This window comes from Micrococcaceae bacterium Sec5.8, from assembly GCA_039636775.1.
Classification (GTDB): domain Bacteria; phylum Actinomycetota; class Actinomycetes; order Actinomycetales; family Micrococcaceae; genus Arthrobacter.
The window spans coordinates 3,333,829-3,558,465 of record CP143429.1; the positions used below are offsets into that span (position 1 = coordinate 3,333,829).

221 protein-coding genes, 1 tRNA gene, 3 pseudogenes and 1 riboswitch (2 of these 226 cut by a window edge) are annotated in these 224,637 nt (G+C 66.5%); of the genes and pseudogenes, 108 read left to right on the forward strand and 117 right to left on the reverse strand.

Going from position 1 to position 224,637, the window contains the following annotated elements:
• From acs to VUN84_15330, 5 genes are all read left to right on the forward strand, one after another.
• On the forward strand, window positions 1-282 hold the end of the coding sequence (acs, locus tag VUN84_15310) for an acetate--CoA ligase (protein ID XAS65877.1). The gene continues 1,749 nt to the left of window position 1, outside the view; only the last 282 of its 2,031 coding nucleotides appear in the window; its start codon lies off the left edge, out of view; its stop codon occupies window positions 280-282.
• Between the two features lie 49 nt (window positions 283-331).
• Window positions 332-1,573: an NAD(P)/FAD-dependent oxidoreductase gene (locus VUN84_15315; GenBank protein ID XAS63645.1), complete on the forward strand. Its 1,242-nt coding sequence runs from the start codon at window positions 332-334 to the stop codon at window positions 1,571-1,573.
• A complete protein-coding gene (locus VUN84_15320) occupies window positions 1,573-1,956 on the forward strand; it encodes an SRPBCC family protein (GenBank protein XAS63646.1) in 384 nt (127 codons plus the stop codon). Before VUN84_15315 ends, VUN84_15320 begins: the two co-directional genes overlap by 1 nt.
• Before the next feature lie 105 nt (window positions 1,957-2,061).
• On the forward strand, window positions 2,062-2,535 hold the full coding sequence (gene aroQ, locus VUN84_15325) for a type II 3-dehydroquinate dehydratase (GenBank protein ID XAS63647.1): 474 nt from the start codon (window positions 2,062-2,064) through the stop codon (window positions 2,533-2,535).
• Window positions 2,536-2,537: 2 nt separating this feature from the next.
• Complete coding sequence (locus tag VUN84_15330; GenBank protein ID XAS63648.1) at window positions 2,538-3,590, forward strand: DUF2332 domain-containing protein; 1,053 nt, start codon at window positions 2,538-2,540, stop codon at window positions 3,588-3,590.
• Between the two features lie 4 nt (window positions 3,591-3,594).
• Here VUN84_15330 and VUN84_15335 read toward each other — a convergent pair whose 3' ends face one another.
• Window positions 3,595-4,779 (reverse strand): MarP family serine protease, encoded by a 1,185-nt coding sequence (locus VUN84_15335; GenBank protein XAS63649.1) that lies wholly within the window; start codon window positions 4,777-4,779, stop codon window positions 3,595-3,597.
• Window positions 4,780-4,984: 205 nt separating this feature from the next.
• Here VUN84_15335 and VUN84_15340 point away from each other — a divergent pair, with 205 nt between their 5' ends.
• A complete protein-coding gene (locus tag VUN84_15340; protein XAS63650.1) occupies window positions 4,985-5,662 on the forward strand; it encodes a Crp/Fnr family transcriptional regulator in 678 nt (225 codons plus the stop codon).
• Window positions 5,663-6,475: 813 nt separating this feature from the next.
• Here the strand turns inward: VUN84_15340 and VUN84_15345 are convergent.
• Genes VUN84_15345 through VUN84_15355 form a run of 3 tightly spaced genes read right to left on the reverse strand, consistent with a single transcriptional unit; the run spans window position 6,476 to window position 8,077 of the window.
• The gene (locus tag VUN84_15345) at window positions 6,476-7,387 is read right to left on the reverse strand and encodes an NUDIX hydrolase (GenBank protein XAS63651.1); all 912 of its coding nucleotides are present in this window, start codon (window positions 7,385-7,387) and stop codon (window positions 6,476-6,478) included.
• Between the two features lie 10 nt (window positions 7,388-7,397).
• A complete protein-coding gene (locus tag VUN84_15350; protein ID XAS63652.1) occupies window positions 7,398-7,919 on the reverse strand; it encodes a RidA family protein in 522 nt (173 codons plus the stop codon).
• 2 nt (window positions 7,920-7,921) lie between these two features.
• Window positions 7,922-8,077, reverse strand: coding sequence for a DUF4177 domain-containing protein (locus tag VUN84_15355; GenBank protein XAS63653.1), 156 nt, complete (start codon window positions 8,075-8,077; stop codon window positions 7,922-7,924).
• Between the two features lie 37 nt (window positions 8,078-8,114).
• On the opposite strand from VUN84_15355, the gene VUN84_15360 reads away from it, so the two are divergent.
• The 5 genes from VUN84_15360 to VUN84_15380 all read left to right on the forward strand — a co-directional run bounded on the left by VUN84_15360 (window position 8,115) and on the right by VUN84_15380 (window position 15,412).
• Window positions 8,115-10,460, forward strand: a complete 2,346-nt coding sequence (locus VUN84_15360; GenBank protein XAS63654.1) for a transglycosylase domain-containing protein — start codon at window positions 8,115-8,117, stop codon at window positions 10,458-10,460.
• Window positions 10,461-10,463: 3 nt separating this feature from the next.
• Window positions 10,464-11,411: a metallophosphoesterase gene (locus VUN84_15365; GenBank protein XAS63655.1), complete on the forward strand. Its 948-nt coding sequence runs from the start codon at window positions 10,464-10,466 to the stop codon at window positions 11,409-11,411.
• A gap of 192 nt (window positions 11,412-11,603) precedes the next feature.
• On the forward strand, window positions 11,604-13,436 hold the full coding sequence (locus VUN84_15370) for an ABC transporter ATP-binding protein (GenBank protein XAS63656.1): 1,833 nt from the start codon (window positions 11,604-11,606) through the stop codon (window positions 13,434-13,436).
• The gene (locus tag VUN84_15375) at window positions 13,433-15,259 is read left to right on the forward strand and encodes an ABC transporter ATP-binding protein (protein ID XAS63657.1); all 1,827 of its coding nucleotides are present in this window, start codon (window positions 13,433-13,435) and stop codon (window positions 15,257-15,259) included. The genes VUN84_15370 and VUN84_15375 overlap by 4 nt, the downstream gene beginning before the upstream one ends.
• 76 nt (window positions 15,260-15,335) lie before the next feature.
• A tRNA-Pro gene (locus tag VUN84_15380) sits at window positions 15,336-15,412 on the forward strand.
• A 173-nt stretch (window positions 15,413-15,585) separates the two neighbouring features.
• Here the strand turns inward: VUN84_15380 and VUN84_15385 are convergent.
• Window positions 15,586-15,828: a hypothetical protein gene (locus VUN84_15385; GenBank protein XAS63658.1), complete on the reverse strand. Its 243-nt coding sequence runs from the start codon at window positions 15,826-15,828 to the stop codon at window positions 15,586-15,588.
• Between the two features lie 144 nt (window positions 15,829-15,972).
• On the opposite strand from VUN84_15385, the gene VUN84_15390 reads away from it, so the two are divergent.
• Window positions 15,973-17,241 (forward strand): helix-turn-helix transcriptional regulator, encoded by a 1,269-nt coding sequence (locus VUN84_15390; GenBank protein XAS63659.1) that lies wholly within the window; start codon window positions 15,973-15,975, stop codon window positions 17,239-17,241.
• 29 nt (window positions 17,242-17,270) lie between these two features.
• On the opposite strand, the gene VUN84_15395 is transcribed toward VUN84_15390, so the two are convergent.
• Both VUN84_15395 and purD read right to left on the reverse strand, forming a co-directional pair.
• Window positions 17,271-18,245 carry a phosphoribosylaminoimidazolesuccinocarboxamide synthase gene (locus VUN84_15395; protein ID XAS63660.1) on the reverse strand — a complete coding sequence of 325 codons (975 nt, stop codon included), beginning with the start codon at window positions 18,243-18,245 and terminating at the stop codon, window positions 17,271-17,273.
• Window positions 18,246-18,247: 2 nt separating this feature from the next.
• Window positions 18,248-19,555, reverse strand: coding sequence for a phosphoribosylamine--glycine ligase (gene purD / locus VUN84_15400; GenBank protein ID XAS65878.1), 1,308 nt, complete (start codon window positions 19,553-19,555; stop codon window positions 18,248-18,250).
• A 240-nt stretch (window positions 19,556-19,795) separates the two neighbouring features.
• Between purD and VUN84_15405 the strand changes: the two genes are divergently transcribed.
• The 3 genes from VUN84_15405 to VUN84_15415 are packed head-to-tail and all read left to right on the forward strand — an operon-like array spanning window position 19,796 to window position 22,901.
• Window positions 19,796-21,439, forward strand: a complete 1,644-nt coding sequence (locus VUN84_15405) for a molybdopterin-dependent oxidoreductase (GenBank protein ID XAS63661.1) — start codon at window positions 19,796-19,798, stop codon at window positions 21,437-21,439.
• Between the two features lie 35 nt (window positions 21,440-21,474).
• Window positions 21,475-22,491, forward strand: a complete 1,017-nt coding sequence (locus VUN84_15410; GenBank protein ID XAS63662.1) for an asparaginase — start codon at window positions 21,475-21,477, stop codon at window positions 22,489-22,491.
• A gap of 2 nt (window positions 22,492-22,493) precedes the next feature.
• Window positions 22,494-22,901: a sterol carrier family protein gene (locus VUN84_15415; GenBank protein ID XAS63663.1), complete on the forward strand. Its 408-nt coding sequence runs from the start codon at window positions 22,494-22,496 to the stop codon at window positions 22,899-22,901.
• Window positions 22,902-22,919: 18 nt separating this feature from the next.
• Here the strand turns inward: VUN84_15415 and VUN84_15420 are convergent, their stop codons facing one another.
• The 5 genes from VUN84_15420 to VUN84_15440 all read right to left on the reverse strand — a co-directional run bounded on the left by VUN84_15420 (window position 22,920) and on the right by VUN84_15440 (window position 27,092).
• Entirely contained in the window at window positions 22,920-23,681 is a 762-nt protein-coding gene (locus VUN84_15420; GenBank protein XAS63664.1) for an SDR family oxidoreductase, read from the reverse strand.
• A gap of 79 nt (window positions 23,682-23,760) precedes the next feature.
• Entirely contained in the window at window positions 23,761-24,096 is a 336-nt protein-coding gene (locus tag VUN84_15425; protein XAS63665.1) for a hypothetical protein, read from the reverse strand.
• Window positions 24,097-24,121: 25 nt separating this feature from the next.
• Window positions 24,122-24,868: an HAD family hydrolase gene (locus tag VUN84_15430; GenBank protein ID XAS63666.1), complete on the reverse strand. Its 747-nt coding sequence runs from the start codon at window positions 24,866-24,868 to the stop codon at window positions 24,122-24,124.
• A gap of 1 nt (window position 24,869) precedes the next feature.
• Complete coding sequence (locus VUN84_15435; protein XAS63667.1) at window positions 24,870-25,181, reverse strand: hypothetical protein; 312 nt, start codon at window positions 25,179-25,181, stop codon at window positions 24,870-24,872.
• A 117-nt stretch (window positions 25,182-25,298) separates the two neighbouring features.
• Entirely contained in the window at window positions 25,299-27,092 is a 1,794-nt protein-coding gene (locus VUN84_15440; protein XAS63668.1) for a glycoside hydrolase family 15 protein, read from the reverse strand.
• Between the two features lie 110 nt (window positions 27,093-27,202).
• On the opposite strand from VUN84_15440, the gene VUN84_15445 reads away from it, so the two are divergent.
• Both VUN84_15445 and VUN84_15450 read left to right on the forward strand, forming a co-directional pair.
• Window positions 27,203-27,958: a DUF72 domain-containing protein gene (locus tag VUN84_15445; GenBank protein XAS63669.1), complete on the forward strand. Its 756-nt coding sequence runs from the start codon at window positions 27,203-27,205 to the stop codon at window positions 27,956-27,958.
• 58 nt (window positions 27,959-28,016) lie between these two features.
• The gene (locus VUN84_15450) at window positions 28,017-29,087 is read left to right on the forward strand and encodes a phosphatase domain-containing protein (protein XAS63670.1); all 1,071 of its coding nucleotides are present in this window, start codon (window positions 28,017-28,019) and stop codon (window positions 29,085-29,087) included.
• Here the strand turns inward: VUN84_15450 and VUN84_15455 are convergent.
• From VUN84_15455 to VUN84_15470, 4 genes and pseudogenes are all read right to left on the reverse strand, one after another.
• Window positions 29,084-30,574 carry a GH1 family beta-glucosidase gene (locus VUN84_15455; GenBank protein XAS63671.1) on the reverse strand — a complete coding sequence of 497 codons (1,491 nt, stop codon included), beginning with the start codon at window positions 30,572-30,574 and terminating at the stop codon, window positions 29,084-29,086. The genes VUN84_15450 and VUN84_15455 overlap by 4 nt on opposite strands.
• A gap of 132 nt (window positions 30,575-30,706) precedes the next feature.
• Window positions 30,707-31,094 (reverse strand): annotated as a pseudogene (locus VUN84_15460) (hypothetical protein).
• A gap of 125 nt (window positions 31,095-31,219) precedes the next feature.
• On the reverse strand, window positions 31,220-31,540 hold the full coding sequence (locus VUN84_15465; protein XAS63672.1) for an MmcQ/YjbR family DNA-binding protein: 321 nt from the start codon (window positions 31,538-31,540) through the stop codon (window positions 31,220-31,222).
• A gap of 53 nt (window positions 31,541-31,593) precedes the next feature.
• Window positions 31,594-32,376: a phosphatase PAP2 family protein gene (locus tag VUN84_15470; protein ID XAS63673.1), complete on the reverse strand. Its 783-nt coding sequence runs from the start codon at window positions 32,374-32,376 to the stop codon at window positions 31,594-31,596.
• 224 nt (window positions 32,377-32,600) lie between these two features.
• Between VUN84_15470 and VUN84_15475 the strand changes: the two genes are divergently transcribed.
• The 3 genes from VUN84_15475 to VUN84_15485 all read left to right on the forward strand — a co-directional run bounded on the left by VUN84_15475 (window position 32,601) and on the right by VUN84_15485 (window position 35,677).
• On the forward strand, window positions 32,601-34,232 hold the full coding sequence (locus VUN84_15475; protein ID XAS63674.1) for a cytosine permease: 1,632 nt from the start codon (window positions 32,601-32,603) through the stop codon (window positions 34,230-34,232).
• On the forward strand, window positions 34,229-35,392 hold the full coding sequence (locus VUN84_15480; GenBank protein ID XAS63675.1) for a cyclase family protein: 1,164 nt from the start codon (window positions 34,229-34,231) through the stop codon (window positions 35,390-35,392). The genes VUN84_15475 and VUN84_15480 overlap by 4 nt, the downstream gene beginning before the upstream one ends.
• A gap of 75 nt (window positions 35,393-35,467) precedes the next feature.
• The gene (locus VUN84_15485) at window positions 35,468-35,677 is read left to right on the forward strand and encodes a hypothetical protein (GenBank protein XAS63676.1); all 210 of its coding nucleotides are present in this window, start codon (window positions 35,468-35,470) and stop codon (window positions 35,675-35,677) included.
• Window positions 35,678-35,855: 178 nt separating this feature from the next.
• Here the strand turns inward: VUN84_15485 and manD are convergent, their stop codons facing one another.
• From manD to VUN84_15520, 7 genes are all read right to left on the reverse strand, one after another.
• Window positions 35,856-37,085, reverse strand: coding sequence for a D-mannonate dehydratase ManD (gene manD / locus VUN84_15490; GenBank protein ID XAS63677.1), 1,230 nt, complete (start codon window positions 37,083-37,085; stop codon window positions 35,856-35,858).
• Window positions 37,086-37,137: 52 nt separating this feature from the next.
• The gene (locus VUN84_15495) at window positions 37,138-38,106 is read right to left on the reverse strand and encodes a sugar kinase (protein ID XAS63678.1); all 969 of its coding nucleotides are present in this window, start codon (window positions 38,104-38,106) and stop codon (window positions 37,138-37,140) included.
• Window positions 38,103-38,789 carry a bifunctional 4-hydroxy-2-oxoglutarate aldolase/2-dehydro-3-deoxy-phosphogluconate aldolase gene (locus VUN84_15500; protein XAS63679.1) on the reverse strand — a complete coding sequence of 229 codons (687 nt, stop codon included), beginning with the start codon at window positions 38,787-38,789 and terminating at the stop codon, window positions 38,103-38,105. Before VUN84_15500 ends, VUN84_15495 begins: the two co-directional genes overlap by 4 nt.
• A gap of 5 nt (window positions 38,790-38,794) precedes the next feature.
• The gene (gene dgoD, locus VUN84_15505; GenBank protein XAS63680.1) at window positions 38,795-39,943 is read right to left on the reverse strand and encodes a galactonate dehydratase; all 1,149 of its coding nucleotides are present in this window, start codon (window positions 39,941-39,943) and stop codon (window positions 38,795-38,797) included.
• 7 nt (window positions 39,944-39,950) lie between these two features.
• Window positions 39,951-40,832 (reverse strand): carbohydrate ABC transporter permease, encoded by an 882-nt coding sequence (locus tag VUN84_15510; GenBank protein ID XAS63681.1) that lies wholly within the window; start codon window positions 40,830-40,832, stop codon window positions 39,951-39,953.
• Window positions 40,829-41,797, reverse strand: coding sequence for a sugar ABC transporter permease (locus VUN84_15515; GenBank protein ID XAS63682.1), 969 nt, complete (start codon window positions 41,795-41,797; stop codon window positions 40,829-40,831). Before VUN84_15515 ends, VUN84_15510 begins: the two co-directional genes overlap by 4 nt.
• A 111-nt stretch (window positions 41,798-41,908) precedes the next feature.
• Entirely contained in the window at window positions 41,909-43,204 is a 1,296-nt protein-coding gene (locus VUN84_15520; protein XAS63683.1) for a sugar ABC transporter substrate-binding protein, read from the reverse strand.
• Window positions 43,205-43,345: 141 nt separating this feature from the next.
• Here VUN84_15520 and VUN84_15525 point away from each other — a divergent pair, with 141 nt between their 5' ends.
• A complete protein-coding gene (locus VUN84_15525; protein ID XAS63684.1) occupies window positions 43,346-44,092 on the forward strand; it encodes an FCD domain-containing protein in 747 nt (248 codons plus the stop codon).
• Window positions 44,093-44,164: 72 nt separating this feature from the next.
• Here the strand turns inward: VUN84_15525 and VUN84_15530 are convergent, their stop codons facing one another.
• Window positions 44,165-45,196 carry an aldo/keto reductase gene (locus tag VUN84_15530; GenBank protein XAS63685.1) on the reverse strand — a complete coding sequence of 344 codons (1,032 nt, stop codon included), beginning with the start codon at window positions 45,194-45,196 and terminating at the stop codon, window positions 44,165-44,167.
• A gap of 11 nt (window positions 45,197-45,207) precedes the next feature.
• The gene (locus tag VUN84_15535; protein XAS63686.1) at window positions 45,208-46,080 is read right to left on the reverse strand and encodes an NAD(P)-dependent oxidoreductase; all 873 of its coding nucleotides are present in this window, start codon (window positions 46,078-46,080) and stop codon (window positions 45,208-45,210) included.
• Window positions 46,081-46,205: 125 nt separating this feature from the next.
• Between VUN84_15535 and VUN84_15540 the strand changes: the two genes are divergently transcribed.
• Together VUN84_15540 and VUN84_15545 are read left to right on the forward strand one after the other, a co-directional pair.
• Window positions 46,206-46,673, forward strand: coding sequence for a universal stress protein (locus VUN84_15540; protein ID XAS63687.1), 468 nt, complete (start codon window positions 46,206-46,208; stop codon window positions 46,671-46,673).
• 279 nt (window positions 46,674-46,952) lie between these two features.
• Window positions 46,953-47,690, forward strand: coding sequence for a hypothetical protein (locus VUN84_15545; GenBank protein ID XAS63688.1), 738 nt, complete (start codon window positions 46,953-46,955; stop codon window positions 47,688-47,690).
• 4 nt (window positions 47,691-47,694) lie between these two features.
• Here VUN84_15545 and VUN84_15550 read toward each other — a convergent pair whose 3' ends face one another.
• From VUN84_15550 to mgtA, 3 genes are all read right to left on the reverse strand, one after another.
• Window positions 47,695-48,108: a DUF302 domain-containing protein gene (locus tag VUN84_15550; GenBank protein XAS63689.1), complete on the reverse strand. Its 414-nt coding sequence runs from the start codon at window positions 48,106-48,108 to the stop codon at window positions 47,695-47,697.
• 4 nt (window positions 48,109-48,112) lie between these two features.
• A complete protein-coding gene (locus VUN84_15555) occupies window positions 48,113-49,465 on the reverse strand; it encodes a phosphoribosyltransferase (GenBank protein XAS63690.1) in 1,353 nt (450 codons plus the stop codon).
• 99 nt (window positions 49,466-49,564) lie between these two features.
• The gene (gene mgtA / locus VUN84_15560; protein XAS63691.1) at window positions 49,565-52,288 is read right to left on the reverse strand and encodes a magnesium-translocating P-type ATPase; all 2,724 of its coding nucleotides are present in this window, start codon (window positions 52,286-52,288) and stop codon (window positions 49,565-49,567) included.
• Window positions 52,289-52,548: 260 nt separating this feature from the next.
• On the opposite strand from mgtA, the gene VUN84_15565 reads away from it, so the two are divergent.
• Window positions 52,549-53,298 (forward strand): GAF and ANTAR domain-containing protein, encoded by a 750-nt coding sequence (locus VUN84_15565; GenBank protein ID XAS63692.1) that lies wholly within the window; start codon window positions 52,549-52,551, stop codon window positions 53,296-53,298.
• Window positions 53,299-53,315: 17 nt separating this feature from the next.
• Here the strand turns inward: VUN84_15565 and VUN84_15570 are convergent, their stop codons facing one another.
• The 6 genes from VUN84_15570 to VUN84_15595 all read right to left on the reverse strand — a co-directional run bounded on the left by VUN84_15570 (window position 53,316) and on the right by VUN84_15595 (window position 56,762).
• Window positions 53,316-53,990: an alpha/beta hydrolase gene (locus VUN84_15570; protein ID XAS63693.1), complete on the reverse strand. Its 675-nt coding sequence runs from the start codon at window positions 53,988-53,990 to the stop codon at window positions 53,316-53,318.
• Complete coding sequence (locus VUN84_15575; protein ID XAS63694.1) at window positions 53,987-54,787, reverse strand: alpha/beta hydrolase; 801 nt, start codon at window positions 54,785-54,787, stop codon at window positions 53,987-53,989. The genes VUN84_15570 and VUN84_15575 overlap by 4 nt, the downstream gene beginning before the upstream one ends.
• 75 nt (window positions 54,788-54,862) lie before the next feature.
• Window positions 54,863-55,072: a hypothetical protein gene (locus tag VUN84_15580; GenBank protein XAS63695.1), complete on the reverse strand. Its 210-nt coding sequence runs from the start codon at window positions 55,070-55,072 to the stop codon at window positions 54,863-54,865.
• 130 nt (window positions 55,073-55,202) lie between these two features.
• Window positions 55,203-55,559 carry a cytoplasmic protein gene (locus VUN84_15585; protein XAS63696.1) on the reverse strand — a complete coding sequence of 119 codons (357 nt, stop codon included), beginning with the start codon at window positions 55,557-55,559 and terminating at the stop codon, window positions 55,203-55,205.
• A gap of 70 nt (window positions 55,560-55,629) precedes the next feature.
• A complete protein-coding gene (locus VUN84_15590; protein XAS63697.1) occupies window positions 55,630-56,061 on the reverse strand; it encodes a VOC family protein in 432 nt (143 codons plus the stop codon).
• A gap of 134 nt (window positions 56,062-56,195) precedes the next feature.
• Window positions 56,196-56,762, reverse strand: coding sequence for a type 1 glutamine amidotransferase domain-containing protein (locus tag VUN84_15595; protein XAS63698.1), 567 nt, complete (start codon window positions 56,760-56,762; stop codon window positions 56,196-56,198).
• Between the two features lie 227 nt (window positions 56,763-56,989).
• Between VUN84_15595 and VUN84_15600 the strand changes: the two genes are divergently transcribed.
• Together VUN84_15600 and VUN84_15605 are read left to right on the forward strand one after the other, a co-directional pair.
• Window positions 56,990-57,241 carry a DUF2630 family protein gene (locus VUN84_15600; protein ID XAS63699.1) on the forward strand — a complete coding sequence of 84 codons (252 nt, stop codon included), beginning with the start codon at window positions 56,990-56,992 and terminating at the stop codon, window positions 57,239-57,241.
• 99 nt (window positions 57,242-57,340) lie between these two features.
• The gene (locus VUN84_15605) at window positions 57,341-58,093 is read left to right on the forward strand and encodes a GAF and ANTAR domain-containing protein (protein ID XAS63700.1); all 753 of its coding nucleotides are present in this window, start codon (window positions 57,341-57,343) and stop codon (window positions 58,091-58,093) included.
• A gap of 18 nt (window positions 58,094-58,111) precedes the next feature.
• Here the strand turns inward: VUN84_15605 and VUN84_15610 are convergent, their stop codons facing one another.
• Window positions 58,112-58,885: a GAF and ANTAR domain-containing protein gene (locus VUN84_15610; GenBank protein ID XAS63701.1), complete on the reverse strand. Its 774-nt coding sequence runs from the start codon at window positions 58,883-58,885 to the stop codon at window positions 58,112-58,114.
• Window positions 58,886-59,095: 210 nt separating this feature from the next.
• On the opposite strand from VUN84_15610, the gene VUN84_15615 reads away from it, so the two are divergent.
• From VUN84_15615 to VUN84_15635, 5 genes are all read left to right on the forward strand, one after another.
• A complete protein-coding gene (locus VUN84_15615) occupies window positions 59,096-59,413 on the forward strand; it encodes a DUF6221 family protein (GenBank protein ID XAS63702.1) in 318 nt (105 codons plus the stop codon).
• A 207-nt stretch (window positions 59,414-59,620) separates the two neighbouring features.
• A complete protein-coding gene (locus tag VUN84_15620) occupies window positions 59,621-60,955 on the forward strand; it encodes a S8 family serine peptidase (GenBank protein ID XAS63703.1) in 1,335 nt (444 codons plus the stop codon).
• Between the two features lie 50 nt (window positions 60,956-61,005).
• Entirely contained in the window at window positions 61,006-62,877 is a 1,872-nt protein-coding gene (locus tag VUN84_15625; protein XAS63704.1) for a Na+/H+ antiporter, read from the forward strand.
• 82 nt (window positions 62,878-62,959) lie between these two features.
• Complete coding sequence (locus VUN84_15630) at window positions 62,960-64,126, forward strand: glycosyltransferase family 4 protein (GenBank protein XAS63705.1); 1,167 nt, start codon at window positions 62,960-62,962, stop codon at window positions 64,124-64,126.
• Window positions 64,123-65,574, forward strand: coding sequence for a lipopolysaccharide biosynthesis protein (locus VUN84_15635; protein ID XAS63706.1), 1,452 nt, complete (start codon window positions 64,123-64,125; stop codon window positions 65,572-65,574). Before VUN84_15630 ends, VUN84_15635 begins: the two co-directional genes overlap by 4 nt.
• Before the next feature lie 58 nt (window positions 65,575-65,632).
• Here VUN84_15635 and VUN84_15640 read toward each other — a convergent pair whose 3' ends face one another.
• From VUN84_15640 to VUN84_15680, 9 genes are all read right to left on the reverse strand, one after another.
• Entirely contained in the window at window positions 65,633-67,483 is a 1,851-nt protein-coding gene (locus VUN84_15640; GenBank protein XAS63707.1) for a hypothetical protein, read from the reverse strand.
• A 234-nt stretch (window positions 67,484-67,717) separates the two neighbouring features.
• A complete protein-coding gene (locus VUN84_15645) occupies window positions 67,718-69,406 on the reverse strand; it encodes a long-chain-fatty-acid--CoA ligase (protein XAS63708.1) in 1,689 nt (562 codons plus the stop codon).
• A 71-nt stretch (window positions 69,407-69,477) separates the two neighbouring features.
• Complete coding sequence (locus tag VUN84_15650; GenBank protein ID XAS63709.1) at window positions 69,478-70,491, reverse strand: aminoglycoside phosphotransferase family protein; 1,014 nt, start codon at window positions 70,489-70,491, stop codon at window positions 69,478-69,480.
• Complete coding sequence (locus VUN84_15655) at window positions 70,488-71,804, reverse strand: hypothetical protein (protein ID XAS63710.1); 1,317 nt, start codon at window positions 71,802-71,804, stop codon at window positions 70,488-70,490. The genes VUN84_15650 and VUN84_15655 overlap by 4 nt, the downstream gene beginning before the upstream one ends.
• A gap of 37 nt (window positions 71,805-71,841) precedes the next feature.
• On the reverse strand, window positions 71,842-72,660 hold the full coding sequence (locus VUN84_15660; GenBank protein ID XAS63711.1) for a glycoside hydrolase family 16 protein: 819 nt from the start codon (window positions 72,658-72,660) through the stop codon (window positions 71,842-71,844).
• 1 nt (window position 72,661) lies between these two features.
• Window positions 72,662-74,860, reverse strand: a complete 2,199-nt coding sequence (locus VUN84_15665; protein ID XAS63712.1) for a hypothetical protein — start codon at window positions 74,858-74,860, stop codon at window positions 72,662-72,664.
• Between the two features lie 180 nt (window positions 74,861-75,040).
• Entirely contained in the window at window positions 75,041-76,336 is a 1,296-nt protein-coding gene (locus tag VUN84_15670) for a glycosyltransferase (protein XAS63713.1), read from the reverse strand.
• The gene (locus tag VUN84_15675) at window positions 76,333-77,340 is read right to left on the reverse strand and encodes a glycosyltransferase (protein ID XAS63714.1); all 1,008 of its coding nucleotides are present in this window, start codon (window positions 77,338-77,340) and stop codon (window positions 76,333-76,335) included. Before VUN84_15675 ends, VUN84_15670 begins: the two co-directional genes overlap by 4 nt.
• Window position 77,341: 1 nt before the next feature.
• Entirely contained in the window at window positions 77,342-78,127 is a 786-nt protein-coding gene (locus tag VUN84_15680) for a glycosyltransferase family 2 protein (protein ID XAS63715.1), read from the reverse strand.
• Window positions 78,128-78,830: 703 nt separating this feature from the next.
• Between VUN84_15680 and VUN84_15685 the strand changes: the two genes are divergently transcribed.
• A complete protein-coding gene (locus VUN84_15685) occupies window positions 78,831-80,792 on the forward strand; it encodes a hypothetical protein (protein ID XAS63716.1) in 1,962 nt (653 codons plus the stop codon).
• A gap of 142 nt (window positions 80,793-80,934) precedes the next feature.
• Here VUN84_15685 and VUN84_15690 read toward each other — a convergent pair whose 3' ends face one another.
• Window positions 80,935-81,714 (reverse strand): SDR family NAD(P)-dependent oxidoreductase, encoded by a 780-nt coding sequence (locus tag VUN84_15690; GenBank protein XAS65879.1) that lies wholly within the window; start codon window positions 81,712-81,714, stop codon window positions 80,935-80,937.
• 82 nt (window positions 81,715-81,796) lie between these two features.
• Between VUN84_15690 and VUN84_15695 the strand changes: the two genes are divergently transcribed.
• The 4 genes from VUN84_15695 to VUN84_15710 all read left to right on the forward strand — a co-directional run bounded on the left by VUN84_15695 (window position 81,797) and on the right by VUN84_15710 (window position 83,868).
• On the forward strand, window positions 81,797-82,399 hold the full coding sequence (locus tag VUN84_15695) for a helix-turn-helix domain-containing protein (GenBank protein ID XAS63717.1): 603 nt from the start codon (window positions 81,797-81,799) through the stop codon (window positions 82,397-82,399).
• 79 nt (window positions 82,400-82,478) lie between these two features.
• The gene (locus tag VUN84_15700) at window positions 82,479-83,021 is read left to right on the forward strand and encodes a TspO/MBR family protein (GenBank protein ID XAS63718.1); all 543 of its coding nucleotides are present in this window, start codon (window positions 82,479-82,481) and stop codon (window positions 83,019-83,021) included.
• 62 nt (window positions 83,022-83,083) lie between these two features.
• Window positions 83,084-83,518: a DUF202 domain-containing protein gene (locus VUN84_15705; GenBank protein XAS63719.1), complete on the forward strand. Its 435-nt coding sequence runs from the start codon at window positions 83,084-83,086 to the stop codon at window positions 83,516-83,518.
• Window positions 83,519-83,520: 2 nt separating this feature from the next.
• The gene (locus tag VUN84_15710) at window positions 83,521-83,868 is read left to right on the forward strand and encodes a DUF202 domain-containing protein (GenBank protein ID XAS63720.1); all 348 of its coding nucleotides are present in this window, start codon (window positions 83,521-83,523) and stop codon (window positions 83,866-83,868) included.
• A 14-nt stretch (window positions 83,869-83,882) separates the two neighbouring features.
• Here VUN84_15710 and galK read toward each other — a convergent pair whose 3' ends face one another.
• Window positions 83,883-85,049, reverse strand: a complete 1,167-nt coding sequence (gene galK / locus VUN84_15715) for a galactokinase (GenBank protein XAS63721.1) — start codon at window positions 85,047-85,049, stop codon at window positions 83,883-83,885.
• Window positions 85,046-86,221 (reverse strand): galactose-1-phosphate uridylyltransferase, encoded by a 1,176-nt coding sequence (gene galT / locus VUN84_15720; GenBank protein ID XAS63722.1) that lies wholly within the window; start codon window positions 86,219-86,221, stop codon window positions 85,046-85,048. Before galT ends, galK begins: the two co-directional genes overlap by 4 nt.
• Window positions 86,222-86,371: 150 nt before the next feature.
• Here galT and VUN84_15725 point away from each other — a divergent pair, with 150 nt between their 5' ends.
• From VUN84_15725 to VUN84_15740, 4 genes and pseudogenes are all read left to right on the forward strand, one after another.
• A complete protein-coding gene (locus VUN84_15725) occupies window positions 86,372-87,151 on the forward strand; it encodes a DeoR/GlpR family DNA-binding transcription regulator (protein XAS63723.1) in 780 nt (259 codons plus the stop codon).
• 52 nt (window positions 87,152-87,203) lie between these two features.
• Window positions 87,204-87,776 carry an MOSC domain-containing protein gene (locus VUN84_15730; GenBank protein ID XAS63724.1) on the forward strand — a complete coding sequence of 191 codons (573 nt, stop codon included), beginning with the start codon at window positions 87,204-87,206 and terminating at the stop codon, window positions 87,774-87,776.
• A gap of 107 nt (window positions 87,777-87,883) precedes the next feature.
• Window positions 87,884-88,045: pseudogene (locus VUN84_15735) on the forward strand (FBP domain-containing protein).
• A 140-nt stretch (window positions 88,046-88,185) separates the two neighbouring features.
• Complete coding sequence (locus tag VUN84_15740; GenBank protein XAS63725.1) at window positions 88,186-89,433, forward strand: aromatic acid/H+ symport family MFS transporter; 1,248 nt, start codon at window positions 88,186-88,188, stop codon at window positions 89,431-89,433.
• 87 nt (window positions 89,434-89,520) lie between these two features.
• On the opposite strand, the gene VUN84_15745 is transcribed toward VUN84_15740, so the two are convergent.
• Complete coding sequence (locus VUN84_15745; protein XAS63726.1) at window positions 89,521-90,417, reverse strand: LysR family transcriptional regulator; 897 nt, start codon at window positions 90,415-90,417, stop codon at window positions 89,521-89,523.
• 113 nt (window positions 90,418-90,530) lie between these two features.
• On the opposite strand from VUN84_15745, the gene mdlC reads away from it, so the two are divergent.
• The 3 genes from mdlC to VUN84_15760 all read left to right on the forward strand — a co-directional run bounded on the left by mdlC (window position 90,531) and on the right by VUN84_15760 (window position 94,041).
• Window positions 90,531-92,135 (forward strand): benzoylformate decarboxylase, encoded by a 1,605-nt coding sequence (gene mdlC, locus VUN84_15750; GenBank protein XAS63727.1) that lies wholly within the window; start codon window positions 90,531-90,533, stop codon window positions 92,133-92,135.
• Window positions 92,136-92,158: 23 nt separating this feature from the next.
• Entirely contained in the window at window positions 92,159-93,640 is a 1,482-nt protein-coding gene (locus VUN84_15755) for a benzaldehyde dehydrogenase (GenBank protein ID XAS63728.1), read from the forward strand.
• Between the two features lie 194 nt (window positions 93,641-93,834).
• The gene (locus VUN84_15760; GenBank protein ID XAS63729.1) at window positions 93,835-94,041 is read left to right on the forward strand and encodes a hypothetical protein; all 207 of its coding nucleotides are present in this window, start codon (window positions 93,835-93,837) and stop codon (window positions 94,039-94,041) included.
• Between the two features lie 95 nt (window positions 94,042-94,136).
• Here the strand turns inward: VUN84_15760 and VUN84_15765 are convergent, their stop codons facing one another.
• From VUN84_15765 to VUN84_15790, 6 genes are all read right to left on the reverse strand, one after another.
• A complete protein-coding gene (locus tag VUN84_15765) occupies window positions 94,137-95,114 on the reverse strand; it encodes a sensor domain-containing diguanylate cyclase (GenBank protein ID XAS63730.1) in 978 nt (325 codons plus the stop codon).
• Window positions 95,111-95,926 (reverse strand): alpha/beta hydrolase, encoded by an 816-nt coding sequence (locus tag VUN84_15770; GenBank protein ID XAS63731.1) that lies wholly within the window; start codon window positions 95,924-95,926, stop codon window positions 95,111-95,113. The genes VUN84_15765 and VUN84_15770 overlap by 4 nt, the downstream gene beginning before the upstream one ends.
• A 431-nt stretch (window positions 95,927-96,357) precedes the next feature.
• Entirely contained in the window at window positions 96,358-97,533 is a 1,176-nt protein-coding gene (locus VUN84_15775; protein XAS63732.1) for a YihY/virulence factor BrkB family protein, read from the reverse strand.
• Window positions 97,534-97,741: 208 nt separating this feature from the next.
• The gene (locus tag VUN84_15780; GenBank protein XAS63733.1) at window positions 97,742-98,329 is read right to left on the reverse strand and encodes a DUF3618 domain-containing protein; all 588 of its coding nucleotides are present in this window, start codon (window positions 98,327-98,329) and stop codon (window positions 97,742-97,744) included.
• A 20-nt stretch (window positions 98,330-98,349) separates the two neighbouring features.
• Window positions 98,350-98,772 carry a phage holin family protein gene (locus VUN84_15785; GenBank protein XAS63734.1) on the reverse strand — a complete coding sequence of 141 codons (423 nt, stop codon included), beginning with the start codon at window positions 98,770-98,772 and terminating at the stop codon, window positions 98,350-98,352.
• The gene (locus VUN84_15790; GenBank protein ID XAS63735.1) at window positions 98,769-99,524 is read right to left on the reverse strand and encodes a hypothetical protein; all 756 of its coding nucleotides are present in this window, start codon (window positions 99,522-99,524) and stop codon (window positions 98,769-98,771) included. Before VUN84_15790 ends, VUN84_15785 begins: the two co-directional genes overlap by 4 nt.
• A 313-nt stretch (window positions 99,525-99,837) precedes the next feature.
• On the opposite strand from VUN84_15790, the gene VUN84_15795 reads away from it, so the two are divergent.
• The 3 genes from VUN84_15795 to VUN84_15805 all read left to right on the forward strand — a co-directional run bounded on the left by VUN84_15795 (window position 99,838) and on the right by VUN84_15805 (window position 101,461).
• The gene (locus VUN84_15795) at window positions 99,838-100,671 is read left to right on the forward strand and encodes a PRC and DUF2382 domain-containing protein (GenBank protein ID XAS65880.1); all 834 of its coding nucleotides are present in this window, start codon (window positions 99,838-99,840) and stop codon (window positions 100,669-100,671) included.
• 90 nt (window positions 100,672-100,761) lie between these two features.
• Window positions 100,762-101,211 carry a MarR family transcriptional regulator gene (locus VUN84_15800; GenBank protein ID XAS63736.1) on the forward strand — a complete coding sequence of 150 codons (450 nt, stop codon included), beginning with the start codon at window positions 100,762-100,764 and terminating at the stop codon, window positions 101,209-101,211.
• A gap of 64 nt (window positions 101,212-101,275) precedes the next feature.
• Complete coding sequence (locus VUN84_15805; GenBank protein ID XAS63737.1) at window positions 101,276-101,461, forward strand: hypothetical protein; 186 nt, start codon at window positions 101,276-101,278, stop codon at window positions 101,459-101,461.
• Between the two features lie 60 nt (window positions 101,462-101,521).
• On the opposite strand, the gene VUN84_15810 is transcribed toward VUN84_15805, so the two are convergent.
• Genes VUN84_15810 through VUN84_15825 form a run of 4 tightly spaced genes read right to left on the reverse strand, consistent with a single transcriptional unit; the run spans window position 101,522 to window position 104,710 of the window.
• The gene (locus tag VUN84_15810; GenBank protein ID XAS63738.1) at window positions 101,522-102,517 is read right to left on the reverse strand and encodes a HAMP domain-containing sensor histidine kinase; all 996 of its coding nucleotides are present in this window, start codon (window positions 102,515-102,517) and stop codon (window positions 101,522-101,524) included.
• Window positions 102,510-103,184 carry a response regulator transcription factor gene (locus tag VUN84_15815; GenBank protein ID XAS63739.1) on the reverse strand — a complete coding sequence of 225 codons (675 nt, stop codon included), beginning with the start codon at window positions 103,182-103,184 and terminating at the stop codon, window positions 102,510-102,512. The genes VUN84_15810 and VUN84_15815 overlap by 8 nt, the downstream gene beginning before the upstream one ends.
• A gap of 1 nt (window position 103,185) precedes the next feature.
• Window positions 103,186-103,926, reverse strand: a complete 741-nt coding sequence (locus VUN84_15820) for a VTT domain-containing protein (GenBank protein ID XAS63740.1) — start codon at window positions 103,924-103,926, stop codon at window positions 103,186-103,188.
• 10 nt (window positions 103,927-103,936) lie between these two features.
• The gene (locus tag VUN84_15825; GenBank protein XAS63741.1) at window positions 103,937-104,710 is read right to left on the reverse strand and encodes a phosphatase PAP2 family protein; all 774 of its coding nucleotides are present in this window, start codon (window positions 104,708-104,710) and stop codon (window positions 103,937-103,939) included.
• A 134-nt stretch (window positions 104,711-104,844) separates the two neighbouring features.
• On the opposite strand from VUN84_15825, the gene VUN84_15830 reads away from it, so the two are divergent.
• On the forward strand, window positions 104,845-105,246 hold the full coding sequence (locus VUN84_15830) for a VOC family protein (GenBank protein XAS63742.1): 402 nt from the start codon (window positions 104,845-104,847) through the stop codon (window positions 105,244-105,246).
• A gap of 28 nt (window positions 105,247-105,274) precedes the next feature.
• On the opposite strand, the gene VUN84_15835 is transcribed toward VUN84_15830, so the two are convergent.
• From VUN84_15835 to VUN84_15845, 3 genes are all read right to left on the reverse strand, one after another.
• Window positions 105,275-106,897, reverse strand: coding sequence for an alkaline phosphatase family protein (locus VUN84_15835; protein ID XAS63743.1), 1,623 nt, complete (start codon window positions 106,895-106,897; stop codon window positions 105,275-105,277).
• Window positions 106,894-107,904, reverse strand: a complete 1,011-nt coding sequence (locus VUN84_15840) for an alkaline phosphatase family protein (GenBank protein ID XAS63744.1) — start codon at window positions 107,902-107,904, stop codon at window positions 106,894-106,896. Before VUN84_15840 ends, VUN84_15835 begins: the two co-directional genes overlap by 4 nt.
• A 155-nt stretch (window positions 107,905-108,059) precedes the next feature.
• Window positions 108,060-108,890: a C2 family cysteine protease gene (locus tag VUN84_15845; protein ID XAS63745.1), complete on the reverse strand. Its 831-nt coding sequence runs from the start codon at window positions 108,888-108,890 to the stop codon at window positions 108,060-108,062.
• A 302-nt stretch (window positions 108,891-109,192) separates the two neighbouring features.
• On the opposite strand from VUN84_15845, the gene VUN84_15850 reads away from it, so the two are divergent.
• A complete protein-coding gene (locus VUN84_15850; protein ID XAS63746.1) occupies window positions 109,193-109,777 on the forward strand; it encodes a histidine phosphatase family protein in 585 nt (194 codons plus the stop codon).
• A gap of 83 nt (window positions 109,778-109,860) precedes the next feature.
• Here the strand turns inward: VUN84_15850 and VUN84_15855 are convergent, their stop codons facing one another.
• Window positions 109,861-110,097, reverse strand: a complete 237-nt coding sequence (locus VUN84_15855; protein ID XAS63747.1) for a hypothetical protein — start codon at window positions 110,095-110,097, stop codon at window positions 109,861-109,863.
• Between the two features lie 233 nt (window positions 110,098-110,330).
• Here VUN84_15855 and VUN84_15860 point away from each other — a divergent pair, with 233 nt between their 5' ends.
• The gene (locus tag VUN84_15860) at window positions 110,331-110,660 is read left to right on the forward strand and encodes a hypothetical protein (protein ID XAS63748.1); all 330 of its coding nucleotides are present in this window, start codon (window positions 110,331-110,333) and stop codon (window positions 110,658-110,660) included.
• A gap of 165 nt (window positions 110,661-110,825) precedes the next feature.
• Here VUN84_15860 and VUN84_15865 read toward each other — a convergent pair whose 3' ends face one another.
• The 4 genes from VUN84_15865 to VUN84_15880 all read right to left on the reverse strand — a co-directional run bounded on the left by VUN84_15865 (window position 110,826) and on the right by VUN84_15880 (window position 115,968).
• Window positions 110,826-111,755, reverse strand: a complete 930-nt coding sequence (locus tag VUN84_15865) for an NADP-dependent oxidoreductase (protein XAS63749.1) — start codon at window positions 111,753-111,755, stop codon at window positions 110,826-110,828.
• Between the two features lie 184 nt (window positions 111,756-111,939).
• Window positions 111,940-112,680: an SDR family oxidoreductase gene (locus tag VUN84_15870; protein ID XAS63750.1), complete on the reverse strand. Its 741-nt coding sequence runs from the start codon at window positions 112,678-112,680 to the stop codon at window positions 111,940-111,942.
• 228 nt (window positions 112,681-112,908) lie between these two features.
• Window positions 112,909-115,236 (reverse strand): EAL domain-containing protein, encoded by a 2,328-nt coding sequence (locus VUN84_15875; GenBank protein XAS63751.1) that lies wholly within the window; start codon window positions 115,234-115,236, stop codon window positions 112,909-112,911.
• Window positions 115,237-115,479: 243 nt separating this feature from the next.
• Entirely contained in the window at window positions 115,480-115,968 is a 489-nt protein-coding gene (locus VUN84_15880; protein XAS63752.1) for a GNAT family N-acetyltransferase, read from the reverse strand.
• 45 nt (window positions 115,969-116,013) lie between these two features.
• On the opposite strand from VUN84_15880, the gene VUN84_15885 reads away from it, so the two are divergent.
• Window positions 116,014-116,268, forward strand: coding sequence for a hypothetical protein (locus VUN84_15885; GenBank protein XAS63753.1), 255 nt, complete (start codon window positions 116,014-116,016; stop codon window positions 116,266-116,268).
• Window positions 116,269-116,293: 25 nt separating this feature from the next.
• On the opposite strand, the gene VUN84_15890 is transcribed toward VUN84_15885, so the two are convergent.
• From VUN84_15890 to VUN84_15900, 3 genes are all read right to left on the reverse strand, one after another.
• Window positions 116,294-117,616 carry an MFS transporter gene (locus VUN84_15890; GenBank protein ID XAS63754.1) on the reverse strand — a complete coding sequence of 441 codons (1,323 nt, stop codon included), beginning with the start codon at window positions 117,614-117,616 and terminating at the stop codon, window positions 116,294-116,296.
• The gene (argE, locus tag VUN84_15895; protein XAS63755.1) at window positions 117,613-118,848 is read right to left on the reverse strand and encodes an acetylornithine deacetylase; all 1,236 of its coding nucleotides are present in this window, start codon (window positions 118,846-118,848) and stop codon (window positions 117,613-117,615) included. The genes VUN84_15890 and argE overlap by 4 nt, the downstream gene beginning before the upstream one ends.
• A 195-nt stretch (window positions 118,849-119,043) precedes the next feature.
• Window positions 119,044-119,676 carry an XRE family transcriptional regulator gene (locus VUN84_15900; GenBank protein XAS63756.1) on the reverse strand — a complete coding sequence of 211 codons (633 nt, stop codon included), beginning with the start codon at window positions 119,674-119,676 and terminating at the stop codon, window positions 119,044-119,046.
• Between the two features lie 121 nt (window positions 119,677-119,797).
• Here VUN84_15900 and VUN84_15905 point away from each other — a divergent pair, with 121 nt between their 5' ends.
• Together VUN84_15905 and VUN84_15910 are read left to right on the forward strand one after the other, a co-directional pair.
• The gene (locus VUN84_15905; GenBank protein XAS63757.1) at window positions 119,798-120,529 is read left to right on the forward strand and encodes an SDR family NAD(P)-dependent oxidoreductase; all 732 of its coding nucleotides are present in this window, start codon (window positions 119,798-119,800) and stop codon (window positions 120,527-120,529) included.
• A gap of 77 nt (window positions 120,530-120,606) precedes the next feature.
• Window positions 120,607-121,500 (forward strand): alpha/beta hydrolase, encoded by an 894-nt coding sequence (locus VUN84_15910; GenBank protein XAS63758.1) that lies wholly within the window; start codon window positions 120,607-120,609, stop codon window positions 121,498-121,500.
• A 1-nt stretch (window position 121,501) separates the two neighbouring features.
• Here VUN84_15910 and VUN84_15915 read toward each other — a convergent pair whose 3' ends face one another.
• Window positions 121,502-121,783, reverse strand: coding sequence for a nitrilase-related carbon-nitrogen hydrolase (locus VUN84_15915; protein ID XAS63759.1), 282 nt, complete (start codon window positions 121,781-121,783; stop codon window positions 121,502-121,504).
• A gap of 103 nt (window positions 121,784-121,886) precedes the next feature.
• Window positions 121,887-122,189 (reverse strand): helix-turn-helix transcriptional regulator, encoded by a 303-nt coding sequence (locus tag VUN84_15920; protein XAS63760.1) that lies wholly within the window; start codon window positions 122,187-122,189, stop codon window positions 121,887-121,889.
• Window positions 122,190-122,257: 68 nt separating this feature from the next.
• Between VUN84_15920 and map the strand changes: the two genes are divergently transcribed.
• Window positions 122,258-123,040: a type I methionyl aminopeptidase gene (gene map / locus VUN84_15925; protein ID XAS63761.1), complete on the forward strand. Its 783-nt coding sequence runs from the start codon at window positions 122,258-122,260 to the stop codon at window positions 123,038-123,040.
• A 52-nt stretch (window positions 123,041-123,092) separates the two neighbouring features.
• Here map and VUN84_15930 read toward each other — a convergent pair whose 3' ends face one another.
• From VUN84_15930 to VUN84_15940, 3 genes are all read right to left on the reverse strand, one after another.
• Window positions 123,093-123,872, reverse strand: coding sequence for a GPP34 family phosphoprotein (locus VUN84_15930; protein XAS63762.1), 780 nt, complete (start codon window positions 123,870-123,872; stop codon window positions 123,093-123,095).
• 108 nt (window positions 123,873-123,980) lie between these two features.
• Window positions 123,981-125,984 carry a VWA domain-containing protein gene (locus VUN84_15935; GenBank protein XAS63763.1) on the reverse strand — a complete coding sequence of 668 codons (2,004 nt, stop codon included), beginning with the start codon at window positions 125,982-125,984 and terminating at the stop codon, window positions 123,981-123,983.
• Window positions 125,985-126,010: 26 nt separating this feature from the next.
• Window positions 126,011-127,399, reverse strand: a complete 1,389-nt coding sequence (locus VUN84_15940) for a sigma 54-interacting transcriptional regulator (GenBank protein XAS63764.1) — start codon at window positions 127,397-127,399, stop codon at window positions 126,011-126,013.
• A gap of 376 nt (window positions 127,400-127,775) precedes the next feature.
• Here VUN84_15940 and VUN84_15945 point away from each other — a divergent pair, with 376 nt between their 5' ends.
• Both VUN84_15945 and VUN84_15950 read left to right on the forward strand, forming a co-directional pair.
• Complete coding sequence (locus VUN84_15945; GenBank protein ID XAS63765.1) at window positions 127,776-129,032, forward strand: phosphatidylserine/phosphatidylglycerophosphate/cardiolipin synthase family protein; 1,257 nt, start codon at window positions 127,776-127,778, stop codon at window positions 129,030-129,032.
• Between the two features lie 113 nt (window positions 129,033-129,145).
• The gene (locus VUN84_15950; protein ID XAS63766.1) at window positions 129,146-130,018 is read left to right on the forward strand and encodes a phosphatase PAP2 family protein; all 873 of its coding nucleotides are present in this window, start codon (window positions 129,146-129,148) and stop codon (window positions 130,016-130,018) included.
• Between the two features lie 19 nt (window positions 130,019-130,037).
• Here VUN84_15950 and VUN84_15955 read toward each other — a convergent pair whose 3' ends face one another.
• Entirely contained in the window at window positions 130,038-130,214 is a 177-nt protein-coding gene (locus tag VUN84_15955) for a CsbD family protein (protein ID XAS63767.1), read from the reverse strand.
• Between the two features lie 477 nt (window positions 130,215-130,691).
• On the opposite strand from VUN84_15955, the gene VUN84_15960 reads away from it, so the two are divergent.
• The 14 genes from VUN84_15960 to VUN84_16025 all read left to right on the forward strand — a co-directional run bounded on the left by VUN84_15960 (window position 130,692) and on the right by VUN84_16025 (window position 143,298).
• Window positions 130,692-131,717, forward strand: a complete 1,026-nt coding sequence (locus VUN84_15960) for a LacI family DNA-binding transcriptional regulator (protein XAS63768.1) — start codon at window positions 130,692-130,694, stop codon at window positions 131,715-131,717.
• Window positions 131,718-131,738: 21 nt separating this feature from the next.
• The gene (locus VUN84_15965; GenBank protein ID XAS63769.1) at window positions 131,739-132,713 is read left to right on the forward strand and encodes a ribokinase; all 975 of its coding nucleotides are present in this window, start codon (window positions 131,739-131,741) and stop codon (window positions 132,711-132,713) included.
• Window positions 132,714-132,769: 56 nt separating this feature from the next.
• Window positions 132,770-133,174 (forward strand): D-ribose pyranase, encoded by a 405-nt coding sequence (gene rbsD, locus VUN84_15970; GenBank protein ID XAS63770.1) that lies wholly within the window; start codon window positions 132,770-132,772, stop codon window positions 133,172-133,174.
• 1 nt (window position 133,175) lies between these two features.
• Window positions 133,176-134,666, forward strand: a complete 1,491-nt coding sequence (locus VUN84_15975) for a sugar ABC transporter ATP-binding protein (GenBank protein XAS63771.1) — start codon at window positions 133,176-133,178, stop codon at window positions 134,664-134,666.
• Complete coding sequence (locus tag VUN84_15980) at window positions 134,663-136,654, forward strand: substrate-binding domain-containing protein (GenBank protein ID XAS63772.1); 1,992 nt, start codon at window positions 134,663-134,665, stop codon at window positions 136,652-136,654. Before VUN84_15975 ends, VUN84_15980 begins: the two co-directional genes overlap by 4 nt.
• Before the next feature lie 35 nt (window positions 136,655-136,689).
• Entirely contained in the window at window positions 136,690-137,358 is a 669-nt protein-coding gene (gene deoC, locus VUN84_15985) for a deoxyribose-phosphate aldolase (protein ID XAS63773.1), read from the forward strand.
• 262 nt (window positions 137,359-137,620) lie between these two features.
• Window positions 137,621-138,001: an STAS/SEC14 domain-containing protein gene (locus VUN84_15990; protein ID XAS63774.1), complete on the forward strand. Its 381-nt coding sequence runs from the start codon at window positions 137,621-137,623 to the stop codon at window positions 137,999-138,001.
• A 75-nt stretch (window positions 138,002-138,076) separates the two neighbouring features.
• A complete protein-coding gene (locus tag VUN84_15995) occupies window positions 138,077-139,615 on the forward strand; it encodes an EAL domain-containing protein (protein ID XAS63775.1) in 1,539 nt (512 codons plus the stop codon).
• Window positions 139,616-139,756: 141 nt separating this feature from the next.
• Complete coding sequence (locus tag VUN84_16000) at window positions 139,757-140,434, forward strand: class I SAM-dependent methyltransferase (GenBank protein ID XAS63776.1); 678 nt, start codon at window positions 139,757-139,759, stop codon at window positions 140,432-140,434.
• Window positions 140,435-140,741: 307 nt separating this feature from the next.
• Complete coding sequence (locus VUN84_16005) at window positions 140,742-141,161, forward strand: cupredoxin domain-containing protein (protein ID XAS63777.1); 420 nt, start codon at window positions 140,742-140,744, stop codon at window positions 141,159-141,161.
• A gap of 86 nt (window positions 141,162-141,247) precedes the next feature.
• Complete coding sequence (locus VUN84_16010) at window positions 141,248-141,634, forward strand: hypothetical protein (protein XAS63778.1); 387 nt, start codon at window positions 141,248-141,250, stop codon at window positions 141,632-141,634.
• 180 nt (window positions 141,635-141,814) lie between these two features.
• The gene (locus VUN84_16015; protein XAS63779.1) at window positions 141,815-142,594 is read left to right on the forward strand and encodes a hypothetical protein; all 780 of its coding nucleotides are present in this window, start codon (window positions 141,815-141,817) and stop codon (window positions 142,592-142,594) included.
• A gap of 24 nt (window positions 142,595-142,618) precedes the next feature.
• Window positions 142,619-142,855: a class F sortase gene (locus VUN84_16020; GenBank protein XAS63780.1), complete on the forward strand. Its 237-nt coding sequence runs from the start codon at window positions 142,619-142,621 to the stop codon at window positions 142,853-142,855.
• 152 nt (window positions 142,856-143,007) lie between these two features.
• Window positions 143,008-143,298, forward strand: coding sequence for a cupredoxin domain-containing protein (locus VUN84_16025; protein XAS63781.1), 291 nt, complete (start codon window positions 143,008-143,010; stop codon window positions 143,296-143,298).
• Window positions 143,299-143,580: 282 nt separating this feature from the next.
• Here the strand turns inward: VUN84_16025 and VUN84_16030 are convergent, their stop codons facing one another.
• Entirely contained in the window at window positions 143,581-144,204 is a 624-nt protein-coding gene (locus VUN84_16030) for a sigma-70 family RNA polymerase sigma factor (GenBank protein XAS63782.1), read from the reverse strand.
• A 214-nt stretch (window positions 144,205-144,418) separates the two neighbouring features.
• On the opposite strand from VUN84_16030, the gene VUN84_16035 reads away from it, so the two are divergent.
• Window positions 144,419-145,063: a TetR/AcrR family transcriptional regulator gene (locus tag VUN84_16035; GenBank protein XAS63783.1), complete on the forward strand. Its 645-nt coding sequence runs from the start codon at window positions 144,419-144,421 to the stop codon at window positions 145,061-145,063.
• Window positions 145,064-145,488: 425 nt separating this feature from the next.
• On the opposite strand, the gene VUN84_16040 is transcribed toward VUN84_16035, so the two are convergent.
• The gene (locus VUN84_16040) at window positions 145,489-145,698 is read right to left on the reverse strand and encodes a hypothetical protein (protein ID XAS63784.1); all 210 of its coding nucleotides are present in this window, start codon (window positions 145,696-145,698) and stop codon (window positions 145,489-145,491) included.
• A 113-nt stretch (window positions 145,699-145,811) separates the two neighbouring features.
• Complete coding sequence (locus tag VUN84_16045) at window positions 145,812-146,111, reverse strand: hypothetical protein (GenBank protein XAS63785.1); 300 nt, start codon at window positions 146,109-146,111, stop codon at window positions 145,812-145,814.
• A gap of 441 nt (window positions 146,112-146,552) precedes the next feature.
• Between VUN84_16045 and VUN84_16050 the strand changes: the two genes are divergently transcribed.
• The 7 genes from VUN84_16050 to VUN84_16080 all read left to right on the forward strand — a co-directional run bounded on the left by VUN84_16050 (window position 146,553) and on the right by VUN84_16080 (window position 152,946).
• Window positions 146,553-147,239 (forward strand): hypothetical protein, encoded by a 687-nt coding sequence (locus VUN84_16050; GenBank protein XAS63786.1) that lies wholly within the window; start codon window positions 146,553-146,555, stop codon window positions 147,237-147,239.
• A gap of 151 nt (window positions 147,240-147,390) precedes the next feature.
• On the forward strand, window positions 147,391-148,098 hold the full coding sequence (locus tag VUN84_16055) for a glycosyltransferase family 2 protein (GenBank protein ID XAS63787.1): 708 nt from the start codon (window positions 147,391-147,393) through the stop codon (window positions 148,096-148,098).
• Window positions 148,099-148,103: 5 nt separating this feature from the next.
• Window positions 148,104-148,784 carry a DUF2064 domain-containing protein gene (locus VUN84_16060; protein ID XAS63788.1) on the forward strand — a complete coding sequence of 227 codons (681 nt, stop codon included), beginning with the start codon at window positions 148,104-148,106 and terminating at the stop codon, window positions 148,782-148,784.
• Window positions 148,785-148,795: 11 nt separating this feature from the next.
• Window positions 148,796-149,485: a class I SAM-dependent methyltransferase gene (locus tag VUN84_16065; protein ID XAS63789.1), complete on the forward strand. Its 690-nt coding sequence runs from the start codon at window positions 148,796-148,798 to the stop codon at window positions 149,483-149,485.
• A complete protein-coding gene (locus tag VUN84_16070) occupies window positions 149,482-150,960 on the forward strand; it encodes a glycosyltransferase 87 family protein (protein XAS63790.1) in 1,479 nt (492 codons plus the stop codon). Before VUN84_16065 ends, VUN84_16070 begins: the two co-directional genes overlap by 4 nt.
• A gap of 49 nt (window positions 150,961-151,009) precedes the next feature.
• Entirely contained in the window at window positions 151,010-151,891 is an 882-nt protein-coding gene (locus tag VUN84_16075; protein XAS63791.1) for an MTAP family purine nucleoside phosphorylase, read from the forward strand.
• Window positions 151,888-152,946 carry an NAD-dependent epimerase/dehydratase family protein gene (locus VUN84_16080; protein XAS63792.1) on the forward strand — a complete coding sequence of 353 codons (1,059 nt, stop codon included), beginning with the start codon at window positions 151,888-151,890 and terminating at the stop codon, window positions 152,944-152,946. Before VUN84_16075 ends, VUN84_16080 begins: the two co-directional genes overlap by 4 nt.
• Window positions 152,947-152,967: 21 nt before the next feature.
• Here the strand turns inward: VUN84_16080 and VUN84_16085 are convergent, their stop codons facing one another.
• From VUN84_16085 to VUN84_16115, 7 genes are all read right to left on the reverse strand, one after another.
• Window positions 152,968-153,420 (reverse strand): hypothetical protein, encoded by a 453-nt coding sequence (locus VUN84_16085; protein ID XAS63793.1) that lies wholly within the window; start codon window positions 153,418-153,420, stop codon window positions 152,968-152,970.
• Window positions 153,417-154,508, reverse strand: a complete 1,092-nt coding sequence (locus tag VUN84_16090; GenBank protein XAS63794.1) for a molybdopterin-dependent oxidoreductase — start codon at window positions 154,506-154,508, stop codon at window positions 153,417-153,419. Before VUN84_16090 ends, VUN84_16085 begins: the two co-directional genes overlap by 4 nt.
• Window positions 154,509-154,742: 234 nt before the next feature.
• Window positions 154,743-155,429 carry a hypothetical protein gene (locus tag VUN84_16095; protein XAS63795.1) on the reverse strand — a complete coding sequence of 229 codons (687 nt, stop codon included), beginning with the start codon at window positions 155,427-155,429 and terminating at the stop codon, window positions 154,743-154,745.
• A 540-nt stretch (window positions 155,430-155,969) separates the two neighbouring features.
• The gene (locus VUN84_16100; GenBank protein XAS63796.1) at window positions 155,970-156,122 is read right to left on the reverse strand and encodes a hypothetical protein; all 153 of its coding nucleotides are present in this window, start codon (window positions 156,120-156,122) and stop codon (window positions 155,970-155,972) included.
• Between the two features lie 361 nt (window positions 156,123-156,483).
• A complete protein-coding gene (locus tag VUN84_16105; protein XAS63797.1) occupies window positions 156,484-156,693 on the reverse strand; it encodes a hypothetical protein in 210 nt (69 codons plus the stop codon).
• A 123-nt stretch (window positions 156,694-156,816) separates the two neighbouring features.
• Window positions 156,817-157,863: a CAP domain-containing protein gene (locus VUN84_16110; GenBank protein ID XAS63798.1), complete on the reverse strand. Its 1,047-nt coding sequence runs from the start codon at window positions 157,861-157,863 to the stop codon at window positions 156,817-156,819.
• A 608-nt stretch (window positions 157,864-158,471) separates the two neighbouring features.
• Complete coding sequence (locus VUN84_16115) at window positions 158,472-158,621, reverse strand: hypothetical protein (GenBank protein XAS63799.1); 150 nt, start codon at window positions 158,619-158,621, stop codon at window positions 158,472-158,474.
• 393 nt (window positions 158,622-159,014) lie between these two features.
• Here VUN84_16115 and VUN84_16120 point away from each other — a divergent pair, with 393 nt between their 5' ends.
• Window positions 159,015-159,941 (forward strand): NmrA family NAD(P)-binding protein, encoded by a 927-nt coding sequence (locus VUN84_16120; GenBank protein ID XAS63800.1) that lies wholly within the window; start codon window positions 159,015-159,017, stop codon window positions 159,939-159,941.
• 601 nt (window positions 159,942-160,542) lie between these two features.
• On the opposite strand, the gene VUN84_16125 is transcribed toward VUN84_16120, so the two are convergent.
• From VUN84_16125 to VUN84_16145, 5 genes are all read right to left on the reverse strand, one after another.
• A complete protein-coding gene (locus tag VUN84_16125) occupies window positions 160,543-162,039 on the reverse strand; it encodes a DUF222 domain-containing protein (GenBank protein XAS63801.1) in 1,497 nt (498 codons plus the stop codon).
• A gap of 515 nt (window positions 162,040-162,554) precedes the next feature.
• Entirely contained in the window at window positions 162,555-164,591 is a 2,037-nt protein-coding gene (locus VUN84_16130; GenBank protein ID XAS63802.1) for an ABC transporter ATP-binding protein, read from the reverse strand.
• A complete protein-coding gene (locus VUN84_16135; GenBank protein XAS63803.1) occupies window positions 164,588-166,327 on the reverse strand; it encodes an ABC transporter ATP-binding protein in 1,740 nt (579 codons plus the stop codon). The genes VUN84_16130 and VUN84_16135 overlap by 4 nt, the downstream gene beginning before the upstream one ends.
• 103 nt (window positions 166,328-166,430) lie before the next feature.
• Complete coding sequence (locus VUN84_16140; protein XAS63804.1) at window positions 166,431-167,417, reverse strand: DUF808 domain-containing protein; 987 nt, start codon at window positions 167,415-167,417, stop codon at window positions 166,431-166,433.
• Window positions 167,418-167,648: 231 nt separating this feature from the next.
• Window positions 167,649-168,569 (reverse strand): 2-hydroxyacid dehydrogenase, encoded by a 921-nt coding sequence (locus VUN84_16145; protein XAS63805.1) that lies wholly within the window; start codon window positions 168,567-168,569, stop codon window positions 167,649-167,651.
• A gap of 170 nt (window positions 168,570-168,739) precedes the next feature.
• On the opposite strand from VUN84_16145, the gene VUN84_16150 reads away from it, so the two are divergent.
• Window positions 168,740-169,636 (forward strand): serine hydrolase, encoded by an 897-nt coding sequence (locus VUN84_16150; GenBank protein XAS63806.1) that lies wholly within the window; start codon window positions 168,740-168,742, stop codon window positions 169,634-169,636.
• Between the two features lie 80 nt (window positions 169,637-169,716).
• Here the strand turns inward: VUN84_16150 and VUN84_16155 are convergent, their stop codons facing one another.
• Window positions 169,717-169,884 (reverse strand): hypothetical protein, encoded by a 168-nt coding sequence (locus VUN84_16155; GenBank protein XAS63807.1) that lies wholly within the window; start codon window positions 169,882-169,884, stop codon window positions 169,717-169,719.
• 182 nt (window positions 169,885-170,066) lie between these two features.
• Between VUN84_16155 and VUN84_16160 the strand changes: the two genes are divergently transcribed.
• The gene (locus VUN84_16160) at window positions 170,067-170,903 is read left to right on the forward strand and encodes an alpha/beta hydrolase (GenBank protein ID XAS63808.1); all 837 of its coding nucleotides are present in this window, start codon (window positions 170,067-170,069) and stop codon (window positions 170,901-170,903) included.
• A 52-nt stretch (window positions 170,904-170,955) separates the two neighbouring features.
• Here the strand turns inward: VUN84_16160 and VUN84_16165 are convergent, their stop codons facing one another.
• From VUN84_16165 to VUN84_16175, 3 genes are all read right to left on the reverse strand, one after another.
• On the reverse strand, window positions 170,956-171,912 hold the full coding sequence (locus VUN84_16165) for a serine hydrolase (GenBank protein ID XAS63809.1): 957 nt from the start codon (window positions 171,910-171,912) through the stop codon (window positions 170,956-170,958).
• 68 nt (window positions 171,913-171,980) lie between these two features.
• Window positions 171,981-172,220 (reverse strand): hypothetical protein, encoded by a 240-nt coding sequence (locus VUN84_16170; GenBank protein ID XAS63810.1) that lies wholly within the window; start codon window positions 172,218-172,220, stop codon window positions 171,981-171,983.
• A 97-nt stretch (window positions 172,221-172,317) separates the two neighbouring features.
• Window positions 172,318-172,968 (reverse strand): uracil-DNA glycosylase, encoded by a 651-nt coding sequence (locus tag VUN84_16175; GenBank protein XAS63811.1) that lies wholly within the window; start codon window positions 172,966-172,968, stop codon window positions 172,318-172,320.
• A 102-nt stretch (window positions 172,969-173,070) separates the two neighbouring features.
• On the opposite strand from VUN84_16175, the pseudogene VUN84_16180 reads away from it, so the two are divergent.
• Window positions 173,071-173,460, forward strand: a pseudogene (locus tag VUN84_16180) (DUF488 domain-containing protein).
• 156 nt (window positions 173,461-173,616) lie between these two features.
• On the opposite strand, the gene VUN84_16185 reads toward VUN84_16180, so the two are convergent.
• The 6 genes from VUN84_16185 to VUN84_16210 all read right to left on the reverse strand — a co-directional run bounded on the left by VUN84_16185 (window position 173,617) and on the right by VUN84_16210 (window position 182,012).
• Entirely contained in the window at window positions 173,617-174,600 is a 984-nt protein-coding gene (locus VUN84_16185; protein ID XAS63812.1) for an aldo/keto reductase, read from the reverse strand.
• A 292-nt stretch (window positions 174,601-174,892) separates the two neighbouring features.
• Window positions 174,893-176,347 (reverse strand): amidase, encoded by a 1,455-nt coding sequence (locus VUN84_16190; protein XAS63813.1) that lies wholly within the window; start codon window positions 176,345-176,347, stop codon window positions 174,893-174,895.
• Window positions 176,344-177,609 (reverse strand): M20 family metallo-hydrolase, encoded by a 1,266-nt coding sequence (locus VUN84_16195; protein ID XAS63814.1) that lies wholly within the window; start codon window positions 177,607-177,609, stop codon window positions 176,344-176,346. The genes VUN84_16190 and VUN84_16195 overlap by 4 nt, the downstream gene beginning before the upstream one ends.
• 44 nt (window positions 177,610-177,653) lie before the next feature.
• Entirely contained in the window at window positions 177,654-179,018 is a 1,365-nt protein-coding gene (locus VUN84_16200; protein ID XAS63815.1) for an MFS transporter, read from the reverse strand.
• 364 nt (window positions 179,019-179,382) lie between these two features.
• A complete protein-coding gene (locus VUN84_16205; protein XAS63816.1) occupies window positions 179,383-180,300 on the reverse strand; it encodes a LysR family transcriptional regulator in 918 nt (305 codons plus the stop codon).
• 35 nt (window positions 180,301-180,335) lie between these two features.
• The gene (locus VUN84_16210; protein ID XAS63817.1) at window positions 180,336-182,012 is read right to left on the reverse strand and encodes a PucR family transcriptional regulator ligand-binding domain-containing protein; all 1,677 of its coding nucleotides are present in this window, start codon (window positions 182,010-182,012) and stop codon (window positions 180,336-180,338) included.
• 113 nt (window positions 182,013-182,125) lie between these two features.
• Between VUN84_16210 and VUN84_16215 the strand changes: the two genes are divergently transcribed.
• The 6 genes from VUN84_16215 (at window position 182,126) to VUN84_16240 (ending at window position 187,170) form a co-directional block, all read left to right on the forward strand.
• Window positions 182,126-183,613, forward strand: coding sequence for a CoA-acylating methylmalonate-semialdehyde dehydrogenase (locus VUN84_16215; protein XAS63818.1), 1,488 nt, complete (start codon window positions 182,126-182,128; stop codon window positions 183,611-183,613).
• A 28-nt stretch (window positions 183,614-183,641) separates the two neighbouring features.
• Entirely contained in the window at window positions 183,642-185,015 is a 1,374-nt protein-coding gene (locus VUN84_16220; GenBank protein ID XAS63819.1) for an aspartate aminotransferase family protein, read from the forward strand.
• A 93-nt stretch (window positions 185,016-185,108) separates the two neighbouring features.
• A complete protein-coding gene (locus VUN84_16225; GenBank protein XAS63820.1) occupies window positions 185,109-185,270 on the forward strand; it encodes a hypothetical protein in 162 nt (53 codons plus the stop codon).
• Between the two features lie 14 nt (window positions 185,271-185,284).
• A complete protein-coding gene (locus VUN84_16230) occupies window positions 185,285-186,082 on the forward strand; it encodes a TIM barrel protein (protein ID XAS65881.1) in 798 nt (265 codons plus the stop codon).
• Window positions 186,083-186,173: 91 nt separating this feature from the next.
• Window positions 186,174-186,653, forward strand: a complete 480-nt coding sequence (gene bcp / locus VUN84_16235) for a thioredoxin-dependent thiol peroxidase (protein XAS63821.1) — start codon at window positions 186,174-186,176, stop codon at window positions 186,651-186,653.
• Between the two features lie 82 nt (window positions 186,654-186,735).
• Complete coding sequence (locus VUN84_16240; protein ID XAS63822.1) at window positions 186,736-187,170, forward strand: hypothetical protein; 435 nt, start codon at window positions 186,736-186,738, stop codon at window positions 187,168-187,170.
• Between the two features lie 24 nt (window positions 187,171-187,194).
• On the opposite strand, the gene VUN84_16245 is transcribed toward VUN84_16240, so the two are convergent.
• Window positions 187,195-188,043, reverse strand: a complete 849-nt coding sequence (locus tag VUN84_16245; protein XAS63823.1) for a methyltransferase domain-containing protein — start codon at window positions 188,041-188,043, stop codon at window positions 187,195-187,197.
• Window positions 188,044-188,137: 94 nt separating this feature from the next.
• Between VUN84_16245 and VUN84_16250 the strand changes: the two genes are divergently transcribed.
• The 3 genes from VUN84_16250 (at window position 188,138) to purM (ending at window position 191,363) form a co-directional block, all read left to right on the forward strand.
• Window positions 188,138-188,482: a hypothetical protein gene (locus tag VUN84_16250; GenBank protein XAS63824.1), complete on the forward strand. Its 345-nt coding sequence runs from the start codon at window positions 188,138-188,140 to the stop codon at window positions 188,480-188,482.
• Window positions 188,483-188,547: 65 nt separating this feature from the next.
• Window positions 188,548-190,194, forward strand: coding sequence for an amidophosphoribosyltransferase (purF, locus tag VUN84_16255; GenBank protein ID XAS63825.1), 1,647 nt, complete (start codon window positions 188,548-188,550; stop codon window positions 190,192-190,194).
• A complete protein-coding gene (purM, locus tag VUN84_16260; protein XAS63826.1) occupies window positions 190,191-191,363 on the forward strand; it encodes a phosphoribosylformylglycinamidine cyclo-ligase in 1,173 nt (390 codons plus the stop codon). Before purF ends, purM begins: the two co-directional genes overlap by 4 nt.
• A 148-nt stretch (window positions 191,364-191,511) precedes the next feature.
• Here purM and VUN84_16265 read toward each other — a convergent pair whose 3' ends face one another.
• Together VUN84_16265 and VUN84_16270 are read right to left on the reverse strand one after the other, a co-directional pair.
• Window positions 191,512-192,294 (reverse strand): VOC family protein, encoded by a 783-nt coding sequence (locus VUN84_16265; protein XAS63827.1) that lies wholly within the window; start codon window positions 192,292-192,294, stop codon window positions 191,512-191,514.
• A 219-nt stretch (window positions 192,295-192,513) separates the two neighbouring features.
• A complete protein-coding gene (locus VUN84_16270) occupies window positions 192,514-192,747 on the reverse strand; it encodes a DUF3073 domain-containing protein (GenBank protein XAS63828.1) in 234 nt (77 codons plus the stop codon).
• Window positions 192,748-193,037: 290 nt separating this feature from the next.
• Here VUN84_16270 and VUN84_16275 point away from each other — a divergent pair, with 290 nt between their 5' ends.
• Window positions 193,038-193,784, forward strand: a complete 747-nt coding sequence (locus VUN84_16275; GenBank protein ID XAS63829.1) for a septum formation family protein — start codon at window positions 193,038-193,040, stop codon at window positions 193,782-193,784.
• A 78-nt stretch (window positions 193,785-193,862) separates the two neighbouring features.
• Here VUN84_16275 and clpB read toward each other — a convergent pair whose 3' ends face one another.
• Window positions 193,863-196,532, reverse strand: a complete 2,670-nt coding sequence (clpB, locus tag VUN84_16280; protein ID XAS63830.1) for an ATP-dependent chaperone ClpB — start codon at window positions 196,530-196,532, stop codon at window positions 193,863-193,865.
• A 404-nt stretch (window positions 196,533-196,936) separates the two neighbouring features.
• Here clpB and VUN84_16285 point away from each other — a divergent pair, with 404 nt between their 5' ends.
• The 6 genes from VUN84_16285 (at window position 196,937) to VUN84_16310 (ending at window position 202,986) form a co-directional block, all read left to right on the forward strand.
• Window positions 196,937-197,995 (forward strand): LacI family DNA-binding transcriptional regulator, encoded by a 1,059-nt coding sequence (locus VUN84_16285; protein XAS63831.1) that lies wholly within the window; start codon window positions 196,937-196,939, stop codon window positions 197,993-197,995.
• A gap of 105 nt (window positions 197,996-198,100) precedes the next feature.
• Window positions 198,101-199,420 (forward strand): MFS transporter, encoded by a 1,320-nt coding sequence (locus tag VUN84_16290; protein ID XAS63832.1) that lies wholly within the window; start codon window positions 198,101-198,103, stop codon window positions 199,418-199,420.
• A gap of 61 nt (window positions 199,421-199,481) precedes the next feature.
• Window positions 199,482-200,246, forward strand: coding sequence for an SDR family oxidoreductase (locus tag VUN84_16295; GenBank protein XAS63833.1), 765 nt, complete (start codon window positions 199,482-199,484; stop codon window positions 200,244-200,246).
• 49 nt (window positions 200,247-200,295) lie between these two features.
• On the forward strand, window positions 200,296-201,228 hold the full coding sequence (locus VUN84_16300) for a 3-keto-5-aminohexanoate cleavage protein (GenBank protein XAS63834.1): 933 nt from the start codon (window positions 200,296-200,298) through the stop codon (window positions 201,226-201,228).
• 4 nt (window positions 201,229-201,232) lie between these two features.
• Entirely contained in the window at window positions 201,233-202,222 is a 990-nt protein-coding gene (locus VUN84_16305) for a glycerate kinase (GenBank protein ID XAS63835.1), read from the forward strand.
• Between the two features lie 275 nt (window positions 202,223-202,497).
• Complete coding sequence (locus VUN84_16310; GenBank protein ID XAS63836.1) at window positions 202,498-202,986, forward strand: carboxymuconolactone decarboxylase family protein; 489 nt, start codon at window positions 202,498-202,500, stop codon at window positions 202,984-202,986.
• Window positions 202,987-203,130: 144 nt separating this feature from the next.
• Here the strand turns inward: VUN84_16310 and VUN84_16315 are convergent, their stop codons facing one another.
• The 5 genes from VUN84_16315 to VUN84_16335 all read right to left on the reverse strand — a co-directional run bounded on the left by VUN84_16315 (window position 203,131) and on the right by VUN84_16335 (window position 207,478).
• A complete protein-coding gene (locus VUN84_16315) occupies window positions 203,131-204,180 on the reverse strand; it encodes an ABC transporter ATP-binding protein (GenBank protein XAS63837.1) in 1,050 nt (349 codons plus the stop codon).
• Entirely contained in the window at window positions 204,177-205,028 is an 852-nt protein-coding gene (locus VUN84_16320; protein ID XAS63838.1) for an ABC transporter permease, read from the reverse strand. The genes VUN84_16315 and VUN84_16320 overlap by 4 nt, the downstream gene beginning before the upstream one ends.
• Before the next feature lie 6 nt (window positions 205,029-205,034).
• Window positions 205,035-205,802, reverse strand: a complete 768-nt coding sequence (gene modA / locus VUN84_16325; GenBank protein XAS63839.1) for a molybdate ABC transporter substrate-binding protein — start codon at window positions 205,800-205,802, stop codon at window positions 205,035-205,037.
• Window positions 205,799-206,209, reverse strand: coding sequence for a TOBE domain-containing protein (locus tag VUN84_16330; protein XAS63840.1), 411 nt, complete (start codon window positions 206,207-206,209; stop codon window positions 205,799-205,801). Before VUN84_16330 ends, modA begins: the two co-directional genes overlap by 4 nt.
• 81 nt (window positions 206,210-206,290) lie before the next feature.
• Window positions 206,291-207,478, reverse strand: coding sequence for an FAD-dependent monooxygenase (locus tag VUN84_16335; GenBank protein ID XAS63841.1), 1,188 nt, complete (start codon window positions 207,476-207,478; stop codon window positions 206,291-206,293).
• 213 nt (window positions 207,479-207,691) lie between these two features.
• Between VUN84_16335 and VUN84_16340 the strand changes: the two genes are divergently transcribed.
• Together VUN84_16340 and VUN84_16345 are read left to right on the forward strand one after the other, a co-directional pair.
• A complete protein-coding gene (locus VUN84_16340) occupies window positions 207,692-208,885 on the forward strand; it encodes an AI-2E family transporter (protein ID XAS63842.1) in 1,194 nt (397 codons plus the stop codon).
• Between the two features lie 25 nt (window positions 208,886-208,910).
• Window positions 208,911-209,780: a DUF4031 domain-containing protein gene (locus VUN84_16345; protein ID XAS63843.1), complete on the forward strand. Its 870-nt coding sequence runs from the start codon at window positions 208,911-208,913 to the stop codon at window positions 209,778-209,780.
• Between the two features lie 22 nt (window positions 209,781-209,802).
• Here the strand turns inward: VUN84_16345 and VUN84_16350 are convergent, their stop codons facing one another.
• Window positions 209,803-210,315 (reverse strand): SRPBCC domain-containing protein, encoded by a 513-nt coding sequence (locus VUN84_16350; GenBank protein XAS63844.1) that lies wholly within the window; start codon window positions 210,313-210,315, stop codon window positions 209,803-209,805.
• Between the two features lie 25 nt (window positions 210,316-210,340).
• Window positions 210,341-210,754 (reverse strand): YccF domain-containing protein, encoded by a 414-nt coding sequence (locus VUN84_16355; GenBank protein XAS63845.1) that lies wholly within the window; start codon window positions 210,752-210,754, stop codon window positions 210,341-210,343.
• A gap of 249 nt (window positions 210,755-211,003) precedes the next feature.
• On the opposite strand from VUN84_16355, the gene VUN84_16360 reads away from it, so the two are divergent.
• Window positions 211,004-211,399, forward strand: a complete 396-nt coding sequence (locus tag VUN84_16360) for a hypothetical protein (protein XAS63846.1) — start codon at window positions 211,004-211,006, stop codon at window positions 211,397-211,399.
• Window positions 211,400-211,419: 20 nt separating this feature from the next.
• Here the strand turns inward: VUN84_16360 and VUN84_16365 are convergent, their stop codons facing one another.
• Window positions 211,420-211,812 (reverse strand): flavin-dependent oxidoreductase, encoded by a 393-nt coding sequence (locus VUN84_16365; GenBank protein ID XAS63847.1) that lies wholly within the window; start codon window positions 211,810-211,812, stop codon window positions 211,420-211,422.
• A 52-nt stretch (window positions 211,813-211,864) separates the two neighbouring features.
• Window positions 211,865-213,166, reverse strand: a complete 1,302-nt coding sequence (locus tag VUN84_16370) for a hemolysin family protein (GenBank protein XAS63848.1) — start codon at window positions 213,164-213,166, stop codon at window positions 211,865-211,867.
• A 347-nt stretch (window positions 213,167-213,513) separates the two neighbouring features.
• Between VUN84_16370 and VUN84_16375 the strand changes: the two genes are divergently transcribed.
• A complete protein-coding gene (locus tag VUN84_16375; protein ID XAS63849.1) occupies window positions 213,514-214,617 on the forward strand; it encodes a TerC family protein in 1,104 nt (367 codons plus the stop codon).
• Window positions 214,618-214,748: 131 nt separating this feature from the next.
• On the opposite strand, the gene VUN84_16380 is transcribed toward VUN84_16375, so the two are convergent.
• The gene (locus tag VUN84_16380) at window positions 214,749-215,360 is read right to left on the reverse strand and encodes a phosphoribosylanthranilate isomerase (protein ID XAS63850.1); all 612 of its coding nucleotides are present in this window, start codon (window positions 215,358-215,360) and stop codon (window positions 214,749-214,751) included.
• A gap of 137 nt (window positions 215,361-215,497) precedes the next feature.
• Here VUN84_16380 and VUN84_16385 point away from each other — a divergent pair, with 137 nt between their 5' ends.
• The 5 genes from VUN84_16385 to VUN84_16405 all read left to right on the forward strand — a co-directional run bounded on the left by VUN84_16385 (window position 215,498) and on the right by VUN84_16405 (window position 218,788).
• On the forward strand, window positions 215,498-216,109 hold the full coding sequence (locus VUN84_16385) for a HutD family protein (GenBank protein ID XAS63851.1): 612 nt from the start codon (window positions 215,498-215,500) through the stop codon (window positions 216,107-216,109).
• Between the two features lie 45 nt (window positions 216,110-216,154).
• Window positions 216,155-216,222: riboswitch (guanidine-III (ykkC-III) riboswitch) on the forward strand.
• A gap of 9 nt (window positions 216,223-216,231) precedes the next feature.
• Window positions 216,232-216,555 (forward strand): SMR family transporter, encoded by a 324-nt coding sequence (locus VUN84_16390; protein XAS63852.1) that lies wholly within the window; start codon window positions 216,232-216,234, stop codon window positions 216,553-216,555.
• Window positions 216,552-216,950: a multidrug efflux SMR transporter gene (locus VUN84_16395; GenBank protein XAS63853.1), complete on the forward strand. Its 399-nt coding sequence runs from the start codon at window positions 216,552-216,554 to the stop codon at window positions 216,948-216,950. The genes VUN84_16390 and VUN84_16395 overlap by 4 nt, the downstream gene beginning before the upstream one ends.
• A 154-nt stretch (window positions 216,951-217,104) precedes the next feature.
• Window positions 217,105-218,115: an aldo/keto reductase gene (locus VUN84_16400; GenBank protein XAS63854.1), complete on the forward strand. Its 1,011-nt coding sequence runs from the start codon at window positions 217,105-217,107 to the stop codon at window positions 218,113-218,115.
• Window positions 218,116-218,137: 22 nt separating this feature from the next.
• Entirely contained in the window at window positions 218,138-218,788 is a 651-nt protein-coding gene (locus VUN84_16405) for an MBL fold metallo-hydrolase (GenBank protein XAS63855.1), read from the forward strand.
• Between the two features lie 161 nt (window positions 218,789-218,949).
• Here the strand turns inward: VUN84_16405 and VUN84_16410 are convergent, their stop codons facing one another.
• Together VUN84_16410 and VUN84_16415 are read right to left on the reverse strand one after the other, a co-directional pair.
• Window positions 218,950-220,863 (reverse strand): DEAD/DEAH box helicase, encoded by a 1,914-nt coding sequence (locus VUN84_16410; GenBank protein ID XAS63856.1) that lies wholly within the window; start codon window positions 220,861-220,863, stop codon window positions 218,950-218,952.
• 320 nt (window positions 220,864-221,183) lie between these two features.
• Complete coding sequence (locus VUN84_16415; GenBank protein XAS63857.1) at window positions 221,184-221,525, reverse strand: hypothetical protein; 342 nt, start codon at window positions 221,523-221,525, stop codon at window positions 221,184-221,186.
• 200 nt (window positions 221,526-221,725) lie between these two features.
• On the opposite strand from VUN84_16415, the gene VUN84_16420 reads away from it, so the two are divergent.
• On the forward strand, window positions 221,726-222,391 hold the full coding sequence (locus tag VUN84_16420) for a methyltransferase domain-containing protein (GenBank protein ID XAS63858.1): 666 nt from the start codon (window positions 221,726-221,728) through the stop codon (window positions 222,389-222,391).
• A 429-nt stretch (window positions 222,392-222,820) separates the two neighbouring features.
• Window positions 222,821-224,302, forward strand: coding sequence for an amino acid permease (locus VUN84_16425; GenBank protein XAS63859.1), 1,482 nt, complete (start codon window positions 222,821-222,823; stop codon window positions 224,300-224,302).
• Window positions 224,303-224,450: 148 nt separating this feature from the next.
• Here the strand turns inward: VUN84_16425 and VUN84_16430 are convergent, their stop codons facing one another.
• Window positions 224,451-224,637, reverse strand: partial view of an MFS transporter gene (locus VUN84_16430; GenBank protein XAS63860.1) — the final stretch only. Its footprint extends 1,214 nt past the window's final position; 187 of the gene's 1,401 nt are visible here — the last part of the coding sequence; its start codon lies beyond the right edge, outside the window; its stop codon occupies window positions 224,451-224,453.

Sequence of the window (224,637 nt, forward strand, 5' to 3'; positions counted from 1 at the left end):
ACGACCGGGCAGTCGGTGGTGGCCTTCGTCATCCTGCGCGGGGACGCTGTGGACACCGGGGACGCGATCGTGCAGGAACTGCGGAACCACGTCAGCAAGGAGATCGGGCCGATCGCGAAGCCCAAGACCATCTTGGTGGTGCCCGAACTGCCCAAGACCCGCTCCGGCAAAATCATGCGCCGCCTGCTTAAGGACGTTGCGGAAGGACGCGAGGTGGGCGACGCCACCACCCTGGCCGACAACACGGTGATGGCCCAGATCGCGCACTCGCTGCGAAAGTGAGCGGCCCGGTCCACGCGGTGCGGACTGTCCGGCCCGGGCCGGGGCGGACATGACGGAGTCGTGTGACGTGCTGGTGCTCGGCGCCGGCCTCGCCGGCCTGCAGTGTGCCCGCGAGCTGCAGGCCGCCGGCCGCGATGTGCTGGTCTGGGAAGCCTCCGATGACGTCGGAGGCAGAATGCGCACGGACCGGGTCGACGGCTTCCTCGTGGACCGCGGCTTCCAGGTGCTGAATCCTGCCTACCCGGCGGTCCGCCAGTGGGTGGACGTCGAGGCATTGGCGCTGCAGGCTTTCGGTGCCGGCATCCGGGTCCGAGGCCAGGATTCGCTGGCCGTGCTGGCCCATCCGCTGCGCGAACCGCGCATGATCCTGCCGACCCTGCGCAGCGGAATGCTGACCCCCCGAGCCGTGGCGGGGTTGCTGCGGTGGGCGGGCCCGGCCTTAGCCAGCTCACGCCGGAAGCCCGGCCACGATGTGTCATTGCGAAAGGCCCTGGACCGGGCCGGCTGCTCGGGCGGACTCCGCCGGGCAGTGGACCAGTTCCTTGCCGGTGTCCTGCTGGAAGATGAGGGCAGCACCTCAAACGATTTTGCGCTGCAGTTGGTGCGGGTCTTCGCGACCGGGGTGCCGGGATTGCCGCGCGACGGCATGCAGGCCCTCCCCCGGCAGTTGGCGGGCAGCCTGCACACCCCGGTCCAAACCTCTACCCGCGCGGTCTCGATGACCGCGGACGGGGCGGGGGTCCGGGTCACCGCAACGGACACCGTGGTCCGGGCCCGCCACGTGGTGCTCGCCGCGGACCCGCGCGGGGCCGCCGAATTGCAGGGGGAGGACGTTCCGGCCATGAAAGGGGTGCTGACGCACTGGTTCGCGGCGGATGCCGCACCGAGCGATGCCGACATGATCTGTGTGGACGGGCGCAGCGTTCCTGGCGGCCCGCTCGTCAACGCCGCTGTCATTTCCAACGCCGCACCGAGCTACGCTCCCGCCGGACGGCACCTGATCCAGACGTCAGCGCTGTTCGGCCGGGGCCGGGCGGTTCCGTCCGAAGATGACGTCCGCCGCCACGCCGGGGAAATTTTCGGGTCTTCCCCGGCAGGCTGGGAGCTGGTGGCGCGGCACGAGATTCCGCACGCCCTGCCCCTGCAGCCGCCACCATTGCGGTCCCGCGGGCCGGTGGACGGCCGCTCCGGACTGGTGATCTGCGGCGACTACCGGGACACGGCCTCCATCCAGGGCGCCCTGGCCAGCGGCCACCGCGCCGCGTTGTCTGTTCTCGGCCGGCCGCGGTGATGTGGTCCGTGTCGCGCCGGGTCCCCGCGTCCGCAGAGGACGTGTGGGCGCTGCTCACCGACACCGGGCGGTGGGCCGCCTGGGGGCCGTCCGTCACCGGTGTGGAGTCCGCCCCGGCCGGCACGGCGCCGGCTCCCCTCGGGCTCGGCAGCCGCGGAAAGGTCCGCACTATCCTGGGGGTGGCGCTGCCCTACACCGTTACGGCGTTTGCGCCCGGACGCTCCTGGTCATGGCGGGTGGCGGGAATTCCGGCGACCGGGCACCGCGTCGTCCCGCAGGACCGCGGCTGCCTCGTCACGTTCACTGTGCCCTGGTGGGCGGCGGTGTACCTGCCGGTCTGCGCCGCGGCGTTGCGCCGGATTGAGCGGCTCGCAGCGCCCTAACGGCTTTCCTGCTTGCCGGACGTTCTGCGCTGGACGCTGCCCAAGGGGACACTTTCCCGTCAACACACCCCGCCTGTGCCGGCCCAACGCGATACATTGGCAGGCATGAGCGAAGCCCCCTCCGACGGCGCCGGCCGCGGCATGATCCTGGTCCTTAACGGGCCCAACCTGAACCTGCTCGGAACCCGCGAACCCGAGAAGTACGGCACGGCGACCCTTGCCGACGTCGAACAACTCGCCCGGGACGCCGCCGCGGCCCATGGCCTCGACGTCGAGTGCTTTCAGTCGAACCACGAGGGTGGACTCGTGGACGCCATCCACGCAGCCCGCGGCAAGGCCATCGGCATCGTCATCAACGCCGGCGCCTACACCCACACCTCGGTGGCCATCCGCGACGCCATTTCCGCGGTGCAACTGCCCGCCGTCGAGGTCCACCTCACGAACGTCCACGCCCGCGAGGAGTTCCGGCACCATTCCTACCTCTCGGCCGTCAGCAAGGCAGTGATCGCGGGGGCCGGCATCCTGGGCTACCGGTTCGCCGTCGAGTACCTCGCCGGGCTGCGGGCCGGCCGGGACTGAGCATGCCCACCGGTGCTCCCGGGGACGGGGAAGCTGGCAGTGCCGGCTCCGCAACGGCGGAGTGGTACCGGCATTTCGGCACCGTGGACGCGCCCGGCAACTCCGCCTGCTACGCCGAATGGTCGGTGCGCATGGCGGATGACCCGGAGCTGATCGCGCGGATCAACGAATGGCCGTACAACAAGCGCCAGCCCCTGCTGATGCTCGCCGCGGCCCGGTTCCTGGGCGCGAGCATCAGCCCGTACCCGGACTTCAGGGCGTTCCTCGACGGCCGCTGGGAGGATATTTCACGGATTGTCCTCAGCCGCGCCACCCAGACCAATGAGGCCGGACGGTGCGCCACGCTGCTGCCTTCCCTGGCGCGGATCGCCAACGACGGCGGTCGCCCGCTGGCGCTCATCGAGGTCGGAGCCTCAGCCGGCCTCGCCCTGTTCCCGGACCGCTACGGCTATGAGTACATCTTGGGCGGCCAGGTTGCCCGGCTGGCCCCGGCCGGAGCCGTTCCCGGCAGTTATCCGGTCCTGGGCTGCACCGTCTCCGGCCCCGTCCCGCTGCCGGCGGAACTCCCGGAGGTTCTCTGGCGCGCCGGCATCGATCTGAACCCCCTGGACGTCCGGGACCCCGACGACGTCGCGTGGCTCGAAGCGCTGATCTGGCCGGAACAGGAGTTCCGGCGCGAGCGGCTGCGCCGGGCGGTCGCGATCGCGCAGCACGCCCCTCCCCTGCTGGTGGCCGGGGACCTCAACGACCAGCTCCTCGCCCTGGCCGCCCGGGCGCCGTCGGACGCCACCTTGGTGGTCTTCCACAGCGCCGTGCTCGCCTACCTGGATCCGGACGCCCGCGACCGGTTCCGCAGCACCATGGCGCGGCTCGCCGTCGAACGCGGCTGCCACTGGCTCTCCAACGAAGGGCACACGGTGATCATCCAGGCGGACGGCTCCAGCGTGGTCCCCGAGATGGACGAGTCCCGGCTCCGCGGCCGGTTCCTGCTGCTGCACAACGGCAGTCCGGTGGCTATCACCGGCCCGCACGGGCAGAGCCTGGAATGGCTTTAGCGGCCTACTTCTGGATGCACTGACCGGGGGACACCGCGTTGCCGAGTTCCGGTGCCCGGGCCGCCACCGGCCCCAGATCGGCCATGGTTATGGCGTAGCCGACCGAGGTTTCGCCTGTGGCTTTGGCGAAGACGACGCCGGCCACCCGGCCCTCGGAGGTCAGCAGCGGCCCGCCCGAGTTGCCCGGCTGGACATCGCCGGCAAGCCGGTAGACGTCCTCGGCCGCGGGGTTGTTGCCGTAGATATCCGGGACCAGGACGCTCGTGATGTCCTGCACGGTAGCGGGCTTGGACTGGAACGGGCCGCCATGGGGGTAGCCGGCAAAGGCGGCCGGACTCCCGGCCGGCAGGTCCGGGCTGAGCGGCAGCGGCGCGGACCGTAAGCCGTCCACGGCCATGACGGCGAGGTCGTGTTGCGCGTCGAAATAGACCACGCGCCCGGGCAGGGCGCCGCCGCCGGGGATCTGCACCACAGGTTCCGGCACGCCGGCCACCACGTGGGCGTTCGTCACCACCCGTCCCGGAGCTACGACGAACCCGGTTCCGGTCTGGTTCTGGCCGCACTGGTAGGCGGTGCCCGCGATCTTCAGGACCGAGGCCGCGGCGTTGTTCAGCGCCGGGGTGTCGGTGCTGGTGTCCGGGACTACGGCGGGCTGACCTTGTCCGATGCCCTCGAAGATCGTGGGAATCCCCTCACCGATTACGGCCGAGCGCAGTTGTGCCATGGACGTCTTCACCGGGACCGGGGTCACGCCGTCGATGAAGCGGATCACCTTGGACTCGGCGAGCGGCTGGGAAACGAAGGGGACGCCGAGCGCGCCGACGCTGAAGGCCAGCATGGACATGACCAGGGCAGCGACCACCACGTTGACGCCGCCGCCGGCCAGCCGGTCCACGGACCGCAGCGGGCTGATCCGGACGACGTTGCGGATGCTGCGGCCGATGGCGGTGCCCAGGGCGTGGCCCAAGGCCATCAGCAACACAGCCGTGGCGATAATGGCCGTGAGGCGCCAGCCGCTGTCCTCCACGAGCCCGCTGACGACGGGGACGGAGACAAACGCTGCCACGGCACCAGCGGCGAACCCGGCGATGCCGCCAACCGTGACGAGGAAGCCATTGCGCAGGCCGTGGAACAGGTAGGACAGCAGCGTCAGAATCAACACGAGGTCCAGGATGGTCAAGCCGAACACCGAGGCTCCTTACAGGCAGGTAAGCCACAATTCTACCGGCGCGGGCTGGGAATTCCCCCGGGACGGGGAGGGTGCCGGGACAGCGGACGATGCCCCTCCGGACACGACGTTTCGCGCGTCTCAGTGCCAAGTACGTCACAGATGCGCCAAACTTCTGAAACAATGGCTGAAGCGCCCCAGCCGACACAGTTAGTCAGGAGATTTTATGGATATCGAGGTATTGCGCCGCGCACCCCTGTTCGCCACGCTCGACGACGAGGCGTTCCGTTTGCTGACGGACGAACTCACCGAGGTGGACCTCTCACGCGGAGCCTCGGTATTCCGGGAAGGCGACCAGGGCGATCAGCTGTATTTCATCGTTTCCGGCAAGGTCAAGCTCGGCCGCACCTCCCCGGACGGCCGCGAGTCCTTGCTCGCCATCCTCGGCCCGGGCGAGCTGTTCGGCGAAATGGCACTGTTCGATCCGAGCCCGCGCACCGCGACGGCCACCGCCGTCTCGGAAACACGGCTGGCCGGGCTGAAGAATGAGAGCCTGAACGCCCTGCTGCGCACCCGACCGGAAGTCTCGGCACAACTGCTGCAGGCCCTGGCACGGCGCCTGCGCCGCACCAATGACTCTTTGTCCGACCTTGTTTTCTCTGACGTTCCGGGCCGCGTCGCCAAGGCCCTGCTGGACCTGGCGGACCGCTTCGGCCGTCCCGCCACCGACGGCGTCCTGGTGGCCCACGAGCTCACCCAGGAGGAACTGGCGCAACTGGTGGGCGCATCCCGCGAGACCGTCAACAAGGCGCTCGCGGAATTCGTGCAGCGCGGCTGGCTGCGGCTGGAGGCACGCGCCGTCGTCATTCTCGACATGCAGCGCCTCCGCCAGCGCTCCCGCTAAGCCTGTCTGGCAGCACCCCGAAGGCCGGCCCGTGAAAACGGAGCCGGCCTTCGGCGATTAATCCGGCGGGGACATGCCCGTTCCCTCCAGCCGGGAGTGGACATGCCCAACCGTGGAACTGCGCTCTGAAGCACATGCCCGTTCCTGGCGGCAACAGATGGACATAATGCCGCTATGTCCACCGGTGCGGGCCGGCGGAGGGCATGTCCAGTGGGTAGGTGGTCTGCGCGGAGGACATGTGCCACGCCGCAGCACACGAGTGGACATCCCCGTTCTTCGGAGGCACGAAAGGACATCCCCGTTCTCGGAGTCAACGATCGGACATGCCCCTCCCTGACGGCAACAGATGAACATAATGCCGCTATGTCCACTGGTGCGGGCCAGCGGAGGGCATGTCCAGTGGGTAGGTGGTCTGCGCGGAGGACATGTGCCACGCCGCAGCGCACGAAAGGACATGCCCGTTCTCGGAGTCAACGATCGGACATGCCCGTTATTGAGGGGTAGCAGAGGATATGCCCATCCCTGGAACGTGGCGCTGAAGGACATGCCCGGTCCTGGCAGCAACAGATGGACATGATGCCGTTATGTCCAGTGGTGCGGGCCAGCGGAGGGCATGTCCGAAGCGCACACGGCCCACGCGCCCTGCGGACACGCCGACGCGTCAGCCGGACACACCGGCCGCACGCCAGCGCGTCGGCCGCACGCCAGCGCGTCGGCCGGACAGCCCTGCGGACACGCCGGCGCGTCAGCCGGACACACCGGCCGCGCGCCAGCGCACCGGCGCACCGGCGCGTCAGTCAGGGCAGCGTCGCGTCAGCGTTCGCGCTGGGGATCTCCGGCGACGGTCTTGGCCGCCTCGACCTCGAGCAGAAGCCGGCCGTCTTCTTCGACCAGCTTCGGCTGGTACACATGGGCCTTGCGCTTGTAACTCAGGTAGGCAATGCAGCCGTTCGCGGACGCCATCTTTTCGAGCATAATCTCCGAACCGGGCACCAGAAGCTGGCCGAGCGTCCGGCCAACGGTGTTCTCCTGGCCCACCTCATCGCCCAGCGCAGGGGTGTCCCTGCCGTCGACGACCTTGCGGACGCAAACCCACCGGCCCCAGACGCCTTTACTGGCGAGCAGCGAGGGCTGCTGGTTCACCGGCACTGTCGCCGCGAAATAGCGGGTATTGAACCGCCGGTGCGCGAAGTCGGGGCTGAGCCAGTTAACAAGGGGCTTGAGCAGATCGGTCCGGACCGAGAGCCCCCGCTTCGCGAGCACCTCGGTGAAAGTCTTTTCCTGGTCCGCCACCGCCACCCGGGCCCGCATCCACTCGGCCTTGGAGGTCGCCTCCACCGTGCTGGACAAGTCCGTTCCGGCCAGCAGGATGCCGGTTTCCTCGAACAATTCACGGATGGCGCCCACTACGTGGCGGCGCGCCAGCCCGACATCGGCGGTGCCCATGTGCTCAGCCCAATACTGCGGCGACGGGCCCAGCCAGCCGACGGCGTCGTCGTCGGACGCCTCCAGCGACCCGCCGGGGAACGCGAGAACGCCCAGGGGTGACGAACCGGGCCGGTATCCCAGCCAGGTCTCCAGCCCGGTAGGCGAATCCCGCAACAACACCACAGACGACGCAAAGCGGGGCGCTCGGGGGGTCCGCTCGCCGTGATCAAGCCAGCTGCGGGCGGCCCCCTCAAGATCCGGGGGAAGGGCGAACAGGCGTCGGGCTAACTGGGGCAAGGGATCAGACCTAGGCGAATTCAGCGATCAGTTCGACTTCAACCGGGGAGTCGAGAGGGAGGACGGACACACCGACGGCGGACCGTGCGTGCTGGCCGGCGTCGCCAAAGACTTTGCCGAGCAGTTCGGAGGCCCCGTTGATCACAGCGGGCTGGCCGGTGAAGGACGGATCGGAGGACACGAAACCAACAACCTTGACGATCCTTGTGATCCGGTCGAGGTCCCCGATCACGCTCTTGACGGCGGCCAGGGCGTTGACAGCACACACGGCTGCGTACTGCCGGGCAGCTTCGGGCGAGACAGTGGCCTCGTCCGTAGCACCCTCCGTGCCGGCGGAGACCTTGCCGGTCGCCTCCAGCTTGCCGTTCACGAACGGCAATTGGCCGGACGTATAAACATGGTTGCCGGAGATCACGGCGGGGACGTAGGCGGCCACCGGCGCAGCAACGTCGGGCAGCGCCAGGCCCAGTTCGGCAAGGCGCTGCTCGACGGCGGACGCCGCGCCGGACGCAGCGGGGGCGGGTGTGCTCATGGCTACTGCTTCTCCCGCTTCAGGTAAGCAACCAGGCCGTTTCCGTCGGGGCCCGTCACCACCTGGACAAGCTCCCAGCCGTCGTCACCCCACTGGTCTAAAATCTGCTTCGTGGCGTGAATAATGAGCGGAATCGTTGCGTACTCCCATTTGGTCATGAGCTAAAGCCTAGTCCTTGCCGCTAAAGTGGAAAACATGGCGACTGGTAAAAACCCTCTCTTTGACACGGCCACCACCCTCGGAAAGATCATTCTTTTCCTGGGCGTGAGCGCCATCTGCGGCGTCCTGGTGGCGGGGCTGCTGGTCCCTGCGGCCGCCGTGACCGGCAGCACCGCCAGCGGCTCGATCAAGTTCTTCGAGACCCTGCCGGCAGAACTCAACGTGGACCCGCCAAGCCAGTCGACCACCATCCTCGCCTCCGACGGCAGCGTGATCGCCAACCTCTACGCGGAAAACCGCACCAAAGTCTCCCTCGACCAGATGTCCCCGTATATCAAGGACGCGGTCATTGCCATCGAGGACAGCCGCTTCTATGAGCACGGCGGCGTGGACACCACCGGCATCATGCGGGCGCTGGTCAGCACGGCTCGCGGCAACAAACAGGGCGCCTCCACCATCACCCAGCAGTACGTGAACAACGTCATCAACTCCTCCCTCGAGGCCGAGGGCAAGAGCGACCAGGTGCTGCTCAACGGCGTGAACAAGGGCGTCGGCGACAAGCTCCGCGAAATGAAGCTGGCCATCGCGCTGGAGAAGAAGTTCACCAAGGAACAGATCCTCGAGGGCTACCTCAACATCGTGTTCTTCAACCGTGACGCGTACGGCATTGAGGCCGCGTCTAAGTTCTTCTTCAGCACCACGGCCAAGGACTTGACGCTGCCGCAGGCCGCACTGCTGGCAGGGCTTGTCAACAGCCCGTCCTTCTTCGACCCGATCACCAACCCGGAGAACGCCAAGGGCCGCCGGGACCTGGTCCTGCAGTCCATGCTGAGCCAGGGCAAAATCCAGCAGGCCGACTACGACGCCGCCGTGGCCACGCCGATCGAAACCAAGGTCACCCAGCCCCGCCAGGGCTGTGCCTACTCCGCGACGGCGCCGTACTTCTGCGACTACGTTTTGCACCTGATGCTGAACAACCCCGCCTACGGCGCCGATGCCACCGAACGCGAACGGAAAATCTTCCGCGGCGGCCTGACCATCAAGACCACCCTGGACCCGAGCGCCCAGTCCATCGCGCAGACCCAGGTGGACGGTTCTGCCGGGGAGAACCCGGACAAATGGGGAGCCTCACTGGTGTCCATTCAGCCCGGTTCCGGCAAGATCGTCTCCATGGCCCAGAACACCCAGTTCCTGGAAGCCGAAGGAAAGTTCAACAACGTCATCAACTTCAACGTTGATATGAAGGACGCCCAGGGCAACGACCTCGGCGGCCTCGGCGGTTTCCAGCCGGGCTCCACCATGAAACCCTTCACCTTCGCAGAATGGCTCGACGAGGGCAGGTCCATGAACACCGTCCTCAACGGCTCCGTCCGCAGGTACCCCTTGAATTACCGGTGGAAGAACACCTGCCCCACCCCCGTGGACGGCGCATACAACACAGCGGAAAAGTCACTCGGCGCGGCCGACGACCTGCAGAACGCCGAAGAGGGCTACTACAAGAACATGACGGTCGTCGATGGCCTGGCCAACTCCATCAACACCATGACTTTCGCCACCGCGGCTCAAGTGGACCTCTGCGGCATTCAGAAGATCGTGGACGCCGTCGGAATCCACGCCGGTCAAACCAACGAGCCCGTTCCCATGACGCGCCTGTCCAACCTGATCGGTGCAACGCAGACTTCGCCACTGACCATGGCGAGTGCTTTCGCCACCTTCGCCAACGACGGCAAGTACTGCGAACCCACCGCCATCGAGTCGGTCACGGACGCTACCGGCGCCCCCCTGCCGGCCCAGGAAACCAAATGCCGGGACGCGATCAAACCGGAAGTCGCGCACGGCGTGACAGCCGCACTGCAGGAAGTCCTGAACCGCGGTTCCGGTTCCCTGATCAAGCCGAGAATCTCAACGCGGACTACCTTCCCGATCGCGGCCAAGACCGGAACCAACGACCCCAACAACTCCACGTGGGTGGTTGGCTACACCAAGGGCCTGGCAACAGCGTCCTGGTTCGGCGACGCCTTGGGCGGCCAGGACCGGCCGGGACGCAAACTGACGCTGAACGGGAAGTTCTACGAGGCCATCGACGGTTACATGATCGCCGGTCCGCAGTTCTCGAACTTCATGGCCGAGGTGGCGCCGGCCTACGGCACCGATCCGTTCCCGGCCCCGCCGTCGAGCATGGTCAACGGCACCGCACCCGTTCCGGCCCCCCGGAACAACCCGCAGCCCACCAGGGCTCCGGCCAACCCGGCACCGGCACCGTCCGACTCGGCACCGGCACCGGCACCGTCCGACCCGCCGGCACCGGCACCGTCCACCGCGCCGCCCGCTCCGGCGCCCTCGGACGCACGGCCCGGCAACGGCGCAACCGGGAAGCCCTGACCCATGGAGACGATCAACGCACTGGCCAGCCGCGCCCGAAACATCGGGCGCGGCTTTGCCGTGACCGCCGCCGCCGGAGCACTTACCGGCGCTGCCGCCGCGGGATACGGGCTGTGGGAAAAGAACCAGTTCGTGCTGCGCGAAGAAACCCTGCCAATTCTTCCGGCGGGATTCGGCCCGATCCGGGTCCTGCACCTCAGCGACATCCACTTCGTCCCCGGCCAGGAACGGAAAGCCGCATGGCTGTCCTCCCTGGCGGACCTGGAACCGGACCTGGTGGTGAACACCGGCGACAACCTCAGCCATGCCAAAGCGGTGGACCCCGTGCTGGAGGCACTGCGTCCGCTGATGGCGTTTCCCGGCGTTTTTGTTCCCGGCTCCAACGACTACTTTGCCCCGCGGCTGAAGAACCCGGCGTCGTATTTCGCCGGCCCCTCCTCGAAGCCCAAGGAGCCAGCCACACTGGACTGGCCACGGCTGCGTTCCGGCTTTGGCATGGGCGGCTGGGTGGACCTGACCAACCGCTGCCAGTCCCTGGTCATCGGAGGGCTCCGCGTTGACTTCTCCGGCGTCGACGATCCGCACCTGGGTCTCGAACAGTACGCCGGCTGGCCCCGCGGAACCAAGGGCCAGGACGCCAAACCGCACCTGCGGATCGCCGTCGCCCATGCCCCGTACCAGCGGGTCCTGGACCACTTCACCGCGGACGGTGCCGACCTCCTGCTGGCCGGGCACACCCACGGCGGCCAGATCTGCGTTCCGGGTTTCGGGGCGCTCGTCGCCAATTGCGACCTCCCCACCTGGCGCGCGAAGGGTTTGCACGGCTGGGAGAGCAACGGACGCACGACGCCGGTGAACGTCTCAGGCGGGATCGGCACCTCCCGCTTCGCCCCGGTCCGGATCGCCTGCAAGCCCGAAGCGGTACTGCTGACGCTCACTGCGCGTTCCTGAGCCCGGACCGGCCCGGAGGCCCTGCGGCCTGGGCGGGCACGCCTTCTCATTGCGGAACGTAATTACTGGGCCAGATCCTGATGCCATGCGTTTTCCTGTGAACCGGCTCACGCGATGGCCTAGGGTAGTTGCTACAGGAAACTACATCCACTTGCGTTAGATATTTCGCAGTCGCGTCGTGAAGAAGCAGGCATGGCCAAGCAGACCTCATTTTTCTCCTCCATCCGCCGTCTCTATCCCCACGTCAAGCCGATCATTCCGCGGCTCATCATGGGCTTGCTGTGCGCCCTGCTGGCCAGTGTGGTGGCTCTGACCATCCCGCAGGTGCTGCGGGTCCTGGTCAACGAATCTCTTCGGCCCGGCGGCAGCACGGACGCGGTCTGGATTGCCTCACTCGTCATTCTGGTCCTCGGCGTTGCCGAAGCCGGCCTGGTGGCACTGCGCCGGCAGTTCGTGATCAATCCCGCCACGACGGTCGAAACCCGGATGCGGGTGTCCCTCTATGCGCATCTGCAGGATCTGACGGTCTCCTTCCACGACCGGTGGGGTTCCGGGCAGCTGCTCTCCCGCGCCATGACGGACTTGAACTTCCTGCGCCGCTGGATGGCGTTCGGCGCCATCATGCTGGTGGTCACCACCCTGACCGTGGTGATCGGCGTCGTGGTGATGTTCACGATGAGCTGGCAGCTGGCGTTGATCTTCCTCGCCGCGGCGGTGCCGATCATGATCTACGGCTTCCGGTTCCGCACCCGGTTCAGCAAGGTGGCCCGCCGCAGCCAGGACCAGGCCGGCGACCTCGCCACCACGGTAGAGGAGTCGGTGCACGGCATCCGGGTACTCAAGGCTTTCGGCCGCAGCACTGAGGCGCTGGAAAACTTCAACGAACAAGCCGAGGAGCTCCGCCAGACGGAAATCGTCAAGGCCAAGCACCTCGCCACCTTCAGCCTCGTGGTCACCCTCCTGCCGGAGCTGGCCCTCGGTGCCGGGCTCGTCGCCGGCGTGCTGCTGGCCTCCACCGGAGAGCTGAGCATCGGCGCCCTCGTGGCGTTCTTCGCCACCGCCGCCGTGATCGCCACCCCGGTGGAATTCTGCGGCATGCTGCTGGCCATGGCCCTCACCGCCAAAACCGCCGTGGACCGGCACTTTGAGGTGATGGACTCGGTGAACACCATCACGAGCCCCGAAAAGCCGCAGCATCCGACGGAGTTGAAGGGCGCCCTGACCTTCAACAACGCCACCTTCGCCTATGAGGACGCCCCGGACAAACCGATCCTCAAAGACATCGACCTGGAGATTAAACCCGGGGAAACCATGGCCCTGGTCGGCATCACGGGCAGCGGCAAAAGCGCCCTGCTGCAGCTGGTCCCCCGGCTGTATGACGTCACCAACGGTTCCATCACCATCGACGGAGTGGACCTGCGCGAGTTCGGCGTGGAGGAGCTCCGCACGGTGGTGGCCGTCGCCTTCGAAGACACCATCCTGTTCTCCAGCTCGGTGCGGAGCAATGTGATGCTCGGCGCCCCGGCGGACCTGCCGGCCGAACGCATGGAGGAGGCACTCGAGGAGGCGCTCGACGTCGCCCAGGCCCACTTCGCGTACTCGCTTCCGTCCGGCCTGGACACCCTGATCGGTGAGGAAGGCCTCAGCCTCTCCGGCGGCCAGCGGCAGCGCATCGCCCTGGCCCGCGCCATCGCCGCCCGGCCCAGGGTCCTGGTACTGGACGATCCGTTGTCGGCCCTGGATGTCAACACCGAGGAACTCGTGGAAACCAGGCTGCGGCAGGTGCTCTCCGACACCACGACGCTGATCGTGGCCCACCGGCCGTCCACCGTGGCGCTGGCGGACCGGGTGGCGCTGCTGGAAGAGGGCCGGATCACCGCCGTCGGCACCCACACCGAACTGCTCGCGGAGAACCAGCACTACCGCTACGTGATCGCCAGCCTCGACCCGGAACCCCGGGACCTGGACTCCGAGCTGCTGGACACGGAACTGTCAGGCCTGAACGCCGAGGAGGTTTCCCGATGAGCGCCACCTTCGGCACCGCCAATGAGGACAACGCGCATCTGTCCAAGAGCGAGAGCAAGACCGTCCGGCGCCGCTCCCTGGCTCTGCTCGGTTCGCTGATCCGCCCCGTCCGCCGGCGGTTCTGGCTGACCATTGCCGCCGTCGTGCTCTCCCAGGCGGCGCGGGTCGCCGGTCCCGCGCTGATCGCCTTCGGCATCGACCGGGCCCTGCCGGCCCTGCAGTCCGGCGACAACCTCCCCCTGCTGCTCACCGGCGCCGCCTACCTCGCGGCTGCCGTCGCGACGGCGGGCCTTACCGCCCTCTACGTCACTTCCACCGCGCGGCTGAGCCAGGCCATGCTGCTGGACCTGCGCGTCAGGGTCTTCAGGCACACGCAGCGGCTGAGCCTGGAATTCCATGAGAAGTACACGTCGGGCCGGATCATCGCCCGCCAGACCTCGGACCTGGAGGCGCTGCGCGAACTCCTGGATTCCGGGGTCAGCTCGCTGGCCTCGGGAATGCTGTTTATGATCTTCACCGCCATCACGGTCGTCGCCCTCGACTGGCGCAGCGGGCTCCTGGTCCTGGCCGCCGGCGTACCGATGTACTTCCTGGCCAGCTGGTACCAGAAGCACTCCCAGATCGCGTTCCGCGAATCCCGCGTCGTCTCAGCCCGGCTGATCGTGCACTTCGTGGAAACCATGACCGGCATACGTGCCGTCAAGGCCTTCCGCAAGGAACGCGAAAACACAGCCCGGTACACGGAGCTTTCCGAGGACTACCGCAAAGTCACGGTCCGCTCGATCAACCTCAGCGGCATCTTCCAACCCGGGTTGGTGCTGATCGGCAACGTCTGCGTCGCCGTCGTGCTGCTCTTTGGCGGCTTCCGCGTGCTGGAGGGCGAACTCGCCGTCGGTGTGCTGCTGGCGCTGATCCTGTCCACCAAGCGCTTCTTCCAGCCGGTGGACCAGATGGCCATGTTCTACAACTCCTTCCAAAGCGCGCAGGCGGCGCTGGAGAAGGTGTCCGGCCTGCTCGAGGAGGTCCCCACCGTCCGGCCGCCGAAAAACCCGGTGGCCCTGCACAATGCGAAGGGAACCGTCGACTTCAAGGGCGTCGAATTCCGGTACGGCGACGGACCGGTCATCATCCCCGCCATGGACCTGCACATTCCTGCCGGCCAGACCGTGGCACTGGTGGGCCAGACCGGCGCCGGCAAGTCCACGCTCGCCAAACTCATCGCCCGGTTCTATGACGTCTCGGCGGGCTCGCTCACCCTCGACGGCGTGGACCTGCGGGAGCTTGCGACGGCGGACCTGCGGCGGAACGTCGTCATGGTCACCCAGGAAGCCTTCCTGTTCAGCGGCTCTGTGGCGGACAACATCGCTCTGGGCCGGCCCGCCGCCTCCCGGCAGGAAATCGAGGACGCGGCGATGGCCGTGGGCGCCCATGAGTTTATCCGGGAGCTGCCGGAAGGCTACGACACCGACGTCAACAAGCGCGGCGGGCGGGTCTCCGCCGGGCAACGCCAGCTGATCAGCTTTGCCCGGGCCTTCCTGGCCCGGCCTGCCGTGCTGATCCTGGACGAGGCCACCTCCTCACTGGACATTCCCTCCGAACGACTCGTACAGGCCGGTTTGGCGGGACTGCTGCAGGGCACCGGCGCCAGTGCCGGCCGTACCGCACTCATCATCGCGCACCGTCTGTCCACGGTGGAGACTGCAGACCGGGTCCTCGTGGTGCACGGCGGGCGTGTCGTCGAGGACGGCACCCCGGCGGAGCTGATTGGCGGCGGCGGCCGCTTCGCGCAACTGCACGGGGCCTGGAAGGACTCGCTGGTCTGATCCGGCCCGGCGGCCCGATTTCGCATCCGGGGCCCGGATCGGATACTCTTGTGAAGTTGCTTTTGAAGCAACGGATCGGGATGTGGCGCAGCTTGGTAGCGCGCGTCGTTCGGGACGACGAGGTCGCAGGTTCAAATCCTGTCATCCCGACCAATTCATCAGAGGGTCTTCCAGCCGGGAGGCCCTCTTTTGCGTCTGCCTCCGACAGGTGGCACCTGACGCCTGCTCAACAACCGCTGTGGCGGGTCGGGGCAGAAGAATGGCCCCGGGAGAGGTTTTCACCTTTCCCGGGGCCACCACCGAGCTGTTGCGCTACCTGCTCTTGCCTACATCGGATCGGGCCAGTTGCCGATGTTGGTGGCGGAGCGCATCGGGTCCGGCCAGTTGCCGATGGCGGTGAGCTTTCCCTGGGTCGAGCTCATGGGATCGGGCCAGTTGCCGATCGCCAGGGTGGTTCCCATGGGATCCGGCCAGTTGCCGATGGCACTGACGGACAGGACTGCCGGAGCCGCTGCTGAGAGAGCCAGCGCCCCCGCCAAAGCGACGGAAGCTGCAATCTTTTTGATCATGTGGGTTCCTCAATACGGGTCGGAAAGGCGGGACGGACACATTACAACGCCCGTAACAACTGTTGTTGACACACATTGTAAAATGGCTTGCACAGAGACTGTCAAGGATTTAGTACAAAGACTGTCCGGAATTAGGAGGAACCCGTGGGGAACGGATTCGGGGAGAAGCTCCGAGCTGAACGGCTAGATCGAGGTCTGACGCAGGCCGAACTAGGCCGCGACCTGTACTCGCCCAGCTACATTTCCCTGCTGGAGACCGGGCGGCGCGAACCGACCGCGGACGTGATTGAGGAGCTGGCGAGGCGGCTTGAGCTCGCCCCCAAGGCCTTGGAGGCATGGAGCCAGCCGGTATCCGTCAGCGACGCCGAGTACGTCCTCGCAGGCTTGTACGCCCGCCAGGCCTGGGACCTGCGCGACTATGCGCTGGCGGCGACCCACGCCGCGGCGGCAGCCCAGATCGCCCTCGAGGCCCGGAACACCAGCGCATGGTGGAACATGAGCTACATGCAGGCCGAGTGCCTTATGAAGCAGGGTCACCTCAGGGAGTGCCAGGATCTTGTGCAGCGCCTCCTCGACCACCCAATGGCTGCCGAGTCGGCCGGCCTTGGCGTCCGGGCACGGCAGATGCTCGCGGCCGTGTGCCACGGGCAGGGGCAACTGGCGCTCGCCGTCGAGCACGCCCAGGAGGCGGTGCGGCTCTGCGCCGAACTGCCGAAGGGCTCCACGTTGATTATCGGCGCCCTGCGCGCCCTCATCGGCGCACTGGCCGAAAGCGGCCGCCTGGATGAGGCCTGGCAGTACTGCCAGGCCATGAACGAACAGATGGATGATCATTCCATGACCCAGCTCGCCGGCGAAGTGGCCTGGGTGATAGGCAACGTGGCCTTCATGCGCCATGACTACACCGAAGGCATCAAGTACCACGAGCGGGCTGCTCTGATGCTCTCCCCCGCCAACGACATTGACCTCTGGGCCCGCTTCAACAAGGCCTCGGCTGCCGTCCGTTTGTCCTCCGGGATTGTGGAGCCGGAAACCCTGTCCTCAATCGAGCGCGCGGAGCTGGCTCTCTCAATCGTGGGCGGCAACAAAACGGACCAGCTCGAGGTCGCGTTCATCCGGGCCCGCTGGCTCTACCTGACGGGGGATGTCGTCGCCGCCGTCCAGAAACTGCGCGAAATCCATGCCGACAGGGACGTACTGGCCAAGCACGTCGCCGGCGAAGTAGCACTGCTGCTCGGCAAGGCGTTGAAAGCCGCGGGTGAATCCGATGAGGCCCTGATCTACCTCGAGGAAGCCCAGAAGGAATTCAGCTCAGCCGGCGCCTCGGACCGGGTGCAGCAGGCCATGGACGCTGTGCTGGAAATCCGGCTGGCCCAGCGCCGGGCGCAGGCGGCTGCGGCGGCCGAGTCCTAGCCGACTGGCCCCTGTTCCGCCGGCGCGGCCTAGACGAACGTCCGGCCGGTAAGTAACTCGAAAGCCTCGACGTAACGGCTTCGCGTGCGGGCCACGACGTCCGCCGGCAGCGCCGGCGGCGGCGCATCGGAGGACCGGTCCCAGCCGGACTCCGCCGAGGTCAGCCAGTCCCGGACGTACTGCTTGTCGTAGGACGGTTGCGCCTTGCCCGGCTGGTACGTTCCGGCGTCCCAGAACCGCGAGGAATCCGGCGTCAGGACCTCATCACCGAGTGTGATGGCGCCTGTCGCAGCATCAAGGCCAAACTCCACTTTGGTGTCGGCAAGGATGATGCCGCGCCCGCGGGCGATCCCTTCGGCCTTGGTGTAGATCTCCAGCGTGAGCTCGCGGAGCCGGGATGCGGTGTCCTGGCCCACCGTCTCCACGACGGCAGCATAGGTGATGTTCTCATCGTGCTCGCCTACCTCGGCTTTCGCGGAGGGGGTGAAGATGGCCTTCTCGAGCCGGGACCCGTCCACCAGGCCGTCGGGCAGGGGGATGCTGCACACGGTGCGGGACTGCCGGTATTCCTCCAGTCCCGAGCCGGTGAGGTAGCCGCGGGCGATGCATTCGACCGGGAACATCTCCAGCTTCTTGCAGATCATCGCCCGGCCTTCCACGGCGGCGGGCACTCCGGCCCCGACCGTGGACGCCAGTACATGGTGCTCCACACCGAGTTGTTCGAACCACCACAGGCTCAACTGGGTCAGGACCCTGCCCTTGTCCGGTATCTCGCTGGCGAGGACATGGTCATAGGCGCTGATGCGGTCGCTGGCGACCACCAGGACGCAGTCCTGGCCGATGCGTTCCGGAATGGACGCATCCGCCGGAACGTAGAGGTCGCGGACCTTGCCGGAATAGATGTGCCGCCAGCCGGGAAGGTCCGGTGCAGCGGTGTCCAGGCCCGTCGGTGCCGACGGCGAGGGTTCACCCGTGTCGGGTCCGGAAGCTTCGGGGATTCTCATGCTCAGGCCTTCGCTTTCGTGGCGGGGACGGCGGGGGCGTGCACCTTGATCTCGCCGCGGGCCGCTTTTCCGCCAATGTCCGTGCGGAACTGGCTGCCCTCCAGCTGGACGAGTTCGACGCCGTCGTACGCCCGTTCCCGGGCTTCCACCAGGTCCGTGCCGAGGGCCACGACGGCGAGAACCCGTCCGCCGGCAGACACGACTTTGCCTTCGTCGTCGAGCGTGGTGCCGGCGTGGATGATGTGGACGCCCTCGATCGACTCGACTTTCTTGAGTCCCCGGATCCGGTCGCCGGTCCGGGGCGTGCCGGGGTAGTTCTCGGCGGCTACCACGACGGCGACGGCGGTTTCCTTGGACCAGCGCAGCGGCTGGGCCTTGTCCAGCTCGCCCTTGGCGGCGGCCAGTAGCAGTCCGCCGAGCGGGGTTTTGAGGCGGGCGAGGACGGCCTGGGTCTCCGGGTCGCCGAAGCGGACGTTGAATTCAATCACGCGGGTGCCGCGGGAGGTCAGGGCCAGTCCGACGAAGAGCACGCCAACAAACGGGGTGCCGCGGTGGGCCATCTGGTTGACGGTGGGCTGGGCGATCCGGTCAAGGACTTCCTGGACCAGGCCTTCGGGCGCCCATTCCAACGGGGTGTAAGCGCCCATGCCGCCGGTGTTGGGGCCCTGGTCCTTGTCGAAGATCCGTTTGAAGTCCTGGGCCGGGGACAGCGCCACGGTATTGCGGCCGTCGCAGAGGACAAAGACGGAGACTTCGGGGCCGTCAAGGAATTCCTCGATCACCACGGTGCCGCCGGCATCGAAGCAACTCTGCGCGTGGGCGAGGGCCTCGTCCCGGTTGTTGGTGACCACAACGCCCTTGCCCGCCGCGAGCCCGTCGTCCTTAACGACAAACGGAGCGCCAAAAGCGTCGAGCGCGTCGGCTGCCTCCTCGGCGTTGCCGGCCACCCGGGCCATGGCGGTGGGGACGCCGGCCTCGGCCATGACTTCCTTGGCGAATGCCTTGGACGCTTCGAGTTGCGCCGCGGCCTTGCTGGGTCCGAACACCGGGATGCCCGCGGCCCGGACAGCGTCGGAGACTCCGGCGGCGAGCGGCGCCTCGGGGCCCACCACGACGAGGTCGACGGTGAGCTTGGTGGCCAGGGCAGCGACGGCGTCGGGGTTGTTCGCGTCGATGGCGTACGTGGGCACCAGTTTGCTGATGCCGGCGTTGCCCGGGGCCGCGTGGACCTCGGACACGTTCGGGTCGGCAAGCAAGGAGCGGACAATGGCGTGTTCGCGGCCGCCGGGGCCGATGACAAGTACCTTCACAGTTCCCAAGGGTACTTTGTGGACCGGGCAGGGGCCTAAGCTGTGACCACCGCCGGACATGCCCACCACCGGCCGCGGCTGCTGGACATGCCCACCACCGGCCGCCACCACCGGACATGCCCACCACCGGCCGCGGCTGCTGGACATAATGCCAGCATGTCCATTCCTGGATCCGGGGGAAGGGCATGCCCGCCACGGGGGCGGGGCAATCCGCGGCCCGCACGGCTCCGAAGACCCTGTATGGACAAGCCCAGCACGCAGCCGCCCCGCGCCGACGAACTCAGCACCGGGAAGTCCGGGCTGACCCGGCGCAGCAGCCGGCCAGCCCCGAAGGGACTCACCCTGCTCGCCGCCCTTGCCGGAGTGGCTGCGGCCGCGGTCGTCTTGTCCGTGGCGGAACTGATCGGGGCGTTCTTCACGGCACGGGCGACGCCGGTGATTGCCCTCGGCTCAACCTTTATCGACTTCACGCCGTCCTGGATGAAGGATTTCGCCATCGCGACCTTCGGCACCAACGACAAGCTCGCCTTGTTCGTCGGAATGGCCGTCTCCATCGCACTCCTCGCCTGCGTCCTGGGCATTGTGGCCTACCGGAAATGGGCCCTCGGCGTCGCCGGTGTGCTGTTGATGGGCGCGGTGATCATCGCCAGTGTGGTGACCCGGGCGGGAGTGAAGCCGCTGGACGCGATTCCCGCACTGATCGGCACCGCGGCCGGGCTGATCGTGCTCCGGCTCCTCATCTCACGGCTCTGGCGGATGCAACAGTGGCCGGACATGGCCTCCGGTCTCGCAGCCAAGGAACCCGAACGCCCCGCCACCAGCCGGCGCGCCTTCTTCGCCGCAACCGGAGTCACCGCCGCGGCCTCCGCTATCGCCGCGACCGGCGGCCGCCTGCTCAGCGCAGCCCGCAGCAACGTCGCGCAGGCCCGCGAATCCCTGCAACTTCCCGCCCCGGTGAAACCGGCCCCGGCCGTTCCCGCCGGCGTTCAGTCCCAGGTGCCCGGTGTCACGCCGTGGCTGACGCCCAACAATGACTTCTACCGCATCGATACGGCCCTGAGTGTGCCTGAAATCAACGTCCAGGACTGGGAACTGCGCGTCCACGGTCTCGTAGACCGGGAAGTCCGGCTCAGTTTCCAGGACCTGCTCGACGCAGACCTGATCGAATCCCACGTCTCCCTGACCTGCGTGTCCAACCCGGTGGGCGGCAACCTGGCAGGCAACGCCAAATGGCTGGGCATGCCCATTCGCGACGTCCTCAAAATGGCAGGGCCCAAGGACGGCGCGGACATGGTCCTCTCCACCTCGATTGACGGTTTCAGCGCTTCCACTCCGTTGGAAGTCCTGCAGGATGACCGGGACGCCATGCTGGCGTTCGGCATGAACGGTGAAGCCCTTCCGCTGGAGCACGGATACCCCGTACGGATGGTGGTCCCGGGCCTGTACGGCTTCGTCTCCGCCACCAAATGGGTGGTGGACCTGGAAGTCACCCGGTTCGCGGACAGCAAGGCCTACTGGACCCAGCGCGGCTGGTCCGAGCGCGGCCCCATCAAAACCATGGCCCGGGTGGAGGTCCCCAAGTCCTTCGCCAAGGTCCCCGCCGGACGGGTCGCGATTGGCGGCACCGCCTGGGCCCAGACCCGGGGCATCACCAAGGTTGAGGTGCAGATCGACAACGGGCCATGGACTGAGGCGACCCTGTCCACCGAGGCCTCCGTCATCACCTGGCGGCAGTGGTCCTTCGACTGGGAAGCCACCCCGGGACCGCACTACATCAAGGCCCGCGCCACCGACGGTACCGGCGAAGTCCAGACGGACAAGCGGGCCGACCCGGTGCCCGACGGCGCGTCCGGCTGGCAGTCGCTGATGGTGACCGTGGAATAACGGGCTGTGACCGCCGGGCACCATAGACTGGCAGCATGCCCTTGAACTCGCATGCCACCTTCACCGTGGAGTCCGCCGTCGAACTGGCCGTCCTGGAACGCAGCGGCTTCGTGGAGTCCCGGCACATCGGCTCCGCCGTCGTCATCGCCGGGGACGGCACCGTCGTCACCGAACTGGGCGACATCACCACCCCGATCTATGCGCGGTCCACGCTCAAGCCGCTGCAGGCCCTGGCCTCCATGCAGTCCGGCGTTCCGCTGCGCGGGGCGCAAGTGGCGATCGCCTGCGGCAGCCACGTCGGGTCGTTGGACCACATGGATGTTGTCAAAGGCATGCTGAAAGCTGCCGGCGTCAAGGAGGACCAGCTTCAGTGCCCGGCCGCGTGGCCCGAGGATGAGACTGCCCGGAACTGGCTGGTCCGTTCGGACCGCGGTCAGTCCAGGCTCGCGTTCAACTGCTCCGGAAAGCACGCCGCGTTCCTCTGGGCCTGCACGGAGAACGGATGGGACACGCACAGCTACCTCGAGCCCAACCACCCGCTGCAGCAGCGCATCCGCGCCGTGATTGAGGAATACTGCGGCGAAAGCATCGCCCACCTCGGCATCGACGGCTGCGGCGCCCCCGTCGCCGCCGTCTCCCTGACCGGCCTGGCCCGTGCGTTCTCCAAGCTGGCCAAGGCGCCCGGTGACAAACACTCCAACGCCCGCGCCGCCACGATCGCCACTTCCATGCTGGACTACCCGTGGGCGGTGCAGGGCACGGACGAGCCCAACACGATTGTCATGGACGAGCTCGGCATCCTCGCCAAGATCGGCGCCGAGGGTGTGCTGGTGATGGCCACGCCCACGGGCGCCTCTGTTGCCGTCAAAATCCTCGACGGCAACATCCGTGCCACCACACTCGTGGGCCTGACCCTGCTCGCCGCCGCCGGCGCCGTGGACGTCCCCGAAGTGGCAGGTGTCTTGGACAAGGTGGTCTCCCCCGTGCTCGGCGGCGGCCGGCCGGTAGGCAAAATCCGTCTCGGCCATGCCGTCTCGGCGCTGCTGGACTAGCCATGGCCATCGCACGACGCCGGATTGCCCCGGAGGAAGGCCGCGCGGCCCTCGCCGCCTGGCAGGCGGTAAACGTTACGCAGCGTGATTCCGCCGGAACCTCCGGCCCGGAAACCGGCACCGTGGTTCCGCGCAGCACGCTGGCGACGGCGGTGCGCTATTCCCTGGAGGAGGTCACCGCCCGGGCACCTGGCAACTCCGTGGAGGTCCGGGTCCCGCCGTTTGGTGTCACCCAGTGCGTGGAGGGCCCCCGGCACACCCGCGGCACACCCCCGAACGTCATCGAATGCGACGCCGCCACCTGGCTGGAGATGGTCAGCGGTACCTTGGGCTGGGCAGACGCCGTCAGCGCCGGGCGGGTGGCCGCCTCCGGGCTGCGCGCCGATCTGTCCGGACTCCTCCCGCTCTGACCGGCAGCCCTTCCCGGCTTACCCGCGGCCGACGAACGGCATTCCGGCAGCGGTGATGATGAGGGAACCGACACTGGCCGACGCCGGCATCCCCGCCATCAGCAGCACCGCCCGGGCGGCGTCGTCCACCGGGAAGGTCGGCTCGACGCGGCTGCTGCCGTCCGCCTGCACCGCCCCGGAGCCGGCGCCGATGGTCTCCATCAGATCGGTGGCCGCGTTGCCGATGTCGATCTGCCCGCATGTGATGCCGAAGCCGCGGCCGTCCAGCTCAATACTCTTGGTCAGTCCGGTGATGGCGTGCTTGGTGACCGTGTAGGCCACGGTCCGGGGCCGGGGTGAATGCGCGGCGATGGAGCCGTTGTTGATGATCCGGCCACCCTGGGGCGACTGCGCTTTCATGGCCCGGACGGCGGCAGCGGCGCACAGCATGGAGCCGGTCAGGTTCACGGCCACGGTGGCGTCCCAGTCCGCAGGGCTGATCTCGTCCACGGAAGCGGCCGGACCGAACGCACCGGCGTTGTTGAACAGCACGTCCACCCGCCCCCAGCGCAGGAGGGTGGCGGCGAAGAGCCGCTCGACGTCGTCGGGAACGGTGACGTCGCAGGCAATCGCGAGGGCCTGGGCGTGTCCCGCGCCGGTCTCTGCCAGCTGCGCCGCGCGCCGACCGGCCAGAACCACTCGGTAGCCTTCAGCGAGCATGAGCCGGGCGGCCGCCCGGCCGATGCCCGAGCCGGCGCCGGTGATTACTGCCACTTTGCCGGGCAGGTGATGGTGTGTCATCGGGTCAGCGTATGCCGAGTTGGCATTTTGCGGCAGTGGTGCGCGGGAACATTGCGGCGGAATTCCCTCCCGCGGCCAGCTAAGCGCCCCCGCGCCGGCGGGTCCGCCGGCCTGTCCGGAAGCCGGCCCAGAACGCGAGCGTCAGCAGGCCAACAACGATCAGCCAGATGCCCGTCCAGCTGCCCTGATCCATCACCAGAAGGCTGCCGGGAAAGAACGTCTGTTGGGACAGCGGGGCGTACGCAAACCAGCCGACGCTGTCCTGCTGCACCGGACGCGCCAGCAGGACCGCCCCCACCACCAGGAGGGCCGCAGCACCCAGCGGAACAGCGAGCCGGGCCAACCAGGACAGGTGCGCCCGGCGGGATCCGGCAGGACCCGGTTCTGCCGATGGCTGGTCCCCCGAAGAACTCATGGGAACACTGTAACCGGGCCGGCGGCTAGCTCGGGCGGTCGCGGGCCGCGAGCCGCCCAATTGCGCTGTTGCCGAGGTTTTCCAGAAGCTCCCGGGGGCTGGCGTAAATTTCGACGGCACCGGCGTCCCGAAGTTCCGCTTCGCTGGTGCCACCACAGGTCAGCCCGATCGCCGGGATGTCCAGTTTCCCGGCAGCGAGAATGTCCCACACGGCGTCGCCTACGTAGACGGCCGCCGACGCCGGCACCGCCAGGGCCTTAAGGGCGGCCTCGAGAATGTCCGGGGCCGGTTTGCTCTCCTTCGCGTCCGCCGAGCTGGTGGCCGCGTCGATGAAGGCGTCGGCATCGATCGCGCCCCGCAGCACCTCAAGGTCGCGGTCCCGGGCCGAAGATGCCAGCGCCACGGCGAGCCCGCGCCCGTGGCACTCCGCCAGCAGCTCGCGGGCGCCGTCCAGCGGCCGAAGGGCGGACCAGAACGTGGAGAACACGGCAGCGTGCGAGGTCAAAATGGTGTTGTCATCCCCCGTGTCCCGGTCAGCGGGCAACAGCCTGTCGAGGATCTTGTCCCCGCCCATCCCGATCGAGCGGTGGATGCTCGCCATCGGAACGTCGTGCCCGGCCTGCTGGAAAGCGCGCCAAAAGGCCAACGTGTGAAGGTAGGAGGAATCGACCAGGGTGCCGTCCACGTCGAAGAGGACAGCGGCCCGAGGCCGGTTCCGGCCGGTGGTGAAGTCTGTGGCACCCGGGCTGCGGGAGCCGCCGTCAGGAGTCATGTCAGTGATGAGCCCGCGCTCGCTTTCCGGCTGCCAGTGATCCGCCGGACAGGGTGGTTCCCCGGCTGGCGCCGCCCGTGGTCCGGCGGGGAACCCTGGGCAGTGGTGTGGCCGCCTGCGACGCCTGGCGGCCGGCGCTGCGGTCCCGGATGAGGCCTGTGCCGGCGATTTCGCGGGCCTGGGCGATGCCGGCCACGGCGGCCCTCTTCGTGGGAAAGGTGATCGTTACCGCCATCAGGCTTCCTGCGCCATCCAGCATCCGGATCCGGTAGCCGCCGTCGGGCGCGTCTACGACCTCGAAGTATCCCGCCATCGCACTCTCCTCTTCGATCACCCCTCGTTGGGTTATTAGTAAGTATACTTATCTAAGCGTTGGGCGGAAACCTCCGAGGAGGCAGAGCGTGGTCACCGGATGCGCCGTCGGCGCGAATCAGTGATCGGGGTGCGTGGCGTCGCTGCGGCGCAGCCCGTCTTCCTGCAGCTCCAGGGCGCTCATGACCAGCGCAAAATGACTGAATGCCTGCGGGGTATTGCCCAGCTGCCGTGCGTCCTCAATGCTCCACTCCTCACTCAGAAGTCCGACGTCGTTGCGCAGCGCCAGCAGCCGTTCAAACAGTTCCCGGGCCTCACGGTGCCGGCCCGCCCCCAGCAGTGCCTGGACCAGCCAAAACGAGCAGGCAAGAAACACCCCTTCCCCACCGGACAGCCCGTCACCGGACTCCGCCGTCCGGTAGCGCCGGAGGAAGCCGTCATGCATCAATTCCTGTTCGATGGCCTCAATTGTCCCCACCACGCGGGGGTCATCCGGCGGCAGGAATCCGACGCGGGGAATGAGCAGGAGGCTCGCATCAAGCCCGGGCTGCCCGTAGGACTGCACAAAGGTGTTTCTTTCCTCATCGAAACCGTTGGCCATGACGTCCGCATGGATGGTGTCCCGGAGTTCCTCCCAGCGGTCGGCGGGGCCGGGCAGTCCGAAGTCCCGGACGCCTTTGACCATCCGGTCCGCGGCCACCCAGGCCATCACCTTGGAATGGGTGAAGTGCCGCCGCGGCCCGCGCATCTCCCACAGCCCGTTGTCAGGTTCCTTCCACGCCGTCTCGAGATGGTCCATCAGTGCCAGCTGCACGTCCCAAGACTCGTCGGTGCTGGTCAGTAGCGAGTTCCGGGTCAGGGACAGACAGTCCAGCACCTCGCCCCAGACATCGAGTTGCAGCTGCCCGGCCGCGCCGTTTCCGATCCGGACCGGGACGGAGTTCTCATACCCGCGCAGCCAGGGCAGCTCCATTTCGGGCAGGCGCCGTTCGCCGTGGATGCCATACATGATCTGCAGGTCCTTGGGGTCACCCGCCACTGCCCGCAGGAGCCAGTCGCGCCAGGAGGCGGCTTCCTCCGTGTACCCCGCAGACAGCAGCGCCTGGAGCGTCAGCGTGGCATCACGGAGCCAGCAGAAGCGGTAGTCCCAGTTCCGTTCGCCGCCCAGCTCCTCCGGCAGCGACGTCGTCACGGCAGCCACGATGCCTCCGGTAGGGGCAAACGTCAGCGCTTTCAAGGTGATCAGCGAGCGCTGCACCACCGCCCGGTAGGGTCCGGTGACGGTGCATTTCGCGGACCAGCGCTGCCAGAAATCCTCCGTCGATGCCAGGACTTCCTCCGCATCCAGCGTCCGGGGACGGCCCAGGTGGCTCGGCGCCCAGGTCAGGACGAACGGAACGCGGTCCCCTGCCTTGACGGTGAAGTCGCTGATGGTTTGCATTCGCTCACCCCGCAGCGGCGCCTCGGTCACGAGGTACGCGGCATCGGGTCCGGCGATTGCGTGGATGCCCAGATCGTCGTGGCGGACCCACGGGACGATGTGGCCGTAGTCGAAGCGCAGCACCAACTCACCGCGCATCGGCACCGAGCCGCGGACACCCACCACAATCCGCACGATGTCCGCCACCGAGTCCCGGGGCGGCATGAAGTCGATGACTTTGACTCTTCCCGTGGGGGTTTCCCACTCCGTCTCCAAAATGAGGGTGCCCTTGCGGTAATGCCGTCGGGTGCATTCACCGCCGCCCTCTGGAGCCAGCAGCCAGCGCCCCGCCTGCGGCGTGTCCAACAGGGCGTTGAAACAGGCCGGCGAGTCAAAACGCGGCAGGCAGAGCCAGTCGATCGAACCTTCGGTGCTGATCAGGGCTGCCGTATGCAGATCGCCGACCATTGCGTAATCCTCGATGCGCGCCATGGGTCTTACAGTGCCACAGCCACAGAGCTGGGACTAGGATCCGTAGAGGCCGACACGGCGGCAGTGCCGGTGGAACTGCGGGCACAATGAGCCGGGAGGGGGCAGACGGGATGGACCAGGGCACACATCTTGCCGGGAGCGTCCACGTCGGCACCAGCGGCTGGAGCTATGACCACTGGGAGAATGTGCTCTACCCGCCCGGTTTGCCGGCGCGGGACCGGTTGGCCCATTACGCGGCCCATTTCAGCACGGTGGAACTCAATGCCAGCTTCTACCGCTGGCCCCGCGAGACATCCTTTGCCAGCTGGCGCCGGCGCCTTCCGCCCGGGTTCCTGCTGTCCGTCAAGGCCCCGCGCGGATTGACGCACGGGAAGAAGCTCTCTGCTCCGGAAGTCTGGATCGAGCGGATCGTCCGGTGCTGGCACGAACTCGGCGACAAACGGGCCGTGCTGCTGGTCCAGCTGCCGCCGCAGTTCGGCCGGGATGACGCACGGCTGGGGTACTTCCTGGCGGCGTTGCCGGACTGGATCCGGGTGAGCGTGGAATTTCGCCACCCGAGCTGGGACCACCCCATGGTTTATGCGTTGCTGGAACGCCATGGCGCCGCGTACTGCATCATGAGCGGCGCGGGTCTGCCTTGCGTCCTTCGCGCCACTGCAGGCTTCGTTTACGTCCGGCTTCATGGCCCGGACCGGGACCATCTGTATGGCGGCTCCTACCCGGATGACGACCTGAACTGGTGGGCGGACCGGATCCGGGAATGGCAGTCGGCCGGCAGGGAGGTTTTCGTGTATTTCAACAACGACGGCGACGGTCATGCGGTGCGCAATGCCTGGACGCTGCGCCACTTCCTGGGCGGCACCTGAGCCGCTGCGGTTTCCTCCCGGTCCGGGCGACGCCGGGACCCTGTGGGAGAGTGGAGGCATGGAATCGGCTTACCAGCACACACTCGGGCCACAAGAAGTCACCGGCAACCGGGTCTTCCGACTGGCGCACGTCGTCTCGGACGCCGTCAACAGTGTCCGGTTGAAGGCCGCCCGACGCTGGGACTTCACCCCCCAGACCGTCGCCTATCAGGGCTACGGGTCCACCACCTGGGTCCGGGTGCTCGCCCGGGTGGTATTGACCAGCAAGCCCTCACCCGGAAGCCGGGCGGAGCAGGCGGCTCAAAACAGCGCACAAAATGTCCGCGGCTGGCGGGCCTTCACCTCGGTGCCGGTGCAGTACTCCGAGGTCGACATCGAGATCGGCGGGGTGACGGCCAAGGTCCGGGCGGACCGCGGCGGCCTGGTGGATACGGTGGTGCAGGTGGAACTTCCGCCGGGCTGGCACACGGCCGTGCTGCGCGCCCCGGGAACCGAGCCCGTCACCGCGAAGATCTTCGTCATATCCCCGGACACCACCCTCGGGATCGTGTCCGATATCGATGACACGATTATGGTCACCGCGCTTCCCCGTCCGTTCCTGGCGCTCTGGAACACCTTCGTGCTCAACGAGCGCGCCCGCATGGCCACCCCGGGAATGGCCGTGCTGATGGACCGGCTGCTGGTCGAACATCCGGAAGCGCCGGTGATTTACCTGTCCACCGGCCCGTGGAACGCGGCCCCCACCCTGGCACGCTTCATCACCCGGAACATGTACCCTTCCGGGGCCTTACTGCTCACCGACTGGGGACTCACCCATGACCGCTGGTTCCGCAGCGGCCAGGAGCACAAGCGCCGCAACCTCGAACTCCTGGCCGAAGGATTTCCGAACATGCGCTGGCTGCTCTTCGGCGACAACGGACAGCACGACGAGTCCATCTACTCCCACTTTGCCCGGCAGCACGGCGACCGGGTGGCCGCCATCGGCATCCGCCAGCTTTCCGCCAGCGAAGCCGTCCTGGCCGGCGGGCACTCTGACACCGGGGACCATACCGGGTCCCAGGTTCCGTGGATCTACTCCCCGGATGGCGCCGGCATGGCGAAGGGGCTGCAGGACCTCGGCGTTCTTTAAGCGCTCGCCGGGGCCGCGGTGGCGGCGGAAGCCTCAGGAACGGAGTTCCGATGCCGGGCCGCAAGGACTTCCTGGAGCCAATGGAACGAGGCCTTCTTGGTGCGCTCCTGGGTGGCCCGGTCCACGTGCAGCAGGCCGAACTGCTGTTTGAAGCCGCCGGACCATTCGAAGTTGTCCATAAGGGACCATACGTAGTACCCGCGCAGGTCAATGGACTCCGCCGCACCTCCGGGTGAGGTCGCTTCAACGGCTGTGGCAATGTGGTCCGCCAAGTAGCGCACCCGGCGTTCGTCGGGAATGACGAGCCGGCCTTCGGGGTCCCGGATCTCAAGGTCTTCAAAGCTGGCCCCGCCCTCGGTGATGTAGACCGGGGGAAGGTCCGGGTAGCGTTCGGCCATTTCCGCCAGCGCTACGGCCATGTACTCCGGTTTGATGGGCCAGCCGTAGGCGGTGGTCTCGGTGTCCGGGAACGAGGCAATGTGGAACGGGCCGCCGGGCCCGGTGCTGCTCAGATCATCGCCCATTGCCTCGGCCATCCCCTCGGGCACAGCGCCGTCGCCCGGTCCGGAAGCCACCCGGGTCGGCATGTAGTAGTTGAGCCCGTAGAAGTCCAGCGGCTGCGAAATCAGCTTCATGTCCTCGCTCGAGGGGCTGAAGGAGGAAAAAAGGCTCGCTGCCCGGACCGTGTCGGGATACTTTCCCAGCAGGACCGGGTCCGCGTACAGCCGGTTCTGCGCCATGTCCATCAGGTTGGCGCTGATCTTGTCCAGCGGATTGACTGAGGCGGGAACCATGGGCGAATAGACGTTCGTGATGCCGATATCGCCCGGCACGTTTGCTGCCCGGAGCGCCTGCAGCGACAGGCCGTGGCCGAGCAGCTGGTGGTGGACACTCGGCAGGGCTTTGAGCATGAGGGCTTCGCCCGGCGCGTGCATCCCCAGCATGTAGCCGTTGGTGGTGACAGTGGCCGGTTCGTTGACCGTTACCCAGCGGGCCACCCTGTCTCCGTAGGCAGCCGCGGCGATCCCGGCAAATTCGCCCAGCCGGTAGGCCGTGTCCCGGTTCATCCAGCCGCCGGCTTCGTCCAGCTCCAGCGGCGTGTCCCAGTGGTACAGCGTGGCCATGGGCGTGATTCCGTTGGCCAGCAGCAGGTCAATCAGCCGGTCGTAAAAGTCCAGGCCCGCAGGGTTCACAGGTCCGCTGCCGCCGGGCTGGATGCGTGACCAGGACAGCGAGAAGCGGTAGGAGTCGACGCCAAGTTCCTTCATCAGGGCCACGTCTTCGGGCATCCGGTGATAGTGGTCGCAGGCGATTGCGGGGCTGTGGTCATCCACGATCGAACCGGGCCTGGCGGCAAACATGTCCCAGCCCGACGGACCGCGGCCGTCCTCGTCCAAGGCACCTTCGATCTGGAAGGCTGCGGTCGCCACGCCGAGGGTGAAGTGTGAGGGCAGGAGGGCGGCCAATTCCTTGGCGGAGGCTTTCATCAGCGGATTGCTCCTTGGTAGTTTCAGTCGTTGACTGATTTTAGGCCGGGGCACACCCCCGCGCCATGACCGGCGGCCGCGTGCCGGGTCTCCCCGGCCCGGCGGAAACCCGGCGAGGGGCGCCGGAAAAGCTCAATACGCCGAACTCTCCGGCCCGAACAGGAAATCCTTGGCGTGGTCCACGGCTTTCCTGAACGCATCGTTCCGCAGGGCCTGGAGTTGCTCTAACTCGCCCGCCGCCGGCTCCGGGTAACTCGTGTATCCCGGCCTGAGAACCCAGATGTCGCCCCCGCTGGCGGTAGGTAGATGCCGAAGGAGCGGTGCTGGTTGTCTTCTTCGGCCCAGGTAGGCACGACGGCGACCGCGGACCCGGTGTCGGCATTGGTCCACTGGGCCCTCGGCAGCGGCGCTTCGTGGGCCTCCGGGTCAAAAAAGGCGCCGTCCCCTCGCCCCGCCGGGCCACAAAACGCTCGTGGAAGGCGGGCAACAGCAGCGTATCGAAGCGGCGCAATGCGGTCATGGCACCCTCCTTCAGTTGTGTTCCTGATCTGGCGCACCGGGATCGGCGCCGGGAGCCGTCCTTGAGCTGGAGGCGGTATACGCCCGGCTGCGGATGGAACTGGACCGCTTCCGCTCCCGCCGGCCCTAGAGCGGCCCGCCAGGCCGCCGTCCGCCAGCGAGGCGGTGGGATTCCGTCAGGAGTTCCCTCAGTTCCTCGGCATCGACCCGGGCCAGCCGCACCAGCACAAGCTGTGGCGATCTTTCGTGGTGCGGGGTCCAGAAGTAGGTTTCCGGCTCCGTTCCGGCAAGGGCCTCGCGCTCCCCCGTTTTGACCGTCAGCACACCCTCGTCCCAGATCCGCGCCATGAGCGTGGCCGCGAACCAGGCCGGGTGACCCCAGCTGGGCCGTTCCACCACGCCCGGCAGCGCGAGGGCGGCCCGGCGGACATCCTCCCCAGTAACCATGGCCCCACTGTGGCACCGGCTCCCGGGCCCGAACAAGAGGCGGCTCAGTACACCTAGGGCTGGCCGGCGTCTGTCTTGGAGAGCGTTCCGGTGATCTGTTCACCGCGGATACGGGCCGTACGCCAGGTGTCCAGGGCAATCACCGCACCGAGGATCACCAACGAGATGGACAGGGAGGCCAGCGCGTCGGTTAGCCAGTGGTAGCCCAGGTAGAGCCGGCTGACCGCAGCGAAGAAGATCCCAACGCCGGCCAGGACGAAGCCCGCCACGGCCGACGCGCGGTTCCGCCGCCGGGATGCGATCAGGAAAGCGCTGACCAGCAGGAAGTCGCAGGCGCCCAGGACATGCCCGGACGGAAATGAGAACGTGAAGTCGGCGCCGAAGAGCATGAGGTCCACGGGAGGACGCTGGCGCTCGATGGTGCGCCCGATGAGCTGGGCAAGGATGACGCCGGTGAGCATGGCCCCGGCGAGGAGCATGGGCCGCCAGGCATGTTTGGCCAGCAGGCCCCAAGCCACTGTCACCACCAGGACGATGACGGGCAGGGCCACCGGACCGAAGATGATCGCCAGGATGATCATGATGGTGGTGAGTGGTTCGGAGCGGAGAGTCAGGAGCCAGGTGCGGACCGGCTGGTCGCCTTCCGCGAGGCCGCCGTGCTGGAGGACGCCGGTGAGGATTAAGGCGAACAGCGCGGCGCCCACGATCGTAAGGCCGGCGGCGGTCCGGTAAAGATTCCTCCGGTCCTGCGCACTCATATAGCGTTCCTCCACCACAAACTTATCGTGAAAGACCCGCCACCGGCCGGGCGTTTTTCCGGTCTTGTCCTCTGCCATTGCTGCGTCCGCCTCTGCACTGCGTGTGAATATTTCTTGGTGAAGAATATCCCGCTTCCGTCCGCTGCGGATGCCGGGGTGCCCGGATCTTCCCACGGCGGACATTCCGGCCGCGCTGTGAGCCGCTTCACAAAGCCTGCTCCGACCTGTAGCCTTTCAGTCAACTTGTGATGCTTGCTAAGCAACTCGCACTGACTATATGAACAGCTGGATGGAGAATCACCATGCCCGAGGCACAGCACGCCGCTGCCCCCGCGGACCGCAAGCGGGGCAAGGTCACCGAAGTGGAGACCTACGGCATCGAGCGGATTCCGGAGAAAGACCGGAATGCGAGCCCGTTTGACCTGTTCAGGGTCTCGTTCGGAGGCGCCAACACCTTCGCTACCGCGTTCCTGGGCGCATTTCCCATCCTTTTCGGGCTGTCCTTCTGGCAGGGCCTCGCCGCGACGGTGACAGGACTGGTGGTGGGCGCCCTCCTGCTCGCACCCATGGCCGTGTTCGGCCCCACCAACGGGACCAACAACGCCGTGTCCTCGTCCGCCCATCTGGGCGTGCACGGCCGGGTGGTCGGGTCGTTCCTGTCGCTCCTGACTGCCACTGCCTTCTTCTCCATCTCGGTCTGGAGTTCCGGTGACGCCCTGGTGGGCGGCCTGAACCGTCTGGTGGGCCTGCCGCAGGACATGGGCTCGTTCGCGGTCGCTTACGGAGTCTTCGGCGTCCTGGTGCTTGCCGTCTGCGTTTACGGCTTCAAGTTCATGCTGCTCGTGAACAAGATCGCCGTCACCGCCGCCACGCTGCTCTTCGTGGTGGGCTACATCGCCTTCGCCGGCGACTTCAACCTGAACTTCGAGGGCGCCTTCGGCACGGGCTTCGACGGCATCGGCATCGCTGGCTTCATCCCTGCCTTCTTCGGCGCGGCGTTGATCGTCATGTCCAACCCGATCTCCTTCGGAGCTTTCCTGGGCGACTGGGCGCGCTACATCCCTACCGCCACACCCAAGCGCCGAGTGATGGGGGCTGCCCTTCTGGCGCAGCTGGCCACACTGGTGCCGTTTGTCTTCGGACTCGCGACCGCATCGATCATCGCCACCAAGGCTCCGGAGTTCATGGATCCCGCCGCACCCAACTACGTCGGCGGACTGCTGGCGGTGTCGCCGGCCTGGTACTTCGTGCCGCTCTGCGCCATCGCCCTGATCGGCGGGATGTCCACCGGAGCCACCTCCCTCTACGGCACGGGCCTGGACTTCAGCAGCGTTTTCCCGCGGTTCAACCGCGTGCAGGCCACCCTCTTCATCGGCATCCTGGCCATCATCTTTATTTTCGTGGGCCGTTTCGCCTTCAACCTGGTACAAAGCATTTCCACCTTCGCCACCCTGATCGTCACGTGCACCGCCCCATGGATGGTGGTCATGATCATCGGTTTCATCACCCGTCGGGGCTGGTATGACGCCGACGCCCTCCAGGTCTTCAACCGCCGCCAGACGGGTGGCCGGTACTGGTTCAACCACGGCTGGAATCCCCGCGGAATGCTCGCGTGGCTGGTCAGCGCCGCAGCAGGCCTGAGCATGGTCAACATGCCCGGACAGTTCGAAGGCCCGCTTGGCAACCTGGCCGGCGGCGTCGACATCAGCCTGCCGGCGTCCCTGGTGTTGGCCGCCGTCCTCTACCTCGGCATGCTCTGGATCTTCCCGGAACCCCGCGCGGTGTTTCCCGCTGCCGGGCCCCGCTGGGTCCCCTCGAAAGACACGGCGGTGACGCCGGTCCTCGACGCCGCCGGGAACATTGTCCCGGCCGACCGCGCCGCCGCCCCCAATTCCCGCGAGGACCGCGCCGCTGAACTGGTGGCCGGGCCGTGACGTGGCTGGACCTTAGCGTCCCGCTCCGGACCGGAATGCCAATCTACCCCGGTGACCCGGAGGTCAGGATTGAGCCCGCCCTGACCGTCGCGGCAGACGGCGCCAACGTACTCTCGCTCGCCATCGGGACGCATTCAGGAACCCACGCCGACGCACCGCTGCACGTCAGCGACAGCTGGGCATCGCTGACCGACCTGCCCCTGGCGCTGTACAGCGGCACCGCCGAACTGGTGGACGTACGCGACGTCGGACGTGGCCACCCCATCACCGCGGCGCACCTCGCGGGAATCGCTCCGGCCGGAAACGGGGAACATGGCAACGGAAACCCGGAGCGGCTCCTCCTGCTCCGGACCGGGTTCGCAGACGCCTGGGGAACGGACGAATACTTGCGGCATCCGTGGCTCGACGCCGCCGCCGCACAACTGATCGTCGACCGCGGTTACCGCACCGTAGGCCTCGACGCCTTGAGCGTCGATCCCAGCCCGCACGGTGGCCCGGACGCTTCCGCGACAGGCCACGGTTTCCCGGCCCACGACATCCTGGCCGGCAACGGCTGCGTCATCGTGGAGAACCTCACCGGGCTCGGCCTGGTCCAGGGCACCCTGGATTCCGGTTCCGACGTCGAAGTCTTCCTTTTTCCCCTCAACATCCCGGGTGCCGACGGCGCACCCATCCGCGCCGTGGCGCGCCCACTGCCGGAGCAGCCGGCGCCGGGGAGTCCCGGAGCCCGCAACGAGGAGACTGTTTGCGGCCGTGAGCTTGGCCGTGCGGAGATTCAGGAAGCCGCCGACCATCTGGTCGCAGCGTTCGGGGCCTGCGACACGGAGGCCTACTTCGAATCCTTCAGTCCTGATGCGACGTTCATCTTCCATCCGGAGAAGGAGAACCCGGCCTCCAGGGCCGAGTACCGGAGCCTCTGGGAGGACTGGCTGGAGTCGGGCTGGAGGGTGCTCGAATGCCGCAGCAGCGAGCAGAACATCCAGCTCCTGGGCACTACCGCCATCTTTTCCCATCGGGTCGCCACGACCGTGCAGACGGACCGGGCGGGCGGACGCCAGAAGAGCGATGAACGGGAGACCATTGTCTTCCACCGCGGGCAGGACGGCCGCGTGCGCTGCGTCCACGAACACCTGTCGCTCTTCCCCGGTAAGGCCATTTGACGGACACATACGTATGACGTTATGGTCACTTCGATCATTGGGGCCGAGACGTGAAACCCAAAAAGGAACAGAGCCATGACCACAGCAACTGAGCGCATCGAGATCCAGGTCGACAACCGAAAGGTCCTCGACGAGCGGCTCGAGGACGCCGTGCGCGGACTCCAGCAGATTGCCATGGCCACCGGCACGCACGGCATCCTGATCACCCGGAACAAGCCGGGCCACTACACGGCAGCGCTGTCCGACCAGGTACCCTTCGGCATGACCCGGGAAGCTCTTATCTGACTCCGGCTACCCACCACAGTCGCCAGTAACCCCTTCGTGACGCATGCGCAGCAGGTCCCGGGCGGAGAAATCCGCCCGGGACCTTTCTGCTGACCGGCGGGGTGGCCGGCCGGCCAGGCCGGAACGGTCACCAATCGTGCAATGTCATCAGTCATGCACTGTCACCAATCGTGCACTGTCACCAATCGTGCACTGTCCCGTCGACCAGGCGGTTGTAGGGCAGGTAGGCCTGCTGGTAGGGGTAGGCCGCGGCGGCGGCCTCGTTGAATTCGACACCGATGCCGGGGGTTTCGCCCGGATGAAGGTAGCCGTCCACGAACGTCATGGACTGCTCAAAGACCTCATTGGTCGCGTCCGAGTGCTGCATGTATTCCTGGATGCCGTAATTGTGGATGGCCATGCCCACGTGCAGCTGCGCGGCGAAGCCCACCGGGGAGATGTCTGTGGGGCCGTGGAAGCCGGATTTGATCTGGTACTGCGCCGCGAAGTCCATGATCTTTTTCAGCGGCGAGATTCCGCCAAAGTGTGTGGACGCTGCCCGGACGTAGTCGATCAGTTGTTCCTTGATGAGGCTCTGGAAGTCATAGACGGTGTTGAAGATTTCACCGATCGCCAGCGGGGTGGTGGTGTGCTGGCGGACCAGGCGCAGGGCTTCCTGGTTCTCCGCCGGAGTGCAGTCCTCAAGCCAGAACAGGTCATATGGTTCCAGCGCCTTGCCCAGCTTCGCGGCCTGGATCGGAGTCATCCTGTGGTGTCCGTCGTGCAGCAGCGGCAGCTCCGGGCCGAACTCGTTCCGCACTGCTTCGAACACCATAGGCAGGTGCCGCAGGTAGGCCCGGGTGTCCCAATCCTCCTCCAGCGGGAACGTTCCCCGGCCGGCCGGTTCATAGTCGTAGCGTTCCCCCGAGGCCTGCGCCTGGGCGGCCACGCCGTACACGGCCTTGATGCCGGGAACCGCGGTCTGGATCCGGATCGACTTGTAACCAAGCTCCAGGTGCTCGCGGACTGAATCGAACAGCGACTCCAGCTCCGCGCCGGATGCGTGGCCATAGGCGCGCAGCCCGTTCCGGGAGGCACCGCCGAGGAGCTGGTAGACGGGCATCCCGGCCACCTTGCCTTTGATGTCCCACAACGCCATGTCCACGGCCGCGATCGCGGCCATGGTGACCGGCCCCCGGCGCCAGTAAGAGGACCGGTAGAGGAACTGCCAGGTGTCCTCTATCCGGTGCGGATCCTTGCCGATCAGCAGCTGCGCGACGTGTTCCTTGAGGTACGCGGCGACCGCGAGTTCGCGGCCGTTGAGGGTGGCGTCCCCGATGCCGGTCACCCCGTCGTCCGTGGTAATCCGCAATGTCACGAAGTTACGGGACGGGCTGGTCACAAACACTTCTGCGGCAATGATTTTCACTGGTGGTCCGTGCTTTCTGGGTGGGTCCGAGGGGAGGTGGAGGCGGCGTGTTTCAGCGTTGCGTGGTTCCGCTGGGGGTGGCCCCGAGCAGGGCGAGCTCCCGACGGCGGGGCAGGCCCTCCCAGTCGCCGGCCGTGCTGACCGCGAAAGCTCCGGCGAGGGCGCCGCGGTGCAGCCGGCCGGCCACGCCCTCCCCGTCGAGGAGGGCGGAGAGGTAGCCGGCGGTGAAGGCGTCGCCGGCGCCCACGGTGTCGATGCTGGTGACGGGCACGGCGGGCGTTTCCCACCGGCCGCCGGCGGTGTGCACCCCGGCGCCGGCGGCGCCGCGCTTGACCACGACCTCGCGTACTCCGCGGCCCAGCAGTTCGGCGGCCATGGCCGTTTCGGCGTCGCCGGCCGTTCCCGCGCAGGTGCCGCCGGGGGCGACCAGCCCGAGTTCGTCGTCGGAGGCGACCAGGATGCTGGCATGCCGGGCCAGCGGACCGAGGACGGCGCGTGCTTCGTCCCGGGACCAAAGCTTGCTGCGGTAGTTCACGTCGAGGGAAACCTCCAGGCCTTCGCCGGCGGCGCGGGCGGCCGCGTACTCGACGGCCCGCCGCGCCTCCTGGCCGAGGGCTGCGGTGATCCCGGTGAGGTGGAGGACCTTGGCGCCGTTCCGGAAGGCCGCGTCGACGTCGTCCCGGCTGAGCGTGGACCCAGCAGACCCTGCACGGTAGTAGAAAGCCCGGCTGACATCGGCGGTGCGCTGTTCGAGGAACATCACGCCGGTGCTGCGGTCTGCGTCCTCGCGGTGGTGTATCCGGATGCCTTCGCTGCGCAGCTGCCGCAGGATGAATTCGCCGTGCGGGTCGGCGCCCAGTACGCCTGCCCACGCCACGCTGTGCCCGAGCCGGGCGACGCCGACGGCGACGTTGGACTCCGCCCCGGCCACGTGCATGCCCAGGCTGCCTCCGGCGGACAGCGGCCCGGCGGAGCGCAGCGAAACCATGGATTCGCCCAGGGTAAGCAGGTCGACGCTCACCTCGGGTGCCCTGCCGCCGGCCGCCGGCCGAAGTCCGCGGCCAGTCCCACGAACGCGCGGGCCCGCTCACGGACAGGGGCGAGATCACCACCGGAGCCGGCGTCGCCGAACAGCGGCCCGCCGAGGCCGACAGCGATGGCACCGGCTTCCCAGTACCCTGTCGCCTCGTCCACCCCGACGCCACCGACGGCAATGAACGGGATGCCGGGGAAAGGATCGCGAAGCGCCCTGAGGTAACCCGGACCGCCGATGGAGGCGGGGAAGAGCTTAACCGCGGTGGCGCCCCGGTTCATCGCCTCGTAGGCCTCGCTGGGAGTCAGGGCACCGGCGAGGGCGGGAATGCCGATGCGGGCAGCTTCCTGGATGGAGCTGGCCAACGACGGCGTCACGATGAACTGTCCGCCGGCTGCGGTGACGTGGTCCACGTCCTGCTCGGTCAGCACCGTTCCTGCGCCGACAAAGGAACCGGCCGGAGCGGCGGCGCGGACCGCGCGGATGGCCTCCAGCGCGCCGGGGGTGGTCAGGGCGATTTCGACGTAGCGGAAGCCTTCCTCCATCGCCGTGAGGGCCGCCTTCGCTGCTGCTCCGCCGTCGGCACCGCGCACAATGGCGACCAGCCGGGCGTCCCGGATACCGGCCAGCAGGGTTTCGGGCGTCAGGTCATTGCTGGGATTCTCGGTCATGTGATTCACCATTCTGCGAAGGCTCCGTCGGGGTGGCGCCAGACGGGACCCCGCCAGGCGTGGCCGCGTTTGTCCGCGGCGCGGACCACGGCCTCGTCAATCTCGAGGCCGAGGCCCGGGCCGGTCAGGCGTTCGATGTGCCCATCCACGAACGCCAGCGGGGACTTGTCCACGACGTAGTCCAGGACCTCGGCGCCCTGGTTGTAGTGGATGCCGATGCTTTGTTCCTGGATCAGGAAGTTGGGCGTGGCAAACCCCACTTGCAGGCACGCGGCCAAGGCCAGCGGGCCGAGCGGGCAATGTGGCGCCAGTTGGACCTCGTAGATCTCCGCGAGCGAGGCGATCTTGCGGACCTCGGTGATCCCGCCGGCATGCGAGAGGTCCGGCTGGGCGACGGCGATGCCCGCCTGCAGCGCGGGAAGGAATTCCTGCCGGCTGTAAAGCCGCTCGCCGGTGGAGACCGGCGTTGTGGTGGAGGACGTGAACTCGCGCAGCAGATGGGTGTTTTCCGGGACCACGGGTTCTTCCAGGAAGAACGGCCGGTACGGTTCCAGCAGCGGCGCCACCCGGCGGGCGTTGGCCAGGCTGAAGCGGCCGTGGAAGTCCACCGCGACGTCGCGGTGGTCCCCGAGCACCTCGCGGGCGGCGGCGACGCGGCGGACGACGCCGTCGAGCTCCGCCACCGAGGCGATGGGACTCATCCGGCCGCTGGCGTTCATCTTGACGGCCGTGAGCCCCACCTCCAGCTGCGCACTGATCTGGTCGGCCACCTCGTTGGGCTCATCGCCGCCTACCCAGCCGTACATCCGGATCCGGTCCCGGACGTGGCCGCCCAGGAGCTGGTGCACCGGCGTATTGAAGTGCTTGCCCGCGATGTCCCACAGTGCCTGGTCCAGACCGGACACGGCGCTGGCCAGGATGGGGCCGCCGCGGTAGAACGATCCCTTGGTCATCACCTGCCAGTGGTCCTCGATCCGGAGCGCATCGTTGCCGATGAGGAGCTCGGAGAGCTGGTCGACGGCGGTGCGGACCGTTTCGCTGCGGCCCTCACAGGTGGCCTCGCCCCAGCCGACGATCCCGCTGTCGGTTTCGATCCGGACGAACAGCCAACGCGGTGCGACGAGGAACGTTTCAATCCTGCTGATGCGTGTCATCGCTAGCCTAGCCCTTGGTCGCGCCGGCGGTCATGCCGGAGACGATGTACTTCTGCGTGAAGAGCGCAATGATCATGATCGGGATGGTAACCACCGTGGCGGCCGCCATCAGTCCGCCCCAGTCGATGCTGGCGTAGGAGACGAAGTCAAAGATCGCGACCGGCAGGGTCTTGGTCTTGGAGCCGGAGAGCACCAGGGCGAACATGAAGTTGTTCCACGAGAAAATGAAGGACAAGATGGCGGCGGTGGCGATGCCGCCGATGGAGAGCGGCAGGGTGATGCGGCGGAACGCACCGATCGGGGTGAGCCCGTCCACCTGGGCGGACTCCTCGAGTTCCAGAGGCATCGAATCGAAGTAGCTCATCATGATGTAGACGATCAGCGGAAGCGCAACGAACATGTGGCTGAGGATCAGCACCTCGAAGCCGCCGACCATCCGCAGGTTGGAGAACACGTAGTACCAGGGCACCAGCAGGGAGACGCCGGGGATGACGCGCGCCATCAGGACCACCAGGGCCGAGCGGTGCATCGTGAAGCGGCTCATCGCGTAGGCCGCAGGGACGCCCAGGACCAGGGACAGCACCGTGGAGACAAAGGCTACCCAGAAGCTGTTGAAGATGAAGATGAAGTAGTTGTTGCGCTGCAACACGTTCGCGTAGTTCTCGGCAGTGGGGGTGAAGAGCAGCGCCTTGCCCGTGTCATAGATGTCCACGTTCGTCTTGAAGGAGGCCAGCAGCATCCAGATCAGCGGGGCGATCAGGAACAGCACCACGGCGATCAGGGCTACGACGCGGAAGACCTTGTACGCCCGGTTGGCCAGCGGCTTCCGGCGGCCGGCCGGTGCGGGCCGGGCGGCCGTGACGGTCTGGGGGTCGGTCTGGACGGTCATTTGCTTACCGCTTTCTTGCGCATGGTCAGCAGCCACATGGAGCCGACGATGATCATAAAGAACAGGATCAACACCGCGGAGGACAGCCCGTACTGGTTGTAATCAAAGCTCAGGCCGTAGGCGTACACGTTGAGGGTCTCCACCTCGTGGAAGGAACCGCCGCCCTTGCCCTTGGTGGCGTAGAGGATGTCGAAGGTCTTCAGGGCGTCGATGCCCCGAAGCAGGATGGCCACAATGACGGTCGGCATCATTAGCGGCAGCGTGATGTAGAAGAAGCGCTGGAAGGAGTTGGCGCCATCCATCCTGGCGGCCTCATCGGGCTCCTCGGACAAGGAGGTCAGGCCGGCCAGCAAGATAAGCACCACCATGGGTGTCCACTGCCACACGTCCATGAAGATGGTGGTGCCCAGGGCGGTATCCTGGCCGGAGAGCCACGGCTGCGGCGGAATGCCGATCATGCCGAGGAGCTGGTTGGCAAAACCGATGTTCGGGTCGAAGATCAGCCGCCACATCATGCCAACCGCCACGGGGGTGGCGACAAGCGGCAGGAGGATGGCCACACGGACCCATTTTTCACCGCGGAACGGGCGCCACAGCAGCAGTGCGATGCACATGCCCAGCACCACCTCGCACACCAGGGCGACACCGGTGAAAGTCAGCGTACGTCCGACGGCGGGCCAGAACCGCTCAGCATCGGCGAGGACCGTGAGGTAGTTCTGCAGGCCGACGAAATCGGACGCGGCCCTCACGGAGCCCTGCGAATCGGTCAGGCTCAGATAGAGGGTCCAAGCGAGCGGGAAGATGATGAGGACACCGACAAAAATCATCGCGGGGGCGGCGAACAGCCACTTGCGGTGCCGGTTCGCCCAGGCGGAGAAGTTCTCACGGGCTCCGGACCCGGCGCCGGCGTTCCGGCCGGACGGGGCCCCGGGCTGCGCGCTGCGGGGAGGGGTCAATACAGACATGGTTCACCTAAGGAGTCGGGGGTGAAGTGACGAGCTGGCCCGGCGGGGCGGCGGTAGGGCCGCCGCCCTGCCGGGCGGTGGTGCGGGCGGCGCGGACTGCGCCGGGGCGGGCTACTTCTTTTCGCTGTCCAGGAACTGCTGGAAGGCTTTGTTGGCCGTGTCGGCCGCGGCGGAGGAGTCGGCGCCGGTGATGGTGTCGACGATCGGACCGCCCACGATCTCACGGGCCTTGCCCACCGTGACAACCTCGGGACGGTCGTGGCCCACGCCGTTCTCGGCGCTGGCAGCGATGGCCTCGGCCAGGTCCTTCGGGTACGTGGAAGTTCCGGCGGGGTCGGCCCAGACCGAAGCGCGGGGTCCGGGAACGCCGGCCTTCTGCGCCGCCAGGGTGCGTTCCTTGCCGGTGGCCCACTGGATGAACTTCCAGGCGTTGTCCTGGTTGCTAGAAGCCTGGTTGACAGCAAGTCCCCAGGAGGGGATGTTGTACGGCTTGGAACCGGCCGGGCCGGCGGGCAATGCGGCGAACCCGACCGTGTCGGCGACCTTGGACTTGGCCGGGTCGGTGGCGTTCTTGTAGAGCGAATCGGCCTCGGTGTAGAAGGCGGCCTTGCCCTGGGTGAAGATTGCCATCGCCTCGGGCCAGCTCATGTCGGTGCTGACGTTGGCCGGGCCGTAGTTCCTGATCAGGCCGCCGTAGTAGGCGTAGGCTTCCTTGGCGGCGTCGGAATTGACGGCGGATTTGCCGCTGTCATCGGTCCAGTCACCACCGAAGCTGTACAGGAAGCTGGAGAACTGGGTGACCGCAGCGGACTTTCCCGTGCGCGCCACGAAGCCGGCGGTGTCCGGTGAGGACTCCTTGATGGCCTTGGCGGCGGCTTCGAGCTCGTCCATGGTCTTGGGAACCTCAAGGCCCGCAGCCTTCAGCAGGTCCTTGCGGTAGTAGAGCACCTCGCGTTCGGTGATGATCGGAACGCCAACGACCTTGCCGTCCACCGTGCTGGCCTTGACCGGGCCCTCCTGGTAGTCCTTCCAATCCCAGCCGGAGTCGGCGGAGACCTTGGACGTCAGATCTGCGAGGTACCCGTTCTTTGCGAACGCCTTGCCTTCCTGCAGCGGGCGGTACATCATGACGTCGATCTCGTCGCTGCCGGCGTTGAGCTTGACGTTGTACTGGTCCGAGAGCTGGTCTTCGCCAAGCTGCGTCAGTTCGACCTTGAGGCCGCTGGACTTCTCGAATTCCGGAATGGCGGCCTTGATGCCTTCGGTCCAGACGTGGTTCGCGAGGGTGACCCGGACGGTGCCGGCGGCTTTAGCGTCGCTGCTGCCACCGCCTCCGCCACAGGCGGTCAGGCCCAACGACAGGGCCGCGGCGACAGCCGCGTACTGCAGGATCGAACGTCGCTTCATTACGACTCCCTTGGTTCAGTCAGGGCTGGGCGTCACTGTCCAGCCGGCTGCAAATGCATCTTTACATCTGCTCTGGAAGCGATCTTAGAGAAATAAAGCATACTTAAACAACCCCTTGCTGCCCACCCGTATGATTTATTTATGAAAACCCCACAGGCGGAGTCCACCGGTGACCTGCATGCAGCGCTGGTCCAGAGGTTGGGTCTCGCCATCGCCGAAGGGACTCTGGCGCCGCATTCGATCCTGCGCCTCGACGAGTTGGAGGCGCAGTACAGCGTGTCCCGCTCGGTGGTCCGGGAGGCCACCAGGGTCCTGTCCTCCAAGGGGATGCTGGAGTCCCGGCGCAGGCTGGGCACGGTGGTACAGCCGGAGGACTCCTGGAATGCCTACGACCCGCAAGTCATCCGCTGGCGCCTTGCCTCCTCCAGACGGCTAGAGCAATTGCAGGCACTCAATGAACTCCGCGGCGCGATCGAGCCTCAGGCCGCCCGCCTGGCCGCGGGCCGCGCGTCCTGGGATGCCGGCAGCGATCTGGTCTCCCAGGCCGCCCGGCTTTGGGCGGCGGGCCAGCGCGGGGACCAGGAGGAATTTCTCCGGCTCGACATCGATTTCCACGCCGCCGTACTGAAAGCCTCCGGGAATGCGATGTTCTCACAGCTGCACAACCTGGTCACCGAGGTCCTGACCGGCCGCACCGAGCACGGCCTGATGCCGCACCTGCCCCACCATGAGGCTCTGCAGCTGCACGTCGAGGTGGCCAGCGCCATCCAACGCGGTGAAGCGAACGCGGCGCACGCGGCGATGACCAGGATCGTGGAGCAGTCCAGCGAGGAGATGGGACACATCTGGTCCAGCCACCAGCAACCCGCTGCCGGAGCCAGCACCTGAAAACACTGCACGGGGTCACCCCGAGCCCGTCAGAGGCGGCCGGATAGGCGCGAAGCGACCCCGCGGTACGGCTTAGCGGCCGCCGGTGATCTTACGGCTCCGCTGCTCCCGGGCCATCGGACCGTAGGGGTAGACGCCGACGCGCGGGAGGCTCACCTCAGTGAGCCGCCTCTGCTCCCCCTCCGTCAGGGCGAGCTCCCCGGCCGCGAGGTTGTCGGCGAGTTGCTCCGTGCTGCGGACACCGAGGATCACCGAGGTCACGGCCGGCTGCTCCGCCAGCCAGGCCAGGGCCACCTGGGCGGCGCTGGCCTGGTGCCGTGTGGCGATTTCGTGCACCGCTTCCACGATCTCCCACGTGCGCGGATCCGCGTTCCTGGCCTTCCACGCCTCCATGCCGCGCTCGGGATTCTCCCCCAGGCGGGTGGCTCCGGTCGGCGGCTGGTCCCGCTTGTATTTCCCCGAGAGCCAACCCCCGCCCAGGGGCGACCACGGCAGCAGACCGATCCCGGCATCGAGCGAGGCCGGGACGATCTCGGACTCGATCTCACGGACCAGCAAACTGTACTGCGGCTGCAGCGTCGCCGGGGCGCTCCAGCCGTGGGAGCGGGCCACGTGGACGGCCTTCGTCAGCTGCCAGCCCAGGAAGTTGGAGAAGCCGTAGTACGCGATTTTCCCGCTGCTCACGGCGTCGTGGAGAAACCGCAGGGACTCCTCCAGGGGTGTGACGGGATCCCAGGCGTGCAGCTGGTAGAGGTCGATCTGCTCCACGCCGAGACGGCGCAGCGAGTCATCAAGCGCGCGGTTCAGGTGCCGTCGGGACGTGCCCACGTCGTTTGGTCCCGGGCCCATCGGGAAGCGGCCCTTGGTGGCGAGCACCACGCGGTCCCGTGCCTCCGGGCGCGCGGCGAGCCAGCGGCCGATGATCTCCTCCGAGACCCCCGCGGAGTAGACGTCTGCGGTATCAATGAAGTTGCCTCCCGCCGTCACGTACGCGTCCAGGATCGCGTGGGACTGTTCCTCGGTGGCCTCGGCGCCGAACGTCATGGTGCCCAGTGCGTAGTTGGCAACGACGGCGCCGCTGGCGCCCAGGGTGCGGTATCTCATGGAACTCCTGTTCAGTCTTCGGTGGAGGTGGTGCGCAACGGGTGGTAATTCCGCCAGCTGTGCTCCGGCGCGTAGCCCAGCAGGCGTTTGGCCTTGTCGATCGAGAGCAGCGTTTCATGCTCGCCGAGCTCCTTGACCACCTTGACGTTGGGGAACACCTCAGCGGCGAGGCCAGCGCTGGAGCGGCTCATCACCGTATCCGCGTTGGCGATGATGAACGCCTCGAACCCCGGCGCGCCGTGTTCGAGGGCACGGGCTACAGCCTGGGCACCGTCGCGGCCGTCAATGTAGCCCCAGAGGTTCCACTTGCGCAGCTTCGCGTCGGCGTCGAAGCCGGGGAACTCCTCGTAGTCCTCCGGATCCATCACGTTGGAGAAGCGCAGCCCCGTGATGCTGAGCTCCGGATCCCACCGGGTCAGCTGGACGGCCATTTGTTCTTCCAGGTGCTTGACCAGGGAATAGGTGCTTTCCGGCCGGGCAGGGTATTCCTCATCCACCGGGATGTAGGGAGGGTCGACGTCGAACGGCAGTCCCAGCACCGTCTCGCTGGAGGCATAGACAATCTTCTGAATTCCCGCCCGGCGGGCGGCCTGGAACACGTTGTATGTGGCCAGCATGTTGTTCTCGAAGGTCGCAGCGTCCGGTGCATGGCCGGGGGCCGGAATCGCAGCCAGGTGGACCACAGCGTCGAACCCGGCATGCCGGTCTTCCAGTCCCAGGAAGACATCCAGCACCTGGCCGTAGTTGCGCAGGTCTACTTCCGTGAAACCGTGGCCGCGGATTCCGGTCCGGTCCAGATTGGTGACCTCGTGGCCGTCTTCGTCCAGCCGTCGGACGACGCTTCGGCCGAGCTTTCCACTTCCTCCGGTTACAGCAACTCTCATTGGTACTCCTCGCGTAGTGGTGCGGTGTGGCACTTGTTCCACCCTAAAGGGGCCCGGCGGCCGTGCACACCCCCGGGTGACTTTTGGCCCTAGCCGCGCCAGCATCCAGCGGGCAGGCTGGGCCCATGAAAGCTGATCAGCGGATAGTCGTGGGCTTGGACGGTTCGGATTTCTCGACGACGGCACTCCGGCTCGCCGGGCGCCTGGCCCGGGGCCTCGACGCACCCCTGGAGCTGGTCACCTGCCTGGGCACCTCGGATCTTTTCCTCGCTTCCCATCTGCCCGAGGACAGCTCCCCCACCACAACCCAGCTCGAAGAAACGGCGAAACGGCTGGTGAGCGAGTCCTTGGAACGTGCCTTCGGCGACTCCGTTCCGGAGGGTCTGACCCGGACCGTGAAGTTCGGGGCCCCGGCCAAAGTCCTCGTGGAGGAGAGCCGGAACGCCCAGCTGCTGGTGGTGGGCCGCCGCGGCCGCGGCGGTTTCCTCGCCCAGGTGATGGGATCTGTCAGTGGAGCCTGCGTGGCTCATGCGCATTGCCCGGTGCTGGTGGTCGGCGAGAAGGCAGCAGACACACCGCCGGCAGGGAAATGATCCGCCGCCGGATGCCGTAAACCGGTCCCCCTGCCTTCCCTCGGCTCCGCGGACCGCTCGGAATCCACAGCCAGGACCGGGCCCTCCCTACCAGCACCTCGACGTCGGTGACGTCGTCCCGCTGGGTCCCGATGCGGGAATTCCGGTCCGAGGGCCGCGGCCGCCGGCCGGACCCGCGACTGGGCCCATGACCTTGTGCCCTACCCCCGGAAGCCCCGCCGCCCTAATCTCAAAGTCCAGGGGCGGCCCCCGTCGCCCGCAAGATTCCGGGAGGCGCCGGTGAAATCGGCAAGAACGACCATCTCCGCTGGTATCGCATTGATGGCGGCCGGTGTCCTGCTGTTACTGGACCTGCTCGGTGTCCTCGACAGTGCCGCCCTCGTTTGGCCGCTGATATTCGCTGCAGCCGGGACTGCCTTCCTCATTGTCTTCTTCCGCGGCCGGGACAACTGGTGGGCTGCGATCCCCGGCTCCGTCTTCCTGGGTCTGGCGGCGGTCACCCTGATTACCCTGCTCTGGGATGGCGCGGCGGCCGACTGGGCCGGCGCTTTTCTGTTTCTCTTCATGGGTGCGGGCTTCGGCGCGGTCTACGTCCGCGAGCGCTCCAACTGGTGGGCACTGATCCCCTGCGGCGTGATGTTGACTCTTTCGGTGGTGGTGGCCCTCCCGCGGAACTGGGAAGGCATGCCGGTCGCCGCAGTCCTCTTCCTGGGCCTGGCCGCCACGTTCGCGGCGCTCTCCCTCGTTCCCGTCCGGCAGGGTCCCCGTCCCGGCCTGGAACAGCAGAACCTCCTGTCCTACCAGTCCGCGGCGACGGAATCAGCCAGAATGAAGTGGCCGCTGATCCCGGCATCGGTCCTGGCCATGATGGGGCTGCTTTTTGCTTTGCAGGCTTCGGCCTTGATCACTGCGAGCGAATTCTTCGTCCCGGCGCTCCTGGTGCTCGCCGGGGCAGCATTGCTGATTTACGCGTACCGCCACCGCACCGGCGGACACCGGAGAGTGCCCGGGGTCTGACTGGTCAGCGGACCCCCGAAAGGTCGGCAATGACCGCGCGCAACCGGGTGCCGGCGTCCTCCGCCACCTCCCGGACCACCGCGGTGTCGCTGAGCTGCACCATGGTTTGCGGATCGATGGCGTGGACCGTCGTTTCGCTGGCCCCGGTGCCGCGCCGGACCACCACGTTGCAGGGCAGGAGTGCCCCCATTTCCGGTTCGGCCGCCAATGCCCGGCTGGCCAGCATCGGGTTGCAGGCCCCGAGAATGACGTAGTCGCCCAAGGCTTCCGCAGCGTCTTCGCCGAGTTTGGCGGCGAAGGTGGCGCGCACGTCGATTTCCGAGAGGATCCCGAATCCCTGGGCGGCAAGTGCGGCCCGGGCTCTGTCCAGAGTGTCTTTCCAACTCAGCGGCACGGCCGCCGTATAGGTGTAGCCCATGGAGTTACTCCTTGTTGCTGGTTTTGGCGTGCAGAAGGTAGTCGACGAACCAGTCCCGGGCGAGAATGGCAGCTGCGGCCAGCGTCCCGGGTTCTTCGAACAGGTGCGTGGCGCCCTGGACGACGGCCAGCTGATTGGGGCAGCGCAGCACCGACTTCGCCTTGCGGTTGAGTTCCAGCACGTCGTGGTCGTAACTTCCCACAATGAGAAGTGTGGGAGCCCTGACGGAGGAGAGCCGGGGACCGGCCAGATCGGGGCGGCCGCCGCGGGAGACGACGGCGTCAACCCTGGCGGTTGGTTCGGAGGCGGCCCAAAGCGCGGCACCGGCTCCCGTGCTGGCTCCGAAGTAGCCCACTGCGCAGCGTGCCGTGTCCGGCCGGGCAGCGAGCCAGCCAGTGGCCGAGGACAGCCTGCGGGCCAGCAGCTCGATGTCAAAGACATTCGCGCGGTTGCGCTCCTCCACCGGCGTCAGCAGATCCAGCAGCAGCGTACCGAGCCCGGCCTGCTGCAGCACGCCTGCCACGTACCGGTTTCTCGGGCTGTGCCGGCTGCTGCCGCTGCCATGCGCAAACAGCACCACAGCCCGGGCCGGGGCCACAAGGTGCAACTGGCCCCGAAGACGAACCCCGCGCGTCGGAATCTCCACCTCCTCGTCGAACTCCGCGGCGTCCCGGGTACCGGCCGCGGCGGACCTCCGGGATGCCACCGGCGAACTCTGCAGCCGCTTGGCCGCAGTGTCGAGAAGCCGGACTACCTCGTCATCTTCCGTCGGAGCGAAGTCTCGGTAGTGATACCCGACGGCGGTGAACGGGTCCGGGGTGGCGAGGCAGACAATCTCATCCGGACCGCTCAGGCGCTTGAGGGTGTCGGCGGGGGCGACCGGGACAGCGAGGATCACCCGCGCCGCGCCGAGTTTCCTGGCGACCCGGCAGGCCACCCTGGCCGTGGATCCGGTGGCGATCCCGTCATCGATGATGACGGCGATACGCCCGGTCAGGTCCTGCCGCGAGCGGCCCTTCCGGAACCGGGCCACTCTGGACTCCAGTACCGCCCGTTCGCGGTCTTCGACGGCCTGCAGCTCCGCCTCGCTGATTACCGCGTGGGCCAGCACCTGTTCTTCAAGCACCCGGGCACCGCCCTCACCGACCGCTCCCATGGCGAGCTCGGGCTGGTAGGGAAGGCCCAGCTTCCGAACTACGATCACGTCCAGCGGCGCATCGAGGGCCGCAGCGACTTCGAAGGCGACCGGGACACCGCCGCGGGGCAGTCCCAGGACCACGATGTCCTGGCCCCGCAGGGCCGCGAGCCGCCGGCCGAGTTGCCGGCCGGCGTCGACCCTGTCTTCGAAGATGCTCATGACAATGGCTTTCCATTCGGGGCGTCGGCCGCGCCACATCCAGCCATGCGCTCCGCAGGCTGGGAAATAGACCAGGTGGCCGCTCCCTCCCACTATCTGTCAGGAGCCCCGGGGATGTGAGGGCCTTTGTGCCCGGATTCGGCCGCGCCGCCCCGGGCCCCGGTTGAGGAGGAGAGGGCTGGGCCTCGCCGTGCTGAAACGTGCAGCCCGGCGCGCGATGCTGTGCGACCTGCCGCGGCGCCGTACCCCTGCGATCCGGGGCGAAACGGGCTGCTGCGCGGCGCGGGCGTAAAACCAGAGTTTCGCCAGTTCAACGAGCACCAGGTACACCGCAGCCATCCCCAGCAGGGCGAGGAAGAACGGGACAGGCAGGGGATCAAAGCCCAGCACACCGGCCAGCGGCGAAAGCGGAAGGTAGACGCCCAAGGCCACAACACCGAGGGAGGCGCCCACCAGGCCGGGCGAGGGCTTGCTGCGGAAGAAGGGCACCCGCCGGGTCCGGATCACGAAGATGATGAGCGTCTGCGTCACGATGGACTCGATGAACCAGCCGGCCCGGAATTCACCCGGCACGGCGTCGAAAACGAACAACATCAGGGCGAACGTGGCGAAGTCGAACAGCGAGCTGATCGGACCGAACAGGAACATGAAACGCCGGATGAAGCTGATATCCCAGTGCGAGGGTGCCAGGAGCTGTTCCTTGTCCACCCGGTCCCCCGGGATGGCGAGCTGGCCGGCGTCGTACAACAAGTTGTTGAGCAGGATCTGCCCGGGCAGCATCGGCAGGAAGCTCAACACCACGGAGGCAGTGGCAGCGCTGAACATGTTGCCGAAGTTGCTGGAGGTTCCCATCAGCACGTATTTGATGGTGTTCGCGAAGATCCGCCGGCCCTCCATCACCCCTTCCGCCAGGACGCCAAGGTCCTTGTCCAGCAGCACGACGTCGGCAGCATCCTTGGCGACGTCGGTGGCGCTGTCGACGGAGATGCCGATGTCCGCCGCATGCAGCGCCAGCGCGTCGTTGACGCCGTCGCCCATAAATCCGACCGACCCTCCGCTCAGCCGCAGCAGCCGAATGATCCTTGCTTTCTGTTCCGGCGAAACGCGGGCGAAGATGCTGGCCTCGCGGGCCGCGGCAGCCAGTTCCGGATCCGACATGGCCTCGACCGCGGCGCCGGTGAGTGTTCCGCCGGAAAGCACCCCGAGTTCGTCGCAGACTTTTTCCGCCACCTTGGCGTTATCACCGGTCGCGATCTTGACCCTGATGCCCAGCTCCCCCAGCCGGTCCAGGGACGCCCGGGCATTGGCCTTGGGCCGGTCCAGGAAGATGAGAAAACCGGCCAGGACCAGATCCTTTTCGTCGGCGGGACTGATCGCGGCCAGGCCATCGGCTGCCCGGGCGGCGACGGCAACCACCCGGGATCCGGCGTCGAACTGTTCATCCAGCATGGCCTGCACGCCGGGCGGTGTGCCAAGGCAAAGGGCCAGGACATCCTCAGGCGCCCCTTTCGTGATGATCCGGGCCGCCGCTCCCGCTTCGCAGACCAGCACGCTGGTCCGCCGCCGCAGGTGGTCGAAGTCGATGACGTCGAGGCGCTCATACCGGGCGGGCACGAAAGCGGCCGCGCCGGTGGACGCCCACAACGCTGCGTCGAGCGGGTTCAGGCCCACCGGCGACCCCTGCGATTGGGCGTAGTCAGCTTCTGTGGCGAGGAGCCCCAGGGTCAGCAGCTCCCCGGCGGAGGCGCCGGGGCCGGCAGGCAGGGCCGCAGTGAAACTGATCCGGCCCTCCGTCAACGTTCCGGTCTTGTCGGTCACCAGGATGTCCATGTCACCGAGGTCCTCAATGCAGACCAGGCGTTTGACCAGGACCTTGCGCTTGGCCAGCTGCCGGGTTCCCGTGGCCAGGCTCGTGCTGACGATGGCGGGCAGCAGCTGCGGCGTGATCCCGACGGCGATCGCGAGGGAGAACAGCAGGGACTCGATGATGGGCCGCTGCAGCAGCAGATTGGCGATGAAGATCAGGGACGTGAGGCCCACCGCCACCTGCAGCAGCAGGTACGAGAAGCGTTGCAGGCCAAGCTGGAATTCGGTCTGGGGCTGGCGCTCACCCAGGCCCAGCGCGATCCGGCCAAATTCGGCCCGTCCGCCGGTGGAAACCACCACGCCGGTGCAGCTTCCGGTCTGGATGACGGTGCCCATGAACAGACAGGACGCCAGATCCCCCAGCGCCGCCGCGCCCGGCACCCGGGCGGGATCCTTGCTGACCGGCATGGATTCCCCGGTCAGAATGCTCTCATCACAGAGCAGGTCCTTCGCGTTCAGCAGCCGCATGTCAGCCGGGATGATCGCGCCGATCGCCAGGTGCACGACGTCGCCGGGAACCAGGGAGGTGACGTCCACTTCCTCGGGTGTTCCGTCGCGCACCACGACGGCGCGGTGGGTGACGCGGGAGTGCAGCGCTTCCGCGGCGCGTTCGGCACGGAATTCGTTGCTGAACCCGAGACCGACGCTGACCAGCAGGATCACGCCGATCACGATCGAATTCGTCGCGTCGCCGAGAAACAGCGAAAGTCCGGCCGTGATGAGGAGCAGAATCAGGATGGGGCTGCGCAGTTGCCGGCCAAGAACGGACCATCCGCTGGCCTGGTGGGTGCGAACCGCGTTGGGCCCCAGCTCGGCGAGGCGCCGGGCAGCCTCAGCGCTGTTGAGGCCATCCGTGCCCACTCCGAGCCGTTCGAGCACTTCCTCCGCCGGCCGGTGCGCGGCGTCGGTGATCGCGAGGGGCTGGGAAGCCGGTTCCCTGGTCTCGAGCTGTGGCATGGAGTGTCCGTTCAAGCATCGGGTTATGTCCAAGGGTACGTCCACAGCCGGATCGCCGGACGGTTTCCCGCCCGCGCCGTCCAGGGTGGGGTGGGTGAGGGACGCGGGAGCCTGCTGTATATAATTTTCCGGTACGGTTTTGCAGCAAGCCGTTGGATTGTTCTTCGACCCGGCTGCAAGCCGTCCGCCACTGCCGTTCCGGTCTGTGGAAGGCCGCCCATCCGGATCGTCTTAACCTGAGCGAAACGGCACGTGAGACAGTGGTTAGTGAATCAACCGCACCTTCCATAGACACAGCTTCCACAAACCAGCACCTGCACGAACTGGTGCTCAACAGCTCCGACGTCGAGGATTTCCTCCGCGAATTGGCACGGGTTTCCGCCCGCAGCCTCTCCGAGCCCGGCGATGAAATCCTCTGCGGCATCACGCTCTTCCGGCACCGGAAGGGCGCGACGGTGGCCAGCAGCAGCGCAGCTGCCCAGGCCATGGACGAAATCCAGTACACCTATGGCGACGGCCCGTGCGTAACAGCGTCCCGGGAACAGGAGACCGTCCACATCCGCGATCTGAGGGATTGCGGCCGCTGGCCGCTGTATGCCGACACGGTCCGCGGCCACGGCGTCCGTTCGATACTGGCGCTGCCGTTCCTGCTGGACGATGACACGCGGGCGGCCCTCAACCTGTACTCACACCGGGCCGGCCGGTTCGATGGCAGGGCGATGGACCTGGCCCGGGATTTCGTGAGCCAGGCCTCCCTGGCCTTACGTCTGGCGGTGCGTTTTGCGCACCTAAGTGACACGGCGGCGAACCTCAAAGCGACGCTGGAGACACGAACCGTTATTGACGTGGCGGTCGGCATCATTATGGCCCAAAACCGCTGCAGCCAGGCCGAGGCCTTCCAACTCCTCAAGGCCGCTTCCAGCGCGCGGAACATCAAGGTGCATTTGGTAGCGGCAGGGGTGGTCGAATCGCTCGGCAAGGGGCCGGCGAGGACACACTTCGACGCCTAGGTCCGGGACCATCGCCGCTACGGCGCGGCAGCGATGTCCAAAATGGTCCGGATCGTGTCCTCATGGGCCAGGATCCGGAAATGCCCGGCAGTGTCCAGCTGGATATTCCGGGCGCCGGGGAGCACGCTGCCCTCGGGGATGTGCGGGTCAAAAACTCCATAGACCGAGGTGATGCGCTCATTGACGCGTTCCTCCCGCGAGAGTTGCATGGTCACGGCATTCCGGGGGGAGAATGCCCGGAGGCTTGGCAGCAGCATGAAAGAGGCGTAGCGGGAGCCGGAGAACGGCGAGCACACCGCCACCATGCGGGTGATCCGGTGCTCCGGGTCCATCTGCATCATCACGAACTTGCCGATCAGGCCGCCCTTACTGTGCGCCACGATCACCGCGTTGGAAAGTTCGCGGTCCCGGATGTAGGCGGCAATCAGGTCCGCGGCCTTCGGAACGGCAAGCCGGTTCCGATGCAACAGGCCCAGCACATGCACGGGGTGCCCTGCCTGGTGGAGCCGCTTGACCAACGGCAGCATGAAGCGCCAGTCCTCGTAGACTCCCGGAATCACCACCACCGGCCGCCCGGTTCCGCTGAGGAAATCATCGGGCCTGGTCCGGGACACGGCGCTCAGAAGCTGGCGCCCAGCAGCGTAGATGTAGTCCTGAAGCCACCAGCGCCCGGTTTGCAGCACGCTTGTCACGCGCGGCCCACCCGGGGGGCATCCTCCGCTGCCTGGCTGATGCCGGCGAAGTCCAGGATGGCTTCTGCCACTTCCTGCGAACGGTTGTGCTGCACCACGTGACCGGTGCCCTTGACTTCGATGAGCTGGCCCGTGGCCGCGCGTCCGGCTAGCCGCCTGCACCAGTCCACGGAGGCCACGGGATCGTTGGCTCCCCGGATTACGAGGACCGGTGCTGTGACACCCGTGATCCGCTCTTCGGTGGGGTAGCCCATCATGACCCGCAGGGTTTTTATATACCAGGTGGGGCCGCAGCGGAAGTAGTCGGTCAGAACCAGGCGGTTCGAGGACGGGCTTTCGAAGAACAGGCTGTCCCGCCCGAGGGCCAGGGCCTGCTGCGCAACGGTCCGGCGCTTGGCATCGACGACGGGCCCCATGAGGACCAATTGGGTAATACGCTCGGGTTGCTGCAGGGCGGCGTCGATTGCGAACTGGCTCCCCATGGAGTGTCCGACGAGCGCGAATCTCAAGACGCCGAGCTGTTCCAGGGCCCCGAGGATGTAGGTGGCTTGGTCCGGCACGGAGAGGGTGTGGTCCGGCCGCGGGGTGGAGCCGAAGCCGGGCAAGTCGATGGAGTAGGTATCCGCCGAGTCCGCCAGCACCCTGTGGAGCCTGCTGAGGTAACGATGCGAGACGCCAATCCCGTGGACCAGCACGATGGCCGGGCGTGGTGCATCTCCCGCGGCAGGTCCTTTGGAGACGAACACATGGCCCAGATGCCCTGCGACCTCGATCTCAAGTCGCTCGGGCCTGCTCATGGTGGCTCATTTCTGTTCGGCTTATAGGGGCTGCGCGACTGTCAGCGCCTAATAAGCATACTGACAGTTGATCTGTCAGTCGTGCCGTTCATCCCGCTCGCTGAATTCCTCATCGAGTTCGTAGTGTCGGAACTCGGTCTCGGGGTTCGGTTCGCCGTCTGCCACATATTCGTAATCCAGCTGCCGCTGGACCTGGCTGTCCAGGACCTGCAATTCCTTGTCGTCCACCTCGTTGAGATCTTCAGGGAACTCGTCCTCCGGCGTGAGGTGAAGCTTTTCAGTCATGACGTGCCTCTCTGGGGCGGACTCGAGTGCCCGAGCGGGTGCTGCATCCGGGCCGCTCCAAGGATATCCGGGCCGGCGAAGGAGGGGAATACGGCGGGCCGCCGGTGGGGGCTGGCAGCCGGAACTCCGCTCAGCTGGTTGACGGACCCAGCACCGCCCGGTCGCCAGCTCCAGCTCCGGCTCCAGCTCCAGGCTCCTTGAGTTCGACGAACATGGTGTGCGTTTCCGAGTCACCAATATTCTCACCGGAATGCTCCTGGGCGTTAAGCCAGCGGGCCGCCCCGGCCGGGATGTCGACGTCGACAGCGTCCCCATGGCCGGACAGGCGGCGGCGGAAAGACGTCAGAGTGATCATGACGCTGTCCGGGTGGGCGTGCTCGACGGTCTTGTCCCCGGGCCGGTCACGGTATTCAAGCACGCGCACGCGCTCGTTCTCGAAAACCACCCGGTACAAGCCGGGATTCGACACCACCGGATCCTGGTCCATGGTGGGAGCATACTCCCGTCCCCGGCCGCCGGCCAGAGGCGTGGGCCGGGGACCGGGAACGGGCGGCAGCTCAGCCCGCGCCGCCCTCCTGACCCGGTTCGGAGCCGACGTTGACAAGCCAGTCGGTGCCGAACTTGTCGGAGCACATCCCGAAGACATCTCCCCAGGGAGACTTCTCCATGGGTACCGTCACCTTTCCGCCGTCGGCCAGCTTGTCGAAATAGCCGCGGAGCTCGGCTTCGTCGGTGCCGCTGAGGGAGACCGAGATGCTGCTGCCGGGTGTGTAGGCCATGCCGTTCGGCGTATCCGCGCCCATCAGCACCATCCCATGACTGGTGGTCAGCATGGCGTGCATAATCTTGTCCTGCTCGGTGGCGTCTTCACTGGCGTGGTAGTCGCCGAAAGTGCTCATGTTCAGCTCGCCGCCGAACACCGACTGGTAGAAGCTCATGGCTTCTTTGGCGGTGTCGCGGAAACTCAGGTAGGGGTTGAGTGTGGTCATCGCCTGGACTCCTTGCAGGTGGGTGCCAGCCGGAATGCCGTGGTACGGCGGGGCTATGCACGTTACGGGGGTATCCTGCCCCAAATCCTCCGAGCGGGGTAGGTGCCGCGGGACGCACTGCCGGGCTGCGGCAGTCAGGCCGTTTGTCCGGCGTGTTCGCCCTCTTCGATTTCTTCAAGCAGTTTGTCATTGAAGGCCGTGAGGTCAGCAGGGGTTCTGCTGGTCACGAGGCCCTGGTCCACGACGACTTCCTCGTCGCTCCAAGTGGCACCGGCGTTTTTCAGATCGGTCTGGAGCGTGTGGTAGGAGGTGACGTTCCGGCCATTAATCACACCGGCGTCGATCAGCAGCCAGGGGCCGTGGCAAATGGAAGCGACCGGCTTGTGCTGTTCGAAGAAGGCGCGGGCGAATGCCTGGGCATCCTTGTCGGCCCTGAGGTGGTCGGCGTTGACAACACCGCCGGGGATCACCAGAGCGTGGAAGTCAGCAGCGTTGGCTTCGGCGGCGGTCAGGTCGACGTCGAACTCCTGGCCTTTCTCCGTGCCGTCATAGCCTTGCAGCTTCCCGCTTTTGGGGGCCACCAGGGTGGGCTCTCCGCCGGCTTTTTTCACTGCGTCCCAGGGGCTGGTGAGCTCTACCTGTTCCACGCCGTCCGTGAGCAGGAAGGCGACTTTTTTACCGGCAATATTGTGCTCTGACATGGTTCCTCCTTGAGTATCCGGACGGATCAGGCGGCGGTCGCGCCGGCCGGATCCTTCACCGGAGAGATTGAAGTCCTACCGGAGTCCACTCTAGAAAGCAACAAACTAATAAGCAAGCTGATTATACCGCCGGCGTCTGGTCCTGCCGCCAACGACAGGTCCTCTGGCCAGCGGATCGTTGCGTCGCTACTCTGGCGGGAAGACTGCAACCCAAGAAGAAGGCCGACATGGACGAACAACACCTATTGGAACGGATTTCGGCGCTGGTAGAGGAAGAGCAAGTTCTCCGCGAAAAGGCACCCTCTGCCTCCCCGGACTATGAACACGGCCCGGAGCACGCCAGGTTGAAGCGCATTGAGGAGGATCTGGACCAGTGCTGGGACCTCCTGCGGCAGCGCAGAGCCAAGCGGCAGTACGGGGAAAACCCGGACGACGCGCAGCCGCGCCCTGTCGAGCAAGTGGAAGACTACGAGTCATAGCATCAGGGCCTATGCTGGTGGCGGACCGCCGGTTGAGGCGTCCCGGCTCAGCAGGGGGCATCCGCAGGGCGATTGCCCCCGCACGGCATGAGGCTAAAAGTGCTCAACCAGCCATTCAATCCCCTTCCGATCGATGAACTGACGGCTGTTCTTGCGCGGATCAAAGGGCTCCTGCTCACCGAGGACAAGGTGGGCCGCGCCCTCGAACTTCTCGTCAGGGCGGTCAAGGACGTCATCCCCGGATCCACCGGGGCAGGCGTATCCGTGTTCGACGCGCTGGGGCAGGGACGCACTACGGCGGCCACGGGACGTTTCGGGGAGCAGGCGGACGCCGCCCAACACCGTCTGGGCCAGGGGCCAAGCCTGGATGCGTGGACAACGCATAAAACCGTCATGGTGCACGACGCCGCCGCTGACGCCCGGTGGCCGCTCTGGAGCCAGACGGCGGTCTCCCTTCCGGTCCGCTCTGCTGTGAGCACACCGCTGTCCGCTGCAGGCGGCACCATCGGTACCCTGACCCTCTATGCCGCCCTGCCGGCTGCTTATACGGCCAACACCGGGCATCTGCTGGAGAGTTTTGCCGTTCCCGCCGCCACGTTGCTGGCCCACATCCAGGGACCGGAAACGCCCCGGCGCCTGAGCGACCCGCTCAAAGCGGCACTGGAGGGCCGGGACAACACCAACCGCGCGTGCGGGATCCTCATGGAACGCTGCGGTCTGTCAGCCGAGGAAGCCTTCCGGGAGTTACTGCACCGCGCCCGGACCAGCGGTGAACCGATATCGCGGGTGTGCTCGACGCTGATCACGGACCAGCACCCGGGCGCCAGCATCGCGGAAAATCACCCGGCCTGACGCTTTGGCGTCGGGGAGTCAGTGCCTCTTGGTCATTTCCCCGCTGACAGTCAGTCGTTCCGCGACGTCGCGGAGCTTGATGTTCAGCTCCGAACTGGCCCTTGAGAGGAGCAGGAAGGCCTGCTGTGCCGTGATCTTGTAGCGCTCCATCAGGATTCCTTTCCCCTGTCCGATCAGGTCCCGGCTATCCAGGGCAAGGGTCAGTTGGCCTATCTGTTGGCTGTCAGCCACGGCGACGGCGGCGTGCGCGGCCAGCGAGGCCCCGATCCGCTCCGAATCGGCGTCGAAGACGTCCACGTCGTTCCCGAAAAGGTTCAGGGCTCCGAGGTGGTCACTGTCCACGAAGAGCGGGAAGGACAGCATGCTCCGCGCTCCGAGCATGAACGCTTGCCGCGAGAACTCCGGCCAGCGCGCATCCGTGCTGAGGTCGGGAGCGCTGACAATCCGCTTATCATAGGCTGCATCCAGGCACGGCCCCTGACTGGTTTCGCTTTGCAGGGCGTCCACCCGGCGCGGCAAATCGCTGGAAGCGGCACGCGAGTCAATCATCCGGCGTCCCGCGATCAGGCTGACCGAGGCCTCGGCAGCATGCGGCACAAGCTCCAGCGCGGCGTGCACGATTCCGGCCAACGTGGAGTCGAGGTCGTCCTCCTGCTGGAGCTCGCGCGCGATATCACCAAGCCGGGTGGCGAGTGCCTCGGCGCCGATCGGGTCAATGTCCTGCAGCCCCGGCGCCCGCTCACCGGTTTCCTCCGAATGTGGCACCGTCATGGCGCGCCCCTCGTGACTCATCGATTCAGGATCCTTCTCCTTCGAAATATACCCCCGAGGCCGGCACCGGGCACCGGGCCCGAGGCAAAAATTTAGCGGCAAGGACACCGCATAGGCACCAAGGGCCGTACCGCCATGCCGGTCCCGAAGACGCGGCACATCTGGCGGCGCACTGACCGCCAGTGATGCCCTCTCCGGTTGGCTGGTGCGGGCGGCGCGTAGGCTCACGGTGTGGACATTGTCGAATTCCTGTCCGAGCGGATCAGCGAGGACGAGGCCGCGGCCCGGGCCCTCCTCGGCGACCGGACTGTCTCGAAATCCGGAGCCTGGTACGAACAGCGGCTGCTGCTGGAGTGCGAGGCAAAGCGGCGCCTGATCAGCATCGTGGAATCCGCCCGCCAGGCGGCCCTCGCCACCCTGGTCAGCGATGCCGGCCAGGACGCCGGCTGGATCCCGCAATCCCTTGAATGGATGGAGCACTCGCTCCACACCTTGGCCCTGCCCTATTTCGACCACCCGGACTTCGAACAGGACTGGCTGAGGGCCTAGGGGCATAAGTCCGTGTGCAATGCGCACTCACGGGCCTAAGCTATGACCGGGGGCACTCGTTAGCGTAGACGCTTGAGGGAGGCCACTATGTCCAGCCACGTCCGACATCCAGGATCGTACCGACGACGGGCGATCGCAGTAGCGTGCCCGCCGCAGAATCCCGGCAACTCGGCTTCACCGTCCGCGGCGCCGTTGCGGAGGTTGCGGATGCGGTCCTTGGCAGGCGGCCTTGCAGCGCTGGCCCTCGCTGTGGCCGGGGTCCTCTCCGCAGCAGTTCCCTCCTCCGCGTCCGAGCAGGAACAAAGCTACATTGTGGTGCTGAAGGACAGTGTGGCGGACGCCGGAGCCGCGGCTGCGGCCCAGCAGGACAGTTACGGTCTGAGCGTTTCCACGGTCTACCGCAGTGCAGTGAACGGTTACGCAGCCACCATGGCCCCCTCCGCGGCGGCCCGCCTCGCGGCCGACCCGGGCGTTGACTTCGTCACCGCAGCCCGGGAATTCCAGCAGCCCACGGACCCGTTACCCAGCACCCAGGCGGCACCGGACTGGTGGCAGAGAATGGGCGGCACCCCTGGTGACCGGACACACCATGGAGCGGACAACGCTGTGGACGTCAACGTGGCAGTGATCGACAGCGGCATTGACGCAACCCACCCGGACCTTAACGTGCGCGGCGGCATCGACTGCTCCACCGGATCGCCGGCTAAAGTGACCCCGACGGACAAAGTCGGACACGGAACCTTCGTGGCCGGCGTAATCGGTGCGAAAGACAACCACCAGGGCGTGATCGGCGCAGCACCGGGAACGCCGCTGTGGTCCGTGCGCGTCGTAAACGACAACGAGATGATCACGGAAGAGATGCTCATTTGCGCCATCGACTGGGTAACGTCGACCCGCAAAGACGCGGACCCGGACAATGACATTGAGGTAGCCAACATCAGCATCGGCGGACGCGGCGCAGACACCCCTGACTGCGGTAAAGGCACGGATCCGATGCATTACGCCATCTGCCGTTCGGTCAAGGCCGGCGTCGCCTACGTCGTAGCCGCCGGAAATTCCGGGGAGGACATCGCCAACATCGTTCCCGCCACCTACGACGAGGTGCTTACGGCCACGGCGATGGCAGACTTCGATGGCAAGCGGGGCGGCCTCGCGTCCCCGGTCTGCGGGGCGGAGGACTGGTCCACTGTCGGCCAACTGGACGACCAGCCGGCCTTCTTCTCCAACTTCGCCAGCCGGTCCAAGGACGAGGCCCACACGATCGCGGGCCCCGGGTTCTGCGTGGCCTCCACGTCCCCGGAGCCGGCGGGTTATGCAGTGGGTCACGGAACCAGTTTTGCGAGCCCCGCCGTCGCCGGCTCACTGGCGTTGTGCATCAGTGACGGTGAGTGCGAGGGCTCGGGCAAAGCACTGATGTCCCAATTTCTCGACCTCACCGCCGCCTACAACGGCCAGCACCGGAGCTTCGGTTTCGACGGCGATCCGTTCCGCCCGATCGACGGGAAGTACTACGGGTATCTGGCGCAGATCGCGGCGTACTGACCCGGCAGGCCGCCGGTCGGACTTTTCGCCACGCCTGACACAATAGCCCCATGGAAGTCGCTCTGGGATTGCTTGCACTCACCTCAGTAATCTGCGCGGGCAGCGCGTTGGGCCGGAAGATCAACGTCTCCGTGCCCCTGGTGCTGGTCCTGGCAGGCGTCATCGGGTCGTACCTGCCGTTCGTCCCTGACATTGAGTTGAACCCCGAACTCGTCCTGGTGGGATTGCTGCCGCCCCTGCTCTATGCCGCGGCGCTGCGGACGTCGCTGTTCGATTTCGGCTCGAACCGGCGCGACATCGGGCTGCTATCGGTCGGCTACGTGATCTTTGGCACGATCGCCGTTGGTCTGGTCGTCTGGTGGCTGTTCCCCGAGATACCGCTCGCCGCAGCGATCGCTCTGGGCGCCGTGGTGGCGCCGCCGGACGCCGTCGCGGCGACCGCCATCGCACGGAAAGTGGGCATGCCCCGCCGGGTCGTCACCATCCTCGAAGGCGAATCCCTGGTCAACGATGCAACCGCCCTGGTCTGCCTCCGGGCGGCCATCGCCGCCATCGCCGGAACCGTTTCGGTTGCCGGGCTGGCCGGCGGGTTTCTCCTCGCCGCCGGGGGCGGGCTCGCGGTGGGCCTGGCCGCGGCCGCCGCGCTGACACAACTGCGCAAACGGATCCGGAACGTCGCGATCAACACGTCCATCTCGTTGATGGCACCCTTTATCGCGTATCTCCCGGCGGAGGCGATCCATGCCTCCGGGGTACTCGCCGTCGTCGTCACCGGTCTGGTGATGGGCACCAAGGCTCCTTCCATGCCGAACGGGGCTGCGCGGTTGAGCCAGCGCAGCAACTGGCACACGGTGCAGTTCCTGCTGGAGAACGCTGTCTTTCTGCTGATCGGGCTCCAGGTCAGCACCATCATCCAGGGCGTTCAGGGCGATTCACTGGGTGCGCCCCGGATCTGGGCCGGCTGCGCCGTTATCCTGCTGGCCGTGCTCCTGCTCCGGCCGGTCTGGGTTTTTCCTGCAACGTACCTGCCCCGGCTCATTCCGGCCGTCCGCAAGAAGGAGCCCGCCCCGCCGTGGCAATATGCCGCGATTGTGTCCTGGGCGGGCATGCGCGGCGTCGTTACCCTCGCGGCGGTGCTGGTGCTGCCGGCGGATCTGGAGCACCGTTCCGTGTTGGTGCTGGCGGCGATGGTGGTGGTGGGCGGAACTCTGGCGCTGCAGGGCTTTACCTTGCCCTCACTGGTCCGGCTGCTGCGCGTCCAGGGCCCCGACCAGCGGGAGGACGCCCTCAATCAGGCGTCCCTGATGCAGCTGGCCACGGCGGCCGGGGTGGAACGGCTGCATGAACTCCGGACCGAGGCCGATCCGCCCGAGGTCATGGCGATGCTTAAACGCCGGGCCCAGGAGCGCGGGTTGGCGGCGTGGGAGCGCCTGGGCAGGCCCTCGGCCGAGGCGGCAACACCGAGTCAACGCTACGCCCAGCTGCGTCTTGCGATGCTGGACGCTGAACGGACCAAGGTGCTGGAATTGCGCCGCGGAGGCGGGTACCCGCATGAGGTTCTCAGCTCGGTCCTGGAACGGCTGGACGTGGAGGAATCGATGCTGGACGCGGCGGTGGAGGACCTGGACCTGTCCAGCGGCGGCGGCGAGGGGCTCGCGCAGCCGGGTGGGGTGTGCCCGCACCTGGAAACCGCGCCGGATCCCGTGGTGGCTGCAGATGCGTTGTGCGCGGACTGTGTCCGGGAAGGCACGACGCCGGTCCACCTCCGGATGTGTTTGGCCTGCGGCACCGTGGGGTGCTGTGATTCGTCGGCCGGCACCCATGCCTCCAAGCATTTCGCCGCCACGGGCCATCCCGTTATGCGGAGCATCGAACCGGGCGAGAACTGGCGCTGGTGCTACGTGGACGACCTGCTGGGCTGACTCCAGGGGGCTCAGGCCCGCGGACCGAAACAGGCCGCCGAAAGCCCGGCCCCGCGCCCGCGCGGTCCAGTACACTCGTGCAATGAAGCTTCTGTACATTACAGAAAGTGTGCCCAACCGGGACCCCGTCTTCGGTGACGGCAGCTCGATGATCCCCTATGAGATCCTGCGGAATTTGCCGGCTGAGGTGGACGTGACTCTGCTGACGTTTGCGGGTCCGGTCGAACTTCCGGACGAGGTGCGACGCCGCTGCGCGGAGGTGCACGTCCTGACCCCCCGGAGCCGCCGGTCGGCCCTGGCGCTGTCGGTCGGGGGCCTGAACGGCGTGGGAAAGTATGAGCGTTCCACGGCGGAGGCCCTCGCGGCGGCGGCGGCGCTGTCCGCGCAGTGCGACGCCACCTTGATCCACGGTCCGCACGCGCTCGTCCTCGCCCGCCAGGTGCAGGGACCGCTGGTCCTGCAGACGGTGGATCCCTGGTCGATCCGGGCAGGGATGGACACCGCCATCGCCGGGCGGCTCCGGCTTGCGTACAAAGCGCGGGAGCGCCAGGCGCTGCAGGCCGAGCGCCGTCTCCCCGGCCGGGCGCGCCTCCTCACGGTGGGAGCCCAGGACGCCGTCGCATGGTCCCGCCGTCTGGCGCGGCCCGTGCGGAGCATCCCGAACGGAGCCGAGCAGGCCCTCCGTCCTGCCGTCAAGGGATCCGGGCCCGTGGTCTGCTTTGTCGGCAGCTTGAACTACGGACCCAACATCGACAGCGCCAAAGTCCTCGTCGGCACCATCGCTCCCCTGGTGTGGGAGAAGGTCCCGGACGCGAGGTTCGTCCTCGCCGGCCGCCGGCCGGAACCTGAGGTTCTCTCCCTGGCGGGCCCCCGGGTGGAGGTCCTGGCGAACGTGCCGTCGGTGCTGGAGGTCTTCCAGTCCGCTGATGTGGCAGCGTTTCCTGACGAACACGGGGTGGGCATCCGGAACTCCGTCCGTGAAGCTCTGGCTTCCGGGCTCCCCGTTGTCGCCACCCCCGTCGCCGCCCGCGAGCAGGACCCCCACCCCTTGCTGACCATCGAAGAGGACTCCGCGCGCTTTGCCGACCACGTCATCAACCGGCTGACGGGGCCGCGGCCGGAAGACACAGAGCGGACCGCCGGCGAGGTCCGGACCTGGCAGGTGTGCACCCAGGAATACCTGGACGAGCTGCGCAACGCAATTCGCTCCGGCAACGCCGGCCTTCCCCTCGGAAGTTCACCGGCATGACGTACGCGCCCGGGGAACTGGCCCGGACCGGCGTCCGCGGCGCCGTGTGGCAGGGGCTGGCCTTCGCCGGCGGTCGAATAATCGTCCTGGTCACCACCATCGTGCTGGCGCGGCTGTTGTCGCCCGAGGAGTACGGCCTGGTGGCCTTGGCCCTCGTGCTCATGGGCTACGCGGAGACGATCGCCGACGCCGGTGTGGCCCAGGCGCTGGTGTACCTGCCCCGTACCGGTGTCATTGCGAGGTCCGCGTTGCTCATTTCCGCGGTGCTGGGCTTCCTTTTGGGGCTGGGCGCGTTCCTCCTCGCGCCGCTGGTGGCGGAGATCTTCAGCCTTCCCGGAGTGCAGCCCCTGGTGCAGGTTCTTGGCATTTCGGTGCTGGCGACATCGCTCGGCGCCGTTCCCGAAGCCCTGCTGCGGCGCGATTTGCAATTCCGGAAGCTCACGGCGGCCCCCGTCATTCGTGCCGCGACGATGGGGACGGTCACCCTCAGCCTGGCCTTCACGGGCCACGGGGCCTGGTCGCTGGCCGTGGGAACGGCTGCAGGGTCGGTGGCGTACGCGGCGACGTGCTGGTTCCTGGTGGGCAGAGCGGCGCCCTGGCAAATCTGGCGTGTTCGCAAAGATGCCCTCCAAGCCAATCTGAAATACGGGGCACCGGTCGCCGGCAGCAGCATGCTTGCCCGGTTGATCTTCGACATCGACTATCTGATCATTGGCTTGCTTCTGGGGGCGCACGCCCTGGGCTACTACACCCTGGCATTCCGCCTCCCCGAGGCACTGATCCTCAATGTCTTCTTTGTGCTCTCAACTGTCCTGTTTCCCTTGTACGCCAAGGTCCGCAGCGAGCCGGAACGGCTCCGCTCCGGCTATCTGACCAGCGTTCGGATCCAGTCCCTGTACGGGGTCACCACGGGTGTGGGGCTGGCGGTGGTGGCTCCAGTGCTGGTGCCGCTGGTCTTCGGGGAGAAGTGGCTGGACGCTGTGCTGCCACTCGTTTTCCTTGCCCTTTATGCCGCGGCCCGCTCCCTGGGCGCGGGCGCCAACGACGTCTACAAGGCAATCGGCAGGCCGAGCCTCTCCATCTGGGTCTCGCTCGTCCGTCTCGTCATTCTCCTCCCGGTCCTGCTGTGGGCCACCCAGTGGGGCATCGTGGGCGTGGCCTGCGCCCAGTTCGTGGTGGCGGTGCTGTTTGCCTGCGGCATGCAGCTCGTGGCCGCCCGGGTGATCGAGCTGCGCACCGGCGAGTTGCTCCGAGCGATGGCTCCCGGCCTGGTTTGCGGGGTGGCCGTGGCAGTGGTTGGGCTGGGTGTCCTGGCGGCGCCGGTCCCGGGCGAAGTGCTGACCCTGGCCCTGGTGGTGCCCAGCGCCGTCGCGGTCGTCTACGCGATTCTCCGCTTCGGTTTCCGGCCCCTCCATGACGAGCTGGTGCAGCTGATCCGACGCCGGTGAGCAGGCGTGCCGCCGGACCGGCCCCCGCCGCCGGCACCGCCTAAACCTGTGGACCTGCTCAGGTCCCGGGCCGGCGGCCCGTCACGGTTCCCTCCGGGACGGCTGCGTCGAACAGCCGCACCATCAAGGCGAGCCGTGCCATAACAGCCTTTGCCAGCCCGAAGCGGACTCCCTTGTGCAGCGACAGCGTGTCCAGGACCGCGGTGCCCGATGCGGTCGGCACCAGCCGGCCCGGGCTGTCCAGGGTGGTCGCGTGCCAGTGAACACTGACGTCATCGAAGCCGCGCCGCTTAAACGTCCGCTTCCATCCAGCCAGGGTGCGCGGACCGGAACGCCGCAGGAACGAGCGTTTAACCTGGGCGCACATCCACCCCCCGGGTTCTACCGCCGCCGCTGCATCGGCAAAGAGCTGCAGGTCAGGCTCCCGGAGAAGTACCACGTCGAACGCATCAGCCGCTATGCCCACCCCGCCCAGCGGAATGCGCACAGCGTCGGGGTCCAGCAGATGAAGCGCTGCCAGTAGATCCGGGCCCACCGCGCCGCCGTAGCCCACATTGCGGGGTTGCAGCACCGGCACCAGGAACCGCCAATCGAGCAGCCGCCACAAGTGCAGCGAAAGGGAGGCAGCATCCTCCGGGAGTTCCCCGGCGGTTCCCGGGCACATACTGCCCCATACCGTCCGGGTTGCCTGGGCCTGGACCACATGCGGGGGCTGGGCGGCGTCAAGGATGCAAGATCCGGGCAGCCGGTCCGCGAGCTGGAGGTAGGACTGCCGCCAGCCCTCCAGAATCTCCGCCGTGTGCTCTCCTTTGCGGGAGAACATCACCTCGCCCGGGACGTCCAGGACCAGAAGGAGGTCAGGGGCAGCTGCCAGCCGCACAGCAAGCGAATCGGACACACTGGACTTTGTTTTGCCGGGCGCGACGCTGGGCAGCAGCGCGTCGTAGGCCACCCGGTCCATCAGGACCACCCGGCCCCGGGCGCGGTGGTACCGTGCGGCCGTCCCGCCCTTGAGGACCCGGTACATCTTTTTCGCGGTCCGTCCGCCGGGCACCCGGTGGAGCCAGCCGTCCCAGGGGCCCGCGCCCCACAGTCCCATGTACACGTAGGCCGTGGGAATGGGAAACTCCCGCCGCAGGCCGTTCAGCAAGGTGGTCTTGCCGGCGCCGTCGGGGGCCATCACGCCCACCATCAGCCCCGGGCCGCGGAGCCTCGGGCTGAGCTGGCGCAGCGCCCGGTTCCGCAGGGCAAGCCCGTGGGTGCGCAGCGGCCCCCCGGCAGTCCAGCCGGACCGCAGCCCGGCGGCCAAGCCTGGCGCCCCGCCGAACCTGCCGGAGCGGACCAGGTCCACTATTTGGGCAGAGGTGCCTGCTCCGCTGCGACCATCGACGTAGCGGGCGATAACGTCCCCGGGGGTCACGACGGCGGCGGCGGACCGGGCGGTTTCCTGGCGTTGCGGCTGAATGCTGCCCTTGTCCAGCAAGAGATGCAGCAGTTGCAGCCACGCCTGGTCGGCCGGGGCGGGCAGCCACAAGCCACCCTTCCGGATGCGGCGCTCCAGGCAACCAGGCGCCAACGGGGTTTGCCACTGCTGGAACGGCCCGAAGGAAATCTCCGTAACGAAGTCCAGTTTCAGCCACAGTTCACCGGACTCCGAATAACCGAAGTAGAAGCGGTGGCTTCCGTGCCCGGTGGCGTGCACCCGGCACAACCCGATTCCGTTCATCACCCGGTCCAGATCCGGCAGCAGATCCGGGGCGACAAGGATGTCCACGTCACCGGAGGGCCGGAGGAGATCGTCTTCACCGCGCAGCAGCACCCAGGGCACGCCCGTTGCCTCCAGTGCCTGGAAGGCTTTGGCGACCGTCGGGTGGACCGCCGAAAGGGTGGCGAGCGGGTCCGCGGTCATGCCCGCCGCCGTCGGGCGTGCCGTGGCAGTGCCGGAGCGGCGCTCCGGAGTGGATGAACCATGGGGTGAGACCTCCTGGGCCAGGGTTTCCAGTCACGGAACAGCCGTCCCAACTGTGTACTGAAGCCTACGATCCGCACCAACGGGTGTCACTAGTAGCGGCTTCTGGACCGGTGCCCGGGTGCTACTTGGGCCGTCTGTTCCATCCCACCCGCGCCTACTCGCTCTGCCTTCTCAAAGTGTGGGCAGCACCTGCTCCCGGACCTGCTTGCGAAGGATTTTGCCCAACATTGAACGGGGAAGGTCCGGGATGGCAACGATACGCTTGGGCACCTTATAGCCGGCCAGGTGCTCCCGGCAGTGCCCGCGGAGGCCGTCCTCGTCCAGTGTGCTGCCCGGCTCAAGTTCGACGGCGGCGACCACCATCTCGCCTCCCCGCTCCAGTGGCCGGCCGACAACGGCAGCGTCCTTGACGTCCGGGTGCAGGCGCAGCACCGCCTCCACTTCGGTGGGTGCGACGTTGAAGCCGCCGGTAATGATGAGCTCCTTGGCCCGGTCGACGATCGTGGTGAAGCCGTCCGCGTCCACGGTCACGACGTCCCCGGTCCGCAGCCAGCCGTCCGCGGTAAGGGTCTTCGCTGATTCTTCCGGGTTGTTCCAGTAGCCCTGGAACACCTGCGGTCCTTTCAGCAGCAGCTCCCCCGGCTGCCCCGGCGTTACCTCGACCGTGGGATCGTCCAGGCTGACGACCTTCATGAGGGTCGACGGGAATGGTACGCCGATAGTGCCGTTGCGGCGGGTGGGATGGAAGGGGTTGCCCAGCGCCACGGGAGAGGACTCGGTCATTCCGTAGCCTTCCACCAGCAGCCCGCCGGAGACTGACTCCCACAGTTCCACCACGTGGTCCGGCAGGTTCATGGCCCCGGAGATGCAGAATTTGCAGGACCGGAGTGAGATGCCTGCCTCCTTCGCAGCCATGGCGGTGCGCTCGTAAATCGGCGGGACCGCGCAGTAAACCGTGGCAGGGGACTTCCTCATGGCCGCCAGGATCAGATCCGGTTCGAACTTGGGGAACAAAACCAGCAGACCCTGCTTGCGGATGCCGTAGGTCAAATAAAGCGTCATGCCGAAGGCGTGGAACATCGGCAGGATCGCGTAGAAAACCTCCTTGCGGTACTCCGCTCCGTGCATCCAGGCTTCGCCCTGAAGGGCGTTGGAGTGCAGGTTGAAGTGGGTGAGCATCGCGCCTTTTGGCCGGCCGGTGGTTCCCGAGGTGTACTGGATCGCAGCAAGGTCGTTGACCGAGGGGCGGGGGTGGTCCGGGCTTATCCGGCCGTGGCGGAGGAGTTCCTTCCACGGTGTGGTCCCCGGTGCCGGGCCGGTCAGCGCTGCGCGGGACTCCCGCAGTTTCTTGATGGGCAGGTTCAGGGCGAGGCGCTTGACGGCGGGGAACGCCTCAAGCAGGTTAACCGAGACCACGTGGTCAATTTCGATGTCGGACGGGAAATCCCGGACGGCGGCAGCAGCTTTGTCCCAAACGATGACGACGCGGGCCTGGTGGTCTTCGAACTGGTGCCGGAGTTCGCGCGAGGTGTACAGCGGGTTGTGTTCGACGACCACCGCGCCCAGACGCAGCACGGCGTAGAACGCGATGACATGCTGCGGGCAGTTCGGCAGGATCAGGGCCACCCGGTCGCCGGCGCGGACCCCGAGCCGGCGCAGTCCCTCGGCCGCCCGGTCCACCTGTTCCCCGAGTTCGGTATAGCTGGTTCGGCGGCCAAAAAACTCCAGCGCGGGCGCGGTGCCGGCCTCCGCAACGGACCGCTCCAGCATCACGGCAAGGGACTCCGTGGGCAGTTCGATATCGGCCGGGACACCCGGCTGGTAGTTCTTCACCCAGGGCTGCTGGTCTGTGTGCTCCATGGTCAACATCTTGCCGTGAACCGCCGCTGCCAGCGAATCCGGGCCGGTCCAGCGGGACCAGTCCGCCAGGCCTAGTTCACACCCGAGGTCACCACATGCCGCCACAACCAAAAGTCCCGGTCATCCAGTACCGCGGCCCGCAGCCGGGCTGATCCCGGCGCCGGGGTGCCCTCGCTTGCCAGGCGGTAGGCCAGGGTGGATGCTGAGCGGGCCCAGGCAGCAATCACAAGCAGCGGGAGCAACCCGGGGTCGACGTCCCGGAGCACCAGGTGGTCGCGGAGCGGCGCCAGCGCCCACCCGCCGGGTCCGAAGGCTTTGTCGAACGCCGCCACCTGGGCGACCCGGTTGAACGCCATATCGGACGATTCGCTGAGGTACTGGAGGTAGAAGATGAGGTCGTGCCCGGGCATTCCGTGAAGCGACGAACGCTCCCAGTCCATAACCTGGAGGTGGCCGCCGGCCTGGACCAGAAGATTAGGGTGGCTCAAGTCGGCATGTTCAAAAACGGCCGGCAGCGCGCGGAGCCGGAGGGGTGCGAGCAGCTCGTGGGTACGGTGAACCAGGGCGGACACCTCGGCATCCCCGGGGAGCAGTGAGGCGAGGGCCTGCATCGGACGGTCGACGGCCCGTTCGTACCAGTCCCCGTTAACCGCGCCCGGCCGGGTACAGGGCAGGGCCGCCACGAAGTCCATCCCGAGGGTGACCGCCGCGGGAAGATTTCCTGCCACCCGGTCCGGGTCCAGCGGAGACCCGGTCAGGGCTGTCTCCACGAGTACAGTGTGGTCTCCCCGGTCCAGGGTGGCCACGACGCGCGGAATTCCTTCCACCCGCCCGCGGCTGATCGCGCTCAGTTGCCGGAGCATGTCAGCCTCCCGCTGGACACCTTCATTGTCTCCGGGGCACCTCGGCACTTTGACCACCAAACTGGGGTGGCGGTCCCCGGCCGCGAAAACGAGGCCCACAACATGCCGGGACGTGGTGAACTGCGGCGTAACCAGGACGGTGGACCACTCTGCCCCCAGCCCGCAGGCCGCCAGGTCCCATTCGCGGTGGTGCTCACGGAGTATCGAATCGATAAAGTTCATGCCTGCTCTCCCACGCTCCCCTCCAGCGTCGCTGACCCCCCGGACGCGGCCTGCGCGGGGGCGGACCCCGTCACCTGCGCCCAGACTATCCCGGCGGCAAGCCGCTGGAGTGTCGGCTGAGGCTGGGCAGAATCGAGAACCCACCTGTTGCGAAGACGCCTCGCCCCGGAGAAAGTCCGGCCGGCCGCGTCCAGCTCAAGCAGCACGTCGGGTCGGGGCGCCCAGGACCCCCGCCGCCGGCCTCCGGCAGCGGGGCCGGCAATACGGCGCAACGATGACTCGTAGGCCGGACCGTCCATGAGGACCAGCCGGCCCCGTCGACAGTGGTACCGGGCGGCCACCGCACCACGGAGCCGCCTGATCATCTCCGGGCCGAGCCCGCCGCCGGGGACCCTTCTGAGCCAGCCGTCCCACCGTCCGGTTTCATCCCCGCCCACGTGCACGTGGCGGCCGGGCACGGGAAACGCGTCCCTCAGTCCGCGCAGCAGCGCAGCCTTTGCCTCACCCTCCGGGCCCACCACGCCGACCACAATCCCCCGGCCGAAGCGCCCCCGAAAAGTCGGGCTGATCAGCCGGGACGCCCTGTTTCGACCAGCGAGCAGCCGGGAGCGCAACGGCGCGTTCCCGGTCAGGGCCGCCGCCATGCGCACGGCCGGCCCGGGCAGCTCCTCAACGCTGCCGGTTCTGGCGAGTTCGAGTAACTGCGCAGCCGTTCCCGGCCCTACTTGCCGGTCGACGTAAGCTGCGACCGCATCGTTGGTCGAGGCCAGGGTGCCGGCGATCCGGACGGTGTCCACGCGGTCGGGCCTGACCCTGCCGCCCTTGTCCAGCATGGTGTGGAGGAGCTGGAGCCAGGCCTGCTCTGTTGTGGCGGGGAGCCACAGCAGTCCGTTGCGGATGCGGCGTTTGAGGCACCCTCGAGCCAAGGGGGCAGGCCACTGCTGGTACGGGCCGAAGGAGATCTCCGAGACGATGTCCAGTTTGAGCCACAGGTCCGCTGCGGAGTCGTAGCAGAAATAGAACCGGTGACTTCCGTGCCCTGGTGCCAGCAGCCGACGGAATCCGATGCCTTCCAACACCTCGTCCAGGTGCTGGATGTGGCCGTCTCCCACCAAAACGTCGACGTCGCCGGTGGGGCGGACCAGCTCATCTTCGCCCCGCAACAGGACCCAGGGGCCCAGTCCGTCAAGCGCCCGGAACGCCGACGCAATCATGGGGTGGATGTCCGGCTGCTCACCGTTCCACTCCCCCGGGTCGGCCGGGCCATTGCTGGAGACTTCCATCTGTTCCTCCGCCGTAACACTGGAAATCATGCCTGCAAATCCTGCCGGACTGTTCGCACGGACCGTTCTAGGGAGCGTAGGCATACTGCACGACCCAATCGACCTCCAGATGGCCGGCGGTTTCGGGCCGGGGCGACGAACTGTCGGCTCCGTCCTTCGTCTCCGCCTGCAGCGTCAGCCGCATGTTGGTGGTGGGAACACCTTCCGGGATGGTCGTCTTTCCGACGAACTCGCCGTCCCAGAACCACTTCACTTTTCCGGGCGTCCATTCCGTCGTCGCCACGTGCCAGTCCGTCGCATCGGTCTTCGAGTAATACCGTGTGGCCGGGTCAAATCTCTCCGGTCCTTTCAAAGGAGAATCCTTGATAGCTGAGACCCCGTACATCTTCCCGTTCAGCTCGCCCTCCGGCCAGTCAATCTCGCCGTCCAGCCAGTCATCGCTGGAGGGCCACAGCATGAAGGCGATCTTGTAGCCAGGCAGGCTGTCCGACCGGAACCGGATGGAATAGCGGCCGTAGGTCTGGCCCTCGTAGCCAAAGGGGACGATGCTGGCTACCCGCGGGGTGCTGCCCTTCGTGTGGAGATAGTAGTCAAGCTTTCCGTCCTTGACGGAGAGCACGGAGTCCGGCGTGTAGCGGCCTTCACCGGAGGTGTCCTCAAGATCGTGGTAACCGCGCATGTCAGGTCCGTAGACCTCGCCCACCCGGCCCAGCCGGGCCGGTGTGGTGAAATCCTGGGCTCCGGTTTGCTTCCAGCCGGGGAGGTCGCCCACCGGCATGCCGGTGGGATCCGGCCGCCTCGGGAAAAACAAGGCCACCGCGACCAGAATCGCTACTGCGACGACGACCGTAATGGCTTTGGCGGTTTTACCGCCGCCCGTCCCCAAGTTAGCCGGTTTTTTTGATCTGGTAGATACGGACGGCTCCATTGTCATAGACATGATCGGATTTATCCCCTACGGCTATCTCCCGTTCAAGAGCGGGGAGCATGTTGGCATCGAACAATTTGTCTTTGATCGCCTGGTCCCGTTGTGAATCCGAGAAGACAACAAAGACGCGCTCAGGCTTCCAGTTGTTGTTCGCGTACTGCTCCACGCCCTCCGGTGTCAGGCTGCGCTGGGAGCCCTGGAGGAACTTGGTCAGGGACGTTACCCGGCCCCATTCGAGGTAGCTGGGGTAGTTTGGCCCGATCAGAAGCGGGAAGAAGGCGTTGGTTTCGAAAATCACGTCCCGCGGCCCCACCCGGGCGTCCAGCCATTGCGCAGCCTCCACGTCCGCTTTGGGAACCCGGAATTTCGCTTCGGCCTGGAAATAAACAATCGTGAAGAGGACGGCCATAATGGTCAGCGAAGCGATGGCGCCCGTGACCGCTTTACGGGTGCGGACCGGCCCGGACCAGAACAGCCAGGCCGTCCCGATCGCCAGCCACGGCAGGGCAAAAAGCAGGACCCGGAATTTGGCCTCTCCGCCGTAGGACTGGCCCAGGAGCCAAAACAGCGGGGCCACCGCCAACCAAGCCACAATTACGGTCTGCCTGACGTTGCCACGGAGGAAGTTGCGGAACAGCCCGGCCACACCCAGCAGGCCGACAACGAGCGAGAGGACTTCCGGTGCGCGGCCAAGCCAGCCCGAAGCGTCTTCAATATTGATGACCTGGGGCGGGGTGTAACTGGCGTTCTTGAAGATGTCGAATCCGCTGAAGAGGCCATACTTGTTGTCCACGTAGTCCAAGTTGGGCAGCAGGTAGAGGATCGCCATGGCCGCCATCGCCGGGCCCAGCCACTTCGGCCGGAAGTACCCGACGACGAAAAGCGGGAAGAGCGCCAGGATCGCCATGTAGGGCGTCAGCTGATGGCTCACCACCGTCACGGCCTGCAGAAGGAGGATCGCCACCGTGGCGGGCAACACCATGGCGCGGCTGGAGTGGATCTCGTCAAGATTGGCGGTCGCCGGAACTTTCCGGTTGAACCGGCCCTGCAGTTTGTGCAGCCGGCCCTCCATGGAGGCGGCGATGCTCACCGGGGTGCCGCGGAGGAATGTCAGCGCGATCAGGCACATCGTGAGGTAGAGGGTGTAGGAGAACGCCTGCGGTGAGTAGTAATTCTGGTTCACCCAGTTGGTAAGGGCAAAGACCAGGGTTGCGGTCCAGAAAATTCGCGGGTTGGAGGTGAGGGTCCTCGCGATGGCGAGAACAATCACAACGTTTAGCAGGGCGAAGCCGAACTCCGCCAGGGCCGCGTAGTCCACCGCGTCGCGGTACCCGACGACCTCGCCCATGAACGCGCTGACTGAAAAGAAACCGGGCCACCGGTTGTAGATGTCGATCGACGGATCCACCTGGCCCGTAGCACCGATGTAGTCCGTCACCGCGATGTGCTTGTAGGACCAAGGCAGGCGCGGAACACTGACCAGCATGGGGGCCGAGGCGTACAGCATGGCGACGAGGCCCGTCGTGGAGGCGGCCAGGAAAGTATTGGAGGCCATCTTCCTGGCGGCCACGGCCCAGATGCACAGCGCTACGACGACGGCCAGGGCGACGTACCAGAGCAGGGGGAACGTGGTCAGGAGCCCCCGGTTCCCGACGAGTGCTTCCCCTGTCATCGCCAGCGCCATTCCCCAGAGGATCAGCGCGACCGTAAGCACGGCCCACGGCACGTAGGTTGAGAGGCCGTGGCTTCGGAATACACCCAGGGTCCACAGCGAACGCCAATCCGGCGAGCGCCGGCTGACCGGGTGCCCGTAGATTGCGTGCCGGCCCGTCCTGGTCGGCGGGGGGAAAAGTGCGATGATGGCCGACGCAGCAATCAGAATGGCGGCTGCCACGGGCCGGGGCTGCCAGAAATGGACCCACGCCATGATCGCGGCCGGGACGGTGTAGATGGCTGCGCTCATCACCACAGTCCACACCACGCGGGCCGCCGGATCAGCATCCGGGAGGCGCCGCACCAGGGCCCAGCCCGGCAGCGCAAGGCAGCCGAGGAAGGTCACAGGCGCTAGGACCGGGCCGCCGAGGTCAAAGAGGATGAGGACGGCAAGAACGAGGCCTGCCAGGGCCAGCGCGAAATCCGATGGCCTGTCTGCCCTCAACGCCGCCACCGTTGGTTTTGGGCGTTTGGAGGAGGGTGTTTCATCGTGGAGTAAGAGACCCATATCGGTGATACTTTCTTGATCGATCTTCGGGGACTGTGCGGATAGGAAGTCAGCGTCCCCTTATGACGCGTTCCCCCAAGGAACTCTGGATACCGTGCCGGAGGCCGGGAAGCCTGCCTATGTGTGTCCCGACCGCCGCTCAAGAAGGTAGTTAAGTGGTCCCCGTCCGACGGAGACCAGCTCAGCGCGCAGGACCTTTGCGATGCGAGGGTCCTGGTGCGCCGGGACTGCCGTTGCCGCACTTTGTCCCAAGGAATGGTTCCGGGCGTTCTTCAGGAAATGCAGGGCACCCTGCGGGCTTCGGGCGATCGCGAACCGTGCCGTGCGCGGGTTCAAGAGGATCTTCGTCAACCATGATCCGAGGCCCTTGCCGTACCCGCGGGCCTGCACGATCAGGTCATCGAGCTCTGCACGGTGGCGGTGCCAGACAATTGCCGAGGGTTGGACCACCAGAGAGTGACCTTCGAGTATTACCCGGGTGAACATGTCGATGTCCTCGCCCCCGCCTGTGCGGGTACCTACGCCTAGCGCCGGGTCAAAGGCTCCCAGCGCCAGGGCGGAACGCCGATCCAGCGCGAAGTTCGCTCCCGTGCCGAAAGCTCCCGGGCAAAACGGAAATGTCGGCAGGTCGGCCGGCGGATCCGCCATGGAGAAGACTTTTGGTGCGACGATTTTGGACCAGTTGACGCGGTCGTCGAAGTAGCCCTGCGCGGGCGACCGCAATTCGCCGGCCGGCACCAGCCCGGTCACACACGCAACATCGGGAGCCTGTTCAAACCCGGCGGCAATGCCCCGCAGCCAGTACCTGTCCACCACGACGTCGTCATCGGTGAACGCGACGATGTCGCCGCCCGCGCGGTACATGCCGGCATTGCGGGCCCTGGAGAGCCCGGGCCGCGGTTCCGATATCAGTGTCAGCCGGGGGTCCGGAAACTCATTGCGCACAAGCTCGCGGGTTTCGTCGGCGCTTGCCGCGTTGTCCACGATGATCACGTCGAAGTTTGGATAGTCCAGACCCAAGATCGCACCGATGGCACCGCGCAACTGGGACACACGGTCCCGGGTGCACACAATCACCGTGATGGAGGGCGTCGACGACTCCTGCTGTGCCACCGCGGCCGGCAGAGCCGACGCGGCAGTCTCAAGATCCTCCCGGTCCACCACACCGCCCGGAGCGTCGACGTCGACGAAGCCCCGGACGGATGGCCCGCTGCGCACCAGCAGGCGTGCACGGTGGTAACCCTTGGAATCCTGCAGCCTTAGATGGGTGTAGCCCGCGAGGGACTCCAGATCCACCGCACCGACCCACAACGCTCCCGACCAGTCGGGGACGGCTTCGTTTGCCATTGAAGGAGCGATATCCAACCCTGCGTCCTCGATATCCACCACAAACTCGTTTCCGACTGCAATCACGTGGCTTCCCTCCAGGGCGGGCCGCTGAGGGGGACGGGAGTGGAGCCGGCCAGGAGAGATCCGGCGCCGTGGGCAGAGCGGCGGCCCCGGAAGTATCCCGCCGCCGTAACCGCCAGAACGGCCACGTAGGTTCCTGCCCTGCGCACACCCTGAGGGTCGGAACCACGGCCCCATGAGGACAGGGACGAAAAGACCGCCCGCGGCAGGACGCTGCGCACGTAGCGCCGCTCGGGGCCCAGCGCCCGCTTGTGGCCCACAATGTGGCTGACCTGGGCTTTGGAAATTCCCTCCGACCAGGAACGTTCCAGCATGTAACGGAATGTGCCGCGCTGCAGTGGGACGTAGTGATGGACCAGGGCTGCGGGTTCATACACGATCCGCGACCCCGGGGAACCGACCGCGGCCCGGATGCAGATCTCGGTCTCCTCGCACCCCAGCGGTTTGGTGCCCTGGCGGCCAAGGGAAAGGTTGAAGCCGCCCACCTGCTGCAGAACCTGCAGCCGGAAGGACATGTTGGCGCCGATGACGTTCCTGACTTCGGAGGCCACCTTGGGCATGCCCCGGTGGCTGCACCCCACAATCCAGTCCAGTTCAGGGCCGAAGTGTCCGGGGCGTCCGCTTTCCCAGGAAGGTTCAACCTTGCCCCCAACAGCCAGGACATCGGAGTCGTCATAGAGCGCCGTCAGCTTTTCAAGCCAGTCCGGAGCCGCTACAGCATCGTCGTCCAGGAAGGCAACGATCTCCGAGGTGGCCAGGCCCACGCCGGTGTTCCGCGCCCCGGAAAGTCCCTGCAGCCCGGTGCTTTCCACCAGGGTGACGTCCTGAACAGCGGCAACCAGCCGCTTATACAGGTCCTCGTTGTGGTCAACCACAACGATCACCTGTTTGGGCTGAAGTGTCTGGGCGTGGACCGAGTCAAGGACGTCCATGAGCAGGTCCCAGCGCTGCTCGGTGTAGGAGCAGATGACCACGGAGGCGTTGGGTCGGAAATTGAAGTCGAGCACCTTAGGCTCCTTTCACCGCGGTAAGCACGCTCCGCGGGTCCGTAGGTGTGCGGGCAAAGCGGACGTTTGGATAGGTGTACTTGACCCGACGGAGGGCCTCCGGCCTTGCCCCCGCGGTTGGCGCTTCCCACGCAGTGCACTCTTTCGCCAGGGTCCGGAGAACCCGCCATCCGTCGCGAAAGGTCTGCAAGTTTGAAACACCGGAGATGCGGTCAAGTTCGAAGCTCGGGACTTCCGCGATCCGCAGACCCGCACGGGCGGCCCTGACGATCAGTTCTGTCTCAATTTCAAAGCCGTCGGACTCCAGCTCGAGAACCTCAAGGCACTCCCGGCGGAGTGCTATGTAGCCGTAGCACAGGTCCGAATAGTTGCTCCTGAGCACCGTGTTCGCGAGCCCTGTCAGCACCCGGTTTCCGGCGTTCCGCAACCAGGTCAGGTCCTCCGACCCGCCCCCCGTGACGTACCGGGAACCCTTGACGAAGTCATAGTCGTGCTGAAGCGGGGAGACGAACCAGCCGATTTCCTGCGGGTCCATGCTTCCGTCGGCGTCCAGCATGACGATGATGTCTCCGGACGCCGCTGCGAAGCCGGCGCGGACAGCGATGCCTTTGCCTTTGCGCGGTTCCGCCACGACAACAACGTCCACCCTCAGTGCCTTAGCGACGTCGATCGTGTGGTCGTGGGACCGACCGTCGACGATGACCACTTCGTCCACATAGGACGGCATGCGCCGCAGCACCCAGGGTAAATTCATTTCTTCATTAAGAGTTGGAATTACCACACTCACCGAAGCTCTCGGCGAGCCGTCGATTCGCTCACTCGGCGAATCTGGGACTAAGTTTGGAATAGACAAAAGCCTCACCACTTCATGAAATTTCGGACGCTAACAGCATTGCCATCAGCGAATGAGAACCTAAAGGACGAATTCAGAGATATTCGTCAAACTATGCGCGACCCCGAACCCCCAGCAGCCACCGGCGGGTGACCTGGTCTGAGCCTAAAGTTCACCCAATGTTGTGTCACGAGTGGCTAATACTTGGTTGTCCGTTCAGCGGACTACGTTATCCCTGCACCTCTACTTGGGTGTCCGGGGCTGCCTACTCGGGAACCGGGACTGGCTCTTCGGCGGTGTACTCACTCGATGGATTTGGCGCCGGTATTCGTTGAGTTTGAGAGCTTTTGTCCTGATACTGGAACCGTACGCCGCCCCCAGCACAAGGTCTAGGGCCGGCGCACCGCAGTCGAGGCAGCGCTTGCCCGCGGCTGCGACTTTTGGGGAAACGGGATGCCGGGTGCAGGTTGCCTGACACCCGGGGGGACATATCGCGTATTCCATGTCAGCTCTTTCTCCGCCACGAAAGACAGAAAACTCCACTAGCGAAGGAACCCTTTTCACTTCCGGGAAGAGTAGCTGGCATCACCGTAGTCGGGAGATATTGGCAACTCATCATGCAAACCGCGATTATGCGTATTAAGGAACGGCGATCACGATGAAACAAACTGTCCGCTGGATTAGTCAAAGCCTGGTCATGGCCTTAATTGTGGCAGGAGGTCTGCTGGGAATCACCAGCAGTGCCTCGGCGGCTACCAACTACGGTTATCCGAGCATCAGTTACACCGGAGTGAGCAACCCGCCAACCTCGGATAAGCCGCAGAGCAAGCTGTGGTTCACGGGCGGGTCGTGGTGGGCCGATATGTGGACCTCCGGCAAGGGCTGGCAAATCTACCGACTGAACGTTTCAACGAAGACCTGGGTCAGCACCGGCCTCACCAACGACACCCGCGCCTCCACGCTGTCCGACACCCTGTGGGACGGCAGCCACCTGTACATCGCTTCCCATGTGGTCACCGTGTCCGGTGACTCTGCACCCAAGGCTTCTGTTTCGGGTCAGCCGGCCAAGCTGTACCGCTACAGCTTCGCTGCGGGGAAGTTCACCCTGGACAGCGGCTTTCCAACCACCATCACCAATAACAGCAGCGAGTCGATGACGATTGACAAGGACAGCACCGGAGCCATCTGGGCCACCTGGACGCAGGTTGCCGGCAACTCCACCAGCGGCTTCACCAACACCGTCTACGTCAACCGATCCGCAGTGGGCGGAACCAGCTGGAGCTCTCCGTTCGTCCTTCCTGTCGCCAACCCCCGCCCTGCCCCGGATGACATCTCGGCCATTGTGGCCTTCGGCCGCAACAAGATCGGCATCATGTGGAGCGACCAGCGAGCGGGTGCCGTCCACTGGGCGACCCACACGGACGGGACGAGTCCGACCGCGGCGTCCGCATGGAAGGTCCAGGACGCCGTCAAGGGGAACAAGCTCGCCGACGACCACTTGAGCATCAAAACACTCCAGTCCGACAGCACCGGCCGTGTGTTCGCGGCGATCAAGACCGGCCTCAACGACACTTCGACCGATAAGACCCTGCCCCAGCTGCTGCTGGTGGTCTTCAAGCCGGCCACGGGCGCGTTCACGCGATCCACCGTCGCCACGCTCGGTGACTGCGTTTCCCGCCCGCAGATCGTCCTCGATACGCAGAACAACATGGTGCACGCGTTCTACACGGCGCCCGGCACCAGTGTCAGCGGCTGCGCCTACTCCGGCATCCCCGGCGCCATCTACGAGAAGACGGCCTCCATGGACAACCCCGTCTTCAAATCCGGACGCGGCACCCCGATCATCCAGGACGGGGCCAGCGCGAACATGAATGATGTGACCACCAGCAAGCAAAGCGTCAACAGCACCACCGGCCTGGTGGTGCTGGCCAGCAACAACGCCACCAAACGATACTGGTTCTCCTACCGGACGCTGGGCGGAGTCACACCCCCGCCGCCGACGTCGAGTATCACCGTCGGCGCGTCCACCACCACGACCGCCAACACGGTCACCACGGCCGTGACGCTGAACAAACCGTCAGGTACCGCTGCCGGCGACGTCCTGGTCGCGTCCTTCACCGCGGACAAGAACCCGGCAGCCAGCGCCCCCTCGGGCTGGACCCCGATCGTGAACACCCTCAACATCAGCAGCGGCGCGCGGGTGTTTGCGTACTACCACGTGGTGGGTTCGGCTGACCCTGCCAGCTATCGCTGGACGCTGAGCGCCGCGGTTAAATGGGGCGGGGGCATGACGGCCTACCGGGGCGTCAACAAAACCACGCCACTGGACAGCAAGGTGGTGACAGCCACGAACACCACCTACACAGCCACCAGCATCACGGCTCCCAGCATCACCACAGCCAGCAACAAGGCGATGCTGATCGGCGGTGTCGGCTTCGACAGCTCCTCGCCCGCGGCAACCGCCCCGAGCGGCTGGACTGAGCGCTGGGAAGCCGCCAATGCGCAGATTGCTGAACTGGCGGACAAGGTGCAAGCCACCGCGGGGGCCAGCGGCACGGCCACCTGGACGTTCAGTGCCAAGGCCGTCTCGGTGTGGCGGACAGCCTTGAAGCCCGCCTAGTCCGGCCCGGCGGCTGACAAACAGCCGGACAAGCAGGAAGCGGACGACGGCGGGAAGCTCCCGCCGTCGTCCTCTTCTGTTGTCCGACTGCGCCGTCCGGAGCGGTCCGTTCTTCCGGAACCGCCCGTTCGGCGGCCCGAGATTAAACCGCCGACCAGCCACCGTCGGAGGCGAGAATTGCACCGTTGACATTGGTTCCGTCGTCACTGAGCAGGAAGGTGATCGAAGCCGCCAGCTGGGCCGCCGTGGCCGGAGCCGGGATGTTGGCGCCCATCAGCGGGCCGAGCCGCTCGGCCGCCAGCTGCGAGCCCCAGGTGGCCTCGATGTTGGTCAGGGTGGCACCGGGAGCCACGGCGTTGAAGCGCAGGCCGCGCGGCCCGTACATCACCGAGGAGTTCTTGGTGAGGCCGACGACGGCGTGCTTGGACGCCGTGTAGGCGGCGCCGGCGGCCGAACCGCGCAGCCCTGCCTCGGAAGCGACATTGACCACGGAGCCGGAACCAGCCTCAAGCATCAATGGCACCACCGCGCGGGTGAGGCGCATCAGGGCTGTGACGTTGACGAGGAAGACCCGCTCCCAGGTGGCGTCGTCAACCTCATGGATCGGGGCGAAGTGGTCCATGATGCCTGCGACGTTCGCGAGGGCGTCGACCCGGCCGCCCGCAGCAGCGACGACGGCGGCGACGACGCCTTCATCCGCAATGTCACCGGCGACAGGAACCAGATCCAAAGCGCTGTTCCCGGCGACCAGTTCGTCCAGCCGTTCCGTGCTGATGTCGGCGGCGATTACTTTTCCGCCTTCCTTTGCGACGCGCAGGGCCGTAGCCAGACCAATGCCGGAACCGGCGCCCGTCACGATCACTGTCCTGCCGGCGAAGCGGCCCGCTGTGATGGTTTCCTGCCAAGTAGCTTCGCTGCCCATAATGACCTTCCCGATGATTCCGCTGCCGATCACACCACCTTATGACACGCTGTGTCACAATGAAAGGGTGAATACTGGTGGGATGTCCCCGCACCGCCCCCAGGCCGCCGGCACGCGTGCCGCAGGGCGCCCGGCGACCATTGACCCGGACGCCATCGCCAGCCTGGCACTGCGCCTGTTCGCCGAGAATGGCTACGAACGGACCTCCATGGAGGACATCGCCCGGAAGGCCGGGATCGGGCGCAAGAGCCTCTACCGGTACTTCTCCAGTAAGGCTGATCTGATCTGGGGCGGTATGGAGCCGGTGATCCAGGCGTCGGGGCACGCCCTCGAGATGACCGGCAGCGGCCTTGACGGCGGCGGAGTCATGGCGGGCTTGCGAGCGGCCGCTGCCGCCGGCGTGGCGGTGATTCCCGATCTGTCGGTGTCGCGCGGACGGCTGCGGCTGATCGCCGAACATCCGGAACTGGCCAGCCGGAGCTACGAATCCCTCGCCTCCCAGCGCGAACGGGCACGGCTCCACCTCGTGGGTCTCGGCGTTCCCGAGGCCACGGCAGGCTACCTGTGCGCGGCCTATCTTGCCGCGACGTTTGAAGCGTGGATGCAGTGGGCGGCAGGCACGGACCCCGACCCCGTGCCGTACCTGCTGGCCGCCGTGGAGGTGCTGCGGGTGCCGGAGGCCTGAGGCCTGGTTCGAACCGCGTAGCAGGGGGAGGTCAGCGTTGTCATTTGACCCACGGGCCCAGATTGGCCACAGTGGGTCAGTGCCCGCCAACCCCAACAACAGCCTCCTGCGCCCCGCCCTGGCCGTAAGCGGCCCGCGGGGGCGGCAAAGCGTGGCCCTACTGGGCTTCCTGGCGGCGTCCGGGTGCGTGTCTGCGCTGGGCTCCCTGCCAATCCGAATAGCCGGAGACGGGTGGTACGCGGCCGCGGAGAAGGCGCCATGGACGCCGCCGGGATGGATTTTCGGCTCCGTGTGGATGGTGCTCTATGCCGCCATGGCCGTCGCTGCGTGGCTCGTGTGGCGGCAGCAGGACGTTGCCCGCCGGCCGGCACTCAGGATCTATGCTGCGTTGCTGCTCTTGTGCCTGGTGTGGCCGCTGATGTTCTTCGGCCTGTACCCGGTGCTGGGGACCGCCGCCCTGTGGCTGGCACTTCTCGTCATTGGTGCCCACGCCGCGGCGGCGGCCGCCGCGGTCCTCCACTTCGGGCCCATCAGCAGGGGTGCCGGACTACTGATGCTGCCCTACCTCTCATGGCTTGTGTTCTCGGCGAGCCTGAATATGTATGCCGCCATTCACAACTGAGGATCAGGGTCCGCAGCGGCAGAGTGTGGATTTAACCGGTTGAGTGACATCCTAAAAGCACTATGAGCGCATCTGAAGACGCACACAACACACCCGGCCCTGTGGGTAGCGGTCCGGACCCCGGGCAGAGCCCGCGCGGACTGCTGGCGCGCGCCCTGGGCGGCGGCTCCGACCCCGACCCCCGTTTCACACTGGCCAATGAGCGCACCTTCCTGGCCTGGATCCGGACCTCGCTGGCCATGGTGGCCGGCGGCATCGCCGTCGAGGCCTTCACCCTGGAACTGTTCACCCCGGAACTCCGCAAGACGGTCTCTGTCCTGTTACTCCTGCTGGGCCTGGTCACCGGTGGTGGCTCGTTCTTCCGCTGGCTCAATGTGGAGCGTGCCATGCGCCGACAAATTCCCCTCCCCGCGCCGTTGCTCGCGCCGGTCCTGGCGGTAGGAGGCGCCATCGTGGCTGCCGTACTGATCGTTTTTGTCCTCGGACGGGCTTCCTAGCCGTGGCCAGTGCCCGGCCCGCCAGGCTGCACCAAGATCCCGGCCTCCAGCCCGAGCGCACGGATCTCGCCTGGCGCCGGACCGCACTGACGCTGGTCACCGCGGCCTGCGTTTTCCTGCGCTGGGTTCCGCTCCATGGCTGGTTTGCCGGCACCCTGGTAGCGGCCGCCCTCCTGGCCGCCGTAGGCATTGCCCTGACGCAGCGGCACCGCTACCACCACCACGCCGGCGGCATCGGCGGCGCCGCGATGGCCGCGAATATCAGGGGCACGGCAGCCATTGCCGGCTGCGTTGTGGTTCTCGCCGGGCTGGGGATCTTCACGGTGCTGTACCTGCCCCTCCAGCCCTAGCAGAACCGTCGTCGTCAGGACAGTCGCTCTGCGCCGGCAGCCGGCGTAACGGTGAAGATGTCCGGCGGGGTGAACCCGGCTTCCCCGAAGGCCCGCACGACGGCGTCCCGGACCTCCTGCTCGGCTTCGACCGGAGTCAGCGCGATGGCCGATCCGCCGAAACCGCCTCCGGTCATCCGGGCGCCGATGGCGCCGTGACCGCGTGCGGTATCGACGGCGAGGTCCAGCTCGGGGCAGGAAATCTCGAAATCATCACGCATGGAGGCGTGGCTGGCATCGAGCAGGCTGCCGATCTGGTCCGGACCCTGGGACCGGAGGATCTCCACCGTCTGCAGCACACGGTCGTTTTCGGTGACCACGTGGCGGACCCGCCGGAAGGTGACGGGATCGAGGAGCCCGCGGGCCTCCGCAAGGTCGGCCACGGTGACATCCCGCAGGGCCGCGACTCCCAGGACATCGGCGCCGAGCTCGCAGGACGCGCGGCGGGAGGCGTATCCGCCGTCGGCGTGGGAATGCGCCACCTTGGTGTCGATGACCAACAGCACCAGACCGGCGTCCTGCGCTTGAAACGGGACAAGTTCCACGGACTGGTCCCGGCAGTCGAGGAAGACTGCGTGGCCGCGGGCGCCGCGCAGTGACGCGGACTGGTCCATGATCCCTGTGGGCGCGCCGACGAACGCGTTCTCGGCGTGCTGGGTCAGGGTGACCATGTCCTGGGCTGTCAGCCCCGCGCCGGTCAAGTCATTCAGGGCCGTGACGACGGCGCATTCGATCGCGTGCGAGGAGGACAACCCCGCGCCCGGCGGCACATCCGAATCGAGCAACAGCTCAAAACCAGGGACTGCAATACCGCGCTGCTGCAGTGCCCAGATGACGCCGAGGGGGTACTTGGCCCAGCCTTTGGTGCCCCCCGGGGCCAGGGCCGAGGCATCGGCTTCGACGATTCCCTGGTCGCCAAAGACGGAGAGCAGCCGGATGGCGCTGTCGCTGCGCAGTCGGACGGCCGTGCGGGCCCGCCTGTCGATGGCGAACGGCAGGACAAATCCGTCGTTGTAATCGGTGTGCTCGCCAATCAGGTTTACCCGGCCGGGGGCGGCCCAAACACCGTCCGGGGCCGCCCCGAAGACGGCCTCGAATCGGTGCGCCAGGGCCCCGGCTTCGGTGCGTGGGGTGGTGTTCATGCGGGGGCGCCTTCCGGGGTTGAAGAGGTGCGGGGCCCGGCGCCGGCCGGTTCACTAGCGACGAAGGGGGCCGTGGCGCCCGCTACTTCGCGTAACCGGGCGGCAACGGATTCGGGGGTGGTGTCATTGATGAAGGCCCCCATTGCGGCCTCGGAGCTGGCCAGGTATTTGAGCTTGTCCGCCGCGCGCCGGGGCGAGGTCAGTTGCAGGTGCAGGTGACCGGCTTGACGCAGGGCCGGCTCCAGCGGGGCCTGGTGCCAGGCCGCGATGTAGGGCGTCGGCGTGGGATACAGGGCGTCGAAGCGCTTCAGCAGTTCCGGGTACAGCTCTGCCAGTTCGTCGCGCTCGGCTCCGGTCAGGGCGGCCAGGTCCGGAATTTGACGGTGCGGGACCAGGTGGACCTCCAACGGCCAGCGCGCCGCGAACGGAACGTAGGCGCTGAAGTGCTCGCCCTCGAGCACCATGCGGCTGCCGTCGCTGCGTTCGGCCCGCAGCAAAGACGACGTGAGCGTTTCCCTGCCGGCCGACGCGTCCCGGTATGCGCCGGCCGCGGCGGCCAGGGCTGCCCCGCGGGGCGTCACGTAGGGGTAGGCGTAGATCTGACCGTGCGGGTGGTGCAGGGTGACGCCGATTTCTGCGCCCCGGTTCTCGAACGGAAAGACCTGTTTGATTCCGGGCAGCGCACCGAGGGCCTCCGTCCGGTGCGCCCAGGCGTCGATCACCGTGCGGGCACGGCGCCAGCCCAGTCCGGCGAAGGATGCGGTGTGCTGCGGGGTGAAGGCCACCACCTCGCAGCGGCCGATGGCGGGCGCAGTGGTTCCCCAGGCCGGCGCCGCGGGGATCCCGCCGGCGTCCGGGCCGAGGGAGGGGAACCGGTTTTCGAAAACGGCCACATCGTAGTCGGGGGCCGGAATTTCGGTTTGATTAGCCGGCGTCGTCGGGCAGATGGGGCATTGGTCCGCGGGCGGCAAATGCGTGCGGGACTGGCGGTGCGCGGCCACGGCGACCCACTCGCGGCTTAGCGCATCGAAGCGCAGCTGAGCGGGCAGCGGCCGTTCGGGCAGTCCGCGGTGGTCCACAAGGGAGGCGGCGGTCCGCTCGACAGAGCCGGCGTCGTCGAAGTAGAAAAGTTCACGGCCGTCGCCCAGCCGGGTCTTCGTGATGCGCGTCATGGATTCATTTCTACACGAGAAAACATTATCAAACAATAGAGAACAAAATGAAGCACTGGGCTGCGGAGTTAGGATGTGCAGGAGGAAGCTGGCGCTCATCCCGCACCCCGCTCCCCGCCCCCCACGTCAACACCCCACGAAGGATGCCCCATGCTAGCCGCAGCCCGCCGCTCCGCCATCATCGCGGAAGTCCAGCGCGAGCGCATCGTTCGCGTCGCGGACCTTGCGAAACTGCTGGGCGTCTCCCTGATGACTGTCCGGCGGGACATCGACGCGCTCGACGCCGCTGGCGCTGTGGAAAAAATCCATGGCGGCGCCAAACTGCCCGGCGGGGTGAGCACCCATGAACCCGGCTTTGACCTGAAGGTAACGCAGCTGCAGGACGAGAAGATGGCCATCGCCCACGAGGCCGCCGCGCAGGTCCGTGAGGGCATGGCCGTGGGGCTCAGCGCGGGCACCACCACCTGGGCGCTGGCGCAGCTGCTGTCCGCCGGACCCCGGATCACGGTGGTCACCAACTCGGTGCGCGTCGCAGATGTGTTCCACCAGAGTTCCTCCCCGTCCACGGTGATCCTCACCGGCGGCGAACGAACGCCCTCCGACGCCCTGGTGGGGCCGCTGGCCACATCCGCCCTGAAACAGCTCCACCTCGACGTGCTGTTCCTCGGCGTCCACGGCGTTGACGCCGACGCCGGCTTCACCACCCCCAACGTGCTGGAGGCGGAAACGGACCGCGCGTTCGTGGCCGCGGCCCGCCGCGTGGTGGTGCTGGCGGACCACACCAAATGGGGCACCCTGGGCATCAGCACCATTGCCGGCCTTGAGGACGCCGACGAACTCATTTCCGACGAAGGCCTGCCCGGCGAGGCCCGGCGGATCCTGGGCGAGCGGGTGGGCCGGCTGCGGCTTGCCGGCGGCCGGCAGCGGTAGGCCGGCGGAGAGGACCCCGCCGGTGGCCCCGCCAGCGGATAGTTTTAAGCGTATGACCCCCAGCTACAGGTATGACGTTGAGATCCTGCACCTTCTCGTCTCGCCGGCCCACGCGTACTTCGGCCGGGCCCGCGACGGCGCAGCCGATGTCCCAACGGCTGATGCGGAGAGCGTGGAGCTGGTCGCGGGCAAGGGCATCGTTGGGGACCGGTTCTTTGGCAAGGCCGCGCATCTGGATGCGGCCGTCACGCTGATTTCCGCCGAGGCTCTTGAGGCCATGGCCGCGGATCTGGGGACCGGAGAGTTTGATCCGCTGCTGACCCGGCGCAATGTGGTCATCAGAGGCGCCCAGCTGGCCCCGCTGCTGGGCGGGGAGTTCGCCTTGGAATCGCGGGGCGGCCCGGTACGGCTCCATGCCGGGCGGCCTGCCCATCCGTGTGCCTGGATGGACCGGATGCTCGCCCCCGGCGCCCACGCCGCGATGCGGGGCCGGGGCGGCATCCGCTGCCGGCCGCTTTCGAACGGCATCCTGCACCGCGGACCAGCGGTGCTCATCAGCCCCGTGCCCCTGGATCCCGGGCAGGCTGGTACCCCAACGTTGCTGCGGCCGTCCCGGCTGCCGTAGCAAGCCGGCCGTCGCTCGGACGGCCAAACTCACCCTCCCCCGCCACTTGGGCACGCTGACGCGGGAGGACGCGGACGTCCTCGGTTGCCGGGAGGACAAGATGCCCTTGCGCGGACTTCCTGTGCTCCGGCAACGTGCGCGTGCCACCGCCAGTCAAGGAGATCAACCCGGACCCTGACGCGGTTGTTGAACGCCGGATCCACGGCCTGCGGCTTCGCGCAGGGCAGTTCCTGGACCGGGTCCAGGGCGGGTACCCCGGGATGTTATGACGGCCCCGCGCATAGAGCCCATCTATGCGCGGGGCCGTTATTATCTATTGGACATGTGTCGGGGGTCTCACCAGACTGGAGGAACAAAATTTTCGCCGGACGCTTCCGTGTCCGCTGTGTAGACCAAGGACGTTCACACTATGCAAACGCAACGAAAATGGATCGTCATTCTTTGCTGGCTTACGGTTGTCTTCGAGGGGTTCGACCTCGTGGCCCTGGGCGCCTCCATTCCCACGCTGCTGGACACCAAGCATGCGGGCATTGACCCGGCGGGCGCCACCTTCGTGGCCACGATTTCCCTCGTCGGCGTTGGAATCGGCGCGGCCCTGATCGGTCCCATCTCGGACCGCTTCGGCCGGCGCCTGCCCCTGATTATCTGCGTGGCGCTCTTCTCCGTCTTCACTCTGCTGTTCCCCCTGATGCCCAACGTGGCCCTGATGGGCATTCTCCGGCTGGTGGCCGGACTCGGCCTTGGCGGATGCATGCCGGTCGCCGTGACGGCCATGCAGGAAGCTGCGGCCAGTAACGGCAAAGCGCACTCCAGCACCATCACCATGACCGGCTACCACGTGGGTGCCGTCGCCGCTTCGCTGCTCGCGCTGCTGGTCGGCCGCCACTGGGAATGGCTTTTCTACGCCGGCGGTATTCTCGGGCTGCTCGCAGTACCCCTCATGTGGGCCAAGCTGCCGGAGACGTCCCCCATCGTTGCGGCCTCGAAGACCGCGGGCGCGCCGGCCCCGAAGGTCCGCATCGGCAGTCTGCTCCGCGGGCGTTACCTGCGCATCACGCTGGGCCTTTGGGTCGCTGCATTTATGGGCCTCATGCTGGTGTATGGCCTGAACACCTGGCTGCCGCAGCTGATGCGCGGTGCCGGCTACAACGTGGCTGACTCCCTCGTCCTGCTCCTCGTCCTGAATGTGGGTGCCATCGCCGGACTGCTGGTCGGCGGCCGGGTCGCCGACCGCCGCGGCGTCAAGGGCACCACGATGTTCTGGTTCGCGGCTGCCGCCGTGCTGCTGGCCATCCTGAGCATCAAGATGGAGAACCAGCTGGTGCTGAACGGCATCGTCTTCGTCACCGGCTTCTTCGTCTTTTGCGCCCAGGTGCTCGTCTACGGCTTCGTGGGCTACCTTTACCCCCGTCACATCGTCGCCTCCGGTATGGGGTTTGTGTCCGCCGTCGGCCGCCTCGGCGCGATTTCGGGCCCTTGGATCACCGGCCTGCTGGTGGTCGCCGGCATCGCCTACCCCTTCAGCTTCTACGTCTTCGCGGCAGCCGCACTGCTGGGTGTCGCCGCGGTGGCTGTCATCCCGAAGGTCAAGCTCGGCGCCCCGGAGGTGACCGAGGAGTCCCCCGCCGGGTCGGCCAAGCCTGCCGGCATCTCCTAGGCTGCGGCCGCGATGCCGGAGAACCCCGTGCGCCGCGGTCCGGTGCCCGGCCCCGCCACCCGGGACCGGGCACCGTCGCCAGAGGCCCTACTCCTCGGGTTCGGCCAGCGCATCAGCCACCAGTTCCAGGAACCAGGCCGCAGCGCCGGTGGCCGATACGGCCGCATCCCAGTAGAGGGTTACTTCGAACCGGGGCATATCGAATGGCAGCTCACGGATGGCGACGGGCCAGCGCTGCGCCATCCGGGTGGCCATCTGCCGGGGCAGGATGGCCACCATGCGACAGCCCACCACCACCTCCGCGAGCGCGGAGAAGTGCGGAACCCGCAGGGCAATGACGCGCTCCACGTGCTGCGACCGGATCGCCTGTTCCACTTGGTCGTGGCCCGCAGCCGGGTCCATGGCCACATGCTTGAGGGCCAGGAAGTCCTCCCAGCCGATGCGCGGCCCCGGAGCCGCCGCGTCGGTCGGCAACACACAGACGTAGCGGTCATCGGCCACGACGGTGCGGCGGCCGGACACCTCCAGCGGAATGCTCGCGATGGCGCCATCGATCTTACCGTGGGCAAGCCAGGTTCGGACGTGGGAGATCTGCATGGGGACCACTTCCAAGCTGGCGCCGGGTGCCTGGACCACCAGCTGTTTCATGATCCGCGGCAGGAACGCATTCTCGCCAATGTCCGTCAGGCACAGCCGGAATGTCCGGGTAGTGCGGGTGGGATCGAACACCCGGTTCGCGTCCACGGCGTCGTCAACGGCGAGCACCGCCTGACGGAACACCGCCGCCAGTTCCGAGGCTCGGGCTGTGGGCGCGTATCCGGCCGGGCCGCGGACGAACAGCGGGTCATGAAGGGCGCGCCGCAGCCGGCCGAGGGCATGGCTGACGGTGGGCTGTGTCAACGACAGTTCCTGCGCAGCGCGGGTCACCGAGCGGTGGTCATAGATGCTTAGGAATGTCCGGATCAGGTTCAGGTCGAGGCTCACCAGCCCATCATAGAGAGTGTCTATGCGGGAGCATCGAATTATTTGTTTGTCGGCATAGGGGCTCGGATCCTAGTTTTGTAGGACCAGCAGCCCCGGGATAGGAACGCACCACCATGACCACTGTCAACGACGCCACGTACCAGCTCCTGCGCCACCATGGACTCACCACAATCTTCGGGAACCCGGGCTCCAACGAGCTGCCGTTCCTTGCCGCCATGCCGGCTGATTTCCGGTATGTCCTGGGCCTCCACGAAGGAGTCGTGGCAGGAATGGCGGACGGCTACGCCCAGGCCACCCGCCGTCCGGCCCTGGTCAATCTGCATGCCGCCTCGGGATCGGGCAACGCCATGGGCGCGCTCACCAATGCCTGGTACTCGCACACGCCGCTGGTGATCACCGCGGGCCAGCAGGTCCGCGCCACCATCGGGCAGGAGGTGATGCTGTCCAACGTGGACGCCGCTTCGCTCCCCCGCCCGCTCGTCAAATGGAGCGCCGAGCCGGCCTCGCCGCACGACGTCGTCCGGACTATCGGCCAGGCTATCCACACCGCGACACTTGAGCCGTCCGGACCCGTCTACGTCTCCATTCCCTACGACGACTGGGCGGCGGAGACCGGACCGGCAGACGAGCACCTGGCCGCGCGCGCCGTCGAACACGCCGGTGAGCTCTCCGACGGCCAGCTCGCGGACCTGGTGGCAGCCCTCGACGGCGCCGCGAATCCAGCGCTGGTCCTGGGACCTGACGTGGACTCCGCCCGGGGGAACTCCGACGCCGTCACGCTCGCCGAGCGGCTCGGCGCCCCGGTCTGGGTGGCACCCTCCGCCGCGCGCTGCCCCTTCCCCACCACCCACCCCGCGTTCCGCGGCGTGCTGCCCGCCGCCGTCGCGGGCATCACCGGCGTATTGGCCGGGCATGACCTGATCCTGGTGATTGGCGCCCCGGTGTTCCGGTACCACCAATACGAACCCGGGAACTACCTCCCCGCGGGCGCCTCCCTGCTTCAGATAACCTGCGATCCTTCAGAGGCGGCCCGCGCCCCGATGGGACGCGCGCTGGTGGCGTCGATCGGCCCGGCGCTGCGCCGCCTGGCTGCGGCAGTGGCCCCGCGCGGTGCGCAGCAGCAGCCGCGTCAGAGGCGCGACCTGACCGCCCCGACCGCGCAGGAACCGGGCGACGGAAGCGGGCTGGCTCCGGAGGCCGTCTTCGATCTCATCAACGGGCTCGCCCCGGAGGACGCAGTGTACGTCAACGAGACGACGTCGACGGTCGGCGCCTTCTGGGACCGGATGGACATGCGCCACCCCGGCAGCTATTACTTCCCGGCTTCCGGCGGGCTCGGGTTCGGCATGCCGGCCGCCGTCGGAATCCAACTGGCGGAACCTGAACGCCGGGTAGTGGCCTTCATCGGCGACGGCTCCGCGAACTACGGCATCACTGCACTCTGGACGGCGGCGCAGTACGGGATCCCCGTGGTGTTCGTGATTCTGAACAACGGCACCTACGGGGCCCTCCGCGGTTTCGCGGCCAAGCTTAACGCCCTCGACGCGCCAGGCCTGGACGTGCCCGGGATCGACTTCGTCTCGCTCGCCGCGGGCTACGGAGTGGACGCGGACCGCGCCGATTCGTTGGAGAAGCTGCGGGACTGCTTCACCAAGGCGCTGGCCTCCGGCAGCCCCACCCTGATCGAAGTCCCCATCACCACCGTCTCCCCGTTCTGATCCACCCCACCGAAAGGCACGCCATGACTGTCTCCCCCACCATTCCCGACACGTTCCTCGACACCGCCCGCTGGGACGGGAAAATCAACATCGCCGGCTGGATTGAAGGTTCCGGCGGAAACCAGGACGTCATCGAGCCGGCCACCGGTGCCGTCCTGGGCAGCGTCGGCGTCGCCACGGCCGCGGACGTGGGGCTCGCCGCCACTACGGCCGCCGACGCCCAGCAGGCGTGGGCTGCCGCGCGTCCCGAGGAAAGGGCCGCCGTCCTGCGCCGCGCCGGCCAACTCTGGGAGGAGCACGCCGAAGAAATCCAGGGCTGGATCATCCGCGAAAGCGGCGGCATTCCGGCAAAGGCGGCCTTGGAGACGCACATCGCTGCCAACGAATGCTACGAGGCCGCCGCGCTGCCCTCGCACCCGGCCGGGGAGGTCCTGACCTCCAATGACGCGCGGTGGTCGTTCGCGCGGCGCCGCCCGGCCGGCGTCGTGTCCGTGATTGCACCGTTCAACTTTCCCCTCATCCTGTCCATCCGCTCCGTGGCCCCGGCGTTGGCCCTGGGCAACGCCGTGCTGCTGAAGCCGGACCCGCGGACGGCAGTGTCCGGCGGCGTCGCGCTGATGCGGGTTTTCGAGGAAGCCGGCCTGCCCGCCGGGCTTCTCTCGCTCCTGCCCGGCGGCGCGGAAACGGGCGCCGCCGTCGTCGAAGCCCCCGAGGTCCGGGTGGTCTCGTTTACCGGGTCGACGGCGGCCGGCCGAAAGGTGGGCGAGGCGGCAGCCCGGCACCTTAAGCGGGCGCACCTTGAACTCGGCGGCAACAACGCGCTGATCGTGCTTCCGGGCGCCGACCTCGCCAAGGCCGCATCCGCGGGTGCGTTCGGCTCGTTTATGCACCAGGGCCAGATCTGCATGACCACCGGCCGGCACCTCGTCCACGAGTCGATCTACGACGCCTACGTGGCTGCGCTCAGCGACAAGGCCGCTCACCTTCCGGTCGGCGACCCGGCAAGCGGCACGGTGGCGCTGGGACCGATCATCGACGAGACACAGCTTAAACGCATCCACGCAATCGTGGAGGCCGCTGTCCAGGCCGGCGCACGGCTATCCGCCGGCGGCACCCACGACGGACTCTTCTACCGGCCCACGGTCCTGGCTGACCTCAGCCAGGACAACCCGGCCTTCGCCGAGGAAATCTTCGGCCCCGTCGCCCCGGTCATCAAGTTCTCCACCGTGGACGAAGCGTTGGCGCTCGTCAACGCCAATGAATACGGCCTCTCCGTAGGAATCCTGGGCGACGTCGGGACGGCGATGAAACTCGCAGACCGGGTCCACTCGGGCAAGGTGCACATCAACGAGCAAACGGTGCTGGACGAGGCCAATGCACCATTTGGCGGTGTGGGTTCCTCCGGAACAGGGTCACGGTTCGGCGGTGCCACGGCGAATATCGAGGCCTTCACCGAGGTCCAGTGGCTCACCATGCGCCCGGAGATTGCGCCGTATCCGTTCTAACGCCGGCGGACATCCAGGTGGGGGCCCGGACCGGACTGTGAGGAGTCTCACCTGCAATAATCGCCACTTGGCTTGAGACCCGCTCCCGGCGCTGTGCATCATGAAATGACAAGGCCGGGACGGGAACGTCCCGGCCGGCAAGCCGCAACGGTGCGGCGCCCGGACCTCCGGATCACGAATGGAAGCACTGAACAATGACGTTTGAAACTGCTAACTCATCAGTAACCCACAAGCTCTGGGACCGCGCAAGCATGCACAGCGAACTGGACGCCCTGGTTCACGACCTGTCGGTCCGCCACAACACCGCCAAGAGCAACATCGCCGTCCATGCCAGTGGACCCAACACCTTCACGCTGAGCCTGCATCACGGCGACGCGAACCTCGAAACGGTCAACCTTTAGGACCTGCAGCACAGCTAACGGCACGACGACGGCGGGAATCTCCTGCCGTCGTCGTTCTGTTTCTGTTCGTCAGTTCCGATGCCGGGCCGCGCGGCTCAGCCAGCTCCCGGAGCCGCCACTCGCCGCATTGCGCTCTTCACCCGATACATGTCCTGGTCGGCGGCGATCAGCAGCGCTTTGGCCAGTTCCTGGTGCCCGGCCTCGCCCGCGTCCGCCGGCACGGCGGTGTCCGCCCGCCCGACGGACATGCCCAGCCGGAGCTCGGCGCCCGCGACGGTGAAAGCTTCAGCGAGGCAGTCCCGGACCCGTCCAGCCACTGCCTCCAACTCACCGGGGCGCTCCAGCCAGGGAATGAGGACCACGAACTCGTCCCCGCTGTAACGCGTGACGGTGTCCGCGCTGCGCACCGCTCCGGAAAGCATCTGCGCCACGTGTTCCAGTACCCCGTCCCCGGCTGCGTGGCCCAGAGTGTCGTTCACCTGCTTGAAATTGTTGACGTCGCAGAACAGCACACCCACCCGGTGCCGCTTGTCACCCGCACTGGCCAAGGCCGTCAGCAGGCTTTCCTGCAGCTGGCGCCGGTTGGGCAGACCGGTGAGCGGGTCGTGGAGGGCCCGGTGGTGCGCTTCCTGCAGGAGTTTGGCGCGCGCCGCCTCAGCATCCTCAAGCAGCCGGTGCGCACTGGCCAGCTCACGCTCATAACGCCGCCGCTCGGGGGCGCCGAAGAAGATCATCAAGTCCCGCGGCTCCGGCCCGTCAGTGGTCCGGGTGACGGAGAGCAGCACCGGTCGGCGTTGCCCGTCGGCGCCCAGCAGCTCGATTGAGAGTTCGGCAACGTGGCCGTCGCGGTCCAGCTTCGGTCCGGCATGCGTGCGGTACATGAGCCGGTCCCCCGCCCGCATCAGGTCCAGCAGGCGCGTCCCGTCGAGGGCGCCGGCGTCGACGCCAACCCAGGCGCAGAGAGTAGCGTTCGCGGTGAGGATCGTTCCGTCGACGCCAGCCACGACGTACCCCGCGGGTGCCTGCTGGAAGAGCTGCCAGTAGTTGACCGCTTCCGCGGTCGCCTCGCTCATCCTTGCTTCAGGTACTCGAGGATGGCCGCAGATGTTTCCTCCGGCGCGCTGCTTTGGGGGAAGTGGCCGGTGGCCGCGAGCCGCACGAGGGTGCTGTTGGGGAGTTCCTGGTGCAGATACGTTCCGACGTGCTCCGGAGTGACGACGTCGTCGGTGCTCTGCAGGACCAATACGGGGATGGTGACGTCGCGGAGGAGGTGCCGGACATCGGACAGGAACGCCACCCGGGCGAAGTCGCGTGCCACCCGGGGGCTGATCCGGCCGAAGCTGCCTTGGATCTCGTGGTCCAATTCGGGAGCGCCCGGCGTGTTCATGTAGACGGGCGCCATCGACTCGGCCCACACGACGTAGTTGGCGTCGAGGGATTCAAAGACGTCGTCAAGGTCCTGTTGGGTGAACCCTCCGACGTAACCGTCCTTGGGGTGGTCCAGGTAGCCGGGCGATGCCGTGAGCAGGACGAGGCGGCTGAACCCGAGCCCGTCGTCCCGGGCTGCTGCACTGACGGCCATCATGGACCCGACGCTGTGGCCTACAAGGGTCACGTCATGAAGGTTAAGTTCGGCACAGACCTCCAGGAGGTCATCGACGTAGGCGTCCAAGTTCGAATACTTCGTGGAACTGTAGGCTGACGGGTCGGATCCGCCGGAGCCCACATGGTCCAGCAGGACCACCCGGTAGCGGTCGGTGAACCATGGCAGGATCTTGCCCCACATGGACTGATCGGTACCGAAACCGTGGGCGAACACCAGAACCTGTCCGTCCGCCGGTCCGAACACCCGCACGTTGTTGCGGGCTGCCGCACCAGAGTCCATTGTTAACCTCATCCTTTTCAACCCGGCCGCTTGAACCCGCCAGTCGAGCCCGACGGCGGAAGCGTGTGTTTGCGCTTCTTCTGTTGCCGGATCCGGTGCGTTCCGAGGCCAATCCTGCTGGTGCTGTCCGGCGGCTGCCGGCGTGGCACGAGTGCACGCCGACTGGTTGGCTCAATAGTAGCCCGGCAGTCACGTATGGCTCTGGCTTCTCCATCCATCCCGCGGGGGTAGCACTCACCGGAACCGTCGAAAACCGCCAGATACCCGCGAAAGCAGAATCCTATGGATCGAATCTCCCGGCGGAACGGCGGTGAGCGCCCGGTGAGCGCGGTCAGGCATCCGCTGCCCGGCGCCGGCACCTGCCGGTGGGCGCGTGAACTGCGGGAGCGTGCCTGCGCCGCTGCCCGGGATCCGCGTCTGTGATGCTCCGCCTAGCCGCCCTCGCAGGAACGGTCGATCGTGCTGGCCCCGCCGGATCGGGTGCTCTGCCCTCGTGATTCGGGGCTGTCGCCGTCTGTGGTGGTGTGGTGTTCGCGGAGTTCGCGGCCTTGGGTGATGTCTTGTTCTTCTTTTTCCTGGAGTTTGTCGCTTTTTTTGGTGTCGCGGGGTGGGAGTTGGATGGTTTCTTCGGCTTTGATGCCGGCTTGGAGTTGGCGGCCGCGTTCGGTTTCGGCGTCGAATTCGGCGCCGAAGAGCAGTGACATGTTCAGGATCCAGAGCCAGAGCAGGGAGATGATGACTCCGCCGATCGCGCCGTAGGTCTGGTTGTAGCTGCTGAAGTTCCCGACGTAGAACCCGAAGGCCAGGGACGCGAGGAGGAAAATGCCGAGCGCGATCAGGGATCCCAGGCTCATCCAGCGGAACTTGGGTTGTTTAACGTTCGGGGTGGCGTAGTACAGGACCGCGATCGCGATGACGATCAGGGCGATCATGACCGGCCACTTCAGGATGTTCCAGCCCGTGAGGAACGCGGTGCCCAGCCCGATGGTGTTCCCGACCGATTCCGCGACGGGCCCGGTCAGGACCAGCATCGCGGCGAGGACCAGGACGATGAGCAGGTTCACCAGCGTCACGGCCAGGATCGTGCCGCGGAGTTTCACAAAGCCCCGGCCCTCATCGATTTCATAGACCCGGTTCATGGCCCGGGAGAACGCCCCGACATACCCGGACGCGGACCAGAGCGCGGTCAGCAGGCCCAGGACCAGGGTGAACCCGGCGGTCTGAGAGGAACTGAGTTGTTCGATCGGGCCCCGGAGCGCGGTGACCGTCTCACCGGGAGCGAAGCCCTGAACGATGTCCAGCAGCGCGGAGGTGGTCTTCGCGGAATCCCCCACGATGCCCAGCAGCGATACCAGGGCCAGCAGGGCCGGGAAAATTGAGAGGACCGCGTAGTACGTCAGGGCCGCGGCGAGGTCCGGGCACTGGTCCTTGGTGAACTCCCGCAGCGTCTTTCGTGCAATGAATTTCCACGAGGGTTTGGAGAGCTCCGCGGGGCTCTCCACTTTCCGGGAGTCCTCCGGTGCCGGGGCCTGCCGGGCCTTGGCGGTGCTGCTCTCCGGGGTTTCAGCGTCAGCGCCGGGCGCTGCGGGGGCGGGATTCTTAGCCATCGACAAAGTCCTTCTCTCAAAATTTCACGAACACCCCCCCGGGTGGTGTCAGGGGCCCGGCCCGGTCAGGGCCGGTTTTAAGTGCCGCCGGCCGGCTGCCCGGCGCGTCAGCGCAGGAGAACCGGCCGGAAACAACCAACGACAACACCCGGAACGCCTGAACCGGAGCAACGAGTGATACAGGCACACCAGGTGGTGCCGGGGCGGGTCAGGGCTGGCGGACGGTGTCCTTGGCCTGGGCCGTGCGGTCCTTGACGTCCGCGACCGCGTCCTGGCCCTCGGCCTTGACGTTCCCGGCCGCGTCGGCCGCGGTGGCCTTAACGTTCTCCATCGCTTCCTGGGCCGGTTCCTTCAAGCCCTCCGCGACGTGCTTCGCGGCGTCGGTCAGTTCCGTCGTCAACGGCCCGGCCGCGGTCTTCAACGCATCAGCGGCTTCGCGTTCCTTCTCGCTCGCCGGGATCAACGAGGACACCAACAACCCGGCACCGAACGCGATCAGGCCCGCCGCCAACGGATTGCCCCGGGCCCTGGTCTTCAGCTGCGCGGGCGCGTCCCCGAGAGCGGACCCGGCCGTGCCCGACGCGGACCCGGCCGTGCCGGGTCCGTCCCCTGCTGCTCCCATGACTTTCTCCTTCACACCAAAAACCGCGTCCTTGACGCCTTCTTTGACCTTGTCCGTTTGCCGGGCAACGATATGGGACGGGGTGACCTTATCGGCCACAGCGTCCACGTTCGTACCCAACCGGGCACGGGTAGCTTCAATATCTGCACGGATAGCATCCGGGTTTTCACTCATCGTGGAATTCCTCACAGGTCTTAGATAGTGGGTTTAAGCGTGGGCGGAATAGCCTGCAACGTCTCCGCGGTCTGGGGCAAACCCTTAACCGCGTTCAGCTCCTTGCGGCCCTTCGCAGCCAAAACCGCCGCGACAACACCCCACAGAACAGCAACAACAACACCGGACCAACCCAGGCCCATCAAATTCCCCAACGCCCACCAGAGCGCCAAGGACAAAAACAACAACACAAAATGACCCGCCACACCCGCACCGGCCAACATCCCGCCGCCCTTACCCGCACGGGAAACGGACTGCTTCAACTCAACCTTCGCGAGCTCAACTTCCTGCCGCATCAACATCGACATATCCCGGGTCACATCACCCAACAAATCACCCAACGACGACGACTCAGCCTTCGCCTGCGCCGGCGTCAACGGCACCCCAGGTACTTCGTGGCTCACAGCCGGCCACCTTCTCGGTTCGGGAAGGGGACTTCGTCCCTCAGTGCGGTGTCGGCAGACGTCCCGGACGGCAGCTTCTGGGTGGAGACCGGACCTGCAGTGCCGGGAAGGACCGGCTCGTCGAAGAACCTGTCGCCGGAGCCTGCAACAATGACCGTCTCCTGGTGGGCGGGTACCGCAGCGGGAACGGTCGGGCGCGGCGAGGCAGACGGCGGCCGCTGCACGTCGGGGGCACCGGCCTGCAGGCTTCGCCCCAAGCGGCCGGCAAGGATTCCTGCGCCGGCAGCGATCATCAAAAAGGTGCCGGGACGCTGGCGGGCGAAGGACTTGACGTCTTCCATGACAGATCCCGGGTCCCGGTTTTCGAGCCAGGTGGCCACGGACCGGGTCCGGTCCGCTGCCTGGCGAACGAGGTCCGCGGCAACACCGGGCTCCGCAGAAGCGTCGGCCATGGTGCTTAGCTGCGAGGAGACGGCATGGATCCCCTCGGCGGCCCTTTGCTGCTGCGTGCCGGCCTGATCCGTAAGATCCGACTTCGCCTGGTTCAGCAGGTCAAATGCGTTGGACTTTGCCTCGGTCGCGACGTTGGCGGCCTCTGCTTTGGCGGTGCCAGCGACATTCTTCGCTTCCCCTGCGGCGTGTTCTGCCACTGCCGATGCTTCATCCTTCACGGCATCCTTGGTGGACACAGTGCCGGCGTGGTGCCCGCCAGCGGAGACCGGAGTTGTCTGGGGCCATTGGTTCTCTGTCATCGTTGCTCTCTTTCAGGAAGGGCCTGCCAGTGGTTCGGGAACCACGGCGCCGGTGAATTGGTAAGCACGGTTACTACCTAGATAATAAGCACACTTACTGTCCATGCCGCAAGCCTAAACCGCTTGGCGGTATTGCCGGCCCGGAACCCCGCGGCAGTGCAGCTCCGGAGCGAGGCTTCGGATCCGAAGGTAAAAAAAGAAAAATACTAAGCAGGCTTGCCAAGTGCTTACTAAGCATGCTTATGGTGTAGTCATGCGGCAATCCAAACGGAGTGGCTGCTACCCCACCGATTACCAGATCCAAGGAGACACCATGCTCGCCAAGGAAAATATCGACGACCTGCTGCAGCACAATGGAAACGTTTTGTCCTCCGACGGGAACAAAATCGGTTCCATCGGACAGGTGTACGCAGACGACGACAACGGTCAGCCCACGTGGGTCACAGCCAAGACCGGGCTGTTTGGCGCCTCGGAATCCTTCGTCCCGCTGGAAGGAGCCCGCACTGAAGGGGGCGACGTCGTGGTCCCTTACACCAAGGAACAGGTCAAGGACGCCCCCCGAGTGGAGACCGACGGACACCTCGAACCGGCCGAGGAAGACCGGCTCTATGCCCACTACGGCCTGGGCGACGGCAATGCCCGGAGCTACGCGGACCCCGCGTCCGGTCCGGACACCGACACACGCGGCGCTGACCACGACACCGCTTCCCACGGCAACGGCAACGGCAACGGCCACGGCACTGTAGGACACGACACCTCGGGCCCCACCACGGACGACGCAATGACGCGTTCCGAGGAGCGCCTGAACGTCGGCACGGAAAAGCAGGCCACCGGCCGCGTCCGCCTGCGCAAGTACGTCACCACCGAGAATGTCACCCAGACCGTGCCGGTACAGCGTGAAGAGGTCCGGATCGAACGTGAACCCATCACGGACGCGAACCGTGGGGCGGCCATGTCCGGCCCCGGCATCAGTGAGGAAGAGCACGAAATTGTCCTCCATGAAGAGCGCCCGGTAGTCCAGAAGGAAACGGTCGCGGTCGAACGCGTCCGCCTCGGCACGGAAACCGTAACCGACGAGGTAACTGTCGATGAGCAAGTCCGCAAGGAACACATCGAAACGGACGGCGACGACACCACGCGCCGCTAGCCCCAGGGGCAGGTCAGGGTAGCGGCTCACGCCGGTCCCTGGCCTGCCTTCCCTGTTAAATTTCGTTCCACTTACGGAAGGCCGTCCTCGATGCCCCTCGACCCCCAGGACCATGTCCGGGAGGGCTACCTGCTTCTCACCACAGCGGCCCGGTTGGTACAACGCCGCTTCGATGACGCGCTCGCACCATTGGGCCTGACCCGGGCCGCGGTCATCGCCCTCAAGGCCGTGGCCCCCCGGCCCTTGAACCAGGAACAGCTCGCCGCAGCAGTCTTCGTGCAGAGCCAAACGCTGGGCCGTGTGCTGACGCGCCTGGAGGGAGAGGGCCTCGTAACGAGGAAACGCGACCCGCATGACCGCCGCCAGTTCCAGGTGGAAATAACCGACAGCGGCGAGGCGGCGCTTCTGGCAGCCACCGACGCTGAGAGAGCCGCGTTTCCTCCCACCTTCGATGGATGGGACATCCTGCGCGAACAGCTCTCCCGATTCGTGAGTTCGTTTCCCAATCCCCCGCAGGGACGGACTCCGAGCCCCAACTGATCCAGGCACTCCGGCCCCAACGCCGGTGCGACCAGCCGTGAATCATTCCCCGCGTCCCCACAGCGTGAGAGTGCACGACGACGGCGGGAATCCCCGCCAGCCGCCGCTGGTGGCGGATTTGGTGGCCCGCGCCGCTCCGGGCACATCCACCAGGTTCGTCGCCATCAGTTTGGATGAAGCCCTGGAAGCGCGCAGGGAACTTGCCGAACGCGAGCAGAACGCGCGTGCGGCACTCGGCGTCAGCAGCTGATCCGCGGCCCAGCGGCAGGACCCGGGATAGTCCCGGCTCCTGCCGCCCTGCGGACCGTTCTCAGCGCCGGACCAGCGGAAGCGTAAGTTTCATCTCCGTACCCCCCGGCCCGGTCCTGGCCACCTCGACCGTGCCACCGGCCGCCGTGGCGATTTCCCGGACCAGCGCCAGGCCGATGCCGAAGCTCCGCTGGGCCCGGGCACCCTCCGGGCCGGGGGTCCTGACGAAGCGCTCGAAGATCCGATCCTGGTCCACGCCCGTAATCCCTGACCCCGTGTCGGTCACGCGAACAACGGCCCGGGCGCCGTCGATTCCGGTGCCGATGGTGATGCTCCCGCCCGTCTGCGTGTGGGCCAGCGCATTGTCGGCCAGGGCGAGCACGGCCCGGCGCAGGGCGTTCCGGTCGATGCGCGCCAGCGGCCTGCCACTGTCGGAGAAGGCGAGCCGGACGTCCTGCCCCGCCGCAATCTCCTGCAGGCTTTCCGTGACGGACCCGGCGACGTCGGCAAGTTCCACCGGCTCCGCGGCGGGATCCGGCGCGGCCCCGGTTGCCGCCAGCAGGAGTTCGTTGACGATCCCGGAGAGGGCTGCGGCGTCTTCACGGATCCTGGCCAGATCCCTGCCCGGTTTGGAGTCGGGAGCCGCGTCGCGCTGGGCGAGCTGGATGCGCGCGTCCAGGATGGTCAGCGGCGTGCGCAGTTCATGGCTGGCATCCTGGACGAAGCGCCGTTGCAGGGCCAGCGCTTCCCCGAGCGGCCGGATGGCGCTGCGGGCGCTGAGCCACCCGACGACGCCGGCCAGTACGATTCCCGCAACCCCGGCGATGATCATCGCCTCAAACAGGTCCCGGGAATCAAGGTAGGTATAGGCCTTTCCGGCCGCGGAGCCAGGCAGATCGGGGTGCGCCAGCTTGTTCATCAGGTAAATGGTCGCTGCGGAGAGGAGGCAGAGCACCAGCACCGCGCAGGCGGCGCTGATCCGCACAGCGACCTTGAGCGATGCACGCCGGAGGGTATCGCGGTCTGGTTCGCTTGACCCGGGAGAGCCCCTATTCATGAGCGTCACCAATCTGATAGCCGACGCCGTGGACCGTGCGGACCACGGACTTGGAGATCTTCCTGCGCAGGTGATGGACGTACGTGTCGATCAGACCCGGCTGGTCGGCGGCTTGGAAGTGCTCGCCGAGCAAGTCTTCCCGGAGGAATACCCTGCCGGGTTCGGCGGCCAGGGCGGCCAGGAGTTCGGCTTCCTTGGCCGTCAGGGACACCAGCCGCCCGTAAATCGAGCGCACGGACCGGGACGCCGGATCGAGTTCCCAGTCGCCAATGCTGACGGGCGCTGGTGCCGGGGTGAAGGTGCGCGTCAGGGCGCGCAGGCGCGCCGCGAGTTCGCCGGCGTCGAACGGCTTGGTCATGTAGTCATTGGCGCCCGCGTCCAGGCCCCGGACCTTTTCGTCCGTAGCCCCCAGGGCCGTGAGAATAAGGATCGGCGTGGAAACCCCCCTGGACCTGAGCGCCGCGATCAGTGCTACGCCGTCCATTACCGGCAACCCGCGGTCGATCACCAGCACATCCCAGGTCCGGGTCAGCGCCAGGTGCAGGCCGTCGCGGCCGTTGGTTGCCAGCTGGATCCGGTAGTCCGGGTCCAGCAGTTCGGCGATCAGCGGTCCCAGCACGACGTCATCCTCCACCAGCAGCAAGGAGGGACGGCCATCAGTTGTCATGTCAGCTATTCTCGCCCGCCAGGCTCTCCGCCGGCAGGTTCCCCGCAGTGTCGTCGCCCGGCTCAGCCGTCGCTTCGGCCCCGGGCTTCCGGTTCCGACGCCGGCGCTTGAGGAGCTGGATGCCCCCGGGCAGGACGGAGGCGAGCACCAGGACGACGGCGATCACGTCGATGTTCTTGGCAATGATCTCGTAGTGACCGAGCCAGGTTCCCAGCAAGGTCACGGAGGCGGCCCAGGCCAGGGCCCCGGCAACGTTCCAGAGCGTGAACGAGAGGTACCCGTAGCGGCCGATGCCGGCGCTCAGGGGCGCAAAGGTCCTGACCATGGGCACGAAGCGGGCCAGCACGACGGCGGCGCCGCCGTGGCGTCGGAAGAAGTCCTCGGTGGTGGCCAGGTGCGCTGTCTTCAGGATCCGCGCGTCGTCCTTGAACCAGCGGCGGCCGAACTTGCGTCCGATCATGTAGCCAACCTGGTCTCCTGCCACGGCAGCGGCGGTGACGACGCCGATGAGCAGCGGCAGCGTCACTTGCAGTTGTTCATGCAGCAGTCCCGCGGTGAAGAGCAGCGAATCCCCGGGCAGGAAGGGGAACAGCACGCCGGATTCGATGAATACCATCACGGCGATGATGCCGAGCGCCGCCGGGCCGAGGCCCTCCAGCAGGCTCGCAGGGTCAAGAAGGGACGGACTTCCGGCCGCCGCGGACAACACCGGGGCGAGGCCGGTAGCGAAAATGGCGTGCATGGGCGCGTCCTTAGGTTTGGGGTGAACGGGCTGAACGGGACGCAGCGGCGGTCGTCAGGCGGTTCAGGGCGCACGGAGCGAACCGGTTCCACAGCCCGCCAAGGAGCAGGACTGCAGCACTCGCAGCGAGAAACGACGCCGCAACATCAGTGGGGTAATGGACTCCGATATACAGCCGGGACCAGGCCACGAGCAGTGCCAGCAGCATCGCGGCGGCGGCTGCGGGTTTGGCCCAGCGCGTGCCGCGGGCCAGGAAATAGACCGCAAAACCCAAGGCGACCGCGAAGGAGACGTGCCCGCTGGGAAAACTGTTGGACCCCGTCTCGGGTGCGAGGGGATCGAAGAGCAGGGCCGGGTTGGGCCGCTGTCGGGCGATGATGAGCTTGAAGACCTCACTGGCCACCCAGCCTGAGCCGGCGACGAGTCCGAACGCGACGGCCGTACCGATGGAGCGGCGGACCAGCCAGAGATACAGCGCAAGGACGGCGACGAGGACGGCCCCGAACACCGGGCCGAAGACGACGTTCAGGATCATTGCTACACCGGTCAGAAGCGCGGCATGGTGCAGGCTGAGGTTCTGGTCCACGCCGAGTTCGGCTGCGTTGCCGCCGGGTGCAAGCTGAACCGTCAGGCCCAGAACGAGCACGGCCGCCGACAGCAGCAAACCCCACAGCAGCCAGTGGCGGGCCTGCGGAATGGGCCGGAACTGCTGACCGGCGCCCGGGCTCGTGCCGGCGGGTTTCGGTGGTGCTGTTCCGCGGTCTACAAGGGCTGGTGCAGGCATGGAGTCCTCCGGGTCGGCGCAAGGGCGCTGTCCGGCGCCTTCTTCCACTCTCGCGGGGGGCTCTTAAGAATGGCTTAAGAAGTTGCGGAGCCGGGCAGCGGCACATTGCTTGACGCGGCGGTACTCTAAGGCCCATGGAAATGCGCCTGGAAGTCGTGCAAGTACCGGTGGCCGATGTCGACCGGTCCAAGTCCTTCTATATGGAGAAGCTGGGCTTTGTCCTCGACCACGATGTCGAGTACATCCCCGGGATGAGGGTGGTGCAGCTGACGCCGCCAGGTTCGGCTGCTTCGATCGTCATTGGCACGTCGATGACGGGCATGGCGCCGGGCAGCCTTGAAGGACTGCAGCTCGTGGTCCCTGATTTGGCTGCCGTGCGGGCGGAGCTGCTGAGGCGCGGCGCCGATATCAGTGATGTCCAGGATATGGGCGGGGTGCACTTCGCTTTCTTCGCTGACCCGGATGGCAACCGCTGGGTCGTCCAGGGCGCCACGGCTCCTGCCGTCCGGGATGCCCACCTGGGTGCACCCGCGTAGCACCGCGGGTTCGGTTGGGTGCGTCGCTTCAGTAGGTGGCCGCGTTCTGCAGGATCAGCGGCTTCAGCGGTGCCTGGTTGAAGTCGAAGGCCAGGGACAAGTCGCCCAGGATCGGGCTGGTTTCCCGGACCCCGGGGCGGGCGTCGGGCCGGCCGTCCGTGGCGGGATCCAGGCGCTGGCCGTGCAGGAAGTCGTCCTCGATGAACTTGATGTAGGCGTCGTGGCTCAGTGTCTGGTGGTCAATGTACCCCTTCTTGGCGTAGGGGCTGATGATCAGGCCCGGGACCCGGAAGCCGTAGCCGTTGGCATCGGCCACGGGTGGCGCCACGTGGTCGTAAAATCCGCCCCAGTCGTCCCAGGTGAGGAATATGGCGGTGCTTCCCCAGTCGGGGCCGTTCATGATGGCGTTAATGAGCCCGGCAACGTACGCCTGGCCGGTGCTGATCCGGGCGGGGGCATGCTCGCTGACTTTATCGGTCGGTGCCACCCAGCTGACGGCGGGCAGAGTGCCCTGGCGTGCGGCGTCGTAGAAGTTCTGTTGGGATTGGATGTTGCCCAGCTCGCCGTCCTCCTTCACGGTGTCGAAATAGCGGAGCGGATTCCACAGCCCGGGGGTTTTGGCGTTCTGCTTCACCGGGGCGCAGGTGGCGGTGTCGTTGCGGCAGTCGGGTTCAGTGCCGTCGAAGACATAGTAAGCCCAGGGGACGTGCTGCTGGTGGAGCAGGTAGGTCAGATCGGTCCAGGCGTAGTCGGGCAGTTCAAGTTTTTTGGCGGCCTCGATGAGTTTTTTCTTCAGGTCTTCGGGCACCGGGGCGGCGTCAACGGCGGCCTGGCAGGTGGGATACGAATCGGCGGGCTTGCAGCTGGCGCTGACGAGCTGGTCAATCTCCGTGGCGAGATCCGGACTGATGCCTGCGGACCGGAGGGCTTCCTGGCACGGCTGGAGATCGAGGCCGGCCCGGCATTTGCCGATCAGGGTGTGGTTGATCATCTCCGGATCCGGGCCGCTGTCAGGATTCTGTAATGCGTTCACGCACGACGCCGGGTCGCCCGCTTTGGCGCACTTGGCGGACCATTCCGACACCAGATAGAGGTGGGCCGGCAGGCTCCAGGACGCGGCCGCCGCAAACATGTGGTCCTGAAGGGTGAAGTTTTTCGCATAGGCCCAGTAGTTGGGCAGGTCGCGCCCGTCGTGGTATCCCATGACGTCGGTCTGTTGGGTCCCGAAAGAACAGGTGGTTGCTGCCGGTTTGCAGCCGGCCAGTCCCTTTTCCGCCTGCGCAACGAAGCCGTCCATGGCGCCGTGGTGGGCGTCAGCGTTCTCATCGGCGTGGCTGTGTGGTCCACCGGCGTTTCTGTCTGCGGCGTTGTAGAACGGCCGGACACAGCCGCCGTGGCCGGGATCCGGAAGACAGGCCACCGGTACCCCGTTGTTCATTGCAATCCCGTCAACTCCGGGAAACGTGCCGAAGTAGCTGTCAAAAGATCTGTTCTCTTGCATGATGATCACGACGTGTTTGATCTGGGAGATGTCTCCTTGGACCCGCCGCCCGGCAGGAGGCCCCTCACCGGACGGGACCACGGCCACCAGCCAGAGAATGAGGACGGACACGGCAGCCACGAGGGCATGGCGGGCCTTCAGAAACTTCACGGTCGGGCCCGATACACGTCGGCGCCGAAGGCGTTGACTCCCGGTTCGCTGGCGCCGGCAAGCCGGGGAAGGGAAAAGATGTCCTCGATGCTGGCCAGGAGACTGTAGTGGTTGTACTGCCTATCGGAGGTTGTTCCAGCCTGCGTGAACGGTGAAATGACCAGGGCGCCGACTCGTCCCCCTGCCGTTCCTCCCGCCACGCCCTCAGCGGGGCCGGCGGCGCCGCCGTCGGCCTCATCGAAGGTAATGACGAGCAACCCGTCCTGCTGGAATGCCGGAGAGGCAAGAATTGCCGGTACATTCGCGCCGAGCCATGTGTCCGCCGCCGCCAGCCCTCCCCGGCTGCCGTCCGCGCAAGGACTGTCGTGCCCGTCGTGGCAAAGATTAGGAGTGATGTACGAGAGGTTCCGAGTGGTGTCCACAGACCGCAGGTCCGGCTGCAGTGCCGAAAAGTCGACGACATTTTTCTCGCAGTCTGCGGATGAGGTGATGGATTCGAAATAGACGAAGGGGTTGTGGCGGGTGGCGTACTGGTTTCCGGCGGAAGCCTTTACGTGGTTATCGTCAGCACCGAGGACAGGGTGCTGGCAGGGCGACGGCATATCTTCCATGTAGCCCCGCCACGACTTCCCCGCCGACGTCATTTGCCCGGCAAGGGTGGGAACCACGGCAGGGTAAACGCACCCCTCACCCAGCACCCGGCCCTGGGCATCGGTGCCGGACAGGGTCAATCGGGTGAAAGTGTGGCAGTCCTTGCGGGTGCTCCCGTTGGGCGGTTGGCCGGAGATTTGGGCAAGGTAGTTCGGCAGTGAGTTGTGGGCGATGCCGTAGTAGGTCGTGAGCAGCACCCCCTGGGACCGCAGCGGCCCGGCCAGGTAAGGGGCTGCCGACACGGTGTCCCACACCCGGCTGTAGCCCTTGTTTTCAAGGTTGATCACGAACACGTGCCCGGGGGTGCCGGGCCGGGCCGGCACCGGCTGCGGGTGGCAGCCGGCAGTACTGACCACTACCGCTGCCAGGAAAAGCAATGTTCCGGGCCCTCGACTGAAGCGCCGCCGCCATAGTGGCCGTGATTTTCTCAAGCGTACTGGGAAGAACATGATGGTGTTCCCGTCTGCCGGGCGGCAGCTCTACCCGCCAGCCGCCCGGGAACATAAGGTGTTCAGGGGTAGGTCGGGATGGCGATGTACTGGTTGATGTTCGTGGACTGGAAGGTCGCAAAACGCAGCGTGGATTGACCGCCCTCCGGGTTCCCCACCACCACGGTCTGGTCGGCAGAGTTTACGCCCAGCAAGGCGTATGAATGGTTCGCTACCAGCTTGCCTTTGGAATTGGAGGTGCCCAGGGTCACGAGGCCGTTCGTGAAATCCTGCTGCACCTGCTCGAAGCTCACTCCCGTCATGGGTCCGCCGGGATTGCGGTCGACGCCCACTTTTCCCGTGATGGCGTAGAGGGCGTTGTGCACATCGTGGTCCTGGGCATTGCTGAGGTCGGTGCCTTCGATGCCCTTGTAGCTGTTGCCATTGGCGGCCGCCCAGGCCTTCTCGATGATCGCCGCCCAGGAAACGTTCTTGCCGCCAATGTTTTCGACGCCGTTTTCGAGCGGCTTGTTGCGGCGGTAGGGAAGATCTCCGTTGACCGTCACCGTCACCGGATTGGGTTTACCGTCGTATTTGCTGTGGAAGGACACGGTGTAGGTGCCGTTACCGTTGTCGTGGAGCATATTCGAAATGGTCTCGGGTGCCCGGGCGGCGACTGTCAGCAGGGCTGCCAGAAAATAACAGTCCCCTACATCTCCCTGGGCAATGTTCGTGAGGTTGCCGGAGATGTCCGGGTTGCCGTCGCTGTCGAGGGCGAAGAGGACCTGATTCGGGATCTTTTGGAACGTCCCGTTTTTTACCGAGGGATTCTTCACGGAAGGCACGGCTCCTCCCACAGCCGGCGGGACGGTCGGATCGGGCAGGAAAGTGGCCCGGGAATTCAGAAGCGACATTATCCCAACCATCACGACCACGGCAATGAGTGAGTAGATGCCGATGGCGCGAAATCTGGACCGCCTGGGGTCTGCACGTTTAAACATCTGCGCCGTCCCTTCTACGGGCTGTTGCAGGAACAACAACATCGCGGAGGCATCTGCCGACGGCGCCTTCGCCGACCGGTGTGGCTGACTTCTTATTCATCAAGTCACCAACAGCTTGTCGCAGGCAACCAGACTCGTGCAAGAAGATGCGAACGATTCACAGGCAAATGCTGGGGAAGTCACAGGGACGGGGCACTTTTGTAAGAATGGACAGTATGACCCTCACAACGTTCGCCCTTGTCCGCCATGGCCAGACGGATTGGAACGCCCAGCGCCGTTTGCAGGGGTCCACCGATATTCCACTGAACGACGTCGGCCGCGGCCAGGCGCACGACGCCGTCGCCGTCCTGGCTGGTTACGGGTGGGACGCGATCGTGTCCTCGCCGCTGAGCCGGGCCGCAGAAACGGCCGACCTCATCGCGGCGGGCCTGGGGCTGACCGTGACCCGGCGGGTACCGCAGCTCACCGAGCGTTGCTTCGGGCCCGCGGAGGGCATGCAGAACGGTCCTGAACTGGACGCCCTGCGCATACCCGGTGGCTTTCGCGGCGCCGAGGAGGAGGACGGGGCCGCCAAGCGCGGGTTGACGTCGCTCGAAGCCCTCGCCGGGGAGTTCCGTGGCCGCCGCGTCCTGGTGGTCACCCACGGCTCGCTGCTCCGAGTGAGCCTCAGCCTTGCCACCGGCCGCGCACTGCCCAGCATCGACAACGCTGTTCTCAATCTGGTCCACCACCATCCGGTCGACGGCTGGCAGCTTGAGTACTTCAACGGGGAGCGGGTTGCCGCCGGCATTCCCGGCTGACCTTTGGAGAGTCCGCCAACCGTTGAAGAACCGCAACAGGAACGGGACCGTGCGCATCGTCCGCTGGCCGCAGAAGGCGCCGGTTAGCCGGGTTCGGGCACTTCGCCGTTCCCGGCTGCCTCTATCCACTCCACGCCTTCGTCCGAGAAATAGAAGCCCGTGGGCTGGCTCCCACCAGCCCACCAGGAATCGGCAGCGACTGATCCACCAGCCCGCGTGATCTCGGCGATGATTTCCTCCGGCACGGCATCTCCGTTGTTCTCGATGAGCCAGTCCTGCGTCGAGGGTTTCAGTTTCGGCCACCATTGTTCGATACTCATGGCCGCATTGTGCCACTTCGGGCGTCAGGTCCTCGACCCCCCAACACCTAAGTCAGCGCCACGAGCGGTCCGGCCAAGGACTGGCGGCCCTTCTAATTCCAAAAGCTGCTGTGTAGTCTCGGACGCAGTAGACAGACGTGTCCAGTCTGGTGGTCCTCAGAGACCATATTCCGTGCGGCGACTCCGTGCAGCGACCGGGAGCATTGCTTCACCAGCTGCAGAAGGCCGCCAACATGGAACCGTTCACCGATCCAATCACTCCCCCGCTATCGATCGCCCAGGTGGAGCCGACGGTCTTCGGAGAACCCCAGCTGTCGTCACCGGGCTCCAACCAGGCAACCACTGACATGTTGGCGTTGCAAGAGACCCTGCTGGCCGCAGTGGTAACCCGCGTCGGCGAGGTCGAGGCCGCGGAATGGGCCCTTGACCAGGCGAAAGCCGCCTGTGAAGTGCAGATTGCTGCCGCCCTTGCCGCCGGGGTGCCGGCCGATCAGATCGCTGATGCCGCGGGAGTGCAGGCGCCGGCAGTGGACGACGCCGCCGAAGACCGCGGGCCCGCGTAGACCTGATAACCCGCGGGAGCTGGCGGGCCTCCCGTGCGAAACGTCCGGGAGCGGGACGTGCTTCGCGGGCCACCTAACCGCCACGAATGGCCGCTGCCCCACCCGGACCAGCGGCCATCCTCGTCAACTAGGTGCAGCCTGGCGACGACGCAGCATTGCTGCGCGTTACACGGCGTCGTCGACGGTGATGACGATCTTGCCGCGGGTGTGACCTTCCATATTGAGGCGGAAGGCTTCGGCCGCCTCCGGCAAAGGGAAGGTCCGTGCGACTTCCACCCGGATGTTGTGCCGGTCCACCAGATCGGCGAGGTCCTGCAGCTGGGCGCCCACGGGGTTGACCCACATCCAGGTGCCGCCGTGCTGCTCGACGTCGCTGTCCGCGATGGAGGCGTGGCGGCCCCCGTCAGCCAGGACCGCCAGGGTGGCATCGAGGTTGCCGCCAACGAAGTCTGCGACGATATCGACGCCCCCGGGGCATAAGGCGCGCACCCGGTCCGCGAGCCCTTGACCGTAGCTAACGGGCTCGGCTCCGAGGGACCGCAGGAAGTCGTGGTTCTTTTCTGACGCGGTGGCGATGACCCTCGCGCCCAGTGCTGCGGCGATCTGGATGCCCAGGGATCCGACGCCGCCGGAGCCGCCGTGGATCAGCACTGTCTCGCCCGTCTTGAGGCCCAGCCGGGTGAGGACCTGATAGGCCGTGAGGCCGGCGAGGGGAAGACCGGCAGATTCATTCCACCCCAGGGATGCGGGCCTGCGGGCGAGAAGTCGTTCGGGCAGGGCAATATACTCGGCGAAACTTCCGCCGTGGACGTAGTTTTTCCGGCCGTAGGAAATGACTTCATCGCCGGGCTGGAAGTGCGGCGCGTCGATCCCAACGGACTCGACGACGCCGGCCACGTCCCAGCCTGGTATCGCCGGGAACTGCAGGTCCATGACCTGGTCCAGGTGCCCGGCCATGATCTTCCAGTCGACCGGATTCACCGAGGACGCCTTGACCTTGACCAGGACCATTCCGGGCCCCACCTTGGGCGCTGCTTGCTCAGTGAGTTCAAGGACGTCGGGGTTGCCGTATTCGCTGTAAGTCATTGCTTTCATAAAGAGCAGAACAGCCCAACCGGGGACGCTATTCCGGAACCTGCCGGCAGGTGCGTCAGATCACCGAGCGGCGGCAGGAGCTCTGATCCGGTCAGCCCTTGGAATCGACGGCACGGGCGTCGTTGGCATGGGAACGTCGGCGGCCAACTCTGCCGGAAGAGCGGGCCTTTCCCCGGGCCGCGCCCTAGACGGGCAAGTGGAAGCCGCCGTCGGAATGCAGGAGCTGGCCGTTGATCCAGCCGCCGCGTTCGGAGAGGAGGAAGGACACCAGGTTTGCCGCGTCCCGCTGGGTGCCAAGCCGGCCAAGCGCTGTCTCGCTGCGCAGCGTCTCTGCGACGTCCGGACTGATCCAGCCGGTGTCTACCGGGCCAGGATTGACCAGGTTCGCCGTGATACCGAGGTGCCCCAGTTCGCCGGCTGCTGCGATGACAATTCGATCAAGCGCGCCCTTACTGGCTCCGTACGGAAGGTTGCGGGTGGTGTGGTCGCTCGTCAGCGCCACTATGCGCCCCAGCCCGGGCGCCGCCGAATATTGCTGTGCAAAGGCCCTGATCAACAGCCAATTGGCACGGGTGTTGACTGCGAAGTGTCGGTCGAAACTCTCGACGGACGTGTTGAGGATGCTGCTGTCCACTGACTCTGCGTGGCTGGCAATCAGCGCCCGGACCGGCCCGAACCGGGCTGTAACGGCGTGCACCAAGGCCGCGGGCGCCATCGGATCTGCCAGGTCGGTCTCCACTGCGAAGATCCTGGCCCCCCGTTGGTGCAGCTCAAGAGTGAGGTCCGCCACGAAGCCCTGTTCCGGACGGTGGTTAGCGACGGCGATATCCCATCCGTCCGCGGCAAGTTGGCGGGCGATTTCCGTCCCGATGGAGATCGGACGCCCGACGCCGGTGATCAATGCTATGGGGCGCGGCTCAGTCATTCGCCGATCCTACGGCATCTTCCCCACTGCTCCTGGCGGGCGTACCTACGGGCCTGGCGGCGACCATGCCCGCCTGGTTGCTGCAGACGCGGCCGGTACCCCCTGGGACAAGCACGCCGTCGGGCAGACCCTGCACGTCACCGAAGGGCCGGCTACGTTCAATCACGCGCGGAGGAGCGAATCGAACTGCATTCGTCCGACACCGGGTACCCGGCCGGGACGTAGAAATCACGCCCTCGGAAGGGGCTTCTCCGGGAGGCGGCCGGGGACGGCGTACCTGTCCGGGGACGGTAGGAGGGCACGGCTGATGAGCCAGGCGTCCAGTTCAGCAGGGGGAACCGGCCTGGACATAAAATAGCCCTGAGCGAGGTCGCAGCCGTAATCGCTCAGTGCCCGGAAAGCTTGCGCGTCCTCAACGCCCTCGGCCGTCATCTCCAGGCCCAGGCTGTGGGCCAGATCGATCGTCGAGACCACCAGGGCCGTGGCCCGCGCGTCATCCATCATGGTCAGGATGAAGGACTTGTCGAGCTTGAGCTCGTCGATGGGCAGCTCCCGCAGGTAGGACAGTGAGCTGTAGCCCTTCCCGAAATCATCCACCGCAATCCGAACACCCATATCCCGAAGCTCAGAAAGGATGGTGCAGGCCCGGTTGCGGTCGGCGACCAGAACGTCTTCGGTGATTTCGAGGACCAGCACGGAGGGTGACAGCCCGCGGGCAGCGGTCATCGCTGCCACCTGGGCCGGCAACCCGGAGTCCATTACCGAACTGGCGGAGAGGTTGACAGCCACGGAGAGGGGCCGCTCCCGGGCCGCCCAGATCGCGGCCTGGTCCAAGGCCTGAGCGAGGACGACCCCCGTCAACGCGGGCATGAGCCCGGCTTCGTCGAACCGCTTCAAGAAGGTGTCGGGTTGCAGCAGACCCAGCGCCGGGTGTTCCCAGCGGACCAGGGCTTCCACTCCCCGAATATCCCCTGATGCGAGATTAATCTTCGGCTGAAAATGAAGGACCAGTTGATTCTGGAGGAGCGCGTCATTCAGCGCCTGCACGCTGTGGAACTGGCTGGGGACGACGTCGATCGCACCGTCCGCATAGAGACAGTGGCCGCTGTGCATGGTCTTGGCGGAGTACATGGCCAGGTCTGCTTTGCGCAGCAGCAAGCTCAGGTCCCGGCCCTGCTCCGGGTAACAGGAAATGCCGATGCTTGCGTTGACTTGGACCGTTACCCCGTCCAGGTCATAGGGCTCTGCGAGCGCGGCCCGGAGTTTCAGTGCGACCGCCTGCGCGTCGGCCGGCCCGCAGTTCGCAACGTGGACCACAAACTCGTCACCGCCCATCCGCGCGAGGAGATCGACGGCGCGGAGTTGCCCCGACAGGCGTTCCGCGACCTGGATGAGGAGCCGGTCCCCCACATCGTGGCCGAGTCCGTCGTTGATTTCCTTGAATTTGTCGAGGTCCAGCAGCAGCACCGCGCTGGGGTGCCGTGCGTCGGCCGCCAGCCGCCGGGGAAGGTCGGTGTAGAGGGCCCTCCTGTTTGATAGACCGGTCAGTTCATCAGTTCTGGCCTGCCGGTTGGCGTCCGACAGGCGGAGCCGCTGACGGAACACCAACGGCAGGGCGGCCATGGCCAGGGTGAGGCTGGCGAGCACCACGGCGAGGACTACCACCCGCTGCTGGGAAGCCAGGATCAGGACACCCAGACCGGCGGCTGTTGCGAGCGCCGGAACGGCCTGCGCGGGAACTGCGGCCCCCAGACCGCCGTCGGATCTCTCTGCTCGGCCCTGGAACACAATCCAGGAACCGATGAGCGCCGTACCGGCTCCCCACGCGGCATCCAGCGGCGTGCCGATGACGTACATGCCGCTAATTTCCAGCAGGGCGTAAGCGATGTCAGCGCCCGCAAAAGTGATGAGTCCCAGGACCAGCAAGCTCCATCCACCTGCCAGCGCCGGCCGCGCGGTCGCCGCAATTCCAATGACGGCCGCCACCAGCAGAAGATCCAGGAGCGGGTAGGCCGCCCCGACCGTAACCGTCCAGGCCCCCGTACCGTCGAGTGCCGAGTTCAGGACCGGGCTAAGCACCACTGTGAGAACAGCGGCGGCACCAAGGGCTCCGACGGCGCTGTCCAGGATCACGGGCCACCTCATGTCACGCGAACGGTCACGGACAATGACGGCCAAGGCCGCCAGCATCAGGACATAGAAACCCAGATAGCCGATGTCCGCCGGCGACGGCAAAGGAACGTCCTCGCCGGCTGCCGACTGCAGGACGTAGTAGGTATCACCCGCGGCCTGGCAGGACAGCGCCCCGGCGGACAGCAGAATCTCCGTCTGCCGGCCCTTCAGCCAGCCGACCGTCCACCAGCCCACTGCGGCCGGAAGCCATACCACCAGCAAGGCGAGGAAACCATCAACGAAGAAATCGAAGTCGGCCGAATTCCGAAAGGTCACTCCGGCCGCGTACGCACCGGCTACGGCCAGCAAGGCGCCAGGTACCAGCCAGATTTTGCGGTCCCCGCGTCGGAGGCCGTGGCTCGTTATGAGTTGTTGGAAGACCATCAGTCGTCACTGCCCCTGATTTTCGCCAGACGTCGGCGACCCGGGGTCCTGCTCGACCCCGGCAAACTCGTTGCTGACGGGGGCGGCGCGCACCCCGGTGTTGCTGCGGGTCATGGTTCTCCTTCGAGCGGGACGGTGCGCCCCAGTATCCTTATCGGCCGGGAACAGGAGCGCGTAATGCACAGCGGCCAGGAATCCGTGATTGTGATCGAACGGCAACACCGGCCGGCGCCGTGCCGGCTTTCAGAGCAAGAGTTTGAACCCTACGTGCGACGCCTCAAACCCCAGACGCTCATAGAACCGGTGCGCTGCGACCCGGGAACCGTCCGAGGTCAGCTGCACCAGTTTTGCGCCGCGTCGACGCCCTTCCGCGACCGCCCACGCGATCATCGCCCCTCCGAGGCCGTTGCTCCGCAGGTCCGACCGGACGCGCACCGCCTCGATCTGCAGCCGTGTTGCCCCTGCCCGGGCGAGTCCGGGTATGAAGGTCAGCTGCATGGTCGCGACCACGTGAGTGTCGGCCGCGACGGCAACAACCAGAAGCTGGGCGGGATCAGCGCTGATTGCCTGAAAGGCATGGTCGTAGGGGCCGCGGTCCTCTGGAGCGGCGGAGTCGACGGCGGACCTGAGTTGATCGTCCGCCAGAAGCCCCAGGATAGGGCCGACGTCGGAAGCTTCGGCCTTCCGCAATATGAAGGGGCGGCCGGCCAGCTTGAGTTCTGCGGGAATCATCCGCCCAGTATTCCAGCCACTGGCGTCGGCGCCGTCGGCTGGTGGATGCAGCGCACCGGCAAGCCAGTGGATCTGGCCGGAGCCGGCGTTCGCCTGGGTGATCGCGGGACCGATCCGGCCCCCGCCCGCCCGACGGTGCCGGCACGGCTCCGGGTGCTGGGCACGGCCATCGCCGGGCACGCCATGATTTCCCAGCTTCTCTATGCCGGATTATTCGTCCAGGTTTCGGCGCCGATCGGAGAGCTGCGCCAGGCGGGCGAGCTGATGTACTGCGCCGGCAGGGCAGGCCGGGTCCCGTGACGACGGGAACCCGGCCACACCTGGATCAGGCCTGGCGGTACACCTTGCGTGCAATGGTCAGGCTGACCGTTGCGATGACCGCGATGGCCACCAGGTAATACCCCGGCACCAGCAGGGAGCCGGTGCTGCCGATCAGCCACGTCAGGATGAACGGGGCAAAGCCGCCAAAGACGGTGACCCCGATGTTGTAGCCCAGGGAGAGTCCCGTGGACCGGATCCGGGCCGGGAACATCGAGGACATGATGGCCGGCAGCGGCGCGAAGTAGGCGGTGGCCAGCACCGACAGTAGGAGTTCGACCACGATCATGGTGGGCAGCGCCGGCGCCGCGATGAGCACCAGGAATGCCGGGATGCCGACGACGATGGTTCCGGCGGCCGCCCAGGTCATGACCCGGGCCGGACCCACCTTGTCTGCCAGCATGCCGATGAACGGCGACCCCAGGCTCATGACCACCCCGAAGATCAAGGTGGAGAGGAAGCCTACGGACTTGGGCATTCCGAGGTTGACGATCGCGTAGGTGGGCATGAAGAGGGCGATGTAGACGCCGACGGATCCGAGGGAAACGACGCCGACGATGGCCCAGAGCCGGCCGCCGTTGCCGATGAATGTCTCCCGCAGGGGCGAGGCGGACCGTTCCGTGGCCAGGAATTCCGGCGTTTCCTCCATCTTGGACCGGATGTACCAGCCGACCGGTCCGATGGCCAGCGCAAAGATGAACGGCAGCCGCCAGCCCCAGGAGTCCAGTGCCTGCGTGCTGAGGTACGTGTTCAGAACGAATCCAAAGATTCCGGCCAGCAGGATGCCGCCGCCCTGGGTGGCCACCTGCCAGCTGCCATAGAACGCCTTGCGGTTGGGGGCGTATTCGATCAAGTAGGCCGTGGCCGTGCCAAACTCCCCGCCGGTGGCGAATCCCTGCAGCAGCCGGGCGACCAGCACCAGGATGCTCGCTGTGACCCCGATGGCGGCCGCTGTGGGTGCAACGACAATGAGCAGGGTGCCGGCGAACATGACGAGGATGGACACCAGCATGCCCGCCTTGCGGCCGGCCCTGTCGGCGTAGCGGCCGATGATGATGCCGCCGAGCGGCCGCATGATGAAAGAGACCCCGAACGAGGCGAAGGCCAGCAGCAACGACGCCGTCTCGTTCGTCGTCGGGAAGAACAGCTTGGAAATGGTGACGGCGAACGTGCCGTAGACGATCAGGTCGAACCATTCGAGTCCGTTGCCGATGGAGGCAGCGACGACGGCTTTGCGGGCGTTGCTTTGTTCCAGCGCAAGTTCCGCTGCCGAACGCGGCTTGGTGACGGGGTCGTTGGACCCGATGCTGGGGGCGGTTTGATGGCTCATGGCTGTGCAGTCCGTTCGGTCGTAGCGAGGTGGGCAGCGAGAGCCTGCAGGAAATGCTCGCAGGCGGCAATCTGGGTCAGTTCGATGTATTCGTTGGCGGTGTGGCCTTGGTCCATGGAGCCGGGTCCGCAGACCACGGTGTCGATGCCGGCCCGCTGGAAGAGCCCGGCCTCGGTGGCGTAGACCACGGTTTCTTCGACCGCGTGGCCGGTGAGGCGCTGCGCCAGTTCGAGGGCGGCGCGCGGGCTCTCGGGGCTGAGCCCCGGGACTTTGCCCAACGGGACCATCCGGATGTCCGCGGCGGGGTTCTCTTGCTGGATGGCGGCCCGGAGTTCGGCCAGGTTGTCCTCGATACGGGCGATGACGGCCTCCGGGTCGTCACCGGGAATGGTCCTGAACTCGAACTCGAAGTCGCACCTTTCGGCAACCGTGTTCACGGCGGCCCCGCCGCTGACGACGCCGACGTTGGCGGTGGTGTACGGCACCACAAAGGTCGCATCGAACGGGCCGGACAACCGGCGTTCGTCAGCAAGTGAGCGGATGAAGGCGATGGACCGGGCCGCATATTCGATGGCGTTGACGCCGGTGGAGGTCATGGCGGAGTGGGCGGCAATTCCACGGACGCTGACGCGGTAAAGCTGGCTGCTCTTATGCGCCGAGACGGGATTCATGCTGGTGGGCTCACCGACAAAACACAGCCGGGGACGGATTCCGCGGGCCGCAAGCTCGTCCAGCAGGACGACGGCGCCGTGGCAGCCGACCTCTTCGTCGTACGTCCAGGCGAAGTGCAGCGGTTCCGCCAGCGGACAAGACAGGAACTCGGGCAGGAGGGCCAGGATGGCGCCGCTGAAAGCCTTCATGTCCGTGGTACCGCGGCCGTAAAGCCGCCCGTCGCGGATCTCGGGCGTGAAAGGGTCACTGTCCCAGTCCTGGCCGTCCACCGGGACGACGTCGGTGTGCCCGGCGAGCATGATGCCGCCAGTGACGGTGCCGTCGAGGGCGGGAATCGTGGCGAAAAGGTTGGCCTTGTTGCCGTCAGGGCTGGGGACGATCACCGGGGTGATGCCGTGGGCGGTGAGCTCCTCGGCCATGCTGGAAATCATCGCAAGATTGGAATTGCGGCTGGTGGTGTCGAAGGTGATCAGCTTCTCGGACCACGCGAGCGCGGCGGCGCTGGGGGCGGGGCCGGCGGTTGTTGGAACGGCGGCTGCCGGTGCGGAGGTGGGCGTCATGGGCAGAATCCTCGGGATGGTGGATGGGCCGGCGCTGGTGGCTGGCTGCGGCAGGCCTGGCAGCCTGCTGGCTCCACGCGCTCCCCTCAGTATTTGGCGGACCCGCCACCCCTGTCAACACTTTGAACGCGATTTATTCATTTTATTGAACTTTTGATGCCGGTGCCCGCCGCAGCATCCCTGCGGCAGCGAGAGCTAGAACGACGGCGGCGTCATGGCCCCGATAAGCACCGCATCCTCCGACGTGGAGTTGCGGTACCAGTGCGGCAGCGAGGAGTCATAGGTCAGCGAATCGCCTTCCGCGAGGTCATATCCCACACCATTGACACAGACGTGCAACCGGCCCTGCAGCACGGTTACGCATTCCTCACCGGCGTGTTTGAAGGGGGCATCCTCGTTGTCCCAGCCCGCCGCGATTTGGGCCCGGAGCATGCCCAACTGCCCGCTCATGTGCGGCGTCAGGAGTTCGTAGATGAGGTTGTCCTCGGCAACCTCCAGTCGCCGCCGGTCCTCGCGCCGCACCAGCGCGCCGCCCTGGTCTTTTGTGTCGAAGAACCGCCCTACCGGCACTTTCAAGGCCTGGGACAGCTTAATCAGTGTGGTCAGCGACGGATTGCCTTGGCCGCGCTCAATTTGGCTGAGCAGGCCGGGGCTGAGGCCGGCTGCTGCGGCCAGGTTGCCGATGCTGTATCCGGCCTCCCGCCGCAACTGCAGGACCAGCGCCCCCACGGCAGTCATCGCCCGTTCGGCCTGGCCCTCCACACCGGAAAATTCCATGTCCAAGCCGAGGCCGAAGCCGTGATTCTCCATCCCACGATCGTCCGCCATAGTGAAGATATCGTCAAGATAATGAAGCTCCGGCCGCTGGCTGGCCGCCGGAGCTCCGGGGCAGCCCTGCCTGCCGGCCGGGTGCGTCAGCAACTAGGCTTGGCGCAACGAGGAGGAACTGATGAGCAGCATATTCATCACGGGTTCGAGCGACGGACTGGGCCGGGCCACCGCAGAATCTCTTCTTGAGAGGGGTCATCAGGTGATCGTGCATGCACGCAATGCTGACCGTCTGGCCTCGCTGCAGGATCTCCTTGACCGCGGGGCGGAAGGCGTGGTGGGGGACCTGTCCGACGCCGGGCAGACGCGCGACGTCGCCGACCAGGTGAACCGGGTCGGCCCCGCGGGTGTGGTGGTCCACAACGCCGGGGTGTTGAACGGCCCGCATGTCTTTCACGTCAACGTCGTGGCCCCGTACCTTCTCACCGCCCTGCTCGGCCGGCCCAGCAGGCTGATCTACCTCAGCAGCGGCATGCACCGCGGCGGCCACACTCGCCTCGCCAGCATCGACTGGAACGGACCGGGGCAGAGTGCGTCCTACTCAGACAGCAAGCTTTACGTCACCGCCCTCGCGGCAGCCGTCGCCCGGCTGTGGCCGGACGTCCTCAGCAACGCTGTGGACCCCGGGTGGGTGCCCACGAAAATGGGCGGCCCGGGAGCGCCGGATGATCTGCGGCTGGGCCATCTCACCCAGGAATGGCTCGCCACCAGCAATGACCCGGAGGCGCTGACGAGTGGCGGCTACTGGCACCATCAACGCCTGGCGAAAGCCCACCCCGCCGTCCACGACGTGCATTTCCAGGATGAACTGGTGGACCATCTGGCCCGGGCCACCGGAGAGCGCCTGCTCTAGGTCCGCCGGGACGCCAAGCCGGGCGCGTCGCCGGGCGAATTCGAAGGTCACCGTACCGGCAGGGTCAGAATGGCTGCATGAGCTTTACCTCCTTCGGCCGCATCAAGACCCCCGTCCTGGATATCGGCTACGAATCTGCAGGCGATCCGGGCGGAACCCCGGTCATCCTCCTGCACGGGTTCCCGTACGACGTGCGGGCCTTCGACGACGTCGCCCCGATCCTCGCGGACCAGGACGCCTTCGTACTCGCCCCGTACCTGCGCGGCTTCGGTCCGACCCGTTTCCTCGAGGAAACGACCATCCGCTCCGGGCAGCAAGCCGCTCTCGGGCAGGACCTCCTCGACTTCATGGATGCCCTCAACATCGAACAGGCGGTCTTGGCCGGCTACGACTGGGGCGGCCGGGCGGCGTGCATCGCGGCTGCGCTGGACCCCGGACGCGTCGCCGGCCTCGTCTCCGTCGGCGGGTACAACATGCACAACCTCGCGCGTTCCGGCGAACCCGCCTCCCCGGAGTGGGAGCGAAGCTACTGGTACCAGTACTACTTCCACTCGGAGCGGGGGCGCCGCGGGCTGGAACATAACCGGGACGAACTGTGCGAGCTGCTGTGGCGGACCTGGTCACCCACCTGGGCTGCTGCAGGCCAGGCGTTTCCTGCGAGCGCCCCGAGCCTGCACAATCCCGATTTCGTCGACGTCGTCATCCACTCCTACCGGCACCGCTACGGACTGGCTGACGGCGACCCCCGGTACCAGCGGTTCGAGGACCTGATCGCGCAGGAGCCGCGCATCACGGTTCCGACCGTGGTGCTCGAAAGCGGGGACGACGGCGTCGGCGGCCCCGGGGCGATGGCAGGCAGGGACAAGTTCACCGGCCCCTACAGCCAAAGCGTCCTTCCCGGTATTGGACATAACGTTCCCCAGGAGAATCCGGCTGCGTTCGCACGGGCCGTGGTCAGCCTTTTCGGCTAAGTCAGCGGGCCGGGAGATCGTCGAGGTAGACATTCAGGTTCCGGGCGCTGTTGACAGCCTCGACATCGATCTCAATGACCGCCACAGACTCGCTCCTTGGGAGGAGCGCTGCGTTGCGGCCGAACGGCGTGGCCACACAGCTGTGGCCGGTAAACCCGGGACCACAGTGATTCGCGTAAGCGATGAAAACCCCGTTCTCCGGCGCACGGGCCGGGACTTGGAGGGTGGACGTCGCCGTCGCGGAATAGCCCCACGCCGCCGGGCACGGCTGCCGCCTGCACAACGCCCACTAGAACTGGCTTACTTACGGTGCCTCCCGAACGTCCATCGCGCGGGGCGGGACGCACGGACGCACGACTGCGGGCGCGCAACGGCCGGGGTGAGGTTCAGGAGGCCAAGCGCTGACGCGCGTTCCCACTTGAGCGGGCCGGGTCGACTCCGCGTTCCGGAAGGCTGACCTCGGCCCACACCTCGTCGAGGGAGAGGCCGAGGACGTCAGCGATTGCCGCGATCGTCGAAAAGGCAGGAGTCGCTACCCGACCGGACTCGATTTTCCGGAGGGTCTCGGGCGAGACACCCGCATCCAGCGCCGTGTGGAGCATGGAACGTTCCCCCCGGGCCAGACGCACGAGGGCACCCAGGCGTTGTCCGCGTTCGACGTCTGCGGGCGTGAGCGGCAATCTGACCATGCCAACGATTCTAGTACCGGGATACTATTACCGGGATAGTTATTGGTTATGCGCAAGGAAGGTGCCACATGATCGAAATCTTGAACCAGGCCGAAATGTCACGAGCCCGCGAGGCCGGGGCGCTGGTGGCCGGGATCTTGCAGACGGTGAAAAGCCGCTGCACGGTCGGCACCAACCTGCTGGAGATCGACCGGTGGACCAAGGCCATGATCGCCGAGGCCGGAGCGCTGTCCTGCTACATCGACTACGCACCTTCCTTCGGACGCGGACCGTTCGGCCACTACATCTGCACGGCCGTCAACGACGCGGTGCTCCACGGGCTGCCCTACGACTACGCGCTGGCCGACGGCGACCTGCTGACACTCGACCTGGCCGTCATCAAAAGCGGAATCGCGGCCGACTCCGCCATCAGCTTTCTGGTGGGCGACTCGAGACCCCCGGAGAGCGTCGCCATGATTGATACGACGGAGCGGGCATTGAGCGCGGGCATAGCCGCCGCTGCTCCGGGGGCGCGGATCGGCGACATCTCACATGCCATTGGCTCGGTCCTCAGCGAAGCGGGATATCCGGTCAACACCGAGTTTGGCGGTCATGGCATCGGATCAACAATGCATCAGGACCCGCACATCGCAAACACCGGGCGGCCGGGCCGCGGATACACACTGCGCCCCGGATTGCTGCTCGCGCTGGAGCCGTGGGTGATGGCCGACACCGCCAAACTCATCACCGACGCCGACGGGTGGACGCTGCGAAGCGCCACCGGCTGCCGGACGGCACACAGCGAACACACCATTGCCATCACGGACGACGGCGCCGAAATTCTCACTTTGCCGGAGCGGGTGCAACCGTGACGCCAGCCGAGCGGCCCTCCCTGGGCGGCTCCCGCGGGGCAACCACGCAGCATTAAAGCGTCGCGGCTTCTTCCTGCGCCAGCCGGATCAGCCGGAGTTCGTCTTCCACGGCGCGTGCCGGCCAGTAATCCTTTGCCATCTCGTCTGCGCGAACCCTGTCCGCTGCGGGAAAGAGCTTGCCGAACAGCCCGGCCGCCTGAAGCAGCGCTATCAGCGCGGCGGTCCTGTCATCGAGCTCCCGGGAAGCGGAGTCGGCGTTCCCGGGTTTCGCGGCGTCAGGGCCTTGATCCAACTCCGGCTTCCCGGCGTCGACGGCTTTGGACTCGGCCTCCGCAGGCTCAGGTGGTGCGGGGTCAGTCCTGGCGGCTTCGGGCGGTGCGCCGCTGAGCGCCGCTCTGAGCTTCTCCAGGAGCGCAGCTTCCGGGCCGTGGTCCTTCTCCGGATACCGGGTGGACCTGAACAGGCCGAGGCGCTTCTCGCCGATGCGTTCCACGATGCCCTGGGACGCCATCCCCTCATAGACGCGCTGCACTGCGGCCCGGCCCTCCAGCATGGAAACCCAGCGTTTGGGAGTGTGCGGCCGGGATTTGCCTCGGATGAGCTCCAATTCGTGCTGGAGATCCGTCGCCGGGGCTGCGCCGGTTGCCCGGACGTGCTTTCCCTGCAGTTCGATGGCACCGATCAGGTCCAGCTCCGCCAATATGGCTCCGGCCAGCGTGGTTCTGAGTGCAAACAGCGGCACTTCCGGTTTGCCGTCTTTGTCGTTTGTTGCGAGAAGGAGCAAAGCCTGGGGAAGGCTCAGCTCCGCGGTCGTCGGCGTGTCAGCGTCCATAAGATGATCGTGGCGCAGTTACGCCGTCACCACCACGGGATTAAGACCCGTCCGCGCCGCCTGGCGAATCCGAGGAATGCTCAGCGCCTGGGTGCCAGTGCCGGTTCACTAAGTCGCCCAGTCGGCATCGTCGTAGGGGCGGCCGCGGAAGTGGGCGCGGAGGTACTCCCCCACCACGGCTGCGCCCAGGTCCCCGGTCTCGGGCGCCGCCACCCGGCCGTCGATGCGGCGGGCCATCCTCTGGATGAACCGTTCCAGGCCCGGGTCTTCGCCCAGCCGGAAGAACGTGGCCTGCGTCCCGGACCGCCAGAGGCGGTCCAGTTCGGCGACTGTGACCCGGATAGTCTCCGGATCCGGCGGATACGAGAACCATGACTCGCCGTCGGCCAGCAGGTGGGCGGTGGGTTCGCCGTCGGTCACCACCAGCAGGACGGGTTGCATGGACGGGTGCTGGCGGAAGAACCGGCCGGCCAGCAGCAACCCATGGTGCAGGTTGGTGCCCTGCTCCCGCAGCGTGGGAAGGGCCGTGAGCTCGCCGATGTCCATGGACTGCGCGTACCGGCCGAACGTGATCAGCTGCAGCCGGTCGCCGCGGAACCGGGTGGAGACGAGGTGGTGGACGGCAAGGGCCGTGCGTTTCATGGGCACCCAGCGTCCCTCGGCGGCCATCGAGAAGGACACGTCCACGAGCAGGGCAACGGCGGCCTGCGTGCGTGCCTCCGTCTCGGTCACCTCAATGTCATCCATGGCCAGGCGCAGCCCCTGGCGCGGATCACCGCCGTCGGCAATGGTCCGGCGGATGGCGTTGGTGATGGTCCGGGTGACGTCCCATGGTTCGGCGTCGCCGAACGCCCACGGGCGGCTGGAGCCGGTCTGCTCCCCGGCCGCCCCGGCAACCCTGGTGTCCCGGCGCCCCTGCCGGCCGGAGAGCTGTTTGGCGGTGTCGCGCAGCAGCGACCTGCCGAGCCGGCGCATGGCCTGCGGTGAGAGCCGGAGGTCGCCGTCGGCCCCGCGCCGGAGGTAACCGCCGTCCTGCATGGCCTGCTCAATCTCCGCGAGGGTACGGGCGGACACGGCAGCATCCTGTCCCAGCTGGCGGGCGAGGGCGTCCAGGTCCAGATCGTCCAGACGAGAGCCGTTGTAGGACTGGGAGAGCTGCTCGGCAAGTCCGTCCAGTTCGGCGAGGTCCTGGATCACGCCGGTCCCGTCACCGAGCCCGAGCCCCTCCTCCCCCTCGAAGTGCTCGGAGCCGTTCCAGTCCTCGCCGGGGCGCAGGGCGCGGAGGTTGGCGTCCATTTGACCGAGCTGGGCCATGAGTTCGGGTGAGCCGAAGGCCTGGGCGGAGAGCTGCATCAGCTCCTCGCGCTGCCCGGGGGTCATGGACTGCAGGAGCCGCTGGGCGGCGGCCGCGCGCTGGGCGAGCGCGTCCACCAGCTCCTCCACGGATTGCGGGTTCTCCGGAAAGAACTGGCCGTGCTTGGCCATGAACTCCCGGAAGCCCGCGTCGGTGTCCTCGCCGCGCCGGTGTTTGTCGAGGAGCTCGTTGAGGTCCCCCAGCATCCCGGCCACGGCCGCGCGGTCCTCCTCCGTGGCACCCTCGAGTGCTTCCTTCATGCCGGCGAACCGCTGGTCCAGGACTTCCCGGCCCAGCAGGTCCTTGATCCGCTCGTAGGCCTCCCGGGCCGTGCTCGACCGCCAGTCGTAAGAGGCCAATTCGTTGACCGCCGCCGCCGTGGACGAGGGCAGGTTCTGCAGTTGCATCTCCCGGATCGCGCGGTCGGTGTCCTCTATCCGGAGGTCGCGAGCCAGCTGTTTGCGCTCCTCCAGCACCGCCGTGTCCAGCAGCTTCCGGACCTCGTTGAGGGTGCCGTCCAGCCGGTGGCGGCTCAGCAGTTCGCTGCGGCGCTGCTGGACGCGGCCGGCGAGGTCATCCAGGCCCTCCCGGTTGCGGCTGCCGCGCCGCAGGAACTCCTGCAGGGCGTGCCGGGGCGAGTAGCCGGCCATGACGTCCTCTGCGACGGCGTCCAGCGCCTCCGCCAGGTCCACCGGCGGGGCGAGCGGATCCGGTCCGCCCGTGTACCGGCCATACCGGGACCGGTTATGAACGCCCATCGGGTTCTCCTTAGCCGTAGTGCCGCTTACCCGTAGACCGTGGCCTCGTCGTCGGATTCCTTGGAGATCCGGCGGGCGAGGTAGAGACCTTCCAGTGCCAGTTCGACGGCGGCGGCGCGCTGCCCGTCGTTGGTGGCGCCCAGGCGCTCACCGATGTCCTCGTACAGACGGGATCCGTTGAGCGACGGGAGGTTGGCGAGGAACTCCCGCGCGGTGACCAGTTCCCCGGTGGTGACCGTGGAATGACCGTCGAGCGCGGCGACGAGGTCGCCCATATCGATGCCGTGAAAGTGCGCGCGGACGGCTTCTGCGGTGGCCATGCGCAGCAGGTGGTCCAGGATCTCCTGTTCCCGCCCTTCTTCCCCCGACTCGAATTCGATCTTCCCGGCGAGGACTTCCACGGCGGCGGCCAGGTCGATGATCCGGGCGACGGCCTCGTCCTCACCGCGCACACTGGCCCGGCGCAGGGCCGCGGCGGCCACCGTTTCGGCGCCCGCGATGGCGAACCGAGCGGACACCCCGGAGGTCTGGTTAATCGCCGCGGACTGCCGCAGCGCCCGGGTGTAGCGGGCCAGGATCTCGAGGATGACGGGCGGGACGCCGGCCACCAGCTGTCCCTCCTGGCGGATGACGGCCACCTCGTCGTCGAGCTCGATCGGGTAGTGGGTGCGGATCTCGGCGCCAAAGCGGTCCCGCAGCGGCGTGATGATCCTGCCGCGGTTGGTGTAATCCTCCGGGTTCGCGGACGCGACCACCAGGACGTCCAGCGGCAGCCGCAGCACGTAGCCGCGGATCTGGATGTCGCGCTCTTCCATGACATTGAGCATGGAGACCTGGATCCGCTCGGCGAGGTCCGGCAGTTCGTTGATGGCGATGATGCCGCGGTTGGAGCGCGGAACCAGGCCGTAGTGGATGGTTTCCGGGTCGCCCAGGCGGCGGCCCTCGGCTACCCGCATCGGGTCGACGTCGCCGATCAGGTCCGCGACGGAGGTGTCCGGCGTCGCGAGTTTCTCGACGTACCGTTCCGAGCGGTGGCGCCACGCCACCCGTAGGCGGTCCCCCTCGGTGAGGGCACGGGCCCTGGAGTGCTCAGTGAGGGGTTCATACGGGTGTTCGTTCAGTTCCGAGTCCTCGATCACCGGCGACCACTCGTCCAGCAGCCCGGCGAGGGTGCGCAGCAGCCGGGTCTTGCCCTGCCCCCGTTCGCCGAGCAGGACGACGTCGTGCCCGGCGAGCAGTGCCCGCTCGAGCTGGGGCAGGACGGTGCGGCGGAAACCGAACATGCCGGGCCAGGGATCCCGGCCGGCGGCAAGCGCCGCGAGCAGGTTGTCGCGGATTTCGCGGCGCAGGTCCTTCTGGACGTGGCCGGAGGCACGCAGTTCACCAACTGTGAAGATATCGGGGCGGTCATTCACCCTCTTACCGTAGACCTCTACCCGGCCGGGAATCGAGGAATTTCTAGAGATTCCCGGGCATTGGGTCGCAGTCAGGGAGCCGCCCGGGGTCCCTGGCCGAGCCTGTGAAGGCACGGGGAGGCACCGACGACGGGCGGGTTGCGGGCGTCCTGACATGGAGCAGACGGTGAGTTGTGACCAGTGGTGTCCGGCCGGGAACTGACCCTCCTGGCCGAGGGCAGCGTGGAACTGCTCGCGAGGGTATTGCCGGTTGACCGCACCGGCCTGCGCTACCCGTGGCCGCTGGTGTTAGCGCCGGTCTCCTGGCCGGACGCAGGGAGCTGCCGGGGCTGACAGACCAGCCCGAGGCACCCGGACTGCAAACTAAGCTTGGTGGATGGTTGACTTACTCCCGGAGCCCGTTGCGGCCATCGCCCGAAAGACCGTGGGCCGTTCACTACTGACTCTTGCGGCGGTTCAGGGAGCGGTGATCGCAGGGCTCGTCCTTCTGGACGTGGTCAAGAAACGGCGCCGGACCAAGCGCAAGGGGTTCCCCCGCCCCGGCACTTTTGACAGTACGGTCTCGGACACTCCTGTCACGACGTACACCTACGGGGCTGATCTCTACCGTGACATGATCCAGGCGATTGACGAGGCGAAAGACCGGATCTTCATTGAAACGTTCATCTGGAAGGATGACGACACCGGACGCCGGTTCAAGGACGCGCTTAATGAAGCCGCCGGCCGCGGCGTCGAGGTCTCCATCATGTATGACGGGTTTGCCAACCTGGTGGTGCCATCCTCCTTCTTCCGGTTCCACCAGGACATACGCGTCTACCGATTCCCGGTGGTCCGCCCGTCAATGCTCTTCCAAACCCTTCGCGGCACAGGGCTGGACCACCGCAAGCTCCTGGTGGTCGATGACCACATCGGTTTCGTGGGCGGCTACAACATCGGCTCCCTGTACGCCACGGAATGGCGGGACACCCACCTCCGGCTCGTAGGTCCATCGGTGTGGGATCTCCGCCAGGCGTTCGTGAACGTCTGGAACGACCACGCTGCGGGCTCCCCGGCCGAGATTCCGCACACGACCCCGGCCGTGTGGGAGCCGCGGATCCGTGCCGTGAACAACATTCCGGCGGATCTCGTCTACCCGATCCGCGGCATCTATTTGGACGCCATCAACCGGGCCCGGGACCACATCTTTGTCACCATGGCGTACTTCATTCCGGACCAACAGATCCTCAAAGCGCTGCTTGCCGCGAGCAGCCGGGGTGTGGACGTCCGGCTGATCCTCCCCGAAGATTCAAACCACATCCTGTCGGACTGGCTCTCGCACGGGTTTTACCGGTCCCTGCTGGAGGCGGGAGTGACAGTCCTGCTCTACCGGAACGCGATGATCCACGCCAAGACGGCGACTATCGACGGCAGCTGGTCCACCGTGGGCAGCGCCAATATCGACAGGCTGAGTCTGACCGGCAACTATGAAATCAATCTCGAAATCCATGACGACAATTTCGCCTCGGACATGCAGAAGATTTTCGCGGTGGACAGCGGGAACTGCAGGGTACTGACGCTGGAGGAATGGCGGGACCGGCATTCGCTTGCCAGGTTCAGCGAGGCAGTACTGGTCCCGCTCCGGCCGTTGCTCTGAGTCCGGTCCTGCCAGTATCACCTCGCCGTCGATTTGGCGGGAAGGGGCCCGACTGCACGGCCAGATGCTAAGCTTACTTATTATTTGTATCTGTCTTGAGAAGGGCGCCGAGCGTGACGCTGGAAAATAGGCAACCGTCCGAGGCCGGCGTGCAAGGCGAAGTCCGACAGGACCGCTTCATCGGCGGAAATGACTTGACGCGCTGGCGCACCCGGCTCGGCCGGTTCCTGGCGTTCGTCGTCGGGCATGTCAGCCGTGTTCTCGGCCCGCATGCGGCATTGATCCTGACGCTGGCGATTGGTGCGGCCCTGGCCGTTTCCCTCACCGCTGTCTTCGCGCAGGTCTACGAAGCCGTTGTCGATGCCGACGGAGTCGCCGGCCTGGACCATCCCGTCCTGGCTGCGGCCAAGACGGTCCGCTCCCCCGCGTTGGACATTATCGCCACCGGGTACACCGACGTGGGCGGGACCGTCGGCATGCCTATCCTGGCGCTGGCTGTCATGACCGTGCTGGCCCTGCGACGCCGCTCCTGGACCCCGGTCATCCTCATTGTCATTGCCGCCGCCGGCTCCTTGCTGATGACCATCGCGGGCAAGTCACTCATAGGGAGGACCCGGCCCCAGTTGACCGACGCAGTTCCGCCCTACGAGTACTCGGCGTCCTTCCCCAGCGGCCATTCGCTGAACTCGGTTGTCATTGCCGGCGTCGTCGCCTACCTGATCATTCTCCGGTTGCAGTCTGCCCGGGCCAGGGTGGTCACGGCACTGCTCGCAGGTCTCTTCGCCGCGACCATCGGCCTGAGCCGCGTGTACCTGGGTCACCACTGGCTCACCGATGTCCTGGCCGCCTGGGCCCTCGGCGCTGCATGGCTCGCACTGGTGATCACAGCGCACCGGCTCTACCTCACCACGCGTACCCACCGCGTTGAAGCACCGACGAGGCACTCCCCCGAGGGCAAGCGGGAAACCGACGTCATCGACGTGTAGCTGAACGCCGTTGCCGGGGTCAGTGCTTCTTGAAAGCGTCCTTTACCTTTTCAGCAGCCTGCTTCAAATCCGCCCTAACCTGGTCGCCCCTGCCTTCGTTCTTGAGATGGTTGTCACCGGTTGCGCTCCCGGTGGCCTCTTTGGCCTTGCCGGTCAGCTTTGTAACCGCATTCTGAATCTTGTCACCCAGACCCATGGCTTCCTCCTTGGGATACCACCCGGCAGGCTGCCGAGGGATCACAAATTCATGCTATCCGCCGCCCGACGCGACGGCCATCCCCACCGCAGCAACTCCGTAAGGGCCACGCACACCTGCCCGTTCAGAGCTCCCGATTGTAATAGAACATGGGCTCTGTCTGGTTGGGTCCGGTGCTAGTGAACCCATGTGCGGATCCGCCCTGAAATGGGTCCGATGAGGCCGCCGTTCCCGCCCCAAGCGCGCTCACATGAAATTGACATTCTCACGAGCCAAAGACCGGCCGCAGACATCGGTCCAGAGGATTCCCTCATCGCCCTTGCGGCGGAAACTGCGTGGAGAACCTGCCCTTGTCATCTCAACTGAAAACGTTTACAGTATTCAAATGCCGGCGTGAGTTGATTCACAGCCGGCGCCTCATGCCGGTCCGTAAGGGCCGGTCCAGCCAGACCCGGCGACTCAAAGGAGAGGGCATCCGTGGCGAACATCCATGACGTGGCAAAACATGCCGGCGTGTCGATCGCCAGCGTCTCACGCATGCTGGCAGGGCAAAACGTCCGGAGCGCCGAAGCGATCCGGCGGGCGATCGACGACCTCGGCTACCGGCCCAACGCCAGTGCCCGCGGGCTGCGCCTGGGTAAACATCACAGCATTGCCGTGATTGTTCCCGACATCTCCAACCCCTACTTCGCCGCCCTGGTGCGTGGCATCGAGGAACGGGCCATGACGCAGGGTTTCCACATCGTCGTGGCTAGCAGCGATGAGCAGTTCAGCGCGGAATCGGAGGTTCTGGGAAACCTCATCGACGCCGTCGACGCCATCGCGATTGTCCCGGCCGAGGAAGGCGACCGCACCCGCAGGATGCTGGCAGACCTCAACAAGCCGGTAGTGCTAATCGACCGGACCGTCGGGGAAGAGCCGGGCTTCGACCTGGTCCATGTGGACAACGCCAGCGGCGCCCGGGCCGCCGCGGATTATCTCCTGTCCCTGGGGCACCGCAGGATCGGCATTATCAGCGGACGCCAGGACACCGTTCCGGGACGGGTCCGGCACCAGGTCTTCGTACAGGCCCTAGCCGACGCCGGCATCCAGATTCCGGCAGAAGCCGTCAAAATCGGCGAATTCAGCCGTGACTTCGGGCACCGCGCCGCCCAGGAGCTGATCGAACAGCAACTGATCGGCCGGCCCGCCGGAATCACTGCCCTGTTCGTTGGCAACAACACCATGGCCCAGGGTGCCCTCCTCTCCCTGCACGCCGCAGGGGTATCCATCCCCGGGCAGCTCTCCTTCCTTTGCTTTGACGACTTCGACCTTGCGGAACTGCTCCCCGCGCCCGTCACCGTGATCTCACGGCCTGCCATTGCGGAGGGCCACGCGGCCGCGGACCTCCTGCTTAAGCGGATTGAACATTTCGGCAGCCCCAACCAGCCACCCCTGGAGCACAAAGTCCTGCCGGTGAGCCTGACCATCCGGCAGTCCTGCGCCTCTCCTGCCTCCAACTGACCACATCATTTAAGGAACCCCATGACCACAACTGTGCCCGGAAACGGGAATGTCCTGGTGATCGGCAGCATTACCTGCGATCTGACCAGTTTCAGCGACCGCCTGCCGCAGCCCGGGGAAACCGTCCTCGGCAACGCCTTCACCATGGTTCTCGGCGGCAAAGGCGCCAACCAGGCCCTGGCGGCGGCTCGCGCCGGGAGCCAGGTCTCCCTGATCGGAAGCGTGGGCAACGACGGCTTCAGCGAGCTGGTCCTCCGGACCCTGGCCGAGGAACACATCGACACCACGCACGTGATGCGCACGGAAGGACCCACCGGAATCGCCCACATCCGGGTAGACGCCTCAGCGGAGAACGACATCGTGATGATCCCGCTCGCCAACTCCCGGCTGAGCCCCGGGCACATCAGGGATGCCCTTAACCAGTCCCAGCGTCACGCCAACGTGGCCCTGATCCAGCTGGAAATCCCGCACGAATCCGCGCTGGAAGCGGCACGTGCGTGCAAGGCCCGCGGCATCACCGTGATTCTTGACCCCGCCCCGGCCCCGGCCGCGCCCCTGGACGAGGACTTCTGGCCCCACGTGGACATCGTCACCCCCAACGAGACCGAAGCGCGCCTCATCACTGGAATCGCGGTTTCCGACCACGAATCCGCCACCGCGGCCGGACGCTGGTTCACCGACCGCGGCGTGCGGCGCGCCGTCGTCACGCTGGCCGGGGCCGGCGCCGTCGTCGTCGAACGGACTTCCGCGGACAGCACGGCCGTGACCCTGCAGGAACCCTTCCGTGTCACGGCGGTGGACACCACAGCCGCCGGCGATGCCTTTGCCGGTGTGCTGGGCAGCGCGCTTGCCGACGGGCTGGACTGGGATGAGTCGCTGCGCCGCGCCATGGCCGGCGGCGCGCTGGCGGTCACCGTGGCCGGCGCCAGCCCGAGCCTGCCCCGGCGCGACGTCATCGACTCGTTCCTCGCCGCCCGGACGGCCACATCCCGCTGACCGCGGGCAACCACACCACCCTAAAGTCCCATCCTCTACAACGCAGTGGAGCAACTATGCGCAAAAACAGCGGTACCCTCAATGCAGCCCTCGCCCGGGTCATCTCAGAACTGGGCCACACGGACGAACTCGTCGTGACCGACGCCGGCCTGCCGATCCCGGCCGGAGTGGAACGGATCGATCTCGCCCTGACGGCCAACGTCCCGCGGTTCCTCGAGTGCCTGGACGTGGTCCTGGCCGAAGTCGAGGCGGAAGGCGCCATCGCGGCGTCGGAAATAGCCGAGCACAGCCCTGAACTCCTTGAGGCCCTCAAGGAACGGCTCGACAACCACGGAATTCCGCTGGAACTCGTCCCGCACACAGAATTCAAACAGCGGACCAGGAACTCCAGGGCCGCCGTCCGGTCCGGCGAATTCACCCCCTACGCCAACGTGATCCTCGTCGCCGGAGTGGTGTACTGACATGACAGTCACCCTCAGCGGCATCACCAAGTCTTTCGGGCCCAACCGCGTGCTCCGCGGGGTGGACCTCAGCATCGAACCCGGCGAAATTGTGTCCCTCGTGGGGGAAAACGGCGCCGGAAAATCCACCCTGACCCGGATCATCGCCGGGGCCTACCAGCCCGATTCCGGCCAGATCACCCTGGACGGCGAGGAGCGGAAGTTCAGCGGCCCGCAGGACGCCATGGCGTCCGGCGTCCAGGTCATCTACCAGGAGCTGAAGAACAACCTGTTCCCGCAGTTGGACGTCGCCTCGAACATCTTCGCCCACGACGGCGCCGGCGAGTTCGGCCGGATGTTCGTCAACAAGGACAAGATGCATGCCCGCGCCGCCGAGCTCCTGAGCCAGGTGGGGATCGACGTCGACACCCGTCTGCCCGTGGGGAAACTCAGCTTCGGCCAGCAGCAGCTCGTCCAGCTCGCCCGCTGCCTCAACCACTCGGTCAAGCTGCTCATCCTCGATGAGCCAACGGCGGCCCTGGACGACCGCGAATCGGAACTCCTGTTCGCCCAGGTCCGCAAGATCCAGGCCGCCGGTGTCGCCGTTATCTACATCAGCCACCGGCTCCCGGAAGTCTTCGCCCTCTCCGACCGCATCGTGGTGATGCGCGACGGCCGCGTGTCCAAGACCGGCACTGCCGCCGAACTGACCGAAGCCGCCGTCGTGGCGGCCATGGTGGGCGGCGAAGTGGAGAACTTCTACCCCAAGGAACACCACGCCACGGACCGGGTGCGGCTCGACGTCCAGGGCCTGGAATCGGCCGGCGTCAACGGGGTGTCCTTCAAAGTCCACGCCGGCGAAGTCCTCGGCATCGGCGGGGTCATGGGCAGCGGGAAGGGGGATGTCCTTCGGGCCCTCTTTGGCCTGGACGACGCCGCGGGCACCGTCAGCATCGACGGCAAACCGCTCACTTTGAAGTCGCCCCGGCATGCCATCAGCGCCGGCGTGGCCTACCTGACCCCCGACCGGCAGGCTGAGGGGCTCACCCTCGCCCAGCCGATTTCGCACAATGAGTCCCTGGCCACCCTCGGGGCCATCACCCGCAACGGGATCGTGGCACTCAAACGCGAGCGGGACCGGTGCCAGGAAATTTCCACCCGGCTCAGCGTCAAATGCAACAGCATTGGCGATGCCGTCGGGACGCTGTCCGGTGGCAACCAGCAGAAGGTGCTCCTGGCCCGCTGCCTGCTGGGCAACCCGGCGATCCTGCTAATGGAAGAACCCACCCGCGGCGTCGATGTCGGCGCCAAGGCGGAGATCTACTCCATCATCAACGACGTCGCCGCCCAGGGCGTCGCCGTGGTCCTTGTCTCATCAGACCTTCCCGAACTTGTCGAAATGTCGGACCGGGTGCTGGTCATGCGCGGGGGCAGCATCAACGCTGAACTGTCCTCCGACGCCCTGACCCAGCAGTCCGTCCTGGAACACGCAATGGAGACCGTATCCCGATGAAAAAAATATCCCTCTTCAACGACCAGCTCCGCGCGGTGTGGATGCTGGCCTTCGTGGCCATCGCGCTTGTGTTCGCCACCCCCTTGTTCCTGCAGCCCTCCAACATGCTCAACGTGCTGCTCACGGCCGCGGTCGTCGCCCTGATCGCCGCAGGCCAGACCTATGTGATCATCCTCGCCGAGATCGATCTGTCCGTCGGCGCGGTCCTTGGCTTCAGCGCCATCACCACCGCGAGCGTCATCAGCCAGTACGGTGTGGTCGCCGGACTCGCCGCGGGCCTCGCGGTCGGCGCACTGGCGGGCCTGATCAACGGTGTACTGGTCACCAAAGCCAAGATGCCCTCGTTCATCGCCACCCTGGCGACCATGTCCATCTTCGCCGGCCTCACGCTGCAGTTCTCCCAGGGCAACCCCGTCAAGGTGACGGACGCAGCATTCCTGGCACTGGGCCAGGGCAACCTCCTCGGCATCCCCACACCCATCTGGATCATGCTGGTCCTGGGCGTGCTGTTCGGCTACATCCTGGCCCGCACCCGCTTCGGCCGCGAACTCTACGCCACCGGTGATAACGCCGACGCCGCGCGCCTCGCCGGCATCAGCACGGACCGGGTCAAGATCCTGGCCTTTATGATCTCCGGTGTCCTCGCCGCCACCGCCGGGTTCATCCTCACCGCCCGTCTTGGAACGGCGCAGCCCACCGCGGGCACGGGCCTGGAACTCGCCGCCATCGCCGCCGTGATCATCGGCGGAACCAGCCTTGCCGGCGGGCGCGGGGCGCTGCTGGGCACCCTCGTCGGCGCGGTGCTGCTGGCAATGATCGACAACGGGCTCAACCTGCTCAACGTTTCCCCGTTCCTGCAGAGCGTCGTCAAGGGCGCCGTGATCCTGCTGGCCGTGTTCGTGGACCGGAACTCCGGTCTCCTGATGCGGATCTTCCGGTCCGGGCCGGCCAGGACTGAAGCTCCCGGGACGGCGACTGCGGCCGGCCCCGGCGCCCCGGCGCCGCTCCTGCCGAAGGTTGCCATGATCTCCGTGGTGGCCCTCCTGCTGGTCGGCGCCGGCGTCACCACAGCCGTGCGCTCCACGGACAACGGGAGCGCGGGGGCACAGCAGAAGTCAGCCACCCTTGTCATCTCCACACTGAACAACCCGTTCTTCGTCTCCGTGGGGGACGGCGCCAAGGACCAGGCGGCGAAGCTGGGCATGGCCCTTGATGTGCAGAACGCCAACAACAACGACACGTCCTCGCTCAACCAGGCCACCACCGCGCTGGTAAAGAAGCCCGGCGTGCTGCTGCTGGACCCGACGTCGAGCGAAGCCGGCGGATCGATCACCGTCAAAGCCAACCAGGCGAACGTTCCCGTTGTCGCGTTCGACCGCGTTCCTGATCAGGGCGAGCTGGCAGCGTTCATCGGTTACGACGCCGTCCAGGCCGGCAAGAACGGTGCCAAGGCCCTCTGCGAAGCGGTCGGCGGCGCCGGCAAAGTGGCCGAACTCCAGGGCCTCCTCGGCACCAGCGTCGCCCGGGACCGGTCCGAGGGTTTCAAAGCCGGAATGAAGGAATGCCCCGGCGTCGAGGTGGTGGCCGTGCAGTCCGCGGACTTCGACCGCGGGAAGGCACTGGATGTCACCACCAACATCCTCCAGGCGAACCCGGGCATCACCGGGATCTACGGCGCCAACGACGAAATGGCGCTCGGAGCAGTGGCGGCCGTCAAGTCCCGCGGCCTGCTGTCCACCATTAAGATCGTCGGCAACGACGGCATCGGCGATGCCCTGTCCGCCGTGAAGAGCGGGGAGATGTACGCCACGAACGCCGAATCCCCGTTCGCCCTGGGCCAGGAAGTCGCCAAGATCGGCCATGCCGTGGCCAGCGGCGAGAAAGTCGAAGAGTCCCGCGTGTTGCAGGGCAAGCTCGTCACCGGCAGCGGCGTCGAGGAGTTCTGCTCGTACCTTCGCGGCATCGGCGACACGGCAACCTGCAAGTAGCGCCACCCACCTTCCCCGCACTTCCAAGGAGAATCATGACTGAACTGAAAGCGGCCGGCCTGGCCGCGATGGTGGACCACACCTTCCTGAACTCCACGGGGACCAGGGCCGAGGCGGAGCACGCGGCCGCCGAAGCCACCCGGCTGGGCGCGTACTCAGTGTGCGTCTCGCCGTCGATGCTGCCCCTGGCCGGCCCGGGCACCCGGATCACAGCCGTGTGTGGGTTCCCGTCCGGCAAGCACCACAGCAGCGTCAAAGCCGCCGAAGCGGCCGAGGCCGTGAGCAACGGCGCCCACGAGATCGACATGGTGATCGACGTCGGAGCGGTCCGGTCCGGTGACTTCGCCGCCGTCGAACGCGACATCGCGGCCGTCCGCGGGGCCGTCCCGGCACCCACGGTCCTCAAGGTCATCCTCGAAACGGCGGCGCTGACGGACGAGCAGATCGTGCGCAGCTGCGCCGCCGCCGAAAGCAGCGGAGCCGACTTCGTCAAGACATCCACGGGTTTCCACCCGGACGGCGGAGCCACGGTGCACGCAGTTGAACTGATGGCACGGACGGTGGCGCCGCGTCTTGGGGTCAAAGCATCCGGCGGCATCCGGGACTGGGCCGCAGCGCAGGCGATGATCGCGGCGGGCGCCACCCGGCTGGGGCTGTCCGGCACGGCAGAGGTCCTCAGCGGCGGACGCAGCACCGGATACTGACCCCAACCCCCTGCGGGCAGCCGGGACTGGCCCGCAGGGGGCAGCACCTTACCCGGCCGCCCGGAGGTCCTCTGCTGACGATCGCGGGCACTCGTTTCCGGCCGCCCCGCTCTCCGGCGTGCTCGAACTCGACGAAACCGACATCGTGGACGAGCTCACACGCAAAGGCGCGACCCTTAACATTGGCGCCAGCATCGACCCGGAAACCGGGGGTACCTTTGAGGAGTAGCCGAAACGTTCGGCAACCCATTCAGGAGGCGACGTGGTCGTAGCACCGGAGACCGTTGACGGCGGAAAAGGCAGCGTCGAGCTCAGCGACGACGGCGTCGTCCACTTGCAGTGGTTGTCCGGGATCAACATTGAGGTTGAGGACGCCAGAGCCGCAATGTCGAAAGTCAACGAGGTATGCCACGGGGTGCCCCACCCGATGCTGGTCGACATGGCTGCCGTCGCTTCGATCAGCCGGGATGCCAGGGGCATCTGGTCCATTCCCTGCGATGCCTCCCGTATCGCCCTACTGGGAAGATCCCCGGTAGACCGGGTACTGGCGAACTTCTTTCTCGGCGTGCATATACCTCCCTGCCCCACCCGGTTCTTCACCTCCCGCAGCGATGCTATGGACTGGCTCAATGCCGTCCGGTAAGCGCCGAGATCTATCTGGTCGACCGCAGTCCACGCCGAGCCCAATTCCACGGCGCCAACCCGTAGTGCCGGACGCATGAGTCCAGGGGAATGCGTTGAGGACCCGCGCCTGGAACAGCTGGTTGACGGCATTGTCCGGCTGGCCGCCGGGGAGCTGAACGCACGCATCGAACCCTCGGAACAAAGAGATGCCATTGACGCAGTCATTACCGGAGTCAACCTTCTAGGGGAGGAGCTCGGGCATATCTATGCGGATCTGGAGGAACGCGTGGCCGCCCGGACGGCCATGTTGCGTCGAACGCAGGTGGAGTTGGAGCATATGGCCAAAACGGACGCCCTCACCGGTCTGGCCAACAGAACCTTGCTTAGCGAGCGGATTCACGACGCCATCCGGTCCGGCACAGACAGCGGACACGCCCCGGCCGTGCTCATCCTGGACCTGGATTCGTTCAAAGCCATCAACGACACCCTGGGCCACAGCGCCGGCGATGCCGTGCTGGTCGAGGTTTCCCGTCGCCTCCGCTCCGTCGTCCGGGCCTCGGACACTGTGGCCCGCCTCGGCGGAGATGAATTCGCAGCCCTCATCACCGGAGCGAGCGCGGACGAAGTCATGCTCATTGCACACCGGGCGTGGGAAGCCCTGCAGGAAGGCGTGGACATCGGAGCAGAAACGGTCTGGACCACGGGAAGCATCGGCATTTGCCTCCACAACCCGGGACGTTCGGCAGAGGACCTGATGCGGGGTGCCGATATTGCCATGTACCAGGCCAAAGCCCAGGGCCGGAACGGGGTCCAACTTTTCCACCCTGACATGCTCAACGCCGTCCAGGAACGCGCCCGAATCACCGGCGAATTGCGAAAGGCAGCTTCCAGCGGTCAGCTGGCGTTGCACTACCAACCGGTGGTTGAACTGGCGTCCGGCAAGATCGCCGGGGTCGAAGCACTCGTCCGGTGGCACCACCCCGTCCACGGAACACTCATGCCGGACAGCTTCATAGGCATTGCGGAAGAAACAGGTCTGATCCTGGAACTGGGACGGTGGGTCCTCCACGAGGGAATAGCTCAGCTAGGCCAGTGGAAACAAGAAGCCCCCCAGCTGACGGACTTCCGCTTGCACATCAACCTCTCGGCAGCCGAACTCCTCCGCAGCGACCTGCTCGCAGACGTCAACAAGACCCTGACCAAAAACGATATCGACCCCTCCCGCTTGGTCCTGGAGATCACCGAGAGCGTCCTGATGTCCCGGAAGACGGGCGAACAACAGGTACTTGAAAAACTCCGCGCCCTCGGCGTCGGACTACAGATCGACGACTTCGGCACCGGCTATTCATCCATCAGCTATCTGCGGGAAATCCCCGCCGAGACAGTCAAAGTCGACCATTCCCTGATCAAAAACCTCGAAACCGACCCCCGGCAACAGAAATTCGTCTCTGCCATCCTCCAGCTGATATCAGCAGCCGAACTCGAAGCAATCGTCGAGGGCATCGAAACCGCCGAACAGGCCGCCCGGCTGCAAGCTATGGGCTGCCTTTACGGACAGGGCTACTACTTCGGGCGCCCCGCCCCCGCCGCGGCAATTCTCGACCGAATCAGCCGCTCCCAGCCCCGGTTGTAAGGTGTGATTATGTCTAAACTATGGGACCGGATGCTGCTCGTCCCAACAGTTGTACGCCTTGCCTCCCACGCGCCAAGAAACCCGCATGCCGCTTGGGAAAAATACTGGACCGGCATACAAACCACCGGTCATGACGGAGACGTGCTCTGGGATTCCGACTCCCCGGCCGAGCGCAAACAGTACACGGACATGGTTCTCGCGCACTTTGATCCGGCCCTTCCCGTCGTTGACATCGGCTGCGGTAACGGCACCTACACCCGGTGGCTTGCCACTCTGTTTCCGACGGTTCTGGGCATCGATGTTTCTGCGGGCGCCATCGCGAGGGCCACCCGGGAAGCCAGGGACATCCGCAATTGTTCCTTCACAGTCCTGGACGCCACAGAGGCGGACGCCGGGGACCGCCTCCTGGAGCAGATGGGACCCGCGAACGTCTTCGTCCGCGGAGTGTTCCACGTCCTGAAACCAGGCAAACAGGCTGCGATGGCGGCAAACCTCAAAACAGTAGTCGGCAGAGCCGGACACGTGTTCCTGGCGGAAACCAATTTCCCCGGAAACAGCCTCGACTACCTGGCGGGACTTGGCGCCACAAGTGACCATGTGCCCAGTCAGCTGCAGCGGGCCCTGGAAAATCTACCCCGCCCGGGTCGTTTCGGCGCCCGGGAACGACGCAGTGTCTTTTCCGAAACGGACTGGCTCGTCATCGCGGACGGATCGGTCAACATCGACGTTGTCCCCATGAACCCCGCCGGCCACCCGCAACGGGTACCAGGTTACTTCGCCCTCATGGCCCGATGCCCACCTCCCAACGGCCGAACCTAACCTCACGCACAACCGTCCACCCCTGCACTGATCGGTTGGCCGCCGGGGATTCGCAGGGCCCCTCGATGAGCGCCCGGAATAACTGAAGCGGTCGGGCAGCAAAGTCCCGCGAGGTTACACCACGCTAATGGACGTAACCTCCGCGGGGCGGCATGCCCAGCCAGCTAGCCGGCCGCTGCCTCGCGACGAATTCGGAAGCATTTGACCCGAACGCCGAGTGGGCAGTCCACGGGGGCGGGCGTGCCGAATAGCCCGTGGGGTAGTTTCCTGATGGGCGCGCCGTCTGGCGCGTGGAGGTCACATCCCTTTGGAAGGGATTGTCATGAAAATAATCAATAGAGTCTTGGTCGTGGCGGCGGCAGTGTCGTTGGCCGGGATAAGCGGATGCGCAGCTCAGGGTGGAGGACAGTCCGCTCCGCAGGCCGCCGCCAGCAGCAGCAGCGCTTCTGCCCCGTCTGCAGCTGCTTCGGCGCAGTCCGGTGAAACTGTCATCACGATCAAGGACTTCGCCTTCGTGGTTCCCGCGTCGGTGAAGCCGGGGGCTATGGTGACGGTAACAAACGCGGACAGCGCACCGCATACGGTCACTGCAAAAGGCGAAGGCGGTTTTGACGTTGAAGTCCCGGCCGGTGGAACGGTGGTCTTCAAGGCTCCGGACTCCCCGGGTGAGTACGGGATTATTTGCAGCTTTCATCCGCAGATGACCGGGAAGCTGGTCGTGAAATGAACCGTCCGGAACTACCACCAACGAACCGGACGCGCGCCTCATGGGTGTTGCGAGTTTGTGTCGGGGCCACCCTGCTGGTCAGTGCCGTGATCCATGTCCAGCTTGCCCCGGGTTATCAGCAGGCAGCCCCCGGCGGCATCGGACAAGGAACCCTGTTCATTGCCCAGGCCGGAGCCGCGGCCCTGGCCGGGGCGTTTGTGTTGCTCAGAGGCTCCCGTGCCACTTTCGCGGCCGCCGCTGTGGTGGCGTTGTCGTCCTTGGCCGCCGTCATGCTCTACCGGTATGTCCAGGTCCCCGCCCTCGGGCCGCTGCCGTCGATGTACGAACCGGTCTGGTACGCGGCCAAGGTCATCACGGCGGTCGCCGAGGGGGCCGCCGGCGCTCTGGCGCTGACCGGATACGCCCAGCTTCACACGACACGACCCGGAACGGGGACGGCGGCCCGGGGCCGCCGAGGGGCTTCAACTGCCTGAGAGTGCGGCGCAGCCGCCACCCTTGAACATCTCCTGGTGTTTGCGCTGCCGGACCCGGGCCGAAAGACGTTGTGGTCCACACCACAGTCACTCCAGTCCACCTGCTGTTCGGCTCCGAAGTACCACTGGCCCCTTCCGGGGCGCGAACATTACACGCGCGTGTATGAGGAGATTTATTCAATGAAGAAGACCCTTCGCCTTTTGGCAGTCCCCACCCTGGCCCTGGCCGCCCTGGCGGTTTCCGGTTCGCCCGCTATGGCCCACAACGGTGAGGACCACTCCTACCAGTCCACGCTGGGCCAGGTTAACGGCAGCACAGGCGCCGGCACCATCACAGTCGATGTCACGGGCAACCAGGCCCACGTCGTCCTGAAGGTATCGGGCATGCCCGCGACGTTCATGGACGCCCCGTACCCGCACGTCCAGCACATCCACGGCGGAGCCCAGGGCACCTGCCCGGCACCCACCGCGGATAAGGACGGCGACAAGGTCATCTCCACCACCGAAGGCGCCCCGTTCTACGGCGGAATCGTCACCACCCTGTCCACCAGCGGCGACACCAGCCCCGCGGCCGGCCTTGACCTGAAAGTCGGCGGCCAGGGCGCGTCCTACACCGTTGACCGGACGTTCGAACTGAATGCCGAGACCAAGACGGCCCTGGAAGCCGGCACCGCCGTGGTCGTTGTCCACGGCCTTGATCCGGCCACCCTGAGCGCGGCAGGGCAGGCCGCCAAGTCCGACCTCGCCCCGACGCTTCCGCTGGCCGCCACGTCCCCCGCACTGTGCGGGACCCTGACCGCGGGCCAGATGAAGATGCCGGCCGGCGGCGCTGACACCGGCGTCTCCCAGGAAACCGGAACCGACACCGGCGCCCTCGCCGTCGGTGGCGGCCTCGCCCTGGTCGCCCTCGCCGGCGGAGCCTACGTGGTCCGCCGCCGCACCGCCGGTGCAGCGGCCTAAGCACCGGCCGTTCGGATCACTACTGTGAGAACCAAGAATCCCGGCCGCCATGAAGGCCTCCGTGCCGCCACGGCGGCCGGGGTTCTGCTCCTGCAGCCTTACAACGGCGCACCCGCCGGCTGGTACAACGGCTCCCCCACCCCCGGAGAACGCGGCCCCTCCGTCATGCTGGGCCACGTCAACGCCCTCGGTGGAGCCACCGGAGTCTTCGCAGACCTGCACAAACTCACCCCGCCCTTCCCACGAAAGGTTTACTCATGAAGAAAAACATCAACACACCTTGGGCGCTCGGACTCGCGGCAGCAGCGGTGGCGGTGCTGGCCCTTTCCGGCTGTGGGAGCCCTGGCGTTTCCGGGCCTTCCACGGCAGCTGCACCATCAGCGGCAGAAGGTTCAACATCGGCTCCGCCCACGATGAGGACCTCCCCTTCCAACCCGGAGTCCTCATCGCCGGCAGCGGTTCCGGCAGAAATCATGATCAAGGGTTTCAAATACCAGGGCGCGGAAACCGTGAGCCCGGGAACGGTGGTCGCGGTCACCAACGAGGACATCGAAGCTCACAGCATCACTGCGGACACCGGCGCCGCGTTCGACACGACCATCAAGGCTGGCGCCGGCACCTTCACCGCCCCGATCGAACCCGGGACCTACCCGTACCACTGCATTTTCCACGGCAACATGCACGGCACCATCACCGTAAAATAGCCCTGCACGGGATCCGTCTGACCTCTCGCCACAATTCTGCGCAGGGACCGGCGCAAGACTGCATGTCCCGGCTGAAAATATTCCTCAGCGGACGGCGGCTGGCTGCTTCCTTTCCCGGTGACCCAGGGATTAGCGGCCGGCGCGGCGGGCACGGTGACTGCCTCTTCTTCCGGATGTTAACTGGCTCAGAGCAGTGCTGGACTTGAGCTCTGAGTTTGCCGATCGCTGCCGAGACCCCGCACTGACTACACCGGCTTTCAAGACCCTTGCGAACGGAGGACATTATTCTCGGGTTGGTCCGTTCCATTCGTCGCTTGGCTTTCCCGGTTCGAGTTGCATCCTTAGCCGGTGAAGGCCGTCCCTGATTCTGGATTTGATTGTGGGCAACGGTACAGCGAGTTTCACGGAGATCTGTCGGTGGGTCAAAGCTCCGAAGTAGGCGAGGATGATGGATTCGCGTTGCAGTGACGAGAGGGCTGCGAGTGATGTGATGAGGATCCGGGCATCCATCCTGTCCGCCACAGCGTCGAAGACACCGTCATAAGCGGTCGGCGCCGTGGCTGCCCACCTGTTGTCCCGGTTGCGGCTACTTTGGCTTGCCCGGACTTTGTCGACTGCCCGTCGGTGCGCGATGGTCATCAGCCAGGCCATCGGTGTGCCGCTGGCCTGCTGGTATTTGGCTGCATCCTGCCAGACGACGATGAATATTTCCTGAACCACTTCCTCGCTGAGATCCGGATCGATGAGGACCCGGCGGACCAGTCCTGACACTTGTCGAGAGGTGTGGCGGTAAAACTCACTGAATGCCTGGTGATCGCCCTGTGCGGTGCGCAACAGCAGACCCACGAGACAGTCCCGAGCCTGTTCGGTCGGTGGTGAAACATCCTGCTCAGCTGAGCGGTCCATGGCGCCTTCAGATTTTGGATAGGACAACCAGGGGTGGACTGCCGGTCTTGCGTGCAAGCACTCCGTCATATCGCCCTGCCAGCGGTATCGCCGGTCGCGAGAGCATTGGTTGAATCGCTCCAACCGTAGGTAAAACGCTCGTTCTCACATCGCTTGCCTTAGACTAGAGAACGTTCGTTATCTTGGCAAGTGGACAGAGGGGAAAGGTATCGGCATGTCCGCAATGAAGGGTGCCGGGCCGGCGCGGCCGGCCGCTGAAAGACCGGATGATGCCGCCTCCAAGGATCTGGTCCTTGCCGTCGCGGGGAAGCTTTTCTATGCCCGGGGTTTCACGTCGGTGGGGATGGATGAGCTCCGGACCGAATCGGGCATTCCGCTCAAACGCCTCTACCGCTTGTTTCCTTCTAAAGAAGTCATCATAAAAGAAGTACTGTTTGGCTGGCAGCGGATGTGGACGGAGGGGGTCACCGCCCAGGTTGAATCAACCCAGGTGCCCCGGGAACGGCTGCTTGCTGTCTACGATTTCCTGGCGGCCTGGTTCACCTCCGAAGGATTCCGAGGGTGCGCTTTCATCAACTCATTTGGAGAAGCAGGCGGCGCGTCCGGGGACATCACGGAAATCATCAGGCAACAGAAGAGGCAGTTTCAGGGTTATTTGGCGCAACTTGCGGACGAAGCCGGGGCCCCCGCTTCGCTGGCGCCGCAACTGGCAATTCTCGCGGAAGGCGCAATAACCACAGCAGCGATTGCTGCCAGCGACGAACCCGCGCGGCAGGCACGGGCGGCGGCCGAAATCCTCATTGACGTGGCGTTGCCGGGCAACCTGGACCATCCCCTCCACCAACGCCCCACCTCGTAACAAAGTCAGCGGCGCGGCTTGGCTTAGAGAAAAGACGTCGCAATTACGGGCCGGGACGTCCGAAACAAGGCGGGCACGCCGTTTTGCGCGGGGCACGATCGGGATTACGGCGGGTCACCTCGCAGCTCGCCCGGTGCCACCCAACTCCCTGCGAACGGGATCCGTCGTATTCGTCCCAGCACCGGCAGGCTTGGCGCCGTTTCAAAGATTTGTCGGCTTCCCTAGCCTTCGAACTGACGGCTGATGAAAGCGGACATCCCTGGGACGGTGAAGCGTACGGCTCCGTTCTCGGGTGCGTAGATCAACCCTCTGCCGATGAGGTTGGATCGGGCCACCGTGAGTTGGCTGGCTGCTCTGTTCAGTCGTGAGGCGACCTGGGCGGTAGACGATATCTCGTCGTGGTCTTAGGCCACGGCACGGAGATACTATCGCTGGGCCGGGGTCGCCCTTCGCCAACGGGACCTGAAGAATCCTGCGTCCAGTTGTTCTGTGCCCAATTCGATGGCCAGCCGGGCATCGTCGAGGTTAACTGTCTTGCTGGAGGAAACGTCCCAGGCTGTTTTGCCGTAGGCCTGAAGGAAGAAGGGGTATCCGTCGGCTGCGGTGACGAGGGCCCAGAGTGCGTCTGCGTCCAAGTGAGCGTCTAACCGGTTCATGGGGACGCTGATGGCGTCGGCCGCTGATGCTTGATCAAGTGCTCCGATAGTGCGGTAGTCAAATAGACGCCCGGACTATGATCCGGTGACACTTAGCTTTCCGGGCAGATCGGGCAGCCCGACCCCGAGAATGCAGAACGGCCAGCCGTTCTTTCCCGCCAGATGCTGGACTGAATTAATGCTCCAAGCAGCTTCTCGTCGAGGTCCTGCATCTCATCGATGAAGATCCCGAAGCCGGCGTCACTCTTAGCCATGGCGGTTGCAAGGTCTTCAACGAGCTCCTCAAGGTCGATGTCCAGATTCCCGGAATCCGCTCTGCCTTCCGTGGTGCCGAGCGTGACCGAGATGCCGGTAAAGCCGAGAGTGACATTGAAGGATCCGATGCTGCCCAAAATGTCGTTGACGTATCCCCACTCGGATTTTGTCCACCGTCGTCGGGCTGCGGATTTAATGGCCCTGGCCAACTTCTACCGCGTTGACTTCCGCCCTTTCGGGGACGGCCGTGCCTCCATCTGATACCTATTTTTTTATGTAACCCCCTGGCAACTCGCAATGGCCGGACGAGCCGGTCACCCTCCGATGCACCGGCAGACGCCCAGCGTCGAGGAGGAAGAAGCCCAAGAGGAACCCGCGGTCAGGTCCCTGAACTGGTGCGGCCTGGTGGTGTGGTTGGGTAACGGGTTGGTGTCGGTTCGGTGGTGACCCATCCGGGGTGGGGTGTGCTCTCGAAGTACTCCTGACAGACCAAGCCGGACCCGCCCGAAAATGTCAGGCCGTGCATCACGGCCGCGGGATCGGCATCATCCACTGAAACACTTTCAAGGAGCACTCCCATGCGCACATCCATCAAGACTTTCCTCGGCGTTGCCGCTGCCGGTTCGCTCATGTTTTCCCTGGCCGCCTGCAGCCCGGCGGACAATGCTTCCTCCGCCCCGGCCACCTCGGCGTCCTCCTCTTCCTCTGCCGCGGCTGAGAAGCCCAAGCCGATGGCCTCGATCCCGGCACTGACCGGCACGTCCACCGCAGTAAAGCTCGACGCTTCCTTCGCGAAGGCACTGGAGACCCTGAAACTCACCCCGGGCACCGTCGGGACCGCCGCACTGACCGATGGTTCGCTGATCTTCCCGATCACCGGCGGCAAGGTCGACTACTACGACCCCGCCAAGGACTACCGCCCGTTTGTCCAGGGCCTGATCAGCCACGCCGGCTCCGGGTTCTCCCTCACCGCCGGGGACACCAAGGTCGAACTGACCAACTTCACCATCGACCCGGGCACTTCCAAGCTCTACGGTGACGTCGCAGTCAACGGTAAGACCGCCGTCAAGCAGGCCTACATCTTCAATCTGGACGGCTCCACCCTGAAGCCCCTGCAGGCCGCCGGTGACACCGCCGTCCTGGAAGGCACCCGCGTGCTGATCTCCGACACCGCCGCCGGACTCCTGAACAAAACCTTCAACACCGACGCCGTGAAAGCCGACATGCTCGTCGGCATCGCCAAGATCACCGTCAACACCAAATAACACCCACCCGAAAAACCTGCCGGATGCCTGTTCTGCACCGGCGGGAAGTGCCACGGCTCCTTCTTGGGGTCCGTGGCACTTTTCTGTTCGAGTACCGTAGGAACCCGGGCGAAGAGCCCCGCGGGAACCGTAGCTTTGAAAGGCGTTTCGCATGACCGGAGCCATGGTTGATGTTGTTTTACCGTGTCTGAACGAACGCGGCGCGTTGCCGTGGGTGCTGTCCCGGATGCCGGAGGGGTACCGGGCCATCGTGGTCGACAACGGTTCCACGGACGGTTCCGCCGAACTCGCCGCAAGCCTGGGCGCACTGGTGGTCCGCGAGGACCGGCGGGGTTTTGGAGCAGCTGCCCATGCCGGCCTGCTCGCCGCGACGGCTGAACTCGTCGCATTCTGCGACTGCGACGGTTCACTGGACCCGGCGCAACTGCCGGCCCTGGTCGCCCCCGTTCTCGATGGCACAGCGGAGCTGGTGCTGGGCAGCCGCCAGCCGCAGCGTGGTTCGTGGCCTCTGCATGCCCGGATCGCCAACATCGTTCTCGCCTGGCGGCTCCGTCGCCTGACCGGGGAACGAGTGAGCGACCTTGGACCGATGAGGGCCGCACGACGCCTTGAGTTGCTGTCCCTCGAACTCCAGGACCGGCGCAGCGGCTATCCACTGGAAATGTTTCTGAAGGCAAGCCTGCGAAAGTGGAGAATCGTGGAGATACCTGTCCCCTACGCCCCCCGCACCGGCAAGTCGAAGGTGACCGGAACGCTGCGCGGAACCGTGACAGCTGTTCGGGACATGTCCGCCCAGCTCAAGGCCGCCGCGGCGGCTTCCCCTGCCGGACCGGTCCGTAAGAGGCCCGGCAGCGAATGATTACTATGAGCGAGACCCTGGATCTTACCGTGGCGGTCATTGCCAAAGAATGCCTGCCGGGCCGCGTCAAAACCCGGCTGAGCCCTCCGCTGAGCCCCGAAGAAGCTGCCGCTCTGGCCCAGCTGAGCCTGAGCCGCACCCTGGAGACGGTCCGGGTTCTCCCGGCGCTGAACCGGATGCTGGTCATTGATGGCACACCCACGCCCGCAGATGCTAATGGCTTCACAGTCGTACCGCAAGTCACGGGGGGGCTGGATGAACGGCTCGCCGCGATTTGCGACGCCGCTACCGGTCCGTTGCTCATCATCGGCATGGACACTCCGCAGTTCTCGGCCCGCCACGTCGCGCCCCTCCTGGACGACTGGTCCACGGGCGCTCCACGTCATACCGCCTGGATTGGTCCGGCCACGGACGGCGGTTTCTGGGCCCTCGCGCTGTACCGACCCGACGGGTCACTGATCCGGGGAGTGCCGATGTCAACTGAGACAACCGGGGCAAAGCAGCTCGCCCGTCTGATCGCTCAAGGTCTGAGCGTCGGCACGCTGACTGAGCTGGCGGATATGGACCATTTCACCGACGCGGTAAACATCGCCTCGGTCCTACCCGGCACCGACTTCGCGCGCGCCGTTCGTGACGCCGCTAAAGATATGCACGACAAAGTGCTTTTGACCGGTGCCCTGCGGTGACGGCAACAGGCGTGGCATCAACCACACACTTCGGCCAAGGCCACACGGAGCCCTACGCCAGAGCGTTGTCAAACGGCGCCGGGACCCTCACGCTCCGTTCGGACGGCAAACACAGCGCGGATGCTGTGGACTTCGACGTCCGAAGTTGGTGTGGGGACGCAAGCCCGCTCGAGCATTCCCTGTTGCAGAGTCTGAAGGGACCGGTCCTGGACATCGGCTGTGGACCGGGCCGGCTACTGGCTGCAGCGCAGGGTCTGGGAATTCCGGCCCTGGGGATCGACACCAGCCCGGAGGCGGTCCACCGAGCGCGCGCCCGCGGAGCCCGGGCGCTGGAACAATCGGTGTTCGCCCCGGTACCCCAGACCGGTCTTTGGCAATCCATCATTCTGCTCGATGGCAACATCGGCATAGGTGGCAGCATCACCTCCCTGCTGCTGCGCTGCGGACAGCTCATCGCCCCCCGCGGGACGCTACTGGTTGAAGTGGAGGACGACGAGGACCTGGACATCGTCTACTCCGCTGTGTTGGAGGACTCCAACGGAAACCAGAGCGAACCCTTCCGCTGGGCACGGACGGGAAGCCTGGGTCTGGCGTCCCGGGCCCGCCGCAGTGAGTGGACAGTATCGTCCGTACAACGGCTACAGGGCCGTGTCTTTTGCCGGCTCTCCCCCGGCACCGGAGCAGGCAGGACCGCGGTGTGAGATTCGCTGCTCCTTCGCCGCCGCCGGACGGCGCGCAACACTCCCTTCTCAGACTCGCGGCCCCACTGACGGTGCTGGTCCTGGTCCTCGCGGGCCTGCTGTGGTGGATGGTCGTCCCCCATAACCCTTTCGAATCCGCACCGATCCTCGGTACCTTCCTGTCCTGGGGCGCACTCATCGGCGCTGTTAGTCTCCTCCGGCGGGTCCCGACACGCCGCCTGGGTGCCGTCATCATCGCAGGCACTGTGCTGCTCGGTCTGATTGCCGTCAGTGCCCCGCCGCGTACCAGCAACGATTCCGCCAGGTACGCCTGGGACGGGATCGTCCAAAAGGCGGGGATCTCCCCCTACTCTTACGTCCCCGTCGATGAGACCCTGGCCGATCTTCGGCCCGGTTGGCTGTTCGCCCCCGGCGCGACGGGCGAGGACGGGAGGGCTGTGTGCGCCAAGGATCTGTTCGGGACGGAATCCGTCCCGGCCTTCGGCTACCCGTCGGGAAATCCCTTGTGCACGGCCATCAACAGGCCGCACGTGCCCACGATCTATCCGCCCACCGCAGAAATGTACTTCTTTGGTGTGCAGTTCACCGCCCCCGACTCGGCTGGCTACCTTCCTTTCCAGCTGGGTGGCCTGGTCATCAGCATTGCCGTGACACTGATGCTGCTCGTTGCCCTGGCCCGACGCGGCCTGCCCCTTCATCTCGCCGCAGTCTGGGGCTGGAGCCCGTTCGTGCAGCTTGAGGCAGTGAACAACGCCCACGTCGACCTCCTCAGCGGCGCCCTGATCCTGGCTGCAGGAATGCTGCTCACCGGAGGCAAGCCGCTGCGCTCCGGAATAGCGTTCGGTGCTGCCGTCGCCACGAAACTCATTCCGGCCATCGCCGCCCCCGCGTTACTGTTCCAGCGCCCGGCCCGTTTCATTGCCACCGCGCTGGCAACTTTCGCCCTCCTCTACGTGCCCTACCTGGCCGCGGCCGGGGCCGGAGTACTCGGGTTCCTGCCCGGCTACCTCAAGGAAGAGGGCTACAGCCAAAGTGGCGGCACCCGCTTCGGACTTGCCCAACTCGTCTCCACCGGCCCCTGGCCGCCGGTGCTCAGCGCCGCGGCGCTGGCAGTCGTCGCGTTTCGTGTGCTGCGGCGAACCGGGCCCGGGAACGTCTGGGAACAACAGACCATCATGATCGGACTGACGCTGCTAATTATCAGCCCGAATTATCCCTGGTATGCCCTCATGCTGCTGCCGTTCATTATCCTGAGCCGCCGCTGGGAATACATCGCGGTCATCCTCGCCCTGGACACCATCTACATGCTTCCCACCCAAGACCCCTTCAGCCTTCCACTGCATCAAACGGCCCTCTGTCTAGCCGCCGCCGCCCTCGCCGCCGGCGTCTGGTGGCGCCGCCATCAACAACTTCAGCTCGCGGCCAGCACCGGCCTCGAGTCACCGACGCCGATTCCCGCCGCGACAACCCCCTGACCGGCACCCCTCCCCCGGCGCCCGCCCCCCGAAAGACAGGACTTGCACCATGAATACTTCCCTCACCGGCACACCGCCGGCGCGTATCGGCATCATCGGGGGATCCGGGACATACCAACTCCCCGGAGCGGTGGTGACGGCAACCATCGACGTTCACACCCCCTACGGGCCGCCGTCTGCTCCCGTGACTCTCGCCGAGGTGGCCGGACGGACGGTGGCCTTCCTCCCCCGCCACGGCGGAGGACATTCACTGCCGCCGCAGAAGATCAACTACCGCGCCAACGTGTGGGCTCTCAAGAGCCTTGGCGTTGAGGCCGTCCTTTCCTCCTCGGCCGTGGGTGGCCTGCGGAAAGGCTTCGGCCCGGACACCTTTGTGGTAACGGACCAGCTCATCGACCGAACCTGGGGACGCGCGGACACCTTCTTCGACGGCACCGTTGTTGACGGCGTCCCGCCCGCCGGAGTCCAGCACCTCCCGGCATCCGAGCCCTTCTGCCCCACCCTGCGTACGCACGTGGCCGCCGCCCTCAAACGACGCAGCATCGCCTTCGTCCCGCGAGGAACGGTCGTGGTGATTAACGGACCCCGCTTCTCCACAAAGGCCGAGTCCGCCTGGTACGTCACCGGAGGCGCTGACATTATCAGCATGACCCAGTACCCCGAACCCCTGCTGGCCGCTGAGCTCAACATGGGGTTCGTGAATCTGGCATACATCACCGATTCAGACACCGGGCACGACGGCTCGGAACCGGTCACTGCCGACGCCGTTTTCGCCCGGCTGAAAAACGCCCAGGACAGTGTGCTGGCCGTTTTGGAAGCGACAGTTGCCGCCATCAGCGAGGACTACCAGTCCCGGACGCTGATGGACCCGGAAGCGGTGCGCCGGATCATGGCACTCCCGGCTGTCCGGGAACTGGCGGACGCCAAATGAAACTCCTCGTCACCGGAGGCGCCGGGTTCATCGGTTCGCATATTGTCCAGGCTGCCCTCGCCAAGGGCTGGTCCGTGCGGGTTCTCGACTCGTTGCTCCCGGCGCTTCACCCCGCGCCCCCGGTCTTTGACCCCCGGGTGGAACTCATGACCGGCGACGTCACGGACCCGGCCGCGGTCGACTCTGCACTACAGGGTGTGGATATCGTCTGCCACCAGAGTGCGAAGGTCGGGCTGGGGGTCAGCTTCGCCGACGCACCGGACTACATCCACAACAACGACTACGCCACAGCCATCCTGCTGGCCGCCATGGAACGCCACCACATCACCCGGCTTGTCCTGGCCTCCTCCATGGTGGTCTACGGCGAGGGGGCGTATGCCGACCCACGGACCGGTCTTCCCGTCCGGCCCGGGCCCCGTGATGAATCTGACCTGCAAGCCGGGATTTTCGATCCCCGCAACCCGGATTCCGGCGCCGTCCTTGTCCCTGCCATGGTCACCGAGGACGCCCCCCTGGATCCCCGCAATGTCTATGCTGCCTCAAAATTGAGCCAAGAAAACTTAGCCGCAGCATGGGCCCGCAGCACTGGCGGCTCTGCAGTCGCCCTCCGCTACCACAACGTCTATGGGCCCAGGATGCCCAAAGACACACCGTACGCCGGCGTCGCATCCCTTTTCCGTTCGGCACTGGCCCGCGGGGAGGCGCCGCGCGTTTTCGAAGACGGCCAACAGCGGCGCAGCTTCATCCATGTCCGGGACATCGCCGAAGCCAACATCGCCGCCGCCGAGTTCCTCTCAGACGGCGCAGCGGGTTTCCGGGCCTACAACGTGGGTGCGGACGAGGTACGGACGATCGGTGACGTGGCCACGGCATTGAGCATGTTCAGCGCGGGCCCGGCTCCTGTCATCACCGGAGAGTACCGGCTCGGCGATGTCCGCCACGTCACTGCGTCCTCGGCGTTGATCAAGGCCGAACTGGGCTGGGCCCCGTCAGTGGGCTTTGAAGAAGGCATGCGGGAATTTGCTGCCGCTCCCCTGCGCGGAGAACCGGCATGACCAGGTCCGGTCTCCGGCTGGTCAGCACCGGATGATCTCGACCCTGCGGGCCCGGCGTTCGAGGACAACGATGACGGCGCCGGAAACCAGCACCAGGAACACCCAGAACCACAGAAGGTTCATGGCGTAATCTGCCTCAAGGACCGTCACGGACTGCGCGACGGACTGCGCCTTCATCAGGATCCCCACCACCAGGGTCACGACGGCGCCGAGAAGCAGTGCACCGCGTAGAATGGCGGCGGACGTCGGCTGAAGTTTCGCACCGGCCCGGGTCAACCCGGCGCCGGCGAGCGTCGAGAGCGGCACAAGAACTCCGTCGTGAATCAGGATGGCCACGGCCATCCAGGTGAGAAGGCCCATGAGCTGCCCGGCACCCAGCTGGGTGGGCAGCTCCAGCAGTCCATAGCCGAGTATGGCCACTCCCGCGACGCCGAGCACCGCACGGGAGGCGTTCACCGCAAGGGACTTTCTCATAGGACCTCCACGCTGTGCAGCCACTTGGTCTGCAGCACCCCGGGACGACCGGGAGCGATGATTCTCGCCGGGTAGCCATGGTCCAAATCAAGCACCGAGCCGTTCAGTTCAAGGGCCACCAGGGTCTGCTCGTCCCGCGAATACTCGGCCGGCATATTCATCGTGCGATAGGCACCTTCCGGCTCCAAGCTGATGAAACGTAAGGGTGAATCCGCGGGGGCACCGACGGCTGCGAGCAAATCGACGACACGTACTCCCCGCCATGAAGCCATCTGGCTCCACCCTTCCACGCACGCGATCGGCAATTCGTGGGTGTGCTGGGGAAGTGCCCGGAGTTCGCCCAGGGTAAAGGAACGGCTCGATTCGCCGGAGCGGACCTTCAACGCCCAGCCCGGGGATTTCGCCAGCTCGATCACCTTGGCGTCGGCTGCTGTCCGGTTAACCGGCACGCCCTGGGGACCGGTACCCATTTTCCGTGGGGCGAACAGGTTGGCCGGTGCCAGCCAGGAGAACGATTGCCCCGCGGTGGTCACGACGACGGCACCGGTGGCTGCCGCGACAGCTGTCAACAATGCCCGCCGGGACCAGCGGCCGGGACCCGTTGCCACTGCGTCCGCCGGGCGCTCAGCATCGGCCGTTCCGCCGACTGCCGCGGCCTGCTCTGATGCATCGAAGCGCCGCGGAGAGTTCCGACGCCAATGACCTGCAATGACCGGGAGCTTGACGGCAATATGAAGCAGGAGCGAACCCCAAATCACCCAGGCCAACCAATAGTGGGTCTCACGGAACGGAAACGGCCACGGATACCACTTGTAGGTATTGATAAGGCCCGTGGTCAGCTGCAGGAGCGAGGAGCCGACAAACAAAGCTATGGAAGCCCGCTCAGCACCGTGCACCAAGGACTTGACCGGCGGCCACGCCAGAAGTTCGGGATACACCGACCAGAGCTTGGCCAGCAGCAGTGGAATCGCGGCGATTCCCGCGGTGACATGCAGTCCCTGCGTCAGTTGGTAGATCCATACCGGCCTGGTGGGGAACACCATCCACGACGGCGGATTTTGCAGTCCATGACTGAAGAGCCCGGTCAAAAAGCAAATAGTGAAAGTTATTCCGAGCCAACGGCCCAGGATGACAGTCAGGCGTGTGCTGCGCGTCGGCGAGGCAAACTTTCCCGCCAACGCTGTAGTGAGCCTTTGCCCATCAAACTTTTGCATAACCGGATCACTTCACCATTCCGTGGCTGCCAGGAACCACACTAACCTCAACCCGGAACGCCACGGACCCCCAAGGTCCGTGGCGTTCCCAGGTTTTTCGGGTGGGTGTTATTTGGTATTGACGGTGATCTTGGCGATGCCGACGAGCATGTCGGCTTTCACGGCGTCGGTGTTGAAGGTTTTGTTCAGGAGCCCGGCGGCGGTGTCGGAGATCAGCACGCGGGTGCCTTCCAGGACCGCGGTGTCACCGGCGGCCTGCAGGGGCTTCAGGGTGGAGCCGTCCAGATTGAAGATGTAGGCCTGCTTGACGGCGGTCTTACCGTTGACTGCGACGTCACCGTAGAGCTTGGAAGTGCCCGGGTCGATGGTGAAGTTGGTCAGTTCGACCTTGGTGTCACCGGCGGTGAGGGAGAACCCGGAGCCGGCGTGGCTGATCAGGCCCTGGACAAACGGGCGGTAGTCCTTGGCGGGGTCGTAGTAGTCGACCTTGCCGCCGGTGATCGGGAAGATCAACGAACCATCGGTCAGTGCGGCGGTCCCGACGGTGCCCGGGGTGAGTTTCAGGGTCTCCAGTGCCTTCGCGAAGGAAGCGTCGAGCTTTACTGCGGTGGACGTGCCGGTCAGTGCCGGGATCGAGGCCATCGGCTTGGGCTTCTCAGCCGCGGCAGAGGAAGAGGAGGACGCCGAGGTGGCCGGGGCGGAGGAAGCATTGTCCGCCGGGCTGCAGGCGGCCAGGGAAAACATGAGCGAACCGGCAGCGGCAACGCCGAGGAAAGTCTTGATGGATGTGCGCATGGGAGTGCTCCTTGAAAGTGTTTCAGTGGATGATGCCGATCCCGCGGCCGTGATGCACGGCCTGACATTTTCGGGCGGGTCCGGCTTGGTCTGTCAGGAGTACTTCGAGAGCACACCCCACCCCGGATGGGTCACCACCGAACCGACACCAACCCGTTACCCAACCACACCACCCCAGTCCCCGGAAGAAACTCAATCGGATCACCAAGAGCTCAACTTCATTCCTGCGATGTTCAACCGCCTGCACCTGAAGCGCGCCATTCAGGAGCTTAAAGCCAATGGACGCAGGAACCCCGCAGTGTCTCACGCGCGGCTCGGCGCCGAACACGCTGCACCGGGGTCACCCGGGCGCGAAGCAAGGTCCAGGCCTCGAGAAATGGGGAGTCAAAAAAGGGTGAGGCGCTCTTGTGGTCGCCTCACCCGGTTTCGCTGCGGTGATTGGGCTGTAGTGCTGGACGTTCTATTTCTGTAGGAAGGCCAGCAGTGCCTGGTTGAACTCATCGGGGTGGCTCACGATGCAGGCGTGCGGTGCGCCGTGGATCATGTGCAGGCCGCTGCCGGGCAGGCTGCATGGGTCCGGACATCGGCTCCGGCGAAGGGCACGGTGCCGTCGCCGTGGCCGTACAGGATGAGTGCCGGGACGGTGACCTCGGGCAGGTCATTGCGGAAGTCGGTGGTGCCGAAGGCTTCCATGCAGGCCAGTGCCGCTTTTTCCCAGCCTGTTTGCAGAGCTGGAGGGCTTCCTGGAACTGGACCTCGGTGACTTTAAGCTCCCAGTTGGCCTGCATCCTGTAGGGCGGGACGGCGGCGGCGAAAACGACGCTGCGCACCCGGTCACTGCCGTACCTGGTGAAGTAGCGGGCAACTCCACCACCACCATCGAGAATCCAACGAGGGTCGCGTCGGTGAGTTCGAGTGCCTCGAGGAGGGTGTGAAAGTCGCAACTAGCGCAGCCTCCTCTTCAACAGTGACCGACAGACCAGCCTTGGGGGTCATCAATGCTGCCGGAGCCAGCCGCTACACCAGGCGGCAACACATATTGAAAACAGGCCCGTTACGCGGGCAAAAACTGCGTCTCACTCCGGAGGACGAATTCCTTGAGGATCTGGACAATATCCAGGACAAGAAGCTTCAGGTATTGGACAGCGAAGTTCAGCGCCAACTCGACCACGAGGTCATCGCGGACGGCGAGATAAACCCCGAAACCGAGTTCCGGCACTATGAGCTCGACGACGAATTCAGAGACCGCGGCAAGCGCTGGCATTGCGCCGTTCAGGTCGGGTGCGGGCAGCCTCCCCTGGCCTTTTGATTAGCCGACCTCCAGTATTGCCGTGATACGCCGAGCACCCCCACCGCAGGAATGCGCAAGGGGTGCTTGTGCGCGGGTCTATTTGTAGGTGACCCGCGAGCCGGTTGGACTCCAGCGGATTACGCCGCCCTGGTAATTTTGGGCGACGGCTCCTCCCCGGCCGGTAACGTACTCGTTGCTGGTTGGGTATCCGAGCCGGCCGTTTTCGAAACCGGTCTTAGCCCACAGGGAGCGGATCCCGCCGAAGGAAACAAAGCCGCCTGTTCTGGGGGACCAGATGATGGCCCCGTTCTGGTAGTTCTGGTATACGCCGCCGCTCCGGAGCCCGGTGACCTCGTCGGTGACGGGGTAGCCGAGGAGACCGTTCTCGAAACCCGTCTTAGCCCACGCCGAGCGGATGGCGCCCTTTGTCAGCCGGGCGCCGCTGGCCGGTGAGTACAGGATGCAACCGACCGCGTAGCACTGGTAGGAGCCGCGGTTTTTGAGCCCGGCAACTTCTGCGCTGGTGGCGCGGCCCAGACCGCCGCGGTACGAGGCGGCCTTGGCCGCTATGGGGGAGAGAGGCGCCTTGGCCGGGGCGGCCGGGCTGACCGTCGTCGAGTAGGCTGCCAGGTTGGAAACCACCAGGTGCCAGCCCCGGTACGGCCCGGAGGTCGGGACAACGTAGCCGATCCCGTCAGCAGTGAGTCGTGAATCCAGCATTGCAGCCTTGTGCGAGGGGGAGCCCATCCACCAGGCGACGATCTGCTCCGGGGTGGAGTTGAAGCCCACAATCTCGCGGTACATTGTGGCGCCGGAAGGTATCAGGGAGCCGCCGGCGTCCGGACGGTGGATTCTGCCAAAGTCGAATCCGGGGTCCTTGGTAGCGACTCCGAGACGGTTCGCCCAGTCCTGCGATACGTTAGCGATCCGCTGGTTCCAGGCCAGCGGCCGGGCACCAACTTTGGCGCGTTCGGCATTGATAAGATTGTGGGTCTTCTTCGCGAAGGTGTCCGAGTAGGCGGATGACGGCATCCCGGCTTTGACCGGTGCTGCAGTGGAGGCGCTAGCGCCGAGGAGGCCGCCGGACAGTGAGAGCAGGAGACCGAAAACCACTGCGGTCGCGCGGGTAGAACGTAATTTCATAAGTCCCTAGATTGAGTGCCGGGTGGGATCGCTGGGAGACGGGACAAGTCTGCCGGGCATCAACGGGTGATTGGACGGTTTCGTGGGTTGGTGGGGGAACTCTTGGCAGATCCTGCGGAACCGACAGCCACGGTTCGAGACATGATCTTGTGAAGGGGGCGGTCACGCGGGGCACGTACGTCGCCCGTGCCGCCTCCATGATCTCCCCTCCGAAGCATCAGGCCGGCCGTAGGCGGTGTTGTCCCGGACGGTCCCCCAAACAGCCAGGTGTCCTGCATCACCACGCCCATCCGCGAGCGCAGTTCATGCCGGGACATCAACCCCGCGTCCACGCCAACGAGGGTGATCCACCCGGCGTCGAGCCGGGCTCCGGCCAATGACTCCCCTGCCCGGGACGGAGCGACCCAGGATAACTGGACCGCTGTTGCCCGCATCGACGAGAATCTCCGGCGCCGCCGGCTCCGCAAAAGGCCAGTAGGCGTAGTAGCGGTGCCCCGGCGGTTGTTGCGAGCAGTCGATGGTAAGTGCCTGGTGCGCAGCGTTGGACGCGACGACGGCGGTCCCGCGGCCGACGATGATCGCCGGCGTGTCCAACGCGTCCAGGAGCTTCACGCCCTGGGCCGGAGGGCATCCCCTGTGGGCGGCGCCGGGTGCCGGGCATCGCCGCGGACCAGCGTGTACAACTGCCTGCGCTGCGCCGGAGTCAGGCGAAGGGCGCTGCCGACGGTGTCGAGCACGGAATCCGAGAGAGATGTCACGTCCCTGCTCCAGCCGCGCCTAGTAGTCAACGCTCATGCTGGCCAAGCCTCATGTCCCCCACCCCACCCAAGATGGGAGTCATAAACAGGCTGGCTATCTCCGCTCGATCACCCTCATCCTATGGGCCTCACAGCCCCTGATGTGGCGGCTTCGTCGTCGCGTGCTTCTCGCACGCCGGTGTGAACAAGGTTTTGTTAGCGCTGGTCCGGCCGTCACCCGGCCGGCCGTTTTGTCACGCCGTCAGCAGGCCATGGAACGTAAGTGTTTGTCCTACGATGGATGGTGGTCTGACCCGGCATGGTCCAGATCAGGGGACCAGCGTGGATCTCATCATTCTCGCCAGCATCGACAACCACAAGTATCCACGCGGCCCTTAGAACTGGGAGATCCTCATGACCACCACAGCAGTCCTCGTCGCCGGCGCAACCGGTGACCTCGGCCGGCGGCTTGTTCGCGAGCTACTCCTCCACGACACCCAGGTCCGGGTGCTGACCCGCCCCGGCAGTAGCAACCGGGCTAAGGAACTTTTTGGCGAAGATCGGCGGGTCGACATTCTCGAGGCCGACTACACGGACCCGGCCGCGCTCGCCTCCGCCGTCTCGGGTATCGACGCCGTCGTCTCCGCCGTGAGCGGCACCCGGCCGGTCATTGTCGACACGCAGCGGGCTTTGCTCAGTGCCGCCGTCAGCGCAGGAGTCCCCCGGTTCATTCCGTCAGATTATTCCGCAGACTACCGCCGGATCACCGTGGGCAGCAACCGCAACTTCGAGCTCCGCCGGGAGTTCGCCGCAGATCTGGACGCAGCACCCATCCGGGCAACCTCGGTCCTGAACGGCGCGTTCATGGACATGCTCACCGGTCAGGCCCCGATCGTCCTGTTCGGTCGCCGGCGCGTCCTTTTCTGGTCCTCCCCCGATCAGGTCCTCGACTTCACCACCAAGGACGACGTCGCCCGCACTACCACACACGTCGCGCTCGATAAGGATGCTCCCCGCGTCATCGAGGTTGCCGGCGACCGCGTAACGGCGCGAGGGCTGGCGGACCTGATGACGGAACTCACCGGCAGCCGCTTCAAACTGCAGTGGGCCGGTACCGCAGGCTCCCTCTCACTGATGAGCAAGGCAATGCGGCGCCTCTCCGGAAGCGCCGACGAAACGTTCCCCGCCTGGCAAGGCATGCAGTACCTCGTCAACATGTTCAGCGGGCAGGCGCAGCTGCAACACGTCGACAACTCGCGCTACGGACACCAGCAGTGGACCACGGTCCGTGATGTCCTCAGCGCTCATCTGGCCTCGCGAGGTGCTCTCGGCCGGGACTAGGGCGCGGACGGATGACGCCCCTAAGCAGGGCGGCCGTAACGAGACCGGTCCGGTTCCGTACATTCCAGTCACGCATGAGTTTGCCGAGGTGCCACTTCACGGCCTGCGGACTGTAGTCCGTTTCTTGCGCGATTTTCTCATTGGATTGGCCCTGAACGGCGAGCAGCACCATGTCGAGATCCGGCTGCTCCAGTCGGCCCGGAGCCGGCACCACGTCGAGGGTCGGTACGGGAAGTTCCTCGCCCGCCTCATGACCTGCGGTGTGCGGGTGGGGTCGGTCTTGGACCAGGTCGCTGCCCAGCAGGCTCCCGGTTCTGTTGCGACGAGTGATGCCCGACCCAGCAGCGTAGCCATTTGCGCTGCGGTGATCGCCGTGTTGTGTGCTTGCAGAAAGGCGGTGAAGACCCGGAGGGCCGGGACGCCGCCGTGCAGGACCGTCCGAAGAGGGACCTCCGCAGTGCGGATATTTCGGGCTGACTGCCCGACGGCCAGTTCAGCGGCCCAGCGGTCTGTCTCCGCTTCCCACCCAGCATCCGGAGATTCGGGCTCGGGGTCGGCGAAGTCCCAAGTTTTCCGCCACTGCGCCGAGGTTTTGGCGGCCCTACCCCGCAATGCGGAGTGCCCAGTCGGAAGGTTCTGGCGGGGTTGGCGGGCCGGCCTCGCCGGGACCGACAGCATTGGCATCGACCTCGGGCCAGTCAGGCGGCTCCAATTCCGGGTCAGGCGGTTCCATTTCCGGGGAGTCGCCCGCTTTGCCGAGGTTCATCGGCAACAATGGCGGCTCCCAGTCTTGCTGTTCGCTGGCATACGAGCGTCCCGCGGGTGACTTCCATCCGGGTGGATGGTCCCTGGTGGCGTCGACGGGCGTCCACGCTGTGGTGTGTCTGAGGCGGTGGTGCCGTCGGCAGGGTTGGCCCAGGTTGCTGACGCCGGTGCCGCCTCCCTCGGACCAAGCCAACACATGGTCCGCTTCGTTGTCCAGGGAGTGGTTGTTGCAGCCGGGAAACGGGCATCGGCCGTCCCGAAGCCGCAACCACTGGCGCATCGCTTTCGGCACCCGGTAACTGGTCCGTCCGATCTCCAACGGAGCCCCGCTGCGCGGATCGGTCAGTACCCGGAGGAACGATCCGGCACCGTCCCCCACCAGCCGCCGGGCCATGGACGGCGGAACAGGACCGTACGCGTCCAGCGCTGCCGGTTCCGACGTGACGCCCAGAAGAGAGAGCACAGGCACCGTCACCAAGACCTGCGCCGTCGGTGATGGAGTTCCTTCCGCCACCCCCGCCAGCAGCCAGTCGACGGCGACGTCCGCCCGGAGCTGGGTCAGTGTCCGGGATTCATCCGGACACTGCAAAGCACGGGCGGCTTCCGTCGCACGGGACCACACGCCCACCGCCGCATCCGCAGTCACATACATCGAGAGCCAGGCCATACCGTCCCGGTCCGGCGCGTATTCCAGCCGACGGTCCATCGCGCTTTTTCGGTGGCGCTCTTCGATGCTGACAGGATGGTGCACCTCACGCCATTTGCGGGCTTTGGCCCGAAATCTTCCGGGAACCAGTTCTCCCGCCGGGCAGCCGCGCGCGGCGGAGGGGTCTTCGGGGTCCAGGAAATGAGCTTCCAGGGCAGCAGCCGCGTCCTGGTCCAGGCCTGCGGATTCATCACACATCACGCGTGCGTGTTGCCACGAGATAGTACCTGCCTGCAGCGCCGACCGCGTCCGTGGCAATCTGGTGGCCAGGTCGGCCGACTCGGCCAGGAGCGCCGCCGCCGCTCTTTCGCTCACAGTCAATACGCAGGCAACCTCTGCCGTGACCGCCATTTGCCGGGCGATGCGCTCCGACGGCGACACGGACCGGCCAGCCATCGTTGCCGAAGCGCGAGCGTATCCCGTGGCGAAATGTATCTTCAGCGCGGCCAGCCTGGCTTCCGTGCGCGCAACCTCAGCCAATCCGTCCAGGCACGCGTCCGCTTCGTCCTGAATTGGGTTCGCGTCGGCCGAGGCCCCGGTCGACGCCGGGCGGTCGACGAATGCAGCCATCACCGCGAGGGAAGCCTCCATGGCTTCCAACGTGTCGGCGACCGCTCTATCTTCCATACCCACAGCATGGCAGGAGGCACTGACATTAATGCCGGTCAATTTGATGCCAGCGTCAGGGTGGATGGCTGGGTCGGTCATTCAGGATCTGACTGATCCCGAACTTTCCGAAGGCGCCCCTGAAGCCGCGGCAGCCGGACGGCCAGGCCGTCCCCGAGCCGGAAGGTCGCGTTGTCCCACCCGTTCGCCACCCGCACTATCGGACCACCGTCGAGGTCTGGCCGCTGGTCCCGGACGAGGCGCCGGACCAGCGCGATGCTCACTTCCACTGTGGCTGACGGCATTTCCGCCATACAGAAACCCCGCCTTTCGTGTCCCGGCAATGCCAACCAATCACTTCTTCGTCCGAATAGTGGAAGGCGAGATCCCGGGTTCCCTGGGTCTGGGTCACGCCGTCACCAATATGGCGCCAACTGCGCTCGACGGATAGGCATCAAGTGGCAAAGATCGATGTTCATTTTCTTGGGTCGATACGTTCCTAATTTGAAGACTTCCGTGGTCACGGTGAACAGAAATTAAACCTCCGCCACCGGCGCCGCGAACTGCGCCGCGTACAGCGCGGCATACGCCCCGCCGGCCTCCAACAAGGACGCGTGATTGCCCTGCTCCACGATCTGCCCGGCCTCCATCACCAGGATGAGGTCGGCGTCGCGGATGGTGGAGAGCCGGTGCGCGATGACGAAGCTGGTCCGGTCCGAGCGCAGCGCACTCATGGCCTTTTGCACCAGCACCTCAGTGCGGGTGTCCACCGAGCTGGTGGCCTCGTCCAGGATCAGCACCGACGGCCGGGCCAGGAACGCCCGGGCAATCGTCAGCAGCTGCTTCTCCCCCGCGGACACGTTGGCGCCCTCGTCGTCGAGCACGGTGTCGTATCCCTCCGGCAGGGACCGGACGAACCGGTCCACGTACGTCGCCTTCGCCGCCTCAAGGATCTCTGCCTCGGAAGCACCGGGCCGGCCGTAGGCGATGTTGTCCCGGATGGTGCCGCCGAACAGCCACGTATCCTGCAGCACCATGCCCATCCGCGAGCGCAGCTCGTTGCGGGTCATCGCGGTGACGTCAACGCCGTCGAGCGTGATTTTCCCGGCGTCGAGTTCGTAGAACCGCATCATCAGGTTCACCAGCGTGGTCTTCCCGGCCCCGGTCGGACCGACAATCGCCACGGTCTGCCCGGGCTCGGCCACAAGGCTCAGCTCGGAGATCAGCGGCTTGTCCGGCGTGTAGGCAAAGGACACGTCCTCGAACACCAGCCGTCCGCGCTTGGACTCCGGCGCGGTCCCGGGAACAGGATCGGCCGACTGCTCTTCGGTGTCCAACAGCTCGAACACCCGCTCGGCCGAGGCCACCCCGGACTGCAGCAGGTTCGCCATCGAGCCCAGCTGGGCCAGCGGCTGGGTGAACTGGCGCGCGTACTGGATGAACGCCTGCACATCGCCAAGCTGCATGGCCCCGGACGCCACCTGCAGCCCGCCCACCACGGCGATCCCCACATAGACAAGGTTCCCGATGAACGTCATGGCCGGCATGATCAGCCCGGAAATGAACTGCGCGCCGAAGCTGGCCTGGTACAGCTCCGCGTTCTTCTGCCGGAACCGCTCCTCCACCTCACGCTGCCGGCCGAACACCTTCACCAGCGCATGCCCGGTGTAGGTCTCCTCGATCTGGCCGTTTAGTTCCCCGGTGTGCTTCCACTGCGCCACGAACAGCTTCTGCGAGCGCTTGGCGATCAGCGCGGTGGTCACCAGCGTCAGCGGAATGGTGACCAGCGCAATCAGCGCCAGCGTGGGCGAGAGGATGAACATCATCACCAGCACCCCCAGCACGGTCAGCAGCGACGTGACTGCCTGGCTGATGGACTGCTGCAGGCTCTGGGAAATGTTGTCGACGTCGTTGGTGACCCGGCTGAGCAGCTCACCGCGCTGCACCGAGTCAAAGTAGCGCAGCGGGAGCCGGTTGATTTTGGCCTCGATCCGCTCACGCAGCCGGAACACGGTGCGCTGCACCACGCCGTTGAGCACGTACGCCTGCACCCAGCTGAACGCCGACGCCAGCACGTACAGCACCAAAGCCCACAACAGCACGTTGGACAGCGCGGCGAAGTCGATTCCGATGCCCGGCGTCAGCGTCATGGCGCTGAGCATGTCCGCTTTCTGGCCCTCCCCGGCGGCGCGCAGCTGGGTGATCAGCTGCTCCTTGCTCACCCCGGCGGGGAGCTGTTTGGACACGACGCCGGCGAAGATCAGGTTGGTGCCCTCACCGAGCAGCCGCGGCCCGATCACGGAGAACGCCACGCTCACCACCGCGAGCGCCAGGACCAGTATCAGCCAGAGCCGCTCTGGCCGGAGCTGGCCCAGCAGCCGTTTGGCGGACGGGACGAAGTTCATCGCCTTTTCCGCGGGCACGTTCATCCCCGCGAACGGTCCGCCGTGGCCGGGGCCGCCGCGCGGACGGGGAATACGTTCGACGGCGGGAGCCCCGCCGGGTGCCCCGGCCCCGCCGCGGGCCTGCCCGTCGGCTGCGGCCTGCGGGCCGGCGCGGTGCGGAGCGCTCATGCCGCTTCCTCCGCTGCGAGCTGGGAATTCACAATCTCCTGGTACGTCTCCGAGGCCTCCAACAGCTCCTCGTGCGTGCCGTGCGCCACGATCCTGCCGTCGTCGAGCACCAGGATCTGGTCCGCATCCACGATGCTGGACACCCGCTGGGCGATGATCACCAGGGTGGCGCCGGCCGTGTGCCGCTGCAGTGCTTGCCGGAGCCGGGCATCCGTGGCGGTGTCCAGCGAGGAGAACGAGTCGTCAAAGATGTAGAGTTCGGGCCGTTTCACCAGGGCACGGGCGATCGCGATCCGCTGCCGCTGCCCGCCGGAGACGTTGGTGCCACCCTGGGAAATGGGCGCGTCGAGTCCGCCCTCCATTTCCCGGACGAAGTCCTCGGCCTGGGCAATGGCGAGCGCCTGCCAGAGTTCGTCCTCGGTGGCGTCGGGTTTGCCGTAGAGCAGGTTGCTGCGGACCGTGCCGGAGAACAGGTAGGGCTTTTGCGGGACCAGGCCGATGTGGCCCCAGAGCAGATCCGGATGCAGTTCCCGGACGTCCACGCCGTCGATCCGCACCGCACCGGAGGTGGCGTCGAACAGGCGCGGCATGAGGTTCACCAGGGTGGTCTTACCGGAGCCGGTGGCACCGATGATCGCCGTGGTCTGCCCGGCGCGGGCGGTGAAGCTGATGCCGGCGAGGACTGGCTGCTCGGCACCCGGGTAGGCGAATCCGACGTCGCGCATTTCGAGTTCGCCGCGGCCGGTCCGGCCGGAGAAGTCCAGCGGGTGCTCCGGCGGCCGGACGCTGGATTCCGTGCCCAGCACCTGGCCGATCCGGTCGGCGGAGACGGCGGCGCGGGGGATCATGATGGCCATGAAGGTGGCCATCATGACGGACATCAGAATCTGCATAAGGTAGCTCAGAAACGCGATCATGGTGCCCACCTGCATGGACCCGTCCTGGATCCGGAACGCGCCGAACCAGATCACCGCAACGGACGAGACGTTCAGCACCAGCATGACGGCGGGGAAGGCGAGGGCCATCAGCCGGCCGGTGCGCAGGGCGGTGTCCGTGACGTCCTCGTTGGCCCGGGCAAACCGGGCGGTTTCGATGTCCTCGCGAACGAAGGCGCGGACCACGCGGATGCCGGTGAGCTGTTCGCGGAGCACCCGGTTCACGGTGTCGATCCGGGTCTGCATGAGCCGGAACAGCGGCACCATCCGGATGATGATCAGCCCCACCGCCACCAGCAGCACCGGAACGCTGACAGCGATCAGCCAGGACAGCTGCACGTCCTGCCGGATCGCCATGATCACCCCGCCGACGCTGAGCATGGGCGCGGTGACCATGAGCGTGGCGGACATGAGCACCAGCTGCTGGACTTGCTGCACGTCGTTGGTGGAGCGGGTGATCAGGCTGGGCGCGCCAAAGCGGGTTACTTCCTGTTCGGAGAAGGCCGCCACCCGGCTGAAGATCGCGCCGCGCACGTCCCGGCCCAGCGCCATCGCGGCCTTCGCGCCAAAGTACACGGCGGCGATGGCGCAGATGATTTGCAGCAGGGTCACCAGCAGCATCACGCCGCCGGTGCGCAGGATGTAGTCCGTGTCCCCCCGCGCCACGCCCTGGTCGATGATGTCCGCGTTCAGGGTGGGCAGGTACAGCGAGGCGATGGATTGCGCCAGCTGGAAGACGACGACGGCGAGCAGCAACCGCCGCTGCGGCCTCAGGTATTCGAGGAGCAGTTTCCAGAGCATCCGTACTCCAAGCCACGTGTCACGCAGAGTGATTTGAAGGTCAGTTTACGTCGGGATGCTGGGAGCGGAACCGGTTCCTCTCAGGGCGGATCCGGGTTGGATCTCAATCGACGGCGGCGCGGACGTCGCCCTCGTCGTGCCCGTCCTCCTTCTTGCCGAACGGCAGTACTTTGAGCAGCGGGTGCAGGATAGCCAGGACGACGAGGCCCCAGGCGAGACCAAGGACGGCCGAGCACAGGGTGTTCACGAGCCAGGCCAGGAAGCCGCCCACCACCGGAATCCCGGCGAAAGGAGCTTCGAGGGCATGGACCAGGTCGTACAGCAGATGCCAGCCGAGGTCGTAGGCCCCCTGCAGCATGATGTGACCGCCCACCCACAGCATGGCGATCGTCCCGATCAGGGTGATGGCGGACAGCACGGCGGGCATCCCCTTGACGAGCAGTTCGCCGAAGCGCTGGGAGCCCGCGGACTCCTTGGTGGTCAGGTGCAGGCCGATGTCGTCCATTTTGACGATAAGTGCGACGGCGCCGTACACGGCCACGGTGATCACGAGCGCCACAACCACCAGGATGACCGCCCGGACCCACAGTGACTCGGCGGACACCTCGTTCATCGCGATGACCATGATCTCGCAGGAGAGGATGAAGTCCGTAGTGATCGCGCCCTTGGTGACCTTGGCCTCCGCCTCCGGGCCCCGGTCGACCGCCGGCGTCTCTTCATCGGCCTCGTGGTGGCCGCGGAGCTTGTGCCAGACTTTCTCGGCACCCTCATAGCAGAGGTAGGTGCCGCCCAGCATAAGGATGAACGGAATGACCCCCGGGATGAAGGCGCTGATGATCAGCAGCGCCGGCAGGATGATCAAAAGTTTGTTTCGCAGCGAGCCCCAGAAGATCCGCTTGATCATCGGCAGCTCGCGGGACGGGTCCGCCCCGGACACGTACTGCGGCGTGACGGCGGCGTCGTCAATGACCACGCCCGCGGCCTTGGCCCCCGCCTTGGCCGCTCCGGCTGCGACATCGTCCACCGAGGCGGCCGCAATCCGGGCCAGGGCTGCGATGTCGTCCAGCAGGGCAACGAGACCGCCGCTCACAGCTCACTTCCGGACTGCTTGAGAGCGTACGGCTGGACGAAATTGCCTCGGTCTAGGCGCGTGATTGGCATGCTCAAATTATATGGTGGCGCGCAGCCCGTCGACGCGGGACCTGGACCGGGCCGGCTCGGTCGCGTGAAGAGCATGAACATCAGACGTGAGAATGCCGGCATCGCCGCCGGACGGTCAGGGCCGCAGCGAACTTTTGGAGTACATCCACCCCGCGATGACTCAGCCGCCCAGCACCACGTTCACCGGCGGTTCGCCCGCGAGCATGAGCTCGATCTGGCGCTGCAGCAACTTCCCCATCCGCGGACGCATGGCCGCGCTGGCTCCGCCGACGTGCGGGCTGATGATGACCCCGGGGGTGGTCCACAGCGGGTGGTCCTGCGGCAGCGGCTCGGGGTCGGTGACATCCAGCGCCGCGCGGATCCGGCCGGCGGCGGTGTGCTTGACCAGGGCAGCGGTGTCCGCGACCGGGCCGCGGGCCATGTTCACCAGCAGGGCGCCGTCGGGCATGGCGGCAAGGAAGGCGTCGTCGATCAGGTGCCGGGTGGCGTCGCTGAGCGGCACCACCACGATCACGATACCGTGTTCCGGGAGCAGGCTGTGCAGTTCGTCGATGCCGTGGACGGGGCCGCGGGCATCGGTCCGTGCCGTGCGGGCCACCCGGGTCACGGTGGTTTCGAACGGCAGCAGCCGGTCCTCGATGGCTTTGCCGACGCCGCCATAGCCCACGATCAGCACGCGCTGGTCCGCGAGGCTGGCGGTGGGGCGGGCCTCCCAGCGTCCGTCCTGCTGGTTGTGCAGCAGCCGCGGGAGCTCGCGCTGGCTGGCGAGGACCAGAGCGAGGGCCAGTTCGGCGGTGGAGGTTTCGTGGACGGTGGCGGCGTTGGCGTAGACCCGGCCGGCGGGCAGGAACTCATCCACGCCGTCGTACCCGATCAACTGGCTCTGCACCAGCGCGGTTTCCACGGCTTCCAGACCGCGCAGGACGGCCGGTCCGCCCAGGTAGGGCGGAACCACGATGTCGAGGCGGGGCCGGGGCGGGTCACCGGTCAGGTCCCATTCGAGGATGGTGACGCCGGGGTGGGGCTGAAGGTACTCCCGCAGGCCGGCGTCCGGCAGGCTGACAATGATTGTACTCGGCATAGCTGACAGCCTAGCGGGACGGGCGCGGTGGGCCAGCGCTGGTTGTGATGACCCGGCCCGCGAGACTGCTTCACCTTTGCGTTGACCCGCGCGGTGCGTGGACATGCCCGGCGGCCCGGCATACATTGCAGGAAACCACCCCTTTTGTTTGACCCGGAAGGTCCTGCGCCATGAACTCCTCGGGGCCACCCCGCACGGCCGCAACATCCCGCAACGCCCGGGCGGTCCTGGTCTGGGCGGTGACGGTCCTCGTGTTGCTCGGCGTGGCGATTCTCGGCGTCGTCCAGACCGGGCCGGTTCCGGCGACGGATTTCCTGGCCGGTCCGCAGAAGCCGCGGGAGCAGCCCGCGGCCGCGGAACCGTCGGAGCAGGCCCCGGCAGCCGCCGTCGACCTCGACGCCGAGATCCGGCGGATCCTTGCCCGGAACTCCGGCTACCGGGTGGGCGTCGCCCTGCTGGACACCCACGGCGGGGAAACGCGCAGCTACGGCGACGCCTCCGAATTCGTAGCGGCGAGCACGTCAAAAATCATCACTGCGGCCGCCTACTACCACCTGGTGGAAACGGGCCAGAAGTCGCTGGACGTGCCGCTGGGGAGCTACGACGCCGCGTTCCAGGTCAAGGCCATGGTCAACGCCAGCAGCAACGACGCCTGGCTGCTGCTGATGCAGGACATCGGCTACCCCACACTGATTGAGTACGCCGCGTCGATCGGCATCAGCTACGACCCCGAAGAGAACCTGCTGACACCGGCTGAAATGGCGGGGCTGCTCCGGCAGCTCTCCACCGGCAAACTGCTGAATGAGGAGCACACCGCGGAACTGCTGGGCTACATGCAGCAGACCAACAACGAACGGCTCATTCCCGCCGCCGTCGGTCCGGACGTCAATGTGCAGCACAAATACGGCGAGGTGGAGGGGTACGTCCACGACGCGGCGCTCCTCAGCTCCGGCGAGCGCTCCTACGCGCTGGCCATCTACACCTGGGGCGAGGACAACGAAAGCGAGGAACGCTTGGCCCTGATCCACGACCTGACGGCCGTGGTGTCGAAGGCGCTGCTGAGCTAGCCGGTCCGCTCGGGCTGGATCACGTCCCAAGCCCCCGCTGCAATGGGCGCAGCGGGGGCTTGGGCATTCGGGAACCGGTGTTAGCGGCCGAAGATCTTGGCGAAGAAGCCGGTCTTGGTGGCGACGTCACCCTCGTGGCCCTTGCAGCGGTCGGCGCTCTTGACGCCCCGCATGACCTGGTCAACGTGCTGGCCGCAGCCAGCCCAGGTGGTCTTACCGCACTTCTTGCATGCAACCTGTCGGCACATCTGGTTCTCCTTGGGTAGGTTCGTCCCCTCAATGATACCCCCTGGGGTATGTGAATGGAAAATGCCGGGAACACCACGTTGCCGGCCGGCGTTGGTTCCGTACAGTGGCACATCCAGCGGCAGCACCGCCGGGCCGCTCCCGCACCACCTGACTTCCGAACCGTACCGAGAGGACTGCTCATATGGCTTACATCAAGGTTGGAACCGAGAACAGCACCGACATCGAGCTCTACTACGAAGACCACGGAGCAGGGCAGCCGGTGGTGCTGATCCACGGTTATCCACTGGACGGATCGTCCTGGGAGAAGCAAACCACTGCCCTGCTGGGCGCCGGGTACCGCGTCATCACTTACGACCGCCGCGGCTTCGGCCAGTCCAGCAAGCCCACGGACGGCTACGACTACGACACCTTCGCCGCGGACCTCGACACCCTGCTCACCACCCTGGACCTGAACGGGGCCGTGCTGGTGGGCTTCTCGATGGGAACCGGCGAAGTAGGCCGGTACCTGGGCACCTACGGGTCGGCCCGGGTGGCGAAGGCTGTGTTCCTCGGCTCGCTGGAGCCCTACCTGCTGCAGACCGACGACAACCCGGCCGGCGTTCCGCAGTCCGTGTTCGACGGTCTGCATGAAGCCGTGACCGCCGACCGGTACGCCTTCTTCACCGATTTCTTCAAGAATTTCTACAACAGCGACACCTTTCTGGGCACCCCCCGGCTCAGTGAGGAAGTCATGCGTGCGGGCTGGAACCTGGCAACCTCCGGGGGCCCCACCGCGTCGGCCGCCGCGCAGCCCAGCTGGCTCACGGACTTCCGCGCCGACATTCCCAAGATCGACGTCCCGGCGCTGATCGTCCACGGCACCGCAGACAACATCCTCCCGATCGACACCGCGGGCCGGCAGTTCACCAAGGCGCTGCCCAGTGCCGAGTATGTGGAAATCGAGGGCGCCCCGCACGGCATGTTGTGGACCCACGCCGCTGAGGTCAATGAGCTGCTGCTGAAGTTCCTGGCGAAGTAACTCCCCCGTCCCGAGCTGACGGCGGAGGCCGTGCCGCTGAAGCACCTGACCTTTAGAACAGGGCTTCGACGACGGCCTCCGTCACCTCGTGGATGACGCCGGTCCGTTCCGGGACGCTGCTGAGGTCCGCGCCTTTGGTGTAAACCACCAGGGCGTAGGCGGTACCGTCCCGGGCGAGGATGCCGGCGTCGTGCAGTTCCCCCTCCAGCAGGCCGTACTTGTGGAACACGGTGATACCGGGGGGTGTGGCCGCCGGGATGAGGGTCTCGTCGTTGGTGTTCTGCATATAGCCCAGCAGCTGGGCGGTGTTGGCCGGTTCCAGCAGCGTTCCCGAGTAGAGCCCGGCGAGGATCCGGGCCATGTCCGCGGGGGTGAGCTCGTTGCCTTCGGGGTTGTAGTCCACGCCCATCGAGGCGGCATACTCCGTCAGCTCCTCGTAGCCCACGGCGTCCATGATCAGTGACCAGGAGTCGTTGTCGCTGTGCTGGATCATTTCCTGCAGCTGGAAGCCCGCGGTGTAGGCCCCCAGCGGATCATCGAGCGAGGCCCCTCCGGTTTCCACCAGATGGTAGTACGCCTCGGCGGCCAGAACCTTGGCTGTGCTCGCGGCGACGAAGGCCCCGTCCACACCGTAGTGATGCACGGCTCCGGCCGCTTGCCCTCCGTCCGACAGATCAAGGAGTGCGACGCCGATCTCGTAGTCGCTGGCGCCTTCGATGATGGCGTCGATCCGGGCGTCCAGCTCCGGATCCACGGCCGCCACATCCGACGCCGGCACAGACGCGGGGCTGCCCGTTCCACCGTTTGACGGGGCACCGGCCTGCCCGGAGTTTGCAGGCCGGGACTGCGTGGCGGAGTGAATGCCGACACCGAGCGCCACAGCCAGGACGGCGGCGCAGACCGCCAGCAAGGCTGCCCGGGCGCGGCGGAACGCCCGGGTCCGCGGCCGTCGGGTCAGACCGCTACTGCCGGGACGGCTTCTGCGCTGCTGCGGGGTGGTCTCGTCCATAAATGCCTAAGCTAGCCAGTCAGCTGTGCCGGAGCTATGAAACAACGGTCCGGCACAGCGGCGGCCGGTCAGATCCGGTCATCCCAGGTACCGGCGTCGGCGGCGTCTTCCGGTTTGTCCTCCGCCTCCGGAGCGCCGGAACCGACATAGGCGGCCGGAACCGTCCCGGCGGCCTGGGTCAGCTGGTCCTCGCGGATGTTCCCGCCCTGACCGGGTTCGGCGTGCGGCTGGCGGACTTCGACGGCGTCCGGGTCCCCGGGACCGCGCAGGTCTGCGGGGTCGGTGCCGGGTTCGTTCGGATCATTCATGCCATTGCCTTTCGTCCGAGGGTGGGTCTCTTCCCACACTAACGTGCCGGGCACTGCGGACACCGGACGCACCTGCGGCAGATAACGCCCCGGGACTTTATTGGGCGATGCCGGCGGCGAGCAGCCGTTCGAGTCCCTGTTTGAAACCGGACCGGCCGCCATGGGCAGGATGCCTAATTTTCGGCGCCTCCAGGCCGCTCCGCTGCAGGCTGCGGTGGGCCACATTCCCCACGGCCACCACGGCCTCGATCTGAAAGATCCCGGCGAGCTCCTGCCAGAAGGAAGTTCCGAGGGCGGCTTCGGCGGCCGTTGGGGTGCGGTTGGACAGCGGCCTGCCGGGCTGGTGGGTGTGCCAGGGGCAGGCGCTCCACAGCAGGGGGAGGAAGTCGAGTTCGGCCAGCACCTCCCACATCACTGTGGCTGTCGGCTCAGCCGCGACGCCTGGGGCATCGGCCGGCAGCATGTAGCCCTTTTCCGGCCCGAACATCCCCAGACTGTTCGCGGGACCCCCGAACATGGTCCTGTTGGTAAAGGGAACGCCGGTCATTCTCATGCCGCGAAAGCCGGGCGCTTCACCCACCAGCAGCACCTGCGGGGAGCGGTCCAGCAGTTCCTGCAGGTAGATCGCCAGGTTCCGCCGCCGCTGGGCGTTTCCGGGTGCCGTGTGGTCGAAAAAGTTGTGGCATGCCGGCCCGGTCTCCACCGCGGCGAGCCGCTCAACGAACCCTTCGATCGAGGATGCCGTCATGTTCCGCCGGTTCCCTTCTGCTCGCAGGCCAGTCAGACTATCCGGGCCGCTGTACCGCAGGCACCGGCTCCCCTTTCCCCTATTATTGGGGGCATGACGGACATGACCATCTTCACGGTGGGGCACTCCACTCATCCCATCGACGAATTTCTCGGCCTGCTCCGGGCCCACGGAGTCAAGAAGCTGATCGATGTGCGCACCGTTCCGAAGTCGCGGCACAATCCGCAGTTCAACGAGGACTCGCTCGCGGCGAGCGTGCGGGCCGGCGGGATCACCTACCGCCGGATGGCTTCCCTGGGCGGCCTGCGGCATACCAGTAAAGACAGTCCCAACGGCGCCTGGCGGAACGCGTCGTTCCGGGGCTACGCGGACTATATGCAGACCGAGGAGTTTGCCGCCGCCGTCGGTGAGCTGGTGGAACGGGGGCGGAGCAGCGATGCGGCCATCATGTGCGCGGAAGCCGTCCCGTGGCGCTGCCACCGGTCGCTGATCGGCGACGCGTTGCTGGTCCGGAACGTAGCGGTGCTGGACATCATGACGGCGGCCTCCGCCAAGCCCCACACCCTGACGTCCTTCGCCCGCGTTGAAGGCGGACGCCTCTGGTACCCGCCTTCGGTGACGGCCGGCATGCCAACCACAACGCAGGCGCTACCAGCGGGGGTGGATGGCGGGGCGGAAGTGGCGGTCGTAGATTTCGTGGACGCCGACATCGAACGTGGCGTCAATGCCGCCGGCCACCGCCGCTTCGGCGTTGGCGCGGGCCTGCTCCGGGTTCCGCGCGCCGGGGATCACCGTGCTGACGCCGTCCTGGGCCGTGATCCAGGCGATGGCCGCCTGGGCGGTGCTGACGCCGTCGGGCACTAGTTCTTCGAACTCGGCAACCGCTGCCAGGCCCTGCGTGAAGTCCACGCCGGAGAAGGTCTCCCCGACGTCGAACGCCGAGCCGGTGCGGTTGTAGTTCCGGTGGTCATCCGCCGCGAAGTAGGTGTCCGCGGTGTACTTGCCGGAAAGCAGCCCCGAGGCGAGCGGTACGCGGGCGATGATGCCGACGCCGGCTGCCTGCGCCGCGGGCAGCACGTCATCCAGCGGTTTGAGCCGGAAGGCGTTGAGGATGATCTGCACCGTCGCCGTGCCCTCGTGGCGGATGGCTTCAAGGGCTTCGTCGGTCCGCTCGACGCTGACGCCGTAGTTGCGGATGGCACCGTCCGCCACGAGCGCATCCAGGGCGTCGTAGACTTCAGCGCTGCTGTACACGGCGGTGGGCGGGCAGTGCAGCTGGACCAGGTCCAGCTGCTCGACGCCAAGGTTGCGCCGGGACCGGTCGGTCCACTCGCGGAAGTTGGCGAGGTTGTAGTTCTGCGGCTGCTGCTCGGCCCGGCGCCCCATTTTGGTGGCCACTGTGATCTCCAGGCCCGGGTTGGCCGCCAGGAACGCGCCGATGGCCTGCTCGCTGCGGCCGTCGCCGTACACGTCCGCGGTGTCGAAGAACGTGACCCCGGCCTCCGCGGACGCGGCCAGGATGGCCTGCGCCTGCGCGGGGTCCACGTTGCCCCAGTCCGAGCCCAGCTGCCAGGTCCCCAATCCAACGATGGAGACGTTCCGTCCGGTCTTGCCCAAGATTCGCTGTTCCATGATCCGACTATAAGCACATCCGCGCTTGCCGCCCACCACAACGCCCACACCGCGGTGTGGGTCTCGGGCAACGACGCCGAGGGCAATAGCGCCGCCGCCGGCGACTCCGCGCGCAATGCAATCGCCTCTTATTTCGAGCAGTACCTGACCGAAGAAGGCGCAAGGGGCCTACAGGCTCTCGGGGCCGTGATCGACCCCCAATAAGACGTTGAGTAGTCGCATGGACTTTCAATTGACGCAGCTAAGACATCTCCGGATTTGGTCTGCCTGACATGGAGGGCGTCCATGAGATTTAGATCATGACTCGTGACTCACCCAGCCCAAGGAGGCTGGGGCGGCGGTCCGCCCATGGCAGTAATTCCTCGACGGCGGCACCCACCGCGAATACCGTCGCGTCATCGAACGGATGGCCCACAATCTGGACCCCCGTGGGGATGCCGCAGTCGGCCATGCCGCTTGGCACCGCGAGTACCGGGCAGCGGTTGGTGATGTTGAAGGGTGCCGTCATATGGCCCTGCCAGTAGTGGTCAAGTCGCACACCGTCCGCGGCCTCGATCCCGTCAAGGTACATTCCGTCGGCGTCCAGGGCAGCGACGGCGGAAGCCGGGCAGATCAGGGCGTCGAAGCCGTCCATCGCTGCGGCAAGCTCGGCCTGGATGCGGGTTTCCGCCCGGATCCCGTCGATGAAGCGGTTCTCCCCGGCCGCTTTGCGCGCGTCGGCCATGAAGCGCCGGGTGTAGTCGGCAAGAAGCTCGGGTGCTTCTGCGGTCTCGTCTTCCATGGCCGGGCCCAGAAGGTAGCCGAAATGCGTAAACATCGTCCGGCTGATCTCCTCCGTGGTCCAGGGCAGGCCGATCTCCTCCACCACGGCACCCGCGGAGCGCAGGGCAGACGCCACGGCGCGCGTGTTGGCCTCCACGTCCGCGGCCACCGGGTAGTTCCCCAGCCGGACGCACAACGCGATGCGCAGGCCGGCCACCGCGGCGGGTCCAGCGACCGGCGCGGAAGGCGCCGGTCCGCCGTCGAGAGACGCATGGTCCCCGGGATGCCGGCCGGCCATGACGTTTGCCAGGAGGGCCGTGTCTGCCACGGTCCGTGCCATCGGACCGTCACCGCGGTAATGGTCCGCGGAGAGCGGCGCCAAGCCAGGAATACGTCCGTACGGCGCCTTGTAGCCGACAGTCCCGGTGAATGACGCCGGGAGCCGCGTTGAGCCTGCGATGTCGGAGGCCGTGGCAAGCGGCGCGAGTCCGGCGGCCAGCGCCGCCCCGGAGCCGCCCGAGGAGCCGCCCGGGGAGTACTGCGGATTCCAGGGGTTGCGGGTGACACCCCACAAAGGGCTATGCGTGACCGTGGCGCAACTGTATTCCGGCGTTGTGGTGCGGGCATGAATGATTCCACCTGCACGCCGGATCCGTTCGATGACGGGGTGGTCCGCCGTGGCACGATCCCCCTTCCGGGCGACGAGCCCCTGCGAGAGTGTGCGCCCCTTGAGCCCGTGCTTCTCCTTGGCGGCTACCGGCAATCCGAGCAGCGGCGCCAGGTCGCGGCCGCGGGCGTAGCTGGCGGCCGCCTGCCGGGCGGCAGGAAGTGCATCCTCGAACAGGGTTTCCGTCAGGGCATTAATGCCCCCATTGACGGCTTCCGTCCTCGCGGCCACCGCTTCCAGCAGTTCGACGGGTGAGAGCTCCCTTGTCCGGAAAAGCCGCAGTGCCGTCGTGGCGTCGAGGTAGTGCAGTTCCGTCATACCTGGACCGCCGCCGGCAGAGCGGCGGATTCTGCGAGGGCCCCGCCGATGAGCTGGCGGGCGACTCCGGTGAGCATGTCCACCCCGGTCACCATGTCGGCGTCGGTGGTGAATTCGCGCTCACAGTGGGACACGCCGTCCACACTGGGGATGAACAGCATGACGGACGGCGCCACGGTGTTCATGGCAACAGAATCGTGGCCCGCCATGGTCTGGATACGCCGCGAGGAGAGGCCCAGCTCGGCGGCCACTTTGTCCGCGAGTTCCAAGCCGGCCTCGGGAAAGCGGCGGATGGGGCGGATGTCAAAGTCCTTAACATTGACCTTGATGTCGTGCGCGCGGGCCAGTGCGTCGATGCCCGCAATGAGCTTGGCTCGGGCTGCCTGAACGATGTCCGGATCGCCCGAGCGAAGGTCCGCCACGAGATGCACTCTGCGCGCCACGACGATGGGTGAGTTCGGTTCAAGGGTTAGCTGGCCCACGGACGAGACGAGAGCCTCGTCTGCGAAATCCTGGGTGACATCGTGGACCATGAGGATGATCTTGGACGCCGCAACCAGGGCGTCATGCCGGTCGGCCATGGCAGTGGCCCCGGTGTGCGATTGTTCGCCCAGCACTTCAATGTCCAGCTTCTGGGTGAACCAACTGCTGTCGACCAGGCCGATCGTGATCCCCTCCCGCTCCAGGATCCGGCCCTGCTCGATATGGATTTCGGCGTAGCTGGCGACGTCAGGTCCCTCGGATGTGCCGAGGTACCCGATGCCTTCCAGCGCGTCGCGGACCGTGATGCCCTGCAGGTCGGCGACGTCCAGCATCCGCTCCCGCGGCAGCAATCCGGCGAAGACCGAGCTGCCCATGATGCTCGGGGCGAAACGGCCGCCCTCCTCGTTGAACCAGTTCACCACCGCCAGGTTGAACCGAGGTGCCGCCCCGCCCTCCGCGACCTCGGCCTCAAGCCGCCGGGCCGCGTGCATCGCGGCGATGACACCATATGCTCCGTCGAATCGTCCGCCGAGCGGCTGGCTGTCCAAATGCGAGCCGATGAGCACATACGGCGCACCCGGTGTCCACTCCAGCAGCCCGAACATGTTGCCGATTCCATCAACCCGAAGTTCCCATCCGGCGTCGTGCACCCACTCGGAGAACCAGTTGCGTGTCTGCGCGTCCTCCGCTGTGGCGGCCTGGCGGTCAACACCGTTGTGGGAGGTGGCACCGATGTTCGCGACGTGGTGGAAGTCTTGGAGGAATGCTGCTGAGTTCATGGGATGTCCTTTGTCTGATGCGGTGGCGGGGAACAGGCGGCGTCTTAGCCCATGCGCCCGCGGGTCTCGGGAACCTTGGTGAACAGCACCAGGAGGAGCACGACGAGGGCGGCGGCCGCCATGTAGAAGCCGGGGGCGTGGGGCACACCGGTGCCCCCGACGAGTGCCGTGCCAATGAACGGTGCGGTACCGCCGAAGAGTGCATAGGCGCCGTTGTAGCTGATGGCGGCGGAGGTGAAACGCGTCCGGGTCGTGAAGATCTCGACGAAGAAGGTGTAGCAACCGCCGCCGTAGATGCAGAGCGCGACTACGAAGAGCGCCTGACCCAGCAGGGCGAGGGGCAGGCTGCCGCTCGTGACAAGCATGAAACTCGGAACCGAGCACAGGGCCAACGCGGCGGAACCTGCAATGAGCATCGGTTTACGGCCCAATCGGTCGCTGAGCCGGCCGCCGATGGGAAGCAAAACGGCGTAGAGGGCAAGGGCTGCGGCATTGGCCATCAGCGATTGCTCTCGGCTCAGGTGACCGGTGGTCTGGACGTAGGACACGAAGTAGGCCGAGAGGAAGTAGAAGCCCATCGCGGTGAGACCCATAACGAACATGACCTGCACCATGCGGAGCCTGTTTTCGCGGAAAGACTCCCGGACCGGGCTGAATTCCTTGGTCTGTGCGGCTTTGGCCTCGTTGAACGCGTCGCTTTCCACGGTGCGGCTGCGAATCCACACGCCGAAGAGGGCCAGTGGCAATGCCAGCAGGAACGGCAGGCGCCATCCCCACGCCATGAATTCTTCGTTCGGCATGGACTGGCTGAGGATGAGGATCATCGACCCGGCTACGACGGAGGGCAGCGCCGTGGCTGCGATGGTGATGTTGAGCCAGAACCCGCGGCTCTTGACGGGGGCGTGCTCGAAGACAAAGGACGGCGCCCCCACGGATTCGCCGCCGGCGGAGAAGCCCTGGATGAGGCGGCAGAGGACCAGCAGGACAGGTGCCCAGGCGCCGATCTGGCCGTAGGTCGGGAGGAGCCCCATCAGCGCCGTTGCCCCGCCGATGGCGATGAGTGTGATGGTCAGGACGCGGCGTCGGCCGATCCGGTCGCCGAGGGCGCCGAAAAACAAGCCGCCGATGGGACGGACAACGAACGCTACGCCGAACGTCGCGAAGGTGGCCAGCAGCGCCGTGACAGGATTGCTGCCCGGAAAGAACAGCTGCGAGAAGATGACGGCGGTAAGGCCGTAGAGAGTGAAGTCGTAAAATTCGATGAATTGGCCGATACTCCCACCCGCCAGAACCCGCTTCTGCATCTTGCTGATGCGTGGGGTTGCGGGGGCGGAGGACTGGTCCTGGGCAGTTGTCGTCAGTGCGGCCCCGGGGAGCGGTGCCTGGTCCTTCATGTCGTTGATCGTCATGACAGCCACGCTAGAGGCGCCATGTTTCCGAAGCCCTGTGGCGCGTTACGGCCCAGGGAAATGAAATCAGCCGTTGTTACCGCGGTGTTGCCGGGCTGCCCTTGTCCGGATACGTTGCGGACACATGGGGCGTGAATCGGAACCATTGAATCTCCTTTGATCAGCATGGCGTTGAAGCTCAAGGATTCGGCCTAGGCCGTCGCTGCGGGGATTTTCTCGCCGGAGGGACTCCGGCATCACCGCACTGCAGCAACTGTGTGTGATCCGCTTCACATCTGTCCAATTGATTGTTTTTGGCGAATCAATCGATTTTGTCGATGCGTAATTTCGGGGCTTGCACCCCAATGCGGCCCTTATTGCGCGGCTAGTGCCGAGCGGCGCCATAAAGACGGACGCACGTCTGTTCAAAGGCGAGCGCCCTGCGGGTCGGGGTGACTCCCTCCGGCCGGACCAGCATCACTTCGATCGGGGGAAAATCGTCGGTCAGGGTGAGCGCCACAACCCGTCCCCCGGAATACGTCAGGTCGCTGTGGAGTCGCTGGTTGAGCACCGCGTACCCGTGGCCTTTCGCCACAAATGACCGGACCGTTTCATAACCGGCGAATCGGTGCCGCACATTGGGTGTCACTCCGGCGATGTGGTAGAGCTGCTCGTAGTATTCGCGGCTGTGCGGCAGGTCCAGCACCACCGATGGTTCGCCGTCGAGATCCTTCAGCGCGATGCTCCGCTCGGGGCTGGACGCTGCGGGATGCTCGGCGTGGACCAGCACGTGCGGCGGCACTCGCTCCAGCACGGTGCTGGTAAACCCTCGGCCCAGACCGAGCCCGTACATCAGGGCCACATCGCACTGCCCTTCCAGCAGGGCGGTCTGCAGGCTCGCCAGGTCAGCTTCGAGGAACGAGACCTCGACTCCCGGATGTTGGCCTTCGAAGGTCTGAAGAATTGCCGGGAGCCTGAACGGTGCCAGCGGCGAAAAGACACCGACTTTCAGCTCGCCGACCAGGCTCGTCGCAAGCCCCCGGGCCGACTCGTACAGGGAATCGGCATGCTCCAGCAGCACCTTGATGTCCTGGGCCAACTGCCGGCCTGACGGCGTCAGCCGCAGGCCACGCGTCCGCAGACGAACAAACAGCTGCGTGGCCAGGCTGGCTTCAAGCTGAGCCATCGCGGTGGAGAGGGTGGACTGGGTAACGAGCAGCCGTTCGGCCGCGGCCGTCATATTTTCGAGCTCTGCCACCACCGCGAAATACCGAAGCTGGGTCAGGGTAAAGGGCTTCGCCATTCGTCAATGATCGCATTCTGGCTGGATCGGCATGGTCACAGGGTTCGCAGCCGGTACAGGAGGAGCGCGACGTGCAATGAGGTCCTGGATTCGGCGTCGTCGAGGTCGACGGCGAGAAGCTCCTCAAGCCGGCCCAGACGGGCGTAGAGAGTCGGCCGGCTGAGGTAGCCGTTGCGGGCGAGTGCGGCCTTATTGCCACCGGACTCAAGGTACTGTCCGAGCAGCTCAAGGTAGCCTTCCGCGCCCCGGACTTCGGCGTGCAGCACACCGGCCAGCTCGGACTCGACGAACTGCTGCACGCGGGGGTCCTTGCGCAGCAAGGCCAGCAGCCCCCGCAGGCGAACGTCGGTCGCCCGGTAGAACGGCTTGCGGTCCCCCGGCAGGGTCGCTGCGGTTTCGGCGACGTGGGAGGCCTCATCAATACCCGCCGCCGCCTCCAGCAGGGAACCGCGAAGGCGGCCGACGCCGATGCTCCACTCCACCTCAGCGTGGCCGGGGGGCCGGAGGCCAGCCAGGGAAGGGCCGGACGGAGTGTCCCCGGTAAGGGCGCCAGCGAGGCGCTGGAGCATCGGATCTTCGAGTTGCTTCGCCGGGACTGCCAGGATCATTCCGATCGAGCCTGAACGGATACTCGCTGTCAGCGCGGTGCCCGAGACGGACTTGAGGGCACGGGCGAGCTGCTCGAGCAGTGCGCGCTCCTCCTGCTGACCGGCGAGCGGATCTCCCCCGGGCGCCTGGTGGTCGGGTGAGGGACCGGAGCTTTCTCTGCCGCTCCTGAACACAACCGGCACATAGTATGGCGAGCGTCTGAGGCCAAGCGCGGCGGCACGCGCCTGCGCTTCGCCCTCGCTCAGCCCGCGGGGCTGCCGCAGGGCATTGAGGAGCCCTGCCTGCGCCTGGTGGCTCAGCTCGCGCCGGTCCCGCTCGGCCAGCCGGTTGATGGCAAGCGTCTGCGCCGCGCGTTCCAGCACCATGGCCGCCGCCTCGTCGTCGTCGAGCGGCACGGGAACAACGAGCCGCCCCCAGAGTTGCCGGCGCACGCCCACCGGTGTCTGCAACCACGCCTCGGGCCCGCTCCGCGTTGTCTCGGGCGCCGACGGTGTGGTCCGCGACCTCCGTTCCCAGTCATCGAGGAGCTCAGTGGTCTGGAGCCTGCGGGCTGAATATGCGATGACAAGATGCGAGAGGTCCTCCAGAACCACGGGAGCGCCGATCATGGCGGCCGCCCGTTCCACGACTTGCTCCGTCCCCGCGCTTTCCAGGCTCAGCACGGTAAAGGCTTCGTGGACGTCCCGCGCCCGTTCGACGCGCTCCAACTGCTCGGCCACGATCATCCGGTGCACGATCTCCGTAATCTGCACGAAGCGCACGCGCCGTTCGACGACGATCACGGGCAGCGCCGTGCCAAGCGCGGCTGCGCGCAGGGCGGCCATGCTGCGCATTCGGTTTCCGATGATTTCCACGATCAGGCCGGAGGCTCCCGCCTCCTCCAGAGAACGGATGAACGATGCCGTGAGACCTGGCGCCTTCTCCAGCTCAAGACCCGTGGTGAGCACCAACTCGCCGCCGGACAGCAATCCGGAAATGTCGAGCACTTCGCTGACATGGACCCAGCGGACAGGGTGATCCAGGGCTCCTTCGCCGCCGAGGATCTGCGGACCTGCTTCGCGCAGCACGGGAAGGCCAAGGATTGAGCGGACGGTGGGCAACATTTACAAAGCGTAAAGCACACCACGATTCTCCTTACACACCGGCTCTTATGGTGGAACTCCGTGCCGGACACACTGGACGAAAGACACCGCCCATCCCTCACTAGGAGAACTACTTGAACGTCATTGAGCACTGGATCAACGGCAGCTACGTTCCGGCCGGCAGCCGGTCTGCCCCCGTGACGAACCCGGCGACGGGTAAGGTCACCGGCCAGGTGTCCCTGGCCAGCCACGAAGAGAGCCGCGCCGCCGTCGCGGCGGCCCGGGCCGCGTTCCCCGCCTGGCGGGACACCTCCATTGCCCGCCGCACACAAATCCTCTTCTCCTTCCGCGAACTGCTCAATGCCCGCAAAGGCGAGCTGGCCGCCATCATCACCTCCGAGCATGGCAAGGTCCTCGATGACGCCCTCGGTGAAGTGACCCGGGGGCAGGAGGTCGTGGAGTTCGCCTGCGGCATCCCGCACCTGCTCAAAGGCAGCTACACGGAGAATGCCTCCACCAATGTGGATGTCCACTCCATCCGGCAAGCACTCGGACCGGTCGCAATCATCAGCCCGTTCAACTTCCCGGCCATGGTGCCCATGTGGTTCTTTCCGCTCGCCATCGCCGCCGGGAACACCGTCGTCATCAAGCCCAGCGAAAAGGACCCCACGGCCATCAACTGGATGGCCGAGCTCTGGAAGGAAGCCGGCCTTCCGGACGGCGTCTTCAACGTCCTGCACGGCGACAAAGTGGCTGTCGACGCCCTGCTCAGCGACCCCGACATCAAGGCCGTCTCCTTTGTCGGATCCACGCCGATCGCCAAATACGTCTACCAGACCGCGACCGCGAACGGGAAGCGCGTGCAGGCCCTCGGCGGCGCCAAAAACCACATGATTGTCCTGCCCGATGCCGACCTCGACCTCGCCGCCGATGCGGCTGTGAACGCCGGGTTCGGCTCGGCCGGAGAGCGGTGCATGGCCATCTCGGCGCTCCTCGCCGTAGGCGGCATAGCCGATGAGCTCGTGACGAAAATTGCTGAGCGTACACGGTCGCTCCGCACCGGCGACGGCCTTCGAGGATGCGACATGGGCCCGCTCGTCACGGCGGTCCACCGCGACAAGGTCGCAGGCTACGTCGACGCCGGGGAGGCCGCCGGGGCCACCCTCGTAGTTGACGGCCGCAAGGTGGCCCCCGATGCGGAAGGTGAGGGCTTCTTCGTCGGCCCCACCCTCTTTGACAACGTCACGCCGGACATGTCCATCTACCAGGACGAGATCTTCGGCCCCGTCCTGGCCGTGGTCCGGGTTGACAGCTACGAACAGGCCCTGGAGCTGATCAACACCAACCCCTATGGCAACGGCACCGCTATTTTCACCAACGACGGCGGCGCGGCCCGCCGCTTCGAGAACGAGGTGGAAGTGGGGATGGTCGGCATCAACGTCCCGGTGCCTGTTCCCATGGCCTACTACTCCTTCGGCGGCTGGAAGAACTCGCTGTTCGGCGATACCCACGCCCATGGCACGGAGGGCGTCGGGTTTTTCACCCGGGGCAAGGCTGTGACCTCCCGCTGGCTGGATCCCAGCCACGGCGGCCTCAACCTCGGTTTTCCGCAGAACGCCTGACCGGCGCCACAATAGAAAGGCACTTGACATGACTTCCACTCTGGACAGCGGCGTTCTGCCGCTGCAGCACGACCCCGAAGGCGCCCGCCGGGCGTACGAGCTGGACCGCAAACATGTCTTCCACTCCTGGTCCGCCCAGGATCTCTTGGACCCCATGGTTATCACCGCGGCCGAGGGATCCCATGTCTGGGACGGTGAGGGCAAGAAGTATCTGGATTTCTCCTCCCAACTGGTCAACACAAACATCGGCCACCAGCACCCCGCCGTCGTCTCCGCGATCGCCGCCCAGGCCGCGAAACTGTGCACCATCGCCCCGAGCTACGTCAACGACGCCCGGTCGGAGGCAGCCCGGCTGATCGCGGAGCGGACCCCCGGGGAGCTGGACAAGATCTTCTTCACCAACGGCGGGGCGGATGCCAATGAGCACGCCGTCCGCATGGCCCGGCTCCACACCGGCCGGCACAAGGTCCTCTCGGCCTACCGCTCCTACCATGGCGGCACCCAGCTCGCCGTGAACCTCACAGGGGATCCGCGCCGCTGGGCCAGTGACCACGCCAGCACCGGGACGATCCACTTCTTCCCGCCTTACCTGTACCGCACCGCGTTCCATGCCACGACGCAGGAAGAGGAAAGCCAGCGCGCCCTGGAACATTTGGAGCAACTGGTCAGTTTTGAAGGTCCGTCCACTATCGCGGCGCTGATCCTCGAATCGATTCCGGGGACCGCCGGAATCTACCTGCCCCCGCCCGGCTACCTTCAGGGCGTGCGGGATCTTTGCACCCGGCACGGCATCATTCTGATCGCCGACGAGGTCATGTCGGGCTTCGGCAGGACCGGCAAATGGTTCGCCACCGAGCACTTCGACGTCGTACCAGACCTGCTCACCTTCGCCAAAGGCGTGAATTCCGGCTATGTCCCGTTGGGTGGCGTTGCCATCAGCCCCGAAATCGCGGCCACTTTCGGACAGCGCGTCTACCCGGGCGGCCTGACCTACTCCGGCCATCCGCTGGCAACTGCGGCCGCTGTGGCCACCATCAACGCCATGGAGGATGAACAGATCGTGCAGCATGCAGCGACTCTCAGTGAGACCGTGATCGGGCCGGCCCTCGCCGGTTTCGCGGAAAATCACGCGTCCGTGGGCGAGGTGCGCGGAACAGGGGTCTTCTGGGCCATCGAGCTGGTCAAGAACCGTGAAACGCGCGAGCCAATGGCTCCCTACGGGAGTTCCAGCCCGGAAATGAACCAGCTCGTCGCCGCGTGCAAGTCCCGCGGGTTGCTCCCGTTCGCGAATTTCAACCGTATTCACGTGGTTCCTCCATGCAACATCAGCGCAACCGACGCCCAAACTGGCCTGGCCATCCTGGATGAAGTTCTTGATATTGCAGACAGCCTGGTCAGCTGAGCTTATTGACAGGCGGTGACTTGCTGTCCCGGTCTGGGACAGCATGTCAAGCGTCGGTCACCTCTCCTAGGCGCAGCTTGCTAGCCTGAGGGGGTGAAATACGAATCCCTGTGGATCGGCATGCTGATCGGCGCAGCCCTCGGCTTCGCCATCGGCGTCGCCACCGCCGACAAGCCGTTCACCGGCCTCCTGATCGGGATCGGCGTCGGTGCTCTCGTGGGCTTGGCGGCCCGCAAGGACCCCTCGAAAGGGTAGCGGCGGTGCCTGGGATGTATTCCGTGAACTGCTCCATCCTGTTGACCGAGTTGCCCCTGCTTGAGCGGCCCGCCGCGGCGAAGGCCGCCGGCTTTGACGCCGTGGAGTTCTGGTGGCCCTTCGCCGGCTCCGTTCCCGGTGACGCCGAGGTCACCGACTTCGAGCGGGCCATCACCGATGCAGGCGTCCGCCTAGCCGGCCTGAATTTCTACGCCGGCGACATGCCGGCCGGGGACCGGGGGCTGGTGTCCTGGCCGGGCCGTTCCGGCGAGTTCCGGGACAACGCCGACGCGGTGGCGGGCATCGGCGGGCGGCTCGGCTGCACCGCGTTCAACGCCCTCTACGGCAACCGCCAGGACGGGATTGCTCCGGAAGCCCAGGACGAGCTGGCCGTCCGGAATCTCGCCGCCGCAGCCGCAGCCGTGGCCAGCATCGGCGGTACGGTGCTGCTCGAACCGGTCAGCGGCGCCCCGCGCTACCCGCTGCTCCGGGCAGATGATGCCCTCCAGGTCATTTCTCGGGTCCGGCAGGAGACCGGTGCGGAGAACCTCCGGCTCCTCGCCGATTTTTATCATCTCTCGGTCAACGGTGACGACGTCGCCGCCGTCATCGAACAGCACGCCAAGGACTTCGGCCACCTCCAGATCGCCGACAGCCCTGGCCGCGGGGCTCCCGGTACCGGGGGGCTTCCCCTCGGCAGCTGGATCGCCCGCAGCCGCGAACTCGGCTACGACGGCTGCATCGCCCTCGAGTACAAGGAACCGGCTGCCACCGCGTTCAGCTGGGCCATCCGCCCGTCCGCCGCCGGCTGACAGGTCCCTTCCCGCGGCCGGAATAGCGGATCCGCACCCGCTGTTGTGCACCACAGAGCACGTCTCACCTGTCTCCCAGCGAAGGACCCCCATGAGCCAGAACCTCACCGTCAAGCTGCAGCCCGGAACCCCGGCCCCGGATTTCTCCCTTCCGGACGCCGCGGGACACCAGGTCTCGCTGGCCGATTACCGCGGCAAGAACGTCATTGTGTATTTCTACCCGCAGGCCGCCACCCCTGGCTGCACCACCGAGGCCTGCGACTTCCGGGACAACCTGGCGTCCCTGCAGGGATCCGGCTATGAAGTGCTGGGCATCTCCCCCGATGCGCCCGAGGCGCTGGCACACTTCACCGGCGACTTCGCCCTGACCTTTCCGCTCCTCGCCGACGAGGACCACGCGGTGGCGCTGGCCTACGGAGCCTGGGGCGAAAAGCTGGTCCGCGGTGAAGTCACCGAAGGAATCGTCCGCTCTACGGTGGTCCTGGACCCCGAAGGAAAGGTCACACTGGCCCAGTACCAGGTCAAGGCCCAGGGCCATGTTGCTGCGTTGAAGGAGCAACTGGGCGTCTAGGCACTCGCCCCAGCCCCGGCGCACTGGGTAGGATCGGTGCAACCAGCGCCGGAGACCGGCCCCGACCGAAGGCGGACACCACGTGGCAGCAGGAACCAGTCAGGACCCCTGGGTGCTCAAAACAGCCCCGGGAACTTCCGAGTACACAATGTACCGGGACGAGGTATCCGATCCTCCAGCCCTGGTATGCCAGGTTGGCTCCACCACCTTGAAATACCATCTCCGCGCCCTCGAAGACCTGCCGCTGTGGCTGATGGAGCGGGGCGAGTGGGTGCCTCTGGGCGCCGCCGATGAGAACAAGCCTGCCGCTGAGGGATCCGTCGAGGCGTGGGGACGGGATCCGGAAAACCCGGTCGGCGGATGGTACGGGCTGCGGAAGGGATACCGCGGCCGGTTCGGGATGTACCTTCCGCCCCTTCTGGAGGCGTTGGGCCTGGTGGAACTCACCCACGACAAGCGCAACAACTCCGTCCGGGCCATCATCGCCGACGCCTCGGGTCCGGCGATCCAGGCCTAAGCTCGGCGGCTGCCCGGCTTGGGGTCAGGCCCGCGTGCCCGCCACGATGGTGGCGGTGGAACGAAGCCGGATGGCGCCGCGGTGTTCGTAGCGGCCCAGCATTTGGAACACGTCCGCCCGGATCAGGTCCCGGGAATCCCGGTCCGCGCCGGCCAGGCCCACCCCGACGGTGGTCGCGATCTCCGTCATGAACTCCCAGTAGAGATCCGGTGAGCCCTGGACCAGGTCTGTGCTGATCTTCTGCTCGCTGACCTCGACCAGCCCTGCTTCCTGAAAGACCCGTGCCATGAATCCCGCTGCGGCGCACCGGAACAGCCCGGGTGCGCCCGTTGCCGGGACCGGCAGTTCGGTATGGCGCGCGATCGTCCCGAGGATGAGGGTGGCCCACGGGTTCTCGGCGGCCCGGCCCCAGACGGCGGCACTGATCCGCGAACCCGGCCTGGCGACGCGGGCCATTTCATCCACCGCGCCGGAAACACTGGGGAAGAACATCAAACCGAAGCGGCAGAGGACGGCATCGAAGGTGGCATCCTCAAACGGAAGAGCGGCGGCGTCGCCCACCCTGGTGGCCACGTTCGGCAGCCCGCGGGCCGCCGCCTTCTCGGCGGCGACCCGGAGCATGCCCGCCGAGAGGTCCAGCAGGACGACGCTGCCGCGCGGGGCAAGGGTTGCCGCGGTGAGACCCGGCTCGCCGGTTCCGGAGGCGACGTCGAGGACGGCGGAGTCCGGGCGGAGCCGTGCCTCCTGGAGGACGGTATCGCCGAACGGTGCGTGCCAGCTGAGCACTTCGGCATCCCATTTCCGCCAGCCGGCGGAGAACTCGTCCCAGGTGCTCCGCTGCTGATCCCGGATCCGCTCTGCTGAGGCTGTCATGGTTCTCCTTGGCCGGTCCGGGCCCTCCCCCACCACTCAGTGTCCTCCCACCGCCCGGCGGTAGCAATGCTTCCCGGGCAGTACGATTAACGGCATGTCTACCCCCGAAAACCCCGGCACCGCAGGCGAACAGCACGTCCCCGAACGGCGCCAGGTCACGGTGCGCCGCGCCCCGAAATACGTGCCGTTCCTGGTCCTCGGCGGGCTTTTGGGCATCGGCGTGGCCGCCGTCCTCGCGTACGGCGTCCCGGGCGATGAGAGTTACGACGCCGGCTCCGTGTTCGGTTTCTTCCTGACCCTCTGCGGTGTGGGCGGGGCCATTGTGGGTGGCATTGCCGCGCTGATCCTGGACCGCCTGAGCGTCCGCCGGGCGGAGCGCGCCGTCGTCGAGTCCGTTCCCGATTCGGTGCCCGCGCCGGAGGACCAGCAGGGGGCCTGAGCCGGCCCGAGGTCATAATCCGGCGCCCGGGAAAGTCCCGCCGCACAACGTGAGATAATCAACCAGTGGCACGCGGCGATGGAAAACTCTCTCATGATCTTCTCTCTGGCGAAAAAGGCCCCCAGGATGCTTGTGGCGTCTTCGGGGTCTGGGCTCCCGGCGAAGAGGTTGCAAAACTCACCTATTACGGGCTGTATGCACTGCAGCACCGCGGTCAGGAGTCCGCTGGCATAGCCACCAGCGACGGCACCCGGATCAACGTCTACAAGGACATGGGCCTCGTCTCCCAGGTCTTCGATGAGACCACGCTCAACACCCTGACCGGGCACCTGGCGGTCGGCCACTGCCGGTATTCCACCACCGGCGCGAGCCATTGGGCCAACGCGCAGCCCACCTTGGGCGCCACCGCCACCGGGACCGTGGCCCTCGCCCATAACGGCAACCTGACCAATACCGCCGAGCTCAAAGCCATGATCGTGGACCGCAACGGCGGACACCTCAGCGGTGAAATGAAGCAGGGCAACACCTCGGACACGGCCCTGGTCACAGCCCTGCTCGAGGGCGAGGAGGGCAAGACGCTGGAACAGACCGCCCTGGAGCTGCTGCCCAAAATCAAGGGCGGCTTCTGCTTCGTCTTCATGGATGAAGGCACCCTCTACGCGGCCCGCGACACGTACGGCATCCGCCCGCTGTGCCTGGGCCGGCTGGAGCGCGGCTGGGTGGTCGCCTCCGAGCAGTCCGCCCTCGCCACAGTCGGAGCAAGCTTCATCCGCGAAATCGAACCCGGCGAATTCATCGCGATCGACGAGGACGGCGTCCGGTCCCAGCGTTTCGCCGAGGCGACGCCGGCCGGCTGCGTCTTCGAGTACGTCTACCTCGCCCGCCCGGACGCCTCCATTGCCGGCCGGTCCGTGTACGAATCCCGCGTCGAAATGGGCCGCCAGCTGGCCCGGGAAAACACCCAGGAAGCGGACATCGTCATCCCGGTCCCGGAGTCCGGCACCCCCGCCGCCGTGGGCTACGCCGAGGAGTCCGGCATCCCTTTCGCGCACGGCTTCGTCAAGAACGCCTACGTGGGCCGGACGTTCATCCAGCCGTCCCAGACGCTCCGCCAGCTGGGGATCCGGCTCAAGCTCAACGCGCTGGAATCGGTGATCCGCGGCAAACGCGTGGTGGTGGTGGACGACTCGATCGTGCGCGGCAACACCCAGCGGGCCATCGTCCGGATGCTCCGCGAAGCCGGCGCCGCCTCCGTCCACGTCAAGATCTCCTCCCCGCCGGTGAAGTGGCCGTGTTTCTACGGCATCGACTTCGCGTCCCGCGCCGAGCTGATCGCCAACGGCGCCACCATCAACGAGATTTCCCAGGCCATCGGCGCGGACTCGCTGGCGTACATCTCCGAGGACGGCATGATCGGTGCCACCCGGCAGCCACGTGAGCGCCTCTGTACCGCCTGCTTCACCGGCAACTACCCGATCGAGCTTCCGGGCGCCGACAAGCTCGGCAAGAACCTGCTTGAGCGCACCGATCTCGGCGGTCTTCCGCCTGTCCCGGCCGCCGTGGAGCCCGGCACCTCGCTGACAGAGGACCCTGCCGCCAAGCCTGGCGCCACCGGGTGCGATCCCGGACCGGATGCCGAATTCGAAGCCCTGCTCACCGACGACGATCGCATTGATCGCTCCATTGCCGCCGACAAGAAAGAGCCCGTATGACTCCCGCCTCCCCGGCCGCTGACATGAATGCCGCCCAGAACGCCGTCGGCATCACCTACGCCTCCGCCGGCGTCGACGTCGAAGCGGGAGACCGCGCCGTCGAACTCATGAAGGACGCCATCAAGGCGACCCACAACTCCTCGGTGGTGGGCGGCGTCGGTGGCTTCGCGGGACTTTACGACGTCTCCAAACTGCTCACCTACAAGCGCCCGCTGCTGGCGACGTCCACCGACGGCGTCGGCACCAAAGTGGCCATCGCCCAGGCCATGGACATCCACGACACCATCGGTTTCGACCTTGTCGGCATGGTGGTCGATGACATCGTGGTGGTGGGCGCCGAGCCGCTGTACATGACCGATTACATCGCCTGCGGCAAAGTGGTTCCGGAGCGCATCGCCGACATTGTCCGCGGCATCGCAGCCGCCTGTTCCGTTGCGGGGACAGCCCTGGTGGGCGGCGAGACCGCCGAGCACCCGGGCCTGCTGGGCGAGCACGAGTACGACGTCGCCGGTGCCGCCACCGGTGTTGTCGAAGCCGACCAGCTCCTCGGCCCGGACCGCGTCCGCGCCGGTGACGTGGTGATCGGCATGGCCTCCTCCGGGCTGCACTCCAACGGCTACTCCCTGGTCCGCCGCGTCATCAACCACGCCGGCTGGGCACTGGACCGGCACGTCTCCGAATTCAGCCGCACGCTCGGTGAGGAACTCCTGGAACCGACCCGGGTCTACGCCGCCGACTGCCTGGACCTGGCCCGTACCTTCCCGGTCAACGGCTCCGCAGCCGGCCAGGCCGTGCACGGTTTCAGCCACGTCACAGGCGGCGGCCTCGCCGCCAACCTGGCCCGCGTCCTCCCGCAGGGCCTGCTGGCCACTGTGGACCGCGCCACCTGGGAACTGCCGGCCATCTTCCGGCTCGTCGCCGAGCTGGGCAACGTTCCGCTGGCCGACTTGGAACGCACGCTGAACCTGGGCGTAGGCATGGTGGCGATTGTGTCCCCCGAGGCCGCCGATGCCGCGGTGAACCGCCTCACCGAACGCGGGTTGCCGGCCTGGGTCATGGGTACCGTGGAGGCCAACTCTGATTCGGTCCTCAAGTCCGGCCCGGACTACGTGCAGGGCGCCAAGGGCGTGGACGGCGGCGCCGTCCGGCTGGTCAACGCCTACGCCTAACTTCCCGGCACAGCCGCGTCGGGGACTCCCCACCGGTTCCCCCGCCGGCAGGCTCGGCCAGGGAACCCTGCCGGCGTGGGCCCGCGTCCGTTTCGCAGCGTCAAATCGGCACCCGCGGGGCCCTCGACCCGGTTAAGGCTGCGGAACGCTACACCTCCAGGACGCTGAACACGCCGCCCTGAGGATCCGCCAGGGTGGCGATGGCGCCGGCTTCGTCCACCTCGTCCGGCTCAATCAGGAGCACGCCCCCGGCGGCCACGGCCGCTGCAACCGCGTCCCCGACGCTGGATACCCCGAAGTAGACCTGCCACCCCGGGCTGAGGGCGCCCTGCGCCTCCGCCGGAACAGCGGCGACCCCGGCCACCTCCGCTCCGTCCACCATGAGTGTGGAGTACCTGCCGCCGTCGTCCTGCGGGTATTCGGTGACCTCGTGCCCGAAGACCTCCTGGAAGAAGCCGACGGCGGGCTGCGGCTCGGGCGTCAGCAGCTCGGCCCACGCCAGCGAACCGGGCTCCCCGCTGCGGGCCGTGCCGAAATGGCTTCCGGCCTGCCAGGCACCGGTGGTGCCGCCTCCGGGCGGGGCGAAGAAGATCATGACGCCGGAACCGCCCACCGCCTCGGGGCCGAATTCGAGTGCTCCGCCGGCATCCACAACGGCGGCCGCGAGGTCCCCGGCGTCGGCGGAGGCAAGATACACGTTCCACTGCCCGGGCGCCCCGGCGGACTGCTGCTGCGGATTCTGCGGCGCAATCACCGTGACCAGGTCCCCGCCCAGATAGGCCTGCGCGTAGCTCCGCCCGTCCGGGGTGGGCAAGTCCTTGAAGCGCCAGCCAAAGACTGCGGAGTAGAATTCCTTGGCCGCCGCAACGTCTCTGGTCTGCAGATCCGTCCAGCAGACCTCGCCTTCGGTGAACCCTGTGCGAATGGTCATGGCAGTCCTTCCGGAACGTTCCTGATGCGGCGCCGGGGAAACCGGCAGCTTCAACCTAGCCCTGCAGGCCGGCCGGAACAACCGCGGCACCTGGCCGGCCGGAAACCCGGGGCAGCAGAAAACCCGCCGTCCTCCCCCCGTAAGGGGAGCGGCCGGCGGGCCTGAAATCATGTGGTCGGCATTCCGCTAGCGGAAGGGCATGCCGGGAAGAAGTGTCGACTAACCTATCCGACGGGTATGAACCTCGTCGTCGTCCTCTTCCACATCGTCCGCGTACTTATCAACATAGGCCGAATAATCCGGCTCTACAGGCTCACTCGAGAAACGACTCGGCGCACGGACCTCAGAACTCTTCAGCTCGCGCTGGAGGGCTGTGTAGTCAGTGTTCGGGGAGTAGTACTTGATGTCCCGAGCCTGCTTGGTAGCTTTTGCCTTTTGACGGCCGCGCCCCATGGCGTGACCCCCTTTTTGTACTCGGACCGGAGGTGGTCACCATTGGCATTAGTGAGGCCCCGGAATGTTTGGTCAGTTTGTCGTACACCTAGATTACATGCTTTCAGGGGTAACTGCTCCCCGCGGCGGCGGCCGTGGACGATGTAGCCTGCGCCCCCGCCCCGGACGGTCTCCCGCCGGCATGCAGGCCGCCCGGCATCTTGGATAGAGTTTCGTGGTGGGTTGCCGGAAACGGGCCCCCGGCCGGGCGTCCAGCCCCGGCTCAGAAGCACGGAAGTGGAGACGTCCCAGTGACCGAAGAGAACGACGGCCCCGGCGATGCCGGGACGCCTGGGATGCGCCCCGCAGCAGCAGACGGCGACCGGTCCGCCCCCGCCGTTCCGGCCGGCGCACCCATAGTTCCCCCGCAACCAGCGACGCCGCCGCACCCGTCGGCGCCGCCAACGCCGGCGGTCCCGGACGCTGCTCCTTCGAAGGTTACGGACCCCGGCGGCCGGGTCCGTCGTCAGACACCCGTGAGGACCGGCGCCGCCGTGGCCGCCGTGGCCGCCGTGGCCGCCGTGGCCGTCGTGGCTGGTCTGCTGGTCTGGTGGCTGGTCACCATGAATGGCGGCACCCAGCTGCCCGGCGCTGACACCTCCGCCGCAGCTCCGGCGTCGTCCGAGCCTGCAAGCCGGGGACCGCTTCCGCTGGAAAGTGTGGGCCCCCTCGACTTCCAGCTCGGCGACTGCTTCAAGGATTTCGACGCGGAAGCGCCCACGTCAACGGTGGTCGACTGCTCCACTGGCCACTCGGCCCAGCTGGTCGCGGCCGAGCACTACGGCGACGGCGACTCCTATCCGGGCCGGGACCCGCTCAAGCAGAAGGCCCTGGATGCGTGCAAGGCAGCGCCGCTGACGGAGAAGCAGGCCGCCTACGTGCTGAGCTACAAACTGGCCTACCCGAGCTCCACGAGCTGGGACAAGGGTGACCGCCGCGTGGATTGCTATGTCACCGCTGACACCGGAAACGTCATCATGGAATCGCTGATTCCCTAGGGATTTGCCGACGGAACTGCCAGCCGGGGCGTTGCCCGGCTGGCAGTTGTCCTGGTATGGGCCAGTCGCCCGGGGGCGTTATTCCTTGCGGCGGACGGAAAGTCCGCTGCCGGTGGACGCGCCGCCGTCGGGCCGGGCAGTGGCGTGCGTCCCGCCCATGGTGAGTTCGATGAGATCCGGGGCGGTGTCCACGAGAACGGTGTCGCCGTCGGTGATCTCCCCGGCCAGGATGGCCTTGGCCAGCCGGTCACCGATTTCCCGCTGCACCAGGCGGCGCAGCGGCCGCGCACCGTAGGCGGGGTCGAAGCCGGTCACTGCGAGCCACGCGCGGGCCCCTTCGGTCACGTCGAGGTTGAGGCGGCGGCCCTTGAGGCGTTCACCAAGTTCCTTGACCTGCAGCTCCACGATCCGGGACAGTTCCTCCACAGTCAGCGGGTCGAACAGCACCACTTCGTCGAGCCGGTTCAGGAACTCGGGCTTGAAGGAGGCATGCACGGTGGCCATGACGGCGTCCCGCTTGGCGTTCGCATCCAGGGTCGGGTCCACCAGGAACTGGCTGCCCAGGTTCGAGGTCAGGACCAGGATCACGTTGCGGAAGTCCACGGTGCGGCCCTGGCCGTCGGTGAGGCGGCCGTCGTCGAGCACCTGCAGCAGGATGTCGAACACCTCGGGGTGGGCTTTCTCCACCTCGTCGAGCAGGAGCACGGAGTACGGGCGGCGGCGGACCGCCTCGGTCAGCTGGCCGCCCTCCTCGTAGCCCACGTAGCCGGGGGGCGCCCCGACGAGGCGGGCGACGGAGTGCTTCTCCGAGTACTCGGACATGTCGATGCGCACCATGGCGCGTTCGTCGTCGAAGAGGAAGTCGGCCAGCGCCTTCGCCAACTCGGTCTTGCCGACGCCGGTGGGGCCCAGGAACAGGAAGGACCCGGTGGGCCGGTTGGGGTCGCTGATCCCCGCGCGGGCACGGCGGACGGCATCGGAGACGGCGGTGACCGCCTTGGATTGGCCGATGAGCCGCTCGCCCAGCACGTGTTCCATGTCCAGGAGCTTTTGGCTCTCCCCCTGCAGCATCCGCCCGGCCGGGATGCCGGTCCAGGCCGAAATCACCTCGGCGATGTCGTCTGCGGTGACTTCCTCGGCCACCATGAGGTCCTGTTTGGCGCCGCCGCCGGCAACCCGGGCCGACTCCGCCTCCGCGGCTTCGTTGAGTTCCCGTTCCAGGGCGGGAAGTTCGCCATACAGAATCCGGGACGCAGCCTCGAGATCGCCCTCACGCTGGAATTTTTCGGCGGCGGAGCGCAGTTCGTCAATCCTCGCCTTGAGGTCGCCGACCCGGTTCAGTCCTGCCTTCTCGGCCTCCCAGCGGGCGTTGAGACCGGCCAGCTCTTCCTTCTTATCGCCCATATCGGACCGGATGGCGGCGAGCCGTTCCACCGATGACGGGTCCGTCTCTTTGGCCAGAGCGAGTTCTTCCATGGTCAGACGGTCCACGGAGCGGCGCAGCTGGTCGATTTCCTCCGGCGCGGAATCGATCTCCATGCGCAGCCGGGAGGCGGCCTCGTCTACGAGGTCGATCGCCTTGTCCGGCAGCTGCCGGCCGGAGATGTATCGGTTGGAGAGGGTGGCGGCGGCCACCAGGGCGGAGTCGGCAATGGCCACCTTGTGGTGCGCCTCGTAGCGTTCCTTGAGCCCGCGCAGAATGCCGATGGTGTCCTCGACGCTGGGTTCGCCGACGAAGACCTGCTGGAACCGGCGTTCCAGGGCCGGGTCCTTCTCGATGTTTTCGCGGTACTCGTCCAGGGTGGTGGCGCCGATCAGCCGAAGCTCGCCGCGGGCCAGCATCGGCTTGAGCATGTTGCCGGCGTCCATGGAGCTGTCCCCGGACGCACCGGCGCCCACCACGGTGTGGATCTCGTCGATGAACGTGACGATCTGGCCGTCGGAGCCCTTGATTTCCTCCAGGACGGCCTTGAGGCGTTCCTCGAATTCACCGCGGTACTTGGCGCCGGCCACCATGGACGCAAGGTCCAGGGCGATCAGCGTCTTGCCGCGCAGGCTTTCGGGGACGTCGCCGGCGACGATGCGCTGGGCGAGGCCTTCGACGACGGCGGTCTTGCCGACGCCCGGTTCACCGATGATGACGGGGTTGTTCTTGGTCCGGCGGCTCAGCACCTGGATGATCCGGCGGATCTCGGCGTCGCGGCCGATCACCGGGTCCAGTTTGCCGGAACGGGCGATCGCGGTGAGGTCGGTGCCGTACTTCTCGAGCGCCTGGAAGCTGTTTTCGGGATCGGCGTTGTCCACCTTGCGGTCTCCGCGGACGCCGGGCAGGGCCGCGAGCATGGCCTCGTGGGAGGCGCCGGCGTCGCGCATCAGCTTGCCCACGGCGTCGCTTCCGGACGCGAGGCCCAGGAGGAGGTGCTCGGTGGAGACGAACGAGTCGCCGAGCCGGTCGGCCTCGTTCTGGGCATTCTTGATCGCCTGCAGGGCTGTGCGGGACAGCTGCGGCTGCTGTACCGAGCTACCGGAGGTTGACGGCAGGGCCTTGATGGCGGTGCTGGCCTGGACGCTGACGGAATCCGGGTCCGCGCCGGTGGCACGGAGGAGCGCGACGGCGACGCCCTCACGCTGGTCCATCAGCGCCTTGAGCAGATGGGCGTGTTCGAGCTGGGGGTTGCCGGCCGTCGAGGCATTCATGGCGGCTGCCGCAAGAGCCTCCTGGCTCTTGGTGGTGAATTTCGCGTCCAAAGAGAGCTCCTTTCGGGAACATGCGGATACTAGAGTTGAGTCTACTCCGCTCAACTCTACGTTCGGTTCCGTTGGTTCCATGTTTGCCCACGGCGAAACGGGTGTCTAGGGCCGGAGGCCCCGCGGCAGTTGCCCTGCCCTGCCGCGCCGGCGCGGACATGACCTGATGGACATGCCCGTTGCCCGCGCCGGCCACTGGACATAATCCCCATATGCCCATTCGTCGCACTCCAGGAGTGGACATGCCTCCCGGAAGTGGGCCCAGGGACGGTCGTGACCCACGCCGGACCCAGCGTCCCATTCGGCGCTGGCCAAAAAATTGCTTAACGTTGCTTAACGCTCCCACGTCTATCTAATGTAACTGAGGTCACAGGGGCCGACAACGACGCAAGGGAGGGCCGGATATGAGCAAGGACACCACCAGTGTCACCGTCGACCGGGCGGCGTCGCCGGTATCGGCCGCCGCCGTGGCCAGGGCGGCAGGTGTCTCCCCGGCTGCGGTGTCCTACGTGCTGAATGGCAAGGGCGGCGTCTCGCCGGAGACCCATCGCCACATCATCCGCGTAGCGAACGAACTGGGCTTTAGGCCCCGTAAGTCCTCGCAGTCCACCGACATGCAGCGAACCCGTGTGATTGGCCTGATCCTGCCCAACATCATTAACCCAATGTTCCCGCGCTGGGCCCAGGGCATCATTTCCGCCGCCGCCGAATCGGGCTACGAAGTGTTCGTCGCCACCACACAGGACGATCCGAAGGTGTTGGCTCAGGTCACCTCGACCTTGGCCAACCGCAATGTGGACGGAGTCATTCTGGCCGCGTCCCTTCGGGATGATGCCACAGCGATCCGCACCCTGCGGGCGGCACGGATCCCCTACGTCTGCCTCTCGCGTCGCGCGGACTTCCTTGACTCCGACTTCGTCGGGATCGACGACGACGCCGCCGCGACGACGCTGATGCAGCACATGCTGGGCCACGGCTTCACGGAGATCGCCACTGTAGTAGGGCCGCGGTTCTCCACGGCCTCGCTGGCCCGCGAACAGGCCTTTGTCCGAACTGCCGTCTCGGCCGGGGTCGGCATCAGCGGCGCTCACAGGATCAGCACGCGGGTGAATAATGAGGGCGGCCGGCTGGCCGCCGAGCGCCTCTTCTCCTCGGGAACACCTCCGCAGGCCGTGGTGTGCGGGAGCGACGAACTGGCCATCGGCGTCATGGAGTACGCCCTGGCCCGGGGACTTCGGATCCCGAATGATGTCGCCGTCGCCGGCTGCGATGGCCTTCCGCACAGCCGTTCCGGACTGATCAACCTCACCAGCGTTGTCCAGCCGCAGCAGGAAATGGCCGAGGAAGCCTTCACCATGCTGCTCAACCGCATCGAAGCCCCCTCCAGCACCTACAGCACCAAGATCTGCCGGCACCGCCTGCACATCGGGCGGACCTGCGGCTGCACGCCGGCCACCCGATAGCCCCCTCCCGAAACACTCTGCCCCGGACATCCACCCTGGCTGCCTTACGGCTGCCCGACCCCCGGGCTTCCTGCCGCCCGACCACCAATTGAAGGACGAGGACCCATGTCAGTTGTATCCGCACCAACGAAGATGCGCACACCACGGGAAATAAACGGCGTGATCCTCCGCAGGGTCATGCCGCTCCTGATCGGCGCCTACATCATGGCCTTCCTGGACCGCACCAACATCGGCATGGCCAAGGACCGGTTGCAGATCGATCTCGGCATCTCCGCCACGGCCTTCGGTATTGGCGCCGGGTTGTTCTTCCTCACGTATGCCCTGTCGGAGATCCCGTCCAACCTGATTATGCACAAGGTGGGCGCGCGCTTCTGGATCATGCGGATCATGATCACCTGGGGCATCATCTCCGCCGGCATGGCTTTTGTGCAGGGCGAATGGTCCTTCTACATCATGCGGATGCTGCTCGGCGTCGCAGAGGCCGGGCTGTTCCCCGGCGTCATGTACTTCCTGACGCAGTGGTTTGTGGTCAAGGACCGTGCCAAGGCCAATGGCATGTTCCTGCTGGGCGTTTCCATTGCCAACATCGTGGGCGCACCCCTCGGCGGTCTCCTGCTGACCATGGACGGGTTCGCCGGGCTGCACGGCTGGCAGTGGATGTTCATCATCGAGGGACTGCCTGCCTGCATCCTCGCTTACGTCGTTTGGAAGAAACTCCCGGACCGCCCGAGCAAGGCGACATTCCTTAGCGCCGAAGAAGCCCAAGACCTCGAAGCGCGCATCGCTGCCGAAGAAAAAGCCGGCGCCGAAGCATCCGGCAACCACCGCCTCCTCGACGTCCTGAAGGACAGGCAGATCATGCTCGTGGTGGGCATCTACTTCACCCACCAGATCGCCGTGTACGCGTTGTCCTACTTCCTTCCTTCCATCATCGGCACCTACGGCAAGCTCAACCCTGTGCAGATCGGCCTGCTCACAGCCATCCCGTGGATCTTTTCGGCGGCCGGCGCCCTCCTGGTCCCGCGGTTCGCGACCGACGGCCGGCGCTCCCGCCTGCTGGTCACCGGGACCATGATCGGCATCGTTGCCGGCTTCGCGCTCGGAGCCGTCGGCGGTCCTGTGCTCGGAATGATCGGCTTCTGCCTGGCCGCGTTCAACTTCTTCGCCCTGCAGCCGATCCTCTTCACCTACCCGGCCACCCGTCTCACCGGGGCCGCGCTCGCCGGCGGCATCGCCTTCGTCAACACCATCGGCCTGTGCGGCGGCTTCCTCGGCCCGTACGTCATGGGCCTGATGCAGGACGTCACCGGGTCCAAACTCTCCGGCCTGTGGTTCATCGTGGGCATGTGCATCGTGGGCGCCCTCCTGTCGCTGATGCTCAAACGGGGCGCAGAAAAGCCGCTGGGCGCACCGGCCTCACACTAACCGCATCGCCCGACGTACCGCCCTGCGCCTGTCCGCAGACACACCAACTCAAGGAATACTCATGGATTTCAGCTCAAAAAGAGTCCTCGTCACCGCCGGAGCCAACGGCATCGGCCTGGCCATAGCCACCAAATTCCAGGAACTCGGTGCCGCCGTATTCGTCACAGACATCGATCCCGACGCCGTCGAGAAGGCCCGCGCCGGCGGCCTCTCGGCGGCCGTCAGCGACGTCTCGGTCGAGGAGCAGGTCCGCGAACTCATGACCACCGTCGAGAAACAACTGGGCGGCCTGGACATCCTGGTCAACAACGCCGGGATCGCCGGGCCCACCGGCCCCCTTGAGACCCTCGACACGGCCGCTTGGAAGTCAACGTTCGACGTCAACATCCACGGCCAGTTCCTTTGCATCAAGTACGCGCTGCCCCTGCTGCGGTCCGGCCGGGAGGCGTCGATCGTCAACCTCTCCTCGGCCGCCGGGCGACTCGGAATGGCCGGTCGGAGCGCCTACTCGGCATCGAAGTGGGCCGTGATCGGACTGACCAAGACGCTCGCGATCGAACTCGGACCGGACAGGATCCGCGTCAACGCCATCTGCCCCGGAGCCGTCAACGGGCCGCGGATCGACTCGGTCATTGCGGCCAAGGCCCGGATGCTCGAGCTGCCGGAGGACGAGGTGTCCGCGCTGTACCACAACCAGTCCTCCTTAGGACGGCTGATCGAGGCCGAGGACATTGCCAACATGGCTGCCTTCGCCGCCAGCGACATGGCACGCAACGTCAACGGCCAGGCACTTGCAGTCGACGGCAACACCGAAAAGCTCTACTAGGCCGGCCCGCCCTGTCCGCCCAAGATTCCGTCAGCCCAAGGAGACCCCAATGCCCGCAGCACGCAAAGTCATCATCACGAGCGCCGTCACCGGCGCCATCCACACCCCGTCCATGTCCAAATATCTACCGGTGTCCCCGGATGAGATCGCGGACGCTGCCCTCGGCGCCGCCGAGGCAGGCGCTGCGATTGTGCACATGCACGCCCGCGATCCCCGGGACGGGCGGCCCTCCCAGAACCCGGAGCACTTCGCACCGATCCTGGACAAGCTCAAGCGCAACACGGACGCTGTCATCAACATCACCACCGGCGGCTCACCCCATATGACGGTTGAGGAGCGAATGCAGCCGGCTGCCTTATTCAAACCTGAGCTGGCGTCCCTCAACATGGGCTCGATGAACTTCGGTCTCTATCCGATGTTGGACCGCTTCAAGGAGTTCGACCACGAATGGGAGCGGGAAGGGCTTGAAAAGAGCCGCGACCTCGTCTTCAAGAACACTTTCCAGGACATCGAGACCATCCTGGGCATCGGAAACGACAACGGCACGCGTTTCGAATTCGAATGCTACGACATTTCGCACGTCAACAACCTGGCCCACTTCCACTCCCGCGGTCTGGCCCGGGGACCGCTGTTTGTCCAGTCCGTGTTCGGGCTGCTCGGCGGGATCGGCGCCCATCCGGAGGACCTGATGCACATGCGCCGCACCGCGGACCGGCTACTCGGGGACGCCTACGAATGGTCCATCCTGGGCGCCGGAAAAAACCAAATGCCGCTGGCCACCATTGGCGCCGCGATGGGCTCGCACGTAAGAGTTGGGCTGGAAGACTCACTGTGGATCGGCCCCGGCCAGCTCGCGAGGTCCAACGCCGAGCAGGTAAGTCGGATCCGCACCATCCTCGAGGCCCTCAACTTCGAAATCGCCACCCCGGACGAGGCTCGGGAAATGCTCCAGCTCAAGGGCCGCGACAAGGTCGGTTTCTGAACCGATGAGCATCCTCGTGGCCCCGGACAGCTTCAAGGGAACCTTTACGGCCCCCGAGGTGGCCGGGCACCTGGCCGCCGGCATCCGCTCGGCCGGCGGAACCGCGCTGGAGCTGCCGGTGGCCGACGGCGGCGAGGGAACCTTTGAGGTGCTGGTTCGGGGCCTGAACGCCCTGCCCGTCACCATCAGCACCGTCGGACCCTGGGGCGACGCCATCGACGCGGCCATCGGGCTTGCTCCCGGAGGAACAGCCGTCGTCGAGCTCGCGTCTGCAAGCGGACTCAACCTGCCCTCAATCCATAAGCGTGACCCGGTCGCGGCCAGCAGCTACGGCACCGGGGTACTCATGGCCGAAGCCGCGAGGCTCGGCGCCGGCCGGATCCTGGTCGCGGCCGGCGGTTCCGCCACGAGCGACGGCGGTGCGGGCGCCATCGCGGCGATCGAGGAACGCGGCGGCCTCCGTGGTGCGGAGGTGGTGATCCTCAGCGACGTCACCACCCATTTTTCTGATGCGGCACGGGTATTCGGACCGCAGAAGGGTGCTGATCCGGCAACCGTCGAGCTGCTCACGAGGCGCCTCGAGCAGCAGGGCCATGACTTCCTTCGCAACTATGGCCGGGACCCCCGGCTGCTGGCCCGGACCGGGGCGGCCGGCGGATTCTCCGGCGGCATTTGGGCCCGCTACGGGGCGGAGTTGGTCTCCGGGGCCGACTATGTCCTTGAGCTACTGGACTTCGATGAGCAGCTCGTTGCCAGCGCCGCTGTGGTTGTCGGCGAGGGCCGGCTGGATTCCCAGACCTGCCAGGGGAAAATCATCGCGGCAATCCTGGCCCGGTGCGGTTCGACGCCCGTGTACGCCGTCGTCGGATCCGTCGGCGATGACTTGGGCGGTTACGCCGACAACTTTGCCGGCATCATCCTCGCCAGCGATGCGCCCGCTCTGGTGACCGCCGGGGCCAGCCTTGTCCGGACCACACGGCATGCCCTCGGCTAGCCGGGGCCACTGGACATAATCCCCATATGCCCATCCGTCGCGCTCCAGAAGTGGACATGTCCCAAAAAGGTCAGGCCCGTTAAACCCCTTCGACGGTCGGTTCCCCCAAGGAGCCGACCGTCGAATGATGGGCCTGGTCCGATGTCGGCGGACCCGCCCTGCGGAGCGGCCGAGGAGGCGCCCCTGCGTGATTTTCACTGTAACGTCATTCTGTCACGGATATGACAACTCTGTCACGTACTTTTCTCGGCGTTTCGCATGGGTAGTCTTTTCCCATGGAAGAGACCGCGCCAGCGCACGACACCACGAAGACTGTGTTCCTGGACAAGGAGCACCCCGCCGTGTGGCGGGCCCTCAACGGGTTGGGGCTGAAAGCGAAAGAGGCCGCCGACGAGGCCGGCCTGGACCGGACGCTGATTGAACTGCTCAATGTCCGCATTTCACAGCTCAACGGCTGCGCCTATTGCCTGGACCTGCACGTGGGCGACGCCGTCAAGAACGGAGAATCAGCCCAGCGCCTTGCCGTTCTCCCGGCCTGGCGGGACACCGCCCTCTTCACCGAGAAGGAACGCGCCGCCCTGACCCTGGCCGAGGCAATCACCAACATTTCCGACGCCGGCGCCCGTGAGCACGAGGGTGCGGCGGCACGGAAACACCTCAGCGACGTGGAGTTCTCCGCCATCAGCTGGCTGGCGATCACCATGAACGCCTTTAACCGGGTCTCAATCGTCAGCCAGCACCCCGTCCGCAAGGACCGCGGGTAGCTTGCCCGGGGCCTGCGCCGCGGCGAGGCCCGGGCTTACGGCGAGCACTCCAGTGAGCGCCGCGCAGTTGTCCTGGTGGCGCGCATTCCCTGCCTGACGCCGTCACGCCGGCGACCGGCCAGGTGCCGTCCGGTCCTGACGCAGTCAGGCCGGATAGATGGACACGGCCGCCGCTTTGACCACAAAGTAGACCACCAGCCCCGGCGCCAGACCCAGATCCGCTGAGGCGGCCGGGGTAACGTCCGCGGACAGCTGGCCGGCTCGGACCCGGATTTGGTCGCCGTGCGGTTCCAGGTCCGTGACCGTGACGCGGAAGGAGTTCCGCGGGCTGCCGTGCGCCTCGGCCAGGAACACTGACACGGCCGACGGCGGGAACGCGGCCACGCCGGGCTGTCCGGCGGGCAGCGGCGCGTCGTGCTGGCCGGCGAATTCCAGGCCTGCAGCGGACCGGATTCCGGCGGGTGTCACCGTCCCAGCGATCAGATTCAGCCCCGCCAGACCCGCGGCGAAGCGGCTGCGCGGCCGCCGCAGGACGTCGCGGGTGGGGCCGTCCTCGGTAATCCGGCCCTCCTCCATCACAATGATCCGGTCCGCGAGCATATAGGCATCCAGCACGTCATGGGTGACGATGATGGCGCGGCGCCCGGCGAGCACCCGTTTGAGCAGCCGCCGCAGGAGCGGTGCGGCGTGGATGTCCAGGGCGGACAAGGGCTCGTCCAGCAGCAGTACATCCGGATCCACGGCCAGGGCACGGGCCGCCGCGACGCGTTGGGCCTGCCCGCCGGACAGCTCCCCCGGCCGCCGGTGGGCGAGGTCGGCGGCGTCGACCTCGGCCAGCCAGCGCCGGGCGGTTTCCCGGGCCTCCCGCTTGGGCACCCCCGCGCTGCGTGGCCCGAACGCCACATTCTCCAGCGCACTCAGGTGCGGAAACAGCAGCGGATCCTGGGACAGCAGGGCGGTTCCGCGGCGGTGCGGCGGAGTCCAGGTGTGCGCGCCCCCGCCGAGGTCGAACAGCACCCGGCCATTCACCTCGGACCGGCCGGCGTCCGGGCGGAGCAACCCGGCGATCACGGCCAGGAGCGTGGATTTGCCCGCCCCGTTTGGGCCCAGCACTGCCAGCGTCTCACCCGGCGCGAGGCTCAGCGAGACGTCAAAAGCGCGGGCGGCGACGGCGGCGTCCAGGGTGAACGTCATGCCGGCACCCGCCCCGGCGTGCCCGCGCCCGCGCCCGCAGTACTGCCCGACAAGGAAGGCCCGGAACCCCGGTAGGAGAGCCCGACGACGACGACCGCCACCACGACCAGCAGCAGCGACAGCGCGACGGCGGCGTCGGCGTCGGTCTCGCGCTGCAGGTAGATTTCCAGCGGAAGCGTGCGGGTGGTGCCCTGGAGACTTCCCGCGAAAGTCAGCGTGGCGCCAAACTCACCCAGACTCCTCGCGAAGGAAAGCACGGCCCCGGAAGCGAGGCCCGGCAGGACCAGCGGCAGAGTCACGCGGCGCAGCACGGTGGTAGGGCGCGCGCCGAGGGTTGCGGCCACGGCCTCATACCGGCTTCCGCCCGAGCGGAGCGAGCCCTCGAGGCTGACCACCAGGAACGGCAGGGCCACGAAGGTTTGGGCGAGGATGACCGCCGTCGTGGAAAACGCGATCTGGATGCCGGCGATTTCCAGGCTTCGGCCCAGCAGGCCCTGGCGGCCGAAGGCGTACAGCAGCGCGATGCCGCCCACCACCGGGGGCAGAACCAGCGGCAACAGAATGAAGGAACGCAGCAGCCGCTGGCCCGGGAAGTGGCCGCGGGCCAGGACCAGCGCCAGCGGCACGCCGAGCAGCACGCACAGGACCGTGCTGGTGCCCGCGGTGCGCAGGCTCAGCCCCAGTGCGGTGAGGGACGACTCGGAGGTGACCAGCGGGATGAAGTCCGGCCAGTTGACCCTGGCCACCATGGCCGCGAGCGGGAGCAGCACCAGCAGGGCCCCGACGGCGGCCATGGCGACGACCCAGCGCGGAATTCCGCTGTAGGCACTGTCATTTGGCCCCTTCATGCGGCCCTAAGGGGTTCCGAAGCCGGCGCCACGGAGCAGCTTCTGGCCCTCGGGGCCAGTGACCGAGGCAATGAAAGCCGCGGCCAGGTCCTTGTTCCTGCCGGTCCGCAGGGCCGCGATGGGGTAGGTGTTCTCGGCTTTGGCCGACTCGGCGAACGGGATTTCCTGCACCTTGTCCCCGGCGGTCTTGACGTCCGTGACGTAGACAAGTCCGGCGTCGGCCTCGCCGGAGATGACTTTGCCTAAAACGTCAGTGACGGACGATTCCTCACTCACCGGCGTCAACGTCACGCCGGTTTCCTTCTGCAGGTTCCCTGCGGCCGCGCCGCAGGGAACCTGGGCTGCACACACGACAACCTTTACCCCGGGCTTCGCGAGATCGGCGAACGAGGCAACCGACGCCGGGTTGGCCGGGGGCACGGCGATGGTCAGGACGTTGGTGGCAAAGTTCCGGGGGGACCCTTCCACCATCGAGGCGCCGGTGAGCTTGGCCATGTTTGTGATGTCAGCGGAGGCAAAGACGTCCGCCGGAGCGCCCTGGCTGATCTGGGTAGCGAGGTCGGCGGACCCGGCGAAGCTGAGAATCACCCTGGTGCCCGGGTTGCCGGCCTCGAACTGCTCGGCGAGGGCGGTGAAGGGCGCTTTGAGGGACGCCGCGGCAAAGACTGTGAGGCTCTTGCCGGCTCCCCCGGAAGCTGGCATGCCGCAGCCGGTCAGGGTTGCGGCCAGTAGTCCCGCCGCCAGCAGCGCGCCCGCCCTCAGGACAGCACTCATACGGCGCCCTTGCCTTTGGGGGTCTCGATGATCACGGTGGTGGCCTTGACGACGGCGGTCGCCACCGAGCCGAGTTCCAGCCCCAATTCCCGGACAGCCTCACTGCTCATCAGCGACACCACCCGGAACGGTCCGCACTGCAGCTCCACCTGGGCCATGACGGTGTCGGCAGTGATGGCCGTGACCAGGCCGACGAAGCGGTTGCGGGCGGAACTGCCCGCCCTGGCCGGGTCATCCGGGAGTTGGGCCTGCTCCCGGGCGAGCCGCGCGAGTTCCAGCCCGTCCACGGCGAGGCGCCCGGCGTCGTCCCTGTGCGGGGTCAGGCTCCCGTTCTCGGTCCAGCGCCGGATGGTGTCATCACTGACGCCCAGCAGCCGGGCGGCTTCGGAGACGCGGATATTAGGCATACGGACACTCTAGTCCGCATTTGCGGTGGCGGGCCGGCCTTTGGTCCGCACCCTCGGAAAGGGCCAGGACTTTTCCCGAGCTCACTTTGCGATTCTGCCCACGATCCGGCGGGCCACCAGCCGGTCGATTCCCGGCAGATGGGTGGCTTGGATGATCCACTGCCGCAGAAGGCGCTGGGTCCGGTTGGCGGGGAGGAACGATGACGCGGTGCGCCTCCCTGCCGCTTGGGCCTCCCCGACCACGGGGCGCCAGCTTCCCTCGAAGCCGGCGAGCGCCGTGCTGATCCCCGCAGGTGAGACCACGGGTCCCAGAATGTCCCCCAGCAGCGCAGCGCCGGCGATTGCGAGCGAACCGCCCTGGCCCGCGAGGAGCGACACGGCCCCGCAGGCGTCTCCCACCAGGACGGTACGTCCCCTCTGCCAGTCCGGCATGAGGATCTGTGCGACGACGTCGTCGTACGGATGCTCGGGGCACAGCTCCAGCAGCCGGTCGACCGCGCTGCCGAGTCCGGCGAACTCGCGCCGCAGCCGCCCCCTCGCACTTTCAGGTGGCGGACGGCTTGGCGCCCTTTCGGCGTGCCGGTAGACCATGAAGACGGCCACCTCGTCCGAATGGAGGCTGTAGAGCCCTGCCATCCGGCCGATGCTGTCGGTGAGGACGAATTTGTTCCGGAAGCGTGCATTGAGGATCGGTTCGGAGACGATGAAGGCGGCTGCCCGCATGCCCAGGGGGTGCAGATACTCTGCTTCGGGGCCGAAGACCTGGTCCCGAACGGCGGAATGGATACCGTCCGCACCCACGAGGACGTCCGCGGCCAGTGCGACGCCCGGCCAACCGTCGCAGCTGACCCGGACCCCGTCGTCCCCACCGCGAACTGTTGACACCTGCGCCCCGTAATGGACCCGGACCCGGCCGGCGGGCACGTCGTCGAGCGCAGCCAGAGCGGCGCGCTCCAGGTCGGGGCGCAGCAGGCTCAGGACCTTCCCTCCGGCGAGCCGGGCGAACCGGTCGTAGTCGAGGCTGGACGTCGTTCGCCCGTCCGCGTCGACATACTCGGCCGCCTCGACGCGATAGGCCACCGCTGCCAGCCGGGGGTAGAGGCCGATCCGCTCCGCGGCCTCCACCCCCGGACCAAAAAAATCCATCATGTAGCCATCGGGGCGCGGGCCGGCCGACTTCTCAAGGACCTCGACGTTCCAGCCGGCCAAACCGAGTTGGCGGGCCGCGACAAGGCCCGCAATGCCTGCTCCGACAACCACCGCCTTCATCGCGCCTCCTACGATCGGTCTGCTGGGCCGGCCGAGTCCGGACGACATCCTGCTGGCATTTTGGCCCTTTCTCCCGGTGGCGTCCAGAGCGGTGCTCCCGGCGACGGACCGGCCCCGCAAGAGGCAACCGGGCCACACCCCGGGCGCGGAACCCTCCGGCTGTGAGAACGTTAGTAAGCAGCATGACCAATCGAGCGTGGGAGACACAACAGCATGGGCAGTCCGGAACAGACAACACCCTGGAGCGACAGCCTGGGCCGCGCCAGCATCCGGACCGCGCAGGTCCTCCTGCTGCTGGTCCTGACCGTGGTGGTGGTCTATGCCCTGATCCAGGTCCGGCTCGTGGTGATTCCCGCGCTGCTGGCTCTGATCCTGGCCGCAGCGATCGCGCCTTTGGTCCAATGGCTTCGCCGCCGGGGCTGGCACAGCACCGCCGCCACCTCCGTGTCGTTTGTGGCACTTCTGCTCGCGTTCGGCGCCGTCATCACCGGCATCGTCTTCGCCATCCTGAACCAGGCGGACGAGCTGGCCAGCAAGGCCACCCAGGGCTTTGACCGTGTGTATGACTTCATCCGCACCGGCCCGATCCCCATCGATGACCAGCAGATCCAGCAGGCGCGCACCGCGGCCATTGACTTCGCCACCAGCAGCACCGTCGGCGCGGGCGCCATCTCCGGCCTCAGCGCCGCCGGAAACTTCGTCACCGGCGCCCTGCTCATGGCAGTGATTCTGTTCTTCTTCCTCAAGGACGGCGAACGGATCTGGGCCTTCGCCCTGCGGGCGTTCAAGGGCGAGAAGCTGGTCAAAGCACGCCGGGCCGGGGAACGGAGCCTGAATGTGCTCGGCGGTTACGTGCGCGGAACCTCGATCGTGGCGCTGGTGGACTCGTTCTTCATCGGCCTGGCCCTGGTGATTATGGGCGTCCCGCTCGCCCTGCCGCTCGCCGCGCTGACGTTCATCGGCGCCTTCATCCCGCTGATCGGCGCGACCCTGGCCGGCATCCTCGCGGCGCTCGTGGCGTTGGTGGCCAACGGTCCGCTCGCGGCCCTGATCGTCATCCTTGTCGTCATCGTCGTCAACCAGCTGGAAGGCAACTTCCTGCAGCCCGTGGTCATGGGCCAGGCGCTCAACGTCCACGCCCTCGTCATCCTGCTGGCGCTCACGGCCGGCACCATCCTCGCCGGCATTGTTGGCGCGATCCTCGCCGTTCCCCTCGTGGCAGTGGCCTGGGCCGCCATCAAGGCCTGGAACTCAGACAACGCTATTACTCCCGGCGTCATCGCGGCGGCCGAGCATGAAACCCAATTGAATGAAAAGGGCGAAGGTGTACGGTCCACGCCGCACCCGGCCCGGGCCCGGCAGGAAGAGCAGTCCGGCACCGCGGATGTGGACGCCCACCAGGGCTGATCAGCGGCCGGAATAGACTTCCTGCATGGCGATTTATGTTGACCCGCCGCTGTGGCCGGCGCACGGAACGCACTTCTCGCACCTCGTCTCGGACACCTCGCTGGAAGAACTGCACGCTTTCGCGGCGGCCTCCGGCATTCCGGAACGGGCCTTCGACGGCGACCACTACGACGTCGCTGAGGCCAGGTACCACGCCTTGATTGCGGCCGGCGCTGTCCCCGTGGAGGGCCGGATTCTGGTCCGGAAGCTCATTGCCAGCGGGCTGCGGATCCCGGCCCGACGGCGCAGCAGCTCCCTCAAGCTCCCGCTGCTGACCCGCTGGAACAACGTTCTGCCGGGCCACGACTCCCTCTTCCTGGACCTGCTGGACCGCTGGGGCGAGGAGCACCGGAAGTACCACGGCCGCACCCACCTTCTGGCGGTCCTTGAGGCCCTTGATCTTCTCGCCGGTCCGGCCGGACCGCCGCGGACGGTGCTGCTGGCCGCGTGGTTCCACGACGCCGTGTACCGCGGCATCGCGGGCCAGGACGAGGAAGAATCTGCCCGGCTCGCCGAGGAGGGGCTGTCCCGGGCCGGCCTTCCCCCGGCCGACGTCGACGACGTGGCCCGCCTCGTGCGGATGACGGCGGACCACCAGCCGGAATCCGGGGACCGCGACGCTGCCCTGCTCAGCGACGCCGACCTGTCCGTGCTGGGCGGGGAACCGGCGGCCTACGCAAGGTATCTGGCCGCCGTCCGGCAGGATTTCTGGCATATCGGCGATGGCGACTTCGCCGCCGGACGCGCCGCCGTCGTCCGCCAGCTCCTGGAACTGGACCCGCTGTTCCACACCCAGCGGGGCCGGGAACTGTGGCTGGAGGCGGCGCGGCGGAACCTGCAGTCCGAGCTCGGATGAGCGGAGTGCTCCGCCTAAGTGCTCAGTCGCTCCGGCGCAGGTGTTCGGCAAGCCGGTCGAAGGACTCACGCCAGCCGACGCCGTGACTGTCGCGGCTATCGATCGTGTCGAAGGGACCCTGGAAGAAAGTCATCCGGGTGCCGTCGTCGATCTCCTCCAGCTCGAAGGTGACCTCGGTCTCGAAGCCGCGGGTCCCGTCCGGTTTGTCCCAGGCGTGGGTGAAGACCAAGAGGTGGGGCGGTTCGATGTCCGTGTGGACTCCGCCCCACCACAGCTCCTCGCCGGTGCGGTCCTGGACCATGCAGGCGCGGTAGAGGCCGCCGATCTCCGGATCCGCATCGATGCTTCCGCGGGGAGTGTGGAATCCGCGCGGCCCCCACCAGGCCGGGGCCTGGTCCGGGTCCGTGAGGGCGGACCACACCCGGGCGATGGGGGCCTGGAATTCACGCGTGACCACCAGTATGAGGTCCTCCGGCGGAGCGGGCAATTTCCCCGGTCCGGCCTGGGCTGGATTTTCCGTGACGGGCTCAGACATGGCTGGATTCCTCCTCTAAGAAGGGTTAGCGGTAGGCCTTGCTGTAGGTAGTGATAAACGGCCTGTCGCTCGGGACGATCTGTTTGCCGAGCGGCATGAGCGAGACCGGAATGAGCTTGAGGTTGGCGATGGCCAACGGGATACCCACAATGGTGATTGCCATCGCGAAGGCGGTGACCACGTGGCCGATCGCGATCCAGATGCCGGCCACAAGCAGCCAGATGACGTTCCCCAGCAGGGAGAACACCCCCGTGCTGCCCGGACGGTCCACCACGGTGCGGCCGAAGGGCCACAGGGCGTAGTTGGCAATCCGGAACGATGCCAGTCCCCACGGGATGGTGACGATGAGCAAGCAGCAGATGATGCCAGCTGCGAAATACCCGATCGCCAACCAAAGGCCGCCAAAGAGCAGCCAGATGAGGTTAAGCAGTGTCTTCATGGCTCCATTGTCCCCCGCCGGAGACCGATCCGGCCTAGGGGTTCACCCTGAAGAATTCCTGAAAAATGTCCTGTGACGCGGACCGGCGGCGGAGAGCTTTGCGAACACGGGCGCGGGCATGATACTTGGACCATGCCCGCTCTCCCGAAGCTCGCCCTGATGATCGTCCGCGTCCCCGTGGGCGCCGTCACCGCGTTCCCCCTGCGCCGCCCGCGCGTCAGCCACTGACGCCGCGGCCCGCACACGCAGATGGCATCCGTCGGGGACCTGCTCGGCCCCATTCTCGAAGTCATGACGTGGGTGGGTTTCGTCCTCGGCCTGCCGCTGCTGGCGTGGGGCTGGATCGCCCGGCGGCGCCGGTGCGAGTGGACCCGGACCACCGGCACAGTGATCAGCGCCGGCGGGTTCACCGGTTACAGCTGGACTGACCACCACGACGCCGACCACCGGTCGCTGCTGCCGGCCGCCGAGTCGGGCGGGCTGGTGGTAGGGACCGACGTCGACCTCTTCTACGACGTATGCCATCCGTCCCGCTGGGGGCGGACCCGGCCCAAGCACGACAACGCCGCCTGGACCCTGGGGTGGGTCCTCGCCGGTGTGGGCATCCTGTCCACGGTAGGCGGGTTCGTGCTGCTGCTTTTCTAGGATCGCCCGGGCCTGCGGCGTCAGGCCCGCGCTGAAGCCGGCGCCCAGCCGACCGCGGGAGCGATGTCCCGGACGACCGTGCCCATCAGCTTGTCGTTGAAGTCCACACCGAGTTGGTTGGGGACGGTGAGCAGCAAAAGTGTCGGCGGACCGGACGGCGGCGTCGGCAGCCAGTTCCCGGCTATGGCATCAGCTTCGCCAACATGGCTCCAGCCAAACCGGGCCACCATCCCGTCGATCACGCAGACCTGGTCGCGTTTCTCGCGCAGGGCGCTGAGGCCGAAATACCGCCGGTCCCCGTCGTCGACCGTTGGCAGGACGCTGCGGCCGACAGAAACGCGCGGCTGGTGCTGATGCCCGGCGTCCGTCCCAAGGCGTCGGTCCTGTCTCAATGCCATCATCGGCGTCGTCATGGCTACTTCTGCTGAGGCTGCGGCCGAGTGCCTCCACGCCGCCCGGAGTTGCTCAAAGTTCCGGTGGCTGAGCATTCACGGGCGTCACCCGAACCCGTGTAGTGCGCAGACCGTCCATCGCGACCACAGTCAACAGGTGCCCCGGCACCTCCACCCGGTCCCCCGTATGGGGCAGGCGGCCGAGGCGGTCCATGACAAATCCGGCGACTGTCTCATAATGTCCCTCCGGCAGCACGATTCCGGTCGCTGACTCAAACTCCTGCAGAATCAGGCCGCCGTCGACGTCGGTAGATCCATTGACCACGCTGACGCGATCCTCGTGGTCGGCCCCGGTGTCGTACTCATCGTAGATTTCGCCCACCAGTTCCTCGACCAGATCTTCCAAGGTGACGATGCCATCCGTGCCCCCATATTCATCAACCACCAGCGCTATGTGATGACCCTCTCGGCGCATTCTCGCCAGCGAAGGCAGCACCCTGTTCGTTCCCGGCAGCGGGAGAATCTCACGAACAATTTCCTTCACCGTTCCTTCGTGATGCTCCTCGCCCTGGGGCATCAGATCACGAATGTGGATATAACCGAGGACGTCATCCGCGGTCCGGCCAATCACGGGATAGCGCGAGAACGGACCGTCCCTGACCATGCTGCGTGCAGTCGCAATACTCACGTCGCCACTGATGAAAATAACCTCCGGGCGAGGACGCATGACTTCCTGCAGGGAACGGTCCGCGGCCCCGAACACATCAGTCAGGATGCTTCGACTATCTTCTTCCAGCATGTCGCTCTCCGCTATCATGTCCCAAAGTTCCTCAGAGCTGACACTGTCCTGGCTGGCGTGGGGATCCCCGCCCAAGAGCTTCACCAACGCATCGGTTGAAGCAGACAACATCCAGATGACCGGCCGCATAACTTGCGAAAAGATGATCAGCGGAGGGGCCAGAACCTTTGTGAAGCCAACCGCACTCTGCATCGCCAACCTTTTCGGGACCAGCTCACCCAGCACCAGGGACAGGTATGCCACCAGCAACGTCATCCCTATAAAGGACACCGGCTCTGCCGCGACGCCCAACCCCAACCTTTCCAGGAGCGGTTCTATATCGGGTGCAATCGTGGAAGCACCGTAGGCGGCCGAGAAAAAGCCAGAAAGCGTCACCCCAATCTGGACAGCCGAGAGGAATCGATTGGGGCTCCGGGCCAAAGCGGCAGTCCTTGCACCGCCCTTCCCACCCTTCTCTATCTGACGCACCTGGCTCTCGCGAAGGGACACCAACGCCATCTCCGTGCCAGCGAATACCCCGCCCAACAACACAAAAAAGAGAACCAACAAAAAATTGACCAAGGTGCCGCTGTCCATGAACTGACCATACCGACACCACGTTTAGCTGGCAGCCAGACTGGCGTGGCGGAGCCGGCGGACTTCAACGCCACGCTAAAAAGTCCTACTCACAGCCTCCACCGCTTCATGGGCCAAATGCATCCGCGGTATTTCCCTAACAGTCCCGACGCCGGGCGAGTCCGGTCGCTGGGGTGACCAGCGGCCATTGTCGGAACGGGTGAAATGTGTTGCACTTGTACTGGAGGGGAGTATCCCCTAAATGTTCCGTCGTCAGTACGGCCGACCCTGAGCGGCCCGGCGGGACAGGTCCCCCGGGACCGGGAAAGACCTCCAGTTGGGTTGAACTGACTGGAAGCGGATTCCTGATGAATGTTCCTTTTTGGGCCTGGTTGGCCGTTGTTGCTTTTATTGTTTTGATGCTGGCCGTGGACCTGTTCGCGCACCGTAGGGCGCACGTGATCCGTGTCCGTGAGGCGGCCTTATGGTCAGCTGTCTGGGTTGCCTTCGGAGTAGGTTTCGGGGCCCTGATCTGGCAGATCTACGGCGCGGAGTTTGGCCAGCAATACTTCGCCGGATACCTGATCGAGAAATCCCTGGCCGTGGACAACGTGTTCATCTGGGCGATCATCTTCACGTACTTCGCAGTGCCCCGCGAATACCAGCACCGGGTGTTGTTCTTCGGCGTCCTGGGCGCCCTGGTCTTCCGTGGCGTCTTCATCGCGGCGGGCGCCGTCATCATCGCCAGCGCCGAGTGGGTGCTGTACATCTTCGCGGCGTTCCTGCTTCTCACCGGCTACCGGATGATCCGCCACCGCAACGACATGCTTGACCCGGAAAAGTCCCGGGCCCTGAAACTCTTCCGCCGGCACGTGCCCATGACGGATGACTTCCACGGCCAGCGTTTCCTGATCCGCAGGAACGGCGTCCTGCTGGCCACCCCGCTGCTTGCGGTGCTGGTCCTCATCGAGGTCACCGACATCATCTTCGCCGTGGACTCCATCCCCGCGATCTTCGCCGTCACCGACGAAGTGTTCCTGGTCTTCACCGCCAACGCCTTCGCCATCCTGGGCCTCCGTGCCATGTACTTCCTGCTCGCTGACATGATCCACCGCTTCATCTACCTCAAGATCGGACTCGCGCTCGTCCTGATCTGGGTCGGCATCAAAATGCTCCTCAAAATCGACATCTACTACATCCCCACACCGATCTCCCTGGGAGTCATCGCCGCCATACTCGGTGTGTCAATCGGCGTAAGTCTTTGGGCCACCCGCGGCCAGGAACGCAGGGCGCCCGGGGCGCCGGTCAGCCCTCCGTTCGGAACCGCAACACCCGCGGAAATCGCGGCCCTGGAACCACTATGGGGCCAACCCCGCGGCACGAAAGCCTCGTCAACACGCGAACCGGGCGACGCCGGGAAATCCGGTGCGGACCCGCACTCACCTGCAAAGGGTGACGCACGTGAAAAATGAACCATTCCGCCGGTGGCGGCACTGATACTTGACGGGGCAGGGGCCCCTGCAACTGCGCGGCGCGGCGCAAAAACCAAGGCGCACCATGTAAGGGCCGGCACCGGACGGTGCGACCCATTCCCGCGGCCGGGTCAGGGCCGGGGAGCGGTGGATTTTGCTGCGTGTACAAAGTCCCGAACCCTGGCCAGGTCCTTCACGCCCCGGGAGGACTCGACACCGGAGGAGACATCCACACCCCACGCGCCGGCCTGCGCGGCGGCGCCGGAAACGTTGGCGGGATCCAGGCCGCCGGCCAGCAGCCACTTGCGTCCGGTGAGTCCCTTTGCGCGGACCGAGGCGTAGTCCCAGGCCTCGCCGGAGCCGGGGACGGCGGCATCGATCAGGAGCAGGTCCTCGCCCCAGTCGGTGAACGCCGCGGGGGCGGCGGACATGGTGACGGCGCGGATCAGCTTGAGCCCGGCGTCGTGCACGGCCCGCACGTCCTCCGGGGTGCGGACGCCGTGGAGCTGGACCCAGTCCAGCCCGGCGTCGCGGGCCAGCGCGACGGCGTCGGCCGCGGCTTCGTGCCGGAAGACGCCGACCGCCAGGAGTCCGGCCGGGACGTGCGCCCGCAATGCCCGGGCCCGCGCTGGGGTCACCTCGCGGGCGCTGCCGGTCAGGACGAAGCCGACGGCGTCCGCCCCCGCCTCCGCGGCGGCCAGGACCGACTCGGGGGTGCTGAGCCCGCATACTTTGACGAACATTCGGCTCCTTCTGCTGTGATGCCTGACTCCGACGTTAGCAAGCCCGTGACCTCCTGGCGCACCCGGCTCCGGTATGACGTTTCCGGCAGATGAGACCGCCCGGAATCTGCCGGCGGCCTGGCCGATAGGGTTGAGCCATGGACATCATCCGCTATGCCGAGCTGAAAGCCCACCCCTGGCGCAAAGGCGGCGGGGTGACCCGAGAAGTGGCCCGCCATTCCTCGGCCACCCAGGACCGCGGGGACAGCCAGGACGGCGCCGGATCATCGGACGGCTGGGACTGGCGGGTGAGCATCGCCGACGTGTCCAAGGCCGGTGAATTCTCGGCATTCCCCGGCATGGACCGCGTCCTCACTGTGGTGGAGGGCGAGCTGCTGCTGTTGAGCGTTGACGGCGCCGAGCACCCACTCGAGAAGTACCGGCCGTTCCGGTTCTCCGGCGATGCCGCCGCGGCCGGGGCGCTGCCCACGGGCGACATCCGCGACCTGAACGTCATCACCCGCCGCGGCACCTTCAAGGGCTACACCTCCATCATCGAGCTCTCGAAAAAGCGGGCGCATCCGGTGTTCGCGGGCCAGCTCGGCATCCTGCTGCAGGGCCAGGCCGCGGTGGCGCCCGGGCGAACGGCCGGTGCCGCACCAACGACCCTGGAACGCTACGACGCCGTCATCGGTTCGGACACGGCCTCCCCCGAAATCCTGGGCCGCGGCTTCCTGGCAGTCGTATCGATCGACGCCGTCGCGAACTAAGGTCCCCGAAGTTCACCTGTCCGCAGTGGCGTTGCTAGGCTAGAATGAAGGCCGCCTTCTCCGCGGCCTCCGGACGACGGATCAGTACCCGGCACGCGACAAGACTGGCCACAGGAGCATTCATGTCGTGGTTGATTCTCATCTTGTCCGGCTCACTCGAAGCCGTGTGGGCCGCAGCCCTGCACCGGACTTCCCAGGTCAGCGGCCGACGCCGGATCAAACCGGCCGCTATTTTCCTCGTGTCCGTTCTGGCGAGTACCGGCGGCCTCGCCATTGCCATGCAGTCCATCCCCACCGGCACCGCCTATGCCGTCTGGGTGGGCGTCGGCGTGGTGCTCACCTCCGCGTACGCGATGGCCACCAAAGTTGAGCCCGCGACCGCCGGCCGGATCCTGCTGCTCGGCGGAATCGTGGCCTGCGTGGCCGGCCTGAAGCTGGTGGCATGATGGCTGCCCGAGGTGCCCCCGCGAACACTCTGGCCTGGCTTATTCTGCTCGCCTCCGCCGTCTTGGAAGCAGTCTGGGCCACGGCGCTGGGCCTCTCCGACGGCTTCACTCAACCCGTGCCCACGCTCGTGTTCGCGGTGACCGCGTCGCTGAGCATGGCGGGTCTGGGCCTGGCCGTGAAGAGCATTCCCCTCGGCACCGCCTACGCCGTCTGGGTGGGAATCGGTGCGGCATTGACTGTCGGCTGGGCGATGGCGACCGGCGTCGAGCCTGCTAGCCCGCTGAAATTGTTGTTTATCGCCGGAGTTGTGGGCTGCGCGGCCGGACTGAAGCTGCTGCCGGCGACGCCGAAGGCGCCGGAGGCGCCCTTCCCGGGGGGATCTCCCCACGTTTGAGCCCGTACGACGGCGTGTGACGGCGGCGCACCGTGGGACCGGCTGCGCAACCATCCAAAGTTGAGGAAAAGCCGGCGCCGATGCCGGAATAGCCGCCGGCCCGCCGGGGTTCTTGGCTAGGACGGCACTTCCGGCAGCAACTAGGAGACCCAGGATGACGGCAGCATCAGTCCAGCTCGGCGACGGCCTCAGCGTCAGCCCCCTGGGGTTCGGCGGCATGGCCCTGACCCCGGTATACGGCGACGTGGATCCGGTGGAAGCCCTGGCCACCCTGCACCACGCGGTGGATGCCGGGGTCAGCTTCATCGACACGGCGGACATTTACGGCGGCGGCAGCAACGAGGAGCTGATCGCCAAGCTGCTGAAGGAACGCCGCGGCGAGGTACAGCTCGCCAGCAAGTTTGGCCTGGTGGGCAACCCTGCCGCCGGCTACTCCGATATCCGCGGTGACGCGGCCTATGTCCGGGAGGCCGTGGACCGCAGCCTGACGCGCCTGGGGACCGACACCCTCGACCTGTATTACATGCACCGCCGCGACCTCCGCGTTCCGATTGTGGAAACCGTGGAGGCCATGGCGGGGCTGGTGCGGGCCGGCAAGGTGCGGCACCTCGGCTTGTCCGAGGTGACGGCCGAGGAGCTCCGGGAAGCCAACAGCGTCCACCCAATCGCCGCTGTCCAGAGCGAGTGGTCCATCTGGAGCCGCGATGTGGAACGCAACGTGGTTCCTGCCGCGGCTGAACTGGGGGTGGGGTTTGTGCCCTACTCGCCGCTGGGCCGGGGATTCCTCACCGGTACCGTGGACGTTGCAAAGCTTGGCAGCAACGATTTCCGCCGCAACATCCCCCGCTTCGCCGACGACGCAGTGGACGCCAACCAGGCCGTAGTGGCCGCAGTCCGGGGCGTCGCTGCTGAACTGACCGACGCCGGGCAAACTGCCACACCGGCCCAGGTGGCCTTGGCGTGGCTCCTGGCGCAGGGCCGAAAGCTGGGGCTGCCCGTGGTTCCAATCCCCGGCACCCGCAGAGCAAACCGGATCGACGAGAACCTGGGAGCCCTGACGCTGGACATCACCCCGGCGCAACTGGCGACGCTCGACGCCGCCGCGGACGCCGTCGTCGGCTCCCGCTCCGCGAACCCCAGCTGGGTGTCACAGGGCCGCGAATAGCCTCTTTCGTAGACTGAAGCCCATGGACTCGCTAATTCATTCGTTAAGGGACATCACCATCCGCCGGATTTCGGTCAGCGAGATGGATAACAACGTGTATCTGCTCACCGGCAAGGAATCCGGTGCGCAGCTCCTGATCGACGCGGCCGATGATTTGACCGCCATCCAGGGGCTGCTGGCCGACGCGGCCGCAGATACCTCCGCGGCACCGAAGCTGGCGCTGATTGCCACCACCCACCAACACTGGGACCACGTCCGCGCGCTGCCGGGCCTGGTGGAGGCAACCGGCGTCAAAACGGCGGCCGGGGCGGATGACGCCCCCGAGCTGCCGGTGCCGGTAGATGTGCTGCTGGGTCACGGGGACGTCGGCAACTTCGACGGCTTCGACGTGACAGCAGTGCACCTGCGCGGCCATACCCCGGGGTCGATCGCACTGGTGTACCAGGACCCGGCGGGCCCGGCGCACGTCTTCTCCGGAGATTCGCTGTTCCCCGGCGGAGTGGGCAACACTCAACAGGATCCTCAGCGGTTCGCCCAGCTGATCAGCGATGTCAGTGAGCGGCTCTTCGAGGTGTACCCGGATGACACCGTGGTGCACCCCGGCCATGGCAAGCCGACCACCCTCGGTGCGGAACGCCCGCACCTGGAAGAGTGGCGCGCCCGCGGCTGGTGACCGGCGGTTTTTCGCGGCAGGTCCGGACAGCCGCCGCGCTTTCGGACAGCCGCCGCGCTTTCGGACAGCCGCTACGCTTTCGGACGGCCGCTGCGGGGATCCCCGTAGCGGCCGTCCGTTTGCGTAGCGCGAGCTACTTTGCGTAGCGGGAAACCGAAACCTTAGCGGCTGCGGCGTTCGTTCGAAGCCGGTGCGGACGCGCGGCGGGGGCCGCCGCTGCGTGCCGGACGGCCTTCGCTGGAGCGGCCGTTGCCGCCGCCTGCGTAGGATCCGCCCGAAGTGCCGCCGGTGTTGGAGGACCAAACCGCGGCGTTGGTGCCGGTCTTGCTGCCGCCGGTCTTGGCGCCGGCTGCTGCACGCTGGCCTGTTGCCGGACGACCGCCGCGGGCGCCCCCGGTGGCGCCGCCCGTACGGGGAGCACCGCCTGTGCGCGGTGCGCCGCTGCGGGGTGCGCCGCTGCGGGGAGCCGAGGCGCCCCGGGCGTCACTGCGCCCTTCGGCAGCGCGTCCGTCAGAGCCGCGGCCGGCCGCCGCACGGCCACCCGCAGCCGGAACATCGTTGCGGTGGGCGCCGTAAGAGGTCGAGCGGGCCCGGGTGCTGCGGCGCTCGGCACGCTCGGCATCCATCCGGTCCTCGTTGCGCTCAATGACGCGGTCCGCGGCGTTGCGCGCGGCGGCCTGGCCTTCGTAGGCCACGGCACGGCGCTCGGCACGCGGAAGATCGGTGCGGGGAGCCTCGGCTCCGACGCGTCCGCGTCCACCACGGCCACCCCGGCCACCCGCAGTGGGTGCCGCCTGGGTGGTGCGGCGGGCGCGCTTGCGCTCGGCGTTGGCGCCGGTGGAGTTGCCGCCGCCCTGGTTGGACTTGGCGGCCAGCAATGCTGCGCGGGTGCGGGGATCGATCTTGTCGGCCATTTCGCCCACCAGCTCGGCGACCAGCGGCGAGTTGGCGGTGACACGCTCGAAGTTGACGTCGACGCCGGCAGCTTTCATGAGCTTTTTGACGTCCGACTGCTGCTCCGGCAGGGTCAGCGTGACCACGGTGCCGTCGGAACCGGCGCGGGCGGTACGGCCCGAGCGGTGCAGGTAAGCCTTGTGCTCTGTGGGCGGATCCACGTGGATGACCAGCTCGACGTCGTCGACGTGGACGCCGCGGGCTGCGACGTCGGTGGCGACCAGGACGCGGACCTCGCCGGAGGAGAACTCGGCCAGGTTACGGTCACGGGCGTTCTGCGAGAGGTTGCCGTGCAGATCGACGGCGGGGATCCCGGCGTCGGTCAGGGTCTTGGCAAGCTTGCGGGCGTGGTGCTTGGTGCGCAGGAAGAGCACCCGGCGGCCGGAGCCCGAGGCGAGCTCAACGATCAGCTGCTTCTTGACGGTCTGGTCGTTAACCACGAGCACGTGGTGCTCCATGGTGGTGACCGCGGCCTGTGATTCATCCACGGCGTGGGTCAGCGGGTTGGACAGGTAACGCTGGACGATCTTGTCCACGCCGTTATCCAGGGTGGCGGAGAACAGCATGCGCTGGCCCTGGCTGGGAGTCATGTCCATGAGCTTCTTCACCACCGGGAGGAAGCCGAGGTCGGCCATGTGGTCGGCCTCGTCAAGAACAGTGATCTCGACGCCCTCGAGGGTCAGGATGCGCTGGCGGATCAGGTCCTCCAGGCGGCCCGGGCAGGCGATGACGATGTCGACGCCGGCGCGCAGTGCCTTTTCCTGGCGGGCCTGGGAGATGCCGCCGTAAATCACGGTGGTGTTCAGGCCCATGGCTTTGGCCATCGGCTCGATCGTGGCGTTCAGCTGGGTGGCCAGTTCACGGGTCGGCGCAAGGACCAGACCCATCGGGCGGCCCGGCTTCCGGAAATGCTTCGCTTCCCGCTCAGCGAGTCGTGCTACAAGCGGGATGGCGAAAGCAATGGTCTTGCCGGAGCCGGTGCGGCCGCGGCCCAGGACGTCGCGTCCGGCCAGGGTGTCCGGAAGGGTCTTGACCTGAATGGGGAACGGTTCAACGATTCCCTGGGCGGTGAGGGTGTCGGCGAGAGCCTTAGGCGTGCCGAGGGCAGCAAAAGTAGTCATAAGTTTCAAGGTCTTTCAGGCGGTATCCATACGGATATCGGCCCCCGGCGCCGGTTGGGTCAGGGGTTCGCCGAAGAAAAGTCAGGTGATCAACCGGCCAGCTGCTGAAAAAGCCGGCGGCCAGGACCAAATAGAACGCGTTCATCGACGCAGGATGTGCCTCTCACATGAAAAAGTCCCACTCCTGAACGGACTCCGATAGGAATCCAGCAGGGGAACCGGTTGATGAACCGGACTGGTCATTGAAGACCAAAAGTGGGCATCACTGCACATCAAGTTAGACCAGTCTATCATCTAGCCGGGCCGGGGGCACTTTCGGGTCAGGACGCGAAGCCGGGCTCCTGGAACAGCGGGACGTTCGATCCCGAAGTCCCGGTAGCAGAATAGGCGGTGGTTGAAGGTGCGGTGGGCGACGGCGCACCGGCCAGTTGCGTGGCCGCCCGATCGCCGGGACCCTCGGCCCGCAGGATGACCAGCGCCTCCGCGTCGATCAGACGCCGCATGCCGGTCCGTGCATCCACAATCCAAAACAGGTCCGTGGCCCTCACCGTCCGGATGACTTTTCCCCGGTGGAACAATTTGCCGTTGTGCCAGGCTTCGATCTCATCCCCCGCCGACAACTCCCCGCTCGAGTAAACCTGCCGTGCGTCCTCCCCAGGCATGGGCTGCTCCTTCCCCGATCCGGATCCACCTCGATGTCATTCCGCTCTCCAGCTCCAGACTCCACCGTCGAAGTTTCGACCGCATTTCCGGGCGGTGATGTTCGCGTGTCGATTTTGCGGCACCTCCTACGTGGCGGTGTCGCCGGCGGCATTCCCCTGCCATGATGTGGAAGGGGACCGCCCAACTGGTGAGGACAACGATGACCGAGCACGAACACTCCGAACAGGACAGCAACGCCAGCGCCGCCCAGGTGTGGGACGAGAAATACCGCAGCCGGGCCCGAATTTGGAGCGGTGAGCCGAACGCGCAACTCATAGCGGAGGCCGCGGCCCTTCCCGCTGGCGCAGCCCTGGATCTGGGATGCGGCGAAGGCGCCGACGCCATCTGGCTCGCGAGCCGCGGATGGACAGTCACCGCCGTCGACGTCTCCGCCGTCGCCCTGGAACGCGCCGAAGCCCACGCGCGCGACCGCGGCCAGAGCGGGAACATCACCTGGGTCCTGCAGGATCTCGCCACCTGGGTACCGGATGAGCTCTTCGACCTGGTGACGGCACAGTTCCTGCATTCCACCGTGATGCCCTGGCAGCAGGCCCTGCAGCTGGCTGCCGCCGCCGTGCGGACCGGGGGAGCATTGTTGATTGTGGGCCACCACCCGGACGGGCTCCCGCCGTGGACCGAGCATCACGACCACGCCCCGGACCGGTTCTACACAGCCGAAACCCTTGCCCGTGAGCTGGGAATTGAGGCGCCCGAATGGCGGCTCGACGTCGTCGACACCAGGCACCGCAGCGTCACCGGGCCCGACGGCGAGGCCGCTGACCTGACAGACGCCGTGCTGCGCGCCACCCGCCTCGCCGCGCACTGAGCAGAGCGTCCCCGGCGGGCGACGGCTGCTGAACCATGGGAGCAGCGGCCCGACATGACGCCGGACATGGGGCGACAGCTGAGTGCGGGTTTCTCGACAAATGTCGAGCCGCGCCAAGCGCCGCCAACCGCGGCGACGCCGCCGGAAACCGGGATCAGCAGGCGGGGCCGGCGTCGGAAAAACCGGCCGTCACACCGAAGAAGACCACTTCCCGCCCAGCCGGGGACCCCTCCTGCACCCCGGCCCGGCCCGCGGCCTGCCCGTCCGGCCACCGTCGGGCAGAACCCAGATGCCGCCGTCGACCCCGGGCCCGGCCCTCTACGCTTAATGCACACACCACCGTGTTACCCCCATCACACAGCTGATGGATCCGCGCGGCCCGGCGGGACGTCCTCCGCCCCGGCCCGCCCGTAACGAGGAAGAAGCTCCATGTCTGAACGCACCTTCACAGCTGCACCGGCCGTCGCGCCGCAGTCCCCCAGCAGCCACGGCCAGGAACCGCACCTCGCCCGCGCCCTGGGCAACCGCCATATCCAATTGCTCGCCATCGGCGGCGCGATTGGCACCGGGCTGTTCATGGGCTCCGGCAAGACCATCTCGCTGGCCGGGCCGTCCGTCATCTTCGTCTACATGATCATCGGCTTCATGCTGTTTTTCGTCATGCGCGCGATGGGCGAGATTCTGCTCTCCAACCTGGAGTACAAGTCCTTCAGCGACTTCGCGGGCGACCTCCTGGGCCCTTGGGCCGGCTTCGTCACCGGCTGGTCCTACTGGTTCTTCTGGGTGGTGACCGGCGTGGCCGACATCGTGGCGATCGCCGGATACGTCGACAAGCTCGCACCGGGTACGCCGCTGTGGATCCCCGCCCTCATCACACCGGTCGTACTGATCCTGCTGAATCTGCCCAGTGTCAAGGCGTTCGGTGAAGCGGAGTTCTGGTTCGCCATTATCAAGGTGGTGGCCATCCTCGCCCTCATCGCCACCGGCATCGTCATGATCGCCAGCCACTTCACCTCCCCCAACGGCGCCGTCGCCAGCCTGTCCAACCTGTGGAACGACGGCGGCATGTTCCCGCACGGGGTGTTCGGTTTTGTCCTGGGCTTCCAGATCGCCATCTTCGCCTTCGCCGGCATCGAGCTCGTGGGCACGGCAGCAGCGGAAACGAAGGATCCCGAGAAGAACCTGCCGCGCGCCATCAACTCCATCCCCATCCGGGTCCTCTTGTTCTACGTCGGCGCCCTGGTGGTCATCATGGCAGTCAACCCCTGGCGCAGCATCGACCCCGCCAGCAGCCCGTTTATTGGCATGTTCACGCTCGCCGGGCTGGGCATTGCCGCGGTGGTCATCAACCTGGTGGTGCTGACCTCCGCCGCGTCGAGTGCCAACTCCGGCATCTACTCCACCTCCCGCATGGTCTACGGCCTCGCCCAGGACGGCAACGCCCCCAATGCCTTTGGCAAGCTGAGCCCGCGCAAGGTCCCGCAGAACGCCCTGCTGTTCTCCTGCATCTTCCTGCTGGCCGGCCTGATCCTGCTTTATGCCGGCGACTCCGTGATCGGCGCCTTCACCATCGTCACGTCGGTGGCTTCCGTGCTGACCATGTTCGTCTGGTCGATGATCCTGATCAGCTACATCGTGTTCCGCCGCCGCCGGCCCGCGCTGCACGCAGCATCGACGTTCAAGATGCCGGGCTCAGGGTTCATGCCCTACGTCGTGCTCGCCTTCTTCGGCTTCATGCTGGTGGCACTCGGCCAGGCCGACGACACCCGTCTGGCCCTGCTGATCACCCCGGTCTGGTTCCTGCTCCTGGGCGGCGCCTGGTACTTCAACCGCCGGACCCCGCTCCAGCAGGCCCGGATCGCGGAATGGCAGGCCCTCCGCAGCTCCGAAAAAGTACCGGCAGCACGCTAAAAACCACCAGTGCGGGCCAGTCGCTGCACAAAGGCGCCGGAGTCCTCCGGCGCCTTTGTGCGCCGCTCCCCGATCACTTCCTTCGTCCACGCGAGTCGCAGCAGGGTCCTCGCGGGCACGTGGACCGTATCGTCCCGGGTGCTGTTCGTTAACGGCGGTCCATCACCCGCGGGGCGACCACCACTGTGGCCACGCCGATCACCGCAGTCAGGGCAAACACGCCGCCGAAGGATCCCGCCGCCGTCGAAAACGCGGCGAAGATCAGGCCCGTGGTGGCGAGGGAGAGCGCCCCGCCCAGGGAATCGGAAATGGACATCGCTGAACTGTTGAAGCCC

What these genes read in the sequence shown, in the direction of transcription:
- VUN84_16085 (XAS63793.1), bottom strand. Translation starts at nt 153,420, where the DNA reads ATGAGAAAGTCCCTTGCGGTGAACGCCTCCCGTGCGGTGCTCGGCGTC.
- VUN84_15980 (XAS63772.1), top strand. Translation starts at nt 134,663, where the DNA reads ATGAAAAAAATATCCCTCTTCAACGACCAGCTCCGCGCGGTGTGGATG.
- VUN84_15820 (XAS63740.1), bottom strand. Translation starts at nt 103,926, where the DNA reads ATGCACGCCATTTTCGCTACCGGCCTCGCCCCGGTGTTGTCCGCGGCG.
- VUN84_16170 (XAS63810.1), bottom strand. Translation starts at nt 172,220, where the DNA reads ATGAATGATCCGAACGAACCCGGCACCGACCCCGCAGACCTGCGCGGT.
- VUN84_15625 (XAS63704.1), top strand. Translation starts at nt 61,006, where the DNA reads ATGGAAGTCGCTCTGGGATTGCTTGCACTCACCTCAGTAATCTGCGCG.
- VUN84_16315 (XAS63837.1), bottom strand. Translation starts at nt 204,180, where the DNA reads ATGACGTTCACCCTGGACGCCGCCGTCGCCGCCCGCGCTTTTGACGTC.
- VUN84_16270 (XAS63828.1), bottom strand. Translation starts at nt 192,747, where the DNA reads ATGGGGCGCGGCCGTCAAAAGGCAAAAGCTACCAAGCAGGCTCGGGAC.
- VUN84_15780 (XAS63733.1), bottom strand. Translation starts at nt 98,329, where the DNA reads ATGAGTGAAAACCCGGATGCTATCCGTGCAGATATTGAAGCTACCCGT.
- VUN84_15540 (XAS63687.1), top strand. Translation starts at nt 46,206, where the DNA reads ATGAAAGCTGATCAGCGGATAGTCGTGGGCTTGGACGGTTCGGATTTC.
- VUN84_15865 (XAS63749.1), bottom strand. Translation starts at nt 111,755, where the DNA reads ATGAAAGCAATGACTTACAGCGAATACGGCAACCCCGACGTCCTTGAA.
- VUN84_16305 (XAS63835.1), top strand. Translation starts at nt 201,233, where the DNA reads ATGAGCATCCTCGTGGCCCCGGACAGCTTCAAGGGAACCTTTACGGCC.
- VUN84_16370 (XAS63848.1), bottom strand. Translation starts at nt 213,166, where the DNA reads ATGGACAGCGGCACCTTGGTCAATTTTTTGTTGGTTCTCTTTTTTGTG.
- aroQ (XAS63647.1), top strand. Translation starts at nt 2,062, where the DNA reads ATGAGCGAAGCCCCCTCCGACGGCGCCGGCCGCGGCATGATCCTGGTC.
- VUN84_16375 (XAS63849.1), top strand. Translation starts at nt 213,514, where the DNA reads ATGAATGTTCCTTTTTGGGCCTGGTTGGCCGTTGTTGCTTTTATTGTT.
- VUN84_16340 (XAS63842.1), top strand. Translation starts at nt 207,692, where the DNA reads ATGGGCAGTCCGGAACAGACAACACCCTGGAGCGACAGCCTGGGCCGC.
- VUN84_16105 (XAS63797.1), bottom strand. Translation starts at nt 156,693, where the DNA reads ATGCCAGCGCTTGCCGCGGTCTCTGAATTCGTCGTCGAGCTCATAGTG.
- VUN84_15375 (XAS63657.1), top strand. Translation starts at nt 13,433, where the DNA reads ATGAGCGCCACCTTCGGCACCGCCAATGAGGACAACGCGCATCTGTCC.
- VUN84_16175 (XAS63811.1), bottom strand. Translation starts at nt 172,968, where the DNA reads ATGACGGCATCCTCGATCGAAGGGTTCGTTGAGCGGCTCGCCGCGGTG.
- VUN84_16060 (XAS63788.1), top strand. Translation starts at nt 148,104, where the DNA reads ATGAGCGAGACCCTGGATCTTACCGTGGCGGTCATTGCCAAAGAATGC.
- VUN84_16385 (XAS63851.1), top strand. Translation starts at nt 215,498, where the DNA reads ATGGACATCATCCGCTATGCCGAGCTGAAAGCCCACCCCTGGCGCAAA.
- VUN84_15810 (XAS63738.1), bottom strand. Translation starts at nt 102,517, where the DNA reads ATGAATAGGGGCTCTCCCGGGTCAAGCGAACCAGACCGCGATACCCTC.
- modA (XAS63839.1), bottom strand. Translation starts at nt 205,802, where the DNA reads ATGAGTGCTGTCCTGAGGGCGGGCGCGCTGCTGGCGGCGGGACTACTG.
- VUN84_15650 (XAS63709.1), bottom strand. Translation starts at nt 70,491, where the DNA reads ATGAACTTTATCGATTCGATACTCCGTGAGCACCACCGCGAATGGGAC.
- mdlC (XAS63727.1), top strand. Translation starts at nt 90,531, where the DNA reads ATGACCACTGTCAACGACGCCACGTACCAGCTCCTGCGCCACCATGGA.
- VUN84_15995 (XAS63775.1), top strand. Translation starts at nt 138,077, where the DNA reads ATGAGTCCAGGGGAATGCGTTGAGGACCCGCGCCTGGAACAGCTGGTT.
- VUN84_16145 (XAS63805.1), bottom strand. Translation starts at nt 168,569, where the DNA reads ATGCCGAGTACAATCATTGTCAGCCTGCCGGACGCCGGCCTGCGGGAG.
- VUN84_16410 (XAS63856.1), bottom strand. Translation starts at nt 220,863, where the DNA reads ATGACTACTTTTGCTGCCCTCGGCACGCCTAAGGCTCTCGCCGACACC.
- VUN84_16095 (XAS63795.1), bottom strand. Translation starts at nt 155,429, where the DNA reads ATGCGCACATCCATCAAGACTTTCCTCGGCGTTGCCGCTGCCGGTTCG.
- VUN84_16415 (XAS63857.1), bottom strand. Translation starts at nt 221,525, where the DNA reads ATGCCTGGGGAGGACGCACGGCAGGTTTACTCGAGCGGGGAGTTGTCG.
- mgtA (XAS63691.1), bottom strand. Translation starts at nt 52,288, where the DNA reads ATGCCACAGCTCGAGACCAGGGAACCGGCTTCCCAGCCCCTCGCGATC.
- VUN84_15760 (XAS63729.1), top strand. Translation starts at nt 93,835, where the DNA reads ATGACGTTTGAAACTGCTAACTCATCAGTAACCCACAAGCTCTGGGAC.
- VUN84_15765 (XAS63730.1), bottom strand. Translation starts at nt 95,114, where the DNA reads ATGAGCGAGGCGACCGCGGAAGCGGTCAACTACTGGCAGCTCTTCCAG.
- galT (XAS63722.1), bottom strand. Translation starts at nt 86,221, where the DNA reads ATGACGCGCATCACGAAGACCCGGCTGGGCGACGGCCGTGAACTTTTC.
- VUN84_15725 (XAS63723.1), top strand. Translation starts at nt 86,372, where the DNA reads ATGCTAGCCGCAGCCCGCCGCTCCGCCATCATCGCGGAAGTCCAGCGC.
- VUN84_15595 (XAS63698.1), bottom strand. Translation starts at nt 56,762, where the DNA reads ATGTCAGAGCACAATATTGCCGGTAAAAAAGTCGCCTTCCTGCTCACG.
- VUN84_16425 (XAS63859.1), top strand. Translation starts at nt 222,821, where the DNA reads ATGTCTGAACGCACCTTCACAGCTGCACCGGCCGTCGCGCCGCAGTCC.
- VUN84_15845 (XAS63745.1), bottom strand. Translation starts at nt 108,890, where the DNA reads ATGTCGCTTCTGAATTCCCGGGCCACTTTCCTGCCCGATCCGACCGTC.
- VUN84_15685 (XAS63716.1), top strand. Translation starts at nt 78,831, where the DNA reads ATGAAACAAACTGTCCGCTGGATTAGTCAAAGCCTGGTCATGGCCTTA.
- VUN84_16195 (XAS63814.1), bottom strand. Translation starts at nt 177,609, where the DNA reads ATGAACTCAGCAGCATTCCTCCAAGACTTCCACCACGTCGCGAACATC.
- VUN84_16015 (XAS63779.1), top strand. Translation starts at nt 141,815, where the DNA reads ATGAAGAAGACCCTTCGCCTTTTGGCAGTCCCCACCCTGGCCCTGGCC.
- VUN84_16355 (XAS63845.1), bottom strand. Translation starts at nt 210,754, where the DNA reads ATGAAGACACTGCTTAACCTCATCTGGCTGCTCTTTGGCGGCCTTTGG.
- dgoD (XAS63680.1), bottom strand. Translation starts at nt 39,943, where the DNA reads ATGACACGCATCAGCAGGATTGAAACGTTCCTCGTCGCACCGCGTTGG.
- VUN84_15890 (XAS63754.1), bottom strand. Translation starts at nt 117,616, where the DNA reads ATGAGCCATCAAACCGCCCCCAGCATCGGGTCCAACGACCCCGTCACC.
- VUN84_16030 (XAS63782.1), bottom strand. Translation starts at nt 144,204, where the DNA reads ATGGACCGCTCAGCTGAGCAGGATGTTTCACCACCGACCGAACAGGCT.
- VUN84_15955 (XAS63767.1), bottom strand. Translation starts at nt 130,214, where the DNA reads ATGGGTCTGGGTGACAAGATTCAGAATGCGGTTACAAAGCTGACCGGC.
- VUN84_16155 (XAS63807.1), bottom strand. Translation starts at nt 169,884, where the DNA reads ATGTGCCGACAGGTTGCATGCAAGAAGTGCGGTAAGACCACCTGGGCT.
- VUN84_15945 (XAS63765.1), top strand. Translation starts at nt 127,776, where the DNA reads ATGGTTGACTTACTCCCGGAGCCCGTTGCGGCCATCGCCCGAAAGACC.
- rbsD (XAS63770.1), top strand. Translation starts at nt 132,770, where the DNA reads ATGCGCAAAAACAGCGGTACCCTCAATGCAGCCCTCGCCCGGGTCATC.
- VUN84_15385 (XAS63658.1), bottom strand. Translation starts at nt 15,828, where the DNA reads ATGATCAAAAAGATTGCAGCTTCCGTCGCTTTGGCGGGGGCGCTGGCT.
- VUN84_15435 (XAS63667.1), bottom strand. Translation starts at nt 25,181, where the DNA reads ATGGCGGGATACTTCGAGGTCGTAGACGCGCCCGACGGCGGCTACCGG.
- VUN84_15340 (XAS63650.1), top strand. Translation starts at nt 4,985, where the DNA reads ATGGATATCGAGGTATTGCGCCGCGCACCCCTGTTCGCCACGCTCGAC.
- VUN84_15770 (XAS63731.1), bottom strand. Translation starts at nt 95,926, where the DNA reads ATGGACTCTGGTGCGGCAGCCCGCAACAACGTGCGGGTGTTCGGACCG.
- VUN84_15695 (XAS63717.1), top strand. Translation starts at nt 81,797, where the DNA reads ATGTCCCCGCACCGCCCCCAGGCCGCCGGCACGCGTGCCGCAGGGCGC.
- VUN84_15740 (XAS63725.1), top strand. Translation starts at nt 88,186, where the DNA reads ATGCAAACGCAACGAAAATGGATCGTCATTCTTTGCTGGCTTACGGTT.
- VUN84_16390 (XAS63852.1), top strand. Translation starts at nt 216,232, where the DNA reads ATGTCGTGGTTGATTCTCATCTTGTCCGGCTCACTCGAAGCCGTGTGG.
- VUN84_16210 (XAS63817.1), bottom strand. Translation starts at nt 182,012, where the DNA reads ATGTTGCCCACCGTCCGCTCAATCCTTGGCCTTCCCGTGCTGCGCGAA.
- VUN84_15365 (XAS63655.1), top strand. Translation starts at nt 10,464, where the DNA reads ATGGAGACGATCAACGCACTGGCCAGCCGCGCCCGAAACATCGGGCGC.
- VUN84_16360 (XAS63846.1), top strand. Translation starts at nt 211,004, where the DNA reads ATGGCATCCGTCGGGGACCTGCTCGGCCCCATTCTCGAAGTCATGACG.
- VUN84_15575 (XAS63694.1), bottom strand. Translation starts at nt 54,787, where the DNA reads ATGAGCAGGCCCGAGCGACTTGAGATCGAGGTCGCAGGGCATCTGGGC.
- VUN84_15360 (XAS63654.1), top strand. Translation starts at nt 8,115, where the DNA reads ATGGCGACTGGTAAAAACCCTCTCTTTGACACGGCCACCACCCTCGGA.
- VUN84_15500 (XAS63679.1), bottom strand. Translation starts at nt 38,789, where the DNA reads ATGACCGAGAATCCCAGCAATGACCTGACGCCCGAAACCCTGCTGGCC.
- VUN84_16025 (XAS63781.1), top strand. Translation starts at nt 143,008, where the DNA reads ATGAGGACCTCCCCTTCCAACCCGGAGTCCTCATCGCCGGCAGCGGTT.
- VUN84_15535 (XAS63686.1), bottom strand. Translation starts at nt 46,080, where the DNA reads ATGAGAGTTGCTGTAACCGGAGGAAGTGGAAAGCTCGGCCGAAGCGTC.
- VUN84_15550 (XAS63689.1), bottom strand. Translation starts at nt 48,108, where the DNA reads ATGGGCTACACCTATACGGCGGCCGTGCCGCTGAGTTGGAAAGACACT.
- VUN84_15975 (XAS63771.1), top strand. Translation starts at nt 133,176, where the DNA reads ATGACAGTCACCCTCAGCGGCATCACCAAGTCTTTCGGGCCCAACCGC.
- VUN84_15420 (XAS63664.1), bottom strand. Translation starts at nt 23,681, where the DNA reads ATGACACACCATCACCTGCCCGGCAAAGTGGCAGTAATCACCGGCGCC.
- VUN84_16080 (XAS63792.1), top strand. Translation starts at nt 151,888, where the DNA reads ATGAAACTCCTCGTCACCGGAGGCGCCGGGTTCATCGGTTCGCATATT.
- VUN84_15405 (XAS63661.1), top strand. Translation starts at nt 19,796, where the DNA reads ATGGACAAGCCCAGCACGCAGCCGCCCCGCGCCGACGAACTCAGCACC.
- VUN84_15790 (XAS63735.1), bottom strand. Translation starts at nt 99,524, where the DNA reads ATGACAGAGAACCAATGGCCCCAGACAACTCCGGTCTCCGCTGGCGGG.
- VUN84_16100 (XAS63796.1), bottom strand. Translation starts at nt 156,122, where the DNA reads ATGGAAGCCTTCGGCACCACCGACTTCCGCAATGACCTGCCCGAGGTC.
- VUN84_15635 (XAS63706.1), top strand. Translation starts at nt 64,123, where the DNA reads ATGACGTACGCGCCCGGGGAACTGGCCCGGACCGGCGTCCGCGGCGCC.
- VUN84_16365 (XAS63847.1), bottom strand. Translation starts at nt 211,812, where the DNA reads ATGACGACGCCGATGATGGCATTGAGACAGGACCGACGCCTTGGGACG.
- VUN84_15330 (XAS63648.1), top strand. Translation starts at nt 2,538, where the DNA reads ATGCCCACCGGTGCTCCCGGGGACGGGGAAGCTGGCAGTGCCGGCTCC.
- VUN84_15320 (XAS63646.1), top strand. Translation starts at nt 1,573, where the DNA reads ATGTGGTCCGTGTCGCGCCGGGTCCCCGCGTCCGCAGAGGACGTGTGG.
- VUN84_16310 (XAS63836.1), top strand. Translation starts at nt 202,498, where the DNA reads ATGGAAGAGACCGCGCCAGCGCACGACACCACGAAGACTGTGTTCCTG.
- VUN84_15370 (XAS63656.1), top strand. Translation starts at nt 11,604, where the DNA reads ATGGCCAAGCAGACCTCATTTTTCTCCTCCATCCGCCGTCTCTATCCC.
- VUN84_16220 (XAS63819.1), top strand. Translation starts at nt 183,642, where the DNA reads ATGACTTCCACTCTGGACAGCGGCGTTCTGCCGCTGCAGCACGACCCC.
- VUN84_15920 (XAS63760.1), bottom strand. Translation starts at nt 122,189, where the DNA reads ATGGTCAGATTGCCGCTCACGCCCGCAGACGTCGAACGCGGACAACGC.
- VUN84_16050 (XAS63786.1), top strand. Translation starts at nt 146,553, where the DNA reads ATGCGCACATCCATCAAGACTTTCCTCGGCGTTGCCGCTGCCGGTTCG.
- VUN84_15455 (XAS63671.1), bottom strand. Translation starts at nt 30,574, where the DNA reads ATGAAAGCCTCCGCCAAGGAATTGGCCGCCCTCCTGCCCTCACACTTC.
- VUN84_16335 (XAS63841.1), bottom strand. Translation starts at nt 207,478, where the DNA reads ATGAAGGCGGTGGTTGTCGGAGCAGGCATTGCGGGCCTTGTCGCGGCC.
- purM (XAS63826.1), top strand. Translation starts at nt 190,191, where the DNA reads ATGACTCCCGCCTCCCCGGCCGCTGACATGAATGCCGCCCAGAACGCC.
- VUN84_15465 (XAS63672.1), bottom strand. Translation starts at nt 31,540, where the DNA reads ATGGTTACTGGGGAGGATGTCCGCCGGGCCGCCCTCGCGCTGCCGGGC.
- VUN84_15425 (XAS63665.1), bottom strand. Translation starts at nt 24,096, where the DNA reads ATGAGTTCTTCGGGGGACCAGCCATCGGCAGAACCGGGTCCTGCCGGA.
- deoC (XAS63773.1), top strand. Translation starts at nt 136,690, where the DNA reads ATGACTGAACTGAAAGCGGCCGGCCTGGCCGCGATGGTGGACCACACC.
- VUN84_15525 (XAS63684.1), top strand. Translation starts at nt 43,346, where the DNA reads ATGAAAACCCCACAGGCGGAGTCCACCGGTGACCTGCATGCAGCGCTG.
- VUN84_16285 (XAS63831.1), top strand. Translation starts at nt 196,937, where the DNA reads ATGAGCAAGGACACCACCAGTGTCACCGTCGACCGGGCGGCGTCGCCG.
- VUN84_15520 (XAS63683.1), bottom strand. Translation starts at nt 43,204, where the DNA reads ATGAAGCGACGTTCGATCCTGCAGTACGCGGCTGTCGCCGCGGCCCTG.
- VUN84_15410 (XAS63662.1), top strand. Translation starts at nt 21,475, where the DNA reads ATGCCCTTGAACTCGCATGCCACCTTCACCGTGGAGTCCGCCGTCGAA.
- VUN84_15315 (XAS63645.1), top strand. Translation starts at nt 332, where the DNA reads ATGACGGAGTCGTGTGACGTGCTGGTGCTCGGCGCCGGCCTCGCCGGC.
- VUN84_16420 (XAS63858.1), top strand. Translation starts at nt 221,726, where the DNA reads ATGACCGAGCACGAACACTCCGAACAGGACAGCAACGCCAGCGCCGCC.
- VUN84_16035 (XAS63783.1), top strand. Translation starts at nt 144,419, where the DNA reads ATGTCCGCAATGAAGGGTGCCGGGCCGGCGCGGCCGGCCGCTGAAAGA.
- galK (XAS63721.1), bottom strand. Translation starts at nt 85,049, where the DNA reads ATGAACACCACCCCACGCACCGAAGCCGGGGCCCTGGCGCACCGATTC.
- VUN84_16205 (XAS63816.1), bottom strand. Translation starts at nt 180,300, where the DNA reads ATGGCGAAGCCCTTTACCCTGACCCAGCTTCGGTATTTCGCGGTGGTG.
- VUN84_15850 (XAS63746.1), top strand. Translation starts at nt 109,193, where the DNA reads ATGACCCTCACAACGTTCGCCCTTGTCCGCCATGGCCAGACGGATTGG.
- VUN84_16250 (XAS63824.1), top strand. Translation starts at nt 188,138, where the DNA reads ATGTCTACCCCCGAAAACCCCGGCACCGCAGGCGAACAGCACGTCCCC.
- VUN84_15515 (XAS63682.1), bottom strand. Translation starts at nt 41,797, where the DNA reads ATGTCTGTATTGACCCCTCCCCGCAGCGCGCAGCCCGGGGCCCCGTCC.
- VUN84_15510 (XAS63681.1), bottom strand. Translation starts at nt 40,832, where the DNA reads ATGACCGTCCAGACCGACCCCCAGACCGTCACGGCCGCCCGGCCCGCA.
- VUN84_16055 (XAS63787.1), top strand. Translation starts at nt 147,391, where the DNA reads ATGACCGGAGCCATGGTTGATGTTGTTTTACCGTGTCTGAACGAACGC.
- VUN84_16230 (XAS65881.1), top strand. Translation starts at nt 185,285, where the DNA reads ATGTATTCCGTGAACTGCTCCATCCTGTTGACCGAGTTGCCCCTGCTT.
- VUN84_16135 (XAS63803.1), bottom strand. Translation starts at nt 166,327, where the DNA reads ATGCTCTGGAAACTGCTCCTCGAATACCTGAGGCCGCAGCGGCGGTTG.
- VUN84_15800 (XAS63736.1), top strand. Translation starts at nt 100,762, where the DNA reads ATGCCCCTCGACCCCCAGGACCATGTCCGGGAGGGCTACCTGCTTCTC.
- VUN84_15450 (XAS63670.1), top strand. Translation starts at nt 28,017, where the DNA reads ATGGAATCGGCTTACCAGCACACACTCGGGCCACAAGAAGTCACCGGC.
- VUN84_15415 (XAS63663.1), top strand. Translation starts at nt 22,494, where the DNA reads ATGGCCATCGCACGACGCCGGATTGCCCCGGAGGAAGGCCGCGCGGCC.
- VUN84_15630 (XAS63705.1), top strand. Translation starts at nt 62,960, where the DNA reads ATGAAGCTTCTGTACATTACAGAAAGTGTGCCCAACCGGGACCCCGTC.
- VUN84_15855 (XAS63747.1), bottom strand. Translation starts at nt 110,097, where the DNA reads ATGAGTATCGAACAATGGTGGCCGAAACTGAAACCCTCGACGCAGGAC.
- VUN84_15355 (XAS63653.1), bottom strand. Translation starts at nt 8,077, where the DNA reads ATGACCAAATGGGAGTACGCAACGATTCCGCTCATTATTCACGCCACG.
- VUN84_16405 (XAS63855.1), top strand. Translation starts at nt 218,138, where the DNA reads ATGGACTCGCTAATTCATTCGTTAAGGGACATCACCATCCGCCGGATT.
- VUN84_16185 (XAS63812.1), bottom strand. Translation starts at nt 174,600, where the DNA reads ATGGAACAGCGAATCTTGGGCAAGACCGGACGGAACGTCTCCATCGTT.
- VUN84_16075 (XAS63791.1), top strand. Translation starts at nt 151,010, where the DNA reads ATGAATACTTCCCTCACCGGCACACCGCCGGCGCGTATCGGCATCATC.
- VUN84_16290 (XAS63832.1), top strand. Translation starts at nt 198,101, where the DNA reads ATGTCAGTTGTATCCGCACCAACGAAGATGCGCACACCACGGGAAATA.
- VUN84_16300 (XAS63834.1), top strand. Translation starts at nt 200,296, where the DNA reads ATGCCCGCAGCACGCAAAGTCATCATCACGAGCGCCGTCACCGGCGCC.
- VUN84_16190 (XAS63813.1), bottom strand. Translation starts at nt 176,347, where the DNA reads ATGACGGAACTGCACTACCTCGACGCCACGACGGCACTGCGGCTTTTC.
- VUN84_15580 (XAS63695.1), bottom strand. Translation starts at nt 55,072, where the DNA reads ATGACTGAAAAGCTTCACCTCACGCCGGAGGACGAGTTCCCTGAAGAT.
- VUN84_15730 (XAS63724.1), top strand. Translation starts at nt 87,204, where the DNA reads ATGACCCCCAGCTACAGGTATGACGTTGAGATCCTGCACCTTCTCGTC.
- VUN84_15440 (XAS63668.1), bottom strand. Translation starts at nt 27,092, where the DNA reads ATGGCGCGCATCGAGGATTACGCAATGGTCGGCGATCTGCATACGGCA.
- VUN84_15905 (XAS63757.1), top strand. Translation starts at nt 119,798, where the DNA reads ATGAGCAGCATATTCATCACGGGTTCGAGCGACGGACTGGGCCGGGCC.
- VUN84_15910 (XAS63758.1), top strand. Translation starts at nt 120,607, where the DNA reads ATGAGCTTTACCTCCTTCGGCCGCATCAAGACCCCCGTCCTGGATATC.
- VUN84_16165 (XAS63809.1), bottom strand. Translation starts at nt 171,912, where the DNA reads ATGGACGAGACCACCCCGCAGCAGCGCAGAAGCCGTCCCGGCAGTAGC.
- VUN84_15875 (XAS63751.1), bottom strand. Translation starts at nt 115,236, where the DNA reads ATGGTCTTCCAACAACTCATAACGAGCCACGGCCTCCGACGCGGGGAC.
- VUN84_16295 (XAS63833.1), top strand. Translation starts at nt 199,482, where the DNA reads ATGGATTTCAGCTCAAAAAGAGTCCTCGTCACCGCCGGAGCCAACGGC.
- VUN84_16400 (XAS63854.1), top strand. Translation starts at nt 217,105, where the DNA reads ATGACGGCAGCATCAGTCCAGCTCGGCGACGGCCTCAGCGTCAGCCCC.
- VUN84_15860 (XAS63748.1), top strand. Translation starts at nt 110,331, where the DNA reads ATGGAACCGTTCACCGATCCAATCACTCCCCCGCTATCGATCGCCCAG.
- VUN84_15585 (XAS63696.1), bottom strand. Translation starts at nt 55,559, where the DNA reads ATGGACCAGGATCCGGTGGTGTCGAATCCCGGCTTGTACCGGGTGGTT.
- VUN84_16120 (XAS63800.1), top strand. Translation starts at nt 159,015, where the DNA reads ATGACCACCACAGCAGTCCTCGTCGCCGGCGCAACCGGTGACCTCGGC.
- bcp (XAS63821.1), top strand. Translation starts at nt 186,174, where the DNA reads ATGAGCCAGAACCTCACCGTCAAGCTGCAGCCCGGAACCCCGGCCCCG.
- VUN84_15445 (XAS63669.1), top strand. Translation starts at nt 27,203, where the DNA reads ATGGACCAGGGCACACATCTTGCCGGGAGCGTCCACGTCGGCACCAGC.
- VUN84_15830 (XAS63742.1), top strand. Translation starts at nt 104,845, where the DNA reads ATGGAAATGCGCCTGGAAGTCGTGCAAGTACCGGTGGCCGATGTCGAC.
- VUN84_15555 (XAS63690.1), bottom strand. Translation starts at nt 49,465, where the DNA reads ATGAGCATCTTCGAAGACAGGGTCGACGCCGGCCGGCAACTCGGCCGG.
- VUN84_15530 (XAS63685.1), bottom strand. Translation starts at nt 45,196, where the DNA reads ATGAGATACCGCACCCTGGGCGCCAGCGGCGCCGTCGTTGCCAACTAC.
- VUN84_15350 (XAS63652.1), bottom strand. Translation starts at nt 7,919, where the DNA reads ATGAGCACACCCGCCCCCGCTGCGTCCGGCGCGGCGTCCGCCGTCGAG.
- VUN84_15590 (XAS63697.1), bottom strand. Translation starts at nt 56,061, where the DNA reads ATGACCACACTCAACCCCTACCTGAGTTTCCGCGACACCGCCAAAGAA.
- VUN84_16160 (XAS63808.1), top strand. Translation starts at nt 170,067, where the DNA reads ATGGCTTACATCAAGGTTGGAACCGAGAACAGCACCGACATCGAGCTC.
- VUN84_16350 (XAS63844.1), bottom strand. Translation starts at nt 210,315, where the DNA reads ATGTCTGAGCCCGTCACGGAAAATCCAGCCCAGGCCGGACCGGGGAAA.
- VUN84_16320 (XAS63838.1), bottom strand. Translation starts at nt 205,028, where the DNA reads ATGAAGGGGCCAAATGACAGTGCCTACAGCGGAATTCCGCGCTGGGTC.
- VUN84_15470 (XAS63673.1), bottom strand. Translation starts at nt 32,376, where the DNA reads ATGGCAGAGGACAAGACCGGAAAAACGCCCGGCCGGTGGCGGGTCTTT.
- VUN84_16245 (XAS63823.1), bottom strand. Translation starts at nt 188,043, where the DNA reads ATGACAGCCTCAGCAGAGCGGATCCGGGATCAGCAGCGGAGCACCTGG.
- VUN84_15620 (XAS63703.1), top strand. Translation starts at nt 59,621, where the DNA reads ATGCGGTCCTTGGCAGGCGGCCTTGCAGCGCTGGCCCTCGCTGTGGCC.
- VUN84_15690 (XAS65879.1), bottom strand. Translation starts at nt 81,714, where the DNA reads ATGGGCAGCGAAGCTACTTGGCAGGAAACCATCACAGCGGGCCGCTTC.
- VUN84_15870 (XAS63750.1), bottom strand. Translation starts at nt 112,680, where the DNA reads ATGACTGAGCCGCGCCCCATAGCATTGATCACCGGCGTCGGGCGTCCG.
- VUN84_16150 (XAS63806.1), top strand. Translation starts at nt 168,740, where the DNA reads ATGAACTCCTCGGGGCCACCCCGCACGGCCGCAACATCCCGCAACGCC.
- VUN84_15815 (XAS63739.1), bottom strand. Translation starts at nt 103,184, where the DNA reads ATGACAACTGATGGCCGTCCCTCCTTGCTGCTGGTGGAGGATGACGTC.
- VUN84_15880 (XAS63752.1), bottom strand. Translation starts at nt 115,968, where the DNA reads ATGATTCCCGCAGAACTCAAGCTGGCCGGCCGCCCCTTCATATTGCGG.
- VUN84_15965 (XAS63769.1), top strand. Translation starts at nt 131,739, where the DNA reads ATGACCACAACTGTGCCCGGAAACGGGAATGTCCTGGTGATCGGCAGC.
- VUN84_15885 (XAS63753.1), top strand. Translation starts at nt 116,014, where the DNA reads ATGCAGCGCACCGGCAAGCCAGTGGATCTGGCCGGAGCCGGCGTTCGC.
- VUN84_15705 (XAS63719.1), top strand. Translation starts at nt 83,084, where the DNA reads ATGAGCGCATCTGAAGACGCACACAACACACCCGGCCCTGTGGGTAGC.
- VUN84_16200 (XAS63815.1), bottom strand. Translation starts at nt 179,018, where the DNA reads ATGACGATCAACGACATGAAGGACCAGGCACCGCTCCCCGGGGCCGCA.
- VUN84_16330 (XAS63840.1), bottom strand. Translation starts at nt 206,209, where the DNA reads ATGCCTAATATCCGCGTCTCCGAAGCCGCCCGGCTGCTGGGCGTCAGT.
- VUN84_15930 (XAS63762.1), bottom strand. Translation starts at nt 123,872, where the DNA reads ATGGACGCTGACACGCCGACGACCGCGGAGCTGAGCCTTCCCCAGGCT.
- VUN84_15655 (XAS63710.1), bottom strand. Translation starts at nt 71,804, where the DNA reads ATGATTTCCAGTGTTACGGCGGAGGAACAGATGGAAGTCTCCAGCAAT.
- VUN84_15755 (XAS63728.1), top strand. Translation starts at nt 92,159, where the DNA reads ATGACTGTCTCCCCCACCATTCCCGACACGTTCCTCGACACCGCCCGC.
- VUN84_16130 (XAS63802.1), bottom strand. Translation starts at nt 164,591, where the DNA reads ATGAGCGCTCCGCACCGCGCCGGCCCGCAGGCCGCAGCCGACGGGCAG.
- argE (XAS63755.1), bottom strand. Translation starts at nt 118,848, where the DNA reads ATGACGCCCACCTCCGCACCGGCAGCCGCCGTTCCAACAACCGCCGGC.
- VUN84_15795 (XAS65880.1), top strand. Translation starts at nt 99,838, where the DNA reads ATGCTCGCCAAGGAAAATATCGACGACCTGCTGCAGCACAATGGAAAC.
- VUN84_15935 (XAS63763.1), bottom strand. Translation starts at nt 125,984, where the DNA reads ATGGGCGTTCATAACCGGTCCCGGTATGGCCGGTACACGGGCGGACCG.
- VUN84_15825 (XAS63741.1), bottom strand. Translation starts at nt 104,710, where the DNA reads ATGCCTGCACCAGCCCTTGTAGACCGCGGAACAGCACCACCGAAACCC.
- VUN84_15640 (XAS63707.1), bottom strand. Translation starts at nt 67,483, where the DNA reads ATGACCGCGGACCCGCTCGCCACCCTTTCGGCGGTCCACCCGACGGTC.
- VUN84_15900 (XAS63756.1), bottom strand. Translation starts at nt 119,676, where the DNA reads ATGGCGGACGATCGTGGGATGGAGAATCACGGCTTCGGCCTCGGCTTG.
- VUN84_15485 (XAS63676.1), top strand. Translation starts at nt 35,468, where the DNA reads ATGACCACAGCAACTGAGCGCATCGAGATCCAGGTCGACAACCGAAAG.
- VUN84_16125 (XAS63801.1), bottom strand. Translation starts at nt 162,039, where the DNA reads ATGGAAGATAGAGCGGTCGCCGACACGTTGGAAGCCATGGAGGCTTCC.
- map (XAS63761.1), top strand. Translation starts at nt 122,258, where the DNA reads ATGATCGAAATCTTGAACCAGGCCGAAATGTCACGAGCCCGCGAGGCC.
- VUN84_16380 (XAS63850.1), bottom strand. Translation starts at nt 215,360, where the DNA reads ATGTTCGTCAAAGTATGCGGGCTCAGCACCCCCGAGTCGGTCCTGGCC.
- VUN84_16110 (XAS63798.1), bottom strand. Translation starts at nt 157,863, where the DNA reads ATGAAATTACGTTCTACCCGCGCGACCGCAGTGGTTTTCGGTCTCCTG.
- VUN84_15475 (XAS63674.1), top strand. Translation starts at nt 32,601, where the DNA reads ATGCCCGAGGCACAGCACGCCGCTGCCCCCGCGGACCGCAAGCGGGGC.
- VUN84_15645 (XAS63708.1), bottom strand. Translation starts at nt 69,406, where the DNA reads ATGGAGCACACAGACCAGCAGCCCTGGGTGAAGAACTACCAGCCGGGT.
- VUN84_16265 (XAS63827.1), bottom strand. Translation starts at nt 192,294, where the DNA reads ATGACCATTCGCACAGGGTTCACCGAAGGCGAGGTCTGCTGGACGGAT.
- VUN84_16395 (XAS63853.1), top strand. Translation starts at nt 216,552, where the DNA reads ATGATGGCTGCCCGAGGTGCCCCCGCGAACACTCTGGCCTGGCTTATT.
- VUN84_15600 (XAS63699.1), top strand. Translation starts at nt 56,990, where the DNA reads ATGGACGAACAACACCTATTGGAACGGATTTCGGCGCTGGTAGAGGAA.
- VUN84_16345 (XAS63843.1), top strand. Translation starts at nt 208,911, where the DNA reads ATGGCGATTTATGTTGACCCGCCGCTGTGGCCGGCGCACGGAACGCAC.
- VUN84_15430 (XAS63666.1), bottom strand. Translation starts at nt 24,868, where the DNA reads ATGACTCCTGACGGCGGCTCCCGCAGCCCGGGTGCCACAGACTTCACC.
- VUN84_15395 (XAS63660.1), bottom strand. Translation starts at nt 18,245, where the DNA reads ATGAGAATCCCCGAAGCTTCCGGACCCGACACGGGTGAACCCTCGCCG.
- VUN84_15775 (XAS63732.1), bottom strand. Translation starts at nt 97,533, where the DNA reads ATGGCTAAGAATCCCGCCCCCGCAGCGCCCGGCGCTGACGCTGAAACC.
- VUN84_15610 (XAS63701.1), bottom strand. Translation starts at nt 58,885, where the DNA reads ATGAGTCACGAGGGGCGCGCCATGACGGTGCCACATTCGGAGGAAACC.